The sequence below is a fragment of the Streptomyces sp. NPDC020299 genome, assembly GCF_044387825.1.
In the GTDB taxonomy this organism is placed as follows: Bacteria; Actinomycetota; Actinomycetes; order Streptomycetales; family Streptomycetaceae; genus Streptomyces.
Genome location: NZ_JBIRWL010000004.1, coordinates 113144 through 305321, shown reverse-complemented (window position 1 = coordinate 305321; position 192178 = coordinate 113144). Strand labels below are relative to the sequence as shown.

Genomic DNA, 192178 nt, shown 5'->3' with positions numbered 1-192178 from the left:
TCTCCGCGGATTCCTCCGAGGCGGACTCCTGCGGCTTCTCGGGCACTCCCGGCCGGACTGCCTTCAGCGCGGGCTGCTCCGCCTCCGGGGGGCCTGTGTCTCGGATTCCTCCGCTCGGGCCTCCAGGGCCGCTCCGGCTTCTCGGACTCCTCCGGCCGGACCGCCCTCTGCGCGGGTTACTCCGCCTCCGGGGATTTCTGCTCCGCGGATTCCTCCGAGGCGGACTCCTGCGGCTTCTCGGGCACTCCCGGCCGGACTGCCTTCAGCGCGGGCTGCTCCGCCTCCGGGGGGCCTGCGTCTCGGATTCCTCCGCTCGGGCCTCCAGGGCCGCTCCGGCTTCTCGGACTCCTCCGGCCGGACCGCCTTCTCCACGGATTACTCCACCCGCGCGGACTCCCGCCCCTCGGATTCCTTCGGCTCGTGCCTCCAGGGCTGCTCCGCCTCCAGGGGCTCCTGCCCGCCGGATTCCTCCGGCGGGATCGCCCTCTCTGCCGGTTACTCCGCCGCCGCGGACTCCTGCCCCTCGGATTCCTCCGACTGGGACTCCGGTGACTTCTCGGACTCCTCCAACTGCTCCGGCTTCTCCGGTTCACGCTCCGGCAGCTCCGCCGCCAGTGCGGCCGCCGCCTGGACCAGTGGCAGGGCGAGCAGTGCCCCGGCTCCCTCGCCGACGGTCACCCCCTGCTCGAGCAGCGGCTCCAGGGCCATCCGGTCCAGGGCCTTCGCCTGGCCCGGCTCCCCGCTGGCGTGCCCGGCCAGCCACCAGTCCGGCGCCCGGAACGCGACCCGCTGCCCGACCAGCGCGCAGGCGGACGCGACGACCCCGTCCAGGATCACCGGCAGCTTGCGCACCGCGGCCTGCAGCAGGAACCCGGTCATCGCCGCGAGGTCGGCCCCGCCCACGGTCGCCAGCAACTGCAACTGGTCGCCGAGCACCGGCCGCGCCCGCCGCAGCGCGTCCCGGATCGCGGCGCACTTGCGCATCCACGCCAGGTCGTCGATCGCCCGGCCGCCCCGCCCGGTCACCACCGACGCGTCCGTCCCGCACAGCGCGGCCACCAGCACGGCGGCCGCCGTGGTCCCGCCGACGCTCACATCGCCGAGCACCACCAGATCCGTACCGGAGTCGGCCTCCTCGTCGGCCACGGCGACGCCCGCCCGGAACGCCGCCTCGGCCTCCTCGAGGGTCAGCGCGTCCTCGACGTCGATACGACCGCTGCCGCGCCGCACCCGGTGCCGTACGACCTCCGCGGGCAGCGACTCCGGCTCGCAGTCCAGCGCCATGTCCACCACCCGCACCGGGACGTCCAGCCTCCGGGCGAGCACCGCCGCCGGGCTCGCACCCTCCAGGACCGCCCGGACCAGCTGATCGGCCGTGCCCGCGGGACGGGCCGAGACGCCCAGGTCGGCGACGCCGTGGTCACCGGCGAAGAGCACGACCCGCGGCTGAACGACCGGCCGTACCGGCACGGCCCCCTGCGCGGCGGCCAGCCACTCACCCAGGTCGTCGAGGCGGCCCAGGGACCCGGGCGGCACGATCCGGCGCTCCCGGCGGGCCTCGGCGTCACGGCGCACGCCCCCGTCCGGACGCTCGATCAGATCGGTGAAGTCGTCGAGATTAAGCGAGCTCATTCGCCGAACAGTACCGGCAGCGATCGAACAGTTCCGCGCCACATCGCCACCACACAGCCACGATGTCTTTGCACCCAAGATCGGCATCCCATACGTTCCGCTTTGCAGCGGAATGTCGCACAGGGAGCCACCCATGCAGCCCTCGCCATCCACCCTAGCCGCCATCGAACGGCACCGGGCCTTGTACGCCGCCGAACTCGCCCTGGGCACCGACCGGTTCACCGGGCCCCGCCGCGAGGACTGCCCGTGGTGCGGCTCGAAACGCCTGCGCACCCGCCTGCGCAGCCCCGACCTCCTCCAGCGCAAGCCGGGCACGTTCGTCCTCGACCAGTGCCGGGACTGCGGGCACGCCTTCCAGAACCCCCGGCTCACCGCCGAGGGGCACGCCTTCCACCACGGGGACATCCACGACGGGCACCTGGAGCACTTCGCGGAACGCCTCCTCGCCGCCCACTCGGGCCCACGGCGCCACCGGCACGCGGCCCGCGCGGTCCTGGCGCTGCACCCCGAACCGGAGAGCTGGCTGGACGTCGGCACCGGCCGCGCCCACTTCCCGCGGACGGCCCGGGAACTCTTCCCGTACACCTCCTTCGACGGAGTCGACACCACCCTCCGCGTCGAGGAGGCCCGCCGGGCCGGATGGGTCGAGGAGGCCCACCGGGGCCACCTCACCACACCCGGCGTCCTCGCCCGCCTGCGCGCCCGCTACGACGTCGTCAGCATGTTCCACCACCTGGAGCACACCCTCGACCCCCGGGCCGAACTCCACGCCGCGCTCACCGCGCTGCGCCCCGGCGGGCATCTGCTGGTGGAGGCGGCCGACCCGCGCAGCGTGTTCGCCGTCCTCCTGGGCAAGTGGTGGCTCCCTCAGGGCCAGCCCCGCCGCCTCCACCTCATGCCCCTGGCCAACCTCCGTACGGAACTGGAGTCCCGCGGCTGCACGGTCCTGCTGACGGACCGCAGGGCCCCGCACATCCCGTACGACCTCTCGGCCACCGTCGCCCTCGCCCTCAGCCAGGCCTTCCCGGCCCCGGACGCCCCGTGGCGGGCGAACCCGCCGGGCGAACTCCAACAGGCGCTCCGCGCGGTACTCCTGGGAGCCACCAGCCCCCTGCCCGACGCGGCAGCCCTCCTGGACCGCGCCCTGGCCCCCCTCCTGCGCCGCACCCGCTTCTCGAACGCGTACCGCCTCATCGCCCGGAAGGACAGACCGTAGGCCGCGCGTCCGTAGGCGTGGGCCGCCTCCCCCGCGCCCCTCAACCCCGCAGCACCACGGCCTGCCCCGCCACCACCAGCAGCACCTGCTCGCACTCGGCCGCGAACGCCGAGTTCAGCCGCCCCAGCTCATCGCGGTACCGCCGCCCGGAGGCGGTCGCCGGTACGATCCCCGACCCCACCTCGTTCGACACCGCGACCACGGTCCGCCGAGCCGCCCGCACCGCCGAGGCCAACTCCCGTACCCGCTCCCGCAACGCCCGCTCCCCACCGGACGCCCACTCCGCGTCGTCCCACGCCCCGACGGAGTCCATCGCGTCCGTCAGCCACAACGACAGACAGTCGATGAGCAGCGCAGGCCCGTCCTCGGCGAGCAACGGCACGAGATCGCACGTCTCCGCCGTACGCCACGAACCCGGCCGCCGGTCCCGGTGCGCGGCCACCCGCGACGCCCACTCCGTGTCCCCGTTCCGCGCCCCGCCCGTCGCCACGTACAGCACATCGGGGAAGGCCTCAAGACGCCGCTCGGCCTCCACCGACTTCCCCGACCGCGCGCCCCCCAGCACCAGCGTCCGCCGCGGCACGTCGGGCACGTGCTCGTACACCCCCACCACCAGCGTCGTCCCATCCGGCACCGCGCGCGCCCCCGCGGCCGCCAGCCGCCGCCGCAACTCCGGCCCCGGCGGCACGTCGTGGTCGAGGTGGACGGCGACGACGTCCGTGGTCGGCCCCACCGCGCCCACCGCCCGCAGCCGGGCCAGCGCGTCCGGCCGCCCCACGACGTCCGTGAGCACCATGTCGTACGCCGCGCCGCGCCCCGCCCCGCTCTCCAGCCCGGCGGGCGCGCCGCCCGGCGGCAGATACAGCAGCCGCTGCCCGTCCGGCCCGGTCACCGCGTACCCGGTGCCGCCCGCGTCCATCGCCAGCGCCCGCACCCGATGCCCCGTCAGCAGCGTCAACTCCCGTCCGTCCGGCACCCGTACGGGCTGCGGCAGCCCGGCCGGCACCTCGACCGGCGGCCCGTCGTGCGGATGCGACAGCACCACCTGCCGTACCCCGCCCAGCGAATGACCGGCGCGGGCCGCCGCGAACGCCGCGCCGGGTGTCAGATCGAGCAGCAGCGTCCCGTCGACGAGCACCGCGGTGGCGGCCCGCGCCGCCGGGCCGAGCGCGGTGGCGCAGGCCGCGCAGGGACAGTCGGGGCGGGGCAGTCCCGCGGGGGCACCGGTGCCGAGCAGAGTCAGTTCCACGGACCTGATTTTCGCTTGTCGCCGCAGGTCTTGCGCGTCAGGCCCTAGGCTCGGGGCACGAGCCGGACCAAGATCCGGCCGCAGCTCTGCACGTGGTCGCACCAGGGAGGCGCACATGGTGGCTTGGACGTGGCGGTTCGAGAAGGCCGACGGGACGGAGGTCCAGCCCGCGGTTCAGCCCGAGGAGTTCACCACGCAAGGAGATGCCGAGTCCTGGGTCGGAGAGCACTACAAGGCCCTGCTGGAGGGCGGCGCGGACCAGGTCCGGCTGTTCGAGGACACCACGGAGATCTACGGCCCGATGAGCCTGCACGCCGACGGGTCCTGAACGTCCCGGAGGTCGGAAGGGGTGCGGCGGGTGCCGTGACCGGTCCTCGCCCACCCCTCCCTCGGTGTCTCAGCCCCGTACCCCGCACAGGTGCAGCAGCGCCGCCACCCCGCGGTACGGGTCCGTTCGCCCGGCCCGCTCCTCGGCGGCCAGCAAGGTGTCCGGTTCGGCCGGGATCTCCGCGCCGTCCACCGCCGTGTCCGTGAAGACCCGCACCCCGTACCAGGCGTGCAGCGGCGCCCCGATCCCGGCGAGCGTGGAGGTCAGCGTGGCGAGCCGGTCCGCGCGGACATCGAGGCCGAGCCGGTTGCGGTAAGAGGTCGTGTCGAACGCGGCCAGCGCGCCCGCCCAGTCCCCGGACAGTCCCGGCCGCATCGCCAGCGCGTCGCCGTTGCGCACCAGCAGCGACAGCAGCCCGCCCGGGGCGAGCATCCGGGCCAGCCCGGCCAGCAGCGCGTCGGGCTCCTCGACGTACATCAGCACCCCGTGGCACAGCACCACGTCGAAGCTGCCCGGCAGGAAGTGCACCCCCGTGTCCCGCCCGTCGCCCTGGACGATCCGCATCCGCTCGCGGATCCCCTCGGGCTCGCCGGAGAGCGCCTCGCGCGCCGCCGAGATCATCGTCGGGTCCTGCTCGACGCCGGTCACCTGGTGCCCGGCCCGGGCCAGCCGCAGCGCCTGCGTGCCCTGGCCCATCCCCACGTCGAGCACCCGCAGCCGCTGCCCGACCGGGAACCGCCCGACTATCTGCTCCTCGAGCTGCCGGGCCACCAGCTCCTGCCGTACGACGTCCCGCAGCCCGCCCAGCTTGCTGAGCCAGGCATCCGCCGCACCCCCCTGGAAGGCGTCTGTACTCAGGGCCGCTCTCCGCGCTTGACCTGCGGCTTCGGCAGCCGGAGCCGACGCATCTGGAGAGAGCGCATCAGGGCGTACGCCACCGCGCCCTTCCGGTTCTGGTCCGGGAAGCGCTCACCCAGCCGCTTCCTGAGCCGGAAACCACTGAGGATCGAGTCCAGCACGATCAGCACGATCACGATCAGCCACAGCAGCAGCGCGATGGTCTGCAGCGCCGGCACCCGCACCACGCTCAGCACCAGGATGACCACGGCCAGCGGCAGGAAGAACTCCGCCACGTTGAACCGCGAGTCGACCCACTCACGCGCGAACCGGCGGACCGGGCCCTTGTCACGGGCCGGCAGGTACCGCTCGTCGCCGCTCGCCAGCGCCTGGCGCTGCCGCTCCATCTGGACGCGGCGCTCCTCGCGCTGCCGCTTGGCGGCGTCCTTCCGGTTCGTCGGAGTGCTGGCGACGCTGCGGCGCTGGGACTGGGCCTCACTGCGCTTCGGCGTGGGCCTGCCCTTGGGGGCCTGCGGGTCACGGGGCTGCTTGGAGTCGGTCACCGCCACCTTGTCGGTGGGGACCTTCTCTTCCTTGGCACGGCTACGGAACACAAAACCCAAGGGTACGGGGTGCCGGGGCATGGACCCCAGCCCCGTGGGGAACGATCCGGCAACACCATTCGTCTCTAGGGGGACACAGGGGACGTCGCGGACGCTTCACTCAGGGGCACCCCGGGAGCCACCTACTCCCTACGCCGGAGCGGAGCCGTACGCAGTCGTCCTTGGGGATGAGCGCATCCGTCCCCGAACAGTGCGGTAATAGATGCAGGGCCCGTACTGTGGGTTCTGTCGCAGGATCTGTGAGCTGGAGTCCGTCAGAAGGGGGCGCGCGAAGCCCATGAGCGGTGTCATGAAGCGTATGGGGATGATCTTCCGCGCGAAGGCGAACAAGGCCCTTGACCGGGCCGAGGACCCGCGCGAGACCCTCGATTACTCGTACCAGAAGCAGCTGGAGCTGCTCCAGAAGGTCCGCCGCGGCGTCGCCGACGTGGCCACCTCCCGCAAGCGCCTGGAGCTCCAGCTCAACCAGCTCCAGTCGCAGTCGACCAAGCTGGAGGACCAGGGCCGCAAGGCGCTCGCGCTCGGCCGCGAGGACCTGGCCCGCGAGGCGCTCTCCCGCCGCGCCGCGCTCCAGCAGCAGGTGACGGACCTGGAGACGCAGCACACCACCCTCCAGGGCGAGGAGGAGAAGCTCACCCTCGCGGCCCAGCGGCTCCAGGCCAAGGTCGACGCCTTCCGTACGAAGAAGGAGACCATCAAGGCCACCTACACCGCCGCCCAGGCGCAGACCCGCATCGGCGAGGCCTTCACCGGCATCTCCGAGGAGATGGGCGACGTCGGCCTGGCCATCCAGCGCGCCGAGGACAAGACCCAGCAGCTCCAGGCCCGGGCCGGCGCCATCGACGAGCTCCTCGCCTCGGGCGCCCTCGACGACCCCACCGGCACGGCCAAGGACGACATCGCCGCCGAGCTGGACCGGCTCTCCGGTGGTACGGATGTGGAGCTGGAACTCCAGCGCATGAAGGCCGAGCTGGCCGGAGGCGCGCCCCAGCAGGCGATCGAGGGCGGCACCGGCCAGGCGCAGTCCCAGCAGCCGCAGGACACCCCGCGCTTCGACAAGCAGTAGCCCGAGCGCCGACAGCCACAGCCTGGAGGGCGACATGGCCGACATGATCGTACGGATCATGGGGGAGGGGCAGGTGCGGCTGGCGGACAGCCACCTCACCGAACTGAACAAGCTCGACGACGAGCTGCTGGCCGAGATGGAGAACGGCGACGGCCCCGGCTTCCGCCGCACCCTCCGGGCCCTCCTCACCAAGGTCCGCGACCTCGGCGAGCCCGTCCCCGACGACTCCCTGGACCCCTCCGACCTCATCCTCCCGTCACCCGACGCGACGCTGGAGGAGGTCCGGGAACTGCTGAGCGACGACGGCCTGATCCCGGGCTGACCGGACTGTCCGTACCGTTCACGGTGTGAGCAGTGTGAGAGCAGCGTGAGCAGTGTGAGCACCCTCGACCGCGCCAGATGCCGCCTCCAGGCACACCCCCTCGCACTGGACGCGGCACTCGCGGCGGGCGTGCTCATCTGCATGGTCGTGGGGTCCTTCGTGACCCCGCAGGACGGGAACGACGTCGCCTGGGGCGTCCACAGCCCCGACCCGCTCAGCCTGCTGCTCATCACCATCGGCGCCGCGGCCCTCGTCTTCCGCCGCAGCGCCCCCAAGACGGTCCTCGCCGTCACCGGCACCGTCTCCCTGATCGAATGCGTCACCGGCGACCCCCGCGCCCCGGTCGCGATGTCCGCCGTGGTCGCCCTCTACACCGTCGCCTCGACCACCGACCGCGCCACCACCTGGCGCGCGGGCCTGCTCACCATGACCGTGCTGACCGGCGCCGCCATGCTCGGCGGCCCCCTGCCCTGGTACGCCCAGGAGAACCTCGCCATCCTCGCCTGGACCGGCATCGGCGCCACCGCCGGAGACGCCGTCCGCAGCCGCCGCGCGGTCGTCCAGGCCATCCGCGAACGCGCCGAACGCGCCGAACGCACCCGCGAGGAGGAGGCCCGCCGCCGGGTCGCCGAGGAACGCCTGCGCATCGCCCGCGACCTGCACGACGTCGTCGCCCACCACATCGCCCTGGTCAACGTCCAGGCCGGAGTCGCCGCCCACGTCATGGACAAGCGCCCCGACCAGGCGAAAGAGGCCCTGGCCCATGTCCGCGAGGCCAGTCGCTCCGCCCTCGACGAACTCCGCGCCACCGTCGGCCTGCTCCGCCAGTCCGGCGACCCGAAGGCCCCCACCGAACCCGCCCCCGGCCTCAGCGGCCTCGAAGACCTCGCCGACACCTTCCGCAACGCCGGTCTCCCGGTCGAGGTCGCCCGCGCCGACCAGGGCACCGAACTGCCCGCCGCCGTCGACCTCGCCGCGTACCGCATCATCCAGGAAGCCCTCACCAACGTGCAGAAGCACGCGGGCACCGACGCCAAGGCCGAGGTCAGCGTGGTCCGCGTCGGCCCGAACATCGAGGTCACGGTCCTCGACGACGGCCACCCGGGCGAGAACGAGCCCGCTGTCTCGGGCGGGGGCCACGGCCTGCTCGGCATGCGCGAGCGCGCCACCGCCCTGCGCGGCACCCTCACCACCGGCCCCCGCTACGGCGGCGGGTTCCGCGTCCATGCCATCCTGCCGGTCAAGACCGGCACCGCCGCCCCGGGAGACTCCGCATGACCATCCGCGTCCTGCTGGCCGACGACCAGGCACTGCTGCGCAGCGCCTTCAGAGTGCTCGTCGACTCCGAGCCGGACATGGAGGTGGTCGGGGAGGCGTCGGACGGCGCGGAAGCCGTGCGGCTGGCCTCTCACCACCGGGCTGACGTCGTGCTGATGGACATCCGCATGCCGGGCACGGACGGGCTGGCGGCCACCCGCCTCATCAGCGCGGACCCTGGGCTGACGCATGTCCGGGTCGTCATCCTCACGACCTTCGAGGTCGACGACTACGTGGTGCAGGCACTGCGGGCAGGTGCCTCCGGCTTCCTGGGCAAGGGCAGCGAACCGGAGGAACTCCTCAACGCCATCCGGGTGGCCGCCGAGGGAGAGGCCCTGCTCTCCCCGACGGCCACCAAGGGTCTCATCGCCCGCTTCCTCGCCCAGGGCGACGCGGCCGACGACGACCACGACCCGGCCCGCGCGCAACGCCTCGCGGCGCTCACCGGGCGGGAGCGGGAGGTGCTGGTGCAGGTCGCCGGCGGCCACTCCAACGACGAGATCGCGGAACGGCTGGAGGTCAGCCCGCTGACCGTGAAGACCCACGTGAACCGTGCGATGGCCAAGCTGGGGGCCCGGGACCGGGCGCAGCTCGTGGTGATCGCCTATGAGTCGGGGCTGGTGCGGCCGCGGGCGGAGTGACGACTACTGCTTGAGCGTGGCGACGAATGCGTCCCAGGCGGGGGCTGGGACGACGAGTACGGGGCCGTGGGGGGTCTTGCTGTCGCGGACGGGGACGAGGCCGGGGAAGTCCTCGGTGATTTCTACGCATTCGCCCCCGTTGGCGTTGCTGTAACTGCTCCTGCGCCAACGGGCGGAGCTCAACTCGGGGGTGTGTCGCATGGCTTGTAGTCCTCCATCGCCTGTCGGATCAGCTCCGCCGAGGCGGCCGGCGAGAGGGCGTTGGCCCGGAGTACTTCGTACCGCCGTCGCCACTTCTTCGTCGATTCCCGGTCCTCATAGAGGTGACCGAGCTCGATGCCCTCTTCGTAGGCCATGGTGGAGCCGTTGGGAAGCGTCAGCAGGGTCAGTGCGCCGCCCGTCAAGTAGTGCGCGCCTGCGCTGAAGGGCATTACCTGGACCTTGCTGTCCGGAGTATCCACCTGCGTGAGCAGCGAGGCCAGTTGTTTGTGCATGCATTCGCTGTCGCCGACCGGACGTCGGAGGGCAGCCTCGTCGATGATCGCCCAGCGCAGGGGGCGTTGAGACGAGTGGAGGCGGTCCTTGCGGGACATGCGGGCGTTGACGAGCTCCTCCACCTTCTCTCGGGGCAACTCTTCCTGGAGGCTGAGTTGGGCTTCGGCGTACTCCCTGGTCTGAAGCAGCCCTGGGAGAGCCTGCGCGCCGAAGTTCTCGATGACTTCAGCCTGCGCCTCGAAGTCCATGAACCGGCGGTACTGGTCCGGGTGAGCCTCCCGCTTGGCAAGTTCGTACAGCCCGTGAAAGTGCCTGTCCGAGCCGAACGCGGCGTCCAGGCGGTCCGGCAGATCCGGGGGCGGCATCAACTCCGCCGTCTCGATACGCGCGAGCGTGCTCTTGCTGGAGTTCACGATGCCGGCGAGCTGGACGAGGGAAAGACCCGCGACCTCCCGGTGACGGCGTTGTTCGGCGCCGAAGTAGTGGCGGGCCGAGAGGTACGGGGTGAGTGTCTGCGGCTTGAACGTCATTGTTCTGCCTCTCCGTTGTCCCGATTCGCGGAGTGGGACGGGGCGGTCCCTACCTGCGGTGAGTGCGTACGGCAATGATGTGTGCGCACTGGGTAATCATGTCGGTGCTGAGTGTGCCGATGGGGCGGTTTCGGAAAGGAGAGGCGTCGGATGCTGCGTGACGGTACGGGTGCTTCGCTGCGGTTGCTGCCGTGGAAAACGGCGGAGGGGCTGCCTTGCTACCTCAGTACGGATGACCCCGACAGTCGGCTGTCGCAGCTTGCGGATGCCGTGGAGGCGGAGTTACTGGAGGGGGCCGAGGTGGTGCTCGGGCTGGCGCGCGGGGTGCTGGGTGAACCGGGTGCGGGAAGCGGGGAGTTGCGGTTCGCCGGGGTGCGACTGGCGGAGGCGTTGGAGGATGCGTTGCGGGTGGCGGTGAGCCGGGGGGTGCGGTTGGGAGGGTAGGGCCTGCCCCGCCGTAAACCAGTGGTGCAGCGCAGTTGTGCGCCGTTAGCGTGCTGCCGAACCGAGTCGTCGAGTAAAGGACGTGCCGTTGTACACCCTGTGAGACCTCCCGAGAGCTGATCGGTCGCGCGTCGCGCATCTGCGCCGCGCTGCTTTTTGCTGCGGATTTCTCACTGAAACCGGTGTACTTCTGTGCTCAACATCTGGGTGGTCATGCCCACCTGCCTGCCGCTCGTTCTCCGCCGTTGCCACGCGTGCGCGTCCGAGCGCTTCCTGACGAGCGGTAAGTTCCGCGTCAACGCGAACCACAAGCTCATCGACGCCTGGCTCCTCGCGCTCTGTACCGCTTGCGGGGACACCACGAAGCTCACGGTCCTGGAGCGGGTGAACGTGCGCTCCGTACGGCCTGAACTGCTGGACCGAATGCATGACAACGACCCGGGCCTGGCAGCTGAGCTGCTCCAGGATCCGGTCGTGCGGCGCCGTAATCGCATCGCCCTCGACTGGGACGACGCCTGGTGCCTCGACACCGGCGGACCGGACCACCTCGACCGCGAGGTGATCGACGTGTCGGTCCGCTTCGCGGCGCGGATCCCCGTCCGGCCGGTGCGACTGATCGCTGAAGGCTGCGGTCTTTCACGGGCCGAGGTCGAGAGACTGATCGCGAAGGGGAAGCTCGTTTCGGCGGTGCGGCTCAGCGGCAAGCTCTCCGGCGACTTCACCTTCACGCTCAAGCGCTGAACCCGAAGATGCCCCTTCCGTCCAGGAAGGGGCATCTCCCAGCACAGGCGAGCAACCGAGCTACGGCAGCGCCAGCATCCGCTCCAGGGCCAGCTTCGCGAAGGTCTCCGTCTCCCTGTCGACCTCGATGCGGTTGACGAGGTTGCCCTCGGCGAGGGACTCCAGGGTCCAGACCAGGTGGGGGAGGTCGATGCGGTTCATGGTCGAGCAGAAGCAGACCGTCTTGTCGAGGAAGACGATCTCCTTGCCCTCGGGTGCGAAACGGTTCGCCAGGCGGCGGACCAGGTTCAGCTCCGTGCCGATGGCCCACTTGGAGCCGGCCGGGGCGGCCTCCAGGGCCTTGATGATGTACTCCGTGGAGCCGACGTAGTCGGCCGCGGCCACGACCTCGTGCTTGCACTCGGGGTGGACCAGGACGTTGACGCCGGGGATGCGGGCGCGCACGTCGTTCACCGAGTCGAGGCTGAAGCGGCCGTGGACCGAGCAGTGGCCGCGCCACAGGATCATCTTGGCGGCGCGCAGCTCGTCGGCGGTCAGGCCGCCGTTCGGCTTGTGCGGGTTGTAGAGCACGCAGTCGTCCAGGGACATGCCCATGTCGCGGACGGCGGTGTTGCGGCCGAGGTGCTGGTCCGGGAGGAAGAGGACCTTCTCGCCCTGTTCGAAGGCCCAGTCCAGGGCCCGCTTCGCGTTGGACGACGTGCAGATGGTGCCGCCGTGCTTGCCGGTGAACGCCTTGATGTCCGCGGAGGAGTTCATGTACGAGACGGGCACCACCTGCTCGGCGATGCCGGCCTCCGTCAGGACGTCCCAGCACTCCGCCACCTGCTCGGCCGTCGCCATGTCGGCCATGGAGCAGCCGGCGGCGAGGTCGGGCAGGACGACCTTCTGGTCGTCGGAGGTGAGGATGTCGGCCGACTCGGCCATGAAGTGCACACCGCAGAAGACGATGTACTCGGCCTCCGGGCGCGCGGCCGCGTCCCGGGCCAGCTTGAAGGAGTCGCCTGTGACATCGGCGAACTGGATGACCTCGTCGCGCTGGTAGTGGTGGCCGAGCACGAAGACCTTGTCGCCGAGCTTCGCCTTGGCCGCGCGGGCGCGCTCGACCAGGTCGGGGTCGGACGGCGAGGGCAGGTCGCCGGGGCACTCGACACCCCGCTCGCTCTTCGGGTCGGCCTCACGGCCGAGCAGCAGCAGGGCGAGCGGGGACGGCTGTACGTCGAGCTCCGGGGTTTGGGCGGTGGTCACGGCACGCACCCTTTCTGGGTTTCTCTATTTTTCGTCGAATTGACGTTATCTATCATAACCCGCTTCACGTCACTTTGACGATGGTCATTGCGTCGATGTGACGTGAATCCCGGCCGGGTGCCGATGGGCGCCGGTGAGGCGTTTTCCGCTTCCAACCGCATGTGCGAGCATGAGAAGGGAACGACAAGACAAACGCTCGGCCCGGAATGAATCCGCGGCCCCGCCGGTTGCAACCGTCGGCAAGCAGTCTCCGTACAACCCGGGAGAGATGTAGATGTCCGTATCGGACGAGACCAGCACCGTCACCGACGGCATCATCCTGACCGAAGCCGCCGCTGAGAAGGTCAAGGCCCTGCTCGACCAGGAAGGCCGTGACGACCTCGCCCTGCGCGTCGCCGTCCAGCCCGGCGGCTGCTCCGGCCTGCGCTACCAGCTCTTCTTCGACGAGCGTTCGCTCGACGGCGACGTCGAGAAGGACTTCGGCGGCGTCAAGGTGGTCACCGACCGGATGAGCGCCCCGTACCTGGGCGGCGCCACCGTCGACTTCGTGGACACGATCGAGAAGCAGGGCTTCACGATCGACAACCCGAACGCGACCGGCTCCTGCGCCTGCGGCGACTCCTTCAGCTGAGCCGCGCACGCGCGACGGACACCGCGCACAGCGCGAAGGCGGCGGCCCCCTCCGACGGGGCCGCCGCCTTCGCGCGTCTCCTGGGCCTGTGACCCGGCCTACGGGCCTATGACGTCTTCGGCAGGCGGGTGCCCGGGAGCTCCTTCTGGATCTCCTGGCCGTCCGAGCCGACCACCTTCCGGTCGCCGAGCGGCTGGTCCAGGTGCACGGTCCGGTGGTAGACCTTGGCGATCATCACGCAGATCTTGTTCGGCCAGGGCTTCTCGGTCACCGTGACGGTCACCTTGCCGGAGTCCTCGGCGGCCGACGCCTTGTAGTCGGCGCACACCCCGCCCTCGAACGCCACGGTCACGTCGTCGCCCGCGACGCTGTAGCCGGTCACCGTCACGGGCTTCTCGGTCGGAGACCCCGACGGCGTGCCCGGCTGCGTACCCGACTGTGTGCTGCCCGGCGACGCCAGGTACTTCGGGTCGACGGCCGGATGTGTCACCGTGAAGGTGTCCGCCGACCCCCGCGTCTGGAAGAGCCAGGACGGCACCAGCGCCTGCCGGCCGTCGACGGAGTGCGCGGCCAGCCCGAACACCGCCTTCTCCACGGTGACCGTCTCGCGCGAAGGCGCAGGCACGGCCGACCCTGAAGCCGCCCCCGACCCGCACGGCTGCTCCAGCCGGTCCTTCTGCGGTACGGGAGTGGCGCAACCGCCGATGCCCATCCGGTGGTCGGTCCCGGGCGACGCGTTCATCAGGCTCAGCGTCTTCCCGGCGCTCAGGACGGGATACGTGTCCCCCTTCACCGGCGCCTTGAGCTCACCGTGGCCGCCGACCACCTCGCCCTGCTTGCCGACGGTCAGACCGGTAGCCCAGCCGTAGGTGGGCAGCCCACCCACCACGGGGTCGGCGTTCACCACCCGCTGGGCGCCCATGACCTGGCTCGCGTCCACCTTGGCGTCCTCCTGGCCGACAGCCTTGAGCACCGGCGCCGCCGCCTTCTTCGCGGCCGACTCGCTCACCCCGTCGGTGGCCGGGTTGGCGGGGTCCTGCGTGCAGACGGTGATCTTCTTGCAGTTGTCGGTGCCGGGCGCGTAGCGGCTGAACGTCCAGGTGCCCGGCGCCTCCTTGTTGACCTGGAGACTCGGCCCGGACCCGTCCTTCCCGGAGCCGACCCGCCAGGTCTCCCCCTCGGCCACCGGGGTGCCGTCGACGCCCAGTGCCTTCGCCAGCCGGGCCACCTCGTCCTTGGTGACCTCGCCGCCGGCCCGGTACACCGGCGCCGAGCCGGGGCCGTCGGGAAGGGTGCCGGTGGCCTTGTAGGTGACGCCGTACGGGTTGGGCTCACCGGGCGCGATGCCCTCCGAGGAGCCGTCCAGGGTGAGGGGCGGGGGAGTCCCACCGGAGGCCGCGGACCCCGTACCGCCGCCCGAGGCGCCGTTCGCGGTGGCCGTGAGGTACGCCCCGCCGCCACCGAGCAGCAGTACGGCGGCGGCGACGGAGGCGATGACCGCGGGGGAGCGGCGACGGGCGGGCCGCTCGTCATCGGCCTCGCCGTGAACCCCGTCCCGGGGGACCTCGTCGTCCCGGGGAAGTTCGTCGTCGGCCACCTCGGCCACGATCGGGGGCTCCGGCTCCGCCGCCTCGGATACGGCTTCGGGCTCGGGCACGGCTTCCGGCTTCGGCTCCGCCGCCGCTTCGGACGCGGCTTCCGGCTGTTCGGATACGGCCTCCGGCTCGGGCGAGGCTTCCGGCTCCGCGCCAGCTGCCGCCGCCGCCTCGGGCTCCCCCTCGGCTCCATGCTCGGGCGTGGTCCCGGCCTCCGGAATCCGGTTCTCCGCCGCGGCCGCGTCGTCGTTGTCGGGTCGCTCGGTGTTCACCGCATCGCTCCTTGCTGGGTCGTATCCCGCATCCCCTCCACGGGGGACGGCGATGGGACGCGGCGGGGGAGCGAGCGGTTCCCTCGAACGGAGCGGATGAATCAGTCGCCGTAGTCCGACATGGCGTCCAGCAGCCGCGCGGAGGTCACGGGGACGGTCACACCGTGGATCAGCGAGGGGGGCACGGGAACGGAGGAGTCCCGGTCCGCCACCGCCCAGTGCGGAGCCATCCGGGCGCAGTCACCGCGCAGCGACGCCAGGTCGCCGTCGAGGTCGGCCGGAACGGGGGCGTGGACCTTGAGGTTCGTCATAGCGGCACCGTAAGCATGTGACGTCAGCGGATAAAGATCTACTATCGGGTAGTTTTCCCGTTCTCGCACCTCGGCCGGAACAGGTGGTGTGAACGGCCGGACCGGGTAGCGTGAACTGTCAAACCGCCTCCCTCAGGAGAATCCTCGCCGTGCGCATCGCAGTCACCGGCTCCATCGCCACCGACCACCTCATGACCTTCCCCGGCCGCTTCGCCGACCAGCTGGTCGCGGACCAGCTGCACACGGTCTCCCTCTCCTTCCTGGTCGACAACCTCGACGTCCGCCGTGGCGGCGTCGGCGCGAACATCGCCTTCGGCATGGGACAGCTCGGCACCCGGCCGATCCTGGTCGGCGCCGCGGGCTTCGACTTCGACGAGTACCGCGCCTGGCTGGAGCGGCACGGCGTGGACACCGAGTCGGTGCGCATCTCCGAGACCCTGCACACCGCCCGCTTCGTGTGCACCACCGACACCGACCACAACCAGATCGGCTCCTTCTACACCGGCGCCATGAGCGAGGCCCGGCTGATCGAGCTCAAGACCGTCGCCGACCGCGTCGGCGGCCTGGACCTGGTCCTGATCGGCGCCGACGACCCCGAGGGGATGCTCCGCCACACCGAGGAGTGCCGCTCGCGGAACATCCCGTTCGCCGCCGACTTCTCCCAGCAGATCGCCCGCATGGACGGCGAGGAGATCCGGATACTGCTGGACGGGGCGACGTACCTGTTCTCCAACGAGTACGAGAAGGGCCTCATCGAGTCCAAGACGGGCTGGACCGACGAGGAGATCCTGGGCAAGGTCGGCCACCGGGTCACCACCCTCGGCTCACAGGGCGTCCGCATCGAACGGTCCGGTGAGGACACGGTCGAGGTCGGCTGCCCCGAGGAGGAGCGCAAGGCCGACCCCACCGGCGTCGGCGACGCCTTCCGCGCCGGCTTCCTCTCCGGCCTCGCCTGGGGCGTCTCCCACGAGCGCGCCGCCCAGGTCGGCTGCATGCTCGCGACCCTGGTCATCGAGACCGTCGGCACCCAGGAGTACACGCTGCGCCGCGCCCACTTCATGGACCGCTTCACCAAGGCCTACGGCCACGAGGCCGCCGCCGAGGTCCAGCAGCACCTCGCCTAGTCACGCGATACGGCGGACCACGTACGCCGAACCGTGGTCCGCCGGCTCCTCACCGACGTACTCCTGCCCGCGCATCTCGCACCACGCCGGGATGTCGAGGCGGGCCGCCTCGTCGTCGGAGAGGACCCGGACCGTGCCGCCCACCGGCACGTCCCCGATGACCTTCGCCAGCTCGATGACCGGGATCGGGCAGCGCTTGCCGAGCGAGTCGACGACCACCTCGTCCGCCCGTACGACCGCCGCGGCGGGCACCGGCGCCCCGAGCTTCTCCCGCACCCCCGCCACCACGCCCGGCAGCACCGACAGGAACCGCTCCACGTCCTCCTCGGCCGCCCCCGGCGGCAGCGACACCCGGACGTTGCCCTCGCTCAGCACCCCCATCGCCTTGAGCACATGGCTGGGCGTCAGGGTGCTGCTCGTACAGGACGAACCGGACGAGACGGAGAAGCCGGCCCGGTCCAGCTCGTGCAGCAGGGTCTCCCCGTCGACATAGAGACAGGAGAAGGTGACGATCCCGGGCAGCCGCCGCTCCGGATCGCCCACCACCTCCACGTCCGGCACCGCCTTGGGCACCCGTGCGCGGATCCGCCCCGTCAGCTCCCGCAGCCGTGCCGCCTCCTGGGCGGCCTCCGCCCGCACCGCCCGCAGCGAGGCCGCCGCGGCCACGATCGCCGGGAGGTTCTCGAAGCCGGACGCCCGCCCCGACTCCCGCTCGTCCACCGGCCCTTGCGGCGCGAACCGCACCCCCTTGCGGACCACCAGCAGCCCCACCCCGGACGGGCCGCCCCACTTGTGCGCACTCGCCGTCAGCAGCGACCAGCCACCCTCGACCCGGCCCCACCCCAGCGACTGCGCCGCGTCCACCAGCAGCGGCACCCCCGCCGCCCGGCACACCTCGGCCACCTCCGCCACCGGCTGCACGGTCCCCACCTCGTGGTTGGCCGACTGCAGACAGGCGAGCGCGGTGTCGGGCCGGAGGGCGTCCCCGTACGCGTCGACGGCCACCGAGCCCGTACGGCCCACGGCGACCTGCGTGACCGTGCCGCCGTCCGCTTCATGCCTGTCCGCCGAATGGAGGACCGACGAATGCTCGACGGCTGACACGATCAGGTGACGTCCGACCCGCCGCCGCCCCGCCAACGCCCCCGCCATCCCACCGTGCACGGCCCTGGTCCCGGAGGAGGTGAACGTCAGCTCGTCCACCCGACACCCAACAGCCTCCGCGGCGGCTTCCCGCGCGGCGTCCAACAACATCCGTGCCCGACGTCCCTCCCGATAGAGCCGAGAGGGGTCGGCCCACCCCTCATCCAGGGAGGCCAACAACGCCTGACGGGCGACGGGATGGAGAGGAACGGAGGATGCAGCGTCGAAATAGGACATACGTAAACGCTATGACGACCCTCGGGTGCAGCGCCCCAAAGGGGCGCGGGGCTGTGTCGATTTCGGCTCCGCCGCGTGGGCGCGACCAGCCACAAAAAACCCGCAGCCGCCAAACAAGCTAACCTCCCCAGCCACTAGGCCCCCCTCCCCGCGACCCGCCGGAAGGCGTCCAGTAGGGTTTGGTCCGCATAAACATCAAACCCCTGCCCGACGCAGGGCGGCGACCGACCAGCGAGAAGGCCGCAGCCAACCAGCGCGGGCGAGACTCTCGGGAAGGCGCTACGTGAGTCCCAACGGCTCCGACCGCTCGCCGCGGCGCCCGATGCGGCGGAAGCTGCTGCAGGCAATGACCGCGGGCCTGGTCCTGGCGACCGCAACCGGTTGCACATACAAGGACTTCCCCCGCCTTGGCATGCCCACCCCGACCACGGAAGAGGCTCCGCGGATCCTCTCCCTGTGGCAGGGTTCCTGGGCTGCCGCGCTCGCCGTCGGCGTGCTGGTGTGGGGCCTGATCCTGTGGAGCGCCATGTTCCACCGGCGCAGCCGCACCAAGATCGAGGTACCTCCGCAGACCCGGTACAACATGCCCATCGAGGCGCTGTACACGGTGGTCCCGATCATCATCATCTCGGTGCTCTTCTACTTCACGGCCCGTGACGAGTCGAAGCTCCTGGACCTCTCCAAGAAGCCCGACGTCACCGTCAACGTCGTCGGCTTCCAGTGGAGCTGGGGCTTCAACTACATCGAGGACGTGCCCGGTTCCACCGGAAACGCCAAGACCGACCCGCAGCTGAACGCGATCCCGGACCGGTTCAAGACCGACTTCCCGGCGAACGCGGGCGGTGTCTACGACGTCGGCACGCCCGGCACGAAGAACCCGGAGACCCACAACCCGGGTCCGACGCTGTGGCTGCCCAAGGGCAAGACGGTCCGCTTCGTCCTGACCTCGCGTGACGTCATCCACTCCTTCTGGGTGCTGCCGTTCCTGATGAAGCAGGACGTCATCCCGGGCCACACCAACGCCTTCCAGGTGACTCCGAACGCCTACGGCACCTTCAGGGGCAAGTGCGCCGAGCTCTGCGGCGTCGACCACTCCCGGATGCTGTTCAACGTGAAGGTCGTCTCCCCGGCGGCGTACGAGCAGCACCTCAAGGACCTCGTCAAGAAGGGGCAGACCGGTTACATTCCCGCCGGCATCGCGCAGACGAGCCACGAGAAGAACCGGGAGACGAACAACCTGTGAGCATCCTCAACGAACCCCAGGGTGCCGCGGCGGCTGACTCTTACGAGAACGAGCTGCCGGTAAGGCGCAAGCAACCCGGCAACGTCGTGGTGAAGTGGCTGACGACCACCGACCACAAGACGATCGGCACGCTCTACCTCGTCACGTCGTTCGCGTTCTTCATCATCGGCGGCGTCATGGCTCTGCTCATGCGCGCCGAGCTGGCCCGGCCGGGCCTGCAGTTCATGTCGAACGAGCAGTTCAACCAGGCGTTCACGATGCACGGCACGATCATGCTGCTGATGTTCGCGACGCCGCTGTTCGCCGGTTTCACGAACTGGATCATGCCGCTGCAGATCGGCGCGCCCGACGTGGCGTTCCCGCGGCTGAACATGTTCGCCTACTGGCTGTACCTGTTCGGCTCGCTGATCGCGGTGGCCGGCTTCCTCACCCCGCAGGGTGCGGCCGACTTCGGCTGGTTCGCCTACGCCCCGCTGTCGGACGCGATCCGCAGCCCCGGCGTCGGCGCCGACATGTGGATCATGGGTCTGGCCTTCTCCGGCTTCGGCACGATCCTCGGCTCGGTCAACTTCATCACCACGATCATCTGCATGCGCGCGCCGGGCATGACCATGTTCCGCATGCCGATCTTCACCTGGAACGTGCTGCTGACCGGTGTCCTGGTCCTGCTGGCCTTCCCGGTCCTGGCCGCCGCGCTGTTCGCCCTGGAGGCGGACCGGAAGTTCGGTGCCCACGTCTTCGACGCCGCCAACGGCGGATCACTACTGTGGCAACACCTCTTCTGGTTCTTCGGCCATCCAGAGGTGTACATCATCGCGCTACCGTTCTTCGGCATCATTTCCGAGGTCATCCCGGTCTTCAGCCGCAAGCCGATGTTCGGCTACATGGGCCTGATCGCCGCGACCATCTCGATCGCCGGTCTGTCCGTGACGGTGTGGGCGCACCACATGTACGTCACCGGTGGCGTGCTCCTGCCGTTCTTCTCCTTCATGACCTTCCTGATCGCGGTCCCGACCGGTGTGAAGTTCTTCAACTGGATCGGCACCATGTGGAAGGGCTCGCTGAGCTTCGAGACCCCGATGCTCTGGGCGACCGGCTTCCTGATCACCTTCACGTTCGGTGGTCTGACCGGTGTCATCCTGGCCTCGCCGCCGATGGACTTCCACGTCTCGGACTCGTACTTCGTGGTGGCGCACTTCCACTACGTCGTCTTCGGCACCGTCGTCTTCGCGATGTTCTCCGGCTTCCACTTCTGGTGGCCGAAGTTCACCGGCAAGATGCTCGACGAGCGCCTCGGCAAGATCACCTTCTGGACGCTGTTCATCGGCTTCCACGGCACCTTCCTGGTCCAGCACTGGCTGGGCGCCGAGGGCATGCCCCGCCGGTACGCGGACTACCTCGCGGCCGACGGCTTCACCGCCCTGAACACGGTCTCGACCATCAGCTCGTTCGTGCTCGGCCTGTCGATCCTGCCGTTCCTCTACAACGTGTGGAAGACGGCCAAGTACGGCAAGCCGGTCGGCGTCGACGACCCGTGGGGCTACGGCCGTTCGCTCGAGTGGGCGACCTCCTGCCCGCCGCCGCGGCACAACTTCCTCACCCTGCCGCGGATCCGCAGCGAATCCCCGGCGTTCGACCTGCACCACCCCGAGATCGCCGCTCTTGAGCAGCTCGAGCACGCCGGTCACGGCAGCAGCAGCGCCATCGCGGGCAGCAAGGAGGCCGGCAAGTGAAGATCCAGGGCCGGATGTTCTTCTGGCTGAGCATTTTCGTCCTGATCATCGCCTGCGTGTACGGCGTGTGGTCGAAGGAGCCGGCGGGTACCACCGCGCTCTTCCTGGCCTTCGGCCTGTGCATCATGATCGGCTTCTACCTGGGCTTCACCGCCAAGCGGGTCGACGCGGGTGCCCAGGACGACAAGGAGGCCGATGTCGCGGACGACGCGGGCGAGCTGGGCTTCTTCAGCCCGCACAGCTGGCAGCCGCTCATGCTCGGCACCGGCGGTGCGATCGCGTTCCTCAGCATCGCGGTCGGCTGGTGGCTGATCTACTTCGCGGCACCGATCATCATGATCGGCCTGTTCGGCTGGGTCTTCGAGTACTACCACGGTGAGAACCGCACCCAGTAGTACGCCGAAGTCATAGCGCGCACCGGGAGCCCGGACACTCCGCGAGGAGGTCCGGGCTCCCGGCGTTCCCGCACGGCCCCGCGCGCGGCCCTTCCCCCGTCCGCTCCACCCAGCGCGCCCGGGCCGGGGAAGCTCCTTACGTTGAGCTCATGAGCATTTCTCCGCGCACCCGCACCGTCGTCAGCTGCGCCCTGCTGATGGCCGCCCTCGGCGCGGGCGTCACCGCCTGCGGATCGGACGGCAACCCCCTGGCGGACAAGCCGTACGACGCGGCGGACCAGATCTCCTTCAGCGGTGTCACCGGCGACGGGAAGAAGGCCGACCCGGACAAGCCCCTGGAGGTCACCGCAGAGGACGACGGGCGTATCACCGACGTCACCGCCGTGGACGCCACGGGACGCTATGTGGCGGGCGAACTCGCCGCCGACGGCAGCCGCTGGCACAGCACCGCCCCGCTGGCCGCCAACGCCCACTACACGGTGCGGATCAGCACGGAGGACGAGGACGGGGCGCCCGGCCGCCGGACCCTCACCTTCGACACCAGCCTGCCCAGCACCACCAAGCGCCTGGACGTCGCCTTCGGGCCCGACGCGGGCGCGTACGGCGTCGGCCAGCCCATCACGGCGAAGCTGAACCAGGAGGTCAAGGACAAGGCGCAGCGGGCCGTCGTGGAGCGCGCCCTCAGGGTCGACTCCGTCCCGGCCGTGGCCGGCTCCTGGTACTGGGTGAACGGCAAGGAACTCCACTACCGGCCCAAGGAGTACTGGCCCGCGCACGCCACCCTGCGGGTGCACAGCAACCTGGACGGCGTGCGGATCAACGACCGCCTCCTGGGCGGCACCGCCAAGCCGCTGACGCTCACCATCGGCGACCGGATCGAGGCCGTCACGGACGCGTCATCCCACCAGATGACGGTCTACAAGAACGGCGCGGTGATCAACCAGATCCCCATCACCACCGGAAAGCCCGGCTTCGAGACCCGCAACGGCGTCAAGGTCGTCCTGGAGAAGCAGCAGTACGTACGTATGCGCGGCAGCACCGTCGGCATCGCCGAGGGCACCTCCGACTCCTACGACCTGCCGGTCTACTACGCCACCCGCGTCACCTGGTCCGGCGAGTACGTGCACGCCGCCCCCTGGTCCGTCGGCTCCCAGGGCTACGCGAACGTCAGCCACGGCTGTACGGGCATGAGCACGTCCAACGCGGAGTGGTTCTTCGACACCGTCCACCCGGGTGACATCGTCAAGGTCGTCAACTCGGGCGGTCACACGATGGAGCCCTTCGGCAACGGCTTCGGTGACTGGAACCTCGACTGGAACAAGTGGCGCACCGGCAGCGCCCTGACCAACGGCAAGCCGGACGGCCCGGCCCCGCAGGACGCGCTGAGACTCCAGCCGACGGCGGTGTGAGGGCAGAAGCGCAAGGGGCGCGGCCGGGCCGCGCCCCCAAGGCCTGTCTGGCCCTGGCCGTCAGGCGCTCTGCAGCTTCTTCTTGCGCAGCAGGGAGGCCAGCGCCGAGGCGAACTCCACCGGGTCGACCGGCAGCGTCACCGCCGCGTCGGCCCGGCTCCATGTCGCCAGCCAGGCGTCCTGCGGGCGCCCGATCAGCAGCAGCACCGGCGGGCAGTTGAAGATCTCGTCCTTGATCTGCCGGCACATCCCCATGCCCCCCATGGGCACGGCCTCGCCGTCCAGGACGCAGACGTCGATGCCGCCCTTGTCCAGCTCCGCGAGTACCGCCGCGGGCGTCGCGCACTCCAGGAACTCCACCACGGGCGCGTCCGGGGCCGGCCGGCGCCCGGTGGCGAGCCGGACCTGCTCGCGGGTGTTGGAGTCGTCGCTGTAGACCAGCACCGTGGCGGTCGGCTGCATGGTTCCTCCGATACACAGGGCGTACGCCGTCGTACGAACAGGACCGATGCGGCGGATGCTACCCCCTCGGACACCCCCTCAGACACCCTGTCAACACTGGTCCGGACACGACGGGGAAAGACCGTCTGCTGGGCCATACGGGCACTGCACACCCTGCGAACACTCCGAACGGCACCCCCCGGAGTGAGGGCGAGATAAGCGACCGACATAATGTCGGTCGTGGCGACAGCAACGACAGTAGAAACCGGGCACGCGCACCCGTCGGTCAACCGGCCGAACCTCACCAGCGTCGGAACCATCATCTGGCTGAGTTCCGAGCTGATGTTCTTCGCGGCCCTCTTCGCGATGTACTTCACCCTGCGATCGGTGACGGGTCCCGATCACTGGAAGGAGATGGCCTCCAGCCTGAACCTTCCGTTCTCGGCGACGAACACCACGATCCTGGTGCTCTCCTCGCTCACCTGCCAGCTCGGCGTGTTCGCGGCCGAGCGCGGTGACGTGAAGAAGCTCCGGGGCTGGTTCATCGTCACGTTCGTGATGGGTGCGATCTTCATCGGCGGCCAGATCTTCGAGTACACCGAGCTGGTGAAGAAGGACGGGCTCTCGCTCTCCTCCGACCCGTACGGCTCGGTGTTCTACCTGACCACCGGGTTCCACGGCATGCACGTGACGGGTGGTCTCATCGCCTTCCTGCTGGTCCTCGGCCGCACCTACGCGGCGAAGAGGTTCACGCACGAGCAGGCGACCGCCGCGATCGTCGTGTCCTACTACTGGCACTTCGTCGATGTCGTCTGGATCGGCCTTTTCGCCACGATCTACCTGATCAAGTAGCCGGGACCGCTCCCGCACATCCAGAAGCATCGACGCAGAAGATCCTGACACCGGGGTAATCCGTGAAAAAGCTCTCCGCACGACGACGCCATCCGCTGGCGGCGGTCGTCGTCCTACTCCTCGCGCTGGCGGCCACTGGGGGGCTGTACGCCGCGTTCGCGCCCGCGAGCAAGGCGCAGGCCGACGAGTCCTCCCAGTCCCTGACCATCGAAGAGGGCAAGAAGCTCTACGAGGTCGGTTGCGCCAGCTGCCACGGCACCGGTGGCCAGGGCTCCTCCGACGGGCCGAGCCTGGTGGGCGTGGGCGCCGCGGCCGTCGACTTCCAGGTCGGCACCGGCCGTATGCCGGCCGCCACCTCGCAGGGCGCGCAGGTCCCTAAGAAGAAGAACATCTACACCCAGGCCCAGATCGACCAGCTGGCGGCGTTCGTCGCCTCCCTGGGCGCCGGCCCGAACGTGCCGACCTCGGAGCAGTACAGCCCGGGTGACGGCGACATCGCCAAGGGTGGCGAGCTGTTCCGCACCAACTGCGCGCAGTGCCACAACTTCATCGGCAAGGGTGGTGCGCTGACCAAGGGCAAGTTCGCCCCGTCCCTGGACGGCGTCGACCCGAAGCACATCTACGAGGCCATGCAGACCGGCCCGCAGAACATGCCGTCCTTCCCCGACACCACGATGTCGGAGAAGAACAAGAAGGACATCATCGCGTACCTGCACGCGGTCAACGGCGATGAGACGACGAACCCCGGCGGTCTGGAGCTGGGCGGCCTCGGGCCGGTCAGCGAGGGTCTGTTCGCGTGGATCTTCGGTCTCGGCGCACTTGTCGCGGTCGCCGTCTGGGTCGCCGCTCGGACCGCAAAGGCCAAGAAGTCATGAGTAGCCAAGACATTCCAGAAGAGAACCTGCCCGCCGAGCAGGACCACACGCACGGCGCCGTGGACGTCGCGGACGAGAAGAACCCGTTCGCCGACCCGGGGCTGCCGCCGCACGAGCACCGGATCCAGGACATCGACGAGCGGGCCGCCAAGCGGTCCGAGCGCATGGTCGCCCTGCTGTTCACGGTGTCGATGCTGGCCACGATCGGCTTCATCGCGTCCTACGTGACGATCCCGGCCGACAAGAACATCTTCGTCTTCCCGATCGGGCACATCAGCGCGCTCAACTTCGCGCTGGGCCTGTGCCTCGGCACGGCGCTGTTCACCATCGGCGCGGGCGCGGTCCACTGGGCCCGCACCCTGATGTCCGACGTGGAGGTCGCAGACGAGCGTCACCCGATCGCGGCCTCCCCCGAGGTCCGGGCGAAGGTCCACGCCGACTTCAAGCTGGGCGCCCAGGAGTCGGCGCTCGGCCGCCGCAAGCTGATCCGCAACACGATGCTCGGCGCGCTCACCCTGGTGCCGCTCTCCGGCGTCGTCCTGCTGCGTGACCTCGGTCCGCTGCCCCAGACCAAGCTCCGCCACACGATCTGGTCCAAGGGCAAGCTGCTGGTCAACGTGAACACCAACCTGCCGCTGCGTCCCGAGGACGTGCAGGTCGGCTCCCTCACCTTCGCCAAGCCCGACGGGCTGGAGGAGGCGCAGGAGGATTTCCAGAACGAGATCGCCAAGGCGGCCCTGATGATCATCCGGCTCCAGCCGGACAACATCAAGGACAAGCGCGAGCTCGAGTGGTCGCACGAGGGCATCGTCGCGTACTCGAAGATCTGCACCCACGTCGGTTGCCCGATCTCCCTGTACGAGCAGCAGACGCACCACGTGCTGTGCCCGTGCCACCAGTCCACCTTCGACCTCTCCGACGGTGCCCGAGTGATCTTCGGCCCCGCCGGTCACGCCCTGCCCCAGCTCCGCATCGGTGTGAACGGCGACGGTTACCTCCAGGCCCTCGGCGACTTCGAGGAGCCCGTCGGTCCTGCATTCTGGGAGCGCGGATGAATACTTCAGCCAACGAAACGAATTCACCTGCCGCTGACGCGGCGGGCCGCCCCCGCGGGAAGGCACCGGCCGGCGAGCGCGTCGCCGACTGGGCCGACGGCCGGCTCGGGATCTACTCCCTGGCCAAGGCCAACATGCGCAAGATCTTCCCCGACCACTGGTCGTTCATGTTGGGTGAGGTCTGCCTCTACAGCTTCCTCATCATCATCCTCACGGGTGTGTACCTGACGCTGTTCTTCCACCCGTCGATGAACGAGGTGGAGTACCACGGCAGCTACGTCCCGCTGCAGGGCCAGCTGATGAGCGAGGCGTTCAGCTCGACCCTGCACATCTCCTTCGACGTGCGCGGTGGTCTGCTCATCCGGCAGATCCACCACTGGGCCGCGCTGATCTTCCTGGCCGGCATGTTCGTGCACATGATGCGCGTGTTCTTCACCGGCGCGTTCCGCAAGCCGCGTGAGATCAACTGGCTGTTCGGCTTCCTGCTGTTCGTCCTGGGCATGTTCACCGGCTTCACCGGTTACTCGCTCCCGGACGACCTGCTCTCCGGCACCGGTGTCCGCTTCACCGAGGGCGCGATCCTGTCCATGCCGATCGTCGGCACGTACATCTCGTTCTTCCTCTTCGGCGGCGAGTTCCCCGGCCACGACTTCGTGGCCCGGTTCTACTCGATCCACATCCTGCTGCTGCCGGGCATCATGCTCGGCCTGGTCGTCGGCCACCTGATCCTGGTCTTCTACCACAAGCACACGCAGTTCGCGGGTCCCGGCAAGAGCAACAAGAACGTCGTCGGCATGCCGCTGCTGCCGGTCTACATGGCCAAGGCCGGAGGCTTCTTCTTCCTGGTCTTCGGTGTCATCGCGGCCATCGCGGCGATCGCCCAGATCAACCCGATCTGGGCCATGGGCCCCTACCGACCGGACCAGGTGTCCACCGGCGCACAGCCCGACTGGTACATGGGCTTCGCCGAGGGTCTGATCCGCTACATGCCGGGCTGGGAGATCAACCTCTGGGGCCACACGCTCGTCCTGGGCGTGTTCATCCCGCTGGTCCTCTTCGGCGTCGTGCTCGCGGCGATCGCGCTCTACCCGTTCATCGAGTCCTGGGTCACCGGCGACAAGAGCGAGCACCACATCCTGGACCGCCCGCGCAACGCCCCGACCCGTACCGGGTTCGGCGTCGCCTGGATCACCGTCTACATGATCGGTCTCGTCGGCGGCGGCAACGACCTGTGGGCCACGCACTTCCACCTGTCGATCAACGACGTCACCTGGTTCGTCCGGATCGGCTTCTTCGCCGGACCGGTCATCGCGTTCATCGTCACCAAGCGGATCTGCCTCGGCCTCCAGCGCCGCGACCGCGACAAGGTGCTGCACGGCCGCGAGACCGGCATCATCAAGCGCCTGCCACACGGTGAGTTCATCGAGGTCCACGAGCCGCTCAGCCAGGAGCAGCTGCACACCCTCACGGCTCACAACCAGTACGAGCCGGCCGAGATCGGCCCGACGGTCGACGAGAACGGCGTCGAGCGGAAGATCAAGGGCTCCGAGAAGCTGCGCGCCAAGCTCAGCAACGCCTACTACGGCGAGGACAACCAGATCCCGAAGCCGAGTGTGGAGGAGTACAAGGAGATCACGAGCGGCCACGGCCACCACTGATCGCTGCGCACGCCACGCCACGCGCGAAGGGCCCCGTCCGGTGTTCGGACGGGGCCCTTCGCCGTGCCCCGGCCTGGATAGGGTGGCAGCACACTCTTCTACGACGACACACTCTTCTACGACCACCAGGAGCGGCTGATGAGCGCTGTGACCCCCGCTGGAGGCGACACCGCGGCGGGCCGTTCCTGGCCCGAGGTACTGAACGCCCTGCTGTACGGCCGCGACCAGAGCGCCGACGCGACGGCCTGGGCGATGGACCAGATCATGCGCGGCGAGGCCACCGACGCGCAGATCGCCGGCTTCGTGGTCGCGCTGCGTGCCAAGGGCGAGACCGTCGAGGAGATCACCGGTGTGGTCCGGGCGATGTACGAGCACGCCAACGTCATCGAGGTGTCGGGCCGCACGGTCGACATCGTGGGCACCGGCGGCGACGGCGCCAAGACGGTGAACATCTCCACGATGTCGGCGCTCGTGGTGGCCGGCACGGGCGCGAAGGTCGTCAAGCACGGCAACCGGGCGGCCTCCTCGGCGTCGGGCTCGTCGGACGTCCTGGAGAAGCTGGGCGTCAATCTGGACCTGACGCCCCAGCGGGTGGCCGAGGTCGCCGAGGAGGCGGGCATCACCTTCTGCTTCGCGGTGAAGTTCCACCCGGCGCTGCGTCATGTGGCCGCCGCGCGCGGCCAGCTGGGCATCCGGACGGTCTTCAACGCCCTCGGGCCGCTGACCAACCCGGCGAAGGTGAAGGCACAGGCGGTCGGCGTCGCGGACCCCCGGCTGGCGCCGATGATCGCGGGTGTCCTGGCCGAACGCGGCAACTCCTCCCTGGTCTTCCGCGGCGACGACGGCCTCGACGAGCTGACCACGACGGCCACGTCCCACGTCTGGGTCGTGCGCGACGGCAAGGTCACCGAGGAGCGCTTCGACCCGCGCGACGTAGGCATCGAGCTGGTGCCGGTTCAGGCCCTGCGCGGCGGTGACCCGTCGTACAACGCCGAGGTCGCCCTGAGACTCCTCGACGGCGAGACGGGCCCCGTACGGGACGCCGTGCTGCTGAACTCGGCGGCGGCCCTGGTGGCCCTGGACCCGGCTCAGGAGCCGCTGGCCGAGCAGCTGAGCGCCGGGATGCGCAAGGCGGCCGATTCGATCGACTCCGGCTCGGCCAGACGGACCCTGGAGCGCTGGGTGGCCGCGAGCAACGCGTAACGCCGGAGGGCCGCGGGAGTACAGTGAAGAGGTGGTAGCTCTCCCGCGGCCGCTCCGCTTTCCCCTGCGGTGTCCGGGAGGGCGGGCCGCGAGGAGCGAGGCATGATCCACTCAGCCGATATCCGCGAGTGGCGCAACCGCGACGTGATCGATCCCAGGGGCCGCAAGATCGGGGCCCTCGAAGCGGTCTACCTGGACACCACCGACGACACGCCCGCCATGGTCACCGTCCGCACCGGGATGCCGACCCGGCATCGGCTCGTCTTCGTCCCGCTCGACGAGGCGACCCTCGGACCCGGTTACGTGCGGGTGGCCCACGCCCGCGGGCAGGTGAAGAAGTCGCCGTCCATCGGCATGGACGACGTCCTCCCGGCCGAGCGGGAACACGAGATCTTCGAACACTACGACAGGCCCTACGAGGCCGGTGCCGCACGCGGGCGCCGTCTCGCGCGCGGCTGACCGGTCTGCCGGAGGATGTGGTCACCCATGGCGCTCTTCCTGTTCCTGATCATCGTGGCGATCGTCCTGGGACTCGTCGGCGTGGCGAACGGGTTGTTCTACCTCCTGGTCATCGGCGCGGTGGTCCTGGCGCTGGACCTGGTGCTGTTCGGTATGCGCTGGTCCCGGCGCTCGCATCGGCACCACTTCGTCCGCTGACCTCGACGCGAGGCGGGTGTCCCGCGATCCGGACACGGGTTGCGGGCCGGTGATCGGCTCGCGTACGTTCTTTCGCAGGTCATGAGTGACAGTCATGAGGCCCCGGCCGACTGTCCGGCAACCCTCCGTCCGTGGCGGGGTGCCCCGGGTGAAGACCAGGCCGCAGGCAGCGAGGTCTGCGGCAAGCGCGGACCCCTCGCACGCCAGGGGTCCTGGTCGTCGAGGGAGCCTTCCGTGAGCAAGCGAATGCGATAGGGCGCCGAGCCCCGCCTCCGCATACCCCTTTCACCCTGTCGGCGCTGGAGCACCCGTTCGCTCGCGTCGGCGATCTCCGCCTGCTTTCACGGGAGTACACCCATGTCCGTCTCCGCTCTTGCCGCCGACCAGTCCGTCTGTGCCCCGCTGCCCGTGCTGGGCCGGGACGTCACCGTGCCGCTCGTCACCGGCGGCGAGGTCTCCTACGCCGCGCTCGACTACGCGGCCAGCGCCCCCGCGCTCCAGCGGGTCTGGGACGACGTGGCCGCGTACGCCCCGTACTACGGCAGCGTGCACCGGGGCGCCGGTTACCTCTCGCAGCTGTCCACCGACCTCTTCGAGAACGCCCGGAAGACCGTCGCCGAGTTCCTCGACTGCCGGGACGACGACCAGGTGGTCTTCACCCGGTCCACCACGGACTCCCTCAACCTGCTCGCCCGCGCGCTGCCCGCCGACTGCCAGGTCTTCGTCTTCGAGACCGAGCACCACGCCTCGCTGCTGCCCTGGCAGGACGCCCGGGTCACCTGCCTCGACGCCCCGCGCACCCCGCGGCAGGCCGTCGAGACGCTGGAGCGGGCCCTGGCCGACCGCGACCCCTACGGTCCGGCCCTGGTGTGCGTCACCGGCGCCTCGAACGTCACCGGCGAGCTGTGGCCGGTCCGCGAGCTGGCCGCCGCCGCCCACGCGCACGGCGCCCGGATCGTCCTGGACGCCGCCCAGCTGGCCCCGCACCACCCGGTGTCCGTCCGGGACCTCTACGTCGACTGGGTCGCCTTCTCCGGGCACAAGCTGTACGCCCCGTTCGGCTCCGGCGTCCTCGCCGGTCGCGCCGACTGGCTCCAGGCTGCCGAGCCGTACCTCGCGGGCGGCGGCGCCAGCCGCAAGGTCAGCCGGCGTGACGACGGGGGAGTGGACGTGGAGTGGCACGACAGCGCCGCCCGCCACGAGGCCGGCTCCCCGAACGTCATCGGCGCCTACTCCATCGCCTCGGCCTGCAAGGCACTCACCGAGGCGGGCTTCGACACCCTGGTCGCCCGGGAGGAGTACCTGATCGGGAAGGTCCGCGCGGGCCTCGCCGAGGTCCCCGAGGTCCGGGTCCTCTCCCTCTTCGGCGACGACGCCCCGCGCGTCGGCGTCATCTCCTTCGTCGTCGACGGCTGGAACAGCTCGCACTTCGCCGCCGCCCTCTCCGCCGAGTACGGCATCGGCGTCCGCGACGGCCTGTTCTGCGCCCACCCCCTCCTGCGCACCCTGCTCGGCAGCGACCCGCAGACCCAGGGCGAGTGCGGCGCCCCCGAGGCCGCACCCGGCGAGAAGTCCCTCAACGCCATCCGCGTCAGCTTCGGCGCGGGCACGCCGGACGAGCACGTGGAGCGGTTCGTCGGCGCGGTCCGCGAGCTCGTACGCACCGGCGCGAAGTGGAACTACCGCACCGAGAACGGCCGTTGCGTGCCGGCCGTCTGATCACCGCCGCCACCTCCGGACCCGCGGGCGAGCACGGCGGCCGGTCCCGGGGCCGCCGCCCCGCTCGTCGCGGGCGGCGTGGTCCGCACGGGCTGCTGCCCGCGCGGCTCCCGGTGGCGGGCAGTCCCCGCAGGCGGCCGAAGCGCGGTTCGCGGTCCGGCCGGCGACGGCACCAAGGCGTGGTCGTACGACCCGGCCCCGGGCGGCCTCCTCCGCATGGCGGCGTCCGGCGGCACCGCCATGCGCGCGGCGACGACGGCGTGCGGGCGTTCGGCCTGGACGGCCCCGCTCACCGGCGTCGACGGGGTACCGGCCCTTTCCCGCGACCTGATCCGCCGGGCAGGCCCTAGTTGTCCAGCCCGATCGCGAAGGCCGCCTCGAGGTCGTGCTGGGAGTAGGTGCGGAACGCCACGTGGGTGTCGGTGCCCTCGACGCCGGGGATCTTGCTGATCTTGCCGGGGATGACATCCGCCAGGTTCTCGTGCTGGCGTACGCGGACCATGGCGATCAGGTCGTAGGTGCCGGTGACGGAGAAGACCTCGCTGACGCTGTCCAGCGCGGCGATCTGCTCCGCGATCTCGGGGATCCGGTCCACGCTGGTCTTGATGAGCACGATCGCGGTGATCACGGCTGGTTCTCTCCCTCGGGGGCCGGAGCTGGGGCGGGCTCAACTTTAGGGCAGGCCCTCATGGCCCGCCCGAACAGCACCCACGCGAGGACGAAGCCCAGTCCGAAGCCCACCAGGTGGGCCAGGTACGCCACGCCCGGGCCCTGGACGGCCCGGCGTGCCGCCAGCCATTGCAGGGCCGCCCAGAAGGGCAGGACGACCCAGGCGGGGAAGCGCAGCGGGAGAAAGAACAGAAAGGGGAGGAGACTGGTGACGCGGGCACCGGGGAACAGGTAGAGGAACGCGCCGAGCACCGCCGAGATCGCCCCCGACGCCCCGACCAGGGACTGCTCGGAGGTGGCGTTGGCGGCGGCGTAGCCGAGCAGCGCCAGGTAGCCGCAGCCGAGATAGAAGAGGGTGAACCGCACGCGGCCCATCCGTTCCTCGGTCATCGCCCCGAAGACGTAGAGGAAGAGCATGTTGCCCAGCAGATGCACCCAGCTGCCGTGCACGAACAGTGCCGTGGCCGGGGTGAGGACCGCCCGGGCCGGGCCGTCGAAGAGCTCGGCGGGGATCACGCCCCAGTGCCGGAAGTAGGCCCGCTGGGCGGCGAGCAGTCCGTCGCCGGAGCCGTACTCCGGATTCAGCCCGGCCGCCGGCCCGACCAGGAAGAGCAGGCAGCACAGGACGATCAGGGCGTACGTCATCGGCGCCGGCGAGCGCCGGACCCGCTCCAGGGTCCCGCCGGCCGCCGCGCTCCAGTTGCTGATCATGGACACAGAGCATGACGTAACCGGACGCAAGCGAACAGACCGCCTCGCCGCCGTGGACGGACGGGCGGCGAGTACCCGCCAGGCCGTAGGGTTACGAGCCACACGCGTCGCCGAGAGGACGCGTCACGGACACTAGAAGGAAGCGAACAGTCACGATGCCGGTTCCCCTGCCGACCGACCAGACCCGGTGGCGCTGCACGCTCTGCGGCAACCTCACCCGCTTCGACGTGACCCGCTCGTCGAAGGTCGTCGAGTACATCCACCTCGACCTCGCCGGTGCGCCGAAGGTGGAGGAGCGCGAGGTGGTCAGTGAGACCATCGAGTCGGTGCGCTGCCGCTGGTGCAACGCGGTGGACCAGGTGGAACTCGTGGACAGGCCGGGCGCCGACTCCTGAACGGAGCGGTCGCGCATGTAGTGGGGTGTGACGGATGGTGGAGACCACAGGCGGGGGGCCGGGCGACGGCACCGCCGAGGTGCTTGACCGCCCGCTGCCCGACGGCGTGCGACGGCGGGTCGTGCAGATCGTCTCGGACGGCTTCGGCGGGCTGACGGTCGCCGAACTGCCCGCACAGCTCAGACAGTACGCCCGTTTCGCCCCCAATCGCCGCGCCAAGTTCGCCGGCAACGCGATGGCGGCGGCCCTGGAGACCGACCCGCTGTTCCGGCAGCGCATCGGGGAGAAGCTCAGAGAGGCCCAGCCGGAACTCGCCGGCGCCCTCGACTCAGGCTCCCCGCCCCCGGCCGCGGACCCGCTCGATGTGGCGGCCGCGGCCTATGTACTGCGCCCCGCCGGCTGGGTGAAGCTGGTGACCGCGGCCGGCGAGGAGGCCCAGCGGGCGGACGCCGAGCGCGCCGACGAGGAGAGCCGCGCCGAACTGGAGCGGCTGCGCGAGGAGCTCGACCGGGCCCGTGAGCAGACCCGGGCCGAGACCGAGCGGCTGCGCGTCGAGCTGGACACGGCCAAGAAGGAAGCCGAGTCGCTGCACCGCAAGCTCCGCGCCGCCCTCAGCGACGTCAAGCGCGGCGAGGCGGCACTGCGCAAGACGCAGAGCGAGATCGAGACCGTACGCGCCGAGGGGCACGCCCAGGTGTCCGCCGCGGAGAGCGAGACCCGGCGGCTCAAGGCCCGCCTGGGCGAGGCCGAGGCCGCGCTGGAGGTCACGCGCAGAGCAGCGCGCGAGGGGCGCAGTGTCGAGGACATGCGCGTCCGGCTGCTCCTTGACACCCTTCTGGACGCGACCCAGGGGCTGCGCCGGGAGCTGGCGTTGCCGCCCGTGTCGGTGCGGCCGGCGGAGACGGTGGACGCGGTCGAACCGGGACGAATGACCCCGAAGGACATCGCGGCGCGGGCGTTGTCCGAGAACGACCCGGCCATCCTCGACCAGCTTCTCGCCCTGCCCCAGGCGCACTTGGTGGTCGACGGCTACAACGTCACCAAGACCGGCTATCCGCAGATGCCGCTGGAGAAGCAGCGCCTGCGGCTGCTCGGCCAGCTCTCCCAGCTCGCCGCCCAGACCGGCGCCGAGGTCACCTGTGTCTTCGACGGGGCCGAACTGGCCGCGCCGGTGCTGCTCGCGCCGCCGCGCGGGGTGCGTGTGCTGTTCTCCAAGCCGGGCGTCACGGCCGACGAGCTCATCCGCCAGCTGGTGCGCGCGGAGCCGCCGGGCCGTCCGGTCATCGTCGCCTCGACCGATCGCGAGGTGGCCGACGGGGTCGCCAAGGCGGGCGCGCGTCCGGTGGCTTCTGCGGTGCTTCTCAAGCGCCTGTCCTGAAAACGGCAACGTAAAGGTTTAATGCCCGATTTGACGGAACCGTCACGCAACGTAGCGTCAACCCGGCTTCACTCCATGTGGGTTGAGTGCAAAGAATGCATTGTGTGACGAGGTTTTTTGGTGTGAGGATTTGATCTGATCACAAGAGGGTCACTAGGGTCTGGCCTCGAACCTCCGAGCGGGTGATCACTCACGAGAAGGAGTTCGCCTGTCGTGGCGTCCCATCGTCGACCCAAGCAGCCCAGTCGCACGCGTATCACCGTGCTGACCACCGCGGCGGCCGCCGCCGTCGCCTTCAGTGCGAACGCCGCCAACGCCGCGCCCAGCGAGAAGCTGAGCAAGAGCGAGGTCAAGGCGAAGGTCGACAAGCTCTACGAGGAAGCGGAGCAGGCCACCGAGAAGTACGACGGGGCCAAGGAGAAGCAGGAGAAGCTCCAGAAGGAGATCTCCACCATCCAGGACAACGTCGCCCGCGGCCAGGAGGACCTCAACAAGCTGCGCGACGGCCTGGGTTCGATGGCCACCGCCCAGTACCGCTCCGGCGGCATAGACCCCTCGCTCCAGCTGCTGCTGTCCTCCAACCCGGACGACTACCTCGACAAGGCCTCCACGCTCGACCAGTTGAGCGGCCAGCAGGTCGAGGCCCTGCAGAAGATCCAGGACAAACAGCGCGAACTCGCCCAGGAGCGCGCCGAGGCCAGCGGGAAGCTCAAGGACCTCTCCTTCACCCGCGCGGAGCTGGGCAAGAAGAAGAAGGAAACCCAGGAAAAGCTCTCCGAGGCGCAGAGGCTGCTCAACACCCTGACCGCCAAGGAGAAGGCGGCGCTCGCCGCGGAGCAGAACCGCGCCAGCCGCTCCTCCACCGAGCGCGTCAACCTCGGCGACGCCCCGACCGGCTCCGGTCGTGCCGCCGCGGCCTTCGCCGCCGCCCAGAGCAAGATCGGCTCGCCCTACTCCTGGGGCGCCACCGGCCCGTCCTCCTTCGACTGCTCGGGCCTGACCTCCTGGGCCTACGCCCAGGCCGGCGTCACCATCCCGCGCACCTCCGAGGCGCAGGCCAACGCCGGCACCCGGATCTACAATCAGGCGGACCTCAAGGTCGGCGACCTGATCATCTTCTTCGGCGACTTCCACCACGTCGGCCTGTACGCGGGCAACGGCCAGGTGCTGCACGCCCCGCACACGGGTGCCGTGGTGCGCTACGAGGCGATGAGCAACATGACGTTCGAGTTCGGCGTCCGTATCTGACCCTGCGGGTGCCGCCCGAACGGGCGATTCGCGACAACCGAAAACTGACTCCACGCCCCGCCGGTGACCTGCGTCAGCGGCGGGGTTTCGCGTTGCGGAGCCGTGAGCGGCCGGTTACGGCTTTGGACGGTGCGTGTTCGCGCGGCTACTGTCTGGCGAGCTTTTCCAGACATCCGCCAGCGGAAGGAGTGCGGCATCCCGTGGGGTCCCATCGCCGCCTTGCACCGTCCGGGTTCGACCGGAGCGCCGGCACCGCCCTCGGTGTGCTGTCCGTCGCGACCGCCGCGCTCGGCGCCGTCTCCGCGCACGCCACGCCGCACCCCGACACCGGTGCCGAGGTGGACCGGCTCTACCAGGAGGCAGAGCGGGCGACCCAGGCCTACGACAAGGCCGACGAGCGCGCCGACACGCTGCGCAAGGAGGTCGGCGAGGCCCGGGACCGGATCGCCCGGCAGCAGCAGCGCGTCAACGCCCTGCGGGAGACGCTCGGTTCGCTGGCCGGTGCCCAGTACCGCTCCGGCGGCCTCGACCCGGCCGTCGCCCTGCTGTTCTCCGACGACCCGGAGGACTACCTCGACAAGGCCGCCACACTCGACCGGATCGGCGCCCGCCAGGCCGGCCGGCTGAAGGAACTCCAGTCCGCGATGCGCGAACTCGCCCAGGAACGCACCGAGACCGCCGGGAAGCTCGCCGAGCTGGAGAAGAGCCGCACAGCGGTCGCCTCCCACAAGCGGACCGTGGAGAAGAAGCTCGCCAAGGCCCGGCAGCTGCTCAACTCGCTGCCGGCCGACCAGCGCACCGCCTACGAGCGGGCCTCCCGCTCCGCCCGCACCGGCATGCCCGACTTCTCCGGCGCCAGCGCCCCGAACGCCCGCGCCGCCGCGGCCCTCGCCGCCGCCCGCTCCGCCCTCGGCCGGCCCTACGTCTGGGGCGCCAACGGACCCTCCGGTTTCGACTGTTCGGGCCTGACGCAGTGGTCGTACGCGCAGGCGGGCGTCCAACTGCCGCGCACCTCGCAGGAGCAGCGGTACGCCGGCCGGCAGATCCCGCTCTCCCAGGCCCGGCCCGGTGACCTCGTCGTCTACCGGTCCGACGCCGGCCATGTCGCCATGTACGCGGGCAACGGCCAGGTGATCCACGCGCCCTATCCCGGCGCGCCGGTGCGCTACGACCCGGTCGGGATGATGCCGATCTCCTCGGTCACCCGGCCCTGACTTTTCCGCGCCGGGCCGTACGATCGGGAAATGGCTGGTCGCAGACGGGCGTGGCGTACCTCGGTGGCGGGGCTCTGTCTGCTGCTCGCCTCCCTGACCGGGTGCGGCGGGCCGTCCGCCACCGACTCGGCGAAGGCCGAGGTGCAGCGGGTGCTCGACCGCCGGGCGGCGGCCCTGCTGCACCACGACGAGGCGGCGTACGACAGGACCGGCGGCGCCGAGCAGTACGAGCGGCTGCGCGCGGTGCCGCTGGTGTCCTGGACCTACCGGGTGACCGGCCTGCACCGCGGCGGCGCCACCGCCACCGCCGATGCCGAACTGCGCTACCGGGTGCGCGGCTACGACAAGGCACCCGTCACCGCCGACCGCACCCTCACCCTCGGGCGCAGTGCCGACGGGCACTGGTACGTCACCGCCGACCGGCCCGCCAAGAAGGCCGGGCAGCAGCTGTGGGACCAGGGCAGGGTGACGGCCGCGCGGGGCGAGCACAGCCTGGTGCTCGGGGTGGGGCAGTCCGGTGACGAGCTGCGCGGCTTCGCCCGGCTCGCCGACCGCGCCGTCCCGGCGGTGTCGCAGGCGTGGGGCACCGACTGGACCCGGCGGGTCGTGGTGCTCGTACCGGACTCCCTGAAGGGCATGGCGGGGCTGCTCGGCTCGCCCGCCTCCTCCTACCGGGGCATCGCCGCGGTCACCACCGGCGAGGCGGGAGGCTCGAACCGGTCGCCGGCCGACCGGATCATCGTCAACCCGGACGCGTACGCCGTCCTCGGCGATGTCGGCAAACAGGTCGTGCTCACCCACGAGACCACCCACGTGGCCACCCGCGCCCACACCGACGCCGCCACCCCGCTGTGGCTCTCCGAGGGCTACGCCGACTGGATCGGCTACCTCGGCACGGGCCGAACGGCGCAGCAGGCCGCGCCGGAGCTGGCCCGTGCGGTCCAGGACGGCGAGATCCCCTCGCGGCTGCCGGTCGACAAGGACTTCGGCTTCAGCACGGACGCCGTCGACCTGGCCCGGGCCTACGAGGGCGGCTGGCTGGCCTGCCGGATGATCGCCGACCACTGGGGCGAGGTCCGGCTCGGCGAGTTCTACCGGGCCGTCGGCGCCCACCGGAAGCGGGCCGGAGCGGTCGAGGACGCCCTGAAGAAGGTGCTCGGGACGACACCGCAGACGTTCACCGCGAAGTGGCAGGACTACCTGCGCGCTCAGCTCGGCTGAGTCTGGGTCTGAGTCGAGGGCGTGTTCTGGGCCGGCAGCGCCGGCAGCGGGACCGGGGTGACGGTGGAGCGCCACAGGCGGCGGGCCGCGCTGACCGAGGCGGCGACCAGCAGACCGTTGCGCAGGAACAGCAGGGCCGTGCCGTACCAGTCGCTGGCGACGACGTGCGTGAAGCCGGTCGGGAACTCCAGGACCGTGACGAAGGTCGCCGCGAGCACCAGCAGGGCGGGCAGGCCCATCCGGCCGGCCCTGAAGCACAGGCAGACCGCGGCCAGGCCGACCAGCCACACCAGGTACTGCGGGCTGATCACCCGGCTCGTCACGGTGAACATCAGCACCGCGGTGAAGGCGGCGTCCGCGAGCGTGTGGGTCCTGAACCGGTCCGCGTTCATCCGCCACAGCAGCAGCCAGCCGAAGCAGACCCCGGTGAGCGTCAGCGCGACGGTGCTCACCGCGCCCACGTACGGGCCGAGGAACTCGATCGAGCCGTAGTTCAGCAGCACCTCGCCCTGCCAGCCGAAGTGCCGCCACACGTGGAAGACCAGGGCGCCCAGCGACTCCACCTCGGTGCCCCGGTCCCGCTGGAAGGTGACGAAGGCGAAGGCACCGGGCATGGCGACCGAGAACAGCGCGGCCAGACCCGACGCGGCCACCGCCGCCGCGCCCCACGCCCGGCGCCGTACGGCCCCCACCAGCAGCAGCGCCGGCCACACCTTGAGCATCGCCCCGAAGCCCGCCAGCGCGCCCATCACCCTCGGGTGCCGGGCACCGGCGAGCAGCGCCGCCACCGCGACGGCGGTCACCATCACGTCGTAGCGGGAGTACACCGTCGGGCCGAGCAGCGGGACGCCCACCACCCACACCCAGGCGCCGCGCAGCGACCTGCCGGGGCGGCGGCCGGTGTACAGCAGCAGGCCCAGCACGGCCAGGTCGGCGAGGAAGGCCAGGACGAAGAAGGCGTGGGTGTAGCTGAGGAAGGGCAGCGCGGCGGGGGAGAGGATGGCCAGCGCGGCGGCGGGCGGGTACTGCCAGGTCACGTCGTCCAGCGGGAAGGTGCCGGTGCTCAGCACGTCGTACCAGCCCTGGTAGGTCACGGACACGTCGGCCGTGACGTCCGCGCCCGGGAAGACGAGCACCCGGAAGGCGTAGAGCAGCACCAGCAGCCTGGTCGCGGCCCAGGTCACCGACAGCCCAGCCAGGGACCACCCCGCGCCCTTGCTCTCCACACCATCCCCTGCCGTTCGATTTTCCGTTTGAGGGGAACATGATGTCCTGCCCGGCTGTGAGCCTGCCACAGACTCGGCCACGCCCGGCCCGGCCCGGCACGGCCGGTTCGGTAGGGTCGGCGGCGATGGACAAGACCCTGATCGTCACCAACGACTTCCCGCCCCGGCCGGGCGGCATCCAGGCGTTCCTGCACAACATGGCACTGCGCCTGGACCCGGACCGGCTGGTCGTCTACGCCTCCACCTGGAAGCGGAGCCGGGAGGGGGTCGAGGCCACCGCCGCGTTCGACGCCGAGCAGCCCTTCACCGTCGTACGCGACCGCACGACCATGCTGCTGCCGACCCCGCAGGCCACCCGCCGGGCGGCCGGGCTGCTCCGGCAGCACGGGTGCGGCTCGGTGTGGTTCGGGGCGGCGGCCCCGCTCGGGCTGATGGCGCCGGCCCTCAGGAAGGCGGGCGCCCGGCGGATCGTGGCCACCACCCACGGTCACGAGGCCGGGTGGGCCCAGCTGCCCGCCGCGCGGCAGCTGCTGCGCCGGATCGGGGAGTCGACGGACACGATCACCTACCTCGGCGAGTACACGCGCTCGCGGATCGCCGGCGCGCTGACCCCCGAGGCGGCCGGGCGGATGGTGCAGCTGCCGCCCGGGGTCGACGAGAAGACCTTCCACCCGGAGTCGGGCGGCGCCGAGGTGCGGGCGCGGCTCGGGCTGACCGAACGGCCGGTCGTGGTGTGCGTGTCCCGGCTGGTCCCGCGCAAGGGGCAGGACACGCTGATCCGGGCCATGCCGCGGATCCTGGCGGCCGAGCCGGACGCCGTGCTGCTGATCGTCGGCGGCGGGCCGTACGGGAAGGACCTCCGCCGCCTCGCCCACGAGACCGGCGTCGCGGACTCCGTGCGCTTCACCGGCCCCGTGCCCTGGTCCGAGCTGCCCGCGCACTACGGCGCCGGGGACGTCTTCGCCATGCCCTGCCGGACCCGGCGGGGCGGCCTGGACGTCGAAGGGCTCGGCATCGTCTACCTGGAGGCCTCCGCCACCGGGCTGCCCGTCGTCGCCGGCGACTCCGGCGGCGCCCCCGACGCGGTCCTCGACGGCGAGACCGGCTGGGTCGTCCGCGGCGGCTTCCCGGACGAGGCCACCGAGCGGATCACCGCCCTCCTCGGCGACGCGGAACTGCGGCGACGGATGGGGGAGCGGGGACGGCAGTGGGTGGAGGAGAAGTGGCGCTGGGACCTTTTGGCCGAGAAGTTGAAAACGCTGCTCTAGCCGGAGCGCCATAATCCGCCGATGCTGCGCGCATGACAGCCAAACTGATGCAGCGTCAGCTGACGAGACGTCATATCCTTGGTATGGCCGCCCTGCAGACGGCGGCCACCCTCGGCTTCACCCGGGTAGGCCTGCAATCGGCCCATGCCGCTGAGCCCGACGCAGTCGAATCCGCCCCGGCCATCGTGATCGGCTCCGGCTACGGCGGCGCCGTCGCCGCCCTCCGCCTCGGCCAGGCCGGCATCCGTACCGTCGTCCTCGAAATGGGCCGGCTGTGGAACACCACCGGCTCCGACGGCAAGGTGTTCTGCTCCACCAACGCCCCGGACCAGCGGTCCATGTGGTTCCGCACCCGCACCGAGGCACCGCTGGCCACGTTCCTGTGGCTGGACCTCGTCAACAGGGACATCACCCCCTACCCCGGGGCCCTCGACCGCGTGCACTACGACGCCATGTCCGTCTTCCTCGGCCGGGGCGTCGGCGGCGGCTCCCTGGTCAACGGCGGGATGGCGGTCACCCCGCTCCAGTCCTACTTCACCGAGCAGTTCCCCACCGTGGACGCGAGCGAGATGTACGGCACGTACTTCCCGCGCGCCCGCGCCATGCTCGGCGTCAACAGCATCGACCCCGCGTGGTTCGAGTCGACCGAGTGGTACAAGTTCGCCCGTACCTCCCGCAAGGCCGCCGACGCCACCGGCCTGAAGACCACCTTCGTACCGAACGTCTACGACTTCGGCTACATGCAGCGCGAGGCGGCCGGCACCGCCACCAAGTCCGCGCTCGCCGGGGAGGTCATCTACGGCAACAACTACGGCAAGCGCAGCCTGGACAAGACCTACCTGGCCGCCGCGCTCGGCACCGGCAACGTCACCATCCACAGCCTGGAGAAGGTGAGGACCATCAGCCGGGCGAGCGACGGCGGTTACGTCCTGACCGCCGACCGCATCGACAACACCGGCGCGGTCGTCGAGACCAAGAGCTACGGCTGCACGTACCTCTTCCTCGGCGGCGGCAGCATCGGCACCACCGAACTCCTCGTCCGCGCCCGGGACTCCGGCACCCTGCCCGGCCTGGACGCGAGCGTCGGCGCCGGCTGGGGCACCAACGGCAACACCATGCTCGGCCGCGCCAACCACATCTGGGACACCGTCGGCGCCAACCAGGCCACCATGCCCGTGATGGGCATCGACGACTGGGCCAACGCCGACAACCCGGTCTTCGCCGAGATCGCCCCGCTGCCCATGGGCTTCGAGCACTGGGTCAGCCTGTATCTCGCGATCACCAAGAACCCCCAGCGGGCGAGATTCACGTACGACGCCTCGTCGGGGACGGTGAAGCTGGGCTGGACCGCGGCCCAGAGCGCGGTGTCGGTCGCCATGGCCAAGAAACTGTTCGACCGGATCAACGCGGCCAACGCCACCATCTACCGGTACGACCTGTTCGGCTCCAGCAGCAAGGTCTTCGCCGACGACTTCACCTACCACCCACTGGGCGGCTGCGTCCTCGGCAAGGCCACCGACAACTACGGCCGGGTCAAGGGGTATTCGAAGCTGTACATCACCGACGGCTCGCTCGTGCCCGGCTCGATCGGCGTCAACCCCTTCGTGACGATCACCGCGCTCGCCGAACGCACCATGGCGCGGGTCCTCGCCGAGGACACCGCGCCATGAACCGTCGAGCCACAGGCAGGAGGTGACTACTTCGCGTAGATAGCCTCGATCTCGCCCGCGAAGTCCTTCGCCACCACGCCCCGCTTGAGCTTCAGGGACGGCGTGAGATGGCCCGTCTCCTCCGTGAACTGGGAGGACAGAATGCGGAACTTCCGCACCGATTCCGCCTTCGACACCGCGGCGTTGCCGTCGTCGACCGCGTCCTGGACCGCCGCCAGCAGATCCGGGTCCTCGCGCAGCGACGCCGCGGTGGAGCCCGCCGGCTTGCCGTGCTCGGCGCACCAACGGCCCAGGAACTCCTCGTCGATGGTGACCAGCGCGCCCACGAACGGCCGCCCGTCGCCCACCACCATGCACTCCGCGACCAGCGCGTGCGCCCGGATGCGGTCCTCTATCACCGCCGGGGCGACGTTCTTGCCGCCCGCGGTGACGATGATCTCCTTCTTGCGGCCGGTGATCTTCAGATAGCCGTCCTCGTCGAGGGTGCCGATGTCACCGGTGTGGAACCAGCCGTCCGCCAGCGCCTCGGCGGTCGCGGCCTCGTTGTTCCAGTAGCCCTTGAACAGGTGCTCGCCGTGCAGCAGCACCTCGCCGTCGTCGGCGATGCGGACCACGGAGCCCGGCAGCGGCTGCCCGACCGTGCCGATCTTCTGCCGGTCCCAGGGGTTGAACGCGGTGGCCGCGCAGGACTCGGTCAGGCCGTAGCCCTCCAGGACCGTGAAGCCGATGCCGCGGAAGAAGTGGCCGAGCCGCTCGCCCAGCGGGGCGCCACCGGAGATGGCGTACTCGCCGCGCCCGCCGAGCACCGCGCGCAGCTTGCTGTAGACCAGCTTGTCGAAGACCTTGTGCTTGATCTTCAGACCGACGGACGGGCCGGACGGCGTGCCCAGGGCCTTGCTGTACGCGATGGCCGTGTCGGCGGCCTTGTCGAAGATCGCGCCCTTGCCGTCCGCCTGCGCCTTGGCCCGGGCGGTGTTGTACACCTTCTCGAACACGCGCGGCACGCCGAGGATCAGCGTCGGGCGGAACGCGGACAGTTCGTCGGTGAGGTTCTTGATGTCCGGGACGTTGCCCAGCTTGATCGGCGCCATCATCGGGGCGATCTGCACCAGGCGCCCGAAGACGTGCGCGAGCGGCAGGAACAGCAGGACGGAACACTCACCGGTGCGGAACAGCGGGCGCAGCCGCTCCACGACGTTGCCGCACTCGGCGAAGAAGCTGCGGTGGGTGAGGACACAGCCCTTGGGGCGGCCCGTCGTGCCCGAGGTGTAGACGATCGTCGCCGGGTCGTCGGCCTTCGCCAGCGAACTGCGCTCCTCGACGGTCGCGTCCGCGACGTCCTGCCCCAGCCGGCCCAGCTCCTCCACGCCTCCGGCGTCGATCTGCCAGACGTGCTTGAGCGCGGGCAGCGACTCGCGGACCGACTCCACGGCGGCGGCGTGGCCCGCCTGCTCCACGACGCAGGCGGTGGCGCCCGAGTCGGAGAGGATCCACTGCACCTGCTCCGGTGAGCTGGTCTCGTACACCGGCACGGTGATCGCGCCGGCGCTCCAGATCGCGAAGTCCAGCAGTGTCCACTCGTAGCGGGTCCGGGACATCAGGGCCACCCGGTCGCCCGGCTGGACGCCGGAGGCGATCAGGCCCTTGGCCGCGGCCTGCACCTCGGCCAGGAACACCGTGGCGGTCACGTCCTGCCACGCACCACCCACCTTGCGGGCGATTACGGCGACGTCGGGATGCTGCGCGGCGTTTCTGCGGACGATGTCGGTCAGGTTTCCGTCCGCAGGGACCTCGTACAAAGCCGGAAGGCTGAACTCGCGCAAGACTGCTGCTCCTCATAGGGCGCCGGCGCCACGACGTTGTGTGATGCGACGGTGCGGTCCAAGGCTCGGGCAAGTACTCGGGAATTCAGCTGTTGAAATCCTGAGCACGACTGGACTGCCCGGACGTTACCCGCCGGTATGGCTTCTTCGACAGGGGGCCCGGCGAGATGTTCGCTGCGTCACACGGGTTGGTGTTTCCTTGCCGCACAGTAGTCGACGCCTTTAATGACTAGCCAGTAACCGCAGGCCCGGACGGCACTGTTCACAAGTGCATCGCGCGACCTACCCTTGATCACCATGGCACCCACATCGGCCGGCAGGCCCAGGACCCGCGTCCACGTGGTCAGTGATGTGCACGGCAACGCCCGTGACCTGGCCAGAGCCGGCGAGGGAGCCGACGCGCTGATCTGTCTCGGCGACCTCGTCCTCTTCCTCGACTACGCCGACCACTCGCGCGGCATCTTCCCCGACCTGTTCGGCGAGGAGAACGCCGACCGCCTCGTCGAACTGCGCACCGCCCGCCGCTTCGAGGAGGCCCGCGAGCTCGGGGCCCGGCTGTGGGCGGGCATCGACGCCGACCGGGCCAGCGCCATCGAGAAGGCGGTGCGCAAGCAGTACGCCGAGATGTTCGCCGCGTTCCCGATACCGACGTACGCGACGTACGGCAATGTCGACATGCCGCCCTTGTGGCGGGAGTACGCCGGGCCCGGCACGACCGTCCTGGACGGCGAGCGGGTGGAGATCGGCGGCCGGGTCTTCGGCTTCGTCGGCGGCGGTCTGCGCACCCCGATGCGGACGCCGTACGAGATCAGCGACGAGCAGTACGCGGCGAAGATCGAGGCCGTCGGCGAGGTCGACGTGCTGTGCACACACATCCCGCCCGAGGTCCCGGAGCTGGTCTACGACACGGTCGCCCGCCGCTTCGAACGGGGCAGCCGCGCCCTGCTGGACGCGATCCGCCGCACCAGACCGCGCTACTCCCTCTTCGGTCACGTCCACCAGCCGCTGGTGAAGCGGATGCGGATCGGGGCGACCGAGTGCGTGAACGTGGGGCACTTCGCCGGCACCGGGAAGCCCTGGGCGCTGGAATGGTGAGGGACCGGGGGGTACTGGGTGAAGTCGGCTGGTGGCGGGCGCGGTAGCCTTCCGCTGCACACCCGTGCGCAGGCGCGCCCGCACGGCGGCCACGCACGACGACCACCCGAAAATCCGGCCCGCATCTGGAGGAGCCACGGCGATGGCGGAACACACCAGCTCGAGCATCACGATCGAGGCGGCACCGGCCGACGTCATGGGGGTGATCGCCGACTTCGCCCGCTACCCGGACTGGACCGGCGAGGTGAAGGAGGCGGAGGTCCTCAAGAGCGACGACCAGGGCCGCGCGGAGCAGGTCCGCCTCGTCATGGACGCGGGCGCCATCAAGGACGACCAGACCCTCGCCTACACCTGGACCGGCGAGAACGAGGTCTCCTGGACCCTGGTGAAGTCCCAGATGCTGCGCTCGCTGGACGGCTCGTACATCCTCAAGGCCGCCGGCGCCGGGACGACCGAGGTCACCTACCTGCTGACCGTGGACGTCAAGATCCCCATGCTCGGCATGATCAAGCGCAAGGCCGAGAAGGTCATCATCGACCGGGCGCTGGCGGGGCTGAAGAAGCGCGTGGAGTCGGGCGAGCAGTAACGCTGCCCGTAGCGTGTGCCGGGCAGCGGTAGCGTTCGGCATCATGCGTACCATCCTGATCACGGGCCCCGGCGGCTGCGGACGTACGACCGTCGCCGCGGCCACCGCGCTGCGAGCGGCGGGCGACGGCATCGACACCCTCGTGCTGAGCGCCGACCGCACGGACACCCTCGGCGCGGCGCTGGGCACGGCGACGGGACCGGTCCCGGTCCGGGCCGCTGACCGCCTCACCGCCTGGCGGCCGGACGCCACCGAGCGCTTCCGGGAGGACCTCACCGCCTTCCAGAGCCGCGCCGCGAACGTCCTCGACCTGCTCGGCGCCGCCCGGCTGGACGCCGAGGAGGTCACCCCGCTCCCCGGCGCCGAGGAGCTGTCCTTCCTGCGCGCCCTGCGGGACGCGGCCCTCTCCGAGCGGTACGACCTGCTCGTCGTCGACCTGCCGCCCGCCTCCCGGGCCCTCGCCCTGCTCTCCCTGCCGGAGGAACTGCGCCGCTACCTGCGCCGCCTCCTGCCGCCCGAGCGGCAGGCGGCCCGCGCCCTGCGCCCCGTCCTCGGACGGCTCGCCGGGGTCCCCATGCCCGCGGACTGGCTGTACGAGACGGCCGGCCGCTGGGACGTCGAACTCGCCGCCGTGGAATCCGTCCTCGCCGACCGCGACACCGCCGTCCACCTGGTCGCCGAACCGGGCCCGGCCGCCGCCGACGCCGTACGCGGCGCCCGCCTCGGACTCGCCCTGCGCGGTCTGCGCACCGAGGCGCTGATCGCCAACCGCGTCCTGCCCGAGACCGCCCACGACCCCTGGCTGGCCGGCCTCACCGCCCAGCAGGGCAAGACCCTCGCCGAGTGGCACGAGTCGTACGACGTGCACGCCGTCGCCCACCTCGGCCGTGACCCGCGCGGCGCCGACGACCTCGCCGCGCTCGCCGTGCCCGGCGTCAACCCGGCACCCGCGCCCGTCGAGTGGCCGGTCACCGACCGGATCACCGAGGACGGCGTCCTGGTCTGGCACATCCCGCTGCCCGGCGCCATACGGGACGAACTCGACCTCATCCGGCGCGGGGACGAACTCGTGATCACGGCCGGCCCGTTCCGCCGGATCGTCCCGCTGCCCTCCGCCCTGCGCCGCTGCACCGTCGCGGGGGCCGCCCTGCGCGAGGGCGAGCTGCGCATCAGGTTCGCGCCCGACCCGGGCCTGTGGCCGCGCGGGACCTGACGGACGATGAACCGGCGAGACCCCTTCGGGTAACGTCGTAGGGGCGAAACGTAGTCAGGAGACCGTCATGAGCGAAGAGCGCCCCACGCCCGACGACTCCGAACCGGAGGCGGCCGACCAGGTACGGGCGACCGACGCCGACGCCTGGGCCACGGCCTGCGCCGAGGACCTCGCGGCGGAGAAGGCCCGCCGCCGGGCCGAACACGGGCCGCCCCCCGGCTCGGCCGCGGAGGAACTGCGCAGGCTCGTCGACGCGGTCGCCGACAAGCTGTCCGGCATCCAGTCCCCGCTGCTCGGCGCGGTCGCCGGACCCGCCGCCCAGCAGGTGGTCCGGCAGGTCGTACAGCAGGCCAAGGCGGCCGTCGAGCCCGTCATGGAGCGCAACCCCGACGTCTTCGACCACCTGGCGGCGGCCGGGACCGAACTGCTGGCCGCCTACCGCTCGGCCGTCCAGGCCCAGGAACAGCGCTGGACGTCCCGTCCGGGAGGCCTCCAGGACGCCCCTAGGCCCGACTGGGACGATCGCGGCGACCGGGGTGAGGGCACCGGTCCAGGGGAGCGCATCGACTTGGACTGACGGCTGACGGCAGGGCCTCGGGTACGGTTGGCGGTAGCGGGGCTCGACCGAAACTGAGGGATTCATGGGACTCACCATCGGCGTCGACATCGGCGGCACGAAGATCGCGGCCGGCGTGGTCGACGAGGAAGGCAACATCCTCTCGACCTTCAAGGTGCCGACCCCGGGTACGCCCGAGGGCATCGTGGACGCCATCGCCTCGGCCGTGGAGGGCGCCCGCGCCGGGCACGAGATCGTCGGCGTGGGCATCGGTGCCGCCGGCTACGTCAACCGCCAGCGCTCCACGGTCTACTTCGCGCCCAACATCGACTGGCGCCAGGAACCGCTGAAGGAGAAGGTCGAGGCCCGCGTGGGCCTCCCGGTCGTCGTCGAGAACGACGCCAACGCCGCCGCGTGGGGCGAGTACAAGTTCGGCGCCGGCAAGGGCCACCGCAACGTCATCTGCATCACGCTCGGCACCGGCCTCGGCGGCGGCATCATCATCGGCAACAAGCTGCGCCGCGGCCACTTCGGCGTGGCCGCCGAGTTCGGCCACATCCGGATGGTCCCCGACGGCCTGCTGTGCGGCTGCGGCTCGCAGGGCTGCTGGGAGCAGTACGCCTCCGGACGCGCCCTCGTCAGATACGCCAAGCAGCGCGCCAACGCCACCCCCGAGCTCGCCGAGATCCTGCTCGCCCTCGGCGACGGCACCCCCGACGGCATCGAGGGCAAGCACATCTCCATGGCCGCCCGCCAGGGCGACCCGGTCGCCGTCGACTCCTACCGCGAGCTGGCCCGCTGGGCCGGCGCCGGCCTCGCCGACCTCGCCTCCCTCTTCGACCCCTCCGCCTTCATCGTCGGCGGCGGCCTCTCGGAGGAGGGCGAGCTGGTCCTCGACCCGATCCGCAAGTCCTACAAGCGCTGGCTGGTCGGCGGCAACTGGCGCCCGGTCGCCGACGTGATCGCCGCGCAGCTCGGCAACAAGGCGGGCCTCGTCGGCGCGGCGGACCTGGCCCGCGAGCCCGACCCGATCATGTAAAAGACGTATGACGCACAGGGGCGCGAGGTCACGGACCTCGCGCCCCTCTCCGTTGGGCGTACATTGATCGCCATGGAGCCGCTGCCGAACTCCCTGACCGAGCCGGACGGTTCAGCCGTCATCCGCGTCCTCAGCTACAACATCCGCTCCATGCGCGACGACACCGACGCCCTCGCCCGCGTCATCACCGCCTGCGCCCCCGACCTCGTCCTCGTCCAGGAAGCCCCCCGCTTCTTCCGCTGGCGCAAGAAGCTGGCCCGCCTGGCGGCCGCCTCCGGCCAGGTCGTCCTCACGGGCGGCGCGACGGCCGCGGGGCCGGCGGTCCTCTGCTCGCTGCGGGCCACCGTGGAGCGGACGGAAGACGTACTCCTCCCGCTCACCCCCGGACTGCACAGGCGCGGCTTCGCCACGGCGGTGGTCCGCTTCGGCGGCGCCCGCCTCGGCGTCCTGAGCTGTCACCTCAGCCTCCAGAAGGAGGAGCGGTACGAGCAGGGCGGCATGCTCCTCGACCGCCTGGCCGGCCTCGGCACCCCGCACGCCATCGCGGGCGGCGACCTCAACGAGCGCCCCGACGGCCCGGCCTTCCGGCGGCTCGCCGAGACCCTCCACGACTGCCGGGCCACCGCCCCCTGGGGCGGCGAACACACCTGGACCCGCGACGAACCCCACCGCCGCATCGACGCGATCTTCGCCACGAAGGGCATCGAGGTACTGGGCTGCGGGGTACCGCTGGGCCTTCCCGGAGTGACCGAGGCCGATCTCGCGAGGGCGACGGACCACCTGCCCGTGCTGGCGGCGCTTCGGGTGCCCGCGGCCTGAGCGCGAGCCTCTGCGTCGAGGGCGGCCACGGACCGTCTCCCGGTCCGTGGCCGCCCTCAGAATCCCGACCGTGTAAAGCGTCGCTCAGACAACCGCGCCCCGGCCCGGATCGTCGTCCTCGTCGTCGGGCCGCATCCGCACCACCAGCGCGGTGAAGCCGCCGAGGAAGCCGCCGATGCCGAGGGTCGCCAGCCACCAGGTCATGTCCCAGCCGAGCAGCACGGCCAGCAGGAGCAGGATCGGTCCGCCGACCACACCGAGCCAGGCGAACTTGGCGGTGGTGTCGGCGGCGGGCAGCGGCGGCGGCTCGGGCGGTACGAAGTGACCCTCGTCGTCCTCGTCGAAGTCGTCCTCGGACGCCTCGGGCGCCGTGTAGTCGCGTGGCCCGACCCCGGGTGCGAAGGAGACGGAGCTGCCCAGCGGCCCGGCGGGCGGCCGCCGCTGCTCCTCGCCGTCGTCCGTGTCCCTGTCCGTGCCCCTGTCCGTGTCCCTGTCCGTGTTCCTCTTGAGCTTCTTCTCGAGATCCTTCTCGACGCCCTTCTCGACGTCGTTCTCGGGCAGCGCGAGATCCTCCACCGGCCTGAACGGCCTGGTGCCCGGCGGGTCCGGCGGCTCCTCGCCGTACCCGGCGACGATCGCCGCCCAGGCGGCCGCCTCGTCGAAGGGCACACCCTTCTCGTCCGGCTCGCGGTCCTCGCGGTCGGACTCGTGCTCAGCCAACTGCGGCCGTCCCTTCCTTGCCGACACTGGGTGCGAGCCGGCCGATGAAGGCGAGGCTCTCCTCGAAGATCCGGTCCGCATCGTGGTCCAACGTCGCCACGTGGTAACTCTGTTCCAGCACGACCTCCGTTACGTCCGTGGATGACACCCGGCTCAGGATGCGGGCCGAATCGACCGCCGGCACCACATGGTCGTGCGCACTGCGCAGGAGCAGCAGCGGCTGGGTGACCTGCGGCAGCTCGCCGTCCACCAGCCGGAAGAAGTTCCGCAGGGAGTGCGCGGCGTGCAGCGGCACCCGGTCGTACCCCAGCTCCGCCGCGCCCCCTTTCGCGATGTCGCTCGCGATGCCCTTCGTCGTACGGACGAGATGCCGGGCCACCGGAAGCGCGTACGCGGACAGGCCGTGCACCTTGTTCGCCGGATTGACGACCACGACGCCCTCTACGAGCTCCCCGTGCTTCGCGGCGAGCCGCAGCGCGAGCGCCCCGCCCATCGACAGGCCCGCCACGAACACCCGCTCGCACCGCTCACGCAGCAGACGCAGCTCGTGGTCGACCTCCGCGTACCAGTCCTGCCAGCCGGTGACCTGCATGTCCTCCCAGCTCGTGCCGTGCCCGGGCAGCAGCGGCAGCGAGACGGTCAGACCGTGCGCCGCGTGCTGCTCCGCCCACGGGCGCAGCGACTGGGGTGAGCCGGTGAAGCCGTGGCAGAGGAGGACACCCACCGGACCGCCCTCATGGCGGTACGGCTCGGCTCCGGGGAGAACCGGCACGTCGGTCTCCTGTTCATGAGAAGGGACTTCCAGAGGAGGTGCTTCGAGAGAAGGGTGTGAACGACTCCAGGTGTTGCTTCACCGTACGCGACCGCACTGACACCGACCAGGGCCGTCGGCGCCTTTGACGGCGGAGCGGGTTAAGGTCTCATCGACGGAAACAGGAGGCACTCGGTTGTTGTACGGCACGATGAAGGTCGCCATCGGGGGACCGCTGAAGGTCGCCTTCAGGCCCTGGGTGGAAGGCCTCGAGAACGTTCCGGCCGCGGGTGCCGCCATTCTGGCGAGCAACCACCTGTCGTTCTCGGACTCGTTCTTCCTGCCCGCCATCCTCGACCGCAAGGTCACCTTCATCGCGAAGGCGGAGTACTTCACCACGCCCGGCGTGAAGGGCCGGCTCACCGCTGCCTTCTTCAAGGGTGTCGGCCAGCTCCCCGTCGACCGCTCCGGCGCGCGGGGCGCCGGCGAGGCGGCGATCAAGAGCGGGATAGAGGTCCTGGAACGCGGTGAGCTGTTCGGCATCTATCCCGAGGGCACCCGCTCGCCCGACGGCCGACTGTACCGGGGCAAGCCCGGCGGCCTCGCCCGCGTGGCCCTCGCCACCGGTGCGCCGGTCATCCCCGTCGCGATGATCGACACGGAGAAGATCCAGCCGCCCGGGAAGGTCATGCCGAAGCTGATGCGGCCCGGCATCCGCATCGGCAAGCCCCTGGACTTCAGCCGCTACCAGGGCATGGAGCACGACCGCTTCGTGCTGCGCGCGGTGACCGACGAGGTCATGTACGAGATCATGAAGCTCTCCGGCCAGGAGTACGTCGACATGTACGCCACCGCCGCCAAGCGTCAGATCGCGGACGCGGCGAAGGCGTCCAAGGAGGCGGAGAAGGCCGAGAAGGCGGAGAAGAAGAAGGCCGAGTCCTAGCCGGGGGAGCCGGGGCGTCGGGGGAGTCGGGGCGAGGGGGGACATGGCCAGGCGCGAGCGAGTCATGCGGATGTCGGTCGAGCTGCCGCTGTGGCGTGCGCTCACCGGCTACCGGGTGCTGACGATGCTGTACGCGATCGGTCTGTGCGCCACCGCGTACGACCAGTTCGTCCGCCCCTGGGTCGCGATCGCCTACTACGTCGTCCTGGTCGGGTGGACCCTGGCCACGCTGCCCCGGGTGGCGAACGCGGCGAGCTGCACCAAGCGCTTCCTCGCCGCCGACCTGACGATCGCGCTCACCGGCATCCTGCTCACCCCGCTCGCCGACGCCCACCACCGGATCGCCGAGGGCGGGCCGACGCTGCCGTCGATATGGACCGCCGGATCGGTGCTGGCCTTCGCGCTCAAGGGCGGCTGGCGCTGGGCGGCCCTGGCCTCCACGCTGGTCGCCGTCGCCAATCTGGTCGAGCGCGGCCGTCCCGCCCGCGACACCGTGCACAACGTGATCCTCGTGTGGGTCGCGGCCATCGCCATCGGCTACGTGGTCGAGGTGGCCCGCGCCTCCGAGCGCACCCTCGCCCGCGCCCTGGAGATCGAGGCCGCCACCAGGGAGCGGGAGCGGCTGGCCCGGGACATCCACGACAGCGTGCTCCAGGTACTGGCCATGGTGCAGCGGCGCGGCGCGGTCATCGGCGGCGAGGCGGCCGAGCTGGGCCGGATGGCGGGGGAGCAGGAGGTGGCGCTGCGCACGCTGGTCTCCGGCGGCCTGGTGCCCGTACCGCGTGCCTCCGAGGACCCGGCCGAGGGGGCGGTGGTACGGGCGGTGGACGAACCGGACGACACCGCCGGCCCCGGCGGCCCGGTCGACCTGCGCTCGCTGCTCGCCCCCTTCGCCGGCGCCCGGGTCAGCCTCGCCGAACCCGGCGCTCAGGTGCCGCTGCCGGCCGGCGCGGCACGGGAGCTGGCCGCGGCCGTCGGCGCCGCCCTGGACAACGTCCGGCGGCACGCGGGCGAGGACGCGCGGGCCTGGATCCTGGTCGAGGACGAACCGCACGAGGTCGTGGTGACCGTACGGGACGACGGTCCCGGCATCCCGGAGGGGCGGCTCGCCCAGGCCGAGGGCGAGGGGCGGCTCGGGGTGGCCCTGTCCATCCGGGGGCGGCTGCGCGACCTCGGCGGCAGCGCCGAGCTGCTGTCGACTCCGGGGCAGGGCACGGAAGTCGAACTGAAGGTACCGAAGGACCAGACGGACCGGGAGGGTCGGGAGGACCAGAAGGCCCCGAAGGTCTCCCGGGGGAAGGCGGACAAGCGATGACGGAGCAGCGGGACCCGATCAGGGTCATGGTGGTCGACGACCACCCGATGTGGCGTGATGCCGTCGCCCGGGACCTGGCCGAGTCCGGCCTCGATGTGGTCGCCACCGCCGGGGACGGCGAACAGGCGGTGCGCCGCGCCAAGGCCGCCGCGCCCGATGTCCTCGTCCTGGACCTCAACCTGCCCGCCAAGCCGGGCGTCCAGGTCTGCAAGGAACTGGTGGCCGCCAACCCGGCGCTGCGTGTGCTGGTGCTGTCGGCGAGCGGTGAGCACGCCGATGTCCTGGAGGCGGTGAAGTCCGGCGCGACCGGCTATCTGCTGAAGTCGGCGTCCACGGAGGAACTGCTGGACGCGGTGCGCCGAACGGCGGTCGGCGACCCGGTCTTCACCCCCGGCCTCGCCGGACTCGTCCTCGGCGAGTACCGCAGGCTCGCCTCCGAGCCCGCCCCCGCCCCGGACACCGACGAACCGAAGGCGCCCCGGCTCACCGAGCGCGAGACCGAGGTGCTGCGGCTGGTCGCCAAGGGCCTGAGCTACAAACAGATCGCCGAGCGCCTGGTCATCTCGCACCGCACCGTGCAGAACCACGTCCAGAACACCCTGGGCAAGCTCCAGTTGCACAACCGGGTCGAGCTCGTGCGGTACGCCATAGAGCGCGGGCTTGACGACGAGTAAAGCGAACGCCCGACAGTTCACCGGAATTGCCCTTCCCGCCTCTCCCTGTGTGACGCGCATCACGGCTACCGTGACTCTGCGTCAGGCAACCGCTGCGAAGGGACATTTCCATGCGGGTCGGAGTACTGACCGGAGGCGGCGACTGCCCCGGGCTCAACGCCGTCATCCGGGGCATCGTGCGCAAGGGCGTACAGGAGTACGGCTATGACTTCGTCGGCTTCCGGGACGGCTGGCGAGGGCCCCTGGAGGGCGACACCGTCCGCCTCGACATCCCCACCGTGCGGGGCATCCTGCCGCGCGGCGGCACGATCCTCGGCTCCTCGCGGACCAACCCCCTCAAGCAGGAGGACGGCGTCCGCCGGATCAAGGACAACCTCGCCAAGGAGGAGGTCGAGGCGCTGATCACGATCGGCGGCGAGGACACCCTCGGGGTGGCCGCGCGGCTGTCGGAGGAGTACGGCGTGCCGTGCGTGGGCGTGCCCAAGACCATCGACAACGACCTCTCCGCCACCGACTACACCTTCGGCTTCGACACCGCGGTCGGTATCGCCACCGAGGCCATCGACCGGCTGCACACCACCGCCGAGTCCCACATGCGCGTCCTGGTCTGCGAGGTGATGGGCCGTCACGCCGGCTGGATCGCCCTGCACTCCGGGCTCGCGGGCGGCGCCAACGTCATCCTCATCCCCGAGCAGCGCTTCGACCTCGACCAGGTCTGCGCCTGGATCACCTCCCGCTTCAAAGCCTCCTACGCCCCGATCGTCGTGATCGCGGAGGGCGCCATGCCGAAGGACGGCGACGTGGTCCTCAAGGACGGCTCGCTCGACTCCTTCGGACACGTCCGGCTGTCCGGGGTCGGCGAGTGGCTGGCCAAGGAGATCGAGAAGCGCACCGGCAAGGAGGCCCGCACGACCGTGCTGGGGCACATCCAGCGCGGCGGCACCCCCAGCGCCTTCGACCGCTGGCTCGCCACCCGCTTCGGCCTGCACGCCATCGACTGCGTCCGCGAGGGCGACTTCGGCAAGATGGTCGCCCTGCGCGGCACCGACATCGTCCGCGTCCCCATCGCCGAGGCCACGGCGAAGCTGAAGACGGTGGACCCGGCCCTGTACGCCGAGGTCGGCGTCTTCTTCGGCTGACATCTGACGGCTGACGGCCCGCTCAGGGCCCGGGAGCCATGAGGTTCCCGGGCCCGCCCGCTCAGCTCGTGCTGCTCGTCGTGCGGAGCCGGGCGATCAGCTCTCGTACGACCGCCGCCCCGTTCAGGGTCAGCACCGACTCCGGGTGGAACTGCACCCCGGCGAACCCGGGGCCCCGTACGGCGTGCACCTCGCCGTTCTCCGCCCGGCTCACCTCGACCCCGTGCGCGGCCAGCTCCCGGGCGGTCTCCTCGTCGCAGTGGGCGACGAAGCTGTTGTAGAAGCCGACGGTCTCCGGCCGCCCGAAGAGGTCGATCGTCGTCTGCGCCCCCTGGTACGGCACCTGCTTGCGCACGAGGCCAAGGCCCAGCTCGGCCGCGATCAGCTCGTGGCCGAGGCAGACCCCGAGCACACCGTGCCGGTGCTCCCGGATCACCTCGGCGGCAAGGGCGCGCAGGAGGCGCATCTTCGGGTCGGTCAGGTCCGAGGGGTCACCCGGACCCGGCCCGAGCACCACCGGCCCCTCGTGCGCGAGCACCGCCTCCCGCAGACCCGGCTCGTCGTACCGCCGGACGGTCACCTCGAGGCCGCCGGAGCGCAGCACGTGCGCCAGCATCGCCGTGAAGGTGTCCTCGCCGTCGATGACCAAGGCGTGCCCCGTCAGCTCCTGCGACGGCTCCTGCATCCGCAGCCAGAAAGGGGCCAGCGCGGTCCGGCGCCCGTCGAGCGCGGCCCGCACCCGGGGGTCGTCGGCGAGACGCGGGCGCGCGGACTGCGCGCGAGGCCTGGACGGACGTACGCCCAGCGCCGCCAGGACGCCCGCCGCCTTCGCGTGCGTCTCGGCGACCTCACCCGCCGGGTCCGAGCCGCGGACGAGCGTGGCGCCGACCGGAACGCGCAGCCGGCCGTCGCGGGAGATGTCCGCCGTGCGGATCAGGATCGGGGAGTCCAGGGTCTGGGCGCCCCCGGAGTCCCGGCCGAGGAGGGCCAGCGCGCCCGCGTAGTAACCGCGGCCCCCGACCTCGTGGCGCTCGATCACCCGGCACGCGTTCTGCACCGGCGACCCGGTGACCGTCGCCGCGAACATCGTCTCCTTCAGCACCTCCCGCACGTCCAGGGAGGACTTCCCACGCAGCTCGTACTCGGTGTGCGCGAGGTGCGCCATCTCTTTGAGCCGGGGACCGACCACGACCCCGCCCATGTCGCCGACGGTGCACATCATCTTGAGCTCCTCGTCGACGACCATCGACAGCTCCTCGATCTCCTTGCCGTCGGCGAGGAAGCCGAGCAGGTGCTCGGGCGTGGGCCCCTCGGCCGGATAGCGGTACGTCCCGCTGATCGGGTTCATCACCACCGTTCCGCCGGACATCCGCACATGCACCTCCGGGCTCGCGCCGACCAGCGTGCGGTCCCCGGTGTGCACGACGAAGGTCCAGTACGCGCCCCGCTCGCCCTCCAGCAGCCGCCGGAACAGCGCGAGGGCGTCGCCTCTGGAGAACCCCGGGATCTGACCCTCGTACGTCCGCCGGATCACGAAGTTGGCGCCCTCGCCCCGCCCGATCTCCTCGCGCAGCACCCGCCCGACGATCTCCGCGTACTCCTCGTCGGGCACGTCGAAGCCGCCGCCCTCGACGCGCACGTCGTGCGAGGGGAGCTGGTCCAGCGCGTCGGCGAGCGGGATCTCGTACCGCTCCTCGGGAACCAGCACCGTGAGCGGTGTGCCGTCGTCGCGGACGTCGAAGCCGCGCTCGCGGATCTGCCGGAACGGCACGAGCGCGAGGCCCTCACCGGGCAGGTCGGCGAGGCGCTCCCGGGAGGTGACCGGACCGAGCAGCACCTCCACCGTGTGCTCCTCGCGGCCCGGTGTGCGACGGCGGAGCAGTGCGAAGGGACGGGACTCGGACAGCAGGTCCTTCAGATGCATGGGTCATCCTTCTCGACAGAGAGGAACGACCCCGGGAAACACCGAAGGCCGCCCCTCGGGCGGCCTTCGCGAAGTCTTGCGTACGCGCAGTCAGTGGGCCGCCGGATGAGCGGTCCACCACCAGTTCTGGTGGGAGTTCTGGTTCGAGTGCGCGAGCATGCCGGAACCATACCGCACCACCCGGCCGTCCGTAGGGTGATCGCGCCGTCTCACTTTTCGAGCTGGAGAAAAATCCTTCGACACGACCCCGTAGTGTTTACGAGGTGACCGTGAACGCTAAGACCAGCCCGAGTGCTGGCAACACCTGGCGAGACCTGCCCGCGGCGCAGCAGCCCGAGTACCCCGACACCGAGGCTCTGCGCGCAGTGATCGCGGACCTCGAGTCGTATCCGCCGCTCGTCTTCGCGGGCGAGTGCGACCAGCTGCGCGCCCGGATGGCGGCCGTCGCCAAGGGAGAGGCGTTCCTCCTCCAGGGCGGCGACTGCGCCGAGGCCTTCGACGCGGTGTCCGCCGACCACATCCGCAACAAGCTCAAGACGCTGCTCCAGATGGGCGCCGTCCTGACGTACGCCGCGTCCGTGCCCGTGGTGAAGGTCGGCCGTATCGCCGGCCAGTACTCCAAGCCGCGCTCCAAGCCGACCGAGACCCGCGACGGCGTGACGCTCCCGACCTACCGGGGCGACTCCGTCAACGGCTTCGACTTCGACGAGGCCTCCCGCGTCCCCGACCCGGAGCGGCTGAAGCGGATGTACCACGCGTCCGCCTCCACCCTGAACCTGGTGCGTGCCTTCACCACCGGCGGCTACGCCGACCTGCGCCAGGTGCACGCCTGGAACCAGGACTTCGTGAAGTCGTCCCCGTCCGGCCAGCGCTACGAGCAGCTGGCCCGCGAGATCGACAACGCGCTGAACTTCATGCGGGCCTGCGGCACCGACCCGGAGGAGTTCAAGACCGTCGAGTTCTTCTCCTCGCACGAGGCGCTGCTGCTGGACTACGAGTCGGCCCTCACCCGGGTCGACTCCCGCACCGGTCAGCTGTACGACGTCTCCGGGCACATGGTGTGGATCGGTGAGCGCACCCGCCAGCTGGACGGCGCGCACATCGAGTTCGCCTCGAAGATCCGCAACCCGATCGGCATCAAGCTCGGTCCGACGACGACGGCCGAGGAGGCGCTCCAGTACATCGAGCGCCTCGACCCGGACCGCGAGCCGGGCCGCCTCACCTTCATCGTCCGCATGGGCGCCGACAAGATCCGCGACCATCTGCCGCAGCTCGTCGAGAAGGTCACGGCGTCCGGCGCGACGGTGGCCTGGGTGACCGACCCGATGCACGGCAACACCTTCGAGGCGGCCTCCGGGCACAAGACCCGCCGCTTCGACGACGTGCTCGACGAGGTCAAGGGCTTCTTCGAGGTGCACAAGGGCCTCGGCACCCACCCGGGCGGCATCCACGTCGAGCTCACCGGTGACGATGTCACCGAGTGCGTGGGCGGCGGCGACGAGATCTTCGTCGACGATCTGCACCAGCGCTACGAGACGGCCTGCGACCCGCGTCTGAACCGCAGCCAGTCCCTGGACCTGGCGTTCCTCGTCGCGGAGATGTACCGCGACCAGTAGTCCTGGTGGTTCTCGATGGGGCGCGGATCACACACGATCCGCGCCCCTCTCCACTTTTGCGGGTACGGGCGGCCGGGTAAGGTTAGGTTTGCCTCACCGAAGAAAGCGGGATGGCAGTAAGACCAGTGATCCCGTCGGGAGGTGAATCCGCGTGTTCGTCTGCAGCTGCTTCGGCGTCACCGAGGCGCAGGTGAAGAAGCATGCGGAGGACGGCGCCTGCACCCCCCGGCAGATAGCCTCGGCCTGCAAGGCCGGCACGGACTGCGGCTCGTGCGTCCGCCGGATCCAGGCCATTCTCGGCCGCGGCGCCTGCCCGCGCCGGGAGCCGGCCGACGAGGGCCGGCCGGTACTGGCGGACCTCCCGGACGCCGCCTGACTCTCCGCCCTGGCTCTCCGCGCTAGCTCTCCGGCTGTTCGATCAGCTGGGCGATGTAGAGCGCCTCGCCGAGCTTCTCCAGCAGCTCCAGCTGGGTGTCGAGGTAGTCGATGTGGTGCTCCTCGTCGGCGAGGATGTCCTCGAAGATGTTCGCGGACGTGATGTCGCCCTTCTCGCGCATCACCTTGATGCCCCGCTTGAGCCGGTCGATCGCCTCCACCTCGATCTGCCTGTCCGCCTCGAACATCTCCTTGACCGTCTGCCCGACGCGCACATGGAACAGGCGCTGGTAGTTCGGCAGCCCCTCCAGGAACAGGATCCGGTCGGTGAGCACCTCGGCGTGCTTCATCTCGTCGAACGACTCGTGCCGGGTGTACTTCGCGAGCTTCGTCCAGCCGAAGTTCTCCTGCATCTTCGCGTGCAGGAAGTACTGGTTGATCGCCGTGAGCTCGCCGGTGAGCTGCTCGTTGAGGAACTCGATGACCTCGGGATCGCCCTGCATCGCAGCGGCTCCTTCCACATGGGGAACAAGGGAGGTTGCGGCGGCATGATTGCATCGGTGTTGATGATCGTCCAGTAAGTGCGCACTTAGTAAGTAAATGGATGCTTGGCGCTGCTTGCCCCGTTTTCGCGCCTCCCTGGTCATGTGCACTGCCCGGGGTCTGTCAGGATGGAGACATGGGTCAGCCGGAGGAGCGCGAGTCTGGAGAATCGGGAGAGGCCGTAGGGCCCGGGCTTCCGCCGGGGCAGCGACTCCAGCGCGGCTGGCCGGTCACGCACTACGGGCCCGTGCCCAAGTTCCGGCCCGAGCGCTGGGAGTTCCGGGTCTTCGGCGCCACCGCCGACGGTGCGAAGCACTGCTGGACCCACGAGGAGTTCACGGCGCTGCCGTACACCACCGTCGTGGCCGATCTGCACTGCGTCACCAAGTTCAGCATGCTCGGCGCCGAATGGGGTGGCATCCCGGCCCGGACGATCCTTCAGGCCGCCCCGCCCGCGCCGGACGTCACCCATGTGATGGTCTGGGCGGAGTACGGGTTCAGCTCCAACCTCCGCCTGCCGGACTTCGCCTCCGAGCGCACGCTCTTCGCCACCCACAAGGACGGCGAACTCCTCACCGCCGAGCACGGCTTCCCGCTCCGCCTCGTCGTCCCCCACCTGTACGCCTGGAAGGGCCCCAAGTGGGTCCGCGGCATCGAGTACATGACCACCGACCGCCGCGGCTTCTGGGAGGAGCGCGGCTACCACAACATCGGCGACCCCTGGAAAGAGCAGCGGTACTCCTACCAGGAGGGCCCGGGGGACGGGCCGGAACTCTGACCGGCGCTCCCGCCGTCAGCCGTCCCTGAGCTTCTTCAGGCGCTCCACGTCGGCCGCGTGGCCCTCCTTGCCGCCGGGCGTCTCGATGATCAGGGGGACGCCCGCGGTCGCCGGGTGGGTCATCAGGGCGCGGAAGGGGTCCTCGCCGATGTGGCCGGCGCCGATGTTCTCGTGGCGGTCCTTGTGGGCGCCCACCACGTCCTTGGAGTCGTTGGCGTGGATCAGCTTCAGCCGGCCCTCGCCGACCGTGTCCACCAGCAGGTCCAGCGTCTGGTGCATGCCGCTCGGCCCGGTCAGGTCGTGCCCGGCGGCGAAGATGTGGCAGGTGTCCAGGCACACGCCCAGCTTCGGGTGGGCGTCCAGGGCCTCGAAGTACGGCCCGAAGTCCCAGGTGCGGGAGCAGAGCGAGGCACCCTGTCCGGCCGTGGACTCCAGCAGCAGATACGGATCGTCGTCGTGGGTGAGGTCGTCCAGCAGCGGCAGCAGATGCGCCCGCACCTGCTTCAGCGCCACCGACCGGTCCCGGCCGCCGGTCGCGCTCCCCGTGTGCACCACCACGCCGAGCGCGCCGATCTCCCGCCCCCGCCGCAGCGAGTGCCGCAGGGACTCCACCGACCGCTCCACGGTCGCCTCGGTGTGCGAGCCGAAGTTGATCAGATACGGCGCGTGAACGTAGGCCGGGATCGCCCCCTCCTCGCAGGCCTCGCGGAACGCCTCGTCCTGCCGGGGGTTCCCGGCGGGCGTGGCCCAGCCGCGCGGGTTGGCCACGAAGACCTGCACGGTCTCGGCCTTCAGATCACGGGCGTACGACAGCCCGACCGAGTGCAGGCCGCCGGCCACGGGCACGTGACCGCCCACGGGATTGCGGGCGGGAACGGGGGCGGGGGCCGGGTCGGGGCCGGGGGCGGCGGAGCCGGAGTGCTGCGGTGTCACCCCTTCAGGGTGTCATGGCCCGGGCCGCCCCCCGTCACCGGATGGTGATCGTGATCGTCGACCCCTTGGGCGCCTTCTCGCCGCCGTCCACGGACTGCTTCTTCACGGTGTCGCCGAACAGCCCGAGCAGCCCGCGGTCCTCGTCGACCTGGAAGCCGGCGGCCTCCAGCTGCTGGTGCGCGTCGTCCACGCTGTCGCCCACCACGTCCGGCACCTCGACCATGACCGGGCCCTTGGACACGGTCAGCGTCACCGTGTCGCCCTCCGCGGCCCGGCCGTCGCCCGCCGGGGTCTGCCGGGCGACCTTGCCCTTGTCGTACTCGGAGTTGACCTGCTGCGCGGACACCTTCACCTTCAGCCCGGCGCCCTGGAGCTCCTGCTTCGCGCTGTCCAGGTCGTCGCCGGTGACGTCCGGCACGTCGATCGGGCTGCCCTTGCTGACGGTCAGCGCGATCGCCGAACCCGCGTGCCGCACGGTGCCGGCGTCGGGGGCCGTGCGGATCACGGAACCGTTCGGCACGTCCTCGCTGAACTCCCGGGTGACCATGCCCGGCGCCAGTCCCACCGCCTTCAGCCGCTCCCGTGCCTCGGCCAGCTTCCGGCCCGACAGGTCCGGCACCTTCACGGTCTTCGGGCCGTCGGAGATCGTCAGCGTCACCGAGTCGTTGCTGCGGATGCGGGCGCCGGTCGCCGGGTCGCTGCTGATCACCGTGCCCTTCGCCACGGTGTCGTTGTAGGCGTGCTTGACCTGCTTGACCTTGAGCCCGGCCTTCTCCAGCCGCGCCTCGGCCTGCGCCTCGGTCTTCGTCACCAGCGGGGGGACCCGCGTGAACTGGCCGGAGTTGATGTACCAGATCCCCGCACCGACCCCGAAGACCAGCAGCACGGCCGCGACGACCGTGACGAGCCCGCGCCTCGGCCGCCCCGGCCGGCGCCCGGGCGGTTCGGCCGGCGGGGCCTGGAGCAGGCTGGTCCGGTTCAGGACCGCCCCCGGCTCGTCCGCCTCGTTGACCGGCAGCGGGCGAGATGGGGGTCCCCCCGCGCGAGCGGAGCCGAGCGTGGGGGACGTCAACGCGCGCGGGATCACACTCGTCCGGTCCTCGGCGTTGTCGTGCGGGCCGGAGATCGCCTGCGGCGGCACCACGTCCAGCCGCTCCTCACCGACCTGCGCGCGGGCCTCCCGCACCTGGGAGAGAAGGGCCACGGCGTCCTGCGGCCTGAGCTCGGGGGAGCGGGCGGTGGCGGCGGCGACCAGCTCGTCCAGTTCGTACGCCAGTCCCGGCACGGCGGCCGAGGGCGGCGGCACGTCCTCGTGGATGTGCTTGTAGAGGATCTGGGCCGGGGTGTCCCCGGCGTGCGGCTTGCCGCCGGTCAGCATCTCGTAGAGCACGACACCGCACGCGTACACGTCGACACGCGGATCCGCCGTCCCGTGCTCGACCTGCTCGGGCGCCAGGTACGACACCGTCCCGAGCACGGCGCCGGTCGTGCTGGTCACCGTGTCCACGGACCGCACGAGCCCGAAGTCGGCCACCTTGACCCGCCCGTCGTCCCCTATCAGGACGTTCTCCGGCTTCATGTCCCGGTGCACGAACCCGGCCCGGTGCGCGGCACCCAGCGCGGCCAGCACCGGCTCCAGGATGTCCAGCGCGGCCCGCGGCTGCAGCGCGCCCCGCTCCCGCAGCACGTCCCGCAGGGTGCACCCGGCGATGTACTCCATGGCCAGATACACGTACGACCCGTCGGCCCCCTGGTCGAACACCTGTACGACATTGGGGTGGGCGAGCCGGGCCACCGACTTCGCCTCCCGGATGAACCGCTCCACGAACGATCCGTCGGCCGCGAGCGTCGGGTGCATCACCTTGAGCGCGAGGACCCGGTCGAGCCGGGTGTCCAGCGCCCGGTAGACCGTGGCCATCCCGCCGACCGCGATCCGCGCGTCCACGCGGTAACGGCCGTCGAGCACCTGCCCGACGAGAGGGTCCTGAAGGGTCATATCCACGCAGGTGAGTCTACGAGCCAGGACCGACACCCCCACGGTTTCGGCCAGAACAGCACCCCGACTGCAGCCGACCTGTGACGCTTCCCACGACCGGAAGGCCGCCAACGGCGCCTGACCCCCACAGGAAACGTCCACCTGTCAACCAACTGGAAACGGGTGGTGCGTGGGTGGGAGACAAGAACGGGACTACAGCAAGGCCGCACTAGAAAGCGGGCCGCTCAGGATCAAGCACAGCCAAGCCCTCCGCAGGAGAGGACGCCGAGGCGAAGTGCCGCCGGGGAATCCGCCCCGCCCGCCGCGCCAGCCGCCCCGCCTCCACCGCGCGCCGCATCGCCTCCGCCATCAGAACCGGCTCCTGCGCCCGCGTGACCGCCGAGGCCAGCATCACCCCCGCACACCCCAGCTCCATCGCCAGCGCCACGTCCGACGCCGTACCGGCCCCCGCGTCCAGGATCACCGGCACGCGCGCGTGCTCGACGATCAGCTGGAAGTTGTGCGGATTGCGGATGCCCAGCCCGGACCCGATCGGCGACCCCAGCGGCATGATCGCCGCACACCCGGCGTCCTCCAGCTTCCGCGCCAGCACGGGATCGTCATTGGTGTACGGCAGCACCGTGAACCCGTCGTCGACCAGCGTCTCCGCCGCCTCCAGTGTCTCGATCGGATCCGGCAGCAGCGTGCGCTCGTCCGCGATGACCTCAAGCTTCACCAGGTCGGTCCCCAGTGCCTCGCGTGCCAGCCGGGCGGTGAGCACGGCCTCCCCGGCGGTGAAGCATCCCGCGGTGTTCGGCAGCACCCGGATGCCGAGCCGTTCCAGCACGGACAGCACCGAGCCGTGCACGCCGGGGTCCACCCGACGCATCGCCACGGTCGTCAGCTCCGTGCCGGAGGCGACCAGCGCCCGGTCCAGCACGTCGAGGCTGGGCGCACCGCCCGTACCCATGATCAGGCGGGACGTGAAGGACGTACCGCCGAGGACGAAGGGGTCGTCGGCCATGGTCAGCCTCCCTGGACGGCGGTGAGGACTTCGACGCGGTCCCCCTCGGCCAGGGCCGTGGACGGCCACTGCGCGCGCGGGACGACGGTTTCGTTGAGCGCGGCGGCCACACCGCGCGGCGCCGCGGTGAGGGACTTCACGAGGGTGTCGAGAGCGGTGCCCGGGGCGACCTCCCGGCGCTCTCCGTTGACGGAAATGGTGAGCGGGTTGTTCATACGGGCAGCTCCGTGCGGGCCTCGCTGAAGCGCTTGAGGGTGAACGGCCGGGCTTCCTCGGGCAGTTCGCCGGTGGTCAGGGCGTGCGCCAGGGCGTCCCCGGTGACCGGCGTGAGCAGCACACCGTTGCGGTAGTGCCCGGTGGCCAGCAGCAGCCCGTCCAGACCGGTCGGGCCGAGCAGCGGCGCGTTGTCGGGGGAGCCGGGGCGCAGTCCGGCCCGGGTCTCGGTGAGCGGCAGCTCGGTGATGCCGGGCACCAGCTCGTGCGCGTCGCGCAGCAGCTGGTACACCCCGCCCGCGGTCACCGTCGTGTCCCAGCCCAGTTCCTCGCTGGTGGCCCCGACGACCAGCTCGCCGTTCTCCCGGGGCACCAGATAGACGTGACTGCCGCGCACCACGGCCCGTACGGTCCGGTTGAGGAACGGCGCGTACCGCTCCGGCACGGTCAGCCGCACTACCTGCCCCTTCACCGGCCGCACCGGCGGCAGCAGGTCCTCGGGCAGGCCCGCGAGCCGCCCGCTCAGGCTCCCGCCCGCCAGCACCACCTGGCCCGCGCGCAGCTCACCGCCGTCCGAGGCGGTGACGCCGGCCGCCCGGTCCCGTACGACGTCGAAGCGCTCGGCCCACACCCGGTGGAAGACCACACCGGCCCGCTCGCACGCGGCGAGCAGCGCGGCCGCCAGGCGGCGCGGGTCGATCTGGTGGTCGCCGTCCACCCGCAGACCCCCGCGCACGCCCGGCGCGAGCAGCGGCTCGAGGCGCCGGCACTCCCGCCCCGACAGCCACTCCGACTCCAGGCCGGAGCGGTGCTGAAGGGCGTGCAGTTCGCGCAGGTGGGCGCGGTCGTCGGCGTCCAGCGCGACGGCGAGCGTGCCGCATCTGCGGTAGCCGAGGTCCAGGCCGGTGAGCTCGGTCAGCTCGGCCGCGAAGTCCGGATAGCGGCGGGCCGACGCCAGGTTCAGGCCGAGCAGCGTCTGCTCGCCGTGGTGCAGTTCCGTGACGGCGGCCAGCATCCCGGCCGCCACCTGGGCGGCCCCGCCGCCCGGCGCCGGGTCCACCACGGCCGTGGCCAGGCCGCGCTGCGCGGCCCGCCAGGCGGTGACCAGGCCGATGATTCCGCCCCCGATGACGAGGACGTCGGACGTACGTGACGACATGGGCGTCCAGCCCCTCCCTTCGCCGGCATGACCCGGATCAGGTTCGTACGGTCGGAGGCCGCCAGCCTCCCTCTCAGCCCGGTGCGTCCGGGCTCCCGCGAGTGCTTGTACCGTACCCCCCGTAGCACGTGACGTGTAAGGAGGCCTCCGCCGATGGCCCGCTCGCTCGACGGTCTGATCCTCGCCCCCGTCGCGGACCAGGCGCCGGGGCAGGTGGGTACGCGCACCCGGTTCGCGTACCACGAGAAGGACGGCGAGATCTGGGCCGAGTACGCGGGCGGCGATGTCGTACGCGGGTGTCTGGTGGGCACCCGGGAGGGAGACCGGCTGGACTTCCGGTACGTGCAGCTGAAGCGGGACGGGACGACCTCCTCGGGGCACTGCGCGTCCACCGTCGTCGAGCTGCCCGACGGCCGGGTGCGGCTGAAGGAGACCTGGGAGTGGGAATCGCAGTCCGGAGCGGGTACGAGCGTTGTGGAACAGATCACTGAGCACGCCCCCTGACTGACGAAGAGTCAGTTGACTATGGTGATCGAGTGAGCGAGCAGACGCGGGAACAGGGCACGTCACAGGCGCGGCGCGTGGTCGTCGTCGGCGCGGGCATGGCCGGGGTGCAGACCGCCGTCGCCCTGCGCGAACAAGGCTTCCGGGACACCGTGACACTGATCGGCGCCGAACCCCACCAACCGTACGACCGGCCCCCGTTGTCCAAGGCCGTGCTGCTCGGCAAGGCCGAGGGCTCCGCCTTCGACGTCGACTTCGAGGCGCTCGGCATCGAACTCCTGCTCGGCCGCGAGGCGCTGGGCGTGCGCCCGGACGACCACGAGGTCGACACCGAGGCCGGGCCCGTGCCGTACGACGTCCTGGTCCTGGCCGCCGGCGCCGAACCGGTGCGGCTGCCCGGCACGGAGGGCGTCCCCGGCGTGCACCTGCTCCGCACCCTCGACGACGCCGAACGGCTGCGGCCGGTACTGGCCCGGCAGCACGACATCGTGGTCGTCGGCGCGGGCTGGATCGGCGCCGAGTTCGCCACGGCGGCCCGCGAGGCGGGCTGTGCGGTGACGGTCGTGGAGGCGGCGGACCGCCCCCTCGCCGGCGCGCTCCCGGCCGAGGTGGCCGCGCCGATGGTGCCCTGGTACGCCGACAGCGGCGCCGTGTTGCGCACCCACGCGCGCGTGGAGCGCGTCGAGCCGGGCGCGGTGGTGCTCGACGACGGCTCGCGGGTGGCCGCGGGCGCCGTCGTCGTCGGCATCGGCGCCCGCCCCGCCACGGCGTGGCTGGCCGGCTCCGGCATCGAACTCGGCGCGCACGGCGAGGTGGTGGCCGACGAGCACCTGCGGACCTGCGCCCCGGACGTGTACGCGGTCGGCGACTGCGCCTCCTTCCCCTCCCGGCGGTACGGGGAGCGGCTGCTCGTCCACCACTGGGACAACGCCCTCCAGGGCCCGCGCACGGTCGCCGCCAACATCATCGGCGAGACCCCCGCGGCCTACGACCCCGTGCCGTACTTCTGGTCCGAGCAGTTCGGCCGCTTCGTCCAGTACGCCGGTCACCACGGCGCGGCCGACCGCACCCTCTGGCGCGGCGACCCGGCCGGTCCCGCCTGGACGGTCTGCTGGCTGAAGGAGGACCGGCTGGTGGCCCTGCTCGCCGTGGGACGCCCGAGGGACCTGGCACAGGGGCGACGGCTGATCGAGGCGGGCACACCGATGCGGCCCGAGCTGCTGGCCGACCCGGCGAGGCCGCTGAAGAACGCCACGGCATAGGCCCGGGACCAGGGAAGTCGCCCCAGGTGGACCGGCCTGGCTTCCGAGTGTCAGTGGCAGATGGCAGGCTTGTTCCCGTGACCGAGATTGACGCGAAGACCGATGCTCTCGTCCCCGCCTGGCTGAACCTGCCCGACATCGCCGAAAAGCTCGGCGTCGAGGTGACACGTGTTCGGCACCTGGTCAAGGAGGGCCAGCTCATCGCCGTACGCCGTGGTGAGAACCGGGCTCTGCACGTCCCCGCCGCCTTCATCGACGGGGACAAGGTCGTCAAGGGCCTGTCCGGGACCTTGACGCTCCTCAGGGACGACGGCTTCACCGACGAAGAGATGCTGGAATGGCTCTTCACCCCGGACCCGAGCCTCCCCGGCACCCCCGCGCAGGCCCTGAGCGAGAATCGCGGCACGGAGGTGAAGCGCCGCGCCCAGGCGCTCGCCGTCTGACCCGAGCATCCGAACCGAACACCGTCCGGCGTACGGGCCGCGGCCCCGGGGGTCCCGGCCACGGTGGGTCACGGCCCGTACGCCGCCGACAGCGCACCGACAACGGGGGGACCCACGCATGTCTGACACTGCCGCCGGCACGGCCACCGCCCGCGAACGCCTTGCCGGCGCCCGGCTCTACCTGTGCACGGACGCCCGCAAGCGGCAGGGCGACCTCGCCGAGTTCCTGGACGCGGTACTGGCCGGCGGTGTGGACATCGTGCAGCTGCGGGACAAGGGCATGGAGGCGGCCGAGGAGCTGGAGCACCTCGCGGTCCTCGCCGAGGCCTGCGCCCGGCACGGCAAGCTGCTCGCGGTCAACGACCGCGCGGACGTCGCCCACGCCGCCGCCGCGGACGTGCTCCACCTCGGCCAGGGTGACCTCCCGGTCCCCGCGGCCCGCGCGGTCCTCGGCGCGGACGTCGTCATAGGCCGTTCCACGCACGCCGAGTCCGAGGCCGAGGCCGCCGCCGTCCAGGAGGGCGTCGACTACTTCTGCACCGGCCCGTGCTGGCCCACCCCCACCAAGCCCGGCCGGCACGCACCCGGCCTCGACCTGGTCCGGCACACCGCCGCGCTGGGCACCGACCGCCCCTGGTTCGCCATCGGCGGCATCGACCTGGGCAACCTCGACGAAGTGCTGGACGCGGGAGCCCGCAGGGTCGTCGTCGTCCGGGCGATCACACAGGCCCCGGACCCCGGAGCGGCAGCGGCGGAGTTCGCCAAACGGCTCCGGCAGGCGTGACGCCGTACCCGATCCGGTGTCCACGTCTGTCCAAGGGGTGGACAACAGGCCGACAATTCGGGCAAATTTCCGGCTCTCGGTTGGGGGACCGGCCGCCCCTGGCTAACCTGCCGGTATGGCCCTCGGAACCGCATCAACCAGGACCGATCGCGCGCGTACGGTGCGTGACATCCTCGGCACCGGCAAAACGACGTACTCCTTCGAGTTCTACGCGCCCAAGACCCCCCAGGGTGAGCGGAACCTCTGGAACGCGCTGCGCCGGGTCGAGGCGGTGGCGCCCGACTTCGTCTCCGTGACGTACGGCGCCGGCGGTTCCACGCGCGCCACCACGGTCAAGGAGACCCAGCAGATCGTCGTCGACACCACGCTGACGCCGGTCGCCCACCTCACCGCGGTCAACCACTCCATCGCCGAACTGCGCAACATCATCGGCCAGTACGCGGACGCCGGGATCCGCAACATGCTGGCCGTGCGCGGCGACCCGCCCGGCGACCCGATGGGCGACTGGGTGCCGCACCCCCAGGGTCTGACCTACGCGGCCGAACTGGTCCGGCTCATCAAGGAGTCCGGCGACTTCTGCGTGGGCGTCGCCGCGTTCCCGGAGATGCACCCGCGCTCCAGCGAATGGGACACCGACGTCGAGCACTTCGTGGACAAGTGCCGGGCCGGCGCCGACTACGCCATCACGCAGATGTTCTTCCAGCCGGAGTCCTATCTGCGCCTGCGCGACCGGGTGGCCGCCGCGGGCTGCGAGACCCCGGTCATCCCCGAGGTGCTGCCGGTGACCAGCGTGAAGATGCTGCAACGGTTGCCGAAGCTCAGCAACGCCGCGTTCCCGTCCGCCCTGAAAGAGCGGATCCTCACAGCGAAAGACGATCCGGCGGCGGTACGCTCCATTGGTATCGAATTCGCCACGGAGTTCTGCGCACGGTTGCTGTCCGAGGGAGTGCCCGGACTGCACTTCATCACGCTCAACAACTCCACGGCGACGCTGGAAATCTACGAGAACCTGGGCCTGCACCATCCCCCGCAGGCCTAGACCGGCCGCACCGCGATACGACACACTGCGTAGCGGTCACTGGGAGAGGGGCGTACATGGGCTGGACGGTCCTCTACATCGCGTTCGGCATCGTCGCGCTGTGGTTGCTGGGTGAGGTGCTGCTGCAGTACAAGGCGCGGCTGCGCTGGCGGCTCCTCGCCTTCGTCGGCTTCGTCGGTGTCGTGTTCGGTGTGCTGATCCCGTCCGTGCCGGTCATCGGCCTGGGCGCGGCCGCCTTCGCGGTCGGGCAGACCTACGTCACGCTGTCGTTCCGCCGCGGCTTCGCCGCCGGCTGGGCGGTCAGCCGCCCGGACCCCGGCGCCACCGGCAAGAGCAAGCGCCGCCGCGGCGAATCCGAACACCAGGACCCGGTTCTCGACGCCTCCGCCGTCCAGGGGGCCCAGGCGGCCGGCTACGGCGACGCCGACGACGACTACGACCGCGACGACGTCTTCGCCCCCGCCGCCCGCTCCGCCGCACCCACCGCCGCGGAGACCACCGCGGTCTACGAGCCGCAGCCCATGCCCGACGAAACCGGTACGTACGGCATATACGGCGACTCCTTCTCAGGCTCCGCCCAGCCGTCCGCCACCCAGCACACCCAGCACACCCAGCACCAGGGCACCGACCAGTCGTACGCGTACGACTACTCCGGCTACGGCGAGCAGCAGTACGGCTACGACACCGGCGGCCAGCAGCAGTACAGCGGCTACTCCGACCCGTACGGCACCACCGGCTACGACCAGACGTACGGCGGCCAGCAGTACGACCAGCAGGGTTACGGCCAGGGCCAGTACGGCACCGGCGGCTACGGCGAGACCCCCGCGGACGGCGTCTGGGTCCCGCAGCAGCGCACCGACGGGTCCTACGGCGGTGAACTCCCCACCGAGCAGCCGTACCCGTACCAGACGAACGGTCAGCAGCAGGGGAACGGGTTCGACGAGCAGTACCGTTTCTGAGGCCCGCCGCTCCGGGGGCTCACTGCGAGCCGCGGAAGTCCGGCCCCTCCACGATCAGCCCCGCCACCAGCGCGCCGGACATCCCGGCGTGGGGGAGTCCACCGCCGGGGTGTGACCAGCCGCCCACCCGGTACAGGCCCGGCAGACGTGTGGTGTTCGCCGGGTGCAGGAAACGGCCGTCCGCGGCGGCGAGCGCGGGCGCGGGGACGGCTACGGAGCCCGTCTCGGCCCCGGTATGACCGGGCGTCCGCACCTCGTGCCAGATCAGCCGCTCGCGCAGGCCGGGAACAGCGGCCCCGGCGGCGTCCAGGACGAGGCCGGTGAAGCGCTGGACCAGGCTCTCCTCTTCCCAGCCCGCGTCCGTCGGCACCACCGCCTGGACGACCACCGACTCGTACGCGCCCTCCGGACGCAGGGCGGGGTCGTCGGGCCGCAGCACGGTCACCGTGGGCTGCACCGGCAGGTCGCCGCCGGGGGAGGCCAGGAAGTCCTGCTCGATCTCGGCGTCCGGCGCGTGCACGACCGTGCGGTGCGCGGTACCGGGCTCACGCTCGCCGCGCAGCGCCAGCAGCAGGGTGAATCGGCCCGGACGGGATGTCACGGTCTCCGCGCGCACATCCCCGTCCGCGTCCAGCGGATGCCTTGTCAGGCCCCGCAGCCGCACCGGGTCCACGTCCGCCACCACATGGTCGGCCTCCGCCACCGTGCCTCCCCCAGAGCCGAAAGCCTGGGAGGTGCCCCCAGACAGCTCCACCCCCGCCGCCCGGCCGTCCTTCTCCACGATGCCGGTGACCTCCGCGCCGAAGGTGAACTCCACCCGGCGGGCCACGCACCGCTCGTACACCGCGCGCGCCAACTCCCTTATGCCGCCGCGCACATACCAGCTACCGAAGGCGTGCTCCATGTACGGCAGTACGGCCGCGCTCGCCGGAGCGGTGCGGGGTTCGAGGCCGTACGCGAGCGCGTGGCTCTCCAGGAGCGCCGCGAGACGCGGGTCGCGCAGCTCCCACTCCCCGACCTCGGTGAGCGTGGACGCCCGCCGGGTGCGCAGCAGCCGCTTGTGCGGGACCGAGGGATAGGGGTCCCGCTCCGCCAGCACACGCCAGTTCGGCCACAGGGGCTCTTCCAGCAGCGGACGCCGGGTGCGGTCCCAGGCCTCGCGCGCCCGCACCAGGAAGTCCCCCCAGCGCCCGCCCGCGCCCGCGCCGAGCGCTTCGTCCAGGGCGGCGACGACACCCGCGCGGGAGGCGTTCGGCAACGACACCTCGGTGCCGTCCGCGAAGACGTGCCGGGACGACGGGTCGACCTGCACCAGCTCGACGCAGGCCTCCAGCGGCTCCTTGCCGGTCTTGACGAACAGGTCGCGGTAGACGGCGGGCAGGGGGAGCAGCCCGGGTCCGGTGTCGAAGCGGAACCCGTCCCGCTCGAACCGGCGCACCGCACCGCCGTACGTCTCCGTACGCTCGTACACCGCCACCCGGTGGCCCGCGACGGCCAGCCGGGCGGCGGCCGCCATCGCGCCCATCCCGGCGCCGATCACCGCAATCCGTGCCATGCCCGCGACTTTAGCGACCCCCACCGACAATCCCCGCCACGGGCTGGGGATGAGCGCGCAGGGCTGAGTATCCGTACCTAGTGCATGAGATGAGTACGCGCACGGATGGGCTGCCACCTGCGCGAACGAGAGAGTGGAGACACGGAGAAGGGGCGCGGCTCCGGCACCGGCGACACGGGGCGCCGGAACGGAGCGGCCCTCGATCCGCTCCTTCCGCCGATTCCGTCGGCGGAAGCGAGGCACGGGGGGACCCGGGGGACGACCGAACGGGGGGTCCGACGGGGGAACGTACGGGGGAGCACGAGGGAAGCGCCGGTTCGAGGTGGCCCGCGGGGGACGCGGCCACAACGGACCGGCGCTTAGCCGTGCACGCGCGCGTGCGGCTACCGCCGGGGCGCGCCGGCTCAGCCCTTACCGCTGACCCGCCCCTGGAGCAGCCGGGACAGCGCCGCGTGGACGTCGTCCAGGGACCGCTCCGGCTGGAACGACTTCCAGTCCAGCGCGGCCACCAGCACCATGCCGACCAGCGCGGCCGCGGTCAGCTGCACATCGATCTCCTCGCTGAACTCGCCGTTCGCCACGCCCTCGCGCAGCACGCCCTCCACGACGGCGACGGCCTCCTGCCGGACCACCATCAGCGTGGACTGCCAGGCGCGGTTCGTGCGCCACAGCTCGGCCACGTACAGCTGGGTGAAGGCCGGATAGCGGTCGATGAAGACCAGCCCGGCCCGGACCATCGCGTCCAGGGCGTCGACCCTGCTGCCGCCCTCGCGTGCCGTCCGCTCGGCCGCCTCGCGCAGGGACGCGGTGAGGAGGCCGACGCCGTGCCGCAGCAGTTCCTCGAAGAGAACCGATTTGCTCGCGAAGTTGTAGTAGACCGTGCCCTTCGCGACCCCGGCACGCTCGGCGATCTCGTCCACCGTGGTGGCGGAGAAGCCCTGTTCGGCGATGAGCGTGACGGCAGCCTCGTAGAGCTTCTGCCGGGTGGCCTCGCGGCGCGTGCTGCCACCCGACGTGGCGCTGCTGCTTTCCATGGCGTCGATTCTCACAGGAACGGCGTCCGAAGGGGACACGAAAGGCGAGGTCACAGGCTCAGCTCAGGATGCAGCCGGTCCAGCGTCCACACCTGGTGGCGGCGGGCCGACAGGGCGGTGAGCGCGAGGGCGCCCGCGGTGAACGCCGTCAGCACGCCGCAGGCCAGCCACACCGGGCCGAGGCCGCCGCCCGTGATGAGCCTGCGCAGGGCCTGCACGACGTAGCTCATCGGCAGGAACGGGTGGATCGCGTTGAAGAAGCGGGGACTGGTCTGCACCGGGTAGGTACCGCCCGCGGAGGTCAGCTGGAGCATGAGCAGGGCGAGCACCAGGATCCGGCCCGCCGCGCCGAAGCGCGCGTTCAGCCACTGCACGATCGCCGCGAAGCAGGCCGCCACCAGGAACAGGAAGCCCACCGTCCCGGCCGCCCGGGTCATCTCCAGGCCGATCGCCCAGTGCAGGACGGACATCAGGGCGGCCGTCTGGAGCACCCCGACCGCGGCCACCGGCAGCCAGCCCGCCAGCGCGGTCCGCCACGCGGACGAGCCGGCCCCGAGGGCGCGCCGGTTGAGCGGCGGGATCAGCATGTACGCCACCATCGCGCCCACCCACAGGGACAGCGGGATGAAGTACGGGGCGAATCCGGTGCCGTAGTTCGGCGCGTGGTGCAGGTCCCTGGAGGCGAGCTGGACCGGGTCGGCCATGACCCCGGTGCGCTGGTCGCGGTCCCGTTCGTCGTAGTCGGGGATCTTCTTCGCCCCGTCGTGCAGGCCGCCGGCGAGCTTCCCGGAGCCGTCGACGAGCTTGTACATGCCGCCGCTGAGGGTCTCGGCGCCCGACTCGGCCGTGCCGATGCCCTTGTCGAGGTCGGTCGCGCCGGTCTTCGCGGTGCCGAGCCCGGTGTGCAGCTTCTCGGCGCCCGCGGCGACCTTGCCCGCGCCCTCGTTCAGCTTGTTGACGCGGGACACGGCGTCGTCGAGGTCCTCGGAGAGGTGCGGCGCGCGGTCGGCGAGCGCCTGGGCCTGCTTCTGGAGCGTGCCGAGGTTCGTGCGCAGCGTCTTCAGGTCGCCGTCCTGGTCGGCGATCAGCGTGTTGAGGTCGTCGGCGACGGTGGCCACGTCGGAGGCCGCCGTCTTCGCCTTCTTGAGGCCGGGGCAGACGTCGTCGGGCAGCAGCGCCGTCTCGCAGTGCGTCCGGTAGACCTCGTCGAGCGTGGTGGAGGCCGCGTGGGCGGCCCTGGCGGCGGCCGGTGCCGCCTTCACCAGGTCGCCGAGGTTGTCGCGGACCGTCTTCGCCGAGTCGGCGACGAGCTGGGCGGTGTCCCCGATGGTCTTCTCGTTGGCCTTCACGAAGGGGCCGGCCTTGTCGTAGACCCCGTTGACCTTGTCGGCGAGGGTCTGGGTGCCGTCGGCGACCTGCCGCGAGCCGTCCTGGAGGTCGCCCGCGCCCTTGTCGAGCTTCGTCAGGCCCTTGACCAGCTTGCCGCTGCCGCCCTTGGCGTCCTTCAGCCCGTCGGCGAGGTCCTTGGAGCCCTTCTCCGCCTTCCCGATGCCCCCTTCGAGCTTGTCGGCGCCCTTGGCGGCCTTCTCGGTCCTGCCGTGGATGTCGGAGAAGGAGATGAAGATCCGGTCCAGGAACTGCCGGGAGGCCTTGGTGGACGCGGCCGTCCGCACCTCGCTGAACACCGACCGGGATATCTGCCCGACGATGTAGTTGTTCGCGTCGTTCGTCCGTACCTGGAGCGCGCTCGTCTCGGGGGAGTCCCCCGAGCTGGAGGCGATGCGCCGGCTGAAGTCGGCCGGCATGGTCAGCGACAGGTAGTAGGTGCCGTCCTCGACGCCCCTGCGGGCCTCGGCGGCACTCACCTCGTGCCATGCGAAGGTCCGGCTGTCGCGCAGCCCGTCGACGATGTCGTCGCCCGCCGCGAGCTTCTTCCCGCCGGCGGTCGCCCCCTTGTCGTCGTTCACCAGGGCCACGGGGATGCGGTCGAGGCGGCCGTACGGGTCCCAGAAGGACCACAGGTACAGGGCGCCGTACAGCAGGGGCAGCACGAGGAGCGCGACCAGGGCGGCGCGGGGGAGCTTGCCCCGGCCGAAGCGCCTGAGCTCAAGCGCGGCCAGTTTCGGCGAGCGCATCGGCCGCCTCCTTCGCGTCTTCGTCGGGGATGCCGCCGGTCTCGGCGGGCCGGGTGGAGACGGTCACGGCGCCCTCGGGGGCCTCGGCGTACACCGCCACGACCGTCGTCCCGGCCGCCGCGACCGAGGCCAGCAGCGCGTGCGCCTCGGCCCGCTCGGCGTCGGAGAGCTTGAGGTCGGTGTCGTCCACGGCGAGCAGCCGGGGGCCGCCGACGAGGGCCAGGGCGATGGACAGGCGCAGCGCTTCCAGTCGTTCCAGATCCCGTACGGCCGTCCGGGCACCCTTGGGCAGGGCGTCCAGGTCGAGCCCGGCGGCGGCCAGCGCGCTCTCGGTCCGCCGCCGGGCCGCGCCGGCCCGTTCCGCCCGGGGCCGCAGCAGTCCGCGCAGGGGGCCCTCGAAGCGCCTTTGCAGCAGCGCCCGTTCGCGCAGGTGCTCGCCGACGGTGAGGGCCGGGTCGAGGTCGGTGACCCCGGCGACGTTGGCCAGGGCGCTGACCCGGCGCAGGGCGGACATCTGCCGGGGGAGTTCGATCCCGCCGACGGTGGCCACTCCCTCCGTGGGCTTCATGCGTCCCGTGAGCGCGAGCAGCAGACACGTACGGCCGGAGCCGGAGGGCCCCTCGACCGCGATCAGCGACCCGGGCTCCGCGTCCAGGCGGACGCCTCGGAAGACCCAGCCCCGGGGCCCGCGCAGCCCGAAGTCGTGGGTGGTGACGCCGAGGCCGTGGGCGCTGTCCGGTGGCGAGTCCGGTGTCGAGTCCTGTGACGGGTCCATGGCTCCCGCCTTCCCCGTGAACTTGTTTTTGAACTGACTGGTCAGTGCAAAAACTAACCCGAACCTTCGATCGAGGCAAAAGGCCAGGTCAGAACGGATTGTCAGTGCCATACCTCACGATGGGCACATACGGCACCCCGTAGCAGGTGTGCCGTCACCCAGACGACAGGAGGTTCGTCATGGCCAACCCGTCCGCAGCCGCCGCCCGCCGGCGCCGCGCCACCGGCCCTGCCCCCTCACTGACCGGACCCGCGAGCGACGTGCACCCCGTGCTGCGCCGGTCCACGGCCCCGCCCGCCGCCCTCGACCTGCTCGCCCAGGCCCGCACCGGACTCGAAGAGGCCGCCGTCCTCGAAACCCCCAACGAGCGCTATGCGACGGCCCACCTCGCCGCCCTGCGCACAGCCGCCGCCGTCCTCGCCGCACGCGGCCGTCCCGAGCCCTCACCCAGGCGCCGCGCCCGCATCCGCAGCGCCTGGGAGGTGCTCCCCGAGATAGCACCCGAACTCACCGAGTGGAGCGCCCTGTTCGCCTCCGGCGCCGCCCGCCGCGCCAAGGCCGAGGCGGGCATCCAGGGCGCGGCCAACAACCGCGACGCCGACGACCTGATACGGGACGTGGCGATGTTCGTCCGCATCGTCGAGCGGATGCTGGTGCTCCAGCCGGTCCTGCCCCAGCCACGCGTGACCGCGAGCGGGACCGGAGGCAATAGGGTGGAAGGCGCCTGAAGCCTCGCCGAGCCTTGCGTCCCCAAGGAGTCAACTGCCGTGTCGGACCCGATGCGACCCCGCGCCTCTCTCCGTACCGCCGTGGTCTGGGAGGTCCTCCAGGACGCCCTCGACCGCAGGCTCAAGGCCACGGGCCGGGACTCGCTGGACGTCCTCGACACCGGCGGCGGCAGCGGCAAGTTCGCGGTGCCCGTCGCCCGTCTCGGCCATCGCGTCACCGTCGTCGACCCCAGTCCGAACGCGCTGTTCGCGCTGGAGCGCCGGGCCGCCGAGGCCGGCGTCGCCGACCGGGTGCGGGGCGTGCAGGGAGACGCGCACGGCCTGTTCGACGTGGTGGAGCGCGGCGGGTACGACGTGGTGCTGTGCCACGGCGTCCTGGAGTACGTGGACGACCCGGCGGAGGGCGTCCGCAACGCGGTGGCCGCCCTGCGTGCCGAGGGCGTCCTCAGCCTGCTCGCCGCCGGCCTCGGCGGCGCGGTGCTCGCCCGCGCCCTCGCGGGCCACTTCAAGGAGGCCAAACAGGCGCTGGAGAGCCCGGACGGCCGCTGGGGCTCCGGCGACCCGGTGCCGCGCCGCTTCACCGCCGAGCAGCTCACCGCGCTGGTGGAGGGCGCGGGCCTCAGGGTCGGCGCCGTGCACGGCGTCAGGGTCTTCGCCGACCTGGTCCCGGGCGTCCTCGTGGACACCGAGCCCGGCGCCCTCGACGCCCTGCTGAAGCTGGAGGCGGCGGCCGCCGAACTCCCCGCCTTCCACTCCGTGGCCACCCAGCTGCACGTGCTCGGCGAGACAGCGGTGTCGCCGGGGGCGTGAACGGCCTGGTGTGCAACCAGGGGCACGCCGCTGATCAGGGCGTCGGCGGCGCATGGAGTACGCCACAGGCCCCCCGATCGAGGGGTTTGCGCCGTATGATCGAGGGAGACCGTTCGGCATGACGGGTCGGCCGCCGGGGAATGGAAGCCTCAGCGAGCCGGGTCCGTCAGGGCGGATTCCGGTTGGCCAATTGGCGCAGAGGGGCGGGTTTCACGGGGGCGATTCCCTGCCTATCCTGAAGGGACCCCCGGGTCGCCCCGGCGACTGCACGATGAGGAGGACTCCGTGCCGCTCTCGGAGCACGAGCAGCGCATGCTCGAGCAGATGGAGCGAGCGCTGTACGCCGAAGATCCCAAGTTCGCGTCGGCGCTCGAGGCAAGCGGGCTGCGTACGTACACCCGGCGGCGGGTCTACCAGGCGGTCGCAGGCTTCCTCGTGGGTATCGCGCTCCTCATGGCCGGAATGATCACGCAGCAGATCTGGGTCAGCGTGGTGGGCTTCCTCGTGATGCTCGGCTGCGCGGTGCTCGCCGTCACCGGCTGGCGCAAGGCCCCCAAGCCGGGCGAACAGCCCACCGGGGCCCCGCACGCCCGCCGGCAGGGACGGCAGAAGCGCTCCATGATGGACAGGATCGAACAGCGCTGGCAGCGCCGCCGCGACGAGCAGGGCCACTAGCCTCCGGCGGTTCAGCGACATACGTGTGAGGGGCGGCCACCTTCTGGTGGCCGCCCCTCACACATGCCGTGATGCCCCTGACGCGGCCAGCGCCCGCAGTGTCGCCGCGACGAGCAGGGTGCCGGCCTTCGGTGGTTGGCCGAGGTGCGTGTGCGGGGTGGCCGTCTTCTGGTTGGTCGTCCCTCGTGTGTGTCGTGATGCCCGTGGTTGGGTCGGTGCCCGCAGTGTTGCCGTGACGAGCAGGGCGTCGGCCTTCGGCGGTTGGCCGAGGTGCGTGTGAGGGGCGGCCACCTTCCGGTGGTCGCCCCTCACTCATGCCGCGAAGCCCCCTGGCGGGCGCCTCCCCAGGGGCTCAGCCCTGCTGGCCCGGTGCCCTGCGCAGGGGCGGGCGGGACGTCGTCGCTCGCGTCGTGGCGGACGTCCACCAGGCCGATGCCGCCCACAGCACCTGCACGATCGAACGGGGCAGGAACAGCGCCCGCAGTCGCGTACCGCGGCTCACCGTGCTCTCCAGCGCGGCGGTCACCCGGCGTACGTCCTCGGCCAGACCCGCCGCGGGGCGCGGCCGGGGCGCGTAGAGGGCCTGCTCCACCGCGTCCGCCAGCCGGTGCACCGCCGCCCCGGCCACCGGGTCGAGATGCCCGAGCCGGACGATCCGGGCGGCCGCTTGGCGTGGGGTCTGCGACTCGTCCGGCAGGATGCCGAAGTCCCATGCGGTATCGGTCAGTTCCCGCCAGGCTGCCAGCGTGTGCGCCGCCGCCCCCTCGTCGGTACGGGCGTGCCCGCCCAGCCGTACCGCCCGCAGCCGGGCCCGCCAGAGCATCGGCGTGAACGGGACCAGCGCGACGGCGAGTCCGCCGAGCGCCCACAGCGCGTACACCCACCACGGCCGGGGGTGCGGCTGCCTCTGCAGCGCGGCCTGCGCGGACGGGCTGTCGCACGCCTGCAGCTTGCGCTCCTCGACCGTGCAGCTCTCGCTCGGCGAGACCGGCACCGCGGGCGCCGCGCTCTCCGTCTGCGAGGGCCGCACCTGGTCCGGAAGGCTGCTGCCGGGCGTGTCCGACTCGGTGTACGACGGTGCCGTGCCCCGGGTCGGGGTCGGCTCGAAACGGGTCCAGCCCACGCCCTCGAAGTACAGCTCCGGCCAGGCGTGCGCGTCCTTCAGGCCGACCGACACCGAGCCGTCCGCCTGCGGGGACCCGGGCGCGAAGCCCACCGCCACCCGGGCCGGGATGCCCAGCGTGCGGGCCATCGCGGCCATCGCGAAGGAGAAGTGCACGCAGAAGCCCTGCTTCCGCTTCAGGAAGTTCGCTATGGCGTTCGGGCCCCGTCCGACCTCCACCTGGGTGTCGTACTGGAAGCCACCGGTCACGGCGAAGTAGTCCTGGAGCTTGACCGCCTCCTCGTAGTGGTTCGACGCGCCCGCGGTGACCTCCTGGGCGGTCCTCGCCACCACCTTGGGCAGCGACGACGGCACCGCCGTGTACTCCCGCAGCAGAGCCGCCGGCGGTTGCTTGGCCGCCGTCAGCTGCTCGGCCGTCGGCTGCACGTCCACGCTGGTCACCGTGTACGTCGCGCCGCGCGTGGTCTGGCCGTGGTCGCCGACCAGCGTCATGCCGACCGGCTCGTACCGCCAGTTGCCGCCGATCCGCACACTGCTCGGCGGGTACGGCATCGGCAGCCAGTCCTGCGCGTACCAGTCCGCCGCCGTGACCGTGGTCCGGACGCTGCTGCGCTTGATCTCGGGGCTCAGCCCGATCGGCGTGGGGAACTGGTCCGGCACGCCGACGATGTGCCGCTGCGACGGCTTCCAGGTGGTGCCGTCGAAGTCGTCCAGGGAGACGATCCGCAGATACAGGTCCGAGACGTCGTTCGTGCTCGTCTTCACGGACAGCACCTGGCGGTCCTGGTCCACGTTCAGGCTGTCGCGCAGCGACACCAGCGGGTTCACCGCGGAGATCGTGCCCCCGGAGCCGTTGCCCGCCCCGATGCCCGTCCCGGCCGTGTCCAGCAGCCCGCCGCTCATCGCGGGCAGCGTCCACGACACCAGCAGGGCCACACCCAGCGCGCCCACGCCGATGCGGTGCCCCGTGCGGACCGGCGCCACCGCCCCGTCCCGTGTCTCGCCGGGCGTGCGCGCCGCGCCGCCGAAGAACCGGCCCCACTGCGACAGCCGGTCACGGCCCTCGGCGAGCAGCAGCAGCAGATAGCCCGCGGCGGCGACCAGGAACCACACCCAGTCGTACTCGCCGTCGGACAGCCCGGCGGCCACGGAGTACAGGGCGAGCAGCGGCAGACCGGCCGGGGCCGCGCTGCGGAAGGTCACCGCGAGGGTGTCCACCAGCAGGCCGATGACCAGGACGCCGCCGACGAGCATCAGCCGGATCCCGTCGGTCAGCGGCGCCGGTATCGCGTACCGGCTGACGTCGTCCGAACCCTCCTGGAGCAGATCGGCCAGATGCCGGAAGGCCTCCGGGCCGGGTATCAGCCCGGCGACCGCCTGCTCATGGGCGAAGAGCAGGGTCAGGATCAGCAGGGTCACCAGGGCCTGCGCCGCCACGGTCAGCGGCCGGGCCAGCGGCACCCGACGGGTCGCCGCGCCCACGCCCGTCTGCACCGCCACCAGGAAGGCCGCCTGGAACAGCCACGTCGGCCGGTCCACCAGGGGCAGCAGCGCACACGACGCCATCAGCGTGGCCGCCGCGGCGAACAGGGCCAGCCGAGCCCGCCCGCTCATGACAGTTCCTCCCAGCCGGTCCTCACAGTGCCTCCCCGCCGCTGACCGCGGCCATGTCCCGGCGGTCGTGGTCCGCCTGGCGCCACAGGTCGTTCAGGGAGGCGCCGCGCGGGACGCTCACGGCGGTCCAGCCCGCCTCGCGCAGCATCCGCAGGCCCTCGCTGTGCGGCTCCGCCGGGCCGGGCGCCTCGGCCCCCTCACGCAGCCACGCGCCGTCCAGCAGGAAGGCGATCGCGCCGCCGCTGCGCCGGCGCATCTTGGCGACCACCGCGGCCTGTTCCTCGTCGAGGTCGCCCAGGAACGCCACCAGCAGCCCTTCGTTGCCGCCGCGCAGCACGTCGTACGCGCGGGACAGGCCCGCGCCGTCCGAGTGGTCGATCACCGCGAGCGTGTCCATCATCATCCCGGCCGCGTCCGCCGTCTCCTGGCTGGCGCCGGCGAACCCGTCGGCCCCCTCGCCGGGCACCGAACTGCCGGTGTCCGTCAGCAGCCGTACCGAGAAGCCCCGTTCGAGCATGTGCACCAGCACGGACGCCGCGCCGGACACCGCCCACTCGAAGGCCGAGTCCGGGCCGGCGCCCGCGTAGGCGATGCCCCGGGTGTCCAGCAGCACCGTGCAGCGGGAACGTTGCGGCTGCTCCTCACGACGCACCATCAACTCGCCGTAGCGCGCGGTGGAACGCCAGTGCACCCGGCGCAGATCGTCGCCGTGGCGGTATTCGCGCGGGATCACGTCGTCCTCGCCCGCCAGCGCCACCGAGCGCTGCCGTCCGTCGCCGTACCCCTTGGCCTCGCCGCTCAGCCGCACCGGCGACAGCGGCTCCACACGCGGGATCACCGTCAGGGTGTCGTACGAGGAGAAGGAACGGGTGAGTTCGCACATCCCGAAGGGGTCCGTCAGGCGCAGTTGCAGCGGGCCCAGCGGATAGCGGCCGCGCAGGTCCGAGCGGACCCGGTAGGACACCTCGCGCCGGCCGCCCGGCTCCACCCGGTCCAGGACGAAGCGGGGCCGCGGACCGAGGACGTACGGCACCCGGTCCTGGAGCATCAGCAGGCCGGTGGGCAGCCGTGAGACGTTGTCCACCCGCAGGTGCACCCGGGCCTCGCTGGCGGCGGGCACCCGCGAAGGGGAGAGCCGGCGGCTGCCGGCCACCCGGTAGCGCGTGCGGTAGAGCACGGCCGCGCAGATCAGCGGGAGGACGGCCAGCAGTACCCCGACCCGGAGCAGATCGCTCTGGCCCAGGACGAACGCGCAGATCACGGCGGCGACACCGGCCGCCAGGAAGGACCGGCCGCGGGTGGTCAGCCCGGCCAGGGCCGTACGGATGCCGCCCCGCTCCTCACGGCCGGCCTCCGCCTGCCCCGTCCCCCCGGCGGTCATCACAGCCTCCGCGGGGGCTGCGAGGGATAGTCCGGCACGCCCCGGCCGAGGCCGAGGCCGCTCTGCTGCGGCGCCGCCGCGGGCACCGGCGTGTGCTGCAGGATCTCCTGCACGACCTGCTCCGAGGTGCGCCGGTTGAGCTGGGCCTGCGCGGTGGGCAGCAGCCGGTGGGCCAGCACGGCCACGGCGAGGGCCTGCAGGTCGTCCGGGAGCGCGTACTCCCGTCCGCTCAGGGCGGCGGAGGCCTTCGCCGCGCGCAGCAGATGCAGCGTCGCGCGCGGGGAGGCCCCGAGTCTGAGGTCCGGGTGGGTGCGGGTGGCGGCGACCAGGTCGACCGCGTACCGCCGGACCGGTTCGGCGACGTGGACGCCGCGCACGGCCTCGATCAGCTTGAGGATCTCGTGCGCGTGCGCGACCGGCTGGAGGTCCTCCAGCGGCGAGACTCCGCCGTGCACGTCCAGCATCTGCAACTCGGCCTCGGCGCTGGGGTAGCCGACGGAGACCCGGGCCATGAAGCGGTCGCGCTGGGCCTCGGGCAGCGGGTAGGTGCCCTCCATCTCGACCGGGTTCTGCGTGGCCACCACCATGAAGGGGCTGGGCAGTTCGTAGGTCTGCCCGTCCATCGTGACCTGGCGCTCCTCCATCGACTCCAGCAGCGCGGACTGGGTCTTGGGCGAGGCGCGGTTGATCTCGTCGCCGATCACGATCTGCGCGAAGATGGCACCCGGCTTGAACTCGAAGTCCCGGCGCTGCTGGTCCCAGATGGACACCCCGGTGATGTCCGAGGGCAGCAGGTCGGGCGTGAACTGGATGCGCCGCACCGAACAGTCGATGGACCGCGCCAGCGCCTTGGCCAGCATCGTCTTGCCCACGCCGGGAACGTCCTCGATCAGAAGATGCCCCTCGGCGAGCAGTACGGTCAGCGAAAGCCGCACGACCTCGGGCTTGCCCTCGATCACTCCTTCCACCGAACTGCGGACCCGCTCCACAGTGGCAGTCAGATCTGTAAGGCTCGCTCGATCGTCATAGGTCGTCACCCGGCCCTCCTCGGCCCGTTCTTACAAGGGCGACGCTCTGCGTGCCCACCCCGAAACACGGACACCACGCGGGAAAGGTTCCGCGTGCCGTCACCCCCGCATTCTTGCCGCCGTTACCGTTTCGTGTCATCCGACTGTGGACAACTGCCCGCACTATGTCGGTCTTACAACCTTTTCGACCGGACTTTCGATGCGGGATGCGGGGTGATTCCGGGGCGGGCGGTCCGCTCAGGCCGCGTCGACCTCGCGCAGCAGACCGGTCTTGACGTCGAAGACGAAGCCGCGCACATCGTCGGTGTGCAGCAAGAACGGCGAAGTGCGTGCGCGCTGCATCGACTGGCGTACGTCCTGGTCGGCGTCCTGGAAGGACTCCACCGCCCACGCCGGGCGCTGGCCGACCTCCGTCTCCAGCTCGTTGCGGAAGTCCTCGGTGAGGGTCTCCATGCCGCAGCCGGTGTGGTGGATGAGGACGATGCTGCGCGTGCCCAGCTTGCGCTGGCTGATGGTGAGGGACCGGATCACGTCGTCGGTGACCACGCCGCCCGCGTTGCGGATGGTGTGACAGTCGCCGAGTTCGAGGCCCAGCGCGGCGTGCAGGTCGAGCCGGGCGTCCATACAGGCCACCACGGCGACACGCAGGACCGGGCGGGCGTCCATGCCGGGGTCCTTGAACGCCGAGGCGTACCGCTCGTTGGCCGCCACGAGGCGGTCGGTGACCCTGCCGCCCTGCGTTATGGCGTCTTCGGATCCAGTGGGAGCTGCTGCGGAAGTCGTCATAGGCACGACGTTACTGGTCAACCGTGATCCCGGCCTGCTGTGAGAGGGGACAAAGAACGTCATCGTGGCTTGTTGTGAGCTAACCCACACGGAGGGCAAAACTGGGCCGGACAGGTGATTCCCGTCGAATTGTGCCTCCGTCCGGGATGCGGTACGCGACGCGCAGGCCGGTTGATTGACCGCGCGACACGGTGGACTAAAGTGACGCGAAGCGGGAGGCGACGCTCTCCCTGCTGGACTGAGCAGCATCGATTTACCCGCGCGGCGCGTACGCACGGCCCGGCCTCCTCCCGCTCCCGGCCGGCTGACGCCTTCGGCGCCGGCAGGCCTCCCCTTCACGAGCGGGCGGGGACCCGGCGGTGCGTACGCCGCCGTGCCGCACATGAGAGGCCCTCAAAATGAATGGGCGCGAAGCGCTTCCGCAGAAGGGTGGTGGCGGGCGACGGGAGGGCCATAGTCGACACGTCCCTGTGATGCTCCAGCGGTGCCTGGACCTGCTGGCGCCCGCACTGGAGCGGCCGGGGGCGGTGGTCGTGGACTGCACCCTCGGGCTCGGCGGCCACAGCGAGGCGCTGCTGACGAGGTTTCCCGAGGCCCGGCTGGTCGCCCTGGACCGCGACAAGGAGGCCCTGCGCCTGTCCGGTGAGCGGCTGGCGCCGTACGGGGACCGGGCGACCCTGGTCCACGCCGTGTACGACGAGCTGCCCGACGTGCTCGACCGGCTCGGCCTGCCGCGCGTACAGGGCGTGCTGTTCGACCTCGGTGTCTCCTCCATGCAGCTCGACGAGGCCGACCGCGGCTTCGCCTACGCCCAGGACGCCCCCCTGGACATGCGCATGGACCAGACGACGGGCATGAGCGCCGCCGAGGTCCTCAACACCTACCCGGCCGGCGAGCTCGTGCGGATCCTGCGCGCGTACGGCGAGGAGAAGCAGGCCAAGCGGATCGTCTCGGCCATCGTCCGGGAGCGCGAGAAGGAGCCGTTCGACAACAGCGCGCGGCTCGTCGAGCTGATCCGGGACGCGCTGCCGCAGGCCGCCAAGCGCACCGGGGGCAACCCGGCCAAGCGCACCTTCCAGGCCCTGCGGATCGAGGTCAACGGCGAACTCGCCGTCCTGGAGAGGGCGGTCCCGGCCGCGGTGAAGGCCCTCGCGGTGGGCGGCCGGATCGCCGTCCTGTCGTACCACTCGCTCGAGGACCGCCTGATCAAGCAGGTGCTCGCGGCCGGCGCCGCCACCACCGCGCCGCCCGGCCTGCCGGTCGTCCCCGAGCGCTACCAGCCCCGGCTCAAGCTGCTCACGCGCGGTGCCGAACTTCCCACCGAGGAAGAGGTCGCCGAGAACCGCCGCGCCGCTCCGGCGCGGCTGCGCGGCGCCGAGCGCATCAGGGAGGACGTCGAGTGAGCGAGCCGGGCCGTTCGTCTCCCCGAACTCACCGGAGGGCAAGTGAGTAGGAAACCCGAACTGAGGGGGCGGGCGGCCCGGCTCGCGCGGCTCTTCCCGGCCGGCCCGGGACAGGCGGCGCGCACCCCGTTCGTGCTCCTCGTCGTCCTGCTCCTGGGCGGTGGCCTCATCGGCCTGCTCGTGCTGAACTCGGCGCTCAGCGAGGGGTCGTTCAAGCTCGACGACCTGCAGAAGCAGACCAAGAACCTCACCGACCAGCAGCAGGCCCTCCAGCGGGACATCGACGCCTACTCCGCCCCCGACGCCCTCCAGCGCCGCGCCCGCGAACTCGGCATGGTGCCCGGCGGAGACCCGGCCTTCCTCGACCCCGACGGCACCGTCAAGGGCGTCCCCAGCCCGGCCGCCGCGGACGGGTCCGCGGGCTCCGCCGTCCCGTTGTCGGCACCCGGCACCGCCGCCCCGTCCGCTTCCGGCTCCCAGCCCCCCGCGACGACCCCGCCCCCGGCGCAGGCCCAGCCCCAGACCACCCCCCACCCCACCACCTCGGTGCCCCCCGCCCTCCAGCCCGCCACGACCACGACCCCCGGCAGGTGACGGAAGTGTCCGACAGGGAACCCCCGCGCCGCCGCGTGCCCGGTCCCGCCAAGCCGCCCAGCCCCCGCAAGGCAAGCGGCGGGGGCGGGGCGGGGCGTCCGGGGCCCGGTGGCCGTCCGGCGCGGCGTCCGGTGCGGCCCGGCCGGCCGCGGCCGCCGGCGCGCAGCATCCGGCTCGGCAGCCCGCGCCCGCGCCTGCGCATGGTGAGCCTGGCGCTCACGCTGGTGCTCGTCGCCTTCGTCGTACGCCTGCTCCAGGTCCAGGCCGTCGACGCGAGCGCGTATACCGCCAAGGCCGAGCAGAACCGCTACGTCGTGCACACGCTGGCCGCCGAGCGCGGCGGGATCACCGACCGCAACGGCGTGGCCCTGGCGATCAGCGAGGACGCTTACGACATCACGGCCGACCCCACGATGTTCAACCGCAAGCAGCTGAAGATCGACGACGGCCCCGAACAGGCGGCCGCCCTGCTCGCCCCGATCCTCGGCCAGGACCAGGCCGACCTGCTGCGCAAGCTGCGGCCCGCGAACAAGAACCTGCGCTATGTGAAGCTGGCGAGCCGCCAGACCCCTCAGGTCTGGAACCAGATCAAGGACATCAGGTCCGCGCTCACCGAGAAGGCGGCCAAGGACCACTCCACCGTCAACGTCCTCGCCGGTGTCTTCTCCGACCCCAGCAGCAAGCGCGTGTACCCCAACCGCGACCTGGCCGCCGGGATACTGGGCTGGGTCAACGCCGACGGCAAGGGCGGCGGAGGCATCGAGCAGCAGCTGAACAAGCAGCTCACCGGCAAGGACGGCAAGGTCCGCTACGCCCAGTCCGGCGGCCGCCAGGTCCCCACCGCGGGCTCCACCGAGACCCCCGCCGTGCCCGGCGCCGACGTCGAGCTCACCATCGACCGCGACATCCAGTGGGCCGCCCAGAACGCCATCACCGACCAGGTGAAGAAGTCCGGCGCGGACCGCGGCTACGTGATCGTCCAGGACACCCGCACCGGCCAGATCCTGGCCATGGCCAACTCGCCCGGCTTCGACCCCAACGACCTGGCCAAGGCCGACGGCGCGGCCATGGGCAACGCGGCCGTACAGGACGCCTTCGAGCCCGGTTCCACCGCGAAGATCATGTCGATGGCGGCGGTGCTGGAACAGAACGTCGCCACCCCGCTGACCCACGTCGTCGTCCCCAACCGGCTGCACCGCGGCGACCGGCTCTTCCAGGACGACATCGACCACGCCACCTGGTACCTCACGCTCAACGGCGTACTGGCCAAGTCCAGCAACATCGGCACCATCCTGGCCACCGGCCAGCTCGGCAAGGCCCAGCCGCAGGCCAACAGGGTCCTCTACTCCTACCTGCGCAAGTTCGGCATCGGCAGCCCCACCGGGCTCGGCTTCCCCGGCGAGACCAGCGGCATCCTCGCGCCCGCCGGCAAGTGGTCCACCTCGCAGCAGTACACGATTCCTTTCGGCCAGGGTTTCTCCCTCAGCGCCATGCAGGCCGCCTCCGTCTACTCGACCATCGCCAACGGCGGCGTCCGCGTCCAGCCGACCCTGGTGCGCGGCGAGGAGGGCGCCGACGGCCGCTTCACCCCCGCGGCGAAGCCCAAGAAGACCCGGGTGATCAGCGAGAAGACCGCCAAGGCCCTCGCCCGGATGCTGGAGTCGGTGGTGGGCGACGAGCAGGGCACCGGCATCAAGGCCCGTATCCCGGGGTACCGGGTGGCCGGCAAGACCGGCACGGCCAACCGTGTGGATCCGGCCACCGGAAGGTACCGCGGGTACACCTCGTCGTTCGCCGGATTCGCACCCGCGGACAACCCGCGCGTCACCGTCTACTGCGCGATCCAGAACGCCACGAAGGGCAGCTACTTCGGTGGCCAGATCTGCGGCCCGATCTACAAGCAGGTGATGGAGTTCGCGCTCAAGACCCTCCAGGTCCCGCCGACCGGTGCCAAGCCCGCGAACCTGCCCGTCGACTTCAAGCCCTGACCAGGAACGATTCCCGTGACAACGATCACTCCCGGCCCCGGGAGCCCCGACGCCCCCCGGCCCTCGCTTGGCTCCGGAGCGGCTACTCCCGGTACGCTCACCGCCGTGCCACACGCTGATCAGTCCCAAACCACCCAGAAGGGCGCTTCCGTGACATATCCGGGGCCGCCGCGGCCGGTTCAGGTCTCCGCCACACCCCTCGCGGAGCTCGCCGATCAGCTGGGTGCCGAACGACCGCAGAGCGCCGCCGAGGTCACGGGCATCACCCACGACTCGCGCGCCGTCCGCCCCGGCGACCTGTACGCCGCCCTGCCGGGCGCCCGCGTGCACGGCGCCGACTTCGTCACCCAGGCCGCCGGCCTGGACGCGGTCGCGGTCCTGACCGACCCGACCGGCGCCGAGCGCGCCGCCGCGACCGGACTGCCGGTCCTGGTCGTGGACGACCCGCGCGCGTGCATGGGGGAGCTGGCGGCCACCATCTACGGCCACCCCGGCCGCGATCTGCTCCAGATCGGCATCACCGGCACCTCCGGCAAGACCACCACCGCCTACCTCGTCGAGGGCGGTCTGAAGACGGCCAGGTCCACCGGGCTGATCGGCACGGTCGAGATGCGCATCGGCGACGAACGCATCAAGTCCGAGCGCACCACCCCCGAGGCCACCGACCTCCAGGCGCTGTTCGCCGTCATGCGCGAGCGGGGCGTCGAGGCGGTCGCCATGGAGGTCTCCAGCCACGCCCTGGTCCTCGGCCGGGTCGACGGCTGCGTCTTCGACATCGCCGTCTTCACCAACCTCAGCCCGGAGCACATGGAGTTCCACTCCGGCATGGAGGACTACTTCCAGGCCAAGGCGCAGCTCTTCACCCCGAAGCGCAGCAGACTCGGCGTGGTCAACACCGACGACGAGTACGGCCGCCGGCTCGCCCGCGAGGCGACCGTCCCGGTGGTCACCTTCTCCGCCGAGGGCCACCCCGACGCCGACTGGCGTGCGGAGGACGTCCAGGTCGGCCCGATGGACTCGACGTTCACCGTGCTCGGCCCGAACGGCGAGCGGATCACCGCCAAGGCGCCACTGCCGGGCGCCTTCAACGTGGCGAACACCCTCGCCGCCATCGTCGCCCTCGCCGCCGCCGGTCTCGATCCGCAGTCCGCCGCCGACGGCATCGCCGCCGTACCGGGCGTGCCGGGCCGCCTGGAGCGGGTGGACGCCGGGCAGCCGTATCTGGCGGTCGTCGACTACGCCCACAAGACCGACGCGGTCGAGTCGGTGCTCAAGGCCCTGCGCAAGGTCACCAAGGGCCGTCTGCACGTCGTCCTCGGCTGCGGCGGCGACCGCGACACCACCAAGCGCGCCCCGATGGGCGCGGCCGTCGCCCGGTTCGCCGACACCGCCGTACTGACCTCCGACAACCCCCGCTCCGAGGACCCGCTCGCGATCCTGGCCACCATGCTCCAGGGCGCGGCCGGCGTGCCCGCGCACGAGCGCGGCGAGGTGCTGCTCTTCGAGGAGCGCGCCGCCGCGATCGCCGCCGCCGTCGGCCGGGCGCACCCCGGGGACACCGTGCTGGTCGCCGGCAAGGGCCACGAGCAGGGCCAGGACATCGCCGGCGTGATCCGTCCCTTCGACGACCGCCAGGTGCTTCGCGAAGCTATCCAGAAGACCCAGGGATGAACTTGTGATCGCCCTCTCCCTCGCCGAGATCGCAGCAGTCGTCGGCGGGCAGACGCACGACATACCGGATCCATCCGTCCAGGTCACCGGGCCAGTGGTCCGGGACTCCAGGGAGGCGGTGCCGGGCAGCCTGTTCGTCGCCTTCGTCGGCGAGCGCGTCGACGGCCACGACTTCGCCGCGCAGGTCGTGGCGGCGGGCTCGGTCGCCGTCCTGGCCTCGCGCCCCGTCGGGGTGCCCGCGATCGTCGTCGAGGACGTGCAGAGCGCCCTCGGCGCCCTCGCCCGTCACGTCGTACGACGGCTCGGCGCGACCCTCGTCGCCCTGACCGGCTCGGCGGGCAAGACCAGCACCAAGGACCTCATCGCCCAGGTGCTGCGGCGCAAGGCGCCGACGGTGTTCACCCCCGGCTCGCTCAACAACGAGATCGGGCTGCCGCTGACCGCCCTGTCCGCCACCGAGGAGACCCGCTTCCTGGTGCTGGAGATGGGCGCCCGGGGCATCGGCCACATCCGCTACCTCGCCGAGCTGACCCCGCCGAAGGTCGGGCTCGTGCTCAACGTCGGCACCGCCCACATCGGCGAGTTCGGCGGCCGTGAGCAGATCGCGCAGGCGAAGGGCGAGCTCGTGGAGGCCCTGCCCGCCGCCGAGGACGGCGGGACCGCGATCCTCAACGCCGACGACCCGTTGGTCCGGGCCATGGCCTCCCGTACCCAGGCGAAGGTGATCCTTTTCGGAGAGTCGGCCGAAGCGGACGTACGGGCCGAGAACGTGCGACTCACGGACAGCGGACAGCCCCGGTTCAGGCTTCACACACCCTCCGGTGCAAGCGATGTGACCATGCGCCTGTACGGTGAGCATCACGTGTCGAACGCGCTCGCCGCGGCCGCCGTCGCCCATGAGCTGGGCATGTCCGCGGAAGAGATCGCCACCGCGCTCTCCGAGGCGGGCTCCCTCTCCCGCTGGCGCATGGAGGTCACGGAGCGCCCGGACGGCGTGACCATCGTCAACGACGCCTACAACGCCAACCCCGAGTCCATGCGGGCCGCGCTTCGCGCGCTCGCGGCCATGGGCCAGGGGCGGCGGACCTGGGCGGTGCTCGGCAAGATGGCCGAGCTCGGGGACGAGGCGCTCGCCGAGCACGACGCGGTCGGGCGGCTCGCCGTCCGGCTCAACGTCAGCAAGCTCGTCGCGGTCGGGGGGATCGAAGCCTCCTGGCTGCAACTGGGCGCATATAACGAGGGTTCGTGGGGTGAGGAGTCGGTGCACGTGTCCGACGCACAGGCGGCGGTCGACCTGTTGCGCAGCGAGTTGCGCCCGGGGGACGTCGTGCTGGTGAAGGCGTCCCGTTCGGTGGGGCTGGAGAGCGTTGCCCAGGCGCTGGTCGAGAGCGGTGCCGAGGGTGAGGTTGCCGCCCGATGATGAACCAGATCCTGTTCTCGGGAGTCATCGGCCTCTTCCTGACGCTGGTCGGCACTCCGCTGCTGATCAAGCTGCTGGCCCGCAAGGGCTACGGCCAGTACATCCGTGACGACGGCCCGCGCGAGCACGCCAGCAAGCGCGGTACGCCGACCATGGGCGGTATCGCGTTCATCCTGGCCACGATCGCCGCCTACTTCCTCAGCAAGGTGATCACCGGCAAGCCGCCGACGTACTCCGGGCTGCTGGTCCTCGGCCTGATGGCGGGCATGGGCCTCGTCGGCTTCCTGGACGACTACATCAAGATCGTCAAGCGGCGTTCGCTGGGTCTGCGGGCCAAGGCGAAGATGGCCGGCCAGCTGATCGTCGGTATCGGCTTCGCCGTGCTGTCGCTGATGTTCTCCGACTCGCGCGGCAACACCCCGGCGTCCACGAAGCTGTCGTTCATCACGGACTTCGGCTGGTCGATCGGCCCGGTGCTGTTCGTGGTCTGGGCGCTGTTCATGATCCTCGCGATGTCGAACGGCGTGAACCTGACGGACGGCCTGGACGGTCTCGCCACCGGCGCCTCCGTCCTCGTCTTCGGTGCCTACACGTTCATCGGCGTCTGGCAGTTCCAGGAGTCCTGCGCCAACGCGCAGACGCTGACCAACCCGAACGCCTGCTACGAGGTGCGCGACCCGCTGGACCTCGCGGTCATCGCCTCGGCGCTGATGGGTTCCTGCATCGGCTTCCTGTGGTGGAACACCTCGCCGGCCAAGATCTTCATGGGCGACACCGGTTCGCTCGCCCTCGGCGGTGTCCTCACCGGCCTGGCCATCCTCTCCCGCACGGAGCTGCTGGTGGCCCTCATGGGCGGTCTGTTCGTCCTCATCACCATGTCGGTGGTCATCCAGGTCGGCTCCTTCCGGCTCACCGGAAAGCGCGTCTTCCGGATGGCGCCGCTCCAGCACCACTTCGAACTCAAGGGCTGGTCCGAAGTCCTGGTAGTGGTCCGATTCTGGATCATCCAGGGCATCTGTGTAATTGTCGGACTGGGCCTCTTCTACGCGGGATGGGCAGCGGAAAAGTGACCGACTGGCAGGGCAAGCACGTCACCGTCGCCGGGCTCGGCGTCTCCGGCGTCCCGGCGGCCAAGGTGCTGCACGGACTCGGCGCGAAGGTCACCGTCGTCAACGACGGCGACGACGAGCGGGCACGGGCCCAGGCGGCCGAGCTGGAGGCGCTCGGGATCACCGTGCGCCTCGGCGACGGCGCCACCCTGCCGCAGGGCACCGAACTGATCGTCACCGCACCCGGCTGGCAGCCGGACAAGCCGCTGTTCGCCGCCGCCGGGCAGGCCGGCGTCCCCGTCTGGGGCGACGTCGAGCTCGCCTGGCGGCTGCGGGGCCGGGACGGCAAGAAGGCCGCGCCCTGGCTCGCCGTCACCGGCACCAACGGAAAGACCACCACCGTCCAGATGCTCGCCTCCATCCTCGATGCGGCGGGCCTGCGCACGGCGGCCGTCGGCAACATCGGCGTCTCGCTGCTGGACGCCGTCCTCGGCGAGAAGGAGTACGACGTACTCGCCGTGGAGCTCTCCAGCTACCAGCTGCACTGGGCGCCCTCCCTGCGCGCGCACTCGGCCGCGGTGCTGAACCTCGCGCCCGACCACCTCGACTGGCACGGCTCCATGGAGGCCTACGCCGCCGACAAGGGCCGTATCTACGAGGGCAATCGGGTCGCCTGCGTCTACAACGTGGCCGACAAGCTCACCGAGGACCTGGTGCGCGAGGCGGACGTCGAGGAGGGCTGCCGGGCCATCGGCTTCACCCTCGGCACCCCCGGGCCCTCCCAACTGGGCGTGGTGGACGGCATCCTGGTCGACCGCGCCTTCGTCGAGAACCGGCAGAAGAACGCCCAGGAGCTCGCCGAGGTCTCCGACGTCAACCCGCCCGCCCCGCACAACATCGCCAACGCCCTTGCCGCGGCGGCCCTCGCGCGCGCCTTCGGCGTGCCTCCGCAGGCCGTGCGGGACGGCCTGCGGGCCTTCACCCCGGACGCCCACCGCATCGCGAAGGTGGCGGAAGTGGAGGGCGTGACCTACATCGACGACTCGAAGGCCACCAACACCCACGCGGCAGAGGCCTCGTTGGCGTCATATGAGCCGATCGTATGGATTGCGGGCGGTCTGGCGAAGGGCGCCACCTTCGACGAACTGGTCGCCAAGTCGGCAAAGCGACTTCGCGCCGCCGTCCTCATCGGCGCCGACCGCGCCCTGATCCGCGAGGCCCTCGCGCGACACGCGCCGGAAGTACCCGTCGTCGAGCTCGACCGGACCGACACTGGGGCGATGCTCCAGGCGGTGACGGAAGCCAAGCGGCTGGCGGTCGAGGGCGACACGGTGCTGCTTGCGCCGGCCTGTGCCTCCATGGACATGTTCACCAACTACAACCAGCGCGGTGACGCGTTCGCGGAGGCGGTCCGCGAACTCGGCGCGGGCGCCTGACGGCGGGTCCCGTCTCCAGCGGGTGCTTCGGGACCCCAGGTTCGGTTCTGGGGAACTCAGGACAGGCCCTAGGAGGGACGCGTGACTCGGATGTGGCTGAAGTCGGGAGGTGCCGGTGATGTCCGGTAGCCGTACAGGCCGTCCTCCCGTTCAGCGGGCCGTCAGACGGCCGCCGTCCCCCCGGCCGCCGCGCGACAATCCCGTACGACGGCTCTTCACGCGCGCGCGGAAGGCCTGGGACCGGCCGCTGACCGCCTACTACCTGATCCTCGGCGGCAGCGTGCTGATCACCGTGCTGGGGCTGGTGATGGTCTACTCGGCCTCCCAGATCACCGCGCTCCAGCTGTCGCTGCCGGGGTCGTACTTCTTCCGCAAGCAGTTCCTGGCCGCGGCCATCGGCGGCGGGCTGATGTTCGCCGCCTCCCGGATGCCGGTGAAGCTGCACCGGGCGCTGGCCTATCCGATCCTCGCCGGCGCCGTCTTCCTGATGGTCCTGGTGCAGGTGCCGGGGATAGGGATGGCGGTCAACGGCAACCAGAACTGGATCTCGCTCGGCGGCTCCTTCCAGATCCAGCCCAGCGAGTTCGGCAAGCTCGCGCTGGTGCTGTGGGGCGCCGACCTGATGGCGCGCAAGCACGACCGCAAGCTGCTGACCCAGTGGAAGCACATGCTGGTGCCGCTCGTCCCGGTCGCCTTCCTGCTGCTCGGGCTGATCATGCTCGGCGGGGACATGGGCACCGCGATCATCCTCACCGCGATCCTCTTCGGACTGCTGTGGCTGGCGGGGGCGCCGACCCGGCTGTTCGTCGGCGTGCTGTCGATCGCCGGCCTGATCGGTGTGGTCCTGATCAAGACCAGCCCCAACCGCATGGCCCGCCTCGCCTGCATCGGCGCCACCGAGCCCCGCTCCGGGGTCGCCGACTGCTGGCAGGCCGTGCACGGGATCTACGCGCTCGCCTCCGGCGGTCTCTTCGGCTCCGGGCTCGGCGCGAGTGTGGAAAAATGGGGCCAACTCCCCGAAGCCCACACCGACTTCATCTTCGCCGTCACCGGTGAGGAACTGGGCCTGGCAGGGACGCTGTCGGTGCTCGCCCTCTTCGCGGCTCTAGGCTATGCGGGTATCCGCGTGGCCGGACGTACGGAGGATCCCTTCGTGAGGTATGCCGCGGGAGGCGTGACCACCTGGATCACCGCCCAGGCGGTGATCAACATCGGTGCGGTGCTCGGTCTGCTGCCGATCGCCGGCGTCCCCCTCCCGCTGTTCTCCTACGGAGGGTCCGCCCTGCTGCCGACCATGTTCGCCATCGGGCTGCTGATCGCCTTCGCGCGCGACGAGCCCGCTGCGCGGGCGGCGCTTGCGATGCGGCAGCCTCGCTTTGGTAAAAAACGGGGGGCTGGGGGTTCTGTGTTCAATCGGGGGCCCCGGAGATGGAAAACGATGCGACGGCGCGCCTCGGCGGCGCGCTCGTCCGGAGAGCGGTGAATTTCGGTGCATGTCGTACTCGCCGGTGGGGGGACCGCCGGCCACATCGAGCCCGCGCTCGCCCTCGCGGACGCCCTGCGCAGGCAGGACCCCACCGTGGGGATCACGGCCCTGGGCACGGAGCGGGGCCTTGAGACCCGGCTCGTCCCGGAGCGCGGCTACGAACTCGCGCTGATCCCGGCGGTGCCGCTGCCCCGCAAGCCCACCCCCGAGCTGATCACCGTCCCGGGCCGGCTGCGCGGCACGATCAAGGCCGCCGAGCAGATCCTGGAGCGCACCAAGGCGGACTGCGTCGTCGGCTTCGGCGGCTACGTCGCCCTGCCCGGCTATCTGGCCGCCAAGCGCCTCGGCGTGCCCATCGTGATCCACGAGGCGAATGCCCGCCCCGGCCTGGCCAACAAGATCGGCTCGCGGTACGCCGCCCGGGTCGCCGTCTCCACGCCCGACAGCAAGCTGCGTGACGCGCGCTACATCGGCATCCCGCTGCGCCGCTCCATCGCCACCCTGGACCGCGCCGCGGCCCGCCCGGAGGCACGCGCGCGCTTCGGTCTCGACCCGAACCTGCCCACGCTGCTCGTCTCCGGCGGCTCGCAGGGCGCCCGCCGCCTCAACGAGGTGGTCCAGCAGGTCGCCCCCTGGCTCCAGCAGGCCGGGATCCAGATCCTGCACGCGGTCGGCCCGAAGAACGAACTGCCACAGGTACACCAGATGCCGGGAATGCCGCCCTACGTCCCGGTACCGTACCTGGACCGGATGGACCTCGCGTACGCCGCGGCCGACATGATGCTCTGCCGCGCGGGCGCGATGACCGTCGCCGAACTCTCCGCCGTCGGGCTCCCGGCCGCCTACGTCCCGCTGCCCATCGGCAACGGCGAGCAGCGGCTGAACGCCCAGCCGGTGGTCAAGGCCGGCGGCGGCCTCCTGGTCGACGACGCGGAACTCACGCCCGAGTGGGTGCAGCAGAACGTCCTGCCCGTGCTCGCCGACCCGCACCGGCTGTACGAGATGTCCCGTGCCGCCGGTGAGTTCGGCCGCCGGGACGCCGACGACCTGCTCGTCGGCATGGTGTACGAGGCGATCGCCTCACGCCGATAGGACGATATGCACGGAGGGCAGTGAGCGTGGCCGGACCGACGACCGCCGAGCGCGGTGATCGCCAGCAGGAGTCGTCCGGCCCGCCGCCGGGAAGGCGGTTGGGGAGACTCCGCTTTCCCCGCCTCCGGGGAGTCGTCGTCCTGGCCGCCGCCCTCGTGCTCCTCGTCTCGGGGGCGGTCTGGCTGCTGTACGGCTCCAAGTGGCTGCGGGTGGAGCGCGTCTCGGTCTCCGGGACGGTGGTCCTGACGCCCGCACAGGTCCGCCAGGCCGCCCGGGTGCCGGTCGGCAAGCCGCTGATTTCCGTGGACACGGATGTCATCGAGGCCCGACTGCGCCGGAAACTGCCCCGAATCGACTCGGTTCAGGTCGTCCGTTCCTGGCCTCACGGAATCGGGCTGAAAGTGACCGAGCGTGTCCCGGTGCTGCTCATGGAGAAGGGCCGGGACTTCGTCGAAGTGGACGACGACGGTGTCCGCTTCGCCACGGTTCCGCAGGCCCCGAACGGCATTCCGACCCTGGAACTGGCCCCGTCCCGCGTCGCTTCCGCCGCCGCGAGCCTGCGCCGCTTCGACCAGGACCGTCTGGTGCGGGAAGCCGTGGGGGTGGCGGGTTACATTCCGGCCACCGTCGCGCGCGAGACACGGGTCGTCAAGGTCCGTTCCTATGACGACATCTCGCTGGAGTTGAGCGGCGGGCGCACGGTGCAGTGGGGCAGCGACGAGAACGGCCGCGCGAAGGCCCGTACCCTCAACGCTCTCATGAAAGCCGCCCCCGGCGCACGGCACTTCGATGTCAGTGTTCCCACCGCGCCTGCGTCATCAGGGAGTTGACGCACATCCGCGCAGGCCAGCACCCTGGTTGGGCACCGCTATGCCTGATCACATAGGGTGAAAAGAAAAACGGGAGGTTCGGCGTGTTCGTTGAACGTGCGCCACTTGTCGACTTAGTGTCCTGTTCAGAAGACTTCATGGAACGGACACACTGGTAACCCTAAACTTCAGGGTTAGGGTTCGGGTCGGCGCTACGGACCGTCCCATTCGGCATCAGTCGTCGGATCGCGAGGCAGCAGTGCTTCTCGACGATTCAGCGACACGTAACTCGAGGCGAGAGGCCTTCGACGTGGCAGCACCGCAGAACTACCTCGCAGTCATCAAAGTCATCGGTGTCGGCGGCGGTGGTGTCAATGCCATCAACCGGATGATCGAGGTCGGTCTCAAGGGCGTCGAGTTCATCGCCATCAACACCGACGCACAGGCGCTGTTGATGAGCGACGCCGACGTCAAGCTCGACGTCGGCCGCGAACTCACCCGCGGACTCGGCGCCGGAGCCAACCCGGCCGTCGGCCGCAAGGCCGCCGAGGATCACCGCGAGGAGATCGAGGAGGTCCTCAAGGGGGCCGACATGGTCTTCGTGACGGCCGGTGAAGGCGGCGGCACCGGCACCGGCGGCGCGCCCGTCGTGGCCAACATCGCCCGCTCCCTGGGCGCCCTCACCATCGGCGTGGTCACCCGCCCGTTCACCTTCGAGGGACGGCGCCGGGCCAACCAGGCCGAGGACGGCATCGCCGAACTCCGCGAAGAGGTCGACACCCTCATCGTCATCCCCAACGACCGGCTGCTGTCCATCTCGGACCGCCAGGTCAGCGTGCTGGACGCGTTCAAGTCCGCGGACCAGGTGCTGCTCTCCGGTGTGCAGGGCATCACGGACCTCATCACCACCCCCGGCCTCATCAACCTCGACTTCGCCGACGTGAAGTCGGTCATGTCCGAGGCCGGTTCCGCCCTCATGGGCATCGGCTCGGCCCGCGGCGACGACCGAGCGGTGGCCGCCGCCGAGATGGCGATCTCCTCGCCGCTCCTCGAGGCCTCCATCGACGGCGCCCGGGGCGTCCTGCTCTCCATCTCCGGCGGCTCCGACCTCGGCCTGTTCGAGATCAACGAGGCCGCCCAGCTGGTCAGCGAGGCCGCCCACCCCGAGGCCAACATCATCTTCGGCGCGGTGATCGACGACGCCCTCGGCGACGAGGTCCGGGTCACGGTGATCGCGGCCGGCTTCGACGGGGGCCAGCCCCCCGCCCGCCGGGACACCGTCCTCGGGTCGGCGTCGTCGTCCTCGTCCTCGGCGCGGCACGACGAGCCGGCCCCGGTACGGCAGCCCGAGAGCCGCCCGTCCTTCGGCTCGCTCGGCAGCGTCACGCCCAAGGAGGAGCCGGAGCTCGCCGCTCCCGAGCCGGTGGCCGAGATCCCGGTCGCTCCGCCGATCCCGCCGGCCCCGCGGACCTACTCGGACAGCGCCGCGGAGGAGCTGGACGTACCGGACTTCCTCAAGTGATCCTCCTGACGTGATAGGACGGCACGACATCGTGAACGGCGCGCACTTCGCCTTCACCGACCGGTGGGGCGGGGTGAGCGCCGTTCCGTACGAGGAGCTGAACCTCGGCGGCGCGGTCGGTGACGACCCCGACGCCGTACGGGACAACCGCGAACTGGCCGCGAAGTCGCTGGGCCTGGACCCGGCGCGGGTGGTCTGGATGAACCAGGTGCACGGGGCGGACGTGGCCGTCGTCGAAGGGCCCTGGGATGCCCGCCCGGTGCCCGAGGTCGACGCGATCGTCACGGCCCGGCGGGGACTCGCCCTGGCGGTGCTCACGGCCGACTGCACTCCGGTGCTGCTCGCCGACCCGGTCGCCGGGATCGCCGCCGCGGCCCACGCGGGCCGGCCCGGCATGGTCGCCGGGGTCGTCCCCGCCGCCGTACGGGCCATGGTCGGGCTCGGCGCCGAGCCGGACCGGATCGTCGCCCGCACCGGACCGGCCGTCTGCGGGCGGTGCTACGAGGTGCCGGAGGCGATGCGCGCCGAGGTGGCCGCCGTCGAACCGGCGGCGTACGCCGAGACGAGTTGGGGCACACCGGCGGTCGACGTGAGCGCCGGAGTGCACGCGCAGCTCGAACGCCTCGGGGTGCGCGACCGGGAGCAGTCGCCGGTGTGCACGCTCGAATCGGGCGATCACTTCTCGTACCGCCGGGACCGCACCACCGGGCGGCTCGCGGGCTATGTGTGGCTGGACTGATCGGACATGACGGATCGTAAGGGTGAACTCGCCGCAAACCTGGCGAGGGTCGAGGAGCGCATCACCGCGGCGTGTGTGGCCGCCGGGCGCAAGCGGGAGGAGGTGACCCTGATCGTGGTCACCAAGACCTACCCGGCGAGCGATGTGCGGGTCCTGTCGGGACTCGGTGTGCGCCACGTCGCGGAGAACCGCGACCAGGACGCGGCCCCGAAGGCCGCCGCCTGTTCGGATCTGCCGCTCTCCTGGCATTTCGTCGGCCAGTTGCAGACCAACAAGGTGCGGTCCGTGGTCGCTTACGCCGATGTCGTGCAGTCCGTCGACCGTGCCAGGCTCGTCACGGCGCTGTCGACGGAGGCCGTGCGGGCCGGGCGGGAGGTGGGGTGCCTCATCCAGGTCGCGCTCGACGCCGGGGAGAGTGCGAGGGGCGAGCGCGGTGGCGTGGCGCCCGGCGGAATCGAGGAGTTGGCCGACCTGGTCGCCGGCGCACCGGGGCTGCGGCTCGACGGGCTGATGACCGTCGCGCCGCTCACCGGGGAGTACGCGGGGCGCCAACGGGCCGCGTTCGAGCGGATGATGGATTTGTCGACCGACCTGCGCCGGGCCCATCCGGCTGCGAACATGGTGTCCGCAGGGATGAGTGCGGACCTCGAGGACGCTGTGGCCGCCGGAGCGACACATGTACGCATCGGCACTGCGGTACTCGGAGTCCGCCCCAGGCTCGGGTAACGTCGCCAAGAAGTCGGACCACAGCAGAAAATATGGTCAATGTCGCCTAAAGGCGTGCAGAACGACCTCGTGGATCGCGGGCACTTGGCGGTCGTCAGCGGATCCACCACAGAGCGGAGGACTCAGAGCATGGCCGGCGCGATGCGCAAGATGGCGGTCTACCTCGGCCTCGTGGAGGACGATGGGTACGACGGCCGCGGTTTTGACCCCGACGACGACTTCGAGCCCGAACTGGACCCGGAGCCCGAGCGGGACCATCGACGGCACGAGCCGTCACACCAGTCGCATCAGTCCCAAAGGGACGAAGCGGTACGAGTCGTGCAGCCTCCCGCGCAGCGCGACCCGATTCCTCATGCCGCTTCGCTCCCCGCGGAATCGGGACGCCCGGCGCGGATCGCGCCCGTGTCGTCCATCACACAAGAACGCCAGTCCCTGGAGAAGAACGCACCGGTGATCATGCCCAAGGTCGTGTCGGAACGAGAGCCTTACCGGATCACCACGCTTCATCCCCGGACCTACAACGAGGCCCGTACCATCGGGGAACACTTCCGCGAGGGCACCCCGGTGATCATGAACCTGACTGAGATGGATGACACAGACGCGAAGCGACTTGTCGACTTTGCGGCCGGTTTGGTGTTTGGTCTTCATGGCAGCATCGAGCGGGTGACGCAGAAGGTGTTTCTGTTGTCTCCTGCTAACGTCGATGTCACGGCGGAGGACAAGGCCCGCATCGCAGAGGGCGGGTTCTTCAACCAGAGCTGAGAAGTACGCCCGGAACGAAGCACGAAGCAGGGGAGAGGGAAGCACAATCCATGAGCGTGTTCGCGCAGGTGATCTACATCGCGCTGATGGTGTTCCTCATCGTGCTCATCTTCCGGCTGGTCATGGACTACGTCTTCCAGTTCGCCCGCTCGTGGCAACCTGGCAAGGCCATGGTGGTCGTACTGGAGGCCACCTACACTGTCACCGATCCACCGCTGAAGCTTCTGCGGCGGTTCATTCCGCCGCTGCGTCTCGGGGGCGTGGCGCTAGACCTGTCCTTCTTCGTACTGATGATCATCGTCTACATCCTGATCTCCATCGTGGGAAACCTGGTGGGGTGAAAGTGGACGAAAGGTCTTGCCGACTGCCGATGACTACGTTGAGGTGAAGAGATGCCGTTGACCCCCGAGGACGTGCGGAACAAGCAGTTCACGACCGTCCGCCTCCGAGAAGGCTATGACGAGGACGAGGTCGATGCCTTCCTCGACGAGGTCGAAGCCGAACTGACCCGTCTGCTCCGCGAGAACGAGGACCTGCGCGCCAAGCTGGCCGCGGCCACGCGCGCGGCCGCGCAGAACCAGCAGAACATGCGCAAGCCCCCGGAGCAGGACCAGCAGCAGGGCGGTATGCAGCAAGGCGGTATGCAGCAGGGCGGTATGCAGCAAGGCGGTATGCAGCAGGGTGGCATGCAGCAAGGCGGCATGCCACAGGGCGGTATGCAGCAGGGCGGTATGCCGCAGCAGGGCATGCGAGGTCCCGGCGCTCCGGTGCCCGCCGGAATATCGGGCCCGCCGCAGCAGCAGATGGGTGGCCCCATGGGTGGCCCGCCCCAGCTGCCGAGCGGTGCCCCGCAGCTGCCCGCCGGCCCCGGCGGTCAGGGCGGTCCGCAGGGTCCCGGCCCGATGGGTCAGGGTCCGATGGGCCAGGGCCCGATGGGTGGTCAGCCCCCCATGCAGCAGCAGATGGGCGGTCCGATGGGCGGCCCCATGGGCGGTCCGATGGGCGGCCCCGGTCAGGGCCCCGGTGGCGACAGCGCCGCCCGAGTCCTCTCGCTGGCTCAGCAGACCGCCGACCAGGCGATCGCCGAGGCCCGCTCCGAGGCCAACAAGATCGTCGGTGAGGCCCGCAGCCGCGCCGAGGGTCTCGAGCGTGACGCCCGCGCCAAGGCCGACGCGCTCGAGCGGGACGCGCAGGAGAAGCACCGCGTCGCCATGGGCTCCCTGGAGTCCGCGCGCGCCACGCTGGAGCGCAAGGTCGAGGACCTGCGTGGCTTCGAGCGCGAGTACCGCACGCGCCTGAAGTCGTACCTCGAGTCCCAGCTGCGCCAGCTGGAGACCCAGGCCGACGACTCCCTGGCTCCGCCGCGCACTCCGGCCACGGCGTCCCTGCCGCCGTCCCCGGCGCCCTCCATGGCCCCGGCCGGCGCGAGCGCCCCGTCCTACGGCGGCAACCAGAGCATGGGCGGTCCGCCGAGCCCCGCTGCCCCGTCCTACGGCGGCCAGCAGCAGATGACCCCGGCGATGACCCAGCCGATGGCCCCGGTCCGTCCGCAGGGCCCGTCGCCGATGGGCCAGGCTCCCTCGCCGATGCGCGGGTTCCTGATCGATGAGGACGACAACTGACGGCCGGCACGGTCAGTAGTACGCCGTAGGCGTCGGCAGCGTTCAGGGAGGGGCCCCGGACTTCGGTCCGGGGCCCCTCCCTTTTGACGTGTGTCTGACGTGTGCTGACGCCGAAGGCCCGGTCCCCCAGGGGACCGGGCCTTCGGCGTGCCGCTGTCTACGCCGTCTACGCCTTGCGCAGGCGGAAGGTGAGGGACAGGCCCTCGTCGGTGAACGGGTCGCCGTAGGAGCCGTCCGCCTCGCCCTCAGAGCTGTGCTCATTCACGAAGGCCGTGGCCAGGACCTCGTCGGCGATCAGGGGCGCGTGCTCGGTCAGGGCCGCGACGACCGCCGGGTCCGTGGAGGTCCAGCGCAGCGCGATACGGTCGGCCACGTCGAGGCCGCTGTTCTTGCGGGCCTCCTGGATCAGCCGGATCGCGTCACGGGCCAGGCCCGCCTGCCGCAGCTCCTCGGTGATCTCCAGGTCGAGCGCGACCGTGGCACCGGAGTCGGACGCCACCGACCAGCCTTCGCGCGGGGTCTCGGTGATGATCACCTCGTCGGGGGCGAGGGCGATCGTCTCGCCGTCGACCTCCACCGACGCCGTGCCCTCGCGCAGCGCCAGGGACAGCGCGGCGGCGTCGGCCGCGGCGACCGCCTTCGCCACGTCCTGGACGCGCTTGCCGAACCGCTTGCCCAGCGCGCGGAAGTTCGCCTTCGCCGTGGTGTCGACCAGCGAGCCGCCGACCTCGCTCAGCGAGGCGAGCGCCTCGACGTTGAGCTCCTCGGTGATCTGCGCGTGCAGTTCGGTGTCGAGGGCGTCGAAGCCGGTCGCCGCGACGAGCGCGCGCCTCAGCGGCTGGCGCGTCTTCACGCCCGACTCCGCGCGCGTGGCGCGACCCAGCTCCACCAGGCGGCGGACCAGGACCATCTGCTTCGACAGCACCGGGTCGATCGCCGACAGGTCCGCCTCGGGCCAGGCGGCCAGGTGCACGGACTCGGGGGCGCCGGGGCTGACCGGCACCACCAGGTCCTGCCAGACCCGCTCGGTGATGAACGGCGTCAGCGGGGCCATCAGCTTGGTGACCGTCTCGACGACCTCGTGCAGGGTGCGCAGCGCCGCCTTGTCGCCCTGCCAGAAGCGGCGGCGGGAGCGGCGGACGTACCAGTTGGACAGGTCGTCGACGAAGGCCGACAGCAGCTTGCCGGCGCGCTGGGTGTCGTAGGCCTCCAGGGACTGGGTGACCTGGTCGGTCAGCGCGTGCAGTTCGGACAGCAGCCAGCGGTCCAGCAGCGGCCGGTCGGCCGGGGCCGGGTCGGCCGCACTGGGCGCCCAGCCGGAGGTGCGGGCGTACAGGGCCTGGAAGGCGACCGTGTTCCAGTACGTGAGGAGGGTCTTGCGGACGACCTCCTGGATCGTGCCGTGACCCACCCGGCGGGCCGCCCAGGGGGAGCCGCCGGCCGCCATGAACCAGCGCACCGCGTCCGCGCCGTGCCGGTCCATGAGCGGGATCGGCTCCAGGGTGTTGCCCAGGTGCTTGGACATCTTGCGGCCGTCCTCGGCGAGGATGTGGCCCAGGCAGACGACGTTCTCGTACGACGACTTGTCGAAGACCAGGGTGCCGACCGCCATGAGGGTGTAGAACCACCCGCGCGTCTGGTCGATGGCCTCGGAGATGAACTGCGCCGGGTACCGGCTCTCGAACAGCTCCTTGTTCTGGTACGGGTAGCCCCACTGCGCGAACGGCATCGACCCCGAGTCGTACCAGGCGTCGATGACCTCCGGCACGCGCGTGGCCGTCTTCGCGCACTGCGGGCAGGCGAAGGTGACCTCGTCGATGAACGGGCGGTGCGGGTCGAGCCCGGACTGGTCGGTGCCGGTCAGCTCGGTCAGCTGCGCGCGGGAGCCGACGCAGGTGAGGTGGTCGTCCTCGCAGCGCCAGATCGGCAGCGGGGTGCCCCAGTAGCGGTTGCGGGACAGCGCCCAGTCGATGTTGTTGTTCAGCCAGTCGCCGTACCGGCCGTGCTTGACGGTCTCCGGGAACCAGTTGGTCCGCTCGTTCTCCTGGAGCAGCCGGTCCTTGATGGCCGTGGTGCGGATGTACCAGGACGGCTGCGCGTAGTAGAGCAGCGCGGTGTGGCAGCGCCAGCAGTGCGGGTAGCTGTGCTCGTACGGCAGGTGCTTGAAGAGCAGGCCGCGCTGCTGGAGGTCCTCGGTGAGCTTTTCGTCCGCCTTCTTGAAGAAGACGCCGCCGACCAGCGGGACGCCCTCCTCGAAGGTGCCGTCGGGGCGGACGGGGTTCACGACCGGCAGGCCGTAGGCGCGGCAGACCTTGAGGTCGTCCTCACCGAAGGCGGGGGACTGGTGGACCAGGCCCGTACCGTCCTCGGTGGTGACGTAGTCGGCGTTGACGACAAAATGGGCCGGTGCCGGGAACTCAACGAGCTCGAGCGGACGTTGATACGTCCAGCGCTCCATTTCGGCGCCGGTGAAGGTCTGACCCGTGGTCTCCCAGCCCTCGCCGAGCGCCTTGGCGACGAGCGGCTCGGCGACGACGAGCTTCTCCTCGCCGTCGGTGGCGACGACGTAGGTGACCTCGGGGTGGGCGGCGACGGCGGTGTTGGACACCAGGGTCCACGGGGTGGTCGTCCACACCAGGAGCGCGGCTTCGCCGGCGAGCGGACCGGAGGTGAGCGGGAAACGGACGTACACGGAGGGGTCGACGACCGTCTCGTAGCCCTGCGCCAGCTCGTGGTCCGACAGGCCGGTTCCGCAGCGGGGGCACCAGGGGGCGACGCGGTGGTCCTGGACCAGCAGGCCCTTGTCGAAGATCTCCTTCAGCGACCACCAGACGGACTCGATGTACGCCGGGTCCATGGTGCGGTAGGCGCCGTCGAGGTCCGTCCAGTACCCCATGCGGGTCGTCAGCGCGGAGAAGGCGTCCGTGTGCCGGGTCACCGACTCGCGGCACTTGGCGTTGAACTCGGCGATGCCGTACGCCTCGATGTCCTGCTTGCCGGAGAAGCCCAGCTCCTTCTCGACCGCCAGCTCCACCGGGAGGCCGTGGCAGTCCCAGCCGGCCTTGCGGGCCACGTGGTAGCCGCGCATGGTGCGGAAGCGGGGGAAGACGTCCTTGAAGACGCGGGCCTCGATGTGGTGGGCGCCGGGCATGCCGTTGGCGGTGGGCGGGCCCTCGTAGAACACCCACTCCGGGCGGCCCTCGGACTGCTCCAGACTCTTGGCGAAGATCTTCTGCTCGCGCCAGAAGTCGAGCACCGCGTGCTCGAGCGCGGGCAGGTCGACCTGGGCGGGTACCTGGCGGTACGTCGGCGCTGTCATCAGCGAGCTTCCTCCAACGGACTTGCTGCCTTCCGTCGGAGGGACGAGAGCCGTATCGGCTACGTGCGCCGGGTGCGGCGCGCTCCCGCGGTACCACCCTCCTTGGCTCCCCGTGCGCCGTATGCGCCGGTGAGCCCCCTCATTGGGGTCGCGATGCCGGTTCTACCGGCCCCTGGGCCTGCGCTGGGGCTTTCTTCCGGCGGCTCCGGGGTGATCTTCACGTCGCGCTCGCCCCCGGGCTTCCACCGTCCCCGGGTCGCTCTGGGCTGCGTACGCCGCTACTCGTCCCCATCCACGCTTTTCGCTCCGCCCAGTGTACGGCGCACCGGCGACAGCGGCAGACCGATTTCGGGTGCGGGGACGGTGCGGGGAGGCCGTCGACGGGGAAGGGTTGATATGTCCTGAATGTGACCTGAATGGCGAGGTACGCGTGTTCGGATCCTGGGATGCCCTGCTCGGCGGATTACCCGGCTGGGAGCTGGGCACAACGCATGCAGGCTTGTCGCGCGGGGGTCGCGAGGCGGGCGGATCGGGCGGCGTGCCCCGTTGCCGCGGGACTCAAGTCGATTTATCGTCCCAGCACGATTCGCGAGCAAGATCACAATATGTGAAGGGGCCGCGGCCATGGTGGCGAAGAAGACCGCCGTACAGCAGTCGGCGGCGCCCGGCAGGGCCAGGGGAGCGGTTGCGGGTGCCTCCGGCGGGACGACGTCGTCCGCCAAGGGGGCTGCCGAGAAGAACGCGGGTGGGGCGGGGAAGAAGCCGGTCGCCAGGAAGAGCACCGCCAAGAAGGCGACGGCAGCCGCCAAGGGCGGTTCCGGGAAGGCCGCGGCACCGGCCGAGGAGACCGGCCCGCCGAAGGCCACGGCCAGGAAGACCGGCACCGGCCCGGCCACGACCAGGAAGGCGGGCGCCGCGGAAGCCGCGGCGAAGCGGACCGACACCGGGGCACGGGGTGGCAAGGAGCCCCGCACCGAGGCGCCGGGCGGCAGGACACCCCAGGCCAAGGCGCCGGGCGGCAGGAAACCCGGCCTCAGGGAACGGGGCGGCGAGAAGACCGGCAGCAAGGAACCGGGCGGCAGGAAACCCGGCGCTGACACGGCCGGTGCGGGAGGGGGCGGCGCCGCGAAGGTGGGCGCCGCGCAGACGGCAGGACAGCAGGCGGGCACCGAGGAGGCGGTGGCCGGGAAGAGATCGGCCAAGAAGGCGGGCGCGGCGCAGACCGCGAAGCAGACGGGAGCCACGACGGTGGTTGCGAAGAAGACTCCTGGCACGGCCACGGCGGCGAAGGCCGCAGTCCCCAAGGCGCGCCTCACCGCGGTGGACCCCGGCGACCTCGCGGTGCGCCCCGGTGAGGACCCCTGGACCTCCGAGGAGGTGGAGGAGGCGCGTGCCGAACTGCAGTCCGAGGAGGGGCGGCTCAGCGCCGAGATCACCGCCTCGGAACAGTCCATCGTGGGGCTCATGCGGGACTCCGGGGACGGTGCCGGCGACGACCAGGCCGACACCGGCACCAAGAACATCACGCGCGAGCACGAGATGGCGCTGGCCGCCAACGCGCGCGAGATGCTGATCCAGACCGAGCGTGCCCTGGAACGGCTGGACGCGGGCACGTACGGCCTGTGCGAGAACTGCGGCGACCCCATCGGCAAGGCCCGCATGCAGGCCTTCCCACGGGCGACCCTGTGCGTGGAGTGCAAGCAGAAGCAGGAACGCCGGTACTGAGCCGGTGCCGACCGGCACGGGGGCCCGCCAGGGCGTGCCGTAGTCTCGTGTGCAGTCAGGTACCTAGGTTGAGGGACTCACGTGGCAGAGGCGGAACACATCATCGGTACGCCGGACACCCCGGAAGCTCCGGGAGCGGGACACGATGAGGCCGCGGCGACCGCGGCGACCCCGGCCGAGCGGCCCCGGGGACGGCGCCGGATCGCCGTGCTGTTCTCGGTGGCCGCCTTCGCCTACGCCCTCGACCTGGTCAGCAAGCTGATCGTGGTGGCGAAGCTGGAGCACCACGCGTCGGTCGAGGTCATCGGGGACTGGCTGGAGTTCACCGCCATCCGCAACGCGGGCGCGGCCTTCAGCTTCGGGCAGGCCTACACGGTCATCTTCACGGTCATCGCGGCCGCCGTGATCGTGGTGATCATCCGCCTCGCCCGCAAGCTCTACAGCCTGCCCTGGGCGATCGCGCTGGGCCTGCTGCTCGGCGGCGCGCTCGGCAACCTGACCGACCGGATCTTCCGCTCGCCGGGGATCTTCCAGGGCGAGGTCATCGACTTCATCGCCCCCAAGGGCTTCGCGGTGTTCAACCTCGCCGACTCGGCGATCGTCTGCGGCGGCGTCCTGATCGTCCTGCTGTCCTTCCGCGGCCTGGACCCGGACGGCACCGTCCACAAGGACTGAGCCCCGGGTCGCGTTGTCCACAGGCTCGTCCGGGGCCGTCGGGCCCGTCCGGCATACTCGTCGGGTGAGCACCCTTCCCGAGATCCGTACCCTGCCCGTGCCCGACGGCCTGGAGGGCGAGCGCGTCGACGCCGCCATCTCCCGCATGTTCGGCTTCTCCCGTACCAAGGCGGCCGAGCTTGCCGCGGCGGGAAAGGTCCAGGTGGACGGCTCGGTGGTCGGCAAGTCCGAGCGGGTGCGCGGCGGGGCCTGGCTGGAGGTCGAGATGCCGGGGGCGCCCGCGCCCGTGCAGATCGTCGCGGAACCCGTCGAGGGCATGGAGATCGTGCACGACGACGATGACGTGGTCGTGATCGTGAAGCCCGTGGGCGTGGCCGCGCACCCGTCGCCGGGCTGGACCGGACCGACCGTCATCGGCGGCCTCGCCGCCGCCGGGTACCGGATCTCCACCTCCGGGGCCGCCGAGCGCCAGGGCATCGTGCACCGCCTGGACGTGGGCACGTCCGGCCTGATGGTGGTCGCCAAGTCCGAGTACGCGTACACGTCGCTCAAACGCCAGTTCAAGGAGCGCACGGTCGACAAGCGGTACCACACGCTCGTCCAGGGCCACCCGGACCCGACCAGCGGCACCATCGACGCCCCGATCGGCCGCCACCCCAACCACGACTACAAGTGGGCCGTCACCGCGGACGGCAAGCCCTCCGTGACCCACTACGACCTCATCGAGGCGTTCCGCGCCGCCTCCCTGCTGGACGTGAAGCTGGAGACCGGCCGCACCCACCAGATCCGTGTCCACATGTCCGCGCACCGCCACCCGTGCGTCGGCGACCTGACCTACGGCGCCGACCCCACGCTCGCCAAGCGGCTGCGCCTGACCCGCCAGTGGCTGCACGCCGTACGGCTCGGTTTCGAGCACCCCGGGGACGGCCGGTGGGTCGAGTTCGAGTGCGGTTACCCGGAGGATCTGCAGACGGCGCTCGACCAGGTCCGCGAGGAGACCTACGGATGAGTGGCACGCCGTACACCGTGCGGATCGCCGAGGCCCCGGCCGACCGGGAGGCCTGCTTCGCGGTGCGCAAGGAGGTCTTCGTCGCCGAACAGGGCGTCCCCGAGGACATCGAGTACGACGCCCATGACGCCGCCGCCGTGCACGTCCTGGCGGTCCGGGAGGACGGCGTGCCGCTGGGCACCGGACGGCTGCTGCACGGCGCGGCGGCCGCCGCGCTGACCGGCGGCGGGGACGCCTCGGTGGGTTCCCTGGGACGGCTCGCCGTCACCGGTCGGGCACGCGGCCTGGGCGTCGGCGTGGCCCTGGTGCGGGCCATCGAGGACGCGGCACGCGCGCGCGGCCTGACGGCCGTCGACCTGCACGCGCAGACCCACGCGCTGGGCTTCTACGAGCGGCTCGGATACGAGGCGTACGGGCCGGAGTACCCGGAGGCGGGCATCCCGCACCGGGCGATGCGGCGCACGCTGTAGCCCCGGGGGCCGGACGGCCCGTGGGGGCGGGGGCATGGCAGTCTTGAGGCCTGCTTGTGACGTCGACTCCCGGAGCGCTCGCCGTGGATCAGTTGGCCCTGCTGTTCGTGCTGCTGCTGGGGGCCCTGGTGAGCGTGCCGCTGGGGGACCGGTTCGGAGTGCCGGCGCCGGTGCTGATGACGCTGCTCGGCATCGTGCTCGCGGTGGCCGACTTCGTCCCGAACGTGAACATCCCGCCGGAGCTGATCCTGCCCGCGCTGCTGCCGCCGCTGCTCTACGCGGCGGTGCGGCGGACGTCCTGGCGGCAGTTCACCGCCAACAAACGGCCGATCTTCCTGCTCGCCGTCGCCCTGGTGTTCGTCACCACGGTGTGCGTGGCCGCCGTCGCCTCCGCGATCGTGCCCGGGCTGCCGGTCGCCGCCGCCGTGGCGCTGGGCGCGCTGGTCGCCCCGCCCGACCCGGTCGCCGCGACCGCCGTCGCCGGACAGCTCGGGCTGCCGCGCCGGCTGGTGTCCATCCTGGAGGGCGAGGGGCTGTTCAACGACGTCACGGCCATCGTGCTGTACCACGTGGCGATCGCCGCCGTGGTCGGCGGGAGCTTCTCACCGTGGCAGGCCGGACTGGACCTGGTGCTGTCCGCGGTGGTCGCCGTCGCCGTGGGCCTGGCACTCGGCTGGGGGGCGAACTGGCTGATGGACGTGCTGGAGGACGCCACCCTGCAGATCGGGCTGACGCTGCTGGTGCCGTACGCCTCGTACGTCCTCGCGGAGGAGCTGCACGGGTCCGGGGTGCTCGCCGTGCTGACCACCGCGCTCTTCCTCGCCGAGTACGCCTCCCACCCGGACGACGTGATGACGCGGCTGGCCGGGCACACCTTCTGGGACATCGTCGACACGCTCGTCACGGGGGTGGCGTTCGGGCTGATCGGCCTGGAGCTGCACAACGCGATCCGGACGGCGTCCGGGCGGTGGGGCGAGCTGCTCGGCTGGGCGGGCACGATCGTGGGCGTGGTGGTCCTCGTACGCCTGCTGTGGCTGATGCCGGCGACCTGGCTGACCAAACGGCTGCACGCCAAGCGGGACTACGACGAGGACATCCCGACCAGCTGGCGGGAGACCGTCGTGATGTGGTGGTCCGGGATGCGGGGCGTGGCCTCGGTGGCGCTGGCGCTGGCCGTTCCGCTCAAGACCGACGACGGGTCGCCGTTTCCCGACCGGGACGAGATCGTGTTCATCGCCTTCGGCGTGATCATGGCGACGCTGGTGCTGCAGGGGCTGACCCTGCCGTGGCTGGTGAGGCGGCTGGGCGTGCGGGCGGACACGGAGCGGGAGAAGGAGTTCGAGAAGCAGCTGGCCGTGCGGGCGGCCAAGGCGGCCAAGCTGCGGCTGAGGGAGATCGAGTCGGTCGAGGACCTGCCGGAGGAGCTGTCCGAGCAGATGGCGCGGCGGGCGTTCGACATCGGGCTGCGGATCAGTCCGGACATGGGGCAGGACGAGCGGCGCGACGCGCACGAGCGGCGGGTGCGGCGGCTCAAGAAGGTGCGGCGGATCCAGGGGGAGATGCTCAGTGCCGCGCGGCACGAGGTGATGGCCGCGCGCAGCGAACCCGGGGCGGATCCGGAGATCGTGGACCGGGTGCTGCGGCATCTGGACGTGCGTAGCCTGCGGTGAGGGCGGGGGTTTCCCACCGCCCCGCCCTCACCCGTTTCCAGTCGGTCGGGAAGCCGTCAGGCCCCGCCCGTCCGGGGGGTCTCGTAGGCGCGGTGGTGGGCGCCGTCCTGGGACGGGATGCGGGGGCTGTTCGGGGGGAGGGAAGCGTCGGCCGTGTTGACGCGGGGCAGGGCGTACGGGTGCTCCGCGGACAGCCAGTTGATCATCTCCTCGCGGACCGTGACCCGCGTCGTCCAGATGTCGTCGGCGTCCTTCGCCGTCATCAGGGCGCGGACCTGGATCGTGTTGGGCGTCGAGTCGGTGACCACCAGGCCGTGGGCGCGGCCGTCCCAGGCGTCGCACTTGCGGAGGATGTCCCGCAGCTTCTCGCGCATCGCCTCGATGGGCGCGCTGTGGTCGAGGTGCCAGTAGACGATGCCGGTCATCTGCGGGGTGCCGCGCGACCAGTTCTCGAACGGGTTCGCTGTGAAATACGACACAGGCATGGTGATCCGGCGCTCGTCCCAGGTCTTGACCGTCAGGAAGGTCAGCGTGATCTCCTCGACGGTCCCCCACTCGCCGTTCACCACCACGGTGTCCCCGATCCGCACCATGTCGCCGAAGGCGATCTGGAGCCCGGCGAACATGTTGCTCAGCGTGGACTGCGCGGCGACACCGGCGACGATGCCGAGGATGCCCGCCGAGGCCAGCAGCGAGGCACCGGCCGCGCGCATCGCCGGGAACGTCAGCAGCATCGAGGCGGCGGCCACGACGATCACGATCGCCGACACCACCCGCATGATCAGCTCGACCTGCGTACGCACCCGGCGCACCCGGGCCGGATCGCGGTGGACCCGCGCGTACCGGCTGTACGACGTCTCGACGATGGCGCTCGCGATCCGGATGACCAGCCAGGCGGCGGACCCGATCAGCACCAGGGACAGCGTCCGGCCGATACCGGCCTGGTGCTGCTCCAGCAGCCGAGCCTGGTCGTACGACCCTCTCAGCATGGCGGCGCACAGCACGAGCTGGTAGGGGATGCGCCCGCGGCGCAGCAGCCCCCACAAGGGCGTGTCGCGATCCCGTTCGTCTGCCTTGCGCAGCAGCCGGTCGGTGGCCCAGCCGATGAGCAGGGTCAGTGCGACCGCACTGCCGATCACGATCAGTGGGCGGAGTACGTTCTCCATGCCTCCGAACGTAACCGGCCAGCGGCGGGCTTGAACATGTGAGTTCCGCGCACTCCTGGGTAGGACCCGGCACGGTCACGGTCGGTCACTGTCGTACCCGGCTGGCACCATGGCCTCATGGACATCATGCTCTTTCACTCGACCTACGGCCTCAGGCCCGCGGTGCGCCGGGCCGCGGACCGGCTGCGCGGCGCGGGGCACGAGGTGTGGACGCCGGACCTCTTCGAAGGGCGTACGTTCGACACGGTCGAGGAGGGCATGGCCTTCAACGACGGGATCGGCAAGGACGAACTGCTCAAGCGGGCCGTCCTGGCCGCCGCACCGTATTCCGACCGGGGGCTCGTGTACGCGGGGTTCTCGCTCGGTGCCTCCATCGCGCAGACCCTCGCACTGGGCGACGAGAAGGCGCGCGGGCTGCTGCTCCTGCACGGCACGTCGGACCTCGCGCCGAACGTCTCCGTGGACGAGCTGCCGGTGCAGCTGCACGTCGCCGAGCCGGACCCGTTCGAGACGGACGACTGGCTGAGCGCCTGGTACCTCCAGATGGGCAGGGCCGGCGCCGACGTCGAGGTGTACCGGTACGCCGGGGCCGGTCACCTCTACACCGACCCCGACCTGCCGGACTACGACGAGGAGGCCGCCGAGGCCACCTGGCGGGTGGCGCTCGGCTTCCTCGAATCGCTCTAGCGGGCGGCTACACCGGGTCGTAGGTGCGCTCGACCTGCTGCGTGCCGCTGCGTGTGCGGTACGAACGCTCCCAGGTGGAGGCGGCGTTGGGATCCGTGCGGTCGGACAGCACGTAGTAGTCCATCTGTGCGCGGTCGGCGGTGATGTCCAGGACGCCGTAGCCGTGGCGGTCGGTGTCGACCCAGTGGACGTGCCGGTTGGCGGCCTTGATGACCGGCGCGGCGATGGCGGAGACGGTGCCCTCGGGGACCTTCACGATGTCGTCGAGGTTGTCCGAGGTGACCGAGGTGACGACGAACTCGGTGGCCGCGGAGGCGGACAGCGGGTACGTTCCGGCGTCCACCGGCACGTCGTTGGCCCACGCCATGTGGATGTCGCCGGTCAGGAAGACGGTGTTGCCGATGGCGTTGGAGCGCAGGTGGGCCAGCAGCTCGCGCCGGTCGTCGGTGTAGCCGTCCCACTGGTCGGTGTTGAGGCCGAGGCCGTCCTGCGGCAGCCCGAGCAGCTTGGCGAGCGGCTTGAACAGGTCGGCGGAGAGGGAGCCGATGGCGAACGGTGAGATCATCACCGAGTTGCCGACGAGCCGCCACCTGGTGTCCGATGCCTTCAACCCGGCCTTGAGCCAGTCCAGTTGGGCGCGGCCGGTGATCGTGCGGTCCGGGTCGTCCACGGAGCCGTTGCCGACCTTGACCTGCTGCGAGCGGAACGAGCGCAGGTCCAGCAGGGAGAGGTCGGCGAGCTTGCCGAAGCGCAGCCGGCGGTAGGTGGTGCCCGCGACGGCCGGGCGGACCGGCATCCACTCGAAGTACGCCTGCTTTGCGGCGGCCTGACGGGCGCTCCAGGCGCCCTCGGCGCCCTCGGTGTGGTTCTCGGCGCCGCCCGACCAGGCGTCGTTGGCGAACTCGTGGTCGTCCCAGATCGCGATGACCGGTGCCTTGGTGTGCAGGGCCTGGAGGTCCGGGTCGGTCTTGTACTTGCCGTGCCGGATGCGGTAGTCGGCGAGCGTGAGGATCTCGTGGGTGGGTGCGTGCGTCCGCACGACGGTTCCGCGCGTGCCGTACTCGCCGGTGCCGTACTCGTAGATGTAGTCGCCGAGGTGCAGCCAGGCGTCCAGGTCGCCGCGGGCCGCGAGGTGCCGGTACGAGGCGAAGTAGCCGGCCTCCCAGTTGGCGCAGGAGACCACGCCGAAGCGCAGCCCCGTCACGGCAGCGTCGGCCGCCGGCGCGGTGCGGGTGCGTGCCGCCGGGGAGTCGGTGCCGCCGGCCGAGAAGCGGAACCAGTAGTCGGTGGCGGGCTCCAGGCCGCGGATGTCGGCCTTGACCGTGTGGTCGGAGGCGGCCGTCGCGGTGGTGGACCCCTTGGCGACGACGGTGGTGAACGCCCTGTCCTTCGCCACCACCCAGCTCACCTCGGTGTCCGGGCCGAGCCCGGACCCGGGTGTCGCCTCGGCGGTGGGCGTCACCCGGGTCCACAGCAGGATGCCGTCGGGCAGCGGGTCGCCGGAGGCGACGCCGTGCAGGAAGGCGGGCGCCTCGGCCGCGCGGGCGGGCAGCGCGGCGGCGAGCGGGCCGGCCAGGACAGCGGTCGCCGCCGCGGCCTTGACGACCGTGCGGCGGCGCGGGGAGAGGGAGTTGACGCTCTCGGACGATGTGGAGGCTCTGTATCGACTGGTCACGGCCGATCAGGTTACTGATCGGTACGTCATGCGCGCGAGTGAACTCCTAAATGTGCCCTTTGTTTGGTTTGCGCCCCACCCCGCCGGCGGTCCTCCCTTTGAAGCGCAACGTGAAGTGCGTCACGGTTCGCATTCGCCGTTCGGCGCCGCCCCCATCACAACAAAACGCCCCCTCGGACCCGTTGAAGGAATTCCGAGGGGGCGTTTCAAGCAATCGCGGAACCGGTCGGATGTCAGCCGATTCGGACGCCGGTCAGCAGTGCTTCACCGTGCCCGACTTGAGAGCCAGGTGTCCGTTGTAGATCCATCCCTCGCTCACGCGGGTCCACTGGTTGCCGTATTGGTTGATGGTGTAGCACCAGGCGTTCAGGTCGTGGCCCGGCGCCATGCTCATCACCGCCGTGCACGCCGACGCGGGCTCCTTGTACGCCGTCGCGCCGCCCACGACCACGACAACCCCGTTGGATATGTTGCTCGCCGACACGTGATCACAGGCTGCGGCAGCCGCCGTGCCCGCGGTCGCCACGTTCAGCGCGATGCCGCTCATGGTCAGCGCGGTCGCTCCCAGTACCGCCGCCAGCTTCTTGTGAGATCCCATGTGCACCCCTCGTTTTCTGACCAAGGTCATCTTGCGAACCATGATTCAACCGGCAGCCGATGGAGCCCACCACAGGGTTTCCGGAAAACATCTGGCCGAAATGTTCCCTGGTGGGAGCGCGATTTCCGCGCCGCGATTCCCGCGGGAAGCCGTCCTCGTCACGGGCGATGGCGACATCGTGGTGTCCTCGGTGGAGACCGGTGTTACACGCACTTTGCCGCGAACGGTGACAAGCTCGCCGTCTGTGATCACGACGCGGATGGAATGCGTGCAGTGGCGCGAATCGGTTCGCACCCCTGGATAGCGGACACATCGGGTGACGACGGGGACGGGAAGTGTCCCGGGCCTGAAGCCGGCCCGGGGCACTTCCCGTTCACGTGGGCTGCGGAACTTAAGAGTTGAGAGCCTTCTGCATTGCGGTATTGAAGTCGGTGACCGACATGGGGGCGCTCTTGCCGTCGCTGCCGGTGACAATCTTGCCATCCATAAGCAGTGTCGGGGTCCCCTGGAAACCGTACTTCTTTCCATCCGTGTTGAACTTGCTGCCCATCACGAGGGCCCACTTGTCGTAGGTCCCCTTCTTCACGGCATTTTGGAACGCCGTGTTGTTCTTGAGGGCGCTCACTGTGTTCGCCACCTTGATCAGGTAGTCGTCGCTCTTGAACTTGTCGTCCTGCTCATCCGGGTGGAATTTCGTCGAGTAGAGAGCGGTCTTGTACTCGAGGAAGGCCTCGGGGCTGACGTTCAGGGCCGCGCCCAGTGCACTCAGCGCGTTCTTGGAGCCCTCGCCCGGGATGTTGTTGTCGATGAACGTGGCGCCGACGTACTGAATTTTGAACTTGCCGGCATCGAGATCCTTCTTGACCGTCGAGCCGACCGTCTGCTCGAACTGGGCGCAGACCGGGCAGCGCGGGTCCTCGTACATCACGAGGGTCTTCTTGGCGGTGCTCTTTCCGATGACGACGGTCGTACCGTCCGTCCCCGTGCTGTTGGCCGGCTTGACCAGCTTCTCCTTTTTCACCGCATCCCAGCCGCTGGGCTTGTTGGCCTGGACGACGGCGTAGCCTATGCCGCCGGCCGCCGCCAGGACGGCCACGACCGAGCCGGCCACGATGGCCTGCCGCTTGGCCTTGTCGCGCTTGGCCTGGCGCTCGCGCTCCTGGCGCAGCCGCTCCCGGGCCTGCGTCTTCGCCGCCTGGGTGTTCCGCTTGCTCATCTTGGTGATCTCCATGTGGGACGCGCACAGGTCGTACGCGGAATACGTGTGGGGGACTGGTCGTGCTCAGGTGTCGCTCAGGCGAAGGCGACCGAGCACGGCGGTCCACGCCGTCCCAGGGAGTGCACGAGAAGCCGGTCCCGGGCGATGGTCGTACGGGTGTGCGGGATCCGGACCCGCCGCACCGACGCCGGATCCGGCCGGACGGCCACCGCGGCCACCGCCAGCAGCAGCGGCCGGAACGTGGTCGCGGTCACCGCGCGCACCAGTTGGGCCAGCGCCCGTTCGCCCCGGCGCAGCCAGGCGGCGGCCAGCAGACCGACCCCGACGTGCGCGGCCAGCAGCAGCCAGGCGGTCGTCGGACCGGCGTGGGCGAGCAGGGCGGCCAGCCGGTCGGTGCCGGTGACCCGGGTCAGTTCAGTGCCCATACCGCCGTTGCCGCACAGCACGTCCCAGCCGACCGAGCGCAGCGGGCCCGCGACGGGGCCGCCGGCCCGGCCGTAGCAGACGTGCTGGCCGGTGGTGAAGACGGTGTCGGCGGTCAGTTCCAGCGGGATCAGCGCGGCGGCGATCCGGCCGAAGCCGCGCTCGCGGCCCGCGAGGGCGTACGCGAGGAGGAACACGGCGACCGCGACCGCGGCCACCGTGTTCACCGGCAGCGGGACCCGGGACAGCAGCACGTGCGACGCGCTGCTGAGCGTCACGACCAGTGCCGTGAACAGCGCCGCGCGTACGGCTCTGAGCTGGATCCCGGATATGTCCATAGCGTGGAGAGTGTGACACGTCCTGCTGTAAGAGACCCCTAAAGGGGGCCTGTGGGTGGCCCCCCGGTCACAGACCCGGAATGCGGCCGTTGCGGAACAGGTCGACGAAGATCTGGTGGTCGGCACGCGCGCGTGCGCCGTAGCCGTGCGCGAAGTCGGTCAGCAGGTCCGCGAAGCCCTCCTCGTCGGCCGCGATCGCCGCGTCGATGGCCCGCTCGGTGGAGAACGGCACCAGGGACTCGCCGGAGGTGTCGTCCGCCGCCGCGTGCATGGTGGCGGTGGCCCGGCCCAGGTCGGCGACGACGGCCGCGATCTCCTCCGGGTCGTCGATGTCGCTCCAGTCCAGGTCGACGGCGTACGGCGACACCTCGGCGACCAGCTGGCCCGTCCCGTCGAGCTCCGTCCAGCCCAGCCACGGGTCGGCGTGTGCCTGGAGGGCGCGCTGGGAGATCACCGTGCGGTGGCCCTCGTGCTGGAAGTAGTCCCGGATCGCCGGGTCCGTGATGTGCCGGGAGACCGCCGGGGTCTGGGCCTGCTTGATGTAGATCACGACGTCGTTCTCCAGGGCGTCGCTGTGGCCCTCCAGCAGGATGTTGTACGACGGCAGCCCGGCCGATCCGATGCCGATGCCGCGCCGCCCGACGACGTCCTTGACGCGGTACGAGTCCGGGCGGGCCAGCGAGGTCTCCGGCAGCGTCTCCAGGTAGCCGTCGAAGGCCGCCAGCACCTTGTAGCGGGTCGCCGCGTCCAGCTCGATGGAGCCGCCGCCCGGGGCGAAGCGGCGCTCGAAGTCCCGGATCTCCGTCATCGAGTCCAGCAGCCCGAAGCGGGTGAGGGAGCGGGCGTCACGCAGCGCGTCCAGCAGGGCGCCCTGCGCGGTGTCCAGCGTGAAGGGTGGCACCTCGTCGCTCTTGGCGCCGGTCGCCAGGGCGTGGATGCGCTCGCGGTAGGCGGCCGCGTAGCCCCTGATCAGCTCGGTGATCTGGTCGTCGCCGAGCGCCTTCGCGTACCCGACGAGGGCGATGGAGGCGGAGAAGCGCTTCAGGTCCCAGGTGAAGGGGCCGACGTACGCCTCGTCGAAGTCGTTGACGTTGAAGATCAGCCGGCCGTTGGCGTCCATGTACGTGCCGAAGTTCTCGGCGTGCAGGTCGCCGTGGATCCAGACCCGGGAGGTGCGCTCGTCGAGGTACGGGCCGCCACGCTTCTCCGCGTCGAGGTCGTGGTAGAAGAGGCACGCCGTGCCCCGGTAGAACGCGAAGGCCGAGGCCGCCATCTTCCGGAACTTCACGCGGAACGCGGCCGGGTCGGCGGCGAGGAGCTGGCCGAAGGCGGTGTCGAAGACGGCGAGAATATCCTCGCCGCGCTGCTCGTCGTTGAGCTGGGGTGCCGACATCGCTGGGTGCCTCCTGGTGCATCAAGTGGGTGCGACGGCGTTGCTGCCGTCTCCAACGCACGAAGGTACGCGGGAGTGCCCGGCGAGTGTCAGTCCCGGGGCATAGACTTCGACGCTGTCCCCCAGACTGTCCGCAGTCGGTCCGCAGTCGGTCCGAAGATCGTCGAAGCCTGTTCTCCTTGGAGGCCGAAACCGTGTCGAAGCCGCCCTTCACGCACCTGCACGTCCACACCCAGTACTCGCTGCTGGACGGTGCCGCGCGGCTCAAGGACATGTTCAACGCCTGCAACGAGATGGGCATGACGCACATCGCCATGTCCGACCACGGCAACCTCCACGGGGCGTACGACTTCTTCCACTCCGCGCAGAAGGCCGGAGTCACCCCGATCATCGGCATCGAGGCGTATGTCGCCCCCGAGTCGCGGCGCAACAAGCGCAAGATCCAGTGGGGCCAGCCGCACCAGAAGCGGGACGACGTCTCCGGTTCCGGTGGTTACACCCACAAGACGATGTGGGCGGTGAACAAGACCGGCCTGCACAACCTCTTCCGGCTGTCCTCGGACGCGTACGCCGAGGGCTGGCTGCAGAAGTGGCCCCGGATGGACAAGGAGACCATCGCCCAGTGGTCCGAGGGCATCGTCGCCTCCACCGGCTGCCCCTCCGGCGAGGTCCAGACCCGGCTGCGCCTGGGCCAGGAGGAGGAGGCCCTCAAGGCGGCGGCGGACTACCAGGACATCTTCGGCAAGGACCGCTACTTCCTGGAGCTGATGGACCACGGCATCGACATCGAGCACCGGGTCCGCGAGGGCCTGCTGGAGATCGGCAAGAAGCTCGGCATCCCGCCGCTGGTCACCAACGACTCGCACTACACGTACGCCCACGAGGCCGGCGCCCACGACGCCCTGCTTTGCATCCAGACCGGCAAGAACCTCTCCGACCCCGACCGCTTCAGGTTCGACGGCACCGGCTACTACCTCAAGTCCACGGACGAGATGTACGCCATCGACTCCTCGGACGCCTGGCAGGAGGGCTGCGCCAACACGCTGCTCGTAGCCGAGATGGTCGACACGACCGGCATGTTCGAGAAGCGCGACCTCATGCCCAAGTTCGACATTCCCGAGGGCTACACCGAGGTCACCTGGTTCAAGGAGGAGGTCCGCCGCGGCATGGAGCGCCGCTTCTCCGGCAACGTGCCGGAGGACCGCCAGAAGCAGGTCGAGTACGAGATGGACGTCATCATCCAGATGGGGTTCCCGGGCTACTTCCTCGTGGTCGCCGACTTCATCATGTGGGCCAAGAACAACGGCATCGCGGTCGGCCCCGGCCGTGGCTCCGCGGCCGGTTCGATCGTCGCCTACGCCATGGGCATCACCGACCTCGACCCGATCCCGCACGGTCTGATCTTCGAGCGGTTCCTCAACCCCGAGCGCGTCTCCATGCCCGACGTCGACATCGACTTCGACGAGCGCCGGCGCGTCGAGGTCATCAGGTACGTGACGGAGAAGTACGGCGCCGACAAGGTCGCCATGATCGGCACCTACGGCAAGATCAAGGCCAAGAACGCGATCAAGGACTCCGCGCGCGTGCTGGGCTACCCGTACGCGATGGGCGACCGCCTCACCAAGGCGATGCCCGCCGACGTCCTCGGCAAGGGCATCGACCTCAACGGCATCACCGACCCCTCGCACCCGCGCTACAGCGAGGCGGGCGAGATCCGCGGGATGTACGAGAACGAGCCGGACGTGAAGAAGGTCATCGACACCGCCAAGGGCGTCGAGGGCCTGGTCCGGCAGATGGGCGTGCACGCGGCCGGCGTGATCATGTCCAGCGAACCCATCGTCGACCACGCCCCCATCTGGGTGCGGCACACGGACGGCGTGACCATCACGCAGTGGGACTACCCGCAGTGCGAGTCGCTCGGCCTGCTCAAGATGGACTTCCTCGGGCTGCGCAACCTGACGATCATGGACGACGCCGTCAAGATGGTGAAGTCCAACAAGGGCGTCGACCTCGACCTGCTGTCCCTGCCGCTCGACGATCCGAAGACCTTCGAACTGCTCCAGCGCGGTGAGACCCTCGGCGTCTTCCAGTTCGACGGCGGGCCCATGCGTTCGCTGCTGCGCCTGATGAAGCCCGACAACTTCGAAGACATCTCCGCCGTCTCCGCGCTCTACCGTCCGGGTCCGATGGGCATGGACTCGCACACCAACTACGCGCTGCGCAAGAACAAGCTCCAGGAGATCACCCCGATCCACAAGGAGCTGGAGGAGCCCCTCGAAGAGGTCCTGGCCGTCACCTACGGCCTGATCGTCTACCAGGAGCAGGTGCAGAAGGCCGCCCAGATCATCGCCGGGTACTCGCTCGGCGAGGCCGACATCCTCCGCCGCGTGATGGGCAAGAAGAAGCCCGACGAACTGGCGAAGAACTTCGTCCTCTTCCAGCAGGGCGCCCGGAAGAACGGCTACAGCGACGAGGCGATCCAGGCCCTGTGGGACGTGCTGGTCCCCTTCGCCGGCTACGCCTTCAACAAGGCGCACTCCGCCGCGTACGGACTGGTCTCGTACTGGACCGCCTACCTGAAGGCGAACCACCCCGCCGAGTACATGGCCGGGCTGCTCACCTCGGTCAAGGACGACAAGGACAAGTCGGCCGTCTACCTCAACGAGTGCCGCCGCATGGGCATCAAGGTGCTCCCGCCGAACGTCAACGAGTCGGTGCACAACTTCGCCGCGCAGGGCGACGACGTGATCCTCTTCGGCCTCGAAGCCGTGCGCAACGTCGGCACCAACGTGGTGGAGTCGATCATCAGGAGCCGCAAGGCCAAGGGCAAGTACGACTCCTTCCCCGACTACCTCGACAAGGTCGAGGCCGTCGCCTGCAACAAGCGCACCACGGAGTCGCTGATCAAGGCCGGCGCCTTCGACGAGATGGGCCACACCCGCAAGGGCCTCACCGCCCAGTACGAGCCGATGATCGACAACGTGGTCGCGGTCAAGCGCAAGGAGGCCGAGGGGCAGTTCGACCTCTTCGGCGGCATGGGCGAGGAGACCAGCAGCGAGCCCGGCTTCGGACTCGACGTGGAGTTCACCACCGAGGAGTGGGACAAGACCTATCTGCTCGCCCAGGAGCGGGAGATGCTCGGTCTGTACGTCTCCGACCACCCGCTCTTCGGCCTCGAGCACGTGCTGTCCGACAAGGCCGACGCGGGCATCGCCCAGCTCACCGGCGGCGAGCACGCGGACGGCGCGGTCGTCACCATCGGCGGCATCATCTCGGGCCTGCAGCGCAAGATGACCAAGCAGGGCAACGCCTGGGCCATCGCCACGGTCGAGGACCTCGCGGGATCGATCGAGTGCATGTTCTTCCCGGCGACCTACCAGCTCGTCTCGACCCAACTCGTCGAGGACGCGGTCGTCTTCGTCAAGGGCCGCCTCGACAAGCGCGAGGACGTGCCCCGGCTGGTCGCCATGGAACTGCAGGTCCCGGATCTGTCCAACGCCGGCACCAACGCGCCCGTGATCCTCACCATCCCGGCCACGCGGGTCACCCCGCCGATGGTCAGCCGCCTCGGCGAGATCCTCAGCCACCACAAGGGCGAGAGCGAGGTCCGCATCAAGCTCCAGGGCCCGCGCAAGACGACGGTCCTGCGCCTGGACCGGCACCGCGTGAAGCCGGACCCGGCGCTCTTCGGCGACCTCAAGGTGCTGCTCGGCCCGTCCTGCCTGGCGGGCTGACCGCAACCCCCGGTGTGCGGCCGGGAGACCGATGTGAACGAGGGGCGTATCCGCGATCGGATGCGCCCCTTGTCCGTGCCTGGGCTCAAGGGCCCGCGCGCCGGTCTCAGTTGTGGCCGAAGCGCTTGTGCTGCTTACGTGCGACATCCGCCGGGCTGCCCGGTATGTGCGCCATCTCGGGATCGTGCGCCTCCGGGGCACGCTGCGTGTGCTCCTGCGGCTGCTCGGCCTGCGAGGAGCGGTTCTTCGGGCCGGCCTGCTTGCGGTTGTTCTTGTTCTTGGCCATGGTGATCTGCCTCCTGAAGGGGATCTAGGGGCCAGGGCCGCCATCAGATTCACATAGGCTGACAATGAACGCATTCCGGATAATTACCGTCTGTGACAGGCTTGTCGGAGCGCACGACCCCGAAACGCCACGCCGAAGATCGAGTTCGAGCCGTTAAGCCCCGCACGGTCGGGCAGACTCGAAGGAAGCCGCAAGCAGAAACCTCCCGGGAAGAAGGTGAGTCGCGTGGACCGCTGCATCGTCCTGGTGGACGCCGGGTACTTGCTGGGGGCCGCAGCCAGCCTCCTCGCCGGAGAGCCCTCACGGTCCCGGATCACCGTCGACCACACCGCCCTCATCCAGGCGCTGCGCGAGCGGGCGGAGGCCGACACCGAACGCCCCCTGCTGCGCATCTACTGGTTCGACGGCGCCCCCGACCGCGTCCCCCAGCCGGAGCACCGTCGGCTGCGCGTGATGCCCCGGGTCACCGTCCGGCTCGGCGCGCTGACCCGCAGCGACGGACGCTGGGCGCAGAAGGGCGTGGACGCCGCCATGCACGCCGAGCTCACCGAGCTGGCCCGTAACCGCGCCTGCTCCGACGTCGTCCTGGTCACCGGCGACGGCGACCTGCTGCCGGGCATGATGGCCGCCAAGGAACACGGCGTCGCCGTCCACCTGTGGGCCGTACAGGCCGCCGACGGCGACTACAACCAGTCCGAGGACCTGGTCGCCGAGGCCGACGAACGGCGCGTGCTGGACCGGGCCTGGATCACGCAGGCGGTACGGGCCAAGGAGCTCACCGGCATCTGCGCGCCGCAGCCCGTGCCCCGCCCGGAGATCGCCGCCATCCTCTCCGCGCCGCTGCCCGAGTCCGCGCTGGCCGCAGCGCCCGAGCGGCCCGCCGAGGAGAGCGAGCACACGGCGGCCGCCCCCGCCGGGCAGAACGGCGCGCAGGAACGGGTGCCGCCCAAGGGCGTACCCACCCCCAAGGACCTCGCCGCGCTGCGCGCGCCCGGCGCGCAGACCGCGCAGCATCCGCCCACGGCCACCCTGCGCTGGTCCTCCGACAAGGGCTGGGTGGACCGGCCGGGCGTGGTGGCCGAGCCGCCGGAGGTCGCGTCCATGCCGACGCTGGCCCAGCTGACCACCGCCGAGCAGCGGTGGGCCGACCGCGAGGAGGACATCACCACGGTCGGCGGGGACCCGTACGAGGTCGGACAGGTCTTCGCCCGGCGCTGGATCTCCCGGCTGGGCGACCAGAGCCACCTGCCGAAGCTCTCCGCGATGTACCCGCGCATCCCGCACCGCATCGACGGCGAGCTGCTGCGCTACGCGGCCCGCTTCGGCCTCCTCGCCCACAAGGACGACCAGATCGACGAGCACGACCGGTACGCCATCCGGGCGGGGTTCTGGCGGGAGACCGACGTACCCGCGGCCACGGAGCAGGCGCCGGCCGGGGAGTGAGCCCCCGGCCGTCAGGCCCCAAAGGCGAGTAAAGGGCCCGGACGGCGTACTCTCGTCCCTTGTGAGTACGCGCGTGGCACAGGCACTTCGGCATCCGGATGACGTGGTGTGCGCCGTGCGCGGACTGACCAAGACCTATCCGGCCGTGCGCGGTCGACGCGGCGCGCCCGGGACCCCTGAGGTCCGGGCCACCGACGACGTGGCGCTCGACGTCCGCCGCGGCGAGATCTTCGGGCTGCTCGGACCCAACGGCGCCGGCAAGTCCACCCTCGTACGGCAGCTCACCGGGCTGCTGCGGCCGGACGCCGGCAGCGTGGAGCTGCTCGGCCACGACATCGTGCGGCATCCGGAGCGGGCCTCGCGCATCCTCGCCTACCTCGGCCAGGAGTCGACCGCTCTCGACGAGCTGACCGTCTCCCTCGCCGTGGAGACCACCGGACGCCTGCGCGGCCTGGACGTGGCGCGGGCGCGGGCCGAGCGGGACGCCGTGCTGGAGGAGCTGGGGCTGGCCCCGATCGCCGTGCGGGCGCTGAAGAAGCTGTCCGGCGGCCAGCGGCGGCTCGCCTGCTTCGCCGCCGCCCTGGTCGGCGAGCGACCGCTGCTGGTGCTCGACGAGCCGACCACCGGCATGGACCCGGTGGCGCGGCGCGCCGTGTGGTCCGCCGTCGACCGCCGGCGCGCCGAGCGCGGCACGACCGTCCTGCTGGTCACCCACAACGTCATCGAGGCCGAGACCGTCCTCGACCGGGTCGCCGTCCTGGACGAGGGCCGGGTCATCGCCTGCGACACCCCCGCCGGGCTCAAGGAACGCGTGGCCGGCGAAGTGAGGGTGGAACTGGTGTGGCGTGAGCAGGCGCCCCTGGAGGTGCCCGAGGTCGCCGCGCTGCGCGAGCGGGCCGTTCAGGCCGGGCGCCGCTGGACCCTGCGGCTCGCGCCCGAGGAGGCCCGCGCGGCCGTCGCCACGGTCACCGGCGGGGCCGCCTTCGCCGCACTGGACGACTTCACCCTCGCCACGCCCAGCCTGGAGGACGTGTACCTGGCACTGGGCGGTGCCGCGCGGCAGGGTTTGGTGAAGGCGTGAGCACGCGGGGCGCCGCATCCGTACGGTCCCCCGGGGGACGGCTAGGGCCTGTTGCGAAAGTCTCGCCTGCCCGGCGACGCCCGGCACGCTCCCCCACTGCCTTGAGGGCGTGGGAGGTGCCCCCACTCGCCGCACCGGGCACAGACCCGAGTACGTCCGGTACGAGGGCCTGCGCCCGGCACGCCGAGAGCACGCACCGGACGCCGCCGGGCCCGCCCTCCGGGCGGACGACGGGACTTTCGCAACAGGCCCTAGGCCGCCGCAGGGAAGAGGAGCAGCTCGACGTGAGTGCCGTATCCGCGCAGTCTCCCGCGGGGAGGGCCGTGTCCGTGCCGGAGCCGGCGACGGGCGCGGCCGAGCTGGGGCCGCGTGCGCGGCTGTGGCCGTCGATGGCCGCCGTGTACCGGGCGCAGCTGTCCCGGGCCAGGGTGGCGCGGATGCCGCTGCTGTTCGTGGCGACCTTCCAGTCCGTCGGCATCATGATCATGATGCGGGGGGTGGTGGACACCCGGGGCGAGGCCCAGTCCGTGGTGGCCGGGTCCTCGGTCGTCGTCGTCGCGTTCGTCGCGCTGAACCTGCTGGCGCAGTACTTCGGGCAGCTGCGGGCCGGCGGCGGGCTCGACCACTACGCCACACTGCCGGTGCCGCCGGCGGCGGTGGTGCTGGGGGCGGCGGGGGCGTACGCGTCCTTCACCGTGCCCGGGACCCTGGTGACCGCCGCGTTCGGCTGCGCGCTGTTCGGGCTGCCGCTGGGCAACCTGTGGATCCTCGTCGCGGTGATCCCGCTCGCGGGCGCCGCGCTCGCCGGGCTCGGCGCGGCCTGCGGGCTGCTCGCGCCGCGGCCGGAACTGGCCACGCTGCTCGGGCAGCTCGGCATGTCCGCGGCGCTGCTCCTCGGTGTGCTGCCGCCGGACCGGATGCCGGAGCTCGTACGGCTGGCTCGCGACCTGCTGCCGTCCACGTACGGAGTGGAGGCGTACGCGCGGACCTTCGGGGCACACCCCCACTGGGCGTTCGTCGCCGGTGACCTGGGGGTGTGCGCCGGGGTCGGGGTGGTGTCGCTGGCCGTGGCGACCTGGGCGTACCGCCGGGCCGCCGTCCGGTGACGCGTCGCACAGGGCGACCTGGCACGATGTCAGGGTGACCGCACCACTGACTCCGCCTCCGCCGCCGCACGAACCGTCCTCGGACCAGGACTGGCAGGCGTCGCAGCCCGCCGGGTCCGCGGGAGGAGCCTACGAACAGGACGGCCCCGGGATGAAGACCGAAGTGCGGGACGCCGCCGTGATCACGGTGGCGATGGCGCTCGGTGGGGTGCTGCTCGGGCTGCTGTGGACGTGGCTGGCGCCGCACGTGCCGCTGGTCGGTGACGAGAGCGGGAAGAACTGGATCGTCTACCTCAAGGACACCGAGGGGGAGCAGGCGATCGGCGTCGACGGAACGTTCACGCTGCTGGCGGTGGCCTTCGGGGTGGTCAGTGCGGTCGTCGTCTTTCTGCTGCGGCGGCGTGGGGGTGTGCCGCTGGTGGTCGCGCTGACGGTGGGGGGTGTGCTGGGATCGTTGCTGGCGTGGCGGCTCGGGGTGTGGCTCGGGCCGGAGAAGGACGTCCTCGCCCATGCCAAGTCCGTGGGGAAGGGCGTGACCTTCTCGGCGCCGCTGAAGGTGGGGGCCAAGGGGGCGTTGCTGGCGTGGTCGGTCGCCGCGGTGCTCGTCCATCTGGGCCTGACCGCGCTGTTCGGCCCGCGCGACCCCGACCCGTACCAGGAGGGCCCGTACGGGGCGTAGGCAGCGCCGCCGGCTTTTCCTCGCCCCCGCCGCCCCTGCCCTTTCCCGTCCTCAGGGGTTCCGCCCCTTCGACCCCGCCAGGGGGCTGCGCCCCCTGGACCCCCCTTTCGGCCTGAACGGCCTCGTCCTCAAGCGCCGCACGGGCTGACAAGAGCGGGCCGGGCCTTCCAGCCGGCCGCGACGGGAGAGGGGAGCCGCGCCTTCCAGCCCACTCGCACGGGTGGTGGGTGGGCATAGGCCGGGGGGTCTGGGGGCGGAGCGCCCAGCGGCCCGGCCCGCCTCGGCCCCGAACGAGGTCAGCCGCGGCCGATCGGGGCCAGGACGGCCTCCGTGAGGGCGGTCAGGTCGGCCGGGGCCAATTCGACCTCCAGGCCCCGGCGGCCCGCCGAGACGCAGATCGTGGGGTGGGCGGACGCCGAGTCGTCCAGGACCGTGGGGAGCTTCTTGCGCTGGCCGAGGGGGGAGATGCCGCCACGGATGTAACCGGTGGTGCGCTCCGCGTGGGCCGGGTCCGCCATGGCCGCGCGTTTGCCGCCGACCGCCGCGGCCAGGGCCTTGAGGTCGAGGGAGCCCGCCACCGGGACCACGGCGACCGTCAGTGTGCCGTCGACGTCCGCGATCAGGGTCTTGAAGACACGCTCGGGGGAGACCCCCATCGCCTCGGCGGCCTCCTCCCCGTAGGAGGGGTGGGACGGGTCGTGGTCGTAGGAGTGGACCGTGTAGTCCACGCCCGCCGCCGTCAGGGCCACCGTCGCGGGGGTGCCGCCCGGCTGCTGGTGCTTCTTGGACTTCTTCGCCATGGAGGGTCCCGGCCTCAGTTCAGACTCGTCTGGCCGCGTGTCAGTTCCGCGGCCGGCAGTGACGGCAGGTTACGGATGATGGCGGTCTCCGCGCGAAGGAGTTTCAGCTCGTCGCGCAGGCGGGACGCGGTGTCCGGGGCCTGCAGCAGACGCTGCTTCGTCGGGGTGTCGTGCATCATCGCCGCCGCGACCAGGTAGGAGACGACGGCGGGCTCGTCCGGCAGCTCCGCACCCGTGGACAGCGAGCGCTCCCGCGCTCCCGCCAGCCGCTTCTGGTACTGGCGGAACGCCCGCAGCACGCCCTCGGCCAGCGCACCCGCCTCGTCGCCCGGGTCCTCCGCCAGCTCCTCCAGCTCGGCGGTCAGGAACGGGCCCGACGCGTCCACGGACAGCAGCCGTACCCGGGTGGTCCCGGTCGCCAGCACCTCGAAGGTGCCGTCGGCCCGCTCCCGGACGGTCGCGGCGTCCGCCACGCAGCCCACGGCGTGGAACGCCCGGGTGGGGTCGGCGCCGAAGCCCGCGGCGGGTCCGCGTTCGGGCAGGGCGGTCGGGTCCGGCATGCCCGGGGCGCTCGGCGCCACTTCGTGGCCGTCGCGGATCGCCACGACGGCGAACCGGCGCGGTTCTTCCTCGGGCGTCTTCAGCAGCTCGCGCATCATGGCGCGGTAGCGCTCCTCGAAGACGTTGAGGGGGAGCACCAGGCCCGGGAACAGTACCGAGTTCAGCGGGAAGAGGGGGAGACGGACGGTGGTCACGGCGCCACCCTAATGGTCACCGGCACGGGCGTGTCCGCGGAGCTCACTCCGCGGTCGCAGCGGAGAAGGCACCAGCCCGGTCCGGCCGGTGCCGGGGACCGCCGTCAGGAGTTCCTCGCGCAGCCGCAGGAAGTGGCCGAGCGGGTCGTCGGAGACCCGGTCCCAGGGGAAGGAGGTGGCGTACGGGCCGATCAGCCGGAGCTGGGCACGGGCGTCCTCCCGGCGGCCCAGCCGCAGGAGCACGTAGGTGAGCTTGTTGCGGATCTCGGCGGGCCAGGGGTCGGCCGCCGGGAACCGGCCGGAGAGCGCGATCGCCCGGTCGGCCGCCGCGTCCAGCCGCTCCCGCGGCACCTCGGGCCCGCAGCTGTCGGTCAGATAGCCGAGGGCCGCCCGCGCGGGCAGCGCCTGGACGAGCGAGTCCGCCGGGGCGTCCTGCGCGGCCAGGTCGGCGAAGTCGAAGCACTCGCGGTGCGAGCCGTGCCAGGAGGCGGCCAGATAGCGCAGGGCGGCCACATGGCAGCCGTAGTGGTGCGGGGCGCGCCGGACCGCCGCCTCCCACAGCTCCTCGAAGTACCGGTCGCCGGCCCGGGACCCGCGCGCGTGGTCCAGTGCGAGCCGCCACGGCACCGGGTCCCGGCCGTCGCCCCGGGCGGCGGCCGTGATCAGCGGGCTCACCTCGCGCAGCAGCTCGGTCCGGGCCGGCGAGGGCCAGGCCCGGTCCACCGCCAGCTGGGATGCCACCAGCAGCCCGTCGGGGTCGTCGGGGGCGGCCTTGCGCCACTCCTCGAACCACTCGGAGCGCGAGCGGGCGAAGCCGGCCAGGCGCCGTGTGTACCGGTCGCGGTTCTCCCACTCGGCGGCCGCTCGGGTGGCGGCCAGCAACTCGGCGGCGGCGCGGTGATCGCCGCTCCCGGCCGCCACGAGGGCGGGGCCGAGGCGGTGGTCGGGAGCGTCGAGCAGCACCTCGTCATCGACCGGCCGTCCGGCCGGGCGCGAGGGGGTCCTTTTCATCCGGGTGGGGCGGATGAACGGGGGCAGCAGAGCCATGGTGTCGACCATTGAAAGACCGCAGGTCGACGACGCGCCAGACCCTGCGGCAAGGCTGTGGAAAGTTGTACGCCGTCCGGTCAAGGGCCGGTAAAAGTTGATTAGTGTTCAACTACTGATGGGTACCTGCCAAGCATCGGGACGCCCGGGTCAGCTCCGGCGCAGCAACCGCGTCGCCCCCGCCGCCACCGTCGTCGCCAGGACCCAGCCCAGCATGACCAGCGCCGCCGCCAGCCACTGCCAGCCGCCGCGCAGCTGCCACTGGCCCACCTGGCCCAGGTCGATGACCGGCAGCAGCAGGTCCAGGGCGAACAGTGCCGGGCTCCAGGCGGGGTGGCCGCCGGAGTTCATCGGCGGATGGCTGGCGTGCGCGAAGGCGAGCGTGCCCGCAGCCCACAGCACCGCCATCCACACGGCGGCCCGGCCGGGCCGGTACCCGTAGGCGACCGTCCAGTCCTGCGCGTACCCCCAGAGCTTGGCGCCCAGCGGCAGGGTCTCGCGGCGGCGGCGCTGCTTGGCGAGCAGCACCTCGCGCGCGTCCTCGTCCTCCCCGGCCCCGCGCAGCACGGCGGCCAGGCGCTCGTACGGCTCGGGGTTGTACTCGGCGGTCGCCGCCGCCACCCAGTCCAGGCGCTCGGTCAGCGGGAACGGGCCCTGCGGCACCAGGCTCTCGTACGTGAAGCCGCCCATGTGCAGACTGCCCGGCCCCGGCCAGCTGGCCGCCCGGTCCACGAGGGTGACCACCCGCGCCCCCGACAGCACCACCTTGCCGCGCTGCGGCCGCTCCCCGAGGAAACGCAGCTCGGGCGTCTGCACCCGGCGCAGCGACAGCTCCTGGTCATCGGTGAAGGCGAACCGGGCCCGCTCGAGGTCGACCGCGTCCCCGAACCGCCCGTCGTCGAGGCGCACCCCGCCCTGGCACGCGAAGCGCTGGACCCGCGTCCCGCGCGCGGGAGTGGTGCCGCTGAGCAGCGGGCTGCCCACGCCGGCCGGGGTCATGTAGAGGGTGCGCTCGACGGTCAGCTGGGGCGCGTTCAGGGCCAGCCGGGAGTAGGGGTTGGCCAGCTTGGCGCCGCGCAGGCTCAGCGACACGCCGACCTTGGCGCTGCGCAGGCTCAGCTCGCCGTGCGACTCCAGCAGTTCGGCCTGGAGGTCCTGGCCGACGGTCATGCCGTCGGCGGCGATCGAGCGGCCGGTGCGGTCCCGGTACACGACCGCCTGGTTGAGCATCAGATCGGTGCCGATGTGCGCGTCGGTGAGCCGGACGCCGTTGTGGAAGCGGCAGCGCGGCAGATGCAGATCGCCCTCGGTGTGCACGCGGGCGGCCTCCAGGCGCGGGACCGCGCAGTCCACCAGGCGCAGGGTCGTGAAACGGGCCTCGGGGACCAGGACGTCCCGGTCGAAGCGGCAGCCCTTCAGCTCCACGTACGGCACCACCGTGCCGCCCGCCAGGTCCAGGGCCCCGCTGACCCGCACGCCGGCCAGCTTCAGCGACGACACACGGCCGGCCAGCGCGGGCGGGCCGTCCAGGAGCAGCCAGCACACGATGCGGGCCCGTACGGTCCGCTCGGGCCCCCAGGGATGCCCGCCGTGCGGATCGTCCACCACGGCGTCCCCGCTGCTCAGGTCGTACACGCTGCCGTTGCGGAACGCCTGCCACATCCCGGCCTCGGCGGCCGTCAGGTCCTCCGGCAGGTCCCCGGCGCGCAGGCCGGCCCCCTCGGTCACCCCTCTTCCCTCCCCCTCAGCTACTCACCGGTTCGCCCGCTAGTACAGCCGTTCATGCCCGCTGAGTGACCCCCCGAACGCTAGACCTGAAGGGGATCTTCCGCGTTCCGGCCACGTTCTGTATCAGCCATTGATACGCGCGGACAACGCCCGACGCCGGTCTGAGAGAATTGAGGACGTGATCTCCCGAATCGATCTGCGCGGCGACGCCCTCCCCGAGGGACCCGCTCTGCGCGACCTGCTGCCCCGAGCCGACTTCGACGTATCGGCCGCCCTCGAGAAGGTGCGTCCGATCTGCGAAGCCGTGCATCATCGGGGCGACGCGGCGCTGATCGACTTCGCCGAGAAGTTCGACGGGGTCCGGCTGGAATCCGTACGGGTCCCGGCGCAGGCGCTCGCCGACGCGCTGGAACGGCTCGACCCGGCCGTGCGCGCCGCCCTGGAGGAGTCCATCCGCCGGGCCCGCCTCGTGCACCGCGAACAGCGCCGTACGTCCCACACGACCCAGGTCGTGCCCGGTGGCGCGGTGACCGAAAAGTGGGTCCCGGTCGAGCGGGTCGGGCTGTACGCGCCCGGCGGCCGGTCCGTCTACCCCTCGTCCGTGGTCATGAACGTCGTGCCCGCCCAGGAGGCCGGCGTCGAGTCGATCGCGCTCGCCTCCCCGGCCCAGGCCGATTTCGGCGGCCTGCCGCACCCCACGATCCTCGCCGCGTGCGCCCTGCTCGGCGTCGACGAGGTGTACGCGGCCGGTGGTGCCACGGCCGTCGCGATGTTCGCGCACGGCACCGAGTCCTGCCCGCCCGCCAACATGGTCACCGGCCCCGGCAACATCTGGGTCGCCGCCGCCAAGCGCTACTTCACCGGCAAGATCGGCATCGACGCCGAGGCGGGCCCGACCGAGATCGCGATCCTCGCGGACTCCACCGCCGACCCGGTGCACGTCGCCGCCGACCTGATCAGCCAGGCCGAGCACGACCCGCTCGCGGCGGCCGTGCTGGTCACCGACTCCACCGAACTGGCCGACGCGGTGGAGAGGGAACTCGAACCGCAGGTCGCGGCGACCAAGCACATCGACGACCGGATCGTCCCCGCGCTCAAGGGCAGGCAGTCCGCGATCGTGCTGGTCGACGGCGTGGACGAGGGCCTGAGGGTGGTCGACGCCTACGGTGCCGAGCACCTGGAGATCCAGACGGCCGACGCCGCCGCCGTCGCCGACCGGGTGAAGAACGCGGGCGCGGTCTTCATCGGCCCCTGGGCGCCGGTCTCCCTGGGCGACTACGCGGCCGGCTCCAACCACGTGCTGCCCACCGGCGGCTGCGCCTGCCACTCCTCCGGCCTGTCCGTGCAGTCGTTCCTGCGCGGCATCCACATCGTCGACTACACGAAGGACGCGCTGGCCGAGGTCGCGCACCACGTGGTGACGCTGGCGGAGGCGGAGGACCTGCCCGCGCACGGCGCGGCGGTGAAGGCAAGGTTCGGCTGGAAGGTACCGACGAGCAAGTGAACATCCGAATCGACGATCTCCCCGTACGCGACGAGCTGCGCGGCAAGTCCCCCTACGGCGCGCCCCAGCTGGACGTCCCCGTACGGCTGAACACGAACGAGAACCCCTACCCGCTGCCCGAGCCGCTGGTCGAGCGGATCACCGAGCGGGTGCGCGAGGCCGCCCGGAACCTCAACCGCTACCCGGACCGGGACGCGGTCGAGCTGCGCACCCAGCTCGCGAAGTACCTGACCGACACATGCGGCCACGAGGTGGGCCCCGCCAATGTCTGGGCGGCCAACGGCTCCAACGAGGTCATCCAGCAGCTGCTGCAGACCTTCGGCGGGCCCGGCCGTACGGCGATCGGCTTCGAGCCGTCGTACTCGATGCACGCGCTCATCGCGCGCGGCACGGGCACCGGCTGGATCTCCGGGCCCCGCAACGAGGACTTCACCGTCGACCTGCCGGCCGCCGAGCGGGCCATCGCCGAGCACCGGCCCGACGTCGTCTTCGTCACCACCCCCAACAACCCCACCGGCAACGCGGTGCCGCCCGAGACGGTGCTCGCGCTGTACGAGGCCGCACAGGCGGCCAAGCCGTCCATGGTGGTCGTGGACGAGGCGTACATCGAGTTCAGCCACGGCGACTCGCTGCTGCCGCTGCTCGAAGGTCGGCCGAATCTCGTCGTCTCGCGGACCATGTCGAAGGCGTTCGGGGCCGCCGGCCTCCGCCTCGGCTACCTCGCCGCGCACCCGGCCGTCGTGGACGCCGTCCAGCTCGTCCGGCTGCCGTACCACCTGTCGGCCGTCACCCAGGCGACCGCCCTGGCCGCCCTGGAGCACACGGACACGCTGCTGAAGTACGTGGAGCAGTTGAAGGCCGAGCGCGACCGGCTGGTGAGCGAGCTGAGGTCCATCGGCTACGAGGTCACCGAGTCCGACGCCAACTTCGTGCAGTTCGGGCGGTTCGAGAACGCCCACACCACCTGGCAGAAGATCCTCGACCGGGGGGTCCTGGTCCGTGACAACGGCGTACCGGGGTGGCTGCGGGTCACCGCCGGCACCCCGGCCGAGAACGACGCGTTCCTCGACGCGGTCCGTGACGTGAAGAAGGAGAGCAGCGCATGACTCGCGAGGCGCGCGTCGGAAGAATCGAGCGCACGACGAAGGAGACCTCGGTCCTCGTCGAGATAGACCTCGACGGCACCGGGAAGACCGACATCGCCACCGGCGTCGGCTTCTACGACCACATGCTCGACCAGCTCGGCCGGCACGGTCTGTTCGACCTGACCGTGAAGACCGACGGCGACCTGCACATCGACTCCCACCACACCATCGAGGACACCGCCCTCGCACTGGGCGCCGCCTTCAAGCAGGCCCTCGGCGACAAGGTGGGCATCTACCGCTTCGGCAACTGCACGGTCCCGCTGGACGAGTCCCTCGCCCAGGTCACCGTCGACCTCTCCGGCCGCCCCTACCTGGTGCACACCGAGCCCGAGAAGATGGCGCCGATGATCGGCGAGTACGACACCACGATGACCCGGCACATCCTGGAGTCCTTCGTCGCCCAGGCCCAGATCGCACTGCACGTGCACGTGCCCTACGGGCGCAACGCGCACCACATCGTGGAGTGCCAGTTCAAGGCGCTGGCCCGGGCGCTGCGCTACGCCAGCGAGCGGGACCCGCGCGCGGCCGGCATCCTTCCGTCCACGAAGGGTGCGCTGTAAACCCATGAACAGTCTGTCCACCGTCCTGATCGTCGTGGGCCTCTTCCTGGTCGGCGGCATCTACTCGTTCGTCAAGCAGCAGATGCCGAAGAGCCTGATCGTGCTGCTCTCGATCGCCGCGGCGATGTGCCTGGTCGCGGGCGTCATGCGGCTGGAGGTGTGGAACTGATGAGCGCGCCGAAGAAGGTCGTGGTCTTCGACTACGGCTTCGGCAACGTCCGCTCCGCCGAGCGTGCCCTGGCGCGCACGGGAGCCGAGGTCGAGATCACCCGCGACTTCGACAAGGCGATGAACGCCGACGGCCTGCTCGTGCCGGGCGTCGGTGCCTTCGCCGCCTGCATGAAGGGCCTGCGGGAGGCCCGCGGCGACTGGATCGTCGACCGCCGGCTGTCCGGCGGGCGGCCGGTGATGGGCATCTGCGTCGGCATGCAGATCCTGTTCGCGCGCGGCATCGAGCACGGCGTCGAGACCGAGGGCCTCGACGAGTGGCCGGGCTCGGTCGAGCCACTCCAGGCCGACGTCGTGCCCCACATGGGCTGGAACACCGTCGAGGCCCCGGCCGGCTCCGAACTGTTCGCGGGCCTGGACGCGGACGCGCGCTTCTACTTCGTGCACTCCTACGCCGTCCACGACTGGAGCCTTCAGACCCACAACCCGGCGCTGCGCCCGCCCAGGGTCACCTGGGCCACGCACGGCAAGCCCTTCGTGGCCGCGGTCGAGAACGGCGCCCTGTGGGCCACCCAGTTCCACCCCGAGAAGTCCGGCGACGCCGGAGCCCAGCTCCTCACCAACTGGATCGGAACCCTGTAGCGACATGGCCAAGCTCGAACTCCTCCCCGCCGTCGACGTCCGCGACGGCCAGGCCGTCCGCCTCGTGCACGGCGAGTCCGGCACGGAGACCTCCTACGGCTCCCCCCTGGAGGCCGCCCTGGCCTGGCAGCGGTCCGGCGCCGAGTGGCTGCATCTGGTCGACCTCGACGCCGCGTTCGGCACCGGCGACAACCGGGAGCTGATCGCCGAGGTCGCGAAGGCCATGGACATCAAGGTGGAGCTGTCCGGCGGCATCCGCGACGACGCCTCCCTGGCCGCCGCCCTCGCCACCGGCTGCACCCGCGTGAACCTCGGCACCGCCGCGCTGGAGACCCCCGAGTGGGTCGCCAAGGTCATCGCCGAGCACGGCGACAAGATCGCGGTCGGCCTCGACGTACGCGGCACCACGCTCCGGGGCCGCGGCTGGACCCGCGACGGCGGTGACCTCTACGAGACGCTGGAGCGCCTCAACAAGGAGGGCTGCGCGCGGTACGTCGTCACCGACATCGCCAAGGACGGCACGCTCCAGGGCCCCAACCTGGAACTGCTGAAGAACGTGTGCGCCGCGACCGACCGACCGGTCGTGGCCTCCGGTGGCGTGTCCTCGCTCGACGACCTGCGGGCCATCGCCGGCCTGGTACCCCTCGGTGTCGAGGGCGCCATCGTCGGGAAGGCGCTGTACGCGAAGGCGTTCACCCTTGAAGAGGCCTTGGAGGCGGTAGCCCAGTGAGCGATGTACGACGTGTCACGACCGGCGCGCCCTGGGAGGAGAGCTTCGGCTACTCCCGGGCGGTGGAGCTGCCGAACGGCCTGGTGCTGGTCTCCGGTTGCACCTCGATAGTGGACGGCGAGATCGCCGGAGGCGGACCGTACGAGCAGACGGTCAACGCCTTCAACGTCGCGCTCGCGGCGCTGGGCCAGCTGGGCCTCGGCCGCGACGACGTCGTGCGGACGCGCATGTACCTCACCCATGCCCGGGACGTGGACGACGTCGGACGCGCTCACAAGGAGCTGTTCGACTCCGTCCGGCCCGCCGCATCCATGATCATCGTCTCCGGCCTCGTCGACCCCAGCCTGGTCGTCGAGGTCGAGGTGGAGGCGTTCCGAGGAGTGTCCGGAGCATGACCCTTGCCGTCCGAGTGATCCCCTGCCTGGACGTGGACAACGGCCGGGTCGTCAAGGGCGTCAACTTCCAGAACCTCCGTGACGCGGGCGACCCGGTCGAGATGGCCAAGGTGTACGACGCCGAGGGCGCCGACGAGCTGACGTTCCTGGACATCACCGCCTCGTCGGGCAACCGCGAGACGACGTACGACGTGGTGCGCCGCACCGCCGAGCAGGTGTTCATCCCGCTGACCGTCGGCGGTGGCGTCCGCACGGCCGAGGACGTGGACAGGCTGCTGCGGGCGGGCGCCGACAAGGTGGGCGTGAACACCGCGGCGATCGCCCGTCCCGACCTGATCCGCGAGATCGCCGAGCGCTTCGGCCGGCAGGTGCTGGTGCTGTCGGTGGACGCGCGCCGCACCCCTGGAGGCACCTTCGAGGTCACGACCCACGGGGGCCGCAAGGGGACCGGTACAGACGCCGTCGAGTGGGCGCACCGGGCCGCCGAGCTCGGCGCCGGCGAGATCCTGCTGAACTCGATGGACGCGGACGGCACCAAGGACGGCTACGACCTGGAGATGATCACCGCCGTACGCAAGCACGTCACGGTCCCCGTCATCGCCTCGGGCGGCGCGGGCAAGCTCGCGGACTTCGGCCCGGCCGTGGCCGCCGGCGCGGACGCCGTGCTCGCGGCCTCCGTCTTCCACTTCGGCGACCTGCGGATCGGCGAGGTGAAGGAGGCGCTGCGGGGGGCCGGGCACCCCGTGCGGTGACCTGACACCGAGCAAGATGCGAAAGATAAGTTGCGCAAAATCTGTTGCGCAACTTTTCTTTCGTATCTAGCCTGAGGGTATGGCGAGCAAAGAGAACCGGCGGATCACCGACGTCGGCACGCTGAAGGCCCTCGCGCACCCGCTGCGGGCCGACCTGTACCGGCTGCTGTGCGTCGAGCGGGTCGCGACGGCCTCGCAGCTCGCCGAGCATGTGGACGAGGCCGTCTCCCTGGTCAGCTACCACCTGCGCAAGCTCGCCGAGCACGGGCTGATCGAGGAGGCGGAACCGCAGACCGGGGACGCGCGGGAGCGTTGGTGGCAGCCCGCGTCGGACGGGGTGAGCATCCGCGACGAGGACTTCCGGGGCGAACCGGCCAAGGCCGCGGCCCACCTGGCGGCCACCCGCCTCTTCCACGACCAGCGTGCCGACCGCTACCGCCGCTACCTGGACGAACGCCCCACCTGGAACCCCGAGTGGAACGCCGCGTCCATGGACAACGAGTCCCTGATGCGGCTGACGCCGACGGAACTCGCCGCGTTCAAGCAGGAGTTGCTGTCGCTCCTGCGCAAGTACGACGAGCAGGGCCTGGCCGCCGAGGCCGCAGGCGAGACCGAGGGGCGCGAACACGTCGCCCTCTACATGTACGGCTTCCCCTTCCGCGTCTGAGAGAGGCCACCACCGTGACCCCCGCGACCGCGATACCCGTCGAGAAGCACGTCCCGGACCGTCCCGCCCACCGTGACCCCAACGTCCTGCGCTGGCTCGGGGCGTACACCTCCTCCATGGTCGGCGACAGCGTCTACTACATCGCCCTGTCCTGGGCCGCCGTGCAGACCGGAAGCCCCTCGCAGGCCGGCCTCGTGATGTCGGTGAGCGCGCTGCCGAGGGCCGTGCTGATGCTGGGCGGGGGCGTGATCGCCGACCGGCTGGGACCGCGCCGGGTCGTCATCGGCAGCGACGCGGTGCGCTGCGCCGCCGTCCTCGCGGTGGCCGCCCTGCTGTTCCTCACCAGTCCCGGCCTGTGGCCGCTGGCCCTGCTGGCCTTCGTCTTCGGCACCGTCGACGCCGTGTTCGTGCCCGCCGTGGGCGCCCTGCCCGCGCGGCTCACGGGCAAGGGCCAGCTCGCCCGCGTCCTCGGCATGCGTGCCCTCGCGATCCGCTTCGCGAGCGTCGTCGGCGCCCCGCTCGGCGGACTCGGCGTGGCGGCCGGCGGCGCGGCGGCCGCGTTCGGGCTCGCCGGGCTGCTGATCGCCGTGTCGGTGCCGCTGCTGATCACCGTGCGGGTACGGGAGCTGCCCGGCGACGACACCGTCCGCACCGATGCCGCCGGGGGCACCGCCTGGAGCGACCTCGTGGCCGGCCTGCGCTACATCCGCGGCCACCGTGTCCTCGCCCCGCTGCTGATCACCATCGCCCTCGGCGACCTCGGCTTCGTCGGCCCGCTCAACGTCGGCCTCACCCTGCTGGCCGACCGGCGCGGCTGGGGCGCCTCCGGGATGGGCTGGGTGCTCGCCGGGTTCGGCGTCGGCGCGGGCGCCGTCTCGCTGCTGCTGACCGTGCGGGGGCGGCTGCCCCGGGCCGGGCTGGTCGCCGGGTGCGCCGTCCTCGCGGGTTCCGCCGCCGTGGGCGCCCTCGCCTTCGTCCCCAGCCTCGCCGGAGCCGTCGCCGCCGCCCTGGCCGTCGGGCTGCTCACCGGCCTGAGCGGCGTGATGTGCGGCGCCCTGCTCCAGACCCAGTCCGACCCCGCCTACCTGGGCCGGGTCACCGCCGTCTCCAGCCTGGTCAGCCTCGGCCTGACCCCGCTGAGCATGCCGTTCTCCGCCGCCGCCATCGGCGCCTGGGGGCTCGGACCGGTGTACGCCGTCAGCGCCGCCGTGTGCGGCCTCGGCGGGATCGTCGCCCTGTGCGTACCGGACCTGCGGCGCGCCGAACTGCCCCGCTGAAGCTCACCCCTTCGGCTGAGCCAGCTGCACCAGGTTGCCCACGGTGTCGTCCAGCACCGCGGCGATCACCGGACCCTGCTCCTGCGGCTCGTGGGTGAAGCGCACCCCGAGCCCGCGCAGCCGCTCGTACTCCGCCGCGATGTCCTCCACCGAGAACACGATGGCCGGGATCCCCGCCTCGTACAGCGCCCGGCGGTACGGCTCCGCGATGTCGCCCCCGCCCGGCTCCAGCAGCAACTGGAGGTCCGGCTGGGCCCCGCCGGGGGCGCCCACCGTGATGAACAGCGTGCCGCCGCCCAGGTCCAGGCGGGTGCGGGTCTCGAAGCCGAGCACATCCGTGTAGAAGGCGTGGGCCCGCGGCACGTCGTCCACGTACACACCCGTCATCGCGACCTTGATCATGGGAGCCCTCTCAGATGCCGAGCTGCTTCGAGTCGTGCAGCCTGGCGATCGCGTCCTCGTCGCCGTCGACGCCCACCTTGGCGGCACGCTGCCGGCCGAAGGCGAACAGCAGCAGCTCGGACGGCTCGCCGGTGACCGTCACCACCGGCGTGCCCCGGTGGGCGACCGCCGTCTGGCCGTCCGGGCGGCGCAGCACCAGACCCGTCGGCACACCCCGGCCCACCAGACGCGCGGTGCGCTCCAGACGGGACCACAGCGCGTCCTGGAAGACCGGGTCCAGCTCACGCGTGCCCCAGTCGGGCTGGGCGCGGCGGACGTCCTCCGTGTGCACGTAGAACTCGACGACGTTGGCCGCCTCGTCGATCTGCTTGAGCTGGAAGGGTGAGAAACGCGGCGGGCCCGTACGGATCAGCCGGATCAGCTCCTCGTACGGCTTCGCGGCATACTCCGCCATCACCTTCTCCAGGCGCGGCGCGAGCGGCTTGAGCAGGCTGCCGCCGGCCGCGTCGGGGCGGCGCTCGCGCACCACCACGTGCGCGGCCAGGTCCCGGGTCCGCCAGCCCTCGCACAGGGTCGGGGCGTCCGGACCGGTCGTTTCCAAGAGGTCGGCGAGCAGGAGCCGTTCACGCTTGGCGAAGGTCGACATACCGTCAGCCTACGACCGCCCCCCGGGTCCGCACACTGGACATCACCCTGCCGTGTCGGTCCAGCCCGGCACAATGGCACTCATGACCAGTACGACCGGCACGCCCGGGCCCAGCAGCCTCGACCCCGAGATCGCCGCGCGCCTCAAGCGCAGCGCCGACGGACTCCTGCCCGCCATCGCCCAGCAGTACGACACCGGAGAGGTGCTCATGCTCGGCTGGATGGACGACGAGGCGCTGCACCGCACCCTCACCACCGGCCGCTGCACGTACTGGTCCCGCAGCCGCCGGGAGTACTGGGTCAAGGGCGACACCTCCGGCCACTTCCAGTGGGTCAAGTCCGTCGCCCTGGACTGCGACGCCGACACCGTGCTGGTCAAGGTCGACCAGGTCGGCGCCGCCTGCCACACCGGCGAACGCACCTGCTTCGACGCCGACGTGCTGCTCAAGGACGCCGATTCCGGCGCCTTGGCCCCGGATCAGTAAGGTCTGCCGCCATGGACCTCGAGACGTTCCGCAAGCTCGCCTCCGACCGCCGTGTCATCCCGGTCACCCGCAAGCTCCTCGCCGACGGCGACACCCCGGTCGCGCTGTACCGCAAGCTCGCCGCCGAGCGCCCCGGCACCTTCCTGCTGGAGTCGGCGGAGAACGGCCGCTCCTGGTCCAGGTACTCCTTCGTCGGCGTGCGCTCGGCCGCCACGCTGACCGCCCGCGACGGCCAGGCCCACTGGCTGGGCGTCCCGCCGGTCGGCGTTCCCGTCGACGGCGACCCGCTGGCCGCCCTGCGCGCCACCATCGAGGCCCTCCACACCCCCCACCAGGAGGGCCTGCCGCCCTTCACCGGCGGCATGGTCGGTTACCTCGGCTACGACATCGTCCGCCGCCTGGAGAAGATCGGCCCCGGCGAGCGGGACGACCTGAAACTGCCCGAGCTGACCATGCTCCTGACCAGCGACCTCGCGGTCATGGACCACTGGGAGGGCTCCGTCCTGCTGATCGCCAACGCGATCAACCACAACGACCTGGAGACGGGCGTCGACGAGGCCTACGCGGACGCCGTGGCCCGCCTCGACGCGATGGAGGCCGACCTCACCCGCGCGGTCGCCCAGCCGCCCGCCGTGCTGCCGCCCTCCGAACTTCCCGAGTACACCGCCCTGTGGGGCGGCCCCGACTTCCAGCGGGCCGTCGAGGACGTCAAGGAGCGCATCCGCGCGGGCGAGGCCTTCCAGGTCGTACCGTCCCAGCGGTTCGAGACGCCGTGCACGGCGAGCGCGCTGGACGTGTACCGGGTCCTCAGGGCGACGAACCCCTCCCCGTACATGTACCTGTTCCGCTTCGACGGTTTCGATGTCGTCGGCTCGTCCCCCGAGGCCCTGGTCAAGGTCGAGGGCGGGCAGGCCATGGTCCACCCCATCGCCGGCACCCGGCACCGCGGCGCCACCCCGCAGGAGGACCAGGCCCTCGCCGACGAACTGCTCGCCGACCCCAAGGAGCGCGCCGAGCACCTCATGCTCGTCGACCTCGGCCGCAACGACCTCGGCCGGGTCTGCGAGCCCGGCTCCGTCGAGGTCGTCGACTTCATGTCCGTCGAGCGGTACTCGCACGTGATGCACATCGTCTCCACGGTGACCGGACGCGTCGCCCGGGGCCGGACCGCCTTCGACGTGCTGACGGCCTGCTTCCCGGCCGGCACCCTCTCCGGAGCGCCGAAGCCCCGCGCGATGCAGATCATCGACGAGCTCGAACCGTCCCGCCGCGGCCTGTACGGCGGCTGCGTCGGCTATCTCGACTTCGCCGGAGACTCCGACACGGCCATCGCCATCCGGACGGCCCTGCTGCGCGACGGCACCGCCTACGTCCAGGCCGGCGCCGGCATCGTCGCCGACTCCGACCCCGCCGCCGAGGACCAGGAGTGCCGCAACAAGGCGGCGGCGGTGCTGCGGGCGGTGCACACGGCCAACCGGCTGGGCGAGTAGGGCGTTTATCACGTTCCTCACGTGAACCCCGGGTGACGGTTCGCCCGGGGTTCGGGAGATAGTGGAGTACGTGACTGCCGTACCCAACCCCCGTTCCCAGGCGCCCGTATCCGCGCGGTCCGGCCGCCGGAGCCTCGCCGTCGCCCTGCTGTGCGGCGCGCTCGGCGCGGCCGTCGCGCTGCTCGCCACCCGGCAGAGCTGGTCGGAGGGCACCGCGACGGTGGCCGGCGGCGCTTTCCCGCTGACCGCCAAGGGCAGCGACGTCACGGGTGTCCCCGCGGCCCTCGCCATAGTGGGCCTCGCCGCACTCGTCGCCGTCTTCGCCGTCCGCAAGGCCGGCCGTTTCCTGGTCGCGGGGCTGCTCGCCCTCTCCGGCGCCGGTACCGTCGCCGCCGCCCTGATCGGCGCCTCCGACAGCTCCGCGCTCGACGAGAAGGCCGCCGAGACCACCGGCGACACCTCCGCCACGGTCGCCGCGCTCACCCACACCGGCTGGCCCTACGTCGCGGCCGTCGGCGGCGCCCTCCTGCTGCTCGCCGGCCTCCTCGCCCTGCGGTACGGCCGGCTGTGGCCCGCCATGTCCGGCCGCTACGAGCGCGACGGCACGCCCCGCCCGCGCCGCACCCCCAAGGCCGCCGACCCCGAGCGTCCCGAGGAGCTCTGGAAGGCCCTGGACCGGGGTGAGGACCCCACCGGGGCATGACCCCGTCCCGGACACCCTGAGGGATGTGGCGAAACAGACGCCGGTCATCGGGCACCCCCACTCACGGCACGCGCACGCGTACGGGACAATGGACGGCGAGTGTCCGCCCCGGACCCGGGCGGACCCGGAGACGTACGGCACGTACGACACGCACACCAGCAACGAGGAGCAAGCAATGGCGGGCAGCAGCCACGGTCACACCCCGGCCGCCTGGACCGGTGTCACCATCACCTTCATCGGTTTCTGCGTCGCGGGCGCCTTCATGGTGATGGCACAGCCGCTGGGCTTCTGGGCCGGCATGGTGATCGTGGCCCTCGGTGGTGTCGTGGGCCTCATCATGCGCTCGATGGGCCTCGGCCAGCCGAAGCAGACCCACGCGGTGCCGCACACCGCCCCGGCCGCGACCCGCGAGCCGGCCGGCGCCGAGAGCTGAGCACGGCACACCTGCCCGCGTGAGGGGCGGCCGGCACCGCTGAGGCGCCCGGCCGCCCCTCACGCGCGCGTGCGGCCCGTACGGGGCAGAATGCGAGGCGTGAACGCCCACAGCCCCGCCAGGGCCCACAGCCCCGCCAGGGCCCACAGCCCCGGCGCCCACGGGACGCCGCGGCCCACCGCCTGGTGGGGGCGGCTCGCCGTGCCCGCCGGAATCCTCACGGCCGTCGCCGGGGCCTTCGCGTACGTCGGTGCCGTCGACCCCAACCAGCCGGGCCACTACCCGGTGTGCCCCCTGCTGCGCTACACCGGCCTGTACTGCCCCGGCTGCGGCGGCCTGCGCAGCGCGCACGCCTTCGTCCACGGCGACTTCCTCACCGCGCTCCAGGACAACGCGGCGGCCGTGGCCGGCTACCTGGGTTTCGCCGCGCTGTGGTCCGTCTGGGCGGTCCGCGCGGTACGCGGACGCCCGCTGCGGATCGACCCCTCCGCGGCGCAGCTGTGGACCGCCGGGGCGCTGCTGCTGGCCTTCACCGTCGTCCGGAACCTGCCGTTCGGCGGCTGGCTGCACCCTTGACCAGCTAGTGAACGTCCAGGTATTGGGACCGGCGTCAACCGGATGTGAGGCCTGCGCCCTCCTCCGGATACCATCGCAGTGACCATGGCTTTTCAATGGCTTTGCAACCGACTGGAACAACCGTCTGGAAGGGGGCCGCTCGCGTGAGTGTGCTCGACGAGATCATCGACGGAGTCCGTGCCGACCTCGCGGAGCGGCAGGCGCGCGTCAGCCTCGACGAGCTCAAGGAGCGCGCGGCGAAGGCGCCCGCCGCCAAGGACGGCGTGGCCGCGCTGCGCGGCGAGGGCGTCAAGGTCATCTGTGAGGTGAAGCGCTCCAGCCCGTCCAAGGGCGCGCTGGCCGCGATCGCCGACCCGGCCGGGCTCGCCGCGGACTACGAGGCGGGCGGCGCGGCCGTCATCTCGGTCCTCACCGAACAGCGCCGCTTCGGCGGCTCGCTGGCCGACCTGGAGGCCGTCCGGGCCCGCGTGGACATCCCGGTCCTGCGCAAGGACTTCATCGTCACGTCGTACCAGCTGTGGGAGGCCCGGGCGTACGGCGCCGACCTCGCGCTGCTGATCGTCGCCGCCCTCGAGCAGCCGGCCCTGGAGTCGCTGATCGAGCGCGCCGTCTCCATCGGCCTCACCCCGCTCGTCGAGGTGCACGACGAGGACGAGGTCGAGCGCGCGGTGGACGCCGGCGCCAAGGTGATCGGCGTCAACGCGCGCAACCTCAGGACGCTGGAGGTCGACCGCGGCACCTTCGAGCGCGTCGCCCCGGAGATCCCGAACCACATCGTCAAGATCGCCGAGTCCGGCGTCCGCGGCCCGCACGACCTCATCGCCTACGCCAACGCGGGCGCCGACGCGGTCCTGGTCGGCGAATCCCTCGTCACCGGCCGCGACCCCAAGACAGCGGTGGCCGACCTGGTGGCGGCGGGGGAGCACCCCGCACTGCGCCACGGCCGGGGCTGATTTCCCGATAGGCTGAACCCGATGACTCTGACCGTGACCACCGTGGACCCGCACGCCCGCCTGGCGCGCGGCTGCCGCCCGAGGGGCTGCCGAGCCCCCGCCAGGCGTGTCCACGGTCGCCGCGTCCGATACGTCATCGGAGACGAACCCGGACAGGTCAACGGACGGCGATGGCAGCGCCCCGTCAGGGGCGCGGGGAACTGCGCGACAAGCCACTGACGGCTAGCAGCCGACGGACCACCCCGCCCCCACGGCGAATAGTGTCTTTCACACGCACTCACCGTGAGGTATCCGCATGCCCAGCGACTTCTTCATCCCCGACCCAGAGGGTCAAATCCCCAGCCCTGAAGGCTACTTCGGCGCGTTCGGCGGCAAGTTCATCCCCGAGGCCCTCGTCGCGGCAGTCGACGAGGTGGCCGTCGAGTACGACAAGGCCAAACACGACCCCGAGTTCGCCCGCGAGCTCGACGACCTGCTGGTCAACTACACCGGCCGCCCCAGCTCCCTCACCGAGGTGCCGAGGTTCGCCGAACACGCCGGTGGCGCACGGGTCTTCCTGAAGCGGGAAGACCTCAACCACACCGGCTCCCACAAGATCAACAACGTGCTCGGCCAGGCCCTGCTGACCAGGCGCATGGGCAAGACCCGTGTCATCGCGGAGACCGGCGCGGGTCAGCACGGTGTCGCGACGGCGACGGCCTGCGCCCTGTTCGGCCTCGAGTGCACGATCTACATGGGTGAGATCGACACCGAGCGCCAGGCCCTCAACGTGGCCCGCATGCGCATGCTGGGCGCCGAGGTCATCGCGGTGAAGTCCGGCAGCCGCACGCTGAAGGACGCCATCAACGAGGCCTTCCGCGACTGGGTGGCCAACGTCGACCGCACCCACTACCTGTTCGGCACGGTCGCCGGCCCCCACCCGTTCCCGGCCATGGTCCGCGACTTCCACCGCGTGATCGGCGTGGAGGCCCGCCGCCAGCTCCTGGAACGGGCGGGACGCCTCCCGGACGCCGCCGTGGCCTGTGTCGGCGGCGGCTCCAACGCCATCGGCCTCTTCCACGCGTTCATCCCGGACGCCTCGGTCCGCCTGATCGGCTGCGAGCCCGCCGGCCACGGCGTCGAGACCGGCGAGCACGCGGCGACCCTGACCGCGGGCGAGCCCGGCATCCTGCACGGCTCCCGGTCCTACGTCCTCCAGGACGAGGAGGGCCAGATCACCGAGCCGTACTCGATCTCGGCCGGTCTGGACTACCCGGGCATCGGGCCCGAGCACTCCTACCTCAAGGACAGCGGCCGCGGCGAGTACCGCGCGGTCACCGACGACGCGGCGATGCAGGCCCTGCGCCTGCTGTCGCGGACCGAGGGCATCATCCCGGCGATCGAGAGCGCCCACGCGCTGGCCGGCGCCCTGGAGGTCGGCAAGGAGCTGGGCAAGGACGGGCTGATCCTGGTCAACCTGTCCGGTCGCGGCGACAAGGACATGGACACGGCCGCCCGCTACTTCGGCCTGTACGACACCGACGCCGAGGTCGCCGCCAACGCGGCCGACACCGCCGAGATCGAGGGGGACGCCAAGTGAGCGGAAACATCCAGCTGCTGTCCGACACCCTCGCCGCCGCCAAGGCCGAGGGCCGCTCCGCGCTCATCGCCTACCTCCCGGCCGGGTTCCCGACCGTGGACGGCGGCATCGACGCGATCAGGGCGGTGCTCGACGGCGGAGCCGATGTCGTCGAGGTCGGTCTGCCGCACAGCGACCCCGTGCTCGACGGGCCCGTCATCCAGACCGCCGACGACATCGCCCTGCGCGGCGGCGTCAAGATCGCGCACGTCATGCGCACGGTCAAGGAGGCCTACGAGGCCACCGGCAAGCCGATCCTCGTCATGACGTACTGGAACCCCATCGACCGCTACGGCGTCGAGCGCTTCACCGCCGAGCTGGCCGAGGCGGGCGGCGCGGGCTGCATCCTGCCCGACCTGCCCGTGCAGGAGTCGGCGCTGTGGCGGGAGCACGCCGAGAAGCACGGCCTCGCCACGGTCTTCGTGGTGGCGCCGAGCAGCAAGGACGAACGGCTCGGCGAGATCACCGCGGCGGGCAGCGGCTTCGTCTACGCGGCCTCGCTGATGGGCGTCACCGGCACCCGGGCATCGGTCGGCGCGCAGGCGCAGGACCTGGTGGAGCGGACCCGCGCCACCGGAACCGGCCTGCCCGTCTGCGTCGGGCTCGGTGTCTCCGACGCGGCCCAGGCCGCCGAGGTCGCCGGCTTCGCCGACGGCGTGATCGTCGGCTCGGCCTTCGTCAAGCGGATGCTGGACGCGCCCGACCACGCGGCGGGCGTCGAGGCGGTCCGCGCGCTCGCCGGTGAACTGGCGCAGGGCGTGCGCGGCCGGGGCTGACCCATTCGGTCACTCGAACGAGTGGACCTGGCACCGGGGAGGCGCGCTGCGCCTCCCCGGTTCGTTCTGGGGGTGTGAGCGAGAAGAACCGTGAGGGAAAGCGCACCGCCCGGGAGCGGCTGGCGGTCGAGCGCGAGAAGCAGAAGTCCGCGGAGAAGCGACGGCGCGCGCTGATCGTCGGCGCGAGCGTCGTCTGTGTCCTGGGCCTCGCGGCGGTGATCGGGGTGATCGCCGCGAACTCGGGCAAGGAGAAGGGCGCCGCCAAGGCGGGCCCGGTCGTGGCGCCCTCGGGGGCACAGGGCAAGGACAGCCTCGCGATCCCGGTCGGCAAGGACGGCGCCAAGTCGACGCTCACGGTGTGGGAGGACTTCCGCTGCCCGGCCTGCCAGGCCTTCGAGACGGTGTACCGGCCGACGCTCCACGAGCTGACCGACGCGGGCAAGCTCAGAATCGAGTACCACCTGGTCACGCTGATCGACGGCAACCTCGGCGGCAGCGGGTCCCGCCGCGCGGCGGGCGCCGCGGCCTGCGCCCAGGACGCCGGAAAGTTCCGTGACTATCACGACGTGCTCTACCGGAACCAGCCCAAGGAAACCGACGACGCCTTCTCCAGCGACGCCAAGCTGATCGAGCTGGCGGGCAAGGTCCCCGGCCTGGACACGGCCGTGTTCCGCAAGTGCGTCAACGACGGCACGCACACCAGCTGGGTGGACAAGTCCAGCAAGGCCTTCCAGGCGAGCGGCTTCACGGGCACCCCGACCGTGCTGCTGGGCGGCAAGAACATCTACGAGGACCGCACGATGACCCCGGCCAAGCTGAAGCAGATGGTGGAGGAGGCCAACAAGGGCTAGCGGGGTAAGCGTTTCTCACGCCCCCGTTATGGACCCGTAGCCGGGCCGCCTGCCGTGGGCCCGGCCGGGCACGGTAGCGTCGACCCTGCCATGGAACTTGCCTACATTCCCAGCCCGTCGCGCGGGGTGATCCACCTCGGTCCCATCCCGCTGCGCGGCTATGCGTTCTGCATCATCATCGGCGTCTTCATCGCCGTCTGGCTCGGCAACAAGCGCTGGGTCGCACGCGGCGGGCAGGCCGGTACGGTGGCCGACATCGCGGTCTGGGCCGTGCCCTTCGGCCTGGTCGGCGGCCGTCTCTACCACGTGATCACGGACTACGAGCTGTACTTCAGCCAGGGCCGTGACTGGGTGGACGCCTTCAAGGTGTGGCAGGGCGGCCTCGGCATCTGGGGTGCCATCGCGCTCGGCGCGCTGGGCGCCTGGATCGGCTGCCGGCGACGGGGCATCCCGCTGCCCGCGTACGCCGACGCCATCGCGCCGGGCATCGCCCTCGCGCAGGCCATGGGCCGCTGGGGCAACTGGTTCAACCAGGAACTGTACGGTCGCGAGACCCACGTTCCGTGGGCGCTGCACATCACCTCCTCCGAGGGCGGCCGGGTGCCGGGCTACTACCACCCGACGTTCCTGTACGAGTCCCTGTGGTGCATCGGCGTCGCCTTCCTGGTCATCTGGGCCGACCGCCGCTTCACGCTGGGCCACGGCCGGGCGTTCGCGCTGTATGTCGCCGCGTACTGCGTGGGCCGCGGCTGGATCGAGGCCATGCGCGTCGACGACGCCCACCACATCCTGGGGATCCGCCTGAACGTCTGGACCGCGGTGATCGTGTTCCTGCTCGCGGTGGCCTACCTGGTGATCTCGGCGAAGAAGCGGCCGGGACGGGAAGCCGTGGTGGAACCGGGTGTCTCCGACGGTTCGGCCGAGGGCGGCGAGGGCGAGACCGACGCCGAGGGCAAGGCCGCCGCGACGGAGCCGGAGACGCCGGACGCGAAGGACGAGGCAGGCGACGAGGCCAAGGCCGAGAGCGAGGCCAAGACCGAGGCCAAGGACGAGGCCGCGGACGAGGCCAAGGCCGCCACGAAGAAGAGCTGACGTCCGGCCGTACGGCAAGGACGACGGTGAGGGCGCCCGGGATGCCGGGCGCCCTCACCGTGTCTCAGGACCTGTCTCAGGACCTGTCCGCCAGCGACAGCGTCCGCTGGGCCGCCGCCACCACCGCCGCGTCGACGAAGCGGCCGTCCGGCAGTGCCTGTGCGCCCTGGTCGGCCATGGCCGCCTTGACGATCGTCTCGGCCTGCTCCAGCTCCGCCTGGGTGGGGAGGTAGGCCCGCTCGATCACCGGGAGCTGGCGCGGGTGGATCGCGGCCCGGCCGAGGAATCCCAGGGCGCGGCCGTGGGCACAGGAGGCACTCAGGCCCTCCAGGTCACGGATGTCGGGGTGCACCGACTGGGGCGGTGGGGGCAGCCCGGCCGCGCGCGCGGCGACGACCACCCGGGAGCGGCACCAGTCGAGGCCCACGTCGTCCCGTACCCCCAGATCGGCCCGCAGGTCCGACTCGCCCAGGGCGATGCCCCGCAGCGACGGATGGGCGGCGGCGACGGCGTAGGCCCGTTCGATGCCCAGCGCGCTCTCCAGCAGGGCGAACAGGGGCAGCGCGGTGCGCTCGGCCACGCCGACCACGTCCTGCGCGGACGTCACCTTGGGCAGCCGCAGCCCGGCCACGCCGTCGAGCGCGGCCACCGCCCCGACGTCGGCCGCCGCGCAGGGCCCGTCCAGGGCGTTGACCCGGACGTGCACGGGGACCGGCTGGGGGTCGGACAACAGCTCGGCCGTGGCGGCGCGGGCGTACGCCTTGCGATCGGGGGCGACCGCGTCCTCCAGGTCGACCACCACGACGTCCGCACCGGAGGCCAGCGCCTTGGTGACGACATGCGGGCGGTCACCGGGGGCGTACAGCCAGGTCAGCGGGAACGGGCTCACAGGGCGCCCTCCTCGCGCAGGGCACGCAGCTCGTCCGGGGCCAGCCCCAGTTCGGTCAGGACGGCCTCGGTGTCCGCGCCGTGCGGGCGGCCGGCCCAGCGGATCGCGCCGGGCGTGGCGGACAGCCTGAAGAGGACGTTCTGCATGCGCAGCGGGCCGAGCTCCGGGTCGTCGACGGTGGTGACGGTGTCCAGGGCCTGGTACTGCGGGTCGGCCAGCACACCCCGTACGTCCTGGATCTCCGCGATCGCGGCCTCCGCCTTCTCGAACGCGGCCAGGACGTCCGTGCGGGTGCGTCCGGCGATCCAGCGGCCGACCGCCTCGTCCAGCACATCGGCGTGCGCGGCCCGCTCGGCGCCGGTCGCGAACCACGGCTCGTCGATCAGCTCCGGCCTGCCCACCAGCCGCATCACCCGTTCCGCGACCGACTGGGCGGACGTGGACACGGCGACCCAGGAGCCGTCGGCCGTGCGGTAGGTGTTGCGCGGGGCGTTGTTGGCGGACCGGTTGCCGGTGCGTTCCTGGACGTATCCGAGCTGGTCGTACCAGGTGGGCTGGGGACCGAGGACGGTAAGGATCGGTTCGATGATCGCCATGTCGACGACCTGGCCGGCGCCGGTGCGCTCCCGGGCCGCGAGCGCCGTCATGACGGCGTACGCCGTCGCCAGGGCGGCGATGGAGTCGGCGAGGCCGAACGGCGGGAGGGTCGGCGGGGCGTCCGGATCCCCGGTGATCGCCGCGAAGCCGCTCATCGCCTCGGCGAGGGTGCCGAAGCCGGGGCGGTGGGCGTACGGGCCGAACTGGCCGAACGCGGTGACCCGGGTGAGGATCAGCCGCGGGTTGGCTGCGGACAGCTCGTCCCAGCCCAGGTCCCACTTCTCCAGGGTGCCGGGGCGGAAGTTCTCGATCACCACGTCGGCGGTGGCGGCCAGGCGGAGCAGGGTGGCCCGGCCGCCGGGCTTGGACAGGTCCAGGGTGATCGTGCGCTTGTTGCGGCCGAGCAGCTTCCACCACAGTCCGACGCCCTGCTTGGCCGGGCCGTGCCCCCGGGACGGGTCCGGTTTCACCGGATGCTCGACCTTGACGACCTCGGCGCCGAAGTCACCGAGCAGGGTGGCGGCCAGCGGCCCGGCGAAGAGCGTGGCGAGATCGAGGACGCGCAGGCCGCTCAGCGGCTGGCCGGTACTCATGCGGTGTACCGCGCCTCGATCTCCGGGCGGTACGGCATCGACGCCGACGCCCCCTCCCGCTGGACGGAGATCGAGGCCGCCGCGGCCGCCCAGGTCAGCGCCTCCCGCACCGGCCGCTCCTCGGCGAGGGCCACCGCGAGGGCGCCGACGAAGGTGTCGCCCGCGCCGGTGGAGTCCACGGCGGTCACCTGGGGCGCGGGCACCACGAGGGGTTCGGCACCCCGCAGCATGTACAGGCAGCCCGCCGCGCCCAGGGTGATCACGACCTCCGGCACCCGGTCGAGCAGGGCGGTGGCCGCGTCGAGCGGGTCGGTGCGGCCGGTGAGGGTGGCCGCCTCGTACTCGTTGGGCACCAGCAGGTCGATGGCGGCGAGGAGTTCGGGCGGGAGCGGCCGGGCGGGCGCCGGGGTGAGGACCGTACGGACGCCGTGCCGGCGGGCCGCCTCCGCGCCCGCGAGAACGCCGTCGAGCGGGATCTCCAGCTGGAGCAGCAGCGCGTCGGCGGAGGCGATGACGCCCTCGTCGCCCGGGGTGAGGTGGTCGACGGTGCCGTTCGCGCCGGGGATCACGACGATCGCGTTGCCGCCCTCGTCGTCCACGACGATGTGCGCGGTGCCGGAGGGGCCCTCGACCGTGCGCAGGCTGTCGGTGTCCACGCCCGACTGTTCCAGGGTGGAGCGCATGCGGGTACCGAAGGCGTCGTTGCCGACCGCGCCGAGCATCGAGACCGTCGCGCCGGCGCGGGCCGCGGCGATGGCCTGGTTGGCGCCCTTGCCGCCGGGGATCGTACGGAACTCCCGTCCCGTGACGGTCTCCCCGCGCTGCGGAGCCTTCTCGACGTACGCGACCAGGTCCATGTTCGTGCTGCCGAGTACGGCGATGTGGGTCATGGGTGGGTCACCTCCGGGCGGGTGAGCGAGTGGGTGAGGTGGGCGAGGGCGTCGAAGCCGGTGCCGTCGCAGCCGGCGACGGATGTGGCGAGGCGGTTCTTCAGGGGGGCCGTCCAGCGGTGCGGGAGGGCGTCGGGGGAGCCGGCCAGGAGACCGGCGACGCTCCCGGCGGTCGCGCCGTTGGAGTCGGTGTCCCAGCCGCCGGACACCGCCCGGCAGACGGAGCCGGTGAAGTCGCCGTCCGCGTGGGTGAGGGCGGCGGCGATGAGAGCGGTGTTGGGGATGGCGTGGACCCAGTGGTAGGTGGCGGCGTGGGTGGCGTGGAGTTCGTCGACGACCTCGTCGAAATCCTCGTGGGACCGGGCGAGCCGGACGGCGTGGTCGATCGCCCCGGCCAGGCGGGAGCGGGGTGGGACCACCGTGCGGCCCGCGCGCAGACAGGCGTGGATGTCGTGGGTGCCGGTGGCGGCGGTGGCGATGGTGGCGGCGGTGAACATGGCCGCGTAGACGCCGTTGGCGGTGTGGGTGAGGGCGGCGTCGCGATGGGCCTGTCCGGCGGCGGCGGCCGGATCGCCCGGGTTGGTCCAGCCATGGACGTCGGCACGGATCAGGGCGCCGATCCATTCGCGGAAGGGGTTGCGGTGGCGGGCGGTGTGCGGGGGTTCGACGCCGGCGAGGAGGTTGCGCAGAGCGAGGCGTTCGGCGGTGAAGGTGCGGCCGGGCGGGAGTTCGTCCAGCCAGAGCCTCGCCACGTCGGTGGTGGTGAAGCTCCTGCCGTGGCGTCGCAGGAGGACGAGGTTGAGGAGGGGGTAGTTGAGGTCGTCGTCCTCGGGCATGCCGTCGATGTTCTCGGCGAGGGAGGTGGCGGCCGAGCGGCGGTTCCAGGGGTACGTCTCCATCAGGTCCGCGGGGACTCCGCGGGCCGTGAACCAGGTGTTCAGGGGCCAGTTGCTGGTGGCGCGGGCCAGTCGGCGGATGCCCTCCAGGGGGAGCTTCTCCACCGGTTTGCCGAGGAGGCAGCCCACGGCCCGGCCGAGCCAGGCGGCTTCGAGGGCGAGCGGGGTGGGGGCATCGAGGCCCGCGGGCCGGGTGGGCCAGGCGGGGCAGACGGTCTTGATCCTCGTCAGGTCCGTCGGCTCGTCCTCCGCGAACCGGCTGGGAAGGTCGGCCAGTTCGTCCAGCAGGTCCTCCGCCAGCGTCCGCAGATAGCGTGACGCCGGCCGCGCCGACGCCCCCGCCCGGGCCGGCGCCTCCCGGCCGCCCGCCGCCCTCCAGCGCGCCGCGACCGCCGACGGCTCGCGGCCGTCCTGGCGGGCCTGTTGGAGTTCGTGACCGAGCAGGTCCTCCGGCTGCACCCAGGTCAGGCGGAGCATCCGGTGCCCCCGAGCCGAGCGAAGGCCGCCTCGTGGGACCGGCGGCGGCTCACGTCCCGCGCGAACACCTCCCGGGTCACCTCGGCCAGGGCGCGGGCCGGTTCCCACAGGTCCAGGCGGCTGGCCTCGGCCACCGCCTTCGACCAGTCCTCCGGGACCGGGGCGCCGAGTGCGCCGGCGAGGGCGCCCGCCATCGTGGCGATGGAGTCGCAGTCCCGGCCGTAGTTGACCGCACCCAGGACCGCCTGCTGGTAGTCGCCGCCGGAGACGAGCAACATGCCCAGGGCTACGGGGAGTTCCTCGATCGAGTGCACGCGGGAGGGGCGACGGGCGCCGAGGGAGGGGTTGCGGTAGTCGGGGCCCACGGTGTCGTACGGGGCGACCGCCTCCCGGACCGGAGTCAGGGCCGACTCGAAGTCGCCGTGGCGCGACGCCACTTCGCAGACCCGGTCGATCGCCTCCCGCGTGCCGTCCTTCGCCAGGTCCAGGCACGCGGCGACCACCGACTCCGGCGTCGCGTCCGGCGTGGCCGCCGCCGACACCGCCGCCGCGAGGACCCCGGCCGCCTCACGGCCGTACGACGACTGGTGCGCGCCGGCGACGTCCAGCGCCTCGGCGTACGCGCCCGCCGGGTTGGCCGCGTTGACCAGGCCGACGGGGGCCATGTACATCGCCGCGCCGCAGTTGACGATGTTCCCGGCGCCCGCCTCCCGTGGGTCGGCATGGCCGTAGGCCAGCCGGGCCACCAGCCATTTCTCCGCCAGGAAGATCCGTTGCAGCGGGAGTGCCTCGGCCTCCAGCTCGGGGATCCAGCGCGGGGTGGTCATCAGGTCGGGGACCAGGTGGTCGGCGACCGCGTACGCGTCGAGGTGGTCGCGGACCCGGGCGTACACCCGGACCAGGGCGTGGGTCATCAGGGTGTCGTCGGTGACGTGCCCGTCGCCCTTGTGGTACGGCGCGATCGGGCGGGCGGTGCGCCAGGCGTCGCCGTTCCAGGGGCCGACGATGCCGTGGACGCGACCGCCGTGGCGCTCGGCGATCTGGTCGGGGGAGTAGCCCTCGACGGGGCCGCCGAGCGCGTCGCCGACGGCCGCGCCGACCAGTGCCCCGGTGATCCGCTCGTCCAGACCGGGACCGCTGCTTTCTTCTCCTTTGGGCGTCATGCCCCGAATCATCCTCCTGGTCGGTCCGGTTGCGTGGCTTGAAGGAGTCCGGCGAGTTCCACCAGGTCGGTGCCGGTCAGACGGGGCAGGGCGCAGCCGGAGAGGGTGCGGCAGGCGTCCCGCCAGGCCTGCGGGATCGTCTCGCCGCCGCCCAGTGCGCCGGTCAGCGCGCCGGCCAGGGCGGGGGCGGAGTCGGCGACCCGGGACAGACAGGCCGCGGCGGGGACCGCCTCGCCGATCCGGCCGCGGGCCGCGGTGGCCAGGGCCAGGGCGACCGGGACGGTCTCGGCGGCGGCGATGCCGTAGCTGTAGACGTGGTCGACGATCTGGTGCTCCAGGAGCGGGACCAGCCCGAAGGCGGTGTCGGTGTCCTCGACGAGGGCCAGCGCGTGGCGGGCGTTGCGGCCGATCTCCGTCTCCCCGGGCAGCTCGGCGAGCGCCGCCGCCACACAGGCCCCGGCCTCGGCCCCGGCGAGTGCGAGCGCCAGGGCCGCCGCCATCGCCCGGGCACCGTGCACGCCGTCGCCGTCCTGGGTGTAGCGCGCGTCGAACTCGGCGAGGTCGGCCGCGCGGGCGGGGTCGCCGGGGTGGGCCACGGCGAGTACGCAGGCCCGTACGCAGGCCGCGTCGTCGAAGTAGTGCGGGTTGTCGTGGCCGGTGGCGGGCGGACGCAGGCCGGCGGCGAGGTTGCCGAGCCCGGCACGCACCGAGATCCGGGCGCGCAGCGGCAGCACCGCAGACTCGACCTCGGGGGCGCGTTCGGCTGCCGCCGCGACCTCCGAGGCGACCGCGGTCCAGGTCAGGTCGATGGCGGCACGCATCCGGCGGTCCCGGCTCAGATCACCGAGCGCGCTGTCGTCCCCGGCACGCAACACCGCCTCCGCCGCGAACGCCGCCCACTCGGCGTCGTCGGACGGGCCGAGCCGCAGCGGCTCCGGCGGCTGGTTGAGCGCGATCGGCACGGGCAGCGTGGTCGTCGCGTTGTGCTCGGCGAAGGTGTCCAGCTCCCGCGTGAGCCGCCGCGTCCACTCAGGCATCCGCACCGCCCGATGCCGCGCGGCAGGCCACCCGGCGGCGTCCCCGGCGGCGAGCCCGAGGAGCAGTCCTTCGACGCGGCGGGTCATGGCCGTGCCTCGCTGTGCAGGTCACGGGTGCGGGTGGCGGGCTCGTGGGTGAGCCGGCAGGGATGCCCGGGCCTTTGCACGGCGGGCCGGCCGGCGGTGGCTGCGGCGGCCGGCCCGGGGGGCAGTCCTTCGATGCGGCGGGTCATGGCCGCGCCCGGTCGTGGAGGTTGCCGGTCCGGCAGGTCATGGCTGTACCTCGCTGTCCAGGTCACGGGTGCGGGTGGCGGGCTCGTGGGTGAGCCGGCAGGGATGCCCGGGCCTTTGCACGGCGGGCCGACCGGCGGCGGGTCGGGGGAGGCGGTCTCGGATGCGGCGGGTCATGGTCGTACCTCGCTGTCCAGGTCGCCGGTGCCCGCGGTGGTCAGCAGGGGGGTGCCGGCGAGGAGCTGTTCCACTGTCGGCAGGAAGTCGGGCACCACCACTTCCGCCCCCCACTTCCCGCCCTCCTCCGGCACCAGCAGTTCGGCCACGTCCAGCACGTGGTGGCCTGCCATGGAGGGCAGGCAGCTGCCGCGGGCCGGGCCGATCGCGGCGGCCCAGTCGGCGGGGATCGCCGAGACGCCCTGGGTCGCCCCGGCCAGGGCGCCCGCGACCGCGGCCGTGGTGTCGGCGTCGCGGCCCATGTTCACGGCCGTGAGCACCGCTTCCCGGAGATCGCCGTCGGCCGCCGCGTACGCGCCGAAGGCCAGGGCGACCGCCTCGGGGGCCAGGTCGGTCCAGGGGTAGCCGCCGATGACGACGGCGGAGCGGACCGCGCGTTCCCCGCGGTGGGCGACGGCCACCGCGCGGCGCAGCGAGCGGGCCGTCCAGGAGTCCTCCGGGACCACCGCGAGGGCGGCGGCCACCACGGCGACGGTCGGCGCGCCCGCCATCGCCGCCGCGACCCCGGCCGCCACCGCCTGCCCGCCGTAGATGCCCTCGCCCTCGTGGCTGACCGAGCCGTCGATCGCCACCAGCCGGGCCGCCTCGGCCGGGCGGCCCGCCGCGAACACCCCGAAGGGCGCGGCCCGCATCGCCAGACCGTCGCTCCAGGCGTGCCGGTGCTGGGCGGAGATGGGGGCGGCCAGGCCCCGGCGGAGGTTCTCCAGGGTGCCGCGCTCACTGAAGCCCGCGCCCCGGAAGGGGCCCTCGTGGCCGTCGGCGATCCACTCGTGCCAGGCAGCCTCCACGTGGGCCGGGGTGAGCGCCGAGCCGTGCCGGGCCAGCAGCAGGCCGGAGAAGATCGCGTACTCGGTGTCGTCCGTGCCGGCCGGCCGCTCGGCCACGTACCCGGTGATGCGGCCCCAGCGGGCGCGGATCTCGGAGGGCTTCATGTTCTCGGCGGGTGCCCCGAGCGCGTCCCCGACGGCCAGACCGAGCAGCGCGCCGCGCGCCCGTTCGCGGACCGATGCCCTGGGGGCCGGTGCCATAGGGACCGATGCCATGCGGGCCTCACCTCCGGGGGAGCTCCGCCCGGGCCGCGGAGCCCTTTGCGGAGGTGTCCCACAACAGCGGCCCGGTAGCGCCTCCGAGACCCCCAAGTCACCCGGTCGGCACGCTCGCCACGGTCAAAACCGCAGGTTAGCCCAGCCTTTCCTTGCTGGCGGGGATGGAATTCACGACGTAGGTTCGGTGTTGTCGAAAAATAGAACTCGTCCAAAGTTAGCTTTGGCTAAGCTTCCTGGGGGGACCCCGTATGGCCATCATCGAGACCGAGGCGGTGCTGCACGAGGCGCACCGCGACAACCACACGCACCGGGATGTGAACGGCGGCTGGCTGCGCCCCGCGGTGTTCGGCGCGATGGACGGCCTGGTCTCCAACCTCGCCCTGCTGACCGGCGTCGCGGGCGGTTCGGCCGGCCAGCACACCATTGTGATCACGGGACTCGCGGGCCTGGCCGCCGGGGCCTTCTCCATGGCGGCGGGTGAGTACACCTCCGTCGCCTCGCAGCGCGAACTCGTCGAGGCCGAGCTGGACGTCGAACGCCGCGAGCTGCGCAAGCACCCCCAGGACGAGGAGGCCGAGCTCGCCGCCCTCTACGAGGCACGCGGCGTCGAGCCGGACCTGGCGCGCGAGGTGGCCCGGCAGCTGTCCCGCGACCCCGAGCAGGCGCTGGAGATACACGCCCGCGAGGAACTGGGCATCGACCCCGGCGACCTGCCCTCGCCCCTGGTCGCGGCCGTGTCCTCGTTCGGCTCCTTCGCGCTGGGCGCCCTGCTGCCCGTACTGCCGTTCCTGCTGGGCGCGACCGCGCTGTGGCCGGCCGTGCTGCTGGCCCTCGCCGGCCTCTTCGGCTGCGGTGCCGTGGTGGCCAGGGTCACCGCGCGCAGCTGGTGGTACAGCGGACTGCGGCAGCTCGCGCTCGGTGGTGCCGCGGCCGGTGTGACGTACGCCCTGGGCAGCCTGTTCGGAACGGCCGTAGGATAGTACGACTGCTACTTATGCGATGGGCCGTATGAATAGCCGTTACTTGCTGGTTTCGAATGCTTAATCACCGGGCATGAGCCGTAAGCGCTGCGGGCAATGAGGCCTGCCGTGCACCCGCGGGGCGGGCGAGGACGCTTCTCCCACCCCTCTCCGGCCGACCGACACCGATCTGACCGATCATGTCCGGCTCGGTCCCCACACACTTCCACCACGCTGTGCGGCACCCCCCACCGCCACCTCGTGGTGTCCGCATGTTGGAAGGCAGTATCCGGTTCCCGAGAACCACTCCATCATGTAACCTGCACGAAATTTTGCACTCACGCAGAGGGCCAACGTCGTCCCTCGGCACCTGCACATGCCACTTGACGACGACGGGAGAGCCGATGCGTACGCCGCGCCAGCCGTCCCAGCATTCCGCGAATGGCCAGAACTGGTCCTTCATGGATGCTCGCCCTGCTGCGCAGGGTATGTACGACCCCCGCAACGAGCACGACGCCTGTGGCGTCGGCTTCGTGGCCACCCTCACCGGCGAGGCGAGCCACGCGCTGGTCGAGCAGGCGCTCACGGTTCTGCGCAACCTCGAGCACCGCGGCGCCACCGGCTCCGAGCCCGACTCCGGCGACGGCGCGGGCCTCCTCTCGCAGGTGCCGGACGCCTTCTTCCGCGAGGTGGCCGGATTCGGCCTGCCCGCGGCGGGCTCGTACGCCGTCGGTATCGCCTTCCTCCCCGAGGAGGGGACCGAGGACGCCGTCTCGAAGATCGAGACGATCGCGACCGAGGAGGGCCTGACGGTCCTCGGCTGGCGCGAGGTCCCGGTCGCCCCCGAGCTGCTGGGCGCCACCGCCCGGTCGACCATGCCGGCCTTCCGGCAGGTCTTCGTCACCGACGGCGCCAGCGAGGGCATCGCGCTGGACCGCAAGGCCTTCGTGCTGCGCAAGCGCGCCGAGCGCGAGGCGGACGTCTACTTCCCGTCCCTCTCGGCCCGCACGATCGTCTACAAGGGCATGCTCACCACGGGCCAGCTCGAGCCCTTCTTCCCGGACCTGTCCGACCGCCGCTTCGCCTCCGCGATCGCGCTCGTGCACTCCCGGTTCTCCACCAACACCTTCCCGAGCTGGCCGCTGGCGCACCCGTACCGCTTCGTCGCGCACAACGGTGAGATCAACACCGTCAAGGGCAACCGCAACTGGATGCGCGCCCGCGAGTCCCAGCTGGTCTCGGACCTCTTCGGTTCGGACGACAAGGCCCTCGAGCGCATCTTCCCGCTGTGTACGCCCGACGCCTCCGACTCGGCCTCCTTCGACGAGGTGCTGGAGTTGCTGCACCTCGGCGGCCGCTCGCTGCCGCACTCCGTGCTGATGATGATCCCGGAGGCGTGGGAGAACCACGACTCCATGGACCCGGCCCGGCGCGCGTTCTACCAGTACCACTCCACGATGATGGAGCCCTGGGACGGCCCCGCCTGCGTCACCTTCACCGACGGCACCCAGGTCGGCGCGGTGCTCGACCGCAACGGCCTGCGCCCCGGCCGCTACTGGGTCACCGACGAGGGCCTCGTCGTGCTCAGCTCCGAGGTCGGCGTCCTCGACATCGACCCCGCCAAGGTCGTCCGCAAGGGCCGCCTCCAGCCCGGCCGCATGTTCCTCGTGGACACCGCCGAGCACCGCATCATCGAGGACGACGAGATCAAGGCGCAGCTCGCCGCCGAGCACCCGTACGCGGAGTGGCTCGAGGCCGGCGAGATCGAGCTGGGCGACCTGCCCGAGCGCGAGCACATCGTGCACACCCACGCCTCGGTCACCCGCCGCCAGCAGACCTTCGGCTACACCGAGGAGGAGCTGCGCGTCATCCTGGCGCCTATGGCCAAGGCCGGCGCCGAGCCGATCGGCTCCATGGGCACCGACTCGCCGATCGCGGCCCTCTCCGAGCGCCCGCGGCTGCTCTTCGACTACTTCACCCAGCTGTTCGCGCAGGTCACGAACCCGCCGCTGGACGCGATCCGCGAGGAACTGGTCACCTCGCTGCGCTCCTCGCTGGGTCCGGAGGGCAACCTGCTGGAGCCGACCGCCGCGTCCTGCCGCAGCGTCCTGCTGCCCTTCCCGGTGATCGACAACGACGAGCTGGCCAAGCTCATCCACGTCAACGCCGACGGCGACATGCCCGGCTTCAAGGCGGCGACCCTCTCCGGCCTGTTCCGGGTCTCCGGTGGCGGTGACGCCCTCGCCGCGCGCATCGAGGAGATCTGCGCCGAGGCCGACGCCGCCATAGAGAACGGCGCCCGCCTGATCGTCCTGTCCGACCGCCACTCGGACGCCGAGCACGCGCCGATCCCGTCGCTGCTGCTGACCTCGGCCGTCCACCACCACCTCATCCGTACCAAGCAGCGCACCCAGGTGGGGCTGCTGGTCGAGGCCGGCGACGTCCGCGAGGTCCACCACGTCGCCCTGCTCATCGGCTACGGCGCCGCCGCCGTCAACCCGTACCTGGCGATGGAGTCCGTCGAGGACCTCGTCCGCGCGGGCACCTTCCTGCCGGGCATGGAGGCCGAGAAGGCCATCCGCAACCTGATCTACGCCCTCGGCAAGGGCGTACTGAAGGTCATGTCCAAGATGGGCATCTCGACCGTCGCCTCCTACCGCGGCGCCCAGGTCTTCGAGGCCGTCGGTCTCGACGAGGCCTTCGTCGAGAAGTACTTCAACGGAACGGCCACCAAGATCGGCGGCGTCGGCATCGACGTCGTCGCCAAGGAGGTCGCCGCCCGCCACGCCAAGGCCTACCCCGCCTCCGGCATCGCTCCCGCGCACCGCGCGCTGGAGATCGGCGGCGAGTACCAGTGGCGCCGCGAGGGCGAGCCGCACCTGTTCGACCCGGAGACGGTCTTCCGCCTCCAGCACTCGACGCGCGCCAACCGCTACGACATCTTCAAGAAGTACACGGACCGGGTGAACGAGCAGTCCGAGCGGCTGATGACGCTGCGCGGCCTGTTCGGCTTCAAGACGGGCCTGGAGGGCCGCCGGCCGATCTCCATCGACGAGGTCGAGCCGGTCTCGGAGATCGTCAAGCGCTTCTCCACCGGCGCCATGTCCTACGGCTCCATCTCGCGCGAGGCCCACGAGACCCTCGCCATCGCCATGAACCAGCTGGGCGGCAAGTCCAACACCGGTGAGGGCGGCGAGGACCCGGAGCGGCTGTACGACCCGGCGCGCCGGTCGTCCATCAAGCAGGTCGCCTCCGGCCGCTTCGGTGTGACCTCCGAGTACCTGGTCAACGCGGACGACATCCAGATCAAGATGGCCCAGGGCGCCAAGCCCGGCGAGGGCGGCCAGCTGCCCGGCCACAAGGTCTACCCGTGGGTCGCCAAGACCCGGCACTCGACCCCGGGCGTCGGCCTGATCTCCCCGCCGCCGCACCACGACATCTACTCCATCGAGGACCTGGCCCAGCTGATCCACGACCTGAAGAACGCGAACCCGCGGGCGCGGGTTCACGTCAAGCTGGTCTCCGAGGTCGGCGTCGGCACGGTCGCCGCGGGTGTCTCGAAGGCGCACGCGGACGTCGTGCTGATCTCCGGCCACGACGGTGGTACGGGTGCCTCCCCGCTGACCTCACTGAAGCACGCGGGCGGCCCCTGGGAGCTCGGCCTCGCCGAGACCCAGCAGACCCTGCTGCTCAACGGCCTGCGCGACCGCATCGTCGTGCAGACCGACGGCCAGCTGAAGACCGGCCGTGACGTCGTCATCGCCGCGCTGCTGGGCGCCGAGGAGTTCGGTTTCGCGACCGCCCCGCTCGTCGTCTCCGGCTGCATCATGATGCGCGTCTGCCACCTGGACACCTGCCCGGTCGGCGTCGCCACCCAGAACCCGGTGCTGCGCGAGCGCTTCACCGGCAAGGCCGAGTACGTGGTGAACTTCTTCCAGTTCATCGCCGAGGAGGTCCGCGAGATCCTCGCCGAGCTGGGCTTCCGCTCCCTCGAGGAGGCCGTCGGCCACGCGGAGGCGCTCGACGTCACCCGTGCCGTCGACCACTGGAAGGCGCAGGGCCTGGACCTGGAGCCGCTGTTCCACGTGCCCGAGCTGGCCGAGGGCGCGGTGCGCCACCAGGTCGTCGCCCAGGACCACGGCCTGGAGAAGGCGCTGGACAACGAGCTGATCAAGCTCGCCGCCGACGCGCTGGCCGCCGAATCGGCGACCGACGCCCAGCCGGTGCGCGCCCAGGTCGCCATCCGCAACATCAACCGCACGGTCGGCACCATGCTCGGCCACGAGGTGACGAAGAAGTTCGGCGGTGCCGGTCTGCCCGACGACACCATCGACATCACCTTCACCGGCTCCGCCGGCCAGTCCTTCGGCGCCTTCCTGCCGCGCGGTGTCACGCTGCGCCTGGAGGGCGACGCCAACGACTACGTCGGCAAGGGCCTCTCCGGCGGCCGGGTCGTCGTCCGCCCGGACCGGGGTGCCGACCACCTCGCCGAGTACTCGACGATCGCGGGCAACACCATCGCCTACGGCGCGACCGGCGGTGAGCTGTTCCTGCGCGGCCGCACCGGTGAGCGGTTCTGCGTCCGCAACTCCGGCGCGCTGGTCGTCTCGGAGGGCGTGGGCGACCACGGCTGCGAGTACATGACCGGCGGCCACGCGGTGGTCCTCGGTGAGACGGGCCGCAACTTCGCGGCCGGCATGTCCGGCGGTGTCGCCTACGTGATCGACCTCGACCGCGACAACGTCAACATCGGCAACATCGACTCGGTCCACGCGCTCGACGACGCCGACAAGCAGTGGCTGCACGACGTGGTGCGCCGCCACGCCGAGGAGACCGGCTCGACGGTCGCCGAGAAGCTGCTGTCCGACTGGGACACGGCCGCGGAGCGCTTCACCAAGATCATCCCCAGCACGTACAAGGCAGTGCTCGCCGCCAAGGACGCCGCCGAGCGAGCCGGTCTCACCGAGACCGAGACCCACGAGAAGATGATGGAGGCGGCGATCAATGGCTGACCCGAAGGGCTTCCTGAACCACGGCCGTGAGGTCGCCAAGACCCGCCCTGTCGAAGAGCGCGTCAAGGACTGGAACGAGGTCTACGTCCCCGGTTCCCTGCTGCCGATCATCAGCAAGCAGGCCAGCCGGTGCATGGACTGCGGCATCCCGTTCTGCCACAACGGCTGTCCGCTGGGGAACCTGATCCCCGAGTGGAACGACTACGCCTACCGCGAGGACTGGGCGGCCGCCTCGGAGCGTCTGCACGCGACGAACAACTTCCCGGAGTTCACCGGCCGCCTCTGCCCGGCCCCCTGCGAGTCGGCGTGCGTGCTGGGCATCAACCAGCCGCCGGTCACCATCAAGAACGTCGAGGTCTCGATCATCGACAAGGCGTGGGAGACCGGGGACGTCGCCCCGCAGATCCCCGAGCGCCTGTCCGGCAAGACCGTCGCCGTCATCGGCTCGGGCCCGGCCGGCCTGGCCGCCGCCCAGCAGCTCACGCGGGCGGGCCACACGGTCGCGGTGTACGAGCGCGCGGACCGCATCGGCGGCCTGCTGCGCTACGGCATCCCCGAGTTCAAGATGGAGAAGCGGCACATCAACCGCCGCATCGAGCAGATGCGCGCGGAGGGCACCCGCTTCCGTACGGGCATCGAGATCGGCCGCGACCTCAAGGCGACCGACCTGAAGAAGCGGTACGACGCGGTGGTGCTGGCGGTCGGCGCGACGACCTCCCGTGACCTGCCCGTGCCCGGCCGCGAGCTCAAGGGCATCTACCAGGCGATGGAGTACCTGCCCCTGGCCAACAAGGTGCAGGAGGGCGACTACGTGGCGCCCCCGGTCTCGGCCGAGGGCAAGCACGTCGTCGTCATCGGCGGCGGTGACACCGGCGCGGACTGCGTGGGCACCGCCCATCGTCAGGGCGCGGCCTCCGTCACCCAGCTGGAGATCATGCCCCGCCCGAACGACGAGCGGCACCCGACGAACCAGCCCTGGCCGACCTTCCCGATCCTCTACAAGGTCACCTCGGCCCACGAGGAGGGCGGCGAGCGCATCTACTCGGCGTCCACCACCCACTTCGAGGGCGACGAGGACGGCAACGTGCAGTGGCTGCACCTGGCCGAGGTCGAGTTCGTCGACGGCAAGCTGACCCAGAAGCCGGGCACGGAGCGCAAGATCCCCGCCCAGCTGGTCACCCTCGCCATGGGCTTCACCGGCACCGACCGGGAGAACGGCCTGGTCGAGCAGTTCGGCCTGGACCTCGACGAGCGCGGCAACATCGCCCGCGACGCCGCCTTCCAGACCAATGTGCCGGGCGTGTTCGTCGCCGGTGACGCCGGCCGCGGCCAGTCCCTCATCGTCTGGGCCATCGCGGAGGGCCGCTCGGCAGCCCGCGGCGTCGACCGCCACCTCACCGGCGCGAGCGACCTGCCGGCCCCGATCCGCCCGACGGACCGTTCGCTGATGGTCTGACGCGCCCCCCGAAAGAACGTCCCGTACAAAGGCGTACGGGCGGGCCGTCTGGGGGATGCCCCCAGACCCCCGTAGACGGCGCCTGCCCCAGTCCCCGACCGGACGCTGGGCAGGCGCCGCCGCCTTTCTCAGGTCAGTTCGGAGACCTTCGCCCAGGCCAGCACCAGCAGCAGCGCCAGCAACCCCACGCACACGCCCGCCTGCACCAGCGTCCGCCGGCCGTCCCGCGGCGCGTACGCGTACGCCAGTGTCACCACGCCGCCCGCCAGCAGGCCGCCGAGGTGGCCCTGCCAGGAGGTCAGGCCGGCGGAGATCAGCAGCCACACCAGCAGACCACCCATGAACCGGTTGACGGTGTCCATGTCGGAGCCGAGACGGCGGGCCATGACGTAGTAGGCGGCGCCGAGCCCGAAGACCGCGCCGGACGCGCCGACCACGAGGTCGTGCGGGGCGATCAGCAGGACCAGGACCGAGCCGCCGAGCGCGGACAGCAGATACAGGGCGAGGTAGCGGACGCGGCCCAGTTGCCCCTCCACGACCCGGCCGATGTTCCACAGCGCGGCCATGTTCATCAGGATGTGCAGGATCCCGAACGTGCCGTCCGTGGGCGGGCTGTGCAGGAACGCACCGGTCAGGAGGCGGTACCACTCGCCGTGCGCGACACCCTCCGGGAGGTAGCCCGCCGGCACGGTGCCCAGCATCCCGAACCGGACCACGACCGACGGCCGCACCAGCTCCGCCAGGTACGCGAGCACGTTCAGCCCGATGAGCACGTACGTCACCAGCGGCACGGCCGTGATCCGGCCGCCGAACGCCGTCCGTGCCTGGCGCACCGACCGGGCGCCCTCCTTCACGCACTCCGCGCACTGGTGGCCGACGGCGGCCTCCCGCATACAGGCGGGGCAGATATAGCGGTCGCAGCGGGTGCAGCGGACGTGGGACTCCACCTTGGGGTGGCGGTAGCACGTGGTGACGGTGGACTCGGCTGACTCGGGCGCCACGGCCGGCTCCTCGGGAAGGTTGGGGACGGATGAGCCGGTGGGGACGGCGGCGATCAAAATAGCGAACGACGCGGCCAGGATGGGAAGGTGGGGCCATGGTTGCGATCAGTCTCAGCAAGGTGGAGCAGGCCGCGCCCGCGCTGGTCAGCCTGTACAAGAGCGCCGGGGCGTCCCTGGCCCGGCACGGGCTGGACGGGCTGCGGGCCGCCGTCTACCTCGTGGTCGACTACTCCGGTTCCATGAAGCCGTACTACGCCGACGGCAGCGTGCAGGCGCTGGCCGACCGCGTGCTGGGCCTGTCCGCCCACCTCGACGACGACGGCCGGGTGCCGGTGGTGTTCTTCTCGACCGACATCGACGCCGTCTCGGACATCTCCCTCGCCGACCACCAGGGGCGGGTCGAGCGGATCGCGGCCGGACTCGGGCACATGGGAAAGACCAGCTACCACCTGGCGATGGACGCCGTCATCGACCACTACCTCGACAGCGGCTCCCGGCACCCCGCCCTCGTCGTCTTCCAGACGGACGGCGGCCCGATCAACAAGCTCGCCGCCGAGCGGTACCTGTGCAAGGCGGCGAAGCTGCCCCTGTTCTGGCAGTTCATCGGCTTCGGCGATCCCGGCAGCAAGCAGTTCCAGTTCCTGCGCAGGCTCGACGAGCTGGCGGTGCCGCAGAAGCGGGCCGTCGACAACGCCGGCTTCTTCCACGCGGGCACCGACCCGCGGACCGTGCCCGACGCGGAGCTGTACGACCGTCTCGTGGGCGAGTTCCCCATGTGGCTGGTGGCCGCGCGGGCCGCGGGGATCGTAGCGGGCTGACGGGGACTCACCAGCGGCCGACACCCCGCTTGAGCACCAGGTCCCGGCACTCGTCCGGGCCGCCCCAGGCGGTGCGCAGGGCCCGGGCGCGGGTCAGCCAGAGGGACAGGTCGTACTCCGCCGTGTAGCCGATGGCGCCGTGCAGCTGGAGCGCCGCACGGGCCGTGGTGTACGCGGCCTCGCACGCGCTCAGTTTGGCGGCGGCCACGTCCGCCGGGTCCATCGTCAGGGCGGCGCCGAAGAGCAGGGGGCGGGCGAACTCCAGGGCGGTCTTCGCGTCGGCCAGCCGGTGCTTCACCGCCTGGAAGGAGCCTATGGGGACGCCGAACTGGGTGCGCTGTCCGACGTAGCCGACGGTTCTGTCCAGCAGCGCGAGTCCGATGCCGAGTGCCTGCGCGGCGGTGGCCAGCCGGGCCCAGGTGACGGCCCGCGCCAAGGGCGGTGCCGGGGTGAGGAGTTCGCCGCCCGCGGTGAGGGTGGTGAGGCGGCGCGCGGGGTCCAGGCAGGCGCGGGCCGGGCCGGGGCCGGGGGACAGGCGCAGGCCGTCGGGGCAGAGAGCGAGGTGGAGGGTCGCCGCGTCGCCGTCCAGGGCGTACTCCGTCACGGCGACCGTGGCCATCGTCTCGCCCGCGACGAGCGCGGGCAGGAAGCGCTTGGCCAGGCCCGGCTCGGTGAGCAGCGCGGCGGCCGCCACCGTCTCCACCAGCGGTCCGGGCACCGCGTGCCTGCCCAGCTCCACGAAGGCGACCGCGAGTTCCACGGGCAGCGGGCCCGTCCCGTCGTACGCCTCCGCGACCGCCAGCCCGAACACCCCCGCCTCGGCGAGACGGGCCCACAGCGCGCGCCCGCTCCTGTGGTCGCCGCGGCCCCAGTCCCGGATCACCGACGGGGTGTCGGCCGCCGTCAGCATGGCGTGCAGCGAGCGGGCGAGGGCGCGCTGCTCGGTGTCGAGGAGGAAGCGCATCAGCGGCGTCCCTTCGGCAGGCCGAGCAGACGCTCGGCGACGATGTCCCGCTGGATCTCGTTCGTGCCCGCGTAGATGGGGCCGGCGAGCGCGAACACGTACCCCTCCGACCAGGCGGAGTCCGTCATCTCGCCCTCCACGCCGAGGAGGTCGAGGGCGGTCTCGTGCAGCGCCAGGTCGAACTCGGACCAGAAGACCTTGTTCAGGCTGGACTCCGGGCCGAGGGTGTCGCCGTCGAGGAAGCGGGAGGCAGCCGCGTAGGTGAACAACTGGTAGGCGCGGGCCCCTACGAGGGCGTCGGCCACGCGGGCGCGTGCGGAGTGCGGACCGCCCTGTTCCCGCCACAGGGCGTGGAGCCGGCCGGCGGCGGCGAGGAAGCGGCCCGGGGAGCGCAGGGTCAGGCCGCGTTCGTTGCCCGCCGCCGACATCGCGATCCGCCAGCCCTGGCCGGGCTCGCCGATCACGTCCTCGTCCGGCACGAACACCTCGTCCAGGAACACCTCGGCGAAGGCGGGCTTGCCGTCCAGACGCCCGATCGGACGGACCGTGACGCCGGGCGCGCGCAGGTCGAACATGAGGTAGGTCAGGCCCTGGTGGGGTTTCGGCGTGCCAGGGTCGCTGCGGAACAGGCCGAAGGCCCGGTCGGCGAACGCGGCCCGAGACGACCAGGTCTTCTGCCCGCTGAGCAGCCAGCCGCCGTCGGTGCGTACGGCACGGGAGGTGAGCGAGGCCAGATCTGAGCCCGCCTCCGGCTCCGACCACGCCTGCGCCCAGACCACCTCGCCGGTCGCCATGGGCGGCAGCACGCGCGCCCGCTGCTCCGCCGTGCCGTGGTCGAAGAGGGTCGGGGCGAGCAGGCTGATCCCGTTCTGCCCGACCCGGCCCGGCGCGCCCGACGCCCAGTACTCCTCCTCGAAGACCAGCCACCGGACCAGGCCGGAGTCCCGCCCGCCGTACTCCGCGGGCCAGTTGACGACCGACCAGCGGTCCGCGGCCAGTTCGGCCTCCCACGCGCGGTGGGCCGCGAAACCCTCCGCCGTCTCCAGGGACGGCAGCGGGTCGGCGGGCACATGCTCCCCGAGCCAGGCCCGGGCCTCGGCGCGGAACCGCTCGTCGGCCGGAGCGTGGGTGAGGTCCACGATCGGGTCACCGTCCTTCCCCGTCACTCCCCGTCTTCCCTAACAAGTGTTTGGTAGGTTAGCGTGGCCCCATGACAGGCGTCGAGAGCCCGGCCTACGTGCCCGGGCACGGGCTGCTGAAGGGGCGCACCGCCGTCATCACCGCGGCGGCCGGAGCCGGGATCGGCGGGGTGACCGCCCGCCGGTTCCTGGAGGAGGGCGCACGCGTCGTGATCAGCGACGCGCACACCCGCCGCCTCAAGGAGTACGAGGCCGAACTGAGCCGGGAGTTCCCGGGCGCCGTGACGGCCGTACCCTGCGACGTCACCGACGAGTCCCAGGTGCGGGCCCTGTTCGACACCGCCGTGGAGGAACACGGGCAGCTGGACGTCGTCGTCAACAACGCCGGGCTCGGCGGAACCTCGAACCTCGTCGACATGACCGACGAGCAGTGGTCCCGCGTCCTGGACGTCACGCTGAACGGCACTTTCCGCTGCGTCCGGGCGGCCCTGCGTGCCATGAAGGAGACCGGGAGCGGCGTCATCGTCAACAACGCCTCCGTGGTCGGCTGGCGCGCCCAGGCCGGGCAGGCGCACTACGCCGCCGCGAAGGCCGGGGTGATGGCGCTGACCCGGTGCGCGGCGGTCGAGGCGGCCGAGTACGGGGTGCGGGTCAACGCGGTCGCTCCGAGCCTCGCCATGCATCCGCACCTGGTGAAGGTGACGACGCCCGAACTGCTGGCGGAACTGACCGCACGCGAGGCCTTCGGGCGGTACGCCGAGCCCTGGGAGGTGGCCAACGTGATCGTGTTCCTGGCGTCCGGCTACTCCTCGTACCTGACCGGGGAGGTCGTCTCCGTGAGCAGCCAGCATGCCTAGGACAATGGTCCCGTGCCGACCAAGAAGAAGCCCCAGGTGACCGCCGCGAGCAGGCCCGCGGCCGCCGCCGCTCACGATCGCCGCCGCGAACTGCTGGGCACCGCCGCCGAGGTCTTCGCCGAGCAGGGCTACAACGCCACCACCGTCCGCAAGATCGCCGACCATGCGGGCATGCTCGCGGGCAGCCTCTACTACCACTTCGACTCCAAGGAATCGATGCTGGAGGAGATCCTGCGGACCTTCCTCGACGAACTCTGGCGCGGCTACGACACCGTCCTGGCCGCCCGGCTCGGCCCGCGCGAGACGCTCGAGGCGCTCGTCACCGAGTCCTTCCGGGAGATCGACCGGCACCGCGCCGCCGTCGCGATCTACCAGAAGGAGAGCAAGCAACTGGTCGCGCAGGAACGGTTCACGTTCCTCGCCGAATCGCAGCGCAAGTTCGAGAAGGCGTGGCTGTCCACCCTGGAACGCGGGGTCACCGCGCACGTCTTCCGGGCCGACCTCGACGTCCGGCTCACCTACCGGTTCGTCCGCGACACCGTGTGGGTCGCCGCGTCCTGGTACCGGCCCGGCGGACAGCACAGCCCGGAGGAGATCGCCCGGCAGTACCTGTCGATGGTGCTGGACGGGATCGCCGTACGCGAATAACCCTTATCCGCAAGGGAGTTGTCATGGCCGAGGCCTACATCGTCGAAGCGGTCCGCACGCCCGTCGGCCGGCGCCGGGGAGGACTGAGCGCGGTCCACCCGGCCGACCTGGGCGCACACGTGCTGAAGGAACTCGTCGCCCGCTCGGGAGTGGACCCGGCCGCCGTCGAGGACGTCGTCTTCGGCTGCCTGGACGCGGTGGGCCCACAGGCCGGGGACATCGCCCGGACCTGCTGGCTGGCGGCCGGACTGCCCGAGGAGGTGCCGGGCGTGACCGTCGACCGGCAGTGCGGCTCCTCGCAGCAGGCCGTGCACTTCGCCGCGCAGGCCGTGCTCTCCGGCACCCAGGACCTGGTGGTCGCGGGCGGCGTGCAGAACATGTCGCAGATCCCGATCGCCTTCGCCACCCGGCAGGCCGCCGAACCCCTGGGCTTCACCGAGGGCCCCTTCGCGGGCAGCGAGGGCTGGCGCGCCCGCTACGGCAGCCGGCCGGTGAACCAGTTCGCCGGCGCCGAGATGATCGCCGCGAAGTGGGGGATCAGCCGCCAGGACCAGGAGGAGTTCGCCCTGCGCTCGCACCGCCGGGCGGTACGGGCCATCGACGAGAGCCGCTTCGACCGGGAGACCGTGCCCTACGGCGACGTCACCGTCGACGAGGGCCCGCGCCGGGACACCTCCCTGGAGAAGATGGCCGCACTCAAGCCGGTCATCGACGGCGGCACCGTCACCGCCGCCTGCTCCTCCCAGGTCTCCGACGGCGCCGCGGCCCTGCTGCTGGCCTCCGAGCGGGCGGTGCGGGAACACGGGCTGCGCCCGCGCGCCCGCGTGCACCACCTCTCCGTACGCGGCGAGGACCCCATCCGCATGCTCACCGCGCCCATCCCGGCCACCGCGCACGCCCTGAAGAAGACCGGCCTGACCCTCGACGACATCGACCTCGTCGAGATCAACGAGGCCTTCGCCCCCGTCGTCCTGGCCTGGCTGAAGGAGACCGGCGCGAACCCGGACAAGGTCAACGTCAACGGCGGCGCCATCGCCCTCGGCCACCCCCTCGGCGCGACCGGCGCCCGGCTGATGACGACCCTCCTCCACGAACTGGAGCGCACCGCCGGCCGGTTCGGACTCCAGACCATGTGCGAGGGCGGCGGCCAGGCGAATGTGACGATCATCGAACGCCTGTGACCACCGGAACGGCGAAAGGGTGGCCGCCCGCCACCTGCCGCCCACTGCCCGCCACCTGCTCTGGCGGACGGAGTCGGGCGCAGGCTCCCGAAGCCTGGGAGGCTCCCCGGGGGCCGAGCAGTGCGAGGGGGGCCGTTGGGGATGGCGCCGATCATCGAGAGGTTGTGAGTCTCGCCCGTACCTCCTCCGCCTCCTTCATGATCCGCTCCACCAGCTCCACGCACGACGGCAGGTCGTCGATCACCCCTGCGACCTGCCCGGACGCCATCACCCCGAGGTCCGTACGCCCGTCCACCATCGCGGACTTGAGCAGCATCGGCGTGTTCGCGGCGAGCAGGACCTGACTCCAGGACAGCTCCTTGCCGTGCTTCAGGGCGAGACCGTCGCGCACCATCAGCCGCCAGGTCAGCCCGGACAGCCGCCGGAACCCCGCCGCCCGCCGGACGGCGTGCAGCAGCACGCGCGTGCGCCCCGACCGCTCCAGGGCGTCCACCAGGTCCGTGCGCAGCATGCGGTGCGGCAGACCGTCCACGGCCGTGGTGACCGTGACGTCCCGGACGGTGGCCGCGAGGTACCGGGCCTTGACCGCGTCCGGCACCGTCGAGTCCGAGGTGAGCAGGAACCGCGTGCCCATCGCGATGCCCGCCGCCCCGTAGGCCAGCGCCGCGACCAGTCCCCGCCCGTCGAAGAAGCCGCCCGCCGCCACGACGGGTATCCGCACCGCGTCCACCACCTGCGGCAGCAGCACACTGGTCGCCACCTCGCCGGTGTGCCCGCCGCCCTCGCCGCCCTGCACGATCACCGCGTCCGCGCCCCAGGCCGCCACCTTCTCCGCGTGCCGCCGCGCCCCGACGGACGGGATCACGACCACGCCCGCCTCCTTCAGCTCCGCGATCAGCTCCCGGGAGGGCGCCAGAGCGAAGGACGCCACCCGGACCCCCTCGTCGATGATCAGACGAACCCGGTCGCCGGCGTCGCCCGCGTCCGCCCGGAGGTTCACTCCGAACGGCGCGTCCGTGCGCGCGGCGACCTCGCGTATCGCCGCACGCAACTGGTCGAGGGTCATCGTCGCGGAGGCCAGGACGCCCAGCGCGCCCGCGTTCGCCGCCGCCGAGACCAGACGCGGGCCCGCCACCCAGCCCATCCCCGTCTGCACGACGGGATGCCGGACCCCGGTCAGCCGGGTGAGCGCGGTCTCCATCAGCCCCTCACCCCCTCGGGGACCTCGCGGGCGCGCGTGCCGCCCGGATCGAGCACCTCGCGGATCAGCCGCAGCTCCTCGGCCGTCGGCTCCCGGGTCGCCGGCACCTCCTGCGGTATCGCGAGCGCGAAGCCGGTCGCCTCCTCCACCATCGCCACGGTCACACCCGGGTGCAGTGCGGCGAGCCGCATCGAGCGGTCGGGCGTGGCGAAGTCGAACACGCCCAGGTCGGAGACGACCCGCGGGATGCGGTGGTACCGGGTAGTGCCCGGATGCCCGGCGGCACGGTCGTATCCCACCCCGCACACCATGTCGACCCGCTCCACGAAGACCCGCCGGGAGTGCCTCGGGACCCAGTAACTCGTCGGGTTGTTCAGCGTGTTGAGCGGCGCCCCGCGCACGCCGAGCAGCTGCCGCCGGGGTCTCGCCCAGTCTCCGACGCACGAGATGTTCTGGTTGCCGAAGCGGTCGATCTGACTGGCACCCATCATCACGTGCCGCCGCCCGCCGGCCACCAGCGCCAGATGCTGCCGGTAGGGCAACCAGCCCTCGGGCGTCCCGTCCGGCCGGACCAGCAGCGCCTCGCCGTCGGTCAGCAGCAGGTCCGGCGCGAAGGTGAGCCGGGCCAGCCGCGCGCCCAGCGACGGGATCAGGCCCATGGGACTCGCCAGGATCTCACCGGAGCCGCGCCAGGCGTCGGCGCAGGCGATCACGCAGTACTCGGCGCGGCCGGCCCCCGTCATCGCTGCCCCTCCTGCCACGCCCGCACCGCCGACCGGTACGTCTGCTCGTCCCCGCCGAGGAACCGCTCGGCGAACTCCGGCCAGGGCGCCGTCGTGTACTCCCGCTGGAACTCCTCGTCCCGCTCGTAGTCGGGAGCGCACGAGGTGAAGTGCGCGCCGTTCGGCGCCTCGACGACTCCGGTCACCACATGCCGCTTGACCAGCAGTGACTGCGGTGCCGCCGCCTTCGTCAGCTCGGCCGTGTCCACGATCCGTTCGCAACTGACGTAGGCCGCGTCCGCCGCCTCGCAGAACAGGTCGTCGAAGTACGGGTCCGGGCCCAGATACTGTCCGTTGCCCAGCCGGTCCGCGCGGTTGACGTGGACCAGGGCGGCGTCCAGCCGCAGCGCGGGCATCGCCACGAACGTCTCCCCGTCCTCGTACGGCGACGCGACCGTCCGCAGGGCGGGGTTCACCCGCATCACGTCCGAACCGATCCCCGCCCGCACCGGCAGGAAGGGCAGCCGGTTCGCCGCCGCTGTGAGCCCCCACATGAACATCCCCTCGTCCACCTCCATCAGCTCGAAGTCCCCCCGCTCGCGCGCCGCCCGGTAGCGCGGTTCGAGCGGGACGGAGTCGAGCGTGACGAAGGCGGCCACCAGCTTGCGGATCCGCCCCGCCGCGGCCAGCATCCCGACATCCGGGCCGCCGTACGAAACGACGGTGAGGTCACCGATCCCGGACCGCAGCAGGGCTCTGACCAGGGCCATCGGCTTCCGCCTCGACCCCCAGCCGCCTATGCCGAGGGTCATGCCGCTCTCCAGCCGCGCGACGGCCTCGTCGGCGGTCATCGTCTTGTCCCTCACTACGCACCCTCCTTCCCGAACGTGTCCCGGACCCGGTCGGCCACCCCGCTCACGGCCGCCTCGAAGGTGAAGCCCTGCTCGAAGCGGTAGCTGCGGCGCACGTCGACGGGATCGATCCCGTTGATGGCGGCCTTCGCCAGGCGCAGCAGCCGCCCGTCCTTGGCGGCGATCTCCCGCGCCAGCTCCAGCGCCGCCGAGTGCAGTTCGCCGCGCGGGACGACCCGCCACACCGAGCCGTGCGCGTGCAGCTCGGCCGCGCTCGCCGTGCGCGAGGTGTAGTACAGCGTCCGCATCAGATGCGGCGGCACCAGCCGGGCCAGATGCGTGGCGGCACCCAGCGCGCCCCGGTCCAGCTCGGGCAGCCCGAAGACGGCGTCCTCGCTCGCCACGATCGCGTCCGCGTTGCCCACCAGACCTATCCCGCCGCCCAGACAGAAGCCCTGCACCGCCGCCACCACCGGTGTCTCGCACTCGTAGACCGCCGCGAAGGCCTCCGCGCAGCCCCGGTTGGCGCCGAGCAGCGCCGGATGCCCCTCCGCCTGTATCTCCTTGATGTCCACGCCCGCGTTGAACCCGCGCCCCTGCGCGGCCAGCACCACGCACCGCACCTGCGGATCGCGCCCGGCCGCGCGCACGGCGTCGGCCAGGGCGAACCAGCCGCGCACCGGCAGCGCGTTCACCGGCGGGAAGTCGACCGTGACGACGGCGATCCCGTTTTTCTCGGGCCCCTTTTCCGGGGACGAGGTGGAGACACCCATGGACGCATCAGCTACCTTCGCACTCAACGCCTTTCCACCAAACATTTGTTAGGTGAGGCTTCGAAGCTAGCAGTAGGCTCCGACAAGCGGGAGGCCCTGTGGATAACTCGCTGCACGGTCGGACTGTCGTCGTCACGGGCGGCACGCGGGGCGTCGGGGCCGGGATCGCCCGGGCCTTCGCCGAGGCCGGTGCCCATGTACACGCCTGTGCCCGCCGACCACCCGAACAACCCCTCGACGGCGTCGAATTCACCCCCCTCGACCTCCGTGACCCACCCGCCGTACACGCCTTCTTCGACGCCCTGCCCCGCGTCGACGCGCTCGTCAACAACGCCGGCGGCACCCCCTACCGACGGCTCGCCGACGCGGACGCCGAGCGGCACGCCCGGGTGATCGAGCTGAACCTCCTCACCCCGCTGACCGCCTCCCTCGCCGCGTACGAACACCTCAGAAGGAGCCGGGGAACGGTGGTGATGATCGGCAGTGTCAGCGGCAGCCGTCCCTCGCCGGGCTCCGCCGCCTACGGCGCGGCCAAGGCGGGACTGGAGAACCTGGCCAGGTCCATGGCGGTGGAATGGGCGCCGGAGGTCCGGGTCAACACGCTGCTCGTGGGCATGGTCCACACCGAGCTCGCCCACCTCCACTACGGCGGCCAGGACGGCATCGACGCCGTCTCCCGCACCGTCCCACTCGGCCGCCTCGCCACCCCGTCCGATGTCGGCGCCGCCGCCGTCTTCCTCGCCTCCGACGCGGCCGCCTACATCAGCGGGGCCGGCCTCCTCGTGCACGGGGGCGGAGAGCGGCCCGCGTTCCTGGACGCCGCGACCGCCAACAAGGAGGACTGACATGACCGTGAGCGGAATCTGCACGGACCGGGTCGTCGTCGTCACCGGCGCCGGGCGCGGACTCGGCCGCGCCCACGCACTCGCCTTCGCCGCCGAGGGCGCCCGGGTCGTCGTCAACGACCTCGGCGTCGGCCTCGACGGCCTGCCGGGTCCCGACAGTCCCGCCGGGGCCGTCGTGGCCGAGATCCGGGCGGCGGGCGGCGAAGCGGTGGCCCACGGCGGCGACATCGCGACGACCGCCGGAGCAGCCTCGCTGATCAGGACCGCGGTCGAGACCTACGGCCGTCTCGACACCCTCGTCAACAACGCCGGTTTCCTGCGCGACCGCATGCTGGTCAACCTCGACGAGGACGACTGGGACGCCGTCCTCCACGTCCATCTCAAGGGTCACTTCCTGCCCCTGAAGCACGCCGCCGCGCACTGGCGGGCCGAGGCCAAGGCGGGCCGCACACCGGTCGCCCGGATCGTCAACACCAGCAGCGGCGCCGGACTGCTGGGCTCGGTCGGGCAGGGCAACTACAGCGCCGCCAAGGCCGGGATCGTCGGGCTGACCCTGGTCGCGGCGGCCGAGCTGCGCCGCTACGGGGTCCAGGTGAACGCGGTCGCCCCGGCCGCCCGCACCCGGATGACGGAACACACCTTCGCCGAGACCATGGCCGCCCCCGGCTCCGGCTTCGACGCGATGGCCCCCTCGAACGTCTCCCCGCTGGTGGTCTGGCTGGGCTCCGCCGCGAGCGCCGGCGTGACCGGCCGGGTCTTCGGGGCGGAGGGTGGCCGGATCACCGTCATGGAGGGCTGGCGGCCGGGCCCCACCGCCGACAAGGGGGCCCGGTGGACTCCGGCCGAGGCGGGGGAGACGGCACTGAAACTGCTCGCCGAGGCGGAGGAGCCGGGAGCGGTGTACGGGGCGTAGGGAACGGCTACGTGTCGCACTCCAGCACCGTCCGGCACAGCGAACACCTCGCCCGCACCCGCCCCCGCACGGGCACCCGGATCCGCTGGTGGCAGGTCGGGCAGGGGAAGGAGACGCGCAGACGACCGCCGACGTCGGGGGAGAAGGTGTAGCCGATGCCCGGCTGGGGCCCCGGCGCATGGCGGCGGTCGCGGGCGTAGCGGCGGCGCCCCGCCCAGCCGGCGGCGGTCAGCGGCGGCTGCTGCTCGTCCCGGCGGGCCTCGGCCATGCCCTTGGCGTACGCCGTGTAGGCCTGCGGGCTGGTGAACCACACCGAGGGGTCCTCGCCGAAGAACAGGGCGCGCTTGGCCAGCACGTAGCCGAACTCCTCCGGGGTGAGGTAGCCCAGCTTCTGGGAGGACACCGCGTCCTCCCGGAAGGCGTCCAGCAGCAGCCACCCCGCGCCCAGGTACGTCGTCGCCGTGTCCGTGAGGATCTCGTTCTCCCGGGTGCCGGGGAAGGACAGGTCCAGACGGTGCAGATAGACGTGCATCACCTCATGGGCGAGGGCCGCGCCGATGTCCCGCCGGTGACGGCGGAAGCGGTCGTTCAGCTCCACGAAGTACTCGGGGCCCGCCGCGAGTTCGACGTTCGCCGCGTGCGTCATCTCGCGGAAGCTCACGACCAGGCGGGCGTCCGGCAACCGGAAGTGCCGCACCATCTCGCGGGCCACCCGCTGCGCACCCAGATAGAGATCGTCGGTGTCGCAGAAGGCCACGTCGGCGGGGGCCACACTGGTGGCGAAGGTCTGGACGGTGTCGTACGAGAGGCGCTTGTACAGCGCGGTGATGGAGGCCCGCACCGTCTCCAGATGTGGGTAGCCGTGCTCGACCGGTCCGCCGTTCGCCACGTCCGTACCCCCAAAGACGTTCGGGCCTCCTCTCCACTCTATGCGGCGGGCCGCGGCGGAGCGCTCAGACGCACGGCGCACGCACCCGGCCCGGTCCCCTCCAGCTCCAGCACCCACACCTCGTTCTCCCCCTCCCGCAGCACCGGGCCGGGGACGAACAGCGAGCGCTGGGGGCCCACGGACCAGTAGCGGCCCAGACCGAAGCCGTTGATCCAGACGAACCCGCGGGTCCAGCCCGGCAGTTCCACCCGCGCGTCCCCGGCACCGCGGACCGTGACGGTGCCCCGGTACAGCCCGGGGGCGCCGTCGCCGGGCAGCTCACCGAAGGGCAACCTGTCGACGCCGTCGTCGAAGGCGTCCAGCCGCAGCCCACGCGCGCGTACCCCGTGCAGATACTGCCGCTCGTGCTGGACGCCCCCGGTGACGCCCTTGGGCTCGCCGCTGCGGGGCCCGTAGTTGACCCGGCCGAGCGACTCCACCCACGCCTCCACGCGCGCGTGCCCGGCGACCGGCTTCTCCAGCACGGGCTCCTCCTCGGTGAGCACCCCGGCCCGCTCCCCGTCGACGTACACCACCGCCAGGTCCCGCAGACCGCGCAGCGTGAGCGGGTACGGCTGCCTCGGGCCCGGCACGGTCACCTCGTAGCGGACCAGCCCCCGGTCGACATCGAGCTCCTCGAAGGTGGGCGGCACACCACCGACGCTCTCCGGACCACCGAGCGCGTCCAGCACCTCCCCCAAGGACGCCCGACCCGACAGCCCCACCTCCGCCGGAGCACCCAACGACGCCGGCGGCTCGGGCAGTTCGGGCAGCGGGCCCGGGTGGTGGGCGGCGAGGACCTCGCGGAACGCCCAGAACTTCGCCGTGGGGCGCCCGTACTCGTCGATCGGCGCGTCGTAGTCGTACGACGTCACGTCCGGCTCCAAAGACCCCTCGTGCATGTCGCCACCGCCCCGGTTGGCGCCCGCCCAGCCGGCGAAGCTCGTGCCGCCGTGCGCCATGTACAGGTTCACCGAGGCACCGCACTCGAGGATCTCCCGCAGGCTCCGCGCCGCGTCCCCCGCGTCCCGCACCGCGTGCTCGCCGCCCCAGCGGTCGAACCAGCCGCACCAGAACTCCATGCACATCAACGGCCCCGAGGGACGGTGCCGGCGCAGCGTCGCGAACGCCTCACGCGCGCGGGAGCCGAAGTTCACCGTGGCCAGGACACCCGGCACCGAACCACCGGAGAGCATGTGGTCCTCGGGCCCGTCCGAGGTGCACAGCGGCACCGTCACCCCCTCCGCGCGCAGCAGGTCGGCCAGCTGCCGCAAGTAGACCTCGTCGGAGCCGTAGCTGCCGTACTCGTTCTCGACCTGCACCATGATCACCGGTCCGCCGCGCTCCAGCTGCCGGGGCACGACCTCGTGCAGCAGATGGCGGAACCACCGGTCCACATGAGCCAGATAACGTTCATCACGCGTACGCGCGCGCGTGCCCAGCTCGCCCGTCAGCCAGTGCGGCAGCCCGCCGTTCTCCCACTCACCACAGATGTACGGGCCCGGCCGCACGATCGCCCACAGGCCCGCCTCCCGCACCGCGTCCAGGAAGCGACCCAGCGCCCCCACGTCCCGGAAACTGCCGGGACGCGGCTCGTGCAGGTTCCACGGGACGTACGTCTCCACGCAGTTGAGGCCCATCGCGCGCAGCAGCGCCAGCCGGTGCCGCCAGTGCTCCTCGTGCACCCGGAAGTAGTGCAGCGCCCCGGACAGCAACCGCACCGGCCGCCCGTCCAGCAGGAAATCCGTGTCCCCCACAGTGAACTCGCTCATGCGCCCACCCTCGCCCCTGGCGGCGACCAACGCCATGGACAAAGATCGGCTCTACTTGGACGGAAACGACGCGGGGAAGGAGCGCTCCGCCATGTACCACACCTGGATGCGGTACTTCAGCCCCAGCCCGGTCCACCACCGCCTCGGCCTCGTCTGCCTCGGCGTCGGCCTCCAGCACGGCACCCTGCCCGCCGTCGGACCACGCACCCTCGACCACCACGTCGCCGTCCTGATCAGCGCCGGCAGCGGCTGGTACCGCACCCCCGACGGACGCCGCACCACCGTCACCGCGCCCGCACTGCTCTGGCTCACCCCCGGCGTGCCGCACCACTACGCACCCGACCCCGCGACCGGCTGGGACGAGGCATTCGTCGACTTCACCGGGCCCGCCACCGCCACCTACACCGAACTCGGCCACATCGAACCCGACCGGCCCGTCGTGCCCCTCGCGGACGCCACCGGCCCCCGCGCCGTCATCGGCCGCATCGCCCGCGCCTCCCGCCGCGACAACCCCCTGCTGGAGGTCGAGACCGCCGCCGCCGTCCACGAACTCCTCGTCGCCCTGCGCCGCGCCCGCGCCGGCCTCGCCCCCGACGGCGACGACGTCCTCCAGGCCCTGGCCCGGGACGCCTGCACCCCCATGACCGTCGCCGAGCACGCCGCCCGGCACGGCATGACCCCCGCCGAACTGCGCGCCGCCGTCCGCCGCGGCGCCGGACGCAGCCCCAAGGACTACCTGCTCGGCATCCGCCTGGGCCGCGCCAAGGAACTCCTGGCGGCCACCGACCTCCCCGTGGCCGCCGTGGCCCGCCGCGTCGGCTACGACGACCCGGCCTACTTCTCCCGCCTGTTCACCCGCCGCGTCGGCCTCGCCCCCGTCCGCTTCCGCGCCCAGCAGGGCCGCGCACAGGCAGGGGGAGCGCCCGCCGCCCCCCGTGACCGCGACGACCCGCCCCCGGACAGTCCACCGACACCGACGGCGCCCGCCCCTTAGGGTTGACACCCATGACCACCAGCAACACCGGTACCGGTGCCGTCGACCCGTCCGTCCGCGAGGAACTCGAGCGGCTGCGCGACAGCATCGACAACATCGACGCGGCCATCGTGCACATGCTCGCCGAACGATTCAAAGCCACCCAGCAGGTGGGCCGGCTCAAGGCCGTCCACCAGCTCCCACCGGCCGACCAGGCCCGCGAGGCCCGGCAGATCGCCCGGCTGCGCAGCCTCGCCGAGAACGCCAAGCTCGACCCGGCGTTCGCCGAGAAATTCCTGAACTTCATCATCGCCGAAGTGATCAGGCACCACGAGCGCATCGCCGAGGACACCGTCAACCACCAGGCACCCAACGCCGGCTGACCACCCACAGGCGCACCCGGCCGGACCACCGCCGCGCACGCATCGTCAACCGGCGAGCACCCGGTGTCAGTACCGGGACGTAAGCTGGTTGTCCACGTGGGAGGGACGTCGGGCCATGCTGTCGGATGCCAAGATCCTCATCGTCGACGACCACAAGGACACCCTGTACGCGCTCGAGAGCGCCCTCGCCCCGCTGGGCTACCGGCTCGGCCGTGCCACCAGCGGCGACGAGGCGCTCAAACAGGTCCTGCGCGGCCAGGTCGGCCTCCTGCTGCTCGACGTGCGCATGCCCGGCGTCAGCGGCCTCGACGTCGTGCGCTACCTGCGCCGCCTGGAACAGACCCAGCACATACCCGTCATCCTGCTCACCGGCTTCGGCCCCGACCAGGAACTGACCGCCAGCGCCTTCGCCCTCGGCGTCGCCGACCTCGTCCTCAAACCCGTCGACCCCTGGGCCCTGCGCACCAAGGTCCGCTACCTCTACGACACCCACCAGCACCGCCTCGCCCTCGAACAGGAGATCCGCGAACTGCGCGCCCTGGTCAAGGACCCCACCCGGCCCCAGGACCACACCGCACACCCCTCCCTGCCCCACCCCGGCACCCACGTCCCACCCCAGCGCGACGCCCACCCCACCGGCGCGGGCCGCGACCGGCCCTGACCCCCGCGCACGCCCCCCACCCCCCGGCGCGGACCGGACATAACGCGCGTACCGATCCGCCCCTGTGCCGTGTCAGCGACATCAGGCAGCATGTCGTGCATGTCCGTACTGACGCGCGACGAAGCGCAGACACGTGCCCAGCTCCTCGACGTCCACCGCTACACGATCGACCTCGACCTGACCACCGGGGACGAGACCTTCGCATCGCGCAGCGTCATCCGGTTCACCGTGCGACCGGACAACGCCACCGTGGACACCTTCGTCGAGATCAAGCCCGCCGAGCTGCGCTCCGTCACCCTCGACGGACAACCCCTCGACCCGGAAACCCTCGACCAGGACCGGCTCCCCCTGAAGGACCTCACCCCCGGCGAGCACGAACTGCGCGTCGACGCCACGATGCGCTACTCCCGCACCGGCGAAGGCATGCACCGCTTCACCGACCCCACCGACGGCGAGACCTACCTCTACACCCAGCTCTTCATGGAAGACGTACAGCGCGTCTTCGCCGCCTTCGACCAGCCCGACCTCAAAGCCGTCTTCGAACTGACCGTCAAGGCCCCCGACGGCTGGACCGTACTCGCCAACGGCATCACCGAACACCTCGGCGACGGCCGCTGGCAGGCCGCCCCCACCCCGCCCCTGCCCACCTACCTCGTCGCCGTCGCCGCCGGCCCCTTCCACTCCGTACGCACCGAACACCGCGGCCTGCCCTTCGCCATCCACTGCCGCCGCTCACTCGCCCCCCACCTCGACGCCGACGCCGACGAGATCCTCGACATCACCCGAGCGTGCTTCGACCGCTACCACGAGAAATTCGACGAGCCCTACCCCTTCGACTCCTACGACCAGGCCTTTGTCCCCGAGTTCAACGCCGGCGCCATGGAGAACCCCGGCCTGGTCACCTTCGCCGACAAGTTCGTCTACCGCTCCGCCGTCACCGACACCGAACGCCAGACCCGCGCCATGGTCATCGCCCACGAGATGGCCCACATGTGGTTCGGCGACCTCGTCACCCTCAAGTGGTGGGACGACATCTGGCTCAACGAGTCCTTCGCCGAGTTCATGGGCTACCAGACCACCCTCGAAGCAACCCGCTTCACCGAACCCTGGGTCGAGTTCGGCGTCGTCCGCAAATCCTGGGGCTACGACGCCGACCAGCGCCCCACCACCCACCCCGTCGCCCCCGAAGCCGTCGACGACACCGCCGCCGCCCTGCTCAACTTCGACGGCATCTCCTACGCCAAGGGCGCCTCCGCCCTGCGCCAACTCGTCGCCTGGCTCGGCGAGAAGGACTTCCTCGCCGGCATCAACACCCACTTCGCCCGCCACAAGTTCGCCAACGCCACCCTCGCCGACTTCATCGACTCCCTCGCCGCCAACACCGAACGCGACGTCCACGCCTGGGCCGACGCCTGGCTGCGCACCACCGGCGTCGACACCCTCACCCCCCGGCTGACCACCGACGGCGCCACCTGCGCCCTCACCGTCGAACGCACCGGCAGCCGCCCGCACCGGATCTCCGTCGGCCTCTACGACCAGGGCCTCGCCGACGAAGGCCGGCTCACCCTGCGCGAACGCATCGACGTCGACGTCCCGCAGACCGACCCCAAGCCCATCGGCAAACGCCCCGCGCTGCTCGTCCTCAACGACGGCGACCTCACCTACACCAAGGTCCGCTTCGACCCCGAGACCTTCCAAGCGGTGCGCACCAGCCTGTCCGGCCTGCCCGACCCACTCACCCGCACCGTGGTGTGGAACGCCCTCAGGGACGCCGTCCGCGACGGCGAACTCCCGCCCGCCACCTACCTGGACACCGCCCGCACCCACCTCCCGCACGAGACCGACCTCGCCCTGGTCCAGGGCGCGCTCACCTTCGCCTCCACCCAGGTCGCCGACCGCTACCTCAGCCCCGAGGAACGCCCCGCCGCCCTGGCCACCCTCACCGCACTGTGCCGCGACCTCATCCGCCGCACCGAGGACGGCGACAACCCCGGCCTCCGCCTGGTCGCCGTACGCCACTACATCGACGTCGCCGCCCACCCCGACACCATCGCCGCCTGGCTCGCCGACGGCACCGTGCCCGGCGGCCCGGAACTCGACCCCGAACTGCGCTGGCGCATCCTGACCCGGCTCGCCGTCCTCGGCGCCACCGACGAGGCCACCATCGCCGCCGAGCTGGAACGCGACCCCAGCGCCAGCGGCCAGGAGGGCGCCGCCCGCTGCCGGGCCGCCCTGCCCGACCCCGAGGCCAAACGCCGCGCCTGGGAGGCGATGTTCACCGACGACACCCTCTCCAACTACCTCTTCGCGGCCACCGCCCACGGCTTCTGGCAGCCCGAACAAGCCGACCTGGTACGCGAGTACGTGCCCCGCTACTACCAGGACGCGCCCGCCCTGGCCGCCCGCCGCGGCCCCGCCATCGCCATCGCCACCGGCCGCCTCGCCTTCCCCGCCCACGCCGTCGACACCGAGAACCTCCGCCTCGGCGAGGCCTGTCTGCGCGACGCCGCCCCGGTCACCGCCCTGCGCCGCAAACTCGCCGACGAACTCGACGACCTGGCCCGCGCGCTGCGCGTACGCCAGGCACACGACCGGCCCTGAAGCCCGCCACGCACACGACCGGTCCTAGGGCCCTAGGACCGGCGACGTAGTGCACGTCTGGTCCCTCCCGACGATGCGGCGGGCCGGTCGTCCTGCCTAGGCTCGCCAGAGCCCAGGACGATCGGCCCCAGCATCCGAGGAGAAACCGTGATCGCAGTCACCGGCGCCACCGGCAACGTCGGCCGTGCCCTGGTGGAACGACTCGTCGCCGCCGGCCGGCCCGTACGGGCACTCACCCGCGACCCGCGACGGGCCGCACTGCCACAGGGCGCGGAAGTGGTGCGGTACAGCCCCGACGAGGGCGCCGCCCTGTTCGAAGGCACATCGAAACTGTTCCTCTACGTGCAGGCGGGCGGCGGCCGGACCGACGCCCTCCTCGACGCGGCCCGCAAAGCCGGCGTCCGGCACGTCGTGCTGCTCTCCTCCGCCATCATCCAGGAAGGCGCCGACGAGACCCACCCCATCCACGTCATGCACGCCACCGCGGAACGCCAGATCCGCGACAGCGGCCTCGAGTGGACCTTCCTGCGACCCGGCGCCTTCGCCACCAACGCCCTGCAGTGGGCTCCCCAGATCCGCGCCTCGGACACCGTCCGTGGCGTCTACGCGGACATGGCCACCGCCCCCATCCACGAGGACGACATCGCCGCCGTCGCCGAACGCGCCCTGCTCGACGCCGGCCACGAGGGCGCGGCCCACCGCCTCACGGGCCCCGAAGCCGTCACCAACGCCCAGCAGATCGACGCGATCGGCCGGGCGACCGGCCGCGACCTGCGGTTCGTGGAGGCACCGCCCGAGGAGATCGGCCCCGAACTGTTCCCGAACGTTCCCCCGGACTTCCTGCACGGCCTCCTGAAGACCTTCGCGGCCACCGTGGGCGTCACCCCGGAGATCACCACCACCGTCGAGAAGATCACCGGCGTCCCCGCCCGCACCTTCACCCAGTGGGCCCAGGACCACGCGGACGACTTCCGAAGCTGACCGGGCCGGCGCACCCGGCGCGCCACCAGGGCACCGTCCACCGCCCCAGCGGCCCCGAGGCCGTCGGCCACGCCCAGCGGCCTACCGCCATCGGCAGGGCGGTCGGCGGCCACCCGCGGTGCGCGCGGACGGCACCGCCGGCCGCCACCGGCGTCCCCGGCCCGCACCGCCACGACTCCCGCAGCCGAACGGGCGCCGGCCGGCGCGTCAGCCCCGGCCGACGCGCAGCTCCGCCCGCCGCACACCCCGCTCACCCGGTCCCGCCCGCCGGTTGCCCACCTCCGCGCCCACCGCCGACTCCTCCTCCAGCACGAAACCGAGCCGCTCCAGGAACCCCTCGCCCGGCCGCCAGCCGGGCGGGACCGTCGCCCGCACCCGGGTGACACCCTCCGCGCGCGCGAGCAGCGACCCGGCCACCGCCCGGCCCAGGCCCCGGCCACGGGCCCACGGCGCCAGCAGGAACAGGCCCACCGACACCGCACCCGGCTCCGGGTGGTCCCGAACCGCGTCCACCACGCCCGTCACCACCCCGCCCCGCTCCACGACCAGGAGCACCTTGTCCTGAGGGCGGGCCCCCTCCGGCAGCGAGTAGAACAGGCTCTGCACATCACCGGGCGCCGACGGCAGCCCCGTCGCGGCCACGAACCAGTCCTCGCACGCCTCGAACAGCGCCAGCAGCGGCGCCTCGTCCGCCGGGACCGGCTCCCGCACCACCACCCGCTCACCGGGCACGTCCACCCTCCACACGTCAACCATCCGACCGACGTCACCCACCCTCCTGTATGACCCCAACACGTTTTCCCCGCACGGGAGTACCCACTTCCGGGCCCGCTCGTTGAACTTTCCGGATGCGCAGCCCCATCCGCGTACAAGCCGGAACCACCGCTGCGGATGCCCCCTCGCCCGCGCCCCGGAGGAGAGCCCATGAGCACGCCGCCCCTCGCCTCAGGACCCGACGGCCCCGCGGCCCTGCGCCCACTGCTCGACACCGTCCTCGACGCCCTGCGCGAAGGCGGCCGCTCCCGCGGCGGCCCCCTGCCCGAAGGCGGCCCGCAAGCCATCACCGCCCGCATCACCGACGCCGTCGGCGACATCCTGCCCCACGACGGCGAACCCGACGCCCTGCGCACCCTCGTACACGCCCTCGCCGCAGGCTCCGCCGACCCCGCCGACCCGCTGTGCACCGCCCATCTGCACTGCCCGCCCCTCGCCGTCGCCACCGCCGCCGACCTCGCCGCGAACGCCCTCAACCCCTCCCTCGACTCCTGGGACCAGGCCCCCGCAGCCTCCGCCCTCGAAGCCCTCGTCACCCGCGCCCTCGCCCACGAGATCGGCCTCGCCGACGCCCTCGTCACCACCGGCGGCACCGAAGCCAACCAACTCGCCCTCCTGCTCGCCCGCGAGGCACACGGCGGCAGCGTCCAACTGGTCTGCGGAGCCAACGCCCACCACTCCCTGCCCCGCGCCGCCTGGCTCCTCGGCCTGCCCGACCCCGTCGTCGTCCCCGCACCCGCCGGCACCCTCGACCCCGCCGCCCTCGACGAAGCCCTCACCCGCCTGCCCCGCCCGCTGCTCGTCGCCGCCACCGCCGGCACCACCGACGCCGGCCTCATCGACCCGCTGCCCGAGATCGCCGGCCTCTGCGCCGCCCACGGCGCCCGCCTGCACATCGACGCCGCCTACGGCGGAGCCCTGATCTTCAGCGACCGCCACCGGGAAAGACTCGCCGGACTCGAAGCCGCCCACACCGTCGCCCTCGACCTTCACAAACTCGGCTGGCAGCCGATCGCCGCCGGCCTCCTCGCCGTCGCCCGCCCCCGCGACCTCGCCGCCCTCGACCAGCGCGCCGACTACCTCAACGCCGACGACGACACCGAAGCCGGCCACCCCGACCTGCTCGGCCGCTCCCTGCGCACCACCCGCCGCGCGGACATCCTCAAGATCGCCGTCACCCTCAAGACCCTCGGCCGCACCGGCATCGGCGCCCTCGTCGACCAGGTCTGCGCCCGCGCCCGGCAGTTCGCCGCCCTCATCCACGACCACCCCGGCTTCGAACTCCACGACCGGCCCGTCATCAGCACCGTCCTGTTCCGCCCCTCAGGCGCCACCGACGACACCGTCGCCGACGTACGCCGCAGACTCCTCCAGGACGGCCGCGCCGTCCTCGGCCGGGCCCGCACGGACGGCCGCCTCTGGCTCAAGGCCACCCTCCTCAACCCCCACACCGGGCCCGACGACCTGGCCCACCTCCTGAAACTCGTGGAAGGAACCACCCCCAGATGACCATCCCCCCACGCCACGAGCCCGAAGCACCACGCGACCTGGTCGGCATCGGCATCGGACCGTTCAACCTCTCCCTCGCCGCCCTCGCCCACCCACTCGCCGAACTCGACGCCGTCTTCTACGAACAACGCCCCGGCTTCGACTGGCACCCCGGCCTGCTCATCGACGGCGCACGCATCCAGGTCCCCTTCCTCGCCGACCTCGTCACCCTCGCCGACCCCGCCAGCCCCTGGAGCTTCCTCAACTACCTCAGAGCCCGCGACCGGCTCTTCCCCTTCTACTTCGCCGAGCGCTTCCACATCCAGCGCGCCGAATACGACGCCTACTGCCGCTGGGTCTCCCAGCACGTCCCCGGACTGCGCTTCTCCCACCAGGTCGACTCCGTCCGCTGGAACCCCGAACGCGAGGTCTTCGAAGTCGAGTTCACCCGTCTCGGCACCGACGCGGAGACCGAGGCCCCCGGCCGGACCCACACCAGGAACATCGTCCTCGGCGTCGGCACCGCCCCCCACGTACCGGACCCGCTGAAACCCCTCGTCGAAGCCTCCGGCGTCCCCGTCGTCCACGCCGCCGACTACCTCGACCACCGCGACACCATCCTCGCCGCCGGCCACGTCACCGTCGTCGGCTCCGGACAGTCCGGCGCCGAAGTCTTCCTCGACCTGCTCCGCCACCGCCCCGCCGGCCACGAGCGACTCCACTGGATCGGCCGCACCGAGTCCTTCGCACCCATGGAGTACTCAAAACTCGGCCTGGAGCACTTCACCCCCGACTACACCCGCTACTTCCACGCCCTCGACCAGCCCACCCGCGACCGGCTCGTCACCAACCAGTGGCAGCTCCACAAGGGCATCGACGCCGACACCATGGCCGACATCCACGACGAGCTCTACCAGCGCACCCTGCACGGCGGGTGGCCCGACACCGTCCTCACCCCCGGCGTCCACGTCCGCACCGCCGGACGCATCGCCACCAGCAAAATCGAACTCCACCTCGAACACGTCCAGCAGGGCACCCGCTCCCGCCTCACCACCGACGCCGTCGTCCTCGCCACCGGCTACCGCGAACGCCCCCTCGGCCAACTCCTCGCCGGCCTCGACCCCTACCTGCGCCGCGACAGCGGCGAACGCCCCCGAGTCGACGAACACTTCCGCATGGTCCTCGACCCCTCCGTCACCGGAACGGTCTACGTACAGAACGCCGAACTCCACACCCACGGCGTCGGCGCCCCCGACCTCGGCCTCGCCGCCTGGCGCAGCGCCACCATCCTCAACACCCTCACCGGCAAGGACCCCTACCCCCTGCCCGCCCGCACCGCCTTCACCACCTTCGGCCTCGACCGCCACCCCCACGTCCCCGACACCCGCAGACCCACCAGCACCCTCGTCCCCCTCGTCGACGGCCGATAGGAACCCCCGCCCACGGCGGGGGTTCCAGGCCCACTAGAAGACAGCCGTGCCGTTCCGCGTGAGCTTCCAGTCCACCGACGCGAAGTCCTTCGGATCCAGCACACCCTTCGCGGTCACCCACTCCGCGATCCGCGTACGGATCTCCGTCGACTCCGACCACAACTCCTTGGCCGAAGCGACGAACGGGAACGCACCGCCACCATTGGCCCGGTAGTTGTTCACCGCCAGCACGAACTGCTGCGCGTCATCCAGAGCGGCACCGTTGAAGGTCAGGTTCTTGATCCGCGAACCGGCCGCCTGCGCGATGTCGATCTCGTACTGGAACCCCGAGACATAGTCGTAGTTGTAGTCCGGACGGCCGTTCGCGTTCGTCAGCTTCTCCACGTCGACCACCGCGTCGGCGGCCGTCTGCACGAAGTACTCCGCCGAGAACTCCAGGTAAGCCCGCAGCTGCGCGCCCGTCATCAGCTTCGCGACCAGCGTGTTGTCGTACACATACAGGCTGGACAGATCCCGGATCGTCACATCGCCGGCCGGAATCTCAGAGGTCCGGGAGAACGGCGAGGCCTGCGCGACCACCGGCAGCGAGGCGTACCCGGTGCCCGCCAGCGCCGCCTTGACCACGTCCTCCTGGACCTTCGTGATCAGATCGATGATCGGGGCGTCCTTGTAGCGGGCCTCGACCGTGGTCAGGGTCGCGGTCGCGGAACCCACGACCTGGTTGACGTACTCGACGACCTTCGCGTGCTCGTCCGACAGCAGCTTGGTGATCTTCGGGTCGTCGGCGACCGAGCCCGAGTTCCGCAGCGAAGCGGAAACCGACTCCACCTCCCACCCGCCCTTGCCGAACACCAGCTCGATGTCGAACAGCGTGAGCCGCTCGGCGAAACACAGCGGCTCCGACAGCACGACCGTCCTGCCGGTCGCCTCGTTGACGACCTTCAGCTCCGGGATCTCCACATGCGCGTGCCCCACCAGGATCGCGTCGATACCCGGCACCAGCCTGGCGACGTTGGCGGCCGCGTTCTCCACGTACGGCACCTGGTCACCGTACGACGAGGTACCCGAGGACCCGCTGTGCGCCGACACCACCACGACGTCCGCACCCATCGAACGCAGCTTCGGCACCCACTTCGCCGCCTGCTCCTCCAGACCCGGGAAGGTCAGCTTCCCCTGCACGAACGCCTTGTCCCAGATCGCGATACCCGGGTTCGTCAGACCCAGGACGGCGACCTTCACCGGCGGGGCGCCGTGCACATGGAACTTCTTGATGAAGTACGGCGGGAACGCGGGCTTCTGCGTCTTCGCGTCCAGCGCGTTCGCACCCAGCAGCGGGAAGCGGAGCTGATGCTCGAACTTCCGCAGCGTCTCGATCCCGTAGTTGAACTCGTGGTTGCCCAGCGCCGCCGCGTCATAGCCGATCGCGTTCATCGCCTGCGCCATCGGATGCACCGGACCACCCTTGGCGGTGATCGGATCCACCTTCGCGTAGTAGTACGTCAGCGGGGTGCCCTGGATCGTGTCGCCCGCGTCCAGCAGCAGGGTGTTGCGGCGGCCCCGCTCCTCGCGCACCTGGTTCACCAGGGTCGAGATACGGGCCAGGCCCATCGCGTTGCCCGCCTTGTCGGAGTACTCCGCGTCCTTGAAGTAGTCCCAGTTGAAGACATGGCCGTGCAGGTCCGTCGTGCCCATGACGGTGAGCGAATACCGCTTCGGCTGCTTCGGCTGCTTCCCGGGCTTCTTCGCTTCCGCCGCCTCCGCCGACGGAGCCGCCGCCGCGCCGGCGATCGCCACCCCCGCCCCGGTCGCGGCGGACTTCTTCAGGAACTTCCGGCGGTTCAACGGCATGTCTCGATCCCCTCGGGAAATGGTCAACGACGCGCGTAGATTCTGACCCGTTCATGACTTGCCGCAACAGATACAGCAGGTTTCGATCTGGTGACCTAACCGGTCAACTCCCGCCCCACAAGCGGGAAAGACCTGACAGAGTAGGACGTATGGCCACCCCCCACGGCACCCCGGACGCCCCCCTCCTGGTCGTCCGCGGCGAAGCCGAACTGGAAGTCGAACCCGAGATCGCCCGCATCAGCATCACCGTCACCGCCCGCGGCCGCGACCGACGCACCACCCTCGACGACCTCACCCACCGCAACACCACCGCACTCGACCTGATCAAGTCCTACGGCGACACCGTCGAACGCCTCTCCACCGGCGCCTTCTCCATCACCCCAGAACTCAGCGAACGCGGCCGAGGCGAACGCGTCCACGCCTACCACGGCCGCGTCCACCTCACCGCCGACCTCACCGACTTCACCGTCCTCGCCGAACTCGCCACCCGCCTCGCCGACATGGAACTCACCCGCGTCGACGGGCCCTGGTGGCTCCTGCGCCCCGACTCACCCGTACACCGCCAAGCCCGACAGCAAGCAGTACGAGAAGCCGTCCGACGCGCCCACGAATACGCCACCGCCCTCGGCACCACCGTCGCCGCCCTCATCGAACTCGCCGACACCGGCACCGACCGCCCCCGCTCCGCCCGCGCCCCCTTCGAACGCGGCGTCCGCCGCGCCTCCCTCGCCAACACCGCCGAACCCCCCGAACCACTCGACCTGGAACCCGATCGCCTCCGCGTCAGCGCTCAGGTCAGCGCGCAATTCACGATGGCGCCACCACGGCTGTGAGGAGGAATTCAAAAAAATGCTCATCGGAGCGCCCTGCCGCACAATTCAACACTTGTCAACAACCCTTCATCCAAAGGACGTTGAGTAGTCACGCCCCACCGAATCTCTACCCGCGGGTAAGGCCTAGGCTCGATACATGCGCCGAGCGAAAATTGTTTGTACTCTTGGGCCCGCCACCGACACATACGACCAGATCAAGGCACTGGTCGACGCCGGAATGGACGTAGCCCGATTCAACCTCAGCCACGGCGGATACGCCGAGCACGAGGAGCGCTACCACCACGTACGAAAGGCCACCGACGAGACCGGGCGCAGCGTCGGACTCCTCGCCGACCTTCAGGGCCCGAAGATCCGACTCGGCCACTTCACCGAAGGCCCCGTACTCCTTGAACGCGGCGACACCTTCACCATCACCGTCGAACCCGACGCCGAAGGCGACCGCCACCACTGCGGAACCACCTACCCCGGCCTCGCCGACGACGTCACCCCCGGCGAACGCGTCCTCGTCGACGACGGCAAGGTCTGCCTCGAAGTCACCGCCGTCGACGGCCCCCGCATCCGCACCACCGTCGTCGAAGGCGGCATCATCTCCGACCACAAGGGCCTCAACCTCCCCGGCGTCGCCGTCTCCGTCCCCGCCCTCTCCGAAAAAGACGAAGCCGACCTGCGCTGGGCGCTGCGCACCGGCTTCGACGTCATCGCCCTCTCCTTCGTCCGCAGCGGCAAGGACATCGAGGACGTCCACCGGATCATGGACGAAGAGGGCCGCCGCCTCCCGGTGATCGCCAAAGTGGAGAAACCGCAGGCCGTCGAC

181 protein-coding genes and 2 riboswitches (1 of these 183 only partly in view) are annotated in these 192178 nt (G+C 71.4%); of the genes, 117 read left to right on the top strand and 64 right to left on the bottom strand.

Annotation, left to right across the window (positions count from 1 at the left end; translation table 11 throughout):
- Positions 1–495: 495 nt before the first annotated feature.
- The gene (gene cobT, locus ACH45E_RS12775; RefSeq protein WP_361437580.1) at positions 496–1632 is read right to left on the bottom strand and encodes a nicotinate-nucleotide--dimethylbenzimidazole phosphoribosyltransferase; all 1137 of its coding nucleotides are present in this window, start codon (positions 1630–1632) and stop codon (positions 496–498) included.
- 133 nt (positions 1633–1765) lie between these two features.
- Here cobT and ACH45E_RS12770 point away from each other — a divergent pair, with 133 nt between their 5' ends.
- A complete protein-coding gene (locus tag ACH45E_RS12770) occupies positions 1766–2848 on the top strand; it encodes a class I SAM-dependent methyltransferase (RefSeq protein WP_361437578.1) in 1083 nt (360 codons plus the stop codon).
- A gap of 40 nt (positions 2849–2888) precedes the next feature.
- Here ACH45E_RS12770 and ACH45E_RS12765 read toward each other — a convergent pair whose 3' ends face one another.
- Positions 2889–4097, bottom strand: a complete 1209-nt coding sequence (locus ACH45E_RS12765; RefSeq protein WP_361437576.1) for a bifunctional adenosylcobinamide kinase/adenosylcobinamide-phosphate guanylyltransferase — start codon at positions 4095–4097, stop codon at positions 2889–2891.
- A 115-nt stretch (positions 4098–4212) separates the two neighbouring features.
- On the opposite strand from ACH45E_RS12765, the gene ACH45E_RS12760 reads away from it, so the two are divergent.
- On the top strand, positions 4213–4425 hold the full coding sequence (locus ACH45E_RS12760) for a hypothetical protein (RefSeq protein WP_361437574.1): 213 nt from the start codon (positions 4213–4215) through the stop codon (positions 4423–4425).
- Between the two features lie 69 nt (positions 4426–4494).
- Here the strand turns inward: ACH45E_RS12760 and ACH45E_RS12755 are convergent, their stop codons facing one another.
- Together ACH45E_RS12755 and ACH45E_RS12750 are read right to left on the bottom strand one after the other, a co-directional pair.
- The gene (locus ACH45E_RS12755; protein WP_361437571.1) at positions 4495–5196 is read right to left on the bottom strand and encodes a methyltransferase domain-containing protein; all 702 of its coding nucleotides are present in this window, start codon (positions 5194–5196) and stop codon (positions 4495–4497) included.
- An 83-nt stretch (positions 5197–5279) separates the two neighbouring features.
- Entirely contained in the window at positions 5280–5906 is a 627-nt protein-coding gene (locus ACH45E_RS12750) for a DUF3043 domain-containing protein (RefSeq protein ID WP_361437569.1), read from the bottom strand.
- Positions 5907–6162: 256 nt separating this feature from the next.
- Between ACH45E_RS12750 and ACH45E_RS12745 the strand changes: the two genes are divergently transcribed.
- The 4 genes from ACH45E_RS12745 to ACH45E_RS12730 are packed head-to-tail and all read left to right on the top strand — an operon-like array spanning position 6163 to position 9231.
- Positions 6163–6951: a PspA/IM30 family protein gene (locus ACH45E_RS12745; protein WP_361437567.1), complete on the top strand. Its 789-nt coding sequence runs from the start codon at positions 6163–6165 to the stop codon at positions 6949–6951.
- A 43-nt stretch (positions 6952–6994) separates the two neighbouring features.
- Positions 6995–7273: a hypothetical protein gene (locus tag ACH45E_RS12740; RefSeq protein WP_361438210.1), complete on the top strand. Its 279-nt coding sequence runs from the start codon at positions 6995–6997 to the stop codon at positions 7271–7273.
- A 54-nt stretch (positions 7274–7327) separates the two neighbouring features.
- The gene (locus ACH45E_RS12735; RefSeq protein WP_361437565.1) at positions 7328–8551 is read left to right on the top strand and encodes a sensor histidine kinase; all 1224 of its coding nucleotides are present in this window, start codon (positions 7328–7330) and stop codon (positions 8549–8551) included.
- Complete coding sequence (locus ACH45E_RS12730; RefSeq protein ID WP_361437563.1) at positions 8548–9231, top strand: response regulator transcription factor; 684 nt, start codon at positions 8548–8550, stop codon at positions 9229–9231. The genes ACH45E_RS12735 and ACH45E_RS12730 overlap by 4 nt, the downstream gene beginning before the upstream one ends.
- 3 nt (positions 9232–9234) lie before the next feature.
- On the opposite strand, the gene ACH45E_RS12725 is transcribed toward ACH45E_RS12730, so the two are convergent.
- Positions 9235–9432 carry a DUF397 domain-containing protein gene (locus tag ACH45E_RS12725; RefSeq protein ID WP_361437561.1) on the bottom strand — a complete coding sequence of 66 codons (198 nt, stop codon included), beginning with the start codon at positions 9430–9432 and terminating at the stop codon, positions 9235–9237.
- The gene (locus tag ACH45E_RS12720; RefSeq protein WP_361437559.1) at positions 9411–10256 is read right to left on the bottom strand and encodes a helix-turn-helix transcriptional regulator; all 846 of its coding nucleotides are present in this window, start codon (positions 10254–10256) and stop codon (positions 9411–9413) included. Before ACH45E_RS12720 ends, ACH45E_RS12725 begins: the two co-directional genes overlap by 22 nt.
- Before the next feature lie 150 nt (positions 10257–10406).
- On the opposite strand from ACH45E_RS12720, the gene ACH45E_RS12715 reads away from it, so the two are divergent.
- Positions 10407–10700 (top strand): hypothetical protein, encoded by a 294-nt coding sequence (locus tag ACH45E_RS12715; RefSeq protein ID WP_361437557.1) that lies wholly within the window; start codon positions 10407–10409, stop codon positions 10698–10700.
- A gap of 192 nt (positions 10701–10892) precedes the next feature.
- Complete coding sequence (locus tag ACH45E_RS12710) at positions 10893–11441, top strand: DUF1062 domain-containing protein (RefSeq protein ID WP_361437555.1); 549 nt, start codon at positions 10893–10895, stop codon at positions 11439–11441.
- 60 nt (positions 11442–11501) lie between these two features.
- Here the strand turns inward: ACH45E_RS12710 and nadA are convergent, their stop codons facing one another.
- Positions 11502–12686, bottom strand: a complete 1185-nt coding sequence (gene nadA, locus ACH45E_RS12705) for a quinolinate synthase NadA (protein ID WP_361437553.1) — start codon at positions 12684–12686, stop codon at positions 11502–11504.
- A gap of 274 nt (positions 12687–12960) precedes the next feature.
- On the opposite strand from nadA, the gene ACH45E_RS12700 reads away from it, so the two are divergent.
- The gene (locus ACH45E_RS12700; RefSeq protein ID WP_361437550.1) at positions 12961–13317 is read left to right on the top strand and encodes an iron-sulfur cluster assembly accessory protein; all 357 of its coding nucleotides are present in this window, start codon (positions 12961–12963) and stop codon (positions 13315–13317) included.
- 106 nt (positions 13318–13423) lie between these two features.
- On the opposite strand, the gene ACH45E_RS12695 is transcribed toward ACH45E_RS12700, so the two are convergent.
- Both ACH45E_RS12695 and ACH45E_RS12690 read right to left on the bottom strand, forming a co-directional pair.
- On the bottom strand, positions 13424–15184 hold the full coding sequence (locus tag ACH45E_RS12695) for a hypothetical protein (RefSeq protein ID WP_361437548.1): 1761 nt from the start codon (positions 15182–15184) through the stop codon (positions 13424–13426).
- A 101-nt stretch (positions 15185–15285) separates the two neighbouring features.
- Positions 15286–15495 (bottom strand): hypothetical protein, encoded by a 210-nt coding sequence (locus ACH45E_RS12690; protein WP_361437546.1) that lies wholly within the window; start codon positions 15493–15495, stop codon positions 15286–15288.
- Positions 15496–15644: 149 nt separating this feature from the next.
- Here ACH45E_RS12690 and ACH45E_RS12685 point away from each other — a divergent pair, with 149 nt between their 5' ends.
- A complete protein-coding gene (locus tag ACH45E_RS12685; protein WP_361437543.1) occupies positions 15645–16619 on the top strand; it encodes a carbohydrate kinase family protein in 975 nt (324 codons plus the stop codon).
- Here ACH45E_RS12685 and ACH45E_RS12680 read toward each other — a convergent pair whose 3' ends face one another.
- Positions 16620–17999: an aminotransferase class V-fold PLP-dependent enzyme gene (locus tag ACH45E_RS12680; RefSeq protein ID WP_361437541.1), complete on the bottom strand. Its 1380-nt coding sequence runs from the start codon at positions 17997–17999 to the stop codon at positions 16620–16622.
- A gap of 283 nt (positions 18000–18282) precedes the next feature.
- Between ACH45E_RS12680 and coxB the strand changes: the two genes are divergently transcribed.
- From coxB to ACH45E_RS12660, 4 genes are all read left to right on the top strand, one after another.
- Positions 18283–19242, top strand: coding sequence for a cytochrome c oxidase subunit II (gene coxB / locus ACH45E_RS12675; protein ID WP_361437539.1), 960 nt, complete (start codon positions 18283–18285; stop codon positions 19240–19242).
- On the top strand, positions 19239–20975 hold the full coding sequence (gene ctaD, locus ACH45E_RS12670) for a cytochrome c oxidase subunit I (protein ID WP_361437537.1): 1737 nt from the start codon (positions 19239–19241) through the stop codon (positions 20973–20975). The genes coxB and ctaD overlap by 4 nt, the downstream gene beginning before the upstream one ends.
- Positions 20972–21370: a cytochrome c oxidase subunit 4 gene (locus ACH45E_RS12665; protein ID WP_361437535.1), complete on the top strand. Its 399-nt coding sequence runs from the start codon at positions 20972–20974 to the stop codon at positions 21368–21370. Before ctaD ends, ACH45E_RS12665 begins: the two co-directional genes overlap by 4 nt.
- A 149-nt stretch (positions 21371–21519) precedes the next feature.
- Complete coding sequence (locus tag ACH45E_RS12660; protein ID WP_361437532.1) at positions 21520–22779, top strand: Ig-like domain-containing protein; 1260 nt, start codon at positions 21520–21522, stop codon at positions 22777–22779.
- Between the two features lie 60 nt (positions 22780–22839).
- Here ACH45E_RS12660 and ACH45E_RS12655 read toward each other — a convergent pair whose 3' ends face one another.
- On the bottom strand, positions 22840–23241 hold the full coding sequence (locus ACH45E_RS12655) for a hypothetical protein (RefSeq protein ID WP_361437530.1): 402 nt from the start codon (positions 23239–23241) through the stop codon (positions 22840–22842).
- A 210-nt stretch (positions 23242–23451) separates the two neighbouring features.
- Between ACH45E_RS12655 and ACH45E_RS12650 the strand changes: the two genes are divergently transcribed.
- The 8 genes from ACH45E_RS12650 to ACH45E_RS12615 all read left to right on the top strand — a co-directional run bounded on the left by ACH45E_RS12650 (position 23452) and on the right by ACH45E_RS12615 (position 31239).
- On the top strand, positions 23452–24072 hold the full coding sequence (locus ACH45E_RS12650; protein ID WP_361437528.1) for a heme-copper oxidase subunit III: 621 nt from the start codon (positions 23452–23454) through the stop codon (positions 24070–24072).
- Between the two features lie 62 nt (positions 24073–24134).
- The gene (locus ACH45E_RS12645; RefSeq protein ID WP_361437525.1) at positions 24135–24947 is read left to right on the top strand and encodes a c-type cytochrome; all 813 of its coding nucleotides are present in this window, start codon (positions 24135–24137) and stop codon (positions 24945–24947) included.
- Positions 24944–26002, top strand: coding sequence for a Rieske 2Fe-2S domain-containing protein (locus tag ACH45E_RS12640; protein ID WP_361437523.1), 1059 nt, complete (start codon positions 24944–24946; stop codon positions 26000–26002). The genes ACH45E_RS12645 and ACH45E_RS12640 overlap by 4 nt, the downstream gene beginning before the upstream one ends.
- A complete protein-coding gene (locus ACH45E_RS12635) occupies positions 25999–27660 on the top strand; it encodes a cytochrome bc complex cytochrome b subunit (RefSeq protein ID WP_361437521.1) in 1662 nt (553 codons plus the stop codon). Before ACH45E_RS12640 ends, ACH45E_RS12635 begins: the two co-directional genes overlap by 4 nt.
- Positions 27661–27798: 138 nt before the next feature.
- On the top strand, positions 27799–28863 hold the full coding sequence (gene trpD, locus ACH45E_RS12630) for an anthranilate phosphoribosyltransferase (protein ID WP_361437519.1): 1065 nt from the start codon (positions 27799–27801) through the stop codon (positions 28861–28863).
- A gap of 102 nt (positions 28864–28965) precedes the next feature.
- Complete coding sequence (locus ACH45E_RS12625) at positions 28966–29322, top strand: PRC-barrel domain-containing protein (protein ID WP_361437517.1); 357 nt, start codon at positions 28966–28968, stop codon at positions 29320–29322.
- A 27-nt stretch (positions 29323–29349) separates the two neighbouring features.
- Positions 29350–29520 (top strand): hypothetical protein, encoded by a 171-nt coding sequence (locus tag ACH45E_RS12620; RefSeq protein WP_361437515.1) that lies wholly within the window; start codon positions 29350–29352, stop codon positions 29518–29520.
- A 77-nt stretch (positions 29521–29597) separates the two neighbouring features.
- Positions 29598–29714, top strand: a riboswitch (SAM riboswitch).
- A gap of 163 nt (positions 29715–29877) precedes the next feature.
- A complete protein-coding gene (locus ACH45E_RS12615) occupies positions 29878–31239 on the top strand; it encodes an aminotransferase class V-fold PLP-dependent enzyme (RefSeq protein WP_361437512.1) in 1362 nt (453 codons plus the stop codon).
- A 346-nt stretch (positions 31240–31585) separates the two neighbouring features.
- Here ACH45E_RS12615 and ACH45E_RS12610 read toward each other — a convergent pair whose 3' ends face one another.
- Together ACH45E_RS12610 and ACH45E_RS12605 are read right to left on the bottom strand one after the other, a co-directional pair.
- A complete protein-coding gene (locus ACH45E_RS12610) occupies positions 31586–31867 on the bottom strand; it encodes an Lrp/AsnC ligand binding domain-containing protein (RefSeq protein WP_361437510.1) in 282 nt (93 codons plus the stop codon).
- Positions 31864–32619 (bottom strand): rhomboid family intramembrane serine protease, encoded by a 756-nt coding sequence (locus ACH45E_RS12605; RefSeq protein ID WP_361437508.1) that lies wholly within the window; start codon positions 32617–32619, stop codon positions 31864–31866. The genes ACH45E_RS12610 and ACH45E_RS12605 overlap by 4 nt, the downstream gene beginning before the upstream one ends.
- 155 nt (positions 32620–32774) lie before the next feature.
- Here ACH45E_RS12605 and ACH45E_RS12600 point away from each other — a divergent pair, with 155 nt between their 5' ends.
- The 5 genes from ACH45E_RS12600 to ACH45E_RS12580 all read left to right on the top strand — a co-directional run bounded on the left by ACH45E_RS12600 (position 32775) and on the right by ACH45E_RS12580 (position 38075).
- Complete coding sequence (locus ACH45E_RS12600; RefSeq protein WP_361437506.1) at positions 32775–33014, top strand: hypothetical protein; 240 nt, start codon at positions 32775–32777, stop codon at positions 33012–33014.
- 34 nt (positions 33015–33048) lie between these two features.
- A complete protein-coding gene (locus ACH45E_RS12595; RefSeq protein ID WP_361437503.1) occupies positions 33049–34392 on the top strand; it encodes an NYN domain-containing protein in 1344 nt (447 codons plus the stop codon).
- A 213-nt stretch (positions 34393–34605) separates the two neighbouring features.
- Positions 34606–35640, top strand: a complete 1035-nt coding sequence (locus ACH45E_RS12590) for an NlpC/P60 family protein (protein ID WP_361437500.1) — start codon at positions 34606–34608, stop codon at positions 35638–35640.
- A 200-nt stretch (positions 35641–35840) separates the two neighbouring features.
- A complete protein-coding gene (locus ACH45E_RS12585; RefSeq protein ID WP_361437497.1) occupies positions 35841–36854 on the top strand; it encodes an NlpC/P60 family protein in 1014 nt (337 codons plus the stop codon).
- A gap of 30 nt (positions 36855–36884) precedes the next feature.
- Positions 36885–38075, top strand: a complete 1191-nt coding sequence (locus ACH45E_RS12580; RefSeq protein ID WP_361437494.1) for a hypothetical protein — start codon at positions 36885–36887, stop codon at positions 38073–38075.
- Here the strand turns inward: ACH45E_RS12580 and ACH45E_RS12575 are convergent.
- The gene (locus ACH45E_RS12575) at positions 38063–39301 is read right to left on the bottom strand and encodes a glycosyltransferase 87 family protein (RefSeq protein ID WP_361437492.1); all 1239 of its coding nucleotides are present in this window, start codon (positions 39299–39301) and stop codon (positions 38063–38065) included. The two genes, ACH45E_RS12580 and ACH45E_RS12575, sit on opposite strands and share 13 nt — an antisense overlap.
- A 125-nt stretch (positions 39302–39426) precedes the next feature.
- On the opposite strand from ACH45E_RS12575, the gene ACH45E_RS12570 reads away from it, so the two are divergent.
- Positions 39427–40569 carry a glycosyltransferase family 4 protein gene (locus ACH45E_RS12570; protein WP_361437490.1) on the top strand — a complete coding sequence of 381 codons (1143 nt, stop codon included), beginning with the start codon at positions 39427–39429 and terminating at the stop codon, positions 40567–40569.
- An 83-nt stretch (positions 40570–40652) separates the two neighbouring features.
- Positions 40653–42239, top strand: coding sequence for a GMC oxidoreductase (locus ACH45E_RS12565; RefSeq protein WP_361437488.1), 1587 nt, complete (start codon positions 40653–40655; stop codon positions 42237–42239).
- 26 nt (positions 42240–42265) lie between these two features.
- Here ACH45E_RS12565 and ACH45E_RS12560 read toward each other — a convergent pair whose 3' ends face one another.
- Positions 42266–44062, bottom strand: a complete 1797-nt coding sequence (locus ACH45E_RS12560) for an AMP-dependent synthetase/ligase (RefSeq protein ID WP_361437486.1) — start codon at positions 44060–44062, stop codon at positions 42266–42268.
- Between the two features lie 297 nt (positions 44063–44359).
- On the opposite strand from ACH45E_RS12560, the gene ACH45E_RS12555 reads away from it, so the two are divergent.
- From ACH45E_RS12555 to ACH45E_RS12530, 6 genes are all read left to right on the top strand, one after another.
- The gene (locus ACH45E_RS12555) at positions 44360–45157 is read left to right on the top strand and encodes a metallophosphoesterase (RefSeq protein WP_361437484.1); all 798 of its coding nucleotides are present in this window, start codon (positions 44360–44362) and stop codon (positions 45155–45157) included.
- Between the two features lie 142 nt (positions 45158–45299).
- The gene (locus tag ACH45E_RS12550) at positions 45300–45743 is read left to right on the top strand and encodes an SRPBCC family protein (RefSeq protein WP_361437482.1); all 444 of its coding nucleotides are present in this window, start codon (positions 45300–45302) and stop codon (positions 45741–45743) included.
- Between the two features lie 43 nt (positions 45744–45786).
- Entirely contained in the window at positions 45787–46956 is a 1170-nt protein-coding gene (locus tag ACH45E_RS12545; RefSeq protein WP_361437480.1) for an ArsA-related P-loop ATPase, read from the top strand.
- A 67-nt stretch (positions 46957–47023) separates the two neighbouring features.
- Positions 47024–47533 (top strand): DUF5304 domain-containing protein, encoded by a 510-nt coding sequence (locus tag ACH45E_RS12540; protein ID WP_361437478.1) that lies wholly within the window; start codon positions 47024–47026, stop codon positions 47531–47533.
- Positions 47534–47597: 64 nt separating this feature from the next.
- Positions 47598–48551 (top strand): ROK family glucokinase, encoded by a 954-nt coding sequence (locus ACH45E_RS12535; protein ID WP_361437476.1) that lies wholly within the window; start codon positions 47598–47600, stop codon positions 48549–48551.
- Positions 48552–48623: 72 nt separating this feature from the next.
- The gene (locus ACH45E_RS12530; protein WP_361437474.1) at positions 48624–49370 is read left to right on the top strand and encodes an endonuclease/exonuclease/phosphatase family protein; all 747 of its coding nucleotides are present in this window, start codon (positions 48624–48626) and stop codon (positions 49368–49370) included.
- A gap of 84 nt (positions 49371–49454) precedes the next feature.
- Here ACH45E_RS12530 and ACH45E_RS12525 read toward each other — a convergent pair whose 3' ends face one another.
- Together ACH45E_RS12525 and ACH45E_RS12520 are read right to left on the bottom strand one after the other, a co-directional pair.
- On the bottom strand, positions 49455–50090 hold the full coding sequence (locus ACH45E_RS12525) for a hypothetical protein (protein ID WP_361437472.1): 636 nt from the start codon (positions 50088–50090) through the stop codon (positions 49455–49457).
- Positions 50083–50862, bottom strand: a complete 780-nt coding sequence (locus ACH45E_RS12520) for an alpha/beta fold hydrolase (protein WP_361437470.1) — start codon at positions 50860–50862, stop codon at positions 50083–50085. The genes ACH45E_RS12525 and ACH45E_RS12520 overlap by 8 nt, the downstream gene beginning before the upstream one ends.
- A gap of 190 nt (positions 50863–51052) precedes the next feature.
- Here ACH45E_RS12520 and ACH45E_RS12515 point away from each other — a divergent pair, with 190 nt between their 5' ends.
- From ACH45E_RS12515 to ACH45E_RS12500, 4 genes are all read left to right on the top strand, one after another.
- Positions 51053–51784: a lysophospholipid acyltransferase family protein gene (locus ACH45E_RS12515; protein WP_361438208.1), complete on the top strand. Its 732-nt coding sequence runs from the start codon at positions 51053–51055 to the stop codon at positions 51782–51784.
- Positions 51785–51827: 43 nt separating this feature from the next.
- The gene (gene macS, locus ACH45E_RS12510; protein WP_361437468.1) at positions 51828–53099 is read left to right on the top strand and encodes a MacS family sensor histidine kinase; all 1272 of its coding nucleotides are present in this window, start codon (positions 51828–51830) and stop codon (positions 53097–53099) included.
- The gene (locus tag ACH45E_RS12505; RefSeq protein ID WP_361437466.1) at positions 53096–53773 is read left to right on the top strand and encodes a response regulator transcription factor; all 678 of its coding nucleotides are present in this window, start codon (positions 53096–53098) and stop codon (positions 53771–53773) included. The genes macS and ACH45E_RS12505 overlap by 4 nt, the downstream gene beginning before the upstream one ends.
- 110 nt (positions 53774–53883) lie before the next feature.
- Complete coding sequence (locus tag ACH45E_RS12500; RefSeq protein ID WP_361437464.1) at positions 53884–54912, top strand: 6-phosphofructokinase; 1029 nt, start codon at positions 53884–53886, stop codon at positions 54910–54912.
- Between the two features lie 61 nt (positions 54913–54973).
- On the opposite strand, the gene ACH45E_RS12495 is transcribed toward ACH45E_RS12500, so the two are convergent.
- Entirely contained in the window at positions 54974–56836 is a 1863-nt protein-coding gene (locus ACH45E_RS12495; protein ID WP_361437462.1) for an anthranilate synthase family protein, read from the bottom strand.
- A gap of 263 nt (positions 56837–57099) precedes the next feature.
- On the opposite strand from ACH45E_RS12495, the gene ACH45E_RS12490 reads away from it, so the two are divergent.
- Both ACH45E_RS12490 and ACH45E_RS12485 read left to right on the top strand, forming a co-directional pair.
- On the top strand, positions 57100–58452 hold the full coding sequence (locus tag ACH45E_RS12490; RefSeq protein ID WP_361437460.1) for a class II 3-deoxy-7-phosphoheptulonate synthase: 1353 nt from the start codon (positions 57100–57102) through the stop codon (positions 58450–58452).
- A 151-nt stretch (positions 58453–58603) separates the two neighbouring features.
- Positions 58604–58828, top strand: coding sequence for a (2Fe-2S)-binding protein (locus ACH45E_RS12485; protein WP_361437458.1), 225 nt, complete (start codon positions 58604–58606; stop codon positions 58826–58828).
- A gap of 22 nt (positions 58829–58850) precedes the next feature.
- Here ACH45E_RS12485 and bfr read toward each other — a convergent pair whose 3' ends face one another.
- Positions 58851–59330 (bottom strand): bacterioferritin, encoded by a 480-nt coding sequence (bfr, locus tag ACH45E_RS12480; RefSeq protein ID WP_361437456.1) that lies wholly within the window; start codon positions 59328–59330, stop codon positions 58851–58853.
- Positions 59331–59506: 176 nt separating this feature from the next.
- Here bfr and ACH45E_RS12475 point away from each other — a divergent pair, with 176 nt between their 5' ends.
- Entirely contained in the window at positions 59507–60148 is a 642-nt protein-coding gene (locus tag ACH45E_RS12475; RefSeq protein WP_361437454.1) for a sulfite oxidase-like oxidoreductase, read from the top strand.
- 15 nt (positions 60149–60163) lie between these two features.
- Here the strand turns inward: ACH45E_RS12475 and ACH45E_RS12470 are convergent, their stop codons facing one another.
- The 5 genes from ACH45E_RS12470 to thiO form a co-directional block, all read right to left on the bottom strand.
- The gene (locus tag ACH45E_RS12470) at positions 60164–61006 is read right to left on the bottom strand and encodes a deoxyribonuclease IV (RefSeq protein ID WP_361438206.1); all 843 of its coding nucleotides are present in this window, start codon (positions 61004–61006) and stop codon (positions 60164–60166) included.
- A gap of 109 nt (positions 61007–61115) precedes the next feature.
- A complete protein-coding gene (gene pknB, locus ACH45E_RS12465; protein ID WP_361437452.1) occupies positions 61116–63083 on the bottom strand; it encodes a Stk1 family PASTA domain-containing Ser/Thr kinase in 1968 nt (655 codons plus the stop codon).
- 202 nt (positions 63084–63285) lie between these two features.
- Positions 63286–64080, bottom strand: coding sequence for a thiazole synthase (locus tag ACH45E_RS12460; RefSeq protein ID WP_361437450.1), 795 nt, complete (start codon positions 64078–64080; stop codon positions 63286–63288).
- A gap of 2 nt (positions 64081–64082) precedes the next feature.
- Positions 64083–64295 (bottom strand): sulfur carrier protein ThiS, encoded by a 213-nt coding sequence (thiS, locus tag ACH45E_RS12455; protein WP_361437448.1) that lies wholly within the window; start codon positions 64293–64295, stop codon positions 64083–64085.
- A complete protein-coding gene (thiO, locus tag ACH45E_RS12450; RefSeq protein ID WP_361437446.1) occupies positions 64292–65452 on the bottom strand; it encodes a glycine oxidase ThiO in 1161 nt (386 codons plus the stop codon). The genes thiS and thiO overlap by 4 nt, the downstream gene beginning before the upstream one ends.
- Positions 65450–65561, bottom strand: a riboswitch (TPP riboswitch). It overlaps the preceding gene by 3 nt.
- 44 nt (positions 65562–65605) lie before the next feature.
- Here thiO and ACH45E_RS12445 point away from each other — a divergent pair.
- The 6 genes from ACH45E_RS12445 (at position 65606) to ACH45E_RS12420 (ending at position 70443) form a co-directional block, all read left to right on the top strand.
- On the top strand, positions 65606–65956 hold the full coding sequence (locus tag ACH45E_RS12445; protein WP_361437444.1) for a hypothetical protein: 351 nt from the start codon (positions 65606–65608) through the stop codon (positions 65954–65956).
- A 32-nt stretch (positions 65957–65988) separates the two neighbouring features.
- A complete protein-coding gene (locus tag ACH45E_RS12440; RefSeq protein WP_361437442.1) occupies positions 65989–67218 on the top strand; it encodes an FAD-dependent oxidoreductase in 1230 nt (409 codons plus the stop codon).
- A 77-nt stretch (positions 67219–67295) separates the two neighbouring features.
- Positions 67296–67661, top strand: coding sequence for an Rv2175c family DNA-binding protein (locus tag ACH45E_RS12435; protein ID WP_361437440.1), 366 nt, complete (start codon positions 67296–67298; stop codon positions 67659–67661).
- Positions 67662–67779: 118 nt separating this feature from the next.
- Positions 67780–68445 carry a thiamine phosphate synthase gene (gene thiE / locus ACH45E_RS12430; protein WP_361437437.1) on the top strand — a complete coding sequence of 222 codons (666 nt, stop codon included), beginning with the start codon at positions 67780–67782 and terminating at the stop codon, positions 68443–68445.
- A gap of 115 nt (positions 68446–68560) precedes the next feature.
- Complete coding sequence (gene metF / locus ACH45E_RS12425) at positions 68561–69484, top strand: methylenetetrahydrofolate reductase [NAD(P)H] (RefSeq protein WP_361437435.1); 924 nt, start codon at positions 68561–68563, stop codon at positions 69482–69484.
- 56 nt (positions 69485–69540) lie between these two features.
- Positions 69541–70443 (top strand): hypothetical protein, encoded by a 903-nt coding sequence (locus tag ACH45E_RS12420; protein ID WP_361437433.1) that lies wholly within the window; start codon positions 69541–69543, stop codon positions 70441–70443.
- Positions 70444–70462: 19 nt separating this feature from the next.
- Here ACH45E_RS12420 and ACH45E_RS12415 read toward each other — a convergent pair whose 3' ends face one another.
- The 4 genes from ACH45E_RS12415 to ACH45E_RS12400 all read right to left on the bottom strand — a co-directional run bounded on the left by ACH45E_RS12415 (position 70463) and on the right by ACH45E_RS12400 (position 75942).
- Complete coding sequence (locus ACH45E_RS12415; RefSeq protein ID WP_361437431.1) at positions 70463–71998, bottom strand: NAD(P)/FAD-dependent oxidoreductase; 1536 nt, start codon at positions 71996–71998, stop codon at positions 70463–70465.
- 404 nt (positions 71999–72402) lie between these two features.
- Positions 72403–73032, bottom strand: coding sequence for a TetR/AcrR family transcriptional regulator (locus ACH45E_RS12410; RefSeq protein WP_361437429.1), 630 nt, complete (start codon positions 73030–73032; stop codon positions 72403–72405).
- A 50-nt stretch (positions 73033–73082) separates the two neighbouring features.
- The gene (locus ACH45E_RS12405) at positions 73083–75167 is read right to left on the bottom strand and encodes a YhgE/Pip domain-containing protein (RefSeq protein ID WP_361437426.1); all 2085 of its coding nucleotides are present in this window, start codon (positions 75165–75167) and stop codon (positions 73083–73085) included.
- Complete coding sequence (locus ACH45E_RS12400) at positions 75139–75942, bottom strand: ATP-binding cassette domain-containing protein (RefSeq protein WP_361437424.1); 804 nt, start codon at positions 75940–75942, stop codon at positions 75139–75141. The genes ACH45E_RS12405 and ACH45E_RS12400 overlap by 29 nt, the downstream gene beginning before the upstream one ends.
- Positions 75943–76121: 179 nt before the next feature.
- Here ACH45E_RS12400 and ACH45E_RS12395 point away from each other — a divergent pair, with 179 nt between their 5' ends.
- The 3 genes from ACH45E_RS12395 to ACH45E_RS12385 all read left to right on the top strand — a co-directional run bounded on the left by ACH45E_RS12395 (position 76122) and on the right by ACH45E_RS12385 (position 78155).
- Positions 76122–76670 carry an SAV_6107 family HEPN domain-containing protein gene (locus ACH45E_RS12395; protein ID WP_361437422.1) on the top strand — a complete coding sequence of 183 codons (549 nt, stop codon included), beginning with the start codon at positions 76122–76124 and terminating at the stop codon, positions 76668–76670.
- A gap of 39 nt (positions 76671–76709) precedes the next feature.
- Positions 76710–77480 carry a methyltransferase gene (locus ACH45E_RS12390; RefSeq protein WP_361437420.1) on the top strand — a complete coding sequence of 257 codons (771 nt, stop codon included), beginning with the start codon at positions 76710–76712 and terminating at the stop codon, positions 77478–77480.
- 285 nt (positions 77481–77765) lie between these two features.
- Positions 77766–78155: a DUF3040 domain-containing protein gene (locus ACH45E_RS12385; protein WP_361437418.1), complete on the top strand. Its 390-nt coding sequence runs from the start codon at positions 77766–77768 to the stop codon at positions 78153–78155.
- Between the two features lie 352 nt (positions 78156–78507).
- Here ACH45E_RS12385 and ACH45E_RS12380 read toward each other — a convergent pair whose 3' ends face one another.
- The 4 genes from ACH45E_RS12380 to ACH45E_RS12365 all read right to left on the bottom strand — a co-directional run bounded on the left by ACH45E_RS12380 (position 78508) and on the right by ACH45E_RS12365 (position 84150).
- The gene (locus ACH45E_RS12380) at positions 78508–80892 is read right to left on the bottom strand and encodes a DUF3488 and transglutaminase-like domain-containing protein (RefSeq protein WP_361437416.1); all 2385 of its coding nucleotides are present in this window, start codon (positions 80890–80892) and stop codon (positions 78508–78510) included.
- A 22-nt stretch (positions 80893–80914) separates the two neighbouring features.
- On the bottom strand, positions 80915–82273 hold the full coding sequence (locus ACH45E_RS12375) for a DUF58 domain-containing protein (protein ID WP_361437414.1): 1359 nt from the start codon (positions 82271–82273) through the stop codon (positions 80915–80917).
- Positions 82273–83310: a MoxR family ATPase gene (locus tag ACH45E_RS12370; RefSeq protein WP_361437412.1), complete on the bottom strand. Its 1038-nt coding sequence runs from the start codon at positions 83308–83310 to the stop codon at positions 82273–82275. Before ACH45E_RS12370 ends, ACH45E_RS12375 begins: the two co-directional genes overlap by 1 nt.
- Before the next feature lie 228 nt (positions 83311–83538).
- On the bottom strand, positions 83539–84150 hold the full coding sequence (locus ACH45E_RS12365) for a carbonic anhydrase (RefSeq protein WP_361437410.1): 612 nt from the start codon (positions 84148–84150) through the stop codon (positions 83539–83541).
- 335 nt (positions 84151–84485) lie between these two features.
- Here ACH45E_RS12365 and rsmH point away from each other — a divergent pair, with 335 nt between their 5' ends.
- The 16 genes from rsmH (at position 84486) to ACH45E_RS12285 (ending at position 102406) form a co-directional block, all read left to right on the top strand.
- Positions 84486–85490 (top strand): 16S rRNA (cytosine(1402)-N(4))-methyltransferase RsmH, encoded by a 1005-nt coding sequence (rsmH, locus tag ACH45E_RS12360; protein ID WP_361437408.1) that lies wholly within the window; start codon positions 84486–84488, stop codon positions 85488–85490.
- Positions 85491–85532: 42 nt separating this feature from the next.
- Positions 85533–86084, top strand: a complete 552-nt coding sequence (locus tag ACH45E_RS12355) for a septum formation initiator family protein (protein ID WP_361437406.1) — start codon at positions 85533–85535, stop codon at positions 86082–86084.
- A gap of 5 nt (positions 86085–86089) precedes the next feature.
- Complete coding sequence (locus tag ACH45E_RS12350) at positions 86090–88072, top strand: penicillin-binding protein 2 (protein ID WP_361437404.1); 1983 nt, start codon at positions 86090–86092, stop codon at positions 88070–88072.
- A 150-nt stretch (positions 88073–88222) separates the two neighbouring features.
- The gene (locus tag ACH45E_RS12345; protein ID WP_361437402.1) at positions 88223–89743 is read left to right on the top strand and encodes a UDP-N-acetylmuramoyl-L-alanyl-D-glutamate--2,6-diaminopimelate ligase; all 1521 of its coding nucleotides are present in this window, start codon (positions 88223–88225) and stop codon (positions 89741–89743) included.
- 4 nt (positions 89744–89747) lie between these two features.
- Positions 89748–91163, top strand: a complete 1416-nt coding sequence (gene murF, locus ACH45E_RS12340; protein WP_361437400.1) for a UDP-N-acetylmuramoyl-tripeptide--D-alanyl-D-alanine ligase — start codon at positions 89748–89750, stop codon at positions 91161–91163.
- Positions 91160–92233 (top strand): phospho-N-acetylmuramoyl-pentapeptide-transferase, encoded by a 1074-nt coding sequence (mraY, locus tag ACH45E_RS12335; RefSeq protein ID WP_361437398.1) that lies wholly within the window; start codon positions 91160–91162, stop codon positions 92231–92233. The genes murF and mraY overlap by 4 nt, the downstream gene beginning before the upstream one ends.
- Positions 92215–93648 (top strand): UDP-N-acetylmuramoyl-L-alanine--D-glutamate ligase, encoded by a 1434-nt coding sequence (gene murD, locus ACH45E_RS12330; protein ID WP_361437396.1) that lies wholly within the window; start codon positions 92215–92217, stop codon positions 93646–93648. Before mraY ends, murD begins: the two co-directional genes overlap by 19 nt.
- 118 nt (positions 93649–93766) lie before the next feature.
- A complete protein-coding gene (gene ftsW, locus ACH45E_RS12325) occupies positions 93767–95131 on the top strand; it encodes a putative lipid II flippase FtsW (protein WP_361437393.1) in 1365 nt (454 codons plus the stop codon).
- Positions 95132–95137: 6 nt separating this feature from the next.
- Positions 95138–96226 (top strand): undecaprenyldiphospho-muramoylpentapeptide beta-N-acetylglucosaminyltransferase, encoded by a 1089-nt coding sequence (gene murG, locus ACH45E_RS12320; protein WP_361437391.1) that lies wholly within the window; start codon positions 95138–95140, stop codon positions 96224–96226.
- A gap of 26 nt (positions 96227–96252) precedes the next feature.
- On the top strand, positions 96253–97056 hold the full coding sequence (locus ACH45E_RS12315) for an FtsQ-type POTRA domain-containing protein (protein WP_361437389.1): 804 nt from the start codon (positions 96253–96255) through the stop codon (positions 97054–97056).
- A gap of 289 nt (positions 97057–97345) precedes the next feature.
- Positions 97346–98557 (top strand): cell division protein FtsZ, encoded by a 1212-nt coding sequence (ftsZ, locus tag ACH45E_RS12310; protein ID WP_361437387.1) that lies wholly within the window; start codon positions 97346–97348, stop codon positions 98555–98557.
- A 10-nt stretch (positions 98558–98567) separates the two neighbouring features.
- Positions 98568–99296 (top strand): peptidoglycan editing factor PgeF, encoded by a 729-nt coding sequence (pgeF, locus tag ACH45E_RS12305; RefSeq protein WP_361437385.1) that lies wholly within the window; start codon positions 98568–98570, stop codon positions 99294–99296.
- Positions 99297–99302: 6 nt separating this feature from the next.
- Complete coding sequence (locus ACH45E_RS12300; RefSeq protein ID WP_361437382.1) at positions 99303–100022, top strand: YggS family pyridoxal phosphate-dependent enzyme; 720 nt, start codon at positions 99303–99305, stop codon at positions 100020–100022.
- A 129-nt stretch (positions 100023–100151) separates the two neighbouring features.
- Positions 100152–100784 carry a cell division protein SepF gene (locus tag ACH45E_RS12295; RefSeq protein ID WP_361437380.1) on the top strand — a complete coding sequence of 211 codons (633 nt, stop codon included), beginning with the start codon at positions 100152–100154 and terminating at the stop codon, positions 100782–100784.
- 50 nt (positions 100785–100834) lie between these two features.
- Entirely contained in the window at positions 100835–101125 is a 291-nt protein-coding gene (locus ACH45E_RS12290) for a YggT family protein (protein ID WP_132854348.1), read from the top strand.
- A gap of 51 nt (positions 101126–101176) precedes the next feature.
- Positions 101177–102406, top strand: a complete 1230-nt coding sequence (locus ACH45E_RS12285; protein WP_361437378.1) for a DivIVA domain-containing protein — start codon at positions 101177–101179, stop codon at positions 102404–102406.
- Positions 102407–102572: 166 nt separating this feature from the next.
- On the opposite strand, the gene ileS is transcribed toward ACH45E_RS12285, so the two are convergent.
- The gene (ileS, locus tag ACH45E_RS12280) at positions 102573–105725 is read right to left on the bottom strand and encodes an isoleucine--tRNA ligase (RefSeq protein WP_361437376.1); all 3153 of its coding nucleotides are present in this window, start codon (positions 105723–105725) and stop codon (positions 102573–102575) included.
- A 624-nt stretch (positions 105726–106349) separates the two neighbouring features.
- Between ileS and ACH45E_RS12275 the strand changes: the two genes are divergently transcribed.
- From ACH45E_RS12275 to ACH45E_RS12255, 5 genes are all read left to right on the top strand, one after another.
- Complete coding sequence (locus ACH45E_RS12275) at positions 106350–107450, top strand: TraR/DksA C4-type zinc finger protein (RefSeq protein ID WP_361437373.1); 1101 nt, start codon at positions 106350–106352, stop codon at positions 107448–107450.
- A gap of 81 nt (positions 107451–107531) precedes the next feature.
- Positions 107532–108125 carry a signal peptidase II gene (gene lspA, locus ACH45E_RS12270; RefSeq protein ID WP_361437371.1) on the top strand — a complete coding sequence of 198 codons (594 nt, stop codon included), beginning with the start codon at positions 107532–107534 and terminating at the stop codon, positions 108123–108125.
- Between the two features lie 64 nt (positions 108126–108189).
- Positions 108190–109134, top strand: a complete 945-nt coding sequence (locus ACH45E_RS12265; RefSeq protein ID WP_361437369.1) for an RluA family pseudouridine synthase — start codon at positions 108190–108192, stop codon at positions 109132–109134.
- On the top strand, positions 109131–109604 hold the full coding sequence (locus ACH45E_RS12260; protein ID WP_361437367.1) for a GNAT family N-acetyltransferase: 474 nt from the start codon (positions 109131–109133) through the stop codon (positions 109602–109604). Before ACH45E_RS12265 ends, ACH45E_RS12260 begins: the two co-directional genes overlap by 4 nt.
- An 83-nt stretch (positions 109605–109687) precedes the next feature.
- Entirely contained in the window at positions 109688–111274 is a 1587-nt protein-coding gene (locus ACH45E_RS12255; RefSeq protein WP_361437365.1) for a Na+/H+ antiporter, read from the top strand.
- 56 nt (positions 111275–111330) lie between these two features.
- Here ACH45E_RS12255 and ACH45E_RS12250 read toward each other — a convergent pair whose 3' ends face one another.
- Positions 111331–112440, bottom strand: coding sequence for a mechanosensitive ion channel domain-containing protein (locus ACH45E_RS12250; protein WP_361437363.1), 1110 nt, complete (start codon positions 112438–112440; stop codon positions 111331–111333).
- 117 nt (positions 112441–112557) lie between these two features.
- Here ACH45E_RS12250 and ACH45E_RS12245 point away from each other — a divergent pair, with 117 nt between their 5' ends.
- Positions 112558–113127, top strand: a complete 570-nt coding sequence (locus tag ACH45E_RS12245; protein ID WP_361437360.1) for a dienelactone hydrolase family protein — start codon at positions 112558–112560, stop codon at positions 113125–113127.
- A gap of 7 nt (positions 113128–113134) precedes the next feature.
- Here the strand turns inward: ACH45E_RS12245 and ACH45E_RS12240 are convergent, their stop codons facing one another.
- The 5 genes from ACH45E_RS12240 to ACH45E_RS12220 form a co-directional block, all read right to left on the bottom strand.
- Positions 113135–114802 carry an alkaline phosphatase D family protein gene (locus ACH45E_RS12240; protein ID WP_361437358.1) on the bottom strand — a complete coding sequence of 556 codons (1668 nt, stop codon included), beginning with the start codon at positions 114800–114802 and terminating at the stop codon, positions 113135–113137.
- A 253-nt stretch (positions 114803–115055) separates the two neighbouring features.
- On the bottom strand, positions 115056–115400 hold the full coding sequence (locus ACH45E_RS12235) for a hypothetical protein (RefSeq protein ID WP_361437356.1): 345 nt from the start codon (positions 115398–115400) through the stop codon (positions 115056–115058).
- 391 nt (positions 115401–115791) lie between these two features.
- On the bottom strand, positions 115792–116631 hold the full coding sequence (locus ACH45E_RS12230) for a thioredoxin domain-containing protein (protein ID WP_361437354.1): 840 nt from the start codon (positions 116629–116631) through the stop codon (positions 115792–115794).
- A gap of 62 nt (positions 116632–116693) precedes the next feature.
- Positions 116694–117380, bottom strand: a complete 687-nt coding sequence (locus ACH45E_RS12225) for a hypothetical protein (protein ID WP_361437351.1) — start codon at positions 117378–117380, stop codon at positions 116694–116696.
- A 67-nt stretch (positions 117381–117447) separates the two neighbouring features.
- Positions 117448–118773 carry a DUF2252 domain-containing protein gene (locus ACH45E_RS12220; protein WP_361437349.1) on the bottom strand — a complete coding sequence of 442 codons (1326 nt, stop codon included), beginning with the start codon at positions 118771–118773 and terminating at the stop codon, positions 117448–117450.
- A 194-nt stretch (positions 118774–118967) separates the two neighbouring features.
- Between ACH45E_RS12220 and dnaE the strand changes: the two genes are divergently transcribed.
- Positions 118968–122507, top strand: a complete 3540-nt coding sequence (gene dnaE / locus ACH45E_RS12215) for a DNA polymerase III subunit alpha (protein WP_361437346.1) — start codon at positions 118968–118970, stop codon at positions 122505–122507.
- A gap of 106 nt (positions 122508–122613) precedes the next feature.
- On the opposite strand, the gene ACH45E_RS12210 is transcribed toward dnaE, so the two are convergent.
- The gene (locus ACH45E_RS12210) at positions 122614–122793 is read right to left on the bottom strand and encodes a hypothetical protein (RefSeq protein WP_361437344.1); all 180 of its coding nucleotides are present in this window, start codon (positions 122791–122793) and stop codon (positions 122614–122616) included.
- 225 nt (positions 122794–123018) lie between these two features.
- On the opposite strand from ACH45E_RS12210, the gene ACH45E_RS12205 reads away from it, so the two are divergent.
- The 4 genes from ACH45E_RS12205 (at position 123019) to ACH45E_RS12190 (ending at position 127102) form a co-directional block, all read left to right on the top strand.
- The gene (locus ACH45E_RS12205; protein ID WP_361437342.1) at positions 123019–124236 is read left to right on the top strand and encodes an NYN domain-containing protein; all 1218 of its coding nucleotides are present in this window, start codon (positions 123019–123021) and stop codon (positions 124234–124236) included.
- Between the two features lie 106 nt (positions 124237–124342).
- The gene (locus tag ACH45E_RS12200; RefSeq protein ID WP_361438204.1) at positions 124343–125317 is read left to right on the top strand and encodes an ABC transporter ATP-binding protein; all 975 of its coding nucleotides are present in this window, start codon (positions 124343–124345) and stop codon (positions 125315–125317) included.
- Between the two features lie 284 nt (positions 125318–125601).
- The gene (locus ACH45E_RS12195) at positions 125602–126423 is read left to right on the top strand and encodes an ABC transporter permease (RefSeq protein ID WP_361437340.1); all 822 of its coding nucleotides are present in this window, start codon (positions 125602–125604) and stop codon (positions 126421–126423) included.
- 34 nt (positions 126424–126457) lie between these two features.
- Positions 126458–127102, top strand: coding sequence for an AAA family ATPase (locus tag ACH45E_RS12190; RefSeq protein WP_361437338.1), 645 nt, complete (start codon positions 126458–126460; stop codon positions 127100–127102).
- 296 nt (positions 127103–127398) lie between these two features.
- Here the strand turns inward: ACH45E_RS12190 and ybaK are convergent, their stop codons facing one another.
- The 4 genes from ybaK to ACH45E_RS12170 all read right to left on the bottom strand — a co-directional run bounded on the left by ybaK (position 127399) and on the right by ACH45E_RS12170 (position 131432).
- Complete coding sequence (gene ybaK, locus ACH45E_RS12185) at positions 127399–127902, bottom strand: Cys-tRNA(Pro) deacylase (RefSeq protein WP_361437336.1); 504 nt, start codon at positions 127900–127902, stop codon at positions 127399–127401.
- A 14-nt stretch (positions 127903–127916) separates the two neighbouring features.
- Complete coding sequence (locus tag ACH45E_RS12180) at positions 127917–128657, bottom strand: LON peptidase substrate-binding domain-containing protein (protein ID WP_361437334.1); 741 nt, start codon at positions 128655–128657, stop codon at positions 127917–127919.
- Positions 128658–128666: 9 nt separating this feature from the next.
- The gene (locus ACH45E_RS12175) at positions 128667–129716 is read right to left on the bottom strand and encodes a hypothetical protein (protein WP_361437332.1); all 1050 of its coding nucleotides are present in this window, start codon (positions 129714–129716) and stop codon (positions 128667–128669) included.
- 138 nt (positions 129717–129854) lie between these two features.
- Complete coding sequence (locus ACH45E_RS12170; RefSeq protein WP_361437330.1) at positions 129855–131432, bottom strand: oxidoreductase; 1578 nt, start codon at positions 131430–131432, stop codon at positions 129855–129857.
- Between the two features lie 178 nt (positions 131433–131610).
- Between ACH45E_RS12170 and hisD the strand changes: the two genes are divergently transcribed.
- The 10 genes from hisD (at position 131611) to ACH45E_RS12120 (ending at position 139272) form a co-directional block, all read left to right on the top strand.
- Positions 131611–132936: a histidinol dehydrogenase gene (gene hisD / locus ACH45E_RS12165; protein WP_361437328.1), complete on the top strand. Its 1326-nt coding sequence runs from the start codon at positions 131611–131613 to the stop codon at positions 132934–132936.
- Positions 132933–134042, top strand: a complete 1110-nt coding sequence (locus tag ACH45E_RS12160; RefSeq protein WP_361437326.1) for a histidinol-phosphate transaminase — start codon at positions 132933–132935, stop codon at positions 134040–134042. The genes hisD and ACH45E_RS12160 overlap by 4 nt, the downstream gene beginning before the upstream one ends.
- The gene (hisB, locus tag ACH45E_RS12155; RefSeq protein WP_361437324.1) at positions 134039–134641 is read left to right on the top strand and encodes an imidazoleglycerol-phosphate dehydratase HisB; all 603 of its coding nucleotides are present in this window, start codon (positions 134039–134041) and stop codon (positions 134639–134641) included. Before ACH45E_RS12160 ends, hisB begins: the two co-directional genes overlap by 4 nt.
- A 4-nt stretch (positions 134642–134645) precedes the next feature.
- On the top strand, positions 134646–134810 hold the full coding sequence (locus ACH45E_RS12150) for a hypothetical protein (protein WP_361437322.1): 165 nt from the start codon (positions 134646–134648) through the stop codon (positions 134808–134810).
- On the top strand, positions 134810–135451 hold the full coding sequence (gene hisH / locus ACH45E_RS12145; RefSeq protein ID WP_361437320.1) for an imidazole glycerol phosphate synthase subunit HisH: 642 nt from the start codon (positions 134810–134812) through the stop codon (positions 135449–135451). Before ACH45E_RS12150 ends, hisH begins: the two co-directional genes overlap by 1 nt.
- Positions 135452–135455: 4 nt before the next feature.
- Entirely contained in the window at positions 135456–136181 is a 726-nt protein-coding gene (gene priA, locus ACH45E_RS12140; RefSeq protein WP_361437318.1) for a bifunctional 1-(5-phosphoribosyl)-5-((5-phosphoribosylamino)methylideneamino)imidazole-4-carboxamide isomerase/phosphoribosylanthranilate isomerase PriA, read from the top strand.
- Positions 136178–136576 carry a RidA family protein gene (locus ACH45E_RS12135; RefSeq protein WP_361437316.1) on the top strand — a complete coding sequence of 133 codons (399 nt, stop codon included), beginning with the start codon at positions 136178–136180 and terminating at the stop codon, positions 136574–136576. The genes priA and ACH45E_RS12135 overlap by 4 nt, the downstream gene beginning before the upstream one ends.
- Positions 136573–137328, top strand: coding sequence for an imidazole glycerol phosphate synthase subunit HisF (gene hisF / locus ACH45E_RS12130; RefSeq protein ID WP_361437314.1), 756 nt, complete (start codon positions 136573–136575; stop codon positions 137326–137328). Before ACH45E_RS12135 ends, hisF begins: the two co-directional genes overlap by 4 nt.
- A gap of 79 nt (positions 137329–137407) precedes the next feature.
- Positions 137408–137995, top strand: a complete 588-nt coding sequence (locus tag ACH45E_RS12125) for a helix-turn-helix domain-containing protein (protein ID WP_361437312.1) — start codon at positions 137408–137410, stop codon at positions 137993–137995.
- A gap of 14 nt (positions 137996–138009) precedes the next feature.
- Positions 138010–139272, top strand: a complete 1263-nt coding sequence (locus tag ACH45E_RS12120) for an MFS transporter (protein WP_361437310.1) — start codon at positions 138010–138012, stop codon at positions 139270–139272.
- A gap of 3 nt (positions 139273–139275) precedes the next feature.
- Here the strand turns inward: ACH45E_RS12120 and ACH45E_RS12115 are convergent, their stop codons facing one another.
- Together ACH45E_RS12115 and ACH45E_RS12110 are read right to left on the bottom strand one after the other, a co-directional pair.
- A complete protein-coding gene (locus ACH45E_RS12115; protein WP_361437308.1) occupies positions 139276–139674 on the bottom strand; it encodes a VOC family protein in 399 nt (132 codons plus the stop codon).
- A 10-nt stretch (positions 139675–139684) separates the two neighbouring features.
- Positions 139685–140320 (bottom strand): TIGR03085 family metal-binding protein, encoded by a 636-nt coding sequence (locus tag ACH45E_RS12110; RefSeq protein ID WP_361437306.1) that lies wholly within the window; start codon positions 140318–140320, stop codon positions 139685–139687.
- Between the two features lie 82 nt (positions 140321–140402).
- Between ACH45E_RS12110 and hisI the strand changes: the two genes are divergently transcribed.
- The 11 genes from hisI (at position 140403) to lgt (ending at position 149296) form a co-directional block, all read left to right on the top strand.
- A complete protein-coding gene (gene hisI, locus ACH45E_RS12105) occupies positions 140403–140804 on the top strand; it encodes a phosphoribosyl-AMP cyclohydrolase (protein WP_361437304.1) in 402 nt (133 codons plus the stop codon).
- An 11-nt stretch (positions 140805–140815) separates the two neighbouring features.
- Entirely contained in the window at positions 140816–142294 is a 1479-nt protein-coding gene (locus tag ACH45E_RS12100) for an anthranilate synthase component I (protein ID WP_361437302.1), read from the top strand.
- 61 nt (positions 142295–142355) lie between these two features.
- Positions 142356–142997: a TIGR02234 family membrane protein gene (locus tag ACH45E_RS12095; RefSeq protein WP_361437300.1), complete on the top strand. Its 642-nt coding sequence runs from the start codon at positions 142356–142358 to the stop codon at positions 142995–142997.
- A 175-nt stretch (positions 142998–143172) separates the two neighbouring features.
- A complete protein-coding gene (locus tag ACH45E_RS12090) occupies positions 143173–143430 on the top strand; it encodes an HGxxPAAW family protein (RefSeq protein ID WP_361438202.1) in 258 nt (85 codons plus the stop codon).
- A gap of 90 nt (positions 143431–143520) precedes the next feature.
- Positions 143521–144006 carry a DUF2752 domain-containing protein gene (locus tag ACH45E_RS12085; RefSeq protein WP_361437298.1) on the top strand — a complete coding sequence of 162 codons (486 nt, stop codon included), beginning with the start codon at positions 143521–143523 and terminating at the stop codon, positions 144004–144006.
- Between the two features lie 143 nt (positions 144007–144149).
- A complete protein-coding gene (gene trpC, locus ACH45E_RS12080; RefSeq protein ID WP_361437296.1) occupies positions 144150–144959 on the top strand; it encodes an indole-3-glycerol phosphate synthase TrpC in 810 nt (269 codons plus the stop codon).
- A gap of 21 nt (positions 144960–144980) precedes the next feature.
- Positions 144981–145178 (top strand): tryptophan biosynthesis modulator TrpM, encoded by a 198-nt coding sequence (gene trpM, locus ACH45E_RS12075; protein ID WP_399040537.1) that lies wholly within the window; start codon positions 144981–144983, stop codon positions 145176–145178.
- Positions 145179–145254: 76 nt separating this feature from the next.
- Positions 145255–146538, top strand: a complete 1284-nt coding sequence (gene trpB / locus ACH45E_RS12070; RefSeq protein WP_361437294.1) for a tryptophan synthase subunit beta — start codon at positions 145255–145257, stop codon at positions 146536–146538.
- The gene (gene trpA / locus ACH45E_RS12065) at positions 146535–147353 is read left to right on the top strand and encodes a tryptophan synthase subunit alpha (RefSeq protein WP_361437292.1); all 819 of its coding nucleotides are present in this window, start codon (positions 146535–146537) and stop codon (positions 147351–147353) included. Before trpB ends, trpA begins: the two co-directional genes overlap by 4 nt.
- A 74-nt stretch (positions 147354–147427) precedes the next feature.
- Positions 147428–148204: a thioredoxin domain-containing protein gene (locus ACH45E_RS12060; protein ID WP_361437290.1), complete on the top strand. Its 777-nt coding sequence runs from the start codon at positions 147428–147430 to the stop codon at positions 148202–148204.
- 90 nt (positions 148205–148294) lie between these two features.
- Entirely contained in the window at positions 148295–149296 is a 1002-nt protein-coding gene (lgt, locus tag ACH45E_RS12055) for a prolipoprotein diacylglyceryl transferase (protein WP_361437288.1), read from the top strand.
- 76 nt (positions 149297–149372) lie between these two features.
- Here the strand turns inward: lgt and ACH45E_RS12050 are convergent, their stop codons facing one another.
- The 7 genes from ACH45E_RS12050 to ACH45E_RS12020 all read right to left on the bottom strand — a co-directional run bounded on the left by ACH45E_RS12050 (position 149373) and on the right by ACH45E_RS12020 (position 157349).
- Complete coding sequence (locus ACH45E_RS12050; RefSeq protein ID WP_361437286.1) at positions 149373–150185, bottom strand: CoA ester lyase; 813 nt, start codon at positions 150183–150185, stop codon at positions 149373–149375.
- Entirely contained in the window at positions 150182–151375 is a 1194-nt protein-coding gene (locus tag ACH45E_RS12045; RefSeq protein WP_361437284.1) for a CoA transferase, read from the bottom strand. Before ACH45E_RS12045 ends, ACH45E_RS12050 begins: the two co-directional genes overlap by 4 nt.
- Positions 151372–152265, bottom strand: coding sequence for a ribokinase (gene rbsK / locus ACH45E_RS12040; protein ID WP_361437282.1), 894 nt, complete (start codon positions 152263–152265; stop codon positions 151372–151374). Before rbsK ends, ACH45E_RS12045 begins: the two co-directional genes overlap by 4 nt.
- Positions 152262–153638 carry an ADP-ribosylglycohydrolase family protein gene (locus ACH45E_RS12035; RefSeq protein WP_361437280.1) on the bottom strand — a complete coding sequence of 459 codons (1377 nt, stop codon included), beginning with the start codon at positions 153636–153638 and terminating at the stop codon, positions 152262–152264. Before ACH45E_RS12035 ends, rbsK begins: the two co-directional genes overlap by 4 nt.
- Positions 153626–154801, bottom strand: coding sequence for an ADP-ribosylglycohydrolase family protein (locus ACH45E_RS12030; protein WP_361437278.1), 1176 nt, complete (start codon positions 154799–154801; stop codon positions 153626–153628). Before ACH45E_RS12030 ends, ACH45E_RS12035 begins: the two co-directional genes overlap by 13 nt.
- A gap of 8 nt (positions 154802–154809) precedes the next feature.
- Complete coding sequence (locus ACH45E_RS12025; RefSeq protein WP_361437276.1) at positions 154810–155925, bottom strand: ADP-ribosylglycohydrolase family protein; 1116 nt, start codon at positions 155923–155925, stop codon at positions 154810–154812.
- Positions 155926–156242: 317 nt separating this feature from the next.
- Entirely contained in the window at positions 156243–157349 is a 1107-nt protein-coding gene (locus ACH45E_RS12020) for an ADP-ribosylglycohydrolase family protein (protein WP_361437274.1), read from the bottom strand.
- Positions 157350–157600: 251 nt separating this feature from the next.
- Between ACH45E_RS12020 and ACH45E_RS12015 the strand changes: the two genes are divergently transcribed.
- From ACH45E_RS12015 to ACH45E_RS12005, 3 genes are all read left to right on the top strand, one after another.
- Positions 157601–158332: a VIT1/CCC1 transporter family protein gene (locus ACH45E_RS12015; RefSeq protein WP_361437272.1), complete on the top strand. Its 732-nt coding sequence runs from the start codon at positions 157601–157603 to the stop codon at positions 158330–158332.
- A gap of 383 nt (positions 158333–158715) precedes the next feature.
- Complete coding sequence (gene gltB / locus ACH45E_RS12010) at positions 158716–163323, top strand: glutamate synthase large subunit (RefSeq protein WP_361437270.1); 4608 nt, start codon at positions 158716–158718, stop codon at positions 163321–163323.
- Entirely contained in the window at positions 163316–164779 is a 1464-nt protein-coding gene (locus ACH45E_RS12005; protein WP_361437268.1) for a glutamate synthase subunit beta, read from the top strand. The genes gltB and ACH45E_RS12005 overlap by 8 nt, the downstream gene beginning before the upstream one ends.
- A gap of 128 nt (positions 164780–164907) precedes the next feature.
- Here ACH45E_RS12005 and ACH45E_RS12000 read toward each other — a convergent pair whose 3' ends face one another.
- On the bottom strand, positions 164908–165780 hold the full coding sequence (locus ACH45E_RS12000; protein ID WP_361437265.1) for a rhomboid family intramembrane serine protease: 873 nt from the start codon (positions 165778–165780) through the stop codon (positions 164908–164910).
- A 95-nt stretch (positions 165781–165875) separates the two neighbouring features.
- Between ACH45E_RS12000 and ACH45E_RS11995 the strand changes: the two genes are divergently transcribed.
- Complete coding sequence (locus tag ACH45E_RS11995; protein ID WP_361437263.1) at positions 165876–166598, top strand: VWA domain-containing protein; 723 nt, start codon at positions 165876–165878, stop codon at positions 166596–166598.
- A gap of 7 nt (positions 166599–166605) precedes the next feature.
- Here the strand turns inward: ACH45E_RS11995 and ACH45E_RS11990 are convergent, their stop codons facing one another.
- Together ACH45E_RS11990 and ACH45E_RS11985 are read right to left on the bottom strand one after the other, a co-directional pair.
- The gene (locus ACH45E_RS11990; RefSeq protein ID WP_361437261.1) at positions 166606–167562 is read right to left on the bottom strand and encodes an acyl-CoA dehydrogenase family protein; all 957 of its coding nucleotides are present in this window, start codon (positions 167560–167562) and stop codon (positions 166606–166608) included.
- A complete protein-coding gene (locus ACH45E_RS11985; protein WP_361438200.1) occupies positions 167562–168701 on the bottom strand; it encodes an acyl-CoA dehydrogenase family protein in 1140 nt (379 codons plus the stop codon). Before ACH45E_RS11985 ends, ACH45E_RS11990 begins: the two co-directional genes overlap by 1 nt.
- Positions 168702–168772: 71 nt before the next feature.
- Here ACH45E_RS11985 and ACH45E_RS11980 point away from each other — a divergent pair, with 71 nt between their 5' ends.
- Genes ACH45E_RS11980 through ACH45E_RS11970 form a run of 3 tightly spaced genes read left to right on the top strand, consistent with a single transcriptional unit; the run spans position 168773 to position 171387 of the window.
- Positions 168773–169558, top strand: coding sequence for an SDR family oxidoreductase (locus tag ACH45E_RS11980; RefSeq protein ID WP_361437259.1), 786 nt, complete (start codon positions 168773–168775; stop codon positions 169556–169558).
- Positions 169559–169570: 12 nt separating this feature from the next.
- Complete coding sequence (locus tag ACH45E_RS11975; protein WP_361437256.1) at positions 169571–170206, top strand: TetR/AcrR family transcriptional regulator; 636 nt, start codon at positions 169571–169573, stop codon at positions 170204–170206.
- A gap of 23 nt (positions 170207–170229) precedes the next feature.
- Positions 170230–171387 carry an acetyl-CoA C-acetyltransferase gene (locus ACH45E_RS11970; RefSeq protein WP_361437254.1) on the top strand — a complete coding sequence of 386 codons (1158 nt, stop codon included), beginning with the start codon at positions 170230–170232 and terminating at the stop codon, positions 171385–171387.
- Between the two features lie 151 nt (positions 171388–171538).
- Here the strand turns inward: ACH45E_RS11970 and ACH45E_RS11965 are convergent, their stop codons facing one another.
- The 4 genes from ACH45E_RS11965 to ACH45E_RS11950 are packed head-to-tail and all read right to left on the bottom strand — an operon-like array spanning position 171539 to position 174934.
- A complete protein-coding gene (locus ACH45E_RS11965) occupies positions 171539–172588 on the bottom strand; it encodes a nitronate monooxygenase (RefSeq protein WP_361437252.1) in 1050 nt (349 codons plus the stop codon).
- Entirely contained in the window at positions 172588–173331 is a 744-nt protein-coding gene (locus ACH45E_RS11960; RefSeq protein WP_361437250.1) for a CoA-transferase, read from the bottom strand. The genes ACH45E_RS11965 and ACH45E_RS11960 overlap by 1 nt, the downstream gene beginning before the upstream one ends.
- Positions 173328–174176, bottom strand: a complete 849-nt coding sequence (locus ACH45E_RS11955) for a CoA-transferase (RefSeq protein WP_361437247.1) — start codon at positions 174174–174176, stop codon at positions 173328–173330. The genes ACH45E_RS11960 and ACH45E_RS11955 overlap by 4 nt, the downstream gene beginning before the upstream one ends.
- The gene (locus ACH45E_RS11950; protein ID WP_361437245.1) at positions 174176–174934 is read right to left on the bottom strand and encodes an enoyl-CoA hydratase family protein; all 759 of its coding nucleotides are present in this window, start codon (positions 174932–174934) and stop codon (positions 174176–174178) included. The genes ACH45E_RS11955 and ACH45E_RS11950 overlap by 1 nt, the downstream gene beginning before the upstream one ends.
- A 98-nt stretch (positions 174935–175032) precedes the next feature.
- Here ACH45E_RS11950 and ACH45E_RS11945 point away from each other — a divergent pair, with 98 nt between their 5' ends.
- Positions 175033–175779, top strand: coding sequence for an SDR family oxidoreductase (locus ACH45E_RS11945; protein WP_361437243.1), 747 nt, complete (start codon positions 175033–175035; stop codon positions 175777–175779).
- A 7-nt stretch (positions 175780–175786) separates the two neighbouring features.
- The gene (locus tag ACH45E_RS11940) at positions 175787–176692 is read left to right on the top strand and encodes an SDR family oxidoreductase (RefSeq protein WP_361438198.1); all 906 of its coding nucleotides are present in this window, start codon (positions 175787–175789) and stop codon (positions 176690–176692) included.
- Between the two features lie 7 nt (positions 176693–176699).
- On the opposite strand, the gene ACH45E_RS11935 is transcribed toward ACH45E_RS11940, so the two are convergent.
- Positions 176700–177581 (bottom strand): hypothetical protein, encoded by an 882-nt coding sequence (locus tag ACH45E_RS11935; protein WP_361437241.1) that lies wholly within the window; start codon positions 177579–177581, stop codon positions 176700–176702.
- Positions 177582–177619: 38 nt separating this feature from the next.
- On the bottom strand, positions 177620–179392 hold the full coding sequence (locus ACH45E_RS11930) for a beta-galactosidase family protein (protein ID WP_361437239.1): 1773 nt from the start codon (positions 179390–179392) through the stop codon (positions 177620–177622).
- 91 nt (positions 179393–179483) lie between these two features.
- Here ACH45E_RS11930 and ACH45E_RS11925 point away from each other — a divergent pair, with 91 nt between their 5' ends.
- From ACH45E_RS11925 to ACH45E_RS11905, 5 genes are all read left to right on the top strand, one after another.
- On the top strand, positions 179484–180386 hold the full coding sequence (locus ACH45E_RS11925; protein WP_361438196.1) for an AraC family transcriptional regulator: 903 nt from the start codon (positions 179484–179486) through the stop codon (positions 180384–180386).
- Between the two features lie 11 nt (positions 180387–180397).
- Complete coding sequence (locus ACH45E_RS11920) at positions 180398–180748, top strand: chorismate mutase (protein WP_361437237.1); 351 nt, start codon at positions 180398–180400, stop codon at positions 180746–180748.
- 115 nt (positions 180749–180863) lie between these two features.
- The gene (locus ACH45E_RS11915; RefSeq protein ID WP_361437235.1) at positions 180864–181409 is read left to right on the top strand and encodes a response regulator; all 546 of its coding nucleotides are present in this window, start codon (positions 180864–180866) and stop codon (positions 181407–181409) included.
- Between the two features lie 99 nt (positions 181410–181508).
- Positions 181509–184010: an aminopeptidase N gene (pepN, locus tag ACH45E_RS11910; protein WP_361437233.1), complete on the top strand. Its 2502-nt coding sequence runs from the start codon at positions 181509–181511 to the stop codon at positions 184008–184010.
- 147 nt (positions 184011–184157) lie between these two features.
- Positions 184158–184991 (top strand): NAD(P)H-binding protein, encoded by an 834-nt coding sequence (locus tag ACH45E_RS11905; RefSeq protein WP_361437231.1) that lies wholly within the window; start codon positions 184158–184160, stop codon positions 184989–184991.
- Positions 184992–185198: 207 nt separating this feature from the next.
- On the opposite strand, the gene ACH45E_RS11900 is transcribed toward ACH45E_RS11905, so the two are convergent.
- Positions 185199–185747 (bottom strand): GNAT family N-acetyltransferase, encoded by a 549-nt coding sequence (locus ACH45E_RS11900; protein ID WP_361437229.1) that lies wholly within the window; start codon positions 185745–185747, stop codon positions 185199–185201.
- A 168-nt stretch (positions 185748–185915) separates the two neighbouring features.
- Here ACH45E_RS11900 and ACH45E_RS11895 point away from each other — a divergent pair, with 168 nt between their 5' ends.
- Complete coding sequence (locus ACH45E_RS11895; RefSeq protein WP_361437227.1) at positions 185916–187274, top strand: aminotransferase class V-fold PLP-dependent enzyme; 1359 nt, start codon at positions 185916–185918, stop codon at positions 187272–187274.
- On the top strand, positions 187271–188683 hold the full coding sequence (locus ACH45E_RS11890) for a SidA/IucD/PvdA family monooxygenase (protein WP_361437225.1): 1413 nt from the start codon (positions 187271–187273) through the stop codon (positions 188681–188683). Before ACH45E_RS11895 ends, ACH45E_RS11890 begins: the two co-directional genes overlap by 4 nt.
- A 33-nt stretch (positions 188684–188716) precedes the next feature.
- Here ACH45E_RS11890 and ACH45E_RS11885 read toward each other — a convergent pair whose 3' ends face one another.
- On the bottom strand, positions 188717–190531 hold the full coding sequence (locus tag ACH45E_RS11885) for a 5'-nucleotidase C-terminal domain-containing protein (RefSeq protein WP_361437222.1): 1815 nt from the start codon (positions 190529–190531) through the stop codon (positions 188717–188719).
- Between the two features lie 149 nt (positions 190532–190680).
- Here ACH45E_RS11885 and ACH45E_RS11880 point away from each other — a divergent pair, with 149 nt between their 5' ends.
- Entirely contained in the window at positions 190681–191364 is a 684-nt protein-coding gene (locus ACH45E_RS11880; protein WP_361437219.1) for an SIMPL domain-containing protein, read from the top strand.
- A gap of 136 nt (positions 191365–191500) precedes the next feature.
- Positions 191501–192178, top strand: the start of a protein-coding gene (gene pyk, locus ACH45E_RS11875) for a pyruvate kinase (RefSeq protein WP_361437216.1). Its footprint extends 753 nt past the window's final position; 678 of the gene's 1431 nt are visible here — the first part of the coding sequence; it begins with the start codon at positions 191501–191503; its stop codon lies off the right edge, out of view.

Bases quoted from the DNA above. Each gene is read 5' to 3' on its own strand.
- cobT (WP_361437580.1), bottom strand. From the start codon at position 1,632: ATGAGCTCGCTTAATCTCGACGACTTCACCGATCTGATCGAGCGTCCG.
- ACH45E_RS12770 (WP_361437578.1), top strand. From the start codon at position 1,766: ATGCAGCCCTCGCCATCCACCCTAGCCGCCATCGAACGGCACCGGGCC.
- ACH45E_RS12760 (WP_361437574.1), top strand. From the start codon at position 4,213: ATGGTGGCTTGGACGTGGCGGTTCGAGAAGGCCGACGGGACGGAGGTC.
- ACH45E_RS12750 (WP_361437569.1), bottom strand. From the start codon at position 5,906: ATGCCCCGGCACCCCGTACCCTTGGGTTTTGTGTTCCGTAGCCGTGCC.
- ACH45E_RS12745 (WP_361437567.1), top strand. From the start codon at position 6,163: ATGAGCGGTGTCATGAAGCGTATGGGGATGATCTTCCGCGCGAAGGCG.
- ACH45E_RS12740 (WP_361438210.1), top strand. From the start codon at position 6,995: ATGATCGTACGGATCATGGGGGAGGGGCAGGTGCGGCTGGCGGACAGC.
- ACH45E_RS12730 (WP_361437563.1), top strand. From the start codon at position 8,548: ATGACCATCCGCGTCCTGCTGGCCGACGACCAGGCACTGCTGCGCAGC.
- ACH45E_RS12725 (WP_361437561.1), bottom strand. From the start codon at position 9,432: ATGCGACACACCCCCGAGTTGAGCTCCGCCCGTTGGCGCAGGAGCAGT.
- ACH45E_RS12720 (WP_361437559.1), bottom strand. From the start codon at position 10,256: ATGACGTTCAAGCCGCAGACACTCACCCCGTACCTCTCGGCCCGCCAC.
- ACH45E_RS12715 (WP_361437557.1), top strand. From the start codon at position 10,407: ATGCTGCGTGACGGTACGGGTGCTTCGCTGCGGTTGCTGCCGTGGAAA.
- ACH45E_RS12700 (WP_361437550.1), top strand. From the start codon at position 12,961: ATGTCCGTATCGGACGAGACCAGCACCGTCACCGACGGCATCATCCTG.
- ACH45E_RS12690 (WP_361437546.1), bottom strand. From the start codon at position 15,495: ATGACGAACCTCAAGGTCCACGCCCCCGTTCCGGCCGACCTCGACGGC.
- ACH45E_RS12680 (WP_361437541.1), bottom strand. From the start codon at position 17,999: ATGTCCTATTTCGACGCTGCATCCTCCGTTCCTCTCCATCCCGTCGCC.
- ACH45E_RS12660 (WP_361437532.1), top strand. From the start codon at position 21,520: ATGAGCATTTCTCCGCGCACCCGCACCGTCGTCAGCTGCGCCCTGCTG.
- ACH45E_RS12655 (WP_361437530.1), bottom strand. From the start codon at position 23,241: ATGCAGCCGACCGCCACGGTGCTGGTCTACAGCGACGACTCCAACACC.
- ACH45E_RS12650 (WP_361437528.1), top strand. From the start codon at position 23,452: ATGTCGGTCGTGGCGACAGCAACGACAGTAGAAACCGGGCACGCGCAC.
- ACH45E_RS12640 (WP_361437523.1), top strand. From the start codon at position 24,944: ATGAGTAGCCAAGACATTCCAGAAGAGAACCTGCCCGCCGAGCAGGAC.
- ACH45E_RS12635 (WP_361437521.1), top strand. From the start codon at position 25,999: ATGAATACTTCAGCCAACGAAACGAATTCACCTGCCGCTGACGCGGCG.
- trpD (WP_361437519.1), top strand. From the start codon at position 27,799: ATGAGCGCTGTGACCCCCGCTGGAGGCGACACCGCGGCGGGCCGTTCC.
- ACH45E_RS12625 (WP_361437517.1), top strand. From the start codon at position 28,966: ATGATCCACTCAGCCGATATCCGCGAGTGGCGCAACCGCGACGTGATC.
- ACH45E_RS12620 (WP_361437515.1), top strand. From the start codon at position 29,350: ATGGCGCTCTTCCTGTTCCTGATCATCGTGGCGATCGTCCTGGGACTC.
- ACH45E_RS12615 (WP_361437512.1), top strand. From the start codon at position 29,878: ATGTCCGTCTCCGCTCTTGCCGCCGACCAGTCCGTCTGTGCCCCGCTG.
- ACH45E_RS12605 (WP_361437508.1), bottom strand. From the start codon at position 32,619: ATGATCAGCAACTGGAGCGCGGCGGCCGGCGGGACCCTGGAGCGGGTC.
- ACH45E_RS12600 (WP_361437506.1), top strand. From the start codon at position 32,775: ATGCCGGTTCCCCTGCCGACCGACCAGACCCGGTGGCGCTGCACGCTC.
- ACH45E_RS12595 (WP_361437503.1), top strand. From the start codon at position 33,049: ATGGTGGAGACCACAGGCGGGGGGCCGGGCGACGGCACCGCCGAGGTG.
- ACH45E_RS12580 (WP_361437494.1), top strand. From the start codon at position 36,885: ATGGCTGGTCGCAGACGGGCGTGGCGTACCTCGGTGGCGGGGCTCTGT.
- ACH45E_RS12570 (WP_361437490.1), top strand. From the start codon at position 39,427: ATGGACAAGACCCTGATCGTCACCAACGACTTCCCGCCCCGGCCGGGC.
- ACH45E_RS12565 (WP_361437488.1), top strand. From the start codon at position 40,653: ATGGCCGCCCTGCAGACGGCGGCCACCCTCGGCTTCACCCGGGTAGGC.
- ACH45E_RS12555 (WP_361437484.1), top strand. From the start codon at position 44,360: ATGGCACCCACATCGGCCGGCAGGCCCAGGACCCGCGTCCACGTGGTC.
- ACH45E_RS12550 (WP_361437482.1), top strand. From the start codon at position 45,300: ATGGCGGAACACACCAGCTCGAGCATCACGATCGAGGCGGCACCGGCC.
- ACH45E_RS12545 (WP_361437480.1), top strand. From the start codon at position 45,787: ATGCGTACCATCCTGATCACGGGCCCCGGCGGCTGCGGACGTACGACC.
- ACH45E_RS12540 (WP_361437478.1), top strand. From the start codon at position 47,024: ATGAGCGAAGAGCGCCCCACGCCCGACGACTCCGAACCGGAGGCGGCC.
- ACH45E_RS12535 (WP_361437476.1), top strand. From the start codon at position 47,598: ATGGGACTCACCATCGGCGTCGACATCGGCGGCACGAAGATCGCGGCC.
- ACH45E_RS12530 (WP_361437474.1), top strand. From the start codon at position 48,624: ATGGAGCCGCTGCCGAACTCCCTGACCGAGCCGGACGGTTCAGCCGTC.
- ACH45E_RS12515 (WP_361438208.1), top strand. From the start codon at position 51,053: ATGAAGGTCGCCATCGGGGGACCGCTGAAGGTCGCCTTCAGGCCCTGG.
- macS (WP_361437468.1), top strand. From the start codon at position 51,828: ATGGCCAGGCGCGAGCGAGTCATGCGGATGTCGGTCGAGCTGCCGCTG.
- ACH45E_RS12505 (WP_361437466.1), top strand. From the start codon at position 53,096: ATGACGGAGCAGCGGGACCCGATCAGGGTCATGGTGGTCGACGACCAC.
- ACH45E_RS12500 (WP_361437464.1), top strand. From the start codon at position 53,884: ATGCGGGTCGGAGTACTGACCGGAGGCGGCGACTGCCCCGGGCTCAAC.
- ACH45E_RS12495 (WP_361437462.1), bottom strand. From the start codon at position 56,836: ATGCATCTGAAGGACCTGCTGTCCGAGTCCCGTCCCTTCGCACTGCTC.
- bfr (WP_361437456.1), bottom strand. From the start codon at position 59,330: ATGCAGGGCGATCCCGAGGTCATCGAGTTCCTCAACGAGCAGCTCACC.
- ACH45E_RS12475 (WP_361437454.1), top strand. From the start codon at position 59,507: ATGGGTCAGCCGGAGGAGCGCGAGTCTGGAGAATCGGGAGAGGCCGTA.
- ACH45E_RS12460 (WP_361437450.1), bottom strand. From the start codon at position 64,080: ATGGCCGACGACCCCTTCGTCCTCGGCGGTACGTCCTTCACGTCCCGC.
- thiS (WP_361437448.1), bottom strand. From the start codon at position 64,295: ATGAACAACCCGCTCACCATTTCCGTCAACGGAGAGCGCCGGGAGGTC.
- thiO (WP_361437446.1), bottom strand. From the start codon at position 65,452: ATGTCGTCACGTACGTCCGACGTCCTCGTCATCGGGGGCGGAATCATC.
- ACH45E_RS12445 (WP_361437444.1), top strand. From the start codon at position 65,606: ATGGCCCGCTCGCTCGACGGTCTGATCCTCGCCCCCGTCGCGGACCAG.
- thiE (WP_361437437.1), top strand. From the start codon at position 67,780: ATGTCTGACACTGCCGCCGGCACGGCCACCGCCCGCGAACGCCTTGCC.
- metF (WP_361437435.1), top strand. From the start codon at position 68,561: ATGGCCCTCGGAACCGCATCAACCAGGACCGATCGCGCGCGTACGGTG.
- ACH45E_RS12420 (WP_361437433.1), top strand. From the start codon at position 69,541: ATGGGCTGGACGGTCCTCTACATCGCGTTCGGCATCGTCGCGCTGTGG.
- ACH45E_RS12415 (WP_361437431.1), bottom strand. From the start codon at position 71,998: ATGGCACGGATTGCGGTGATCGGCGCCGGGATGGGCGCGATGGCGGCC.
- ACH45E_RS12410 (WP_361437429.1), bottom strand. From the start codon at position 73,032: ATGGAAAGCAGCAGCGCCACGTCGGGTGGCAGCACGCGCCGCGAGGCC.
- ACH45E_RS12405 (WP_361437426.1), bottom strand. From the start codon at position 75,167: ATGCGCTCGCCGAAACTGGCCGCGCTTGAGCTCAGGCGCTTCGGCCGG.
- ACH45E_RS12400 (WP_361437424.1), bottom strand. From the start codon at position 75,942: ATGGACCCGTCACAGGACTCGACACCGGACTCGCCACCGGACAGCGCC.
- ACH45E_RS12395 (WP_361437422.1), top strand. From the start codon at position 76,122: ATGGCCAACCCGTCCGCAGCCGCCGCCCGCCGGCGCCGCGCCACCGGC.
- ACH45E_RS12380 (WP_361437416.1), bottom strand. From the start codon at position 80,892: ATGAGCGGGCGGGCTCGGCTGGCCCTGTTCGCCGCGGCGGCCACGCTG.
- ACH45E_RS12375 (WP_361437414.1), bottom strand. From the start codon at position 82,273: ATGACCGCCGGGGGGACGGGGCAGGCGGAGGCCGGCCGTGAGGAGCGG.
- ACH45E_RS12365 (WP_361437410.1), bottom strand. From the start codon at position 84,150: ATGACGTTCTTTGTCCCCTCTCACAGCAGGCCGGGATCACGGTTGACC.
- rsmH (WP_361437408.1), top strand. From the start codon at position 84,486: ATGAATGGGCGCGAAGCGCTTCCGCAGAAGGGTGGTGGCGGGCGACGG.
- mraY (WP_361437398.1), top strand. From the start codon at position 91,160: ATGATGAACCAGATCCTGTTCTCGGGAGTCATCGGCCTCTTCCTGACG.
- murD (WP_361437396.1), top strand. From the start codon at position 92,215: ATGGGCAGCGGAAAAGTGACCGACTGGCAGGGCAAGCACGTCACCGTC.
- ftsW (WP_361437393.1), top strand. From the start codon at position 93,767: ATGTCCGGTAGCCGTACAGGCCGTCCTCCCGTTCAGCGGGCCGTCAGA.
- ACH45E_RS12300 (WP_361437382.1), top strand. From the start codon at position 99,303: ATGACGGATCGTAAGGGTGAACTCGCCGCAAACCTGGCGAGGGTCGAG.
- ACH45E_RS12295 (WP_361437380.1), top strand. From the start codon at position 100,152: ATGGCCGGCGCGATGCGCAAGATGGCGGTCTACCTCGGCCTCGTGGAG.
- ACH45E_RS12290 (WP_132854348.1), top strand. From the start codon at position 100,835: ATGAGCGTGTTCGCGCAGGTGATCTACATCGCGCTGATGGTGTTCCTC.
- ACH45E_RS12285 (WP_361437378.1), top strand. From the start codon at position 101,177: ATGCCGTTGACCCCCGAGGACGTGCGGAACAAGCAGTTCACGACCGTC.
- ileS (WP_361437376.1), bottom strand. From the start codon at position 105,725: ATGACAGCGCCGACGTACCGCCAGGTACCCGCCCAGGTCGACCTGCCC.
- ACH45E_RS12275 (WP_361437373.1), top strand. From the start codon at position 106,350: ATGGTGGCGAAGAAGACCGCCGTACAGCAGTCGGCGGCGCCCGGCAGG.
- ACH45E_RS12260 (WP_361437367.1), top strand. From the start codon at position 109,131: ATGAGTGGCACGCCGTACACCGTGCGGATCGCCGAGGCCCCGGCCGAC.
- ACH45E_RS12250 (WP_361437363.1), bottom strand. From the start codon at position 112,440: ATGGAGAACGTACTCCGCCCACTGATCGTGATCGGCAGTGCGGTCGCA.
- ACH45E_RS12245 (WP_361437360.1), top strand. From the start codon at position 112,558: ATGGACATCATGCTCTTTCACTCGACCTACGGCCTCAGGCCCGCGGTG.
- ACH45E_RS12235 (WP_361437356.1), bottom strand. From the start codon at position 115,400: ATGGGATCTCACAAGAAGCTGGCGGCGGTACTGGGAGCGACCGCGCTG.
- ACH45E_RS12230 (WP_361437354.1), bottom strand. From the start codon at position 116,631: ATGGAGATCACCAAGATGAGCAAGCGGAACACCCAGGCGGCGAAGACG.
- ACH45E_RS12225 (WP_361437351.1), bottom strand. From the start codon at position 117,380: ATGGACATATCCGGGATCCAGCTCAGAGCCGTACGCGCGGCGCTGTTC.
- ACH45E_RS12220 (WP_361437349.1), bottom strand. From the start codon at position 118,773: ATGTCGGCACCCCAGCTCAACGACGAGCAGCGCGGCGAGGATATTCTC.
- ACH45E_RS12210 (WP_361437344.1), bottom strand. From the start codon at position 122,793: ATGGCCAAGAACAAGAACAACCGCAAGCAGGCCGGCCCGAAGAACCGC.
- ybaK (WP_361437336.1), bottom strand. From the start codon at position 127,902: ATGGCGAAGAAGTCCAAGAAGCACCAGCAGCCGGGCGGCACCCCCGCG.
- ACH45E_RS12175 (WP_361437332.1), bottom strand. From the start codon at position 129,716: ATGGTCGACACCATGGCTCTGCTGCCCCCGTTCATCCGCCCCACCCGG.
- hisB (WP_361437324.1), top strand. From the start codon at position 134,039: ATGACTCGCGAGGCGCGCGTCGGAAGAATCGAGCGCACGACGAAGGAG.
- ACH45E_RS12150 (WP_361437322.1), top strand. From the start codon at position 134,646: ATGAACAGTCTGTCCACCGTCCTGATCGTCGTGGGCCTCTTCCTGGTC.
- hisH (WP_361437320.1), top strand. From the start codon at position 134,810: ATGAGCGCGCCGAAGAAGGTCGTGGTCTTCGACTACGGCTTCGGCAAC.
- priA (WP_361437318.1), top strand. From the start codon at position 135,456: ATGGCCAAGCTCGAACTCCTCCCCGCCGTCGACGTCCGCGACGGCCAG.
- hisF (WP_361437314.1), top strand. From the start codon at position 136,573: ATGACCCTTGCCGTCCGAGTGATCCCCTGCCTGGACGTGGACAACGGC.
- ACH45E_RS12125 (WP_361437312.1), top strand. From the start codon at position 137,408: ATGGCGAGCAAAGAGAACCGGCGGATCACCGACGTCGGCACGCTGAAG.
- ACH45E_RS12115 (WP_361437308.1), bottom strand. From the start codon at position 139,674: ATGATCAAGGTCGCGATGACGGGTGTGTACGTGGACGACGTGCCGCGG.
- ACH45E_RS12110 (WP_361437306.1), bottom strand. From the start codon at position 140,320: ATGTCGACCTTCGCCAAGCGTGAACGGCTCCTGCTCGCCGACCTCTTG.
- hisI (WP_361437304.1), top strand. From the start codon at position 140,403: ATGACCAGTACGACCGGCACGCCCGGGCCCAGCAGCCTCGACCCCGAG.
- ACH45E_RS12100 (WP_361437302.1), top strand. From the start codon at position 140,816: ATGGACCTCGAGACGTTCCGCAAGCTCGCCTCCGACCGCCGTGTCATC.
- ACH45E_RS12090 (WP_361438202.1), top strand. From the start codon at position 143,173: ATGGCGGGCAGCAGCCACGGTCACACCCCGGCCGCCTGGACCGGTGTC.
- ACH45E_RS12085 (WP_361437298.1), top strand. From the start codon at position 143,521: ATGCGAGGCGTGAACGCCCACAGCCCCGCCAGGGCCCACAGCCCCGCC.
- trpM (WP_399040537.1), top strand. From the start codon at position 144,981: ATGACTCTGACCGTGACCACCGTGGACCCGCACGCCCGCCTGGCGCGC.
- trpB (WP_361437294.1), top strand. From the start codon at position 145,255: ATGCCCAGCGACTTCTTCATCCCCGACCCAGAGGGTCAAATCCCCAGC.
- lgt (WP_361437288.1), top strand. From the start codon at position 148,295: ATGGAACTTGCCTACATTCCCAGCCCGTCGCGCGGGGTGATCCACCTC.
- ACH45E_RS12045 (WP_361437284.1), bottom strand. From the start codon at position 151,375: ATGAGTACCGGCCAGCCGCTGAGCGGCCTGCGCGTCCTCGATCTCGCC.
- rbsK (WP_361437282.1), bottom strand. From the start codon at position 152,265: ATGACCCACATCGCCGTACTCGGCAGCACGAACATGGACCTGGTCGCG.
- ACH45E_RS12035 (WP_361437280.1), bottom strand. From the start codon at position 153,638: ATGCTCCGCCTGACCTGGGTGCAGCCGGAGGACCTGCTCGGTCACGAA.
- ACH45E_RS12030 (WP_361437278.1), bottom strand. From the start codon at position 154,801: ATGACGCCCAAAGGAGAAGAAAGCAGCGGTCCCGGTCTGGACGAGCGG.
- ACH45E_RS12025 (WP_361437276.1), bottom strand. From the start codon at position 155,925: ATGACCCGCCGCGTCGAAGGACTGCTCCTCGGGCTCGCCGCCGGGGAC.
- ACH45E_RS12020 (WP_361437274.1), bottom strand. From the start codon at position 157,349: ATGGCATCGGTCCCTATGGCACCGGCCCCCAGGGCATCGGTCCGCGAA.
- ACH45E_RS12015 (WP_361437272.1), top strand. From the start codon at position 157,601: ATGGCCATCATCGAGACCGAGGCGGTGCTGCACGAGGCGCACCGCGAC.
- gltB (WP_361437270.1), top strand. From the start codon at position 158,716: ATGCGTACGCCGCGCCAGCCGTCCCAGCATTCCGCGAATGGCCAGAAC.
- ACH45E_RS12005 (WP_361437268.1), top strand. From the start codon at position 163,316: ATGGCTGACCCGAAGGGCTTCCTGAACCACGGCCGTGAGGTCGCCAAG.
- ACH45E_RS11995 (WP_361437263.1), top strand. From the start codon at position 165,876: ATGGTTGCGATCAGTCTCAGCAAGGTGGAGCAGGCCGCGCCCGCGCTG.
- ACH45E_RS11990 (WP_361437261.1), bottom strand. From the start codon at position 167,562: ATGCGCTTCCTCCTCGACACCGAGCAGCGCGCCCTCGCCCGCTCGCTG.
- ACH45E_RS11980 (WP_361437259.1), top strand. From the start codon at position 168,773: ATGACAGGCGTCGAGAGCCCGGCCTACGTGCCCGGGCACGGGCTGCTG.
- ACH45E_RS11970 (WP_361437254.1), top strand. From the start codon at position 170,230: ATGGCCGAGGCCTACATCGTCGAAGCGGTCCGCACGCCCGTCGGCCGG.
- ACH45E_RS11965 (WP_361437252.1), bottom strand. From the start codon at position 172,588: ATGGAGACCGCGCTCACCCGGCTGACCGGGGTCCGGCATCCCGTCGTG.
- ACH45E_RS11960 (WP_361437250.1), bottom strand. From the start codon at position 173,331: ATGACGGGGGCCGGCCGCGCCGAGTACTGCGTGATCGCCTGCGCCGAC.
- ACH45E_RS11950 (WP_361437245.1), bottom strand. From the start codon at position 174,934: ATGGGTGTCTCCACCTCGTCCCCGGAAAAGGGGCCCGAGAAAAACGGG.
- ACH45E_RS11930 (WP_361437239.1), bottom strand. From the start codon at position 179,392: ATGAGCGAGTTCACTGTGGGGGACACGGATTTCCTGCTGGACGGGCGG.
- ACH45E_RS11925 (WP_361438196.1), top strand. From the start codon at position 179,484: ATGTACCACACCTGGATGCGGTACTTCAGCCCCAGCCCGGTCCACCAC.
- ACH45E_RS11920 (WP_361437237.1), top strand. From the start codon at position 180,398: ATGACCACCAGCAACACCGGTACCGGTGCCGTCGACCCGTCCGTCCGC.
- ACH45E_RS11915 (WP_361437235.1), top strand. From the start codon at position 180,864: ATGCTGTCGGATGCCAAGATCCTCATCGTCGACGACCACAAGGACACC.
- pepN (WP_361437233.1), top strand. From the start codon at position 181,509: ATGTCCGTACTGACGCGCGACGAAGCGCAGACACGTGCCCAGCTCCTC.
- ACH45E_RS11900 (WP_361437229.1), bottom strand. From the start codon at position 185,747: ATGGTTGACGTGTGGAGGGTGGACGTGCCCGGTGAGCGGGTGGTGGTG.
- ACH45E_RS11895 (WP_361437227.1), top strand. From the start codon at position 185,916: ATGAGCACGCCGCCCCTCGCCTCAGGACCCGACGGCCCCGCGGCCCTG.
- ACH45E_RS11890 (WP_361437225.1), top strand. From the start codon at position 187,271: ATGACCATCCCCCCACGCCACGAGCCCGAAGCACCACGCGACCTGGTC.
- ACH45E_RS11885 (WP_361437222.1), bottom strand. From the start codon at position 190,531: ATGCCGTTGAACCGCCGGAAGTTCCTGAAGAAGTCCGCCGCGACCGGG.
- ACH45E_RS11880 (WP_361437219.1), top strand. From the start codon at position 190,681: ATGGCCACCCCCCACGGCACCCCGGACGCCCCCCTCCTGGTCGTCCGC.